This is a genomic window from Novosphingobium sp. PhB57 (assembly GCF_004342985.1).
GTDB lineage: Bacteria > Pseudomonadota > Alphaproteobacteria > Sphingomonadales > Sphingomonadaceae > Novosphingobium.
Window position 1 is genome coordinate 1 of the sequence record NZ_SMBO01000002.1, and the last position, 222,987, is coordinate 222,987.

213 protein-coding genes and 3 tRNA genes (1 of these 216 only partly in view) are annotated in these 222,987 nt (G+C 65.8%); 118 read left to right on the forward strand and 98 right to left on the reverse strand.

All coding sequences use genetic code 11. From position 1 onward, the window contains the following. The 3 genes from EDF58_RS25805 to EDF58_RS07625 all read left to right on the forward strand — a co-directional run. Positions 1 to 853 (forward strand): retron St85 family effector protein (locus EDF58_RS25805; protein ID WP_207912862.1); only part of this gene is annotated, 853 nt, incomplete at its 5' end. Then, a complete protein-coding gene (locus EDF58_RS07620; RefSeq protein ID WP_165921357.1) occupies positions 846 to 1,781 on the forward strand; it encodes a retron St85 family RNA-directed DNA polymerase in 936 nt (311 codons plus the stop codon). The genes EDF58_RS25805 and EDF58_RS07620, both read left to right, overlap by 8 nt. 57 nt (positions 1,782 to 1,838) lie before the next feature. Then, positions 1,839 to 2,537 (forward strand): DUF3800 domain-containing protein, encoded by a 699-nt coding sequence (locus tag EDF58_RS07625; RefSeq protein ID WP_132264230.1) that lies wholly within the window; start codon positions 1,839 to 1,841, stop codon positions 2,535 to 2,537. A gap of 253 nt (positions 2,538 to 2,790) precedes the next feature. On the opposite strand, the gene EDF58_RS07630 is transcribed toward EDF58_RS07625, so the two are convergent. Continuing rightward, a tRNA-Arg gene (locus tag EDF58_RS07630) sits at positions 2,791 to 2,867 on the reverse strand. Between the two features lie 159 nt (positions 2,868 to 3,026). Between EDF58_RS07630 and EDF58_RS07635 the strand changes: the two genes are divergently transcribed. Further along, positions 3,027 to 3,524 carry an MmcB family DNA repair protein gene (locus EDF58_RS07635; protein WP_132264232.1) on the forward strand — a complete coding sequence of 166 codons (498 nt, stop codon included), beginning with the start codon at positions 3,027 to 3,029 and terminating at the stop codon, positions 3,522 to 3,524. A gap of 48 nt (positions 3,525 to 3,572) precedes the next feature. Here the strand turns inward: EDF58_RS07635 and EDF58_RS07640 are convergent, their stop codons facing one another. The 4 genes from EDF58_RS07640 to EDF58_RS07650 all read right to left on the reverse strand — a co-directional run bounded on the left by EDF58_RS07640 (position 3,573) and on the right by EDF58_RS07650 (position 5,831). Then, positions 3,573 to 4,100, reverse strand: coding sequence for a hypothetical protein (locus EDF58_RS07640; protein ID WP_132264235.1), 528 nt, complete (start codon positions 4,098 to 4,100; stop codon positions 3,573 to 3,575). A gap of 243 nt (positions 4,101 to 4,343) precedes the next feature. Then, complete coding sequence (locus EDF58_RS07645) at positions 4,344 to 5,141, reverse strand: bifunctional sulfur carrier protein/thiazole synthase protein (protein ID WP_134094848.1); 798 nt, start codon at positions 5,139 to 5,141, stop codon at positions 4,344 to 4,346. A gap of 54 nt (positions 5,142 to 5,195) precedes the next feature. Then, positions 5,196 to 5,408, reverse strand: coding sequence for a sulfur carrier protein ThiS (gene thiS / locus EDF58_RS26690; RefSeq protein WP_134094847.1), 213 nt, complete (start codon positions 5,406 to 5,408; stop codon positions 5,196 to 5,198). A gap of 51 nt (positions 5,409 to 5,459) precedes the next feature. Continuing rightward, positions 5,460 to 5,831, reverse strand: a complete 372-nt coding sequence (locus EDF58_RS07650) for a MerC domain-containing protein (protein ID WP_132264237.1) — start codon at positions 5,829 to 5,831, stop codon at positions 5,460 to 5,462. A 112-nt stretch (positions 5,832 to 5,943) separates the two neighbouring features. Between EDF58_RS07650 and EDF58_RS07655 the strand changes: the two genes are divergently transcribed. From EDF58_RS07655 to bla, 5 genes are all read left to right on the forward strand, one after another. Then, positions 5,944 to 7,032: a COX15/CtaA family protein gene (locus EDF58_RS07655; RefSeq protein ID WP_132264239.1), complete on the forward strand. Its 1,089-nt coding sequence runs from the start codon at positions 5,944 to 5,946 to the stop codon at positions 7,030 to 7,032. After that, positions 7,029 to 7,391, forward strand: a complete 363-nt coding sequence (gene cutA, locus EDF58_RS07660; RefSeq protein ID WP_243654125.1) for a divalent-cation tolerance protein CutA — start codon at positions 7,029 to 7,031, stop codon at positions 7,389 to 7,391. Before EDF58_RS07655 ends, cutA begins: the two co-directional genes overlap by 4 nt. Before the next feature lie 146 nt (positions 7,392 to 7,537). Then, positions 7,538 to 8,017 (forward strand): 50S ribosomal protein L13, encoded by a 480-nt coding sequence (gene rplM, locus EDF58_RS07665; RefSeq protein WP_054442085.1) that lies wholly within the window; start codon positions 7,538 to 7,540, stop codon positions 8,015 to 8,017. Then, positions 8,017 to 8,541 carry a 30S ribosomal protein S9 gene (gene rpsI, locus EDF58_RS07670; RefSeq protein WP_132264241.1) on the forward strand — a complete coding sequence of 175 codons (525 nt, stop codon included), beginning with the start codon at positions 8,017 to 8,019 and terminating at the stop codon, positions 8,539 to 8,541. The genes rplM and rpsI overlap by 1 nt, the downstream gene beginning before the upstream one ends. Positions 8,542 to 8,681: 140 nt before the next feature. Beyond that, the gene (gene bla / locus EDF58_RS07675; RefSeq protein WP_165921358.1) at positions 8,682 to 9,548 is read left to right on the forward strand and encodes a class A beta-lactamase; all 867 of its coding nucleotides are present in this window, start codon (positions 8,682 to 8,684) and stop codon (positions 9,546 to 9,548) included. Positions 9,549 to 9,615: 67 nt separating this feature from the next. Here bla and EDF58_RS07680 read toward each other — a convergent pair whose 3' ends face one another. Next, a complete protein-coding gene (locus tag EDF58_RS07680; RefSeq protein ID WP_207912869.1) occupies positions 9,616 to 12,039 on the reverse strand; it encodes a membrane-bound PQQ-dependent dehydrogenase, glucose/quinate/shikimate family in 2,424 nt (807 codons plus the stop codon). 252 nt (positions 12,040 to 12,291) lie between these two features. Between EDF58_RS07680 and EDF58_RS07685 the strand changes: the two genes are divergently transcribed. The 3 genes from EDF58_RS07685 to EDF58_RS07695 are packed head-to-tail and all read left to right on the forward strand — an operon-like array spanning position 12,292 to position 13,968. Continuing rightward, complete coding sequence (locus EDF58_RS07685) at positions 12,292 to 12,675, forward strand: PadR family transcriptional regulator (protein ID WP_132264247.1); 384 nt, start codon at positions 12,292 to 12,294, stop codon at positions 12,673 to 12,675. Beyond that, positions 12,665 to 13,231, forward strand: a complete 567-nt coding sequence (locus EDF58_RS07690; protein ID WP_132264249.1) for a DUF1700 domain-containing protein — start codon at positions 12,665 to 12,667, stop codon at positions 13,229 to 13,231. Before EDF58_RS07685 ends, EDF58_RS07690 begins: the two co-directional genes overlap by 11 nt. A 26-nt stretch (positions 13,232 to 13,257) precedes the next feature. Then, the gene (locus EDF58_RS07695) at positions 13,258 to 13,968 is read left to right on the forward strand and encodes a DUF2807 domain-containing protein (RefSeq protein ID WP_132264251.1); all 711 of its coding nucleotides are present in this window, start codon (positions 13,258 to 13,260) and stop codon (positions 13,966 to 13,968) included. A gap of 114 nt (positions 13,969 to 14,082) precedes the next feature. On the opposite strand, the gene EDF58_RS07700 is transcribed toward EDF58_RS07695, so the two are convergent. The 3 genes from EDF58_RS07700 to EDF58_RS07710 are packed head-to-tail and all read right to left on the reverse strand — an operon-like array spanning position 14,083 to position 16,178. Continuing rightward, complete coding sequence (locus EDF58_RS07700) at positions 14,083 to 14,970, reverse strand: metallophosphoesterase (protein ID WP_132264253.1); 888 nt, start codon at positions 14,968 to 14,970, stop codon at positions 14,083 to 14,085. After that, positions 14,960 to 15,874 carry a diacylglycerol kinase family protein gene (locus EDF58_RS07705; RefSeq protein WP_132264255.1) on the reverse strand — a complete coding sequence of 305 codons (915 nt, stop codon included), beginning with the start codon at positions 15,872 to 15,874 and terminating at the stop codon, positions 14,960 to 14,962. The genes EDF58_RS07700 and EDF58_RS07705 overlap by 11 nt, the downstream gene beginning before the upstream one ends. Before the next feature lie 37 nt (positions 15,875 to 15,911). Continuing rightward, a complete protein-coding gene (locus tag EDF58_RS07710) occupies positions 15,912 to 16,178 on the reverse strand; it encodes a hypothetical protein (RefSeq protein ID WP_132264257.1) in 267 nt (88 codons plus the stop codon). A 285-nt stretch (positions 16,179 to 16,463) separates the two neighbouring features. Between EDF58_RS07710 and EDF58_RS07715 the strand changes: the two genes are divergently transcribed. Next, positions 16,464 to 16,796 carry a UrcA family protein gene (locus EDF58_RS07715; RefSeq protein ID WP_243654126.1) on the forward strand — a complete coding sequence of 111 codons (333 nt, stop codon included), beginning with the start codon at positions 16,464 to 16,466 and terminating at the stop codon, positions 16,794 to 16,796. A gap of 73 nt (positions 16,797 to 16,869) precedes the next feature. On the opposite strand, the gene EDF58_RS07720 is transcribed toward EDF58_RS07715, so the two are convergent. The 3 genes from EDF58_RS07720 to EDF58_RS07730 form a co-directional block, all read right to left on the reverse strand. Next, entirely contained in the window at positions 16,870 to 17,616 is a 747-nt protein-coding gene (locus EDF58_RS07720) for a LytTR family DNA-binding domain-containing protein (RefSeq protein ID WP_132265247.1), read from the reverse strand. A gap of 1 nt (position 17,617) precedes the next feature. Beyond that, the gene (locus tag EDF58_RS07725; RefSeq protein ID WP_132265249.1) at positions 17,618 to 18,904 is read right to left on the reverse strand and encodes a histidine kinase; all 1,287 of its coding nucleotides are present in this window, start codon (positions 18,902 to 18,904) and stop codon (positions 17,618 to 17,620) included. A gap of 136 nt (positions 18,905 to 19,040) precedes the next feature. Beyond that, entirely contained in the window at positions 19,041 to 20,564 is a 1,524-nt protein-coding gene (locus EDF58_RS07730) for a fumarate hydratase (RefSeq protein WP_132264259.1), read from the reverse strand. 288 nt (positions 20,565 to 20,852) lie between these two features. On the opposite strand from EDF58_RS07730, the gene EDF58_RS07735 reads away from it, so the two are divergent. From EDF58_RS07735 to EDF58_RS07755, 5 genes are all read left to right on the forward strand, one after another. Continuing rightward, complete coding sequence (locus EDF58_RS07735) at positions 20,853 to 21,446, forward strand: protein-L-isoaspartate O-methyltransferase (RefSeq protein WP_132264261.1); 594 nt, start codon at positions 20,853 to 20,855, stop codon at positions 21,444 to 21,446. A gap of 2 nt (positions 21,447 to 21,448) precedes the next feature. Beyond that, positions 21,449 to 22,906 carry a TolC family outer membrane protein gene (locus EDF58_RS07740; protein WP_132264263.1) on the forward strand — a complete coding sequence of 486 codons (1,458 nt, stop codon included), beginning with the start codon at positions 21,449 to 21,451 and terminating at the stop codon, positions 22,904 to 22,906. Positions 22,907 to 22,995: 89 nt separating this feature from the next. Continuing rightward, entirely contained in the window at positions 22,996 to 23,454 is a 459-nt protein-coding gene (locus EDF58_RS07745) for a DUF2497 domain-containing protein (protein WP_132264265.1), read from the forward strand. 87 nt (positions 23,455 to 23,541) lie between these two features. Then, positions 23,542 to 23,973 carry an acyl-CoA thioesterase gene (locus EDF58_RS07750; RefSeq protein ID WP_132264267.1) on the forward strand — a complete coding sequence of 144 codons (432 nt, stop codon included), beginning with the start codon at positions 23,542 to 23,544 and terminating at the stop codon, positions 23,971 to 23,973. Continuing rightward, entirely contained in the window at positions 23,970 to 24,359 is a 390-nt protein-coding gene (locus EDF58_RS07755) for a (2Fe-2S) ferredoxin domain-containing protein (RefSeq protein ID WP_132264269.1), read from the forward strand. The genes EDF58_RS07750 and EDF58_RS07755 overlap by 4 nt, the downstream gene beginning before the upstream one ends. Before the next feature lie 34 nt (positions 24,360 to 24,393). Here the strand turns inward: EDF58_RS07755 and EDF58_RS07760 are convergent, their stop codons facing one another. After that, on the reverse strand, positions 24,394 to 24,687 hold the full coding sequence (locus EDF58_RS07760; RefSeq protein ID WP_132265251.1) for a hypothetical protein: 294 nt from the start codon (positions 24,685 to 24,687) through the stop codon (positions 24,394 to 24,396). Between the two features lie 139 nt (positions 24,688 to 24,826). Between EDF58_RS07760 and EDF58_RS07765 the strand changes: the two genes are divergently transcribed. From EDF58_RS07765 to xth, 3 genes are all read left to right on the forward strand, one after another. Then, positions 24,827 to 25,252 carry a CBS domain-containing protein gene (locus EDF58_RS07765; protein WP_132264271.1) on the forward strand — a complete coding sequence of 142 codons (426 nt, stop codon included), beginning with the start codon at positions 24,827 to 24,829 and terminating at the stop codon, positions 25,250 to 25,252. A gap of 198 nt (positions 25,253 to 25,450) precedes the next feature. Then, positions 25,451 to 25,783 carry an iron-sulfur cluster insertion protein ErpA gene (gene erpA / locus EDF58_RS07770; RefSeq protein WP_132264273.1) on the forward strand — a complete coding sequence of 111 codons (333 nt, stop codon included), beginning with the start codon at positions 25,451 to 25,453 and terminating at the stop codon, positions 25,781 to 25,783. Further along, entirely contained in the window at positions 25,780 to 26,556 is a 777-nt protein-coding gene (gene xth, locus EDF58_RS07775; protein ID WP_207912871.1) for an exodeoxyribonuclease III, read from the forward strand. Before erpA ends, xth begins: the two co-directional genes overlap by 4 nt. A gap of 126 nt (positions 26,557 to 26,682) precedes the next feature. Here the strand turns inward: xth and EDF58_RS07780 are convergent, their stop codons facing one another. From EDF58_RS07780 to EDF58_RS07825, 10 genes are all read right to left on the reverse strand, one after another. Then, positions 26,683 to 27,351, reverse strand: a complete 669-nt coding sequence (locus tag EDF58_RS07780) for a cell wall hydrolase (protein ID WP_132264276.1) — start codon at positions 27,349 to 27,351, stop codon at positions 26,683 to 26,685. Positions 27,352 to 27,544: 193 nt separating this feature from the next. Then, positions 27,545 to 27,901 (reverse strand): DUF1491 family protein, encoded by a 357-nt coding sequence (locus EDF58_RS07785; RefSeq protein WP_132264278.1) that lies wholly within the window; start codon positions 27,899 to 27,901, stop codon positions 27,545 to 27,547. Position 27,902: 1 nt separating this feature from the next. Then, on the reverse strand, positions 27,903 to 28,391 hold the full coding sequence (locus tag EDF58_RS07790; RefSeq protein ID WP_243654127.1) for a PaaI family thioesterase: 489 nt from the start codon (positions 28,389 to 28,391) through the stop codon (positions 27,903 to 27,905). A 25-nt stretch (positions 28,392 to 28,416) separates the two neighbouring features. Continuing rightward, complete coding sequence (locus EDF58_RS07795; protein WP_132264281.1) at positions 28,417 to 28,878, reverse strand: PTS sugar transporter subunit IIA; 462 nt, start codon at positions 28,876 to 28,878, stop codon at positions 28,417 to 28,419. Between the two features lie 127 nt (positions 28,879 to 29,005). After that, the gene (gene raiA / locus EDF58_RS07800) at positions 29,006 to 29,575 is read right to left on the reverse strand and encodes a ribosome-associated translation inhibitor RaiA (protein WP_132264283.1); all 570 of its coding nucleotides are present in this window, start codon (positions 29,573 to 29,575) and stop codon (positions 29,006 to 29,008) included. 24 nt (positions 29,576 to 29,599) lie between these two features. Next, positions 29,600 to 30,283 (reverse strand): DNA polymerase III subunit epsilon, encoded by a 684-nt coding sequence (dnaQ, locus tag EDF58_RS07805; RefSeq protein WP_132264285.1) that lies wholly within the window; start codon positions 30,281 to 30,283, stop codon positions 29,600 to 29,602. 49 nt (positions 30,284 to 30,332) lie between these two features. Further along, positions 30,333 to 30,938, reverse strand: coding sequence for a dephospho-CoA kinase (coaE, locus tag EDF58_RS07810; RefSeq protein WP_132264286.1), 606 nt, complete (start codon positions 30,936 to 30,938; stop codon positions 30,333 to 30,335). Beyond that, positions 30,935 to 31,792: a shikimate dehydrogenase gene (locus EDF58_RS07815; RefSeq protein ID WP_132264288.1), complete on the reverse strand. Its 858-nt coding sequence runs from the start codon at positions 31,790 to 31,792 to the stop codon at positions 30,935 to 30,937. Before EDF58_RS07815 ends, coaE begins: the two co-directional genes overlap by 4 nt. After that, positions 31,789 to 32,373, reverse strand: a complete 585-nt coding sequence (locus EDF58_RS07820; RefSeq protein ID WP_132264290.1) for a Maf family protein — start codon at positions 32,371 to 32,373, stop codon at positions 31,789 to 31,791. Before EDF58_RS07820 ends, EDF58_RS07815 begins: the two co-directional genes overlap by 4 nt. 17 nt (positions 32,374 to 32,390) lie before the next feature. Then, positions 32,391 to 33,236 carry a pyruvate, water dikinase regulatory protein gene (locus EDF58_RS07825; protein ID WP_132264292.1) on the reverse strand — a complete coding sequence of 282 codons (846 nt, stop codon included), beginning with the start codon at positions 33,234 to 33,236 and terminating at the stop codon, positions 32,391 to 32,393. A 356-nt stretch (positions 33,237 to 33,592) separates the two neighbouring features. On the opposite strand from EDF58_RS07825, the gene hemE reads away from it, so the two are divergent. From hemE to EDF58_RS07845, 4 genes are all read left to right on the forward strand, one after another. Further along, a complete protein-coding gene (gene hemE, locus EDF58_RS07830) occupies positions 33,593 to 34,618 on the forward strand; it encodes a uroporphyrinogen decarboxylase (protein ID WP_132264294.1) in 1,026 nt (341 codons plus the stop codon). Positions 34,619 to 34,783: 165 nt separating this feature from the next. Next, positions 34,784 to 35,227, forward strand: coding sequence for a CopD family protein (locus tag EDF58_RS07835; RefSeq protein ID WP_132265252.1), 444 nt, complete (start codon positions 34,784 to 34,786; stop codon positions 35,225 to 35,227). A gap of 330 nt (positions 35,228 to 35,557) precedes the next feature. Continuing rightward, a complete protein-coding gene (gene rho, locus EDF58_RS07840) occupies positions 35,558 to 36,814 on the forward strand; it encodes a transcription termination factor Rho (RefSeq protein ID WP_132264295.1) in 1,257 nt (418 codons plus the stop codon). Positions 36,815 to 36,877: 63 nt separating this feature from the next. After that, complete coding sequence (locus tag EDF58_RS07845; protein WP_132265254.1) at positions 36,878 to 37,552, forward strand: TerC family protein; 675 nt, start codon at positions 36,878 to 36,880, stop codon at positions 37,550 to 37,552. A gap of 157 nt (positions 37,553 to 37,709) precedes the next feature. On the opposite strand, the gene EDF58_RS07850 is transcribed toward EDF58_RS07845, so the two are convergent. From EDF58_RS07850 to EDF58_RS07860, 3 genes are read right to left on the reverse strand one after another with little or no spacing between them, the layout of a single operon-like run. Further along, positions 37,710 to 38,678: a quinone oxidoreductase gene (locus EDF58_RS07850; RefSeq protein ID WP_207912872.1), complete on the reverse strand. Its 969-nt coding sequence runs from the start codon at positions 38,676 to 38,678 to the stop codon at positions 37,710 to 37,712. Between the two features lie 25 nt (positions 38,679 to 38,703). Continuing rightward, on the reverse strand, positions 38,704 to 40,290 hold the full coding sequence (locus tag EDF58_RS07855; RefSeq protein WP_132265258.1) for an FMN-binding glutamate synthase family protein: 1,587 nt from the start codon (positions 40,288 to 40,290) through the stop codon (positions 38,704 to 38,706). A gap of 4 nt (positions 40,291 to 40,294) precedes the next feature. Next, a complete protein-coding gene (locus tag EDF58_RS07860) occupies positions 40,295 to 40,990 on the reverse strand; it encodes a dienelactone hydrolase family protein (RefSeq protein WP_132264297.1) in 696 nt (231 codons plus the stop codon). A gap of 135 nt (positions 40,991 to 41,125) precedes the next feature. On the opposite strand from EDF58_RS07860, the gene EDF58_RS07865 reads away from it, so the two are divergent. The 6 genes from EDF58_RS07865 (at position 41,126) to EDF58_RS07890 (ending at position 47,112) form a co-directional block, all read left to right on the forward strand. Continuing rightward, a complete protein-coding gene (locus tag EDF58_RS07865) occupies positions 41,126 to 41,398 on the forward strand; it encodes a DUF6489 family protein (protein WP_132264299.1) in 273 nt (90 codons plus the stop codon). Positions 41,399 to 41,470: 72 nt separating this feature from the next. Beyond that, on the forward strand, positions 41,471 to 42,760 hold the full coding sequence (mnmE, locus tag EDF58_RS07870) for a tRNA uridine-5-carboxymethylaminomethyl(34) synthesis GTPase MnmE (RefSeq protein ID WP_243654128.1): 1,290 nt from the start codon (positions 41,471 to 41,473) through the stop codon (positions 42,758 to 42,760). 68 nt (positions 42,761 to 42,828) lie between these two features. Then, the gene (gene mnmG, locus EDF58_RS07875) at positions 42,829 to 44,694 is read left to right on the forward strand and encodes a tRNA uridine-5-carboxymethylaminomethyl(34) synthesis enzyme MnmG (RefSeq protein WP_132264301.1); all 1,866 of its coding nucleotides are present in this window, start codon (positions 42,829 to 42,831) and stop codon (positions 44,692 to 44,694) included. Beyond that, entirely contained in the window at positions 44,691 to 45,332 is a 642-nt protein-coding gene (rsmG, locus tag EDF58_RS07880) for a 16S rRNA (guanine(527)-N(7))-methyltransferase RsmG (RefSeq protein WP_132264302.1), read from the forward strand. The genes mnmG and rsmG overlap by 4 nt, the downstream gene beginning before the upstream one ends. Then, entirely contained in the window at positions 45,329 to 46,105 is a 777-nt protein-coding gene (locus EDF58_RS07885) for an AAA family ATPase (RefSeq protein WP_132264304.1), read from the forward strand. The genes rsmG and EDF58_RS07885 overlap by 4 nt, the downstream gene beginning before the upstream one ends. Continuing rightward, entirely contained in the window at positions 46,102 to 47,112 is a 1,011-nt protein-coding gene (locus EDF58_RS07890) for a ParB/RepB/Spo0J family partition protein (protein ID WP_132264306.1), read from the forward strand. The genes EDF58_RS07885 and EDF58_RS07890 overlap by 4 nt, the downstream gene beginning before the upstream one ends. Before the next feature lie 64 nt (positions 47,113 to 47,176). Here the strand turns inward: EDF58_RS07890 and EDF58_RS07895 are convergent, their stop codons facing one another. Then, a complete protein-coding gene (locus EDF58_RS07895; protein ID WP_132264308.1) occupies positions 47,177 to 47,707 on the reverse strand; it encodes a hypothetical protein in 531 nt (176 codons plus the stop codon). Positions 47,708 to 47,885: 178 nt separating this feature from the next. Then, the gene (locus tag EDF58_RS07900) at positions 47,886 to 48,368 is read right to left on the reverse strand and encodes a GAF domain-containing protein (protein WP_132264310.1); all 483 of its coding nucleotides are present in this window, start codon (positions 48,366 to 48,368) and stop codon (positions 47,886 to 47,888) included. Positions 48,369 to 48,429: 61 nt separating this feature from the next. Between EDF58_RS07900 and EDF58_RS07905 the strand changes: the two genes are divergently transcribed. After that, positions 48,430 to 49,926 (forward strand): PQQ-dependent sugar dehydrogenase, encoded by a 1,497-nt coding sequence (locus EDF58_RS07905; RefSeq protein WP_132264312.1) that lies wholly within the window; start codon positions 48,430 to 48,432, stop codon positions 49,924 to 49,926. A 125-nt stretch (positions 49,927 to 50,051) separates the two neighbouring features. Here EDF58_RS07905 and EDF58_RS07910 read toward each other — a convergent pair whose 3' ends face one another. Together EDF58_RS07910 and EDF58_RS07915 are read right to left on the reverse strand one after the other, a co-directional pair. Beyond that, a complete protein-coding gene (locus EDF58_RS07910) occupies positions 50,052 to 50,879 on the reverse strand; it encodes a DUF815 domain-containing protein (protein WP_132264314.1) in 828 nt (275 codons plus the stop codon). After that, entirely contained in the window at positions 50,876 to 52,651 is a 1,776-nt protein-coding gene (locus EDF58_RS07915) for an acyl-CoA dehydrogenase (RefSeq protein WP_132264316.1), read from the reverse strand. The genes EDF58_RS07910 and EDF58_RS07915 overlap by 4 nt, the downstream gene beginning before the upstream one ends. A 62-nt stretch (positions 52,652 to 52,713) precedes the next feature. On the opposite strand from EDF58_RS07915, the gene EDF58_RS07920 reads away from it, so the two are divergent. Continuing rightward, positions 52,714 to 53,661 carry an L-threonylcarbamoyladenylate synthase gene (locus tag EDF58_RS07920; RefSeq protein ID WP_132264317.1) on the forward strand — a complete coding sequence of 316 codons (948 nt, stop codon included), beginning with the start codon at positions 52,714 to 52,716 and terminating at the stop codon, positions 53,659 to 53,661. Positions 53,662 to 53,710: 49 nt separating this feature from the next. Here the strand turns inward: EDF58_RS07920 and EDF58_RS07925 are convergent, their stop codons facing one another. The 5 genes from EDF58_RS07925 to EDF58_RS07945 form a co-directional block, all read right to left on the reverse strand. Further along, positions 53,711 to 54,067 carry a DUF6726 family protein gene (locus tag EDF58_RS07925; RefSeq protein ID WP_132264319.1) on the reverse strand — a complete coding sequence of 119 codons (357 nt, stop codon included), beginning with the start codon at positions 54,065 to 54,067 and terminating at the stop codon, positions 53,711 to 53,713. A 183-nt stretch (positions 54,068 to 54,250) separates the two neighbouring features. Then, entirely contained in the window at positions 54,251 to 54,784 is a 534-nt protein-coding gene (locus EDF58_RS07930; protein ID WP_054442043.1) for a CarD family transcriptional regulator, read from the reverse strand. Positions 54,785 to 55,127: 343 nt separating this feature from the next. Further along, positions 55,128 to 55,466, reverse strand: a complete 339-nt coding sequence (gene fdxA / locus EDF58_RS07935) for a ferredoxin FdxA (RefSeq protein ID WP_021234860.1) — start codon at positions 55,464 to 55,466, stop codon at positions 55,128 to 55,130. Positions 55,467 to 55,481: 15 nt separating this feature from the next. Continuing rightward, complete coding sequence (locus EDF58_RS07940; protein ID WP_132264321.1) at positions 55,482 to 55,778, reverse strand: RNA-binding S4 domain-containing protein; 297 nt, start codon at positions 55,776 to 55,778, stop codon at positions 55,482 to 55,484. Positions 55,779 to 55,796: 18 nt separating this feature from the next. Continuing rightward, the gene (locus EDF58_RS07945) at positions 55,797 to 58,370 is read right to left on the reverse strand and encodes a helicase-related protein (RefSeq protein WP_132264322.1); all 2,574 of its coding nucleotides are present in this window, start codon (positions 58,368 to 58,370) and stop codon (positions 55,797 to 55,799) included. A gap of 212 nt (positions 58,371 to 58,582) precedes the next feature. Between EDF58_RS07945 and EDF58_RS07950 the strand changes: the two genes are divergently transcribed. From EDF58_RS07950 to EDF58_RS07970, 5 genes are all read left to right on the forward strand, one after another. Then, positions 58,583 to 60,169, forward strand: a complete 1,587-nt coding sequence (locus EDF58_RS07950; protein WP_243654129.1) for a M23 family metallopeptidase — start codon at positions 58,583 to 58,585, stop codon at positions 60,167 to 60,169. Positions 60,170 to 60,252: 83 nt separating this feature from the next. Beyond that, entirely contained in the window at positions 60,253 to 61,248 is a 996-nt protein-coding gene (gene hemB, locus EDF58_RS07955) for a porphobilinogen synthase (RefSeq protein WP_132264324.1), read from the forward strand. Positions 61,249 to 61,252: 4 nt separating this feature from the next. Continuing rightward, a complete protein-coding gene (locus EDF58_RS07960; protein ID WP_132264325.1) occupies positions 61,253 to 61,819 on the forward strand; it encodes a GNAT family N-acetyltransferase in 567 nt (188 codons plus the stop codon). 30 nt (positions 61,820 to 61,849) lie between these two features. Continuing rightward, the gene (locus EDF58_RS07965; RefSeq protein WP_132264327.1) at positions 61,850 to 62,413 is read left to right on the forward strand and encodes a gamma carbonic anhydrase family protein; all 564 of its coding nucleotides are present in this window, start codon (positions 61,850 to 61,852) and stop codon (positions 62,411 to 62,413) included. After that, positions 62,413 to 62,694: a DUF167 domain-containing protein gene (locus EDF58_RS07970; protein WP_132264329.1), complete on the forward strand. Its 282-nt coding sequence runs from the start codon at positions 62,413 to 62,415 to the stop codon at positions 62,692 to 62,694. The genes EDF58_RS07965 and EDF58_RS07970 overlap by 1 nt, the downstream gene beginning before the upstream one ends. 34 nt (positions 62,695 to 62,728) lie before the next feature. On the opposite strand, the gene EDF58_RS07975 is transcribed toward EDF58_RS07970, so the two are convergent. The 5 genes from EDF58_RS07975 to EDF58_RS07995 all read right to left on the reverse strand — a co-directional run bounded on the left by EDF58_RS07975 (position 62,729) and on the right by EDF58_RS07995 (position 68,840). Beyond that, on the reverse strand, positions 62,729 to 63,124 hold the full coding sequence (locus tag EDF58_RS07975; protein WP_132264331.1) for a group II truncated hemoglobin: 396 nt from the start codon (positions 63,122 to 63,124) through the stop codon (positions 62,729 to 62,731). A gap of 84 nt (positions 63,125 to 63,208) precedes the next feature. Then, a complete protein-coding gene (locus EDF58_RS07980; RefSeq protein WP_132264333.1) occupies positions 63,209 to 64,801 on the reverse strand; it encodes a cisplatin damage response ATP-dependent DNA ligase in 1,593 nt (530 codons plus the stop codon). 193 nt (positions 64,802 to 64,994) lie between these two features. Then, on the reverse strand, positions 64,995 to 65,999 hold the full coding sequence (locus EDF58_RS07985; protein ID WP_132264335.1) for a ligase-associated DNA damage response exonuclease: 1,005 nt from the start codon (positions 65,997 to 65,999) through the stop codon (positions 64,995 to 64,997). Positions 66,000 to 66,092: 93 nt separating this feature from the next. Further along, positions 66,093 to 68,462 (reverse strand): ATP-dependent Clp protease ATP-binding subunit ClpA, encoded by a 2,370-nt coding sequence (gene clpA / locus EDF58_RS07990; protein WP_132264336.1) that lies wholly within the window; start codon positions 68,460 to 68,462, stop codon positions 66,093 to 66,095. Between the two features lie 159 nt (positions 68,463 to 68,621). Further along, positions 68,622 to 68,840 (reverse strand): DUF1192 domain-containing protein, encoded by a 219-nt coding sequence (locus tag EDF58_RS07995; protein ID WP_132264338.1) that lies wholly within the window; start codon positions 68,838 to 68,840, stop codon positions 68,622 to 68,624. Positions 68,841 to 68,929: 89 nt separating this feature from the next. On the opposite strand from EDF58_RS07995, the gene EDF58_RS08000 reads away from it, so the two are divergent. Both EDF58_RS08000 and EDF58_RS08005 read left to right on the forward strand, forming a co-directional pair. Further along, the gene (locus EDF58_RS08000) at positions 68,930 to 69,931 is read left to right on the forward strand and encodes an NAD(P)H-quinone oxidoreductase (RefSeq protein WP_132264339.1); all 1,002 of its coding nucleotides are present in this window, start codon (positions 68,930 to 68,932) and stop codon (positions 69,929 to 69,931) included. Between the two features lie 189 nt (positions 69,932 to 70,120). Continuing rightward, positions 70,121 to 70,840 (forward strand): DUF1013 domain-containing protein, encoded by a 720-nt coding sequence (locus tag EDF58_RS08005; protein ID WP_132264341.1) that lies wholly within the window; start codon positions 70,121 to 70,123, stop codon positions 70,838 to 70,840. Positions 70,841 to 70,976: 136 nt separating this feature from the next. Here the strand turns inward: EDF58_RS08005 and EDF58_RS08010 are convergent, their stop codons facing one another. Beyond that, positions 70,977 to 71,399, reverse strand: coding sequence for a polymer-forming cytoskeletal protein (locus tag EDF58_RS08010; RefSeq protein ID WP_132265263.1), 423 nt, complete (start codon positions 71,397 to 71,399; stop codon positions 70,977 to 70,979). Between the two features lie 4 nt (positions 71,400 to 71,403). Further along, complete coding sequence (locus EDF58_RS08015; protein ID WP_132264343.1) at positions 71,404 to 72,561, reverse strand: M23 family metallopeptidase; 1,158 nt, start codon at positions 72,559 to 72,561, stop codon at positions 71,404 to 71,406. Positions 72,562 to 72,866: 305 nt separating this feature from the next. On the opposite strand from EDF58_RS08015, the gene EDF58_RS08020 reads away from it, so the two are divergent. From EDF58_RS08020 to EDF58_RS08060, 9 genes are all read left to right on the forward strand, one after another. Beyond that, entirely contained in the window at positions 72,867 to 74,165 is a 1,299-nt protein-coding gene (locus EDF58_RS08020; RefSeq protein WP_132265264.1) for a glutamate-5-semialdehyde dehydrogenase, read from the forward strand. Positions 74,166 to 74,192: 27 nt separating this feature from the next. After that, positions 74,193 to 74,903, forward strand: coding sequence for a nicotinate-nucleotide adenylyltransferase (locus tag EDF58_RS08025; protein ID WP_132264345.1), 711 nt, complete (start codon positions 74,193 to 74,195; stop codon positions 74,901 to 74,903). 164 nt (positions 74,904 to 75,067) lie between these two features. Then, positions 75,068 to 75,415 carry a ribosome silencing factor gene (gene rsfS, locus EDF58_RS08030; protein ID WP_132264347.1) on the forward strand — a complete coding sequence of 116 codons (348 nt, stop codon included), beginning with the start codon at positions 75,068 to 75,070 and terminating at the stop codon, positions 75,413 to 75,415. A 182-nt stretch (positions 75,416 to 75,597) separates the two neighbouring features. After that, entirely contained in the window at positions 75,598 to 76,023 is a 426-nt protein-coding gene (locus EDF58_RS08035; protein ID WP_132264349.1) for a 23S rRNA (pseudouridine(1915)-N(3))-methyltransferase RlmH, read from the forward strand. A gap of 112 nt (positions 76,024 to 76,135) precedes the next feature. Next, positions 76,136 to 77,383, forward strand: coding sequence for a peptidoglycan DD-metalloendopeptidase family protein (locus EDF58_RS08040; protein WP_132264351.1), 1,248 nt, complete (start codon positions 76,136 to 76,138; stop codon positions 77,381 to 77,383). A gap of 175 nt (positions 77,384 to 77,558) precedes the next feature. Continuing rightward, a complete protein-coding gene (locus EDF58_RS08045; RefSeq protein ID WP_132264353.1) occupies positions 77,559 to 78,953 on the forward strand; it encodes a S41 family peptidase in 1,395 nt (464 codons plus the stop codon). A gap of 10 nt (positions 78,954 to 78,963) precedes the next feature. Beyond that, positions 78,964 to 79,452: a disulfide bond formation protein B gene (locus EDF58_RS08050; RefSeq protein WP_132264355.1), complete on the forward strand. Its 489-nt coding sequence runs from the start codon at positions 78,964 to 78,966 to the stop codon at positions 79,450 to 79,452. Next, on the forward strand, positions 79,449 to 79,964 hold the full coding sequence (locus tag EDF58_RS08055) for a demethoxyubiquinone hydroxylase family protein (RefSeq protein WP_132264356.1): 516 nt from the start codon (positions 79,449 to 79,451) through the stop codon (positions 79,962 to 79,964). The genes EDF58_RS08050 and EDF58_RS08055 overlap by 4 nt, the downstream gene beginning before the upstream one ends. A 220-nt stretch (positions 79,965 to 80,184) precedes the next feature. Further along, positions 80,185 to 80,802, forward strand: coding sequence for a hypothetical protein (locus EDF58_RS08060; RefSeq protein WP_132264358.1), 618 nt, complete (start codon positions 80,185 to 80,187; stop codon positions 80,800 to 80,802). A gap of 85 nt (positions 80,803 to 80,887) precedes the next feature. Here the strand turns inward: EDF58_RS08060 and EDF58_RS08065 are convergent, their stop codons facing one another. Next, positions 80,888 to 81,718 carry an oxidoreductase gene (locus tag EDF58_RS08065; RefSeq protein WP_132264360.1) on the reverse strand — a complete coding sequence of 277 codons (831 nt, stop codon included), beginning with the start codon at positions 81,716 to 81,718 and terminating at the stop codon, positions 80,888 to 80,890. A gap of 238 nt (positions 81,719 to 81,956) precedes the next feature. Here EDF58_RS08065 and EDF58_RS08070 point away from each other — a divergent pair, with 238 nt between their 5' ends. From EDF58_RS08070 to EDF58_RS08100, 7 genes are all read left to right on the forward strand, one after another. Further along, a complete protein-coding gene (locus EDF58_RS08070) occupies positions 81,957 to 82,913 on the forward strand; it encodes a ribokinase (RefSeq protein ID WP_243654130.1) in 957 nt (318 codons plus the stop codon). 71 nt (positions 82,914 to 82,984) lie between these two features. Next, on the forward strand, positions 82,985 to 84,109 hold the full coding sequence (locus EDF58_RS08075; RefSeq protein ID WP_132264364.1) for an LLM class flavin-dependent oxidoreductase: 1,125 nt from the start codon (positions 82,985 to 82,987) through the stop codon (positions 84,107 to 84,109). 4 nt (positions 84,110 to 84,113) lie between these two features. After that, positions 84,114 to 84,794 (forward strand): isochorismatase family cysteine hydrolase, encoded by a 681-nt coding sequence (locus EDF58_RS08080; protein ID WP_243654131.1) that lies wholly within the window; start codon positions 84,114 to 84,116, stop codon positions 84,792 to 84,794. 50 nt (positions 84,795 to 84,844) lie between these two features. Beyond that, positions 84,845 to 86,095, forward strand: a complete 1,251-nt coding sequence (locus tag EDF58_RS08085) for an MFS transporter (RefSeq protein WP_132264366.1) — start codon at positions 84,845 to 84,847, stop codon at positions 86,093 to 86,095. Between the two features lie 29 nt (positions 86,096 to 86,124). Continuing rightward, positions 86,125 to 87,522: a peptidase M20 gene (locus tag EDF58_RS08090; protein WP_132265268.1), complete on the forward strand. Its 1,398-nt coding sequence runs from the start codon at positions 86,125 to 86,127 to the stop codon at positions 87,520 to 87,522. A gap of 124 nt (positions 87,523 to 87,646) precedes the next feature. Next, positions 87,647 to 89,992, forward strand: a complete 2,346-nt coding sequence (locus EDF58_RS08095) for an acetamidase/formamidase family protein (protein ID WP_243654132.1) — start codon at positions 87,647 to 87,649, stop codon at positions 89,990 to 89,992. A gap of 302 nt (positions 89,993 to 90,294) precedes the next feature. Continuing rightward, complete coding sequence (locus EDF58_RS08100; RefSeq protein ID WP_132264370.1) at positions 90,295 to 91,857, forward strand: DEAD/DEAH box helicase; 1,563 nt, start codon at positions 90,295 to 90,297, stop codon at positions 91,855 to 91,857. A 99-nt stretch (positions 91,858 to 91,956) separates the two neighbouring features. Here the strand turns inward: EDF58_RS08100 and EDF58_RS08105 are convergent, their stop codons facing one another. Next, positions 91,957 to 93,291, reverse strand: a complete 1,335-nt coding sequence (locus tag EDF58_RS08105; RefSeq protein ID WP_132264372.1) for a hemolysin family protein — start codon at positions 93,289 to 93,291, stop codon at positions 91,957 to 91,959. A 221-nt stretch (positions 93,292 to 93,512) separates the two neighbouring features. On the opposite strand from EDF58_RS08105, the gene EDF58_RS08110 reads away from it, so the two are divergent. Further along, entirely contained in the window at positions 93,513 to 94,187 is a 675-nt protein-coding gene (locus tag EDF58_RS08110) for an OmpA family protein (protein ID WP_132264374.1), read from the forward strand. A gap of 99 nt (positions 94,188 to 94,286) precedes the next feature. Here the strand turns inward: EDF58_RS08110 and EDF58_RS08115 are convergent, their stop codons facing one another. Beyond that, positions 94,287 to 95,081 (reverse strand): 3'(2'),5'-bisphosphate nucleotidase CysQ, encoded by a 795-nt coding sequence (locus tag EDF58_RS08115; protein WP_132264376.1) that lies wholly within the window; start codon positions 95,079 to 95,081, stop codon positions 94,287 to 94,289. A gap of 179 nt (positions 95,082 to 95,260) precedes the next feature. On the opposite strand from EDF58_RS08115, the gene sucC reads away from it, so the two are divergent. The 4 genes from sucC to EDF58_RS08135 all read left to right on the forward strand — a co-directional run bounded on the left by sucC (position 95,261) and on the right by EDF58_RS08135 (position 99,531). Further along, the gene (sucC, locus tag EDF58_RS08120; RefSeq protein ID WP_132264377.1) at positions 95,261 to 96,475 is read left to right on the forward strand and encodes an ADP-forming succinate--CoA ligase subunit beta; all 1,215 of its coding nucleotides are present in this window, start codon (positions 95,261 to 95,263) and stop codon (positions 96,473 to 96,475) included. 319 nt (positions 96,476 to 96,794) lie between these two features. Next, positions 96,795 to 97,541 carry an electron transfer flavoprotein subunit beta/FixA family protein gene (locus EDF58_RS08125; protein ID WP_132264379.1) on the forward strand — a complete coding sequence of 249 codons (747 nt, stop codon included), beginning with the start codon at positions 96,795 to 96,797 and terminating at the stop codon, positions 97,539 to 97,541. Position 97,542: 1 nt separating this feature from the next. Further along, positions 97,543 to 98,472: an electron transfer flavoprotein subunit alpha/FixB family protein gene (locus tag EDF58_RS08130; protein WP_132264381.1), complete on the forward strand. Its 930-nt coding sequence runs from the start codon at positions 97,543 to 97,545 to the stop codon at positions 98,470 to 98,472. A 150-nt stretch (positions 98,473 to 98,622) separates the two neighbouring features. After that, entirely contained in the window at positions 98,623 to 99,531 is a 909-nt protein-coding gene (locus tag EDF58_RS08135) for an energy transducer TonB (RefSeq protein ID WP_165921359.1), read from the forward strand. Between the two features lie 52 nt (positions 99,532 to 99,583). Here the strand turns inward: EDF58_RS08135 and EDF58_RS08140 are convergent, their stop codons facing one another. The 6 genes from EDF58_RS08140 to EDF58_RS08165 form a co-directional block, all read right to left on the reverse strand. Then, positions 99,584 to 100,132 carry a GNAT family N-acetyltransferase gene (locus EDF58_RS08140; protein ID WP_243654133.1) on the reverse strand — a complete coding sequence of 183 codons (549 nt, stop codon included), beginning with the start codon at positions 100,130 to 100,132 and terminating at the stop codon, positions 99,584 to 99,586. Further along, entirely contained in the window at positions 100,129 to 101,349 is a 1,221-nt protein-coding gene (locus EDF58_RS08145; protein WP_132264384.1) for a DUF445 domain-containing protein, read from the reverse strand. The genes EDF58_RS08140 and EDF58_RS08145 overlap by 4 nt, the downstream gene beginning before the upstream one ends. Positions 101,350 to 101,449: 100 nt before the next feature. After that, a complete protein-coding gene (locus EDF58_RS08150; protein ID WP_132264386.1) occupies positions 101,450 to 104,887 on the reverse strand; it encodes an efflux RND transporter permease subunit in 3,438 nt (1,145 codons plus the stop codon). A gap of 7 nt (positions 104,888 to 104,894) precedes the next feature. Then, positions 104,895 to 106,124, reverse strand: coding sequence for an efflux RND transporter periplasmic adaptor subunit (locus EDF58_RS08155; RefSeq protein ID WP_132265272.1), 1,230 nt, complete (start codon positions 106,122 to 106,124; stop codon positions 104,895 to 104,897). 363 nt (positions 106,125 to 106,487) lie between these two features. Further along, the gene (locus EDF58_RS08160; protein ID WP_031342751.1) at positions 106,488 to 106,787 is read right to left on the reverse strand and encodes a DUF1153 domain-containing protein; all 300 of its coding nucleotides are present in this window, start codon (positions 106,785 to 106,787) and stop codon (positions 106,488 to 106,490) included. Positions 106,788 to 106,789: 2 nt separating this feature from the next. Next, the gene (locus EDF58_RS08165; RefSeq protein WP_132264388.1) at positions 106,790 to 107,122 is read right to left on the reverse strand and encodes a hypothetical protein; all 333 of its coding nucleotides are present in this window, start codon (positions 107,120 to 107,122) and stop codon (positions 106,790 to 106,792) included. Positions 107,123 to 107,343: 221 nt separating this feature from the next. On the opposite strand from EDF58_RS08165, the gene mnmA reads away from it, so the two are divergent. Beyond that, entirely contained in the window at positions 107,344 to 108,516 is a 1,173-nt protein-coding gene (gene mnmA / locus EDF58_RS08170; protein ID WP_132264390.1) for a tRNA 2-thiouridine(34) synthase MnmA, read from the forward strand. Between the two features lie 48 nt (positions 108,517 to 108,564). On the opposite strand, the gene EDF58_RS08175 is transcribed toward mnmA, so the two are convergent. After that, positions 108,565 to 109,008, reverse strand: a complete 444-nt coding sequence (locus tag EDF58_RS08175; protein WP_243654134.1) for a hypothetical protein — start codon at positions 109,006 to 109,008, stop codon at positions 108,565 to 108,567. Positions 109,009 to 109,040: 32 nt separating this feature from the next. Here EDF58_RS08175 and EDF58_RS08180 point away from each other — a divergent pair, with 32 nt between their 5' ends. Beyond that, the gene (locus EDF58_RS08180; RefSeq protein WP_132264392.1) at positions 109,041 to 110,210 is read left to right on the forward strand and encodes a serine hydrolase; all 1,170 of its coding nucleotides are present in this window, start codon (positions 109,041 to 109,043) and stop codon (positions 110,208 to 110,210) included. A 143-nt stretch (positions 110,211 to 110,353) separates the two neighbouring features. Here EDF58_RS08180 and EDF58_RS08185 read toward each other — a convergent pair whose 3' ends face one another. The 9 genes from EDF58_RS08185 to EDF58_RS08225 form a co-directional block, all read right to left on the reverse strand. Beyond that, entirely contained in the window at positions 110,354 to 110,770 is a 417-nt protein-coding gene (locus tag EDF58_RS08185; protein ID WP_132264393.1) for a DUF3035 domain-containing protein, read from the reverse strand. 4 nt (positions 110,771 to 110,774) lie between these two features. Next, positions 110,775 to 111,320, reverse strand: coding sequence for a signal peptidase II (gene lspA / locus EDF58_RS08190; RefSeq protein WP_132264395.1), 546 nt, complete (start codon positions 111,318 to 111,320; stop codon positions 110,775 to 110,777). Then, positions 111,317 to 114,229 carry an isoleucine--tRNA ligase gene (gene ileS / locus EDF58_RS08195; protein WP_132264397.1) on the reverse strand — a complete coding sequence of 971 codons (2,913 nt, stop codon included), beginning with the start codon at positions 114,227 to 114,229 and terminating at the stop codon, positions 111,317 to 111,319. The genes lspA and ileS overlap by 4 nt, the downstream gene beginning before the upstream one ends. Positions 114,230 to 114,391: 162 nt before the next feature. Beyond that, positions 114,392 to 115,324 carry a bifunctional riboflavin kinase/FAD synthetase gene (locus EDF58_RS08200; RefSeq protein ID WP_207912873.1) on the reverse strand — a complete coding sequence of 311 codons (933 nt, stop codon included), beginning with the start codon at positions 115,322 to 115,324 and terminating at the stop codon, positions 114,392 to 114,394. Positions 115,325 to 115,336: 12 nt separating this feature from the next. Continuing rightward, positions 115,337 to 115,822: a dihydrofolate reductase gene (locus tag EDF58_RS08205; RefSeq protein ID WP_132264398.1), complete on the reverse strand. Its 486-nt coding sequence runs from the start codon at positions 115,820 to 115,822 to the stop codon at positions 115,337 to 115,339. Between the two features lie 9 nt (positions 115,823 to 115,831). After that, entirely contained in the window at positions 115,832 to 116,896 is a 1,065-nt protein-coding gene (locus EDF58_RS08210; RefSeq protein ID WP_132264400.1) for a 5-(carboxyamino)imidazole ribonucleotide synthase, read from the reverse strand. Positions 116,897 to 116,918: 22 nt separating this feature from the next. After that, on the reverse strand, positions 116,919 to 117,407 hold the full coding sequence (purE, locus tag EDF58_RS08215; RefSeq protein WP_132264402.1) for a 5-(carboxyamino)imidazole ribonucleotide mutase: 489 nt from the start codon (positions 117,405 to 117,407) through the stop codon (positions 116,919 to 116,921). Between the two features lies 1 nt (position 117,408). After that, complete coding sequence (gene gpmA, locus EDF58_RS08220; protein WP_132264404.1) at positions 117,409 to 118,095, reverse strand: 2,3-diphosphoglycerate-dependent phosphoglycerate mutase; 687 nt, start codon at positions 118,093 to 118,095, stop codon at positions 117,409 to 117,411. A gap of 78 nt (positions 118,096 to 118,173) precedes the next feature. Beyond that, positions 118,174 to 118,485 (reverse strand): hypothetical protein, encoded by a 312-nt coding sequence (locus EDF58_RS08225; protein WP_132264406.1) that lies wholly within the window; start codon positions 118,483 to 118,485, stop codon positions 118,174 to 118,176. A 57-nt stretch (positions 118,486 to 118,542) separates the two neighbouring features. Between EDF58_RS08225 and EDF58_RS08230 the strand changes: the two genes are divergently transcribed. The 4 genes from EDF58_RS08230 to EDF58_RS08245 all read left to right on the forward strand — a co-directional run bounded on the left by EDF58_RS08230 (position 118,543) and on the right by EDF58_RS08245 (position 123,430). After that, positions 118,543 to 118,617, forward strand: a tRNA-Thr gene (locus EDF58_RS08230). A 184-nt stretch (positions 118,618 to 118,801) separates the two neighbouring features. Next, on the forward strand, positions 118,802 to 121,597 hold the full coding sequence (locus tag EDF58_RS08235) for a TonB-dependent receptor (protein ID WP_132264408.1): 2,796 nt from the start codon (positions 118,802 to 118,804) through the stop codon (positions 121,595 to 121,597). Beyond that, a complete protein-coding gene (locus EDF58_RS08240) occupies positions 121,597 to 122,715 on the forward strand; it encodes a phytase (RefSeq protein ID WP_132264409.1) in 1,119 nt (372 codons plus the stop codon). Before EDF58_RS08235 ends, EDF58_RS08240 begins: the two co-directional genes overlap by 1 nt. Positions 122,716 to 122,782: 67 nt before the next feature. After that, positions 122,783 to 123,430, forward strand: coding sequence for a lytic transglycosylase domain-containing protein (locus EDF58_RS08245; RefSeq protein ID WP_132264411.1), 648 nt, complete (start codon positions 122,783 to 122,785; stop codon positions 123,428 to 123,430). A gap of 144 nt (positions 123,431 to 123,574) precedes the next feature. Here the strand turns inward: EDF58_RS08245 and EDF58_RS08250 are convergent, their stop codons facing one another. Further along, the gene (locus EDF58_RS08250; RefSeq protein WP_132264413.1) at positions 123,575 to 124,468 is read right to left on the reverse strand and encodes a UTP--glucose-1-phosphate uridylyltransferase; all 894 of its coding nucleotides are present in this window, start codon (positions 124,466 to 124,468) and stop codon (positions 123,575 to 123,577) included. Between the two features lie 127 nt (positions 124,469 to 124,595). Here EDF58_RS08250 and murA point away from each other — a divergent pair, with 127 nt between their 5' ends. Together murA and EDF58_RS08260 are read left to right on the forward strand one after the other, a co-directional pair. Beyond that, positions 124,596 to 125,879 (forward strand): UDP-N-acetylglucosamine 1-carboxyvinyltransferase, encoded by a 1,284-nt coding sequence (gene murA / locus EDF58_RS08255; RefSeq protein ID WP_132264415.1) that lies wholly within the window; start codon positions 124,596 to 124,598, stop codon positions 125,877 to 125,879. A gap of 78 nt (positions 125,880 to 125,957) precedes the next feature. Beyond that, entirely contained in the window at positions 125,958 to 126,179 is a 222-nt protein-coding gene (locus EDF58_RS08260) for a hypothetical protein (RefSeq protein WP_132264417.1), read from the forward strand. Between the two features lie 118 nt (positions 126,180 to 126,297). On the opposite strand, the gene EDF58_RS08265 is transcribed toward EDF58_RS08260, so the two are convergent. After that, the gene (locus EDF58_RS08265) at positions 126,298 to 126,531 is read right to left on the reverse strand and encodes a ribbon-helix-helix domain-containing protein (RefSeq protein WP_132264419.1); all 234 of its coding nucleotides are present in this window, start codon (positions 126,529 to 126,531) and stop codon (positions 126,298 to 126,300) included. Positions 126,532 to 126,702: 171 nt separating this feature from the next. On the opposite strand from EDF58_RS08265, the gene EDF58_RS08270 reads away from it, so the two are divergent. After that, positions 126,703 to 127,029, forward strand: a complete 327-nt coding sequence (locus EDF58_RS08270) for a YnfA family protein (RefSeq protein ID WP_132264420.1) — start codon at positions 126,703 to 126,705, stop codon at positions 127,027 to 127,029. 60 nt (positions 127,030 to 127,089) lie between these two features. Here EDF58_RS08270 and phbB read toward each other — a convergent pair whose 3' ends face one another. Beyond that, complete coding sequence (phbB, locus tag EDF58_RS08275) at positions 127,090 to 127,812, reverse strand: acetoacetyl-CoA reductase (RefSeq protein WP_132264422.1); 723 nt, start codon at positions 127,810 to 127,812, stop codon at positions 127,090 to 127,092. A gap of 140 nt (positions 127,813 to 127,952) precedes the next feature. Then, positions 127,953 to 128,675: a hypothetical protein gene (locus EDF58_RS08280; RefSeq protein ID WP_132264424.1), complete on the reverse strand. Its 723-nt coding sequence runs from the start codon at positions 128,673 to 128,675 to the stop codon at positions 127,953 to 127,955. A 385-nt stretch (positions 128,676 to 129,060) separates the two neighbouring features. Between EDF58_RS08280 and EDF58_RS08285 the strand changes: the two genes are divergently transcribed. The 5 genes from EDF58_RS08285 (at position 129,061) to EDF58_RS08305 (ending at position 135,324) form a co-directional block, all read left to right on the forward strand. Further along, on the forward strand, positions 129,061 to 129,528 hold the full coding sequence (locus EDF58_RS08285) for a DUF3576 domain-containing protein (RefSeq protein WP_132264426.1): 468 nt from the start codon (positions 129,061 to 129,063) through the stop codon (positions 129,526 to 129,528). Positions 129,529 to 129,599: 71 nt separating this feature from the next. Next, positions 129,600 to 132,131, forward strand: a complete 2,532-nt coding sequence (gene leuS / locus EDF58_RS08290; protein ID WP_132264428.1) for a leucine--tRNA ligase — start codon at positions 129,600 to 129,602, stop codon at positions 132,129 to 132,131. An 86-nt stretch (positions 132,132 to 132,217) separates the two neighbouring features. Next, positions 132,218 to 132,655, forward strand: a complete 438-nt coding sequence (gene lptE, locus EDF58_RS08295; protein ID WP_165921377.1) for an LPS assembly lipoprotein LptE — start codon at positions 132,218 to 132,220, stop codon at positions 132,653 to 132,655. Positions 132,656 to 132,716: 61 nt separating this feature from the next. Beyond that, complete coding sequence (holA, locus tag EDF58_RS08300) at positions 132,717 to 133,775, forward strand: DNA polymerase III subunit delta (protein WP_132264430.1); 1,059 nt, start codon at positions 132,717 to 132,719, stop codon at positions 133,773 to 133,775. Positions 133,776 to 133,923: 148 nt separating this feature from the next. Then, positions 133,924 to 135,324: a sugar transferase gene (locus tag EDF58_RS08305; RefSeq protein WP_132264432.1), complete on the forward strand. Its 1,401-nt coding sequence runs from the start codon at positions 133,924 to 133,926 to the stop codon at positions 135,322 to 135,324. Between the two features lie 168 nt (positions 135,325 to 135,492). Here EDF58_RS08305 and EDF58_RS08310 read toward each other — a convergent pair whose 3' ends face one another. The 3 genes from EDF58_RS08310 to EDF58_RS08320 are packed head-to-tail and all read right to left on the reverse strand — an operon-like array spanning position 135,493 to position 137,338. After that, positions 135,493 to 136,035 carry an LptA/OstA family protein gene (locus tag EDF58_RS08310; protein WP_132264434.1) on the reverse strand — a complete coding sequence of 181 codons (543 nt, stop codon included), beginning with the start codon at positions 136,033 to 136,035 and terminating at the stop codon, positions 135,493 to 135,495. A 14-nt stretch (positions 136,036 to 136,049) separates the two neighbouring features. Beyond that, positions 136,050 to 136,697, reverse strand: a complete 648-nt coding sequence (gene lptC, locus EDF58_RS08315) for an LPS export ABC transporter periplasmic protein LptC (protein ID WP_132264436.1) — start codon at positions 136,695 to 136,697, stop codon at positions 136,050 to 136,052. A gap of 17 nt (positions 136,698 to 136,714) precedes the next feature. Beyond that, the gene (locus EDF58_RS08320) at positions 136,715 to 137,338 is read right to left on the reverse strand and encodes a ribonuclease D (RefSeq protein WP_132264438.1); all 624 of its coding nucleotides are present in this window, start codon (positions 137,336 to 137,338) and stop codon (positions 136,715 to 136,717) included. A 138-nt stretch (positions 137,339 to 137,476) separates the two neighbouring features. Here EDF58_RS08320 and ung point away from each other — a divergent pair, with 138 nt between their 5' ends. Further along, positions 137,477 to 138,148 (forward strand): uracil-DNA glycosylase, encoded by a 672-nt coding sequence (ung, locus tag EDF58_RS08325; protein WP_132265279.1) that lies wholly within the window; start codon positions 137,477 to 137,479, stop codon positions 138,146 to 138,148. A gap of 16 nt (positions 138,149 to 138,164) precedes the next feature. Here the strand turns inward: ung and EDF58_RS08330 are convergent, their stop codons facing one another. The 5 genes from EDF58_RS08330 to EDF58_RS08350 all read right to left on the reverse strand — a co-directional run bounded on the left by EDF58_RS08330 (position 138,165) and on the right by EDF58_RS08350 (position 148,292). Continuing rightward, positions 138,165 to 138,473, reverse strand: a complete 309-nt coding sequence (locus EDF58_RS08330) for an antibiotic biosynthesis monooxygenase family protein (RefSeq protein ID WP_132264439.1) — start codon at positions 138,471 to 138,473, stop codon at positions 138,165 to 138,167. A 156-nt stretch (positions 138,474 to 138,629) separates the two neighbouring features. Then, positions 138,630 to 140,063, reverse strand: coding sequence for a glutamate synthase subunit beta (locus EDF58_RS08335; RefSeq protein WP_132264441.1), 1,434 nt, complete (start codon positions 140,061 to 140,063; stop codon positions 138,630 to 138,632). A 19-nt stretch (positions 140,064 to 140,082) separates the two neighbouring features. Beyond that, positions 140,083 to 144,720 carry a glutamate synthase large subunit gene (gene gltB / locus EDF58_RS08340; RefSeq protein WP_132264443.1) on the reverse strand — a complete coding sequence of 1,546 codons (4,638 nt, stop codon included), beginning with the start codon at positions 144,718 to 144,720 and terminating at the stop codon, positions 140,083 to 140,085. A 274-nt stretch (positions 144,721 to 144,994) separates the two neighbouring features. Further along, positions 144,995 to 146,992: a hypothetical protein gene (locus EDF58_RS08345; RefSeq protein WP_132264445.1), complete on the reverse strand. Its 1,998-nt coding sequence runs from the start codon at positions 146,990 to 146,992 to the stop codon at positions 144,995 to 144,997. Between the two features lie 46 nt (positions 146,993 to 147,038). Continuing rightward, positions 147,039 to 148,292 carry a TIGR04063 family PEP-CTERM/XrtA system glycosyltransferase gene (locus EDF58_RS08350; RefSeq protein WP_132264447.1) on the reverse strand — a complete coding sequence of 418 codons (1,254 nt, stop codon included), beginning with the start codon at positions 148,290 to 148,292 and terminating at the stop codon, positions 147,039 to 147,041. A gap of 65 nt (positions 148,293 to 148,357) precedes the next feature. Between EDF58_RS08350 and EDF58_RS08355 the strand changes: the two genes are divergently transcribed. From EDF58_RS08355 to EDF58_RS08375, 4 genes are all read left to right on the forward strand, one after another. Then, positions 148,358 to 148,594, forward strand: coding sequence for a hypothetical protein (locus EDF58_RS08355; protein ID WP_132264449.1), 237 nt, complete (start codon positions 148,358 to 148,360; stop codon positions 148,592 to 148,594). After that, on the forward strand, positions 148,587 to 149,945 hold the full coding sequence (locus EDF58_RS08360; protein ID WP_132264451.1) for a putative O-glycosylation ligase, exosortase A system-associated: 1,359 nt from the start codon (positions 148,587 to 148,589) through the stop codon (positions 149,943 to 149,945). Before EDF58_RS08355 ends, EDF58_RS08360 begins: the two co-directional genes overlap by 8 nt. 204 nt (positions 149,946 to 150,149) lie before the next feature. Beyond that, the gene (locus tag EDF58_RS08365) at positions 150,150 to 150,845 is read left to right on the forward strand and encodes a response regulator transcription factor CtrA (protein ID WP_021233000.1); all 696 of its coding nucleotides are present in this window, start codon (positions 150,150 to 150,152) and stop codon (positions 150,843 to 150,845) included. 546 nt (positions 150,846 to 151,391) lie between these two features. Then, positions 151,392 to 152,123 carry a tRNA (guanine(46)-N(7))-methyltransferase TrmB gene (locus EDF58_RS08375; protein ID WP_132264455.1) on the forward strand — a complete coding sequence of 244 codons (732 nt, stop codon included), beginning with the start codon at positions 151,392 to 151,394 and terminating at the stop codon, positions 152,121 to 152,123. Positions 152,124 to 152,270: 147 nt separating this feature from the next. Here EDF58_RS08375 and EDF58_RS08380 read toward each other — a convergent pair whose 3' ends face one another. After that, on the reverse strand, positions 152,271 to 154,532 hold the full coding sequence (locus EDF58_RS08380; RefSeq protein ID WP_132264456.1) for an NADP-dependent malic enzyme: 2,262 nt from the start codon (positions 154,530 to 154,532) through the stop codon (positions 152,271 to 152,273). A gap of 150 nt (positions 154,533 to 154,682) precedes the next feature. Between EDF58_RS08380 and mutS the strand changes: the two genes are divergently transcribed. Then, entirely contained in the window at positions 154,683 to 157,292 is a 2,610-nt protein-coding gene (mutS, locus tag EDF58_RS08385; RefSeq protein ID WP_132265281.1) for a DNA mismatch repair protein MutS, read from the forward strand. A 441-nt stretch (positions 157,293 to 157,733) separates the two neighbouring features. On the opposite strand, the gene EDF58_RS08395 is transcribed toward mutS, so the two are convergent. From EDF58_RS08395 to gluQRS, 5 genes are all read right to left on the reverse strand, one after another. Then, entirely contained in the window at positions 157,734 to 158,054 is a 321-nt protein-coding gene (locus EDF58_RS08395; RefSeq protein WP_132264459.1) for a hypothetical protein, read from the reverse strand. Positions 158,055 to 158,166: 112 nt separating this feature from the next. Continuing rightward, positions 158,167 to 159,036, reverse strand: a complete 870-nt coding sequence (locus EDF58_RS08400; protein ID WP_243654135.1) for a 3-hydroxyacyl-CoA dehydrogenase NAD-binding domain-containing protein — start codon at positions 159,034 to 159,036, stop codon at positions 158,167 to 158,169. Between the two features lie 64 nt (positions 159,037 to 159,100). Beyond that, positions 159,101 to 159,682: a cob(I)yrinic acid a,c-diamide adenosyltransferase gene (locus EDF58_RS08405; RefSeq protein WP_132264463.1), complete on the reverse strand. Its 582-nt coding sequence runs from the start codon at positions 159,680 to 159,682 to the stop codon at positions 159,101 to 159,103. Positions 159,683 to 159,732: 50 nt separating this feature from the next. Next, the gene (locus tag EDF58_RS08410; RefSeq protein ID WP_132264465.1) at positions 159,733 to 159,966 is read right to left on the reverse strand and encodes an HIG1 domain-containing protein; all 234 of its coding nucleotides are present in this window, start codon (positions 159,964 to 159,966) and stop codon (positions 159,733 to 159,735) included. Beyond that, positions 159,963 to 160,808, reverse strand: a complete 846-nt coding sequence (gene gluQRS, locus EDF58_RS08415; RefSeq protein ID WP_132264466.1) for a tRNA glutamyl-Q(34) synthetase GluQRS — start codon at positions 160,806 to 160,808, stop codon at positions 159,963 to 159,965. Before gluQRS ends, EDF58_RS08410 begins: the two co-directional genes overlap by 4 nt. Positions 160,809 to 161,285: 477 nt before the next feature. Between gluQRS and EDF58_RS08420 the strand changes: the two genes are divergently transcribed. After that, positions 161,286 to 161,894, forward strand: coding sequence for an HNH endonuclease (locus tag EDF58_RS08420; RefSeq protein WP_132264468.1), 609 nt, complete (start codon positions 161,286 to 161,288; stop codon positions 161,892 to 161,894). A 39-nt stretch (positions 161,895 to 161,933) separates the two neighbouring features. Here the strand turns inward: EDF58_RS08420 and EDF58_RS08425 are convergent, their stop codons facing one another. From EDF58_RS08425 to EDF58_RS08435, 3 genes are all read right to left on the reverse strand, one after another. Next, positions 161,934 to 162,266 (reverse strand): hypothetical protein, encoded by a 333-nt coding sequence (locus EDF58_RS08425; protein ID WP_132264469.1) that lies wholly within the window; start codon positions 162,264 to 162,266, stop codon positions 161,934 to 161,936. Continuing rightward, complete coding sequence (locus EDF58_RS08430; protein WP_132264471.1) at positions 162,266 to 162,829, reverse strand: flavin reductase family protein; 564 nt, start codon at positions 162,827 to 162,829, stop codon at positions 162,266 to 162,268. The genes EDF58_RS08425 and EDF58_RS08430 overlap by 1 nt, the downstream gene beginning before the upstream one ends. A 68-nt stretch (positions 162,830 to 162,897) precedes the next feature. Then, positions 162,898 to 164,187 carry a cation:dicarboxylase symporter family transporter gene (locus tag EDF58_RS08435; RefSeq protein WP_132264473.1) on the reverse strand — a complete coding sequence of 430 codons (1,290 nt, stop codon included), beginning with the start codon at positions 164,185 to 164,187 and terminating at the stop codon, positions 162,898 to 162,900. A gap of 175 nt (positions 164,188 to 164,362) precedes the next feature. Here EDF58_RS08435 and glmM point away from each other — a divergent pair, with 175 nt between their 5' ends. The 3 genes from glmM (at position 164,363) to thiD (ending at position 166,813) form a co-directional block, all read left to right on the forward strand. Continuing rightward, the gene (gene glmM, locus EDF58_RS08440; RefSeq protein ID WP_132264474.1) at positions 164,363 to 165,703 is read left to right on the forward strand and encodes a phosphoglucosamine mutase; all 1,341 of its coding nucleotides are present in this window, start codon (positions 164,363 to 164,365) and stop codon (positions 165,701 to 165,703) included. After that, the gene (locus EDF58_RS08445; protein WP_132264476.1) at positions 165,703 to 165,930 is read left to right on the forward strand and encodes a DUF1272 domain-containing protein; all 228 of its coding nucleotides are present in this window, start codon (positions 165,703 to 165,705) and stop codon (positions 165,928 to 165,930) included. Before glmM ends, EDF58_RS08445 begins: the two co-directional genes overlap by 1 nt. Before the next feature lie 133 nt (positions 165,931 to 166,063). Beyond that, positions 166,064 to 166,813 carry a bifunctional hydroxymethylpyrimidine kinase/phosphomethylpyrimidine kinase gene (thiD, locus tag EDF58_RS08450; RefSeq protein WP_132264478.1) on the forward strand — a complete coding sequence of 250 codons (750 nt, stop codon included), beginning with the start codon at positions 166,064 to 166,066 and terminating at the stop codon, positions 166,811 to 166,813. A gap of 114 nt (positions 166,814 to 166,927) precedes the next feature. Here thiD and EDF58_RS08455 read toward each other — a convergent pair whose 3' ends face one another. Then, positions 166,928 to 167,803: a TIGR00730 family Rossman fold protein gene (locus EDF58_RS08455; protein ID WP_132264479.1), complete on the reverse strand. Its 876-nt coding sequence runs from the start codon at positions 167,801 to 167,803 to the stop codon at positions 166,928 to 166,930. Positions 167,804 to 167,993: 190 nt separating this feature from the next. Here EDF58_RS08455 and EDF58_RS08460 point away from each other — a divergent pair, with 190 nt between their 5' ends. Then, positions 167,994 to 169,052, forward strand: a complete 1,059-nt coding sequence (locus EDF58_RS08460; protein ID WP_132264481.1) for an LD-carboxypeptidase — start codon at positions 167,994 to 167,996, stop codon at positions 169,050 to 169,052. Between the two features lie 62 nt (positions 169,053 to 169,114). Further along, positions 169,115 to 169,816 carry a Crp/Fnr family transcriptional regulator gene (locus tag EDF58_RS08465; RefSeq protein ID WP_132264483.1) on the forward strand — a complete coding sequence of 234 codons (702 nt, stop codon included), beginning with the start codon at positions 169,115 to 169,117 and terminating at the stop codon, positions 169,814 to 169,816. A gap of 136 nt (positions 169,817 to 169,952) precedes the next feature. On the opposite strand, the gene EDF58_RS08470 is transcribed toward EDF58_RS08465, so the two are convergent. After that, on the reverse strand, positions 169,953 to 170,663 hold the full coding sequence (locus tag EDF58_RS08470) for an OmpW family outer membrane protein (RefSeq protein ID WP_132264484.1): 711 nt from the start codon (positions 170,661 to 170,663) through the stop codon (positions 169,953 to 169,955). Positions 170,664 to 170,852: 189 nt separating this feature from the next. Here EDF58_RS08470 and hemN point away from each other — a divergent pair, with 189 nt between their 5' ends. Continuing rightward, on the forward strand, positions 170,853 to 172,166 hold the full coding sequence (hemN, locus tag EDF58_RS08475) for an oxygen-independent coproporphyrinogen III oxidase (RefSeq protein WP_132264486.1): 1,314 nt from the start codon (positions 170,853 to 170,855) through the stop codon (positions 172,164 to 172,166). A 15-nt stretch (positions 172,167 to 172,181) separates the two neighbouring features. Here the strand turns inward: hemN and EDF58_RS08480 are convergent, their stop codons facing one another. Both EDF58_RS08480 and EDF58_RS08485 read right to left on the reverse strand, forming a co-directional pair. Then, positions 172,182 to 172,454, reverse strand: a complete 273-nt coding sequence (locus EDF58_RS08480) for a histidine kinase (protein ID WP_132264488.1) — start codon at positions 172,452 to 172,454, stop codon at positions 172,182 to 172,184. Between the two features lie 348 nt (positions 172,455 to 172,802). Continuing rightward, positions 172,803 to 172,876: transfer RNA gene (locus EDF58_RS08485), tRNA-Gln, on the reverse strand. A gap of 148 nt (positions 172,877 to 173,024) precedes the next feature. On the opposite strand from EDF58_RS08485, the gene EDF58_RS08490 reads away from it, so the two are divergent. From EDF58_RS08490 to EDF58_RS08500, 3 genes are read left to right on the forward strand one after another with little or no spacing between them, the layout of a single operon-like run. Next, the gene (locus EDF58_RS08490; protein ID WP_132264490.1) at positions 173,025 to 174,467 is read left to right on the forward strand and encodes a Ppx/GppA phosphatase family protein; all 1,443 of its coding nucleotides are present in this window, start codon (positions 173,025 to 173,027) and stop codon (positions 174,465 to 174,467) included. Further along, positions 174,464 to 175,141: an RlmE family RNA methyltransferase gene (locus tag EDF58_RS08495; protein WP_132264492.1), complete on the forward strand. Its 678-nt coding sequence runs from the start codon at positions 174,464 to 174,466 to the stop codon at positions 175,139 to 175,141. The genes EDF58_RS08490 and EDF58_RS08495 overlap by 4 nt, the downstream gene beginning before the upstream one ends. Next, positions 175,138 to 175,689, forward strand: coding sequence for an alpha/beta hydrolase (locus EDF58_RS08500; RefSeq protein ID WP_132264494.1), 552 nt, complete (start codon positions 175,138 to 175,140; stop codon positions 175,687 to 175,689). Before EDF58_RS08495 ends, EDF58_RS08500 begins: the two co-directional genes overlap by 4 nt. Before the next feature lie 260 nt (positions 175,690 to 175,949). Here EDF58_RS08500 and EDF58_RS08505 read toward each other — a convergent pair whose 3' ends face one another. Next, entirely contained in the window at positions 175,950 to 176,573 is a 624-nt protein-coding gene (locus tag EDF58_RS08505) for a cytochrome c family protein (RefSeq protein WP_132264496.1), read from the reverse strand. A gap of 130 nt (positions 176,574 to 176,703) precedes the next feature. Here EDF58_RS08505 and EDF58_RS08510 point away from each other — a divergent pair, with 130 nt between their 5' ends. The 11 genes from EDF58_RS08510 to EDF58_RS25810 all read left to right on the forward strand — a co-directional run bounded on the left by EDF58_RS08510 (position 176,704) and on the right by EDF58_RS25810 (position 187,204). Next, complete coding sequence (locus tag EDF58_RS08510) at positions 176,704 to 177,612, forward strand: prephenate dehydratase (protein ID WP_132264498.1); 909 nt, start codon at positions 176,704 to 176,706, stop codon at positions 177,610 to 177,612. A 159-nt stretch (positions 177,613 to 177,771) separates the two neighbouring features. Beyond that, a complete protein-coding gene (locus EDF58_RS08515) occupies positions 177,772 to 178,431 on the forward strand; it encodes a hypothetical protein (protein WP_243654136.1) in 660 nt (219 codons plus the stop codon). Beyond that, positions 178,428 to 179,777 (forward strand): DUF4350 domain-containing protein, encoded by a 1,350-nt coding sequence (locus tag EDF58_RS08520; protein WP_243654137.1) that lies wholly within the window; start codon positions 178,428 to 178,430, stop codon positions 179,775 to 179,777. Before EDF58_RS08515 ends, EDF58_RS08520 begins: the two co-directional genes overlap by 4 nt. Then, entirely contained in the window at positions 179,774 to 180,787 is a 1,014-nt protein-coding gene (locus EDF58_RS08525; RefSeq protein ID WP_132264500.1) for a MoxR family ATPase, read from the forward strand. The genes EDF58_RS08520 and EDF58_RS08525 overlap by 4 nt, the downstream gene beginning before the upstream one ends. 18 nt (positions 180,788 to 180,805) lie before the next feature. Continuing rightward, entirely contained in the window at positions 180,806 to 182,137 is a 1,332-nt protein-coding gene (locus EDF58_RS08530; protein WP_132264501.1) for a DUF58 domain-containing protein, read from the forward strand. Continuing rightward, positions 182,134 to 183,210 carry a stage II sporulation protein M gene (locus EDF58_RS08535; RefSeq protein WP_132264503.1) on the forward strand — a complete coding sequence of 359 codons (1,077 nt, stop codon included), beginning with the start codon at positions 182,134 to 182,136 and terminating at the stop codon, positions 183,208 to 183,210. Before EDF58_RS08530 ends, EDF58_RS08535 begins: the two co-directional genes overlap by 4 nt. Then, entirely contained in the window at positions 183,207 to 184,163 is a 957-nt protein-coding gene (locus tag EDF58_RS08540; protein WP_132264505.1) for an RDD family protein, read from the forward strand. Before EDF58_RS08535 ends, EDF58_RS08540 begins: the two co-directional genes overlap by 4 nt. Continuing rightward, positions 184,160 to 184,630: a GNAT family N-acetyltransferase gene (locus EDF58_RS08545; RefSeq protein WP_132264507.1), complete on the forward strand. Its 471-nt coding sequence runs from the start codon at positions 184,160 to 184,162 to the stop codon at positions 184,628 to 184,630. Before EDF58_RS08540 ends, EDF58_RS08545 begins: the two co-directional genes overlap by 4 nt. Then, positions 184,627 to 185,139, forward strand: coding sequence for a GNAT family N-acetyltransferase (locus EDF58_RS08550; protein WP_132264509.1), 513 nt, complete (start codon positions 184,627 to 184,629; stop codon positions 185,137 to 185,139). Before EDF58_RS08545 ends, EDF58_RS08550 begins: the two co-directional genes overlap by 4 nt. A 128-nt stretch (positions 185,140 to 185,267) precedes the next feature. Continuing rightward, entirely contained in the window at positions 185,268 to 186,395 is a 1,128-nt protein-coding gene (ispG, locus tag EDF58_RS08555; RefSeq protein WP_132264510.1) for a flavodoxin-dependent (E)-4-hydroxy-3-methylbut-2-enyl-diphosphate synthase, read from the forward strand. Beyond that, on the forward strand, positions 186,392 to 187,204 hold the full coding sequence (locus EDF58_RS25810; protein ID WP_165921360.1) for a hypothetical protein: 813 nt from the start codon (positions 186,392 to 186,394) through the stop codon (positions 187,202 to 187,204). Before ispG ends, EDF58_RS25810 begins: the two co-directional genes overlap by 4 nt. A 287-nt stretch (positions 187,205 to 187,491) precedes the next feature. Here EDF58_RS25810 and EDF58_RS25815 read toward each other — a convergent pair whose 3' ends face one another. The 3 genes from EDF58_RS25815 to rpoB form a co-directional block, all read right to left on the reverse strand. Beyond that, positions 187,492 to 187,665 carry a hypothetical protein gene (locus EDF58_RS25815; RefSeq protein ID WP_165921361.1) on the reverse strand — a complete coding sequence of 58 codons (174 nt, stop codon included), beginning with the start codon at positions 187,663 to 187,665 and terminating at the stop codon, positions 187,492 to 187,494. Positions 187,666 to 187,812: 147 nt separating this feature from the next. Then, on the reverse strand, positions 187,813 to 192,132 hold the full coding sequence (gene rpoC, locus EDF58_RS08565; RefSeq protein ID WP_132264512.1) for a DNA-directed RNA polymerase subunit beta': 4,320 nt from the start codon (positions 192,130 to 192,132) through the stop codon (positions 187,813 to 187,815). A gap of 77 nt (positions 192,133 to 192,209) precedes the next feature. Continuing rightward, a complete protein-coding gene (gene rpoB / locus EDF58_RS08570; protein ID WP_132264514.1) occupies positions 192,210 to 196,364 on the reverse strand; it encodes a DNA-directed RNA polymerase subunit beta in 4,155 nt (1,384 codons plus the stop codon). A 542-nt stretch (positions 196,365 to 196,906) separates the two neighbouring features. On the opposite strand from rpoB, the gene EDF58_RS08575 reads away from it, so the two are divergent. The 8 genes from EDF58_RS08575 (at position 196,907) to EDF58_RS08610 (ending at position 202,552) form a co-directional block, all read left to right on the forward strand. Beyond that, positions 196,907 to 197,986 carry a hypothetical protein gene (locus tag EDF58_RS08575; protein ID WP_132264516.1) on the forward strand — a complete coding sequence of 360 codons (1,080 nt, stop codon included), beginning with the start codon at positions 196,907 to 196,909 and terminating at the stop codon, positions 197,984 to 197,986. 318 nt (positions 197,987 to 198,304) lie between these two features. Continuing rightward, positions 198,305 to 198,502 carry a hypothetical protein gene (locus tag EDF58_RS08580; protein WP_132264518.1) on the forward strand — a complete coding sequence of 66 codons (198 nt, stop codon included), beginning with the start codon at positions 198,305 to 198,307 and terminating at the stop codon, positions 198,500 to 198,502. 24 nt (positions 198,503 to 198,526) lie between these two features. After that, the gene (locus tag EDF58_RS08585; protein ID WP_243654138.1) at positions 198,527 to 199,075 is read left to right on the forward strand and encodes a DUF2975 domain-containing protein; all 549 of its coding nucleotides are present in this window, start codon (positions 198,527 to 198,529) and stop codon (positions 199,073 to 199,075) included. Beyond that, positions 199,075 to 199,317 carry a helix-turn-helix transcriptional regulator gene (locus tag EDF58_RS08590; RefSeq protein WP_132264519.1) on the forward strand — a complete coding sequence of 81 codons (243 nt, stop codon included), beginning with the start codon at positions 199,075 to 199,077 and terminating at the stop codon, positions 199,315 to 199,317. The genes EDF58_RS08585 and EDF58_RS08590 overlap by 1 nt, the downstream gene beginning before the upstream one ends. Positions 199,318 to 199,655: 338 nt before the next feature. Beyond that, positions 199,656 to 200,168: a 50S ribosomal protein L10 gene (gene rplJ, locus EDF58_RS08595; protein ID WP_132264521.1), complete on the forward strand. Its 513-nt coding sequence runs from the start codon at positions 199,656 to 199,658 to the stop codon at positions 200,166 to 200,168. Positions 200,169 to 200,291: 123 nt separating this feature from the next. Beyond that, positions 200,292 to 200,666 (forward strand): 50S ribosomal protein L7/L12, encoded by a 375-nt coding sequence (rplL, locus tag EDF58_RS08600; RefSeq protein WP_132264523.1) that lies wholly within the window; start codon positions 200,292 to 200,294, stop codon positions 200,664 to 200,666. A gap of 177 nt (positions 200,667 to 200,843) precedes the next feature. Beyond that, positions 200,844 to 201,812: a bifunctional helix-turn-helix transcriptional regulator/GNAT family N-acetyltransferase gene (locus tag EDF58_RS08605; protein WP_132264524.1), complete on the forward strand. Its 969-nt coding sequence runs from the start codon at positions 200,844 to 200,846 to the stop codon at positions 201,810 to 201,812. 98 nt (positions 201,813 to 201,910) lie between these two features. Continuing rightward, positions 201,911 to 202,552, forward strand: a complete 642-nt coding sequence (locus EDF58_RS08610) for a hypothetical protein (RefSeq protein WP_132264526.1) — start codon at positions 201,911 to 201,913, stop codon at positions 202,550 to 202,552. Between the two features lie 130 nt (positions 202,553 to 202,682). Here the strand turns inward: EDF58_RS08610 and EDF58_RS26305 are convergent, their stop codons facing one another. Together EDF58_RS26305 and EDF58_RS08620 are read right to left on the reverse strand one after the other, a co-directional pair. Continuing rightward, on the reverse strand, positions 202,683 to 203,651 hold the full coding sequence (locus EDF58_RS26305; protein ID WP_132264528.1) for an intradiol ring-cleavage dioxygenase: 969 nt from the start codon (positions 203,649 to 203,651) through the stop codon (positions 202,683 to 202,685). Positions 203,652 to 203,768: 117 nt separating this feature from the next. Further along, complete coding sequence (locus EDF58_RS08620) at positions 203,769 to 204,218, reverse strand: c-type cytochrome (protein ID WP_132264530.1); 450 nt, start codon at positions 204,216 to 204,218, stop codon at positions 203,769 to 203,771. Between the two features lie 198 nt (positions 204,219 to 204,416). Here EDF58_RS08620 and EDF58_RS08625 point away from each other — a divergent pair, with 198 nt between their 5' ends. From EDF58_RS08625 to EDF58_RS08640, 4 genes are all read left to right on the forward strand, one after another. Then, positions 204,417 to 205,745 carry an MATE family efflux transporter gene (locus EDF58_RS08625; protein ID WP_243654139.1) on the forward strand — a complete coding sequence of 443 codons (1,329 nt, stop codon included), beginning with the start codon at positions 204,417 to 204,419 and terminating at the stop codon, positions 205,743 to 205,745. Between the two features lie 164 nt (positions 205,746 to 205,909). Further along, positions 205,910 to 206,197, forward strand: a complete 288-nt coding sequence (gene groES / locus EDF58_RS08630) for a co-chaperone GroES (protein ID WP_086492655.1) — start codon at positions 205,910 to 205,912, stop codon at positions 206,195 to 206,197. A gap of 47 nt (positions 206,198 to 206,244) precedes the next feature. Beyond that, positions 206,245 to 207,888, forward strand: a complete 1,644-nt coding sequence (gene groL, locus EDF58_RS08635; protein WP_132264534.1) for a chaperonin GroEL — start codon at positions 206,245 to 206,247, stop codon at positions 207,886 to 207,888. 290 nt (positions 207,889 to 208,178) lie between these two features. After that, positions 208,179 to 209,285, forward strand: a complete 1,107-nt coding sequence (locus tag EDF58_RS08640; RefSeq protein ID WP_132264535.1) for a serine hydrolase — start codon at positions 208,179 to 208,181, stop codon at positions 209,283 to 209,285. A 112-nt stretch (positions 209,286 to 209,397) separates the two neighbouring features. On the opposite strand, the gene EDF58_RS08645 is transcribed toward EDF58_RS08640, so the two are convergent. After that, on the reverse strand, positions 209,398 to 209,733 hold the full coding sequence (locus EDF58_RS08645; RefSeq protein ID WP_132264537.1) for a hypothetical protein: 336 nt from the start codon (positions 209,731 to 209,733) through the stop codon (positions 209,398 to 209,400). A 247-nt stretch (positions 209,734 to 209,980) separates the two neighbouring features. On the opposite strand from EDF58_RS08645, the gene polA reads away from it, so the two are divergent. Beyond that, positions 209,981 to 212,821 carry a DNA polymerase I gene (gene polA, locus EDF58_RS08650; protein WP_132264539.1) on the forward strand — a complete coding sequence of 947 codons (2,841 nt, stop codon included), beginning with the start codon at positions 209,981 to 209,983 and terminating at the stop codon, positions 212,819 to 212,821. 326 nt (positions 212,822 to 213,147) lie between these two features. After that, a complete protein-coding gene (locus tag EDF58_RS08655) occupies positions 213,148 to 214,290 on the forward strand; it encodes a mechanosensitive ion channel domain-containing protein (RefSeq protein WP_132264541.1) in 1,143 nt (380 codons plus the stop codon). Positions 214,291 to 214,312: 22 nt separating this feature from the next. On the opposite strand, the gene EDF58_RS08660 is transcribed toward EDF58_RS08655, so the two are convergent. The 5 genes from EDF58_RS08660 to EDF58_RS08680 form a co-directional block, all read right to left on the reverse strand. Then, positions 214,313 to 215,905 carry an ABC-F family ATP-binding cassette domain-containing protein gene (locus tag EDF58_RS08660; RefSeq protein WP_132264542.1) on the reverse strand — a complete coding sequence of 531 codons (1,593 nt, stop codon included), beginning with the start codon at positions 215,903 to 215,905 and terminating at the stop codon, positions 214,313 to 214,315. 112 nt (positions 215,906 to 216,017) lie between these two features. Continuing rightward, positions 216,018 to 216,797 (reverse strand): glutaminyl-peptide cyclotransferase, encoded by a 780-nt coding sequence (locus EDF58_RS08665; protein WP_132264544.1) that lies wholly within the window; start codon positions 216,795 to 216,797, stop codon positions 216,018 to 216,020. 92 nt (positions 216,798 to 216,889) lie between these two features. After that, positions 216,890 to 219,205 carry a CDC48 family AAA ATPase gene (locus EDF58_RS08670; protein ID WP_132264546.1) on the reverse strand — a complete coding sequence of 772 codons (2,316 nt, stop codon included), beginning with the start codon at positions 219,203 to 219,205 and terminating at the stop codon, positions 216,890 to 216,892. A 583-nt stretch (positions 219,206 to 219,788) separates the two neighbouring features. Next, positions 219,789 to 220,571: a universal stress protein gene (locus tag EDF58_RS08675; protein ID WP_132264547.1), complete on the reverse strand. Its 783-nt coding sequence runs from the start codon at positions 220,569 to 220,571 to the stop codon at positions 219,789 to 219,791. 77 nt (positions 220,572 to 220,648) lie between these two features. Then, positions 220,649 to 221,560, reverse strand: a complete 912-nt coding sequence (locus EDF58_RS08680) for a LysR family transcriptional regulator (protein ID WP_132264549.1) — start codon at positions 221,558 to 221,560, stop codon at positions 220,649 to 220,651. A 191-nt stretch (positions 221,561 to 221,751) separates the two neighbouring features. Here EDF58_RS08680 and EDF58_RS08685 point away from each other — a divergent pair, with 191 nt between their 5' ends. Both EDF58_RS08685 and EDF58_RS08690 read left to right on the forward strand, forming a co-directional pair. Then, a complete protein-coding gene (locus tag EDF58_RS08685; protein WP_132264550.1) occupies positions 221,752 to 222,459 on the forward strand; it encodes a CoA transferase subunit A in 708 nt (235 codons plus the stop codon). Next, positions 222,459 to 222,987, forward strand: the 5' portion of a protein-coding gene (locus tag EDF58_RS08690; protein WP_132264552.1) for a 3-oxoacid CoA-transferase subunit B. Its footprint extends 107 nt past the window's final position; the window shows 529 of its 636 coding nt (coding positions 1–529); it begins with the start codon at positions 222,459 to 222,461; its stop codon lies off the right edge, out of view. The genes EDF58_RS08685 and EDF58_RS08690 overlap by 1 nt, the downstream gene beginning before the upstream one ends.

Sequence of the window (222,987 nt, forward strand, 5' to 3'; positions counted from 1 at the left end):
CGATCTCGATACCCGTTCGCATGCCGCATCGTCGCACGGCACCGAAAGAATGGGAATCCCTCAAGCGGACTCATTCGTTCCGATCAATCCACTAGTTTTAGCTGAGGATTTTACGAAATCCTCGGTGTTTTCGGCTCACTACGCCGATATACTCGAGTTTGAATCTGATTTGGCTCAAATCACAGAGTTGATTATCTTGTTCTGCGAGAGTGTAGGAAGTTTCACTGAGCTTGGATCATTTGCGACGGTTGATGAAATAGCAAAGCGCCTGCTTGTTGTTATTCGCGATTTCTATGTCGAAGCTAACTCTTTTATCACCCTTGGCCCAATTACAAGTCTCAGAAACAAGCACGATCATTCGGTTTATGTTATAGAAGACGAAGTCGTCGGCATTAAAGATAATTCGCATGAAGGTATGGATTTAAAAGCTTTCCGCGATACCTTGAATATTCCTCTAAAACTTCGTTTTGAAAAAGATAGAGAACCCACAACTTTCAATGCTGAACGGCCAGGCCACATAATCAAATTGGCTGTCGGCCTAATACAAGAATACGGCGCGTTGAAATTTGACGAAATATCCGAGACTTTAAAATTGTTCAGCGTCGATGTGACGGACGAACGGCTTCGCGCATTTCTTCTCTGTGCAAAGACTGTGGGGTGGATAACCTCGCGAGTGAAAGGCTTCGATGAATTTTACGTCGCTTTAGACGGCGACGATGCCGCAACTTTCACTCTCACGGAGAACGCTCCAAACAAGAATCGGCGGCGGCGGCGATCCATGATCCGAGAGCATTGGGAACGTAACGAACCTTCCCGCTTCCGTGCAATCACAGCGAGGCCCGACGGTGAGTAAGATTATCAGGCTTCTGACGGCTGAAACGGGCCTACCAACGCACGATGTCCGCGCCATCATCAATCGCGCGCCGATCAGCTACAAGCATTATACGATTAAAAAGCGCTCAGGCGCAGATCGCCCCATTGCCCAACCCGCGCGAGAAGTGAAGCGACTTCAAAAAATATTGATGGGCTTCCTGTCAGACTTGCCGGTACATTCGGCTGCTACCGCTTACGCTCCGGGTGCATCCATTAAAGATAACGCCGAACGTCATGCGAAAAACGGCCCTATTTTAAAATTTGATTTCACGAATTTCTTCACTAGCATTCGTGAACGCGACTGGAAAAATTATTGCGCAAAGTACAATTTGTTCGATGATCCCGATGACGTCACCTTAAGCACTAAGTTATTCTTTTGCAGAGTTCCTGGAAGCACTCTTCTTAGGTTGGCTATCGGTGCCCCATCATCTCCATGGCTATCGAACGTTTTAATGTATGAGTTTGATGATCTAATATCACGAAGGGTTAGGCAAGATCAGGTAACTTACACGCGATATGCTGATGATCTAACTTTCTCCGCCAGACGGACAGGGTATCTGACACGTGTGGAGAAAATTTTAAATCGTACGCTGTCAGAAATGGAAAATCCGCGCCTTACCTTAAACCAAGAGAAAACCGTACTTGCTACGATGAAGTACAGGCGTGTTGTAACTGGTTTGGTCCTGGCCAATGACGGGCGAGTGACACTCGGCCGTGAAAGGAAAAGGCGAATTCGTGCCGCGCTACACAGCGCCTTCGCTGGGAAGCTTGACGCGGAAGCTATGACTCGATTGGCCGGGATGCTGGCGTTCGTTAAAAGCGTTGAGCCTGAGTTCTTTGAGCAAATCGCGGCGCGTTATGGCGAGAATGTCATCTCAAAATTAGCTGGATCACAGTCCCAACTTTGAACGGCTTTGATCGAGCGTGACATTGACTCATCAGCACTCGTTTGATTTTTCTCATCAATGCACTTGGTTTACATAGATGATTCCAAAGATGAGAAGACGTGCTGTTTCTCAGCTATCATTCTTCCAGCGGCTCTGTGGGTAGATGCTCTAGATCACCTGCTCGCTTTCAGACGGGCGATCAAAGCATCTCACGGGGTTTATATGCAGTTGGAGATGCATGCCACTGACTGGCTGGGAGGCAGAGGCAATGTTGCTCCCCAAACCATCGTGAGATCAGAGCGTGCGATCATTTTTCGCAAAGCGCTTGAGCATATAGCCCTTCTGCCTGAATGTAGGATCATCAACGCCCATGGACGCCGCAGTCAGGAGCTAATGCTCTTTGAACGCATGTGTAATCGGATTCAGCGAAATATGCAGGTCCGCGACAGCCGAGCCATGCTCATTTCTGATGAGGGCAAAAACTTCGACAGCCTGGTTCGCCGTTTACGCCGATACAATCCTATTCCAGGGAGATTCGGCGGTACACTCGCGCGTCCGCTAGATCGCATCATAGAAGACGTAGTTTATCGCGATTCGAAAAAAAGTTTGTTCATTCAGGCAGCAGATTTCTGCGCATTTTCGCTTCTACGCTTTGAATCTCCAACTCCAAAAATCGAGAAGCTTGGGCTAGCTGACTCGTTTTTGGCGCTCGATCACGTTCTAGAGAAAAGGGCATTTGGCGGCGATCCAAGGAAGCTTGGCATAATACGCTGCTGACGAGCGGGGCGCACTCTGGCATTCACCAGCGCAACCCCGCTTGACAAATATAGCTACTTGAGTCCGCGACTCAAGCGTGAATCGTTTAAACTTCTAGCCCAGCATGATGGATCGAGTCGAAACGTGTTTGCGATTGCGCTGAAACTGACGCGACTACGATTCGAAAACACCCCGAACAAAGCAGGCGTGCTACCCCGGTGATGCCCGCAGACACCGGCTGTGAGAGGCCAAACGACTAAGCTATTGAGAGAAATGGTGCACCCGACAGGATTCGAACCTGTGGCCTCTGCCTTCGGAGGGCAGCGCTCTATCCAGCTGAGCTACGGGTGCAGTGCCCGCGGCGACTAGCAGAGCATGAGCGGTGTTGCCAGCGCCAAATCACTTCGATCCATCATGGACTTGGGAAAAACCTGTCGGCCGTTCTGGCTGGGCCAGCGCTCCAGATGCCTTGCGGCTTGAAAGTTCCCTCTATGTTCCTATTATGCCGCGATGGCCGAAGCTGATTCTCCGCTCGTTTCTCCCGCTCTTTCTCTCGTCGCCGCCGATGTGGCGCGCGGAATAGGGCGGCTTTTTGCTCGTAACGACATCTGGTGCCTGCCGGAAATGTCGCTGCGCTGCGGGCGCCGCGCCGATCTCATGGGCATCGACGCGAAGGGGCATGTCGTCATCGTCGAAATCAAGGTCTCGCGCGCGGACTTGCTGGGGGACGGCAAATGGCCCGACTATCTGGACTATTGCGACCGTTTCTACTGGGGGCTGCCCCCCTCGCTGGACCGGGCGCCGCTGGAAACCGAGCCGTTCCTGCCCGACCAGTGCGGCGTGATCGTTGCCGATGGCTACGATGCCGAGATTCTGCGCCCGGCGCCGCTGCGCCAGCTTGCCGCGGCACGGCGCAAGGTGGAAACCGAGCGTCTGGCCCGCGCTTCGCTCCGGCGTCTGGTTACCCTGGGCGATCCGCAGACCCTGCAATGGGGCAGCGAAAGCTGACGTGCGGGCGAGACGATCCGGCGCCGAAGCACCGGATCGGCCCGAAACTCAGGCGATCTCCTTCTCGATCCATTCCGGATAGAACGACGGTTCGCGCTCCGACCAGCCAGATGCCGTGGCCGCCGCTTCACTGATCGAGTGAAGCAACGTCTTGCGGCGATCGGGGCGGATCTGGGGAAGCGCGGCGGCTCCGCAGAAGGCGCCGGGCAGCCAGGGCCTTACCCAACCGCCAAGCAGGCGTTCGTAAAGGAACCGGAAGGCCGGGAACGATTCGATGCGTTCCTGGGCGAGATCGAAGGCGGCGACGTAAAGCAGCTTGCCCATGAACGCGGCAATGTCGTCGAAGCCGAATTCGTCAGGCCGCATCTCGCGCAGCGCAGCGAGATCCGCGTAGGCTTCGTATTGCTTGCGGATCGAGGTGGCTTCGACGCCGTCCCGCGCCCAGAGACCCAGAGCATCCTGCCGGCCCAGTCCCACGTCCAGGCTGCGCCGGATGTAGCGCTGCTCGCAGGGCGTGAAGCTGGCGAATTCCCGCAGCTCCCCGATGGTGATGGTGGCCTTTCCCGTGTGAGTCATGGTCCTGATCCTCGTGACACGGAAGGACAATCCTCCCTGTCACTAGAACCAATCTCCGCCTCTTCGGTTGCTACAGCCTTAACCGGATAATGGTTTCAACCCGATAATGGCCGCAAGATTCTTGCAGCATTTCATTTCGGGACGCTTTGAAAATGGCCGTCCGCGGCACTTTTCCGTCACAATCGGCCATGCTGCAGCAGAGCTATCGGCCATCGTGAAGAAAAATGCCCCGCGGCCGATTTCTCAGATCAGGCCGGCGAGCGGGCTGGAGGGATCGGCGTAGCGGCGCTGCGCCATGCGCCCTGCCAGATAGGCATCGCGGCCAGCCTCGACCGCCAGCTTCATGGCGCGAGCCATGCGGATCGGGTCGCGGGCTTCGGCGATCGCGGTATTCATCAGCACGCCGTCGCAGCCCAGCTCCATCGCCACGGCGGCTTCCGAGGCCGTACCCACGCCAGCATCGACGAGGACCGGCACTTTGGCCCCCTCAACGATCAGGCGGACGGTCACCTTGTTCTGGATGCCCAGGCCCGAGCCGATCGGCGCGCCCAGCGGCATGACCGCCACGGCGCCGGCATCCTCAAGCTGCTTGGCCGCGATCGGATCGTCCACGCAGTAGACCATCGGCAGGAAGCCTTCGTTCGCGAGGATTTCGGTGGCCTTCAGCGTCTCGCGCATGTCGGGATAAAGCGTCCGCGCCTCGCCCAGAACTTCCAGCTTCACCAGATCCCAGCCGCCCGCTTCGCGCGCCAGCCGCAAGGTGCGGATGGCGTCTTCGGCGGTGAAGCAGCCGGCGGTATTAGGCAGGTAGGTGATTTTCCGGGGATCGATGAAGTCGGTCAGCATCGGCGCCTTGGGGTCCGAAACATTGACCCGGCGCACCGCCACCGTGACGATCTCCGCGCCCGAAGCCTCCACCGCCGCCGCGTTCTGTTCGAAATCCTTGTACTTACCGGTGCCGACGATCAGGCGCGAACGGAAGGTCCGGCCAGCGACAGTCCAGGAATCGGTGGTCGAGGAATCGGAGACGGTATCGGTCAAGGTTCGCGTCCTTTCGGGGAACGGGTATGTCAGGGATCGGTCCGGCGAACAGGTTCAGCCACCGCCCACGAAGTGGACGATCTCCAGCACGTCGCCATCGGCCAGCAGCACATCGGCCAGGGTCGAGCGCGGGGCGATCTCGCCATTGCGCTCGACGGCGACCTTGCGGGGATCGAGGCCGATGCCCGACACGAGATCGGCAATCGAGGAACCGGGCGCCACGCGGCGCGGTTCGCCGTTCACGGTGAGGGAAAGTTCTTCAGCCATGGGCCGCAGATAGCGCGGAGAAACGATTTGGAAAGTGCCCAATCGGCACTTTCAATGCGCGCGGTGCAAGTTCCGGATGTGTGCGAAGGCGACAAGCGCGACGCCGAAAATGGTCAGCACCGATTCTGCCAGGCCATGACCGACGACGATGGCCGTGGCCATGAGCGCCAGGCCCAGGCCGCCGATCACCAGGGGTCCCACGCGGCCATGGCGCACGACGCCGAAGCCCAGGGAGATCACGCCGACCACCAGGGCCAGCCCCAGGCCGACGCGGTGAACCTCGGGCGAGAGCAGAACTTCGCCGCCAAGCCCCAGGAAACCCACGAAAAACACGCCGAGAATACAGTGAATCGCGCAAAGACCGCTGAGGACGATGCCTGCCCGGTCCAGCCGGTTTCGAATCGCGATGATGGCGGTGCGCATGACTGCCCATGTATGAGACGTTGTAACATTCATCAAGTCCTGACTGTGTCATGAAACATTCGGTCGACGTGCCCCTTGCGCATTTCGTCGCAAGATCGCAGGGATTTGCGTCATGAGAGTCCCTGACGGTCGCCCCCTCCTCGGTACAGCCGACGATATCGCCCCCATGGTTCGCTGGCTGCTGATCGTTGCCGCGCTGGTCATCCTTATCGTCGCGGTCGGCGGCATAACCCGGCTGACCGAATCCGGCCTGTCGATCACCCAGTGGAAGCCGCTCACCGGCGCCATTCCCCCGCTGACCGACGCGCAGTGGCAGGCCGAGTTCGCCCGCTACAAGCAGATCCCGCAATATATCGATGTCAACGGCCCGGCGGGCATGACCCTGTCCCAATACAAGTTCATCTACTTCTGGGAGTGGGTGCACCGCCTGCTGGCCCGCGTGATCGGTCTGGCCTTTGCGCTGCCGCTGGCGTGGTTCTGGTACAAGCGCACGATTCCCCTGGGCTACAAGCCGCGCCTGGTCGCGCTGTTGGCGCTGGGCGGGCTGCAAGGCGTGGTCGGCTGGTGGATGGTCTCTTCGGGCCTCTCCGCCGAGGCTGCGGACCGGGTGAGCCATTTCCGCCTTGCCGCGCACCTGCTGGTGGCGCTGACAACCCTGGGCGGTCTGGTCTGGACGGCGCTGGACCTTCGCGAACTGCGACGTGGCCAGGCCCCTGCCCGCCTCAACCGCTTCGGCGCCCTCGCCCTGGCCATGCTGTTCATCCAGCTCTTCATGGGCGCGATGGTGGCAGGCCTGCGCGCCGGCTATGTCGCGGGCATGGGCTGGTTCTCCATGGACGCCTGGCCGCTGATGCAGGGCAGCTTCTTCCCTGACGGCGTGGAATGGGCCGGCGGCGCGCTCCATGCGCTGGTCAACGACCCGTTCCTCACCCACTTCGTGCACCGCTGGTGGGCCTGGGCCGTGGTCGCCGTGCTGATCGTGATGGGCCGCAGGCTCAAGGCCCGCCATGCGCGTCTCGCTTCGATCGCCGTCCATTCCGCGTTCGGCACTCAAGTGCTGCTCGGCATCTTCACGGTGTGGTCTGGCGTGGCGCTCTGGCTTGCCGTGGCGCACCAGCTCTGCGGCGCGCTGCTCGTTGCGGCCACGGTCTGGGGCGCGCATTGCCTGGGCCGCCGCGACCAGGTCGGGCTTGGCATGTGACGGACCATGTGACCGGGCAGGCCAACGGCCCGGCGCTTACCCCCGCGCTCATCTGGTGCCCCTTCCCCGATGAGGAGAGCGCGCTGAAGGCTGCCAATGCCCTGCTCGACGAGGGCCTGGCCGCCTGCGCCAACCTGCTCCCGGCGATGACCTCGCTCTTCGTCTGGAACGGCGAGAAGGGCACGAGCCGCGAGCAAGGCCTGCTGGTGAAGACCAACGCCGCCCTGCTCGATGCCGCCACGGCGCGGCTGGCCGAAATTCATCCTTACGAGGAGCCCGCGGTGCTGGGCTGGCGGTGCGACACTGCCGCGCCGGCTACTACCGCCTGGCTGGCCGCGATCGGCAGCACGCAACCTTAGAGGTATTATTTTACCTCTCTGGAATGCCGCGCTCTGCTTGACTTGCCGGCCCTTTTCGACGATTTGGCCGCCTTCCCGCGGTGCCGGAGATTCGTGAAAGCGATCGATTCGGCCTCCGCGACATGAACATTAGGGATAGACCAGCCATGAAGGCGCTTACGAAGGTCACCCGGTCGATCAAGCCGGCCGAGGTGGAAAAGAAGTGGCATCTGATCGATGCCGAGGGTCTGGTGGTTGGCCGTCTCGCGGTCGTTATCGCCGACCTCCTGCGCGGCAAGCACAAGCCGAGCTTCACCCCGCACGTCGATTGCGGCGACCACGTCGTCGTGATCAACGCCGAGAAGGTGAAGTTCACCGGCAAGAAGCTGGGCGACAAGACCTACTACAAGCACACCGGTTATGCCGGCGGCATCAAGGAAGTGACCGCGGACAAGGTTCTCGCCGGTCGTTTCCCCGAGCGCGTGCTTGAAAAGGCTGTTGAGCGCATGATCCCCCGTGGTCCGCTCGGCCGTGACCAGATGCGCGCCCTGCACCTCTATGCAGGCACCGAGCACCCGCACGGTGGTACCCAGCCCGAAGCGCTCGACGTCGCTTCCATGAACCGCAAGAACAAGGTGGGCGCGTAATGTCCGATACCGAAACCGTCCAGAGCCTGTCCGACCTCAAGGACCTCGGCGAAGTCGCTACCGCCGTTGAAACGTCGGAAGAGACCTTCACGCCCGTCGTTTCGAACGCGCCCCTGCGCGAGCAGCAGCTCGACGCCTATGGCCGCGCTTACGCCACCGGCCGCCGCAAGGACGCCGTGGCCCGCGTGTGGGTGAAGCCCGGCACCGGCAAGGTCATCATCAACGGCCGCGACCAGGAAGTGTACTTTGCACGTCCGACACTGCGTCTCGTCATCAACCAGACCTTCCAGGTTGCTGGTCGTGACGGCCAGTACGACGTGATCGCCACCGTCAAGGGCGGCGGTCTCTCGGGCCAGGCAGGCGCCGTGAAGCACGGTATCGCCCAGGCACTCTCGAAGTACGAGCCCGCCCTGCGCGCCGCCGTCAAGGCTGCCGGCTTCCTTACCCGCGACCCGCGCGTCGTCGAGCGTAAGAAGTATGGCCGTGCGAAGGCACGTCGTAGCTTCCAGTTCTCGAAGCGTTAATTCGCTTACCGAGAGCTTCGGCTTTACGAAAAGGGGTCGCGGGCAACCGCGGCCCTTTTTTGTTGCTTTGTTGCACGGCCTGTTTTGTTTCTAAGCCGTGAGATAGCCGGATGCGCGTCCGGATTGCGCCGAGGGAAACGATGGACCATGCCCTTTCCCGCCGTCACCTGATCGCTGGCCTCGCCCTGGCTGCACTCGCCTGTCCCGCCCAGGCAGCGTCCGATCTGGAAGAAATCGAGCGACAGCACGGCATGCGCATCGGCGCGGTCATGCGCGGCAGCGATGGCAGGATCCATTTCGCCCACCGCGCGGACGAGCGGTTCCGGCTCTGCTCCACATTCAAGATCTTCCTGGCCGCCGAAGTGTACCGCCAAGCGGCCACTAATCCGCACCTGCTGCAACGCCCGGTCACGATCCGCGATACCGACCGGCTCGGCAATTCGCCGGTGACCGCCCGGCAGCGGGACGGCAGCACATTGTCTGCCGAGATGCTGTGCAAGGCCGCCGTCCAGTACAGCGACAATTCGGCAGCCAACTACCTGCTCGATCTCGTCGGCGGCCCACCGGCCGTGACCCGGCTGTTCCGCACCCTTGGCGACAACATTTCGCGGCTGGACCGCATGGAGCCCGCGCTGAACCTGGGCGCCCCCGAAGACTTCCGCGACACCACCACACCCGCCGCGATCGCCCGTTCGCTGGGAACCCTGCTGCTGACGTCGACCGTTCTGGGCGACCACCAGCGCGCGACGCTACTGGGCTGGATGCGGAACGAACAGAACGGCACTCGGCGCATTCGCGCGGGCGTGCCCAGGGGTTGGACCGTGGCGAACAAGCCGGGGACCAACGATGCGGGCGCGGTCAACGATATCGCCATCATACGGCCCCCGTCGGGCGGCTCCTTCGTCCTGACGGTCTACACCGCTTCGGCGGAGAATCGCGTTACCCAAAGCGAAAGCGTGATCGCCGCAATCGCCGGCATGGCCGCGCTGAAGATCCCCAGGCGCTGAATCGAAAAGGGGCGCCGCAGGAAAGCGGCGCCCCTTGTCTTGCAGGGCTGACGGATCGGCCCGAGACTCAGCTTTGGGGCAGGGCGTAAGCGACGAGGTAGTCGCCGGTCTTCGTGCCCAGGCCGCCATGGCCGCCTGCGGCGATCAGGACGTATTGCCTGCCGTCCACCGAATAGGTCATCGGCGTGGCATTGCCGCCGGCCGGGAGACCGGCCTCCCACAACGTCTTGCCGGTCCGCACGTCCACCGCGCGGAACATGTTGTCTGCCGTGGCGCCGATGAAATCGAGGCCGCCGGCGGTCATCATGTTGCCGCCGATATTGAAGATGCCGGTCGGCAGCGGCAGGTTGGTATGGGTTCCGCCCAGGCCCGTGGCGCGGGTGTCGCCGATGGGGCGCTGCCAGACGATCTTGTGAGTCACCAGATCGATGGCAGTCAGGGTGCCCCACGGCGGCGGGTTACAGGGCACGCCGATCGGGTTCAGCCAGGGGTGGACCATGCCGACGTAGGGCGTGCCGTACTGCGGCGCGATTCCGGGACCGATCCTGGGCTCGTTGCCCGAACCGTTCCAAGGCGGCACCGCGCCCGACTTCTCGAAGGGCTCACGCGGCTTCATGGTAATCATGAAGGGGATGTAGTTCGAGTTTGCGATCAGCAACTTGCGCTGCGGATCGATGGTGGCGCCGTGCCAGTCGATCACCCCGTCGAAGGCCGGGTAGACGATGGTCTGCTTGAGCTGGGGCGGCGTGAACTGCCCTTCGTAATGCGCCTTTCGGAACTGGATGCGGCACATCATCTGGTCGATCGGCGTCGCGCCCCAGAGGTGGTTCTCGACGAGGTCGGCGGGCGTCAGCGACGGCATGCCGACGGGGTAGGACTGGGTCTTTGCCAGGGTCTCGCCCGGAACGCCGTCCTGCGGGACCGGCTTTTCGATGGTTTCGACCACGGGCTTGCCGGTGCGGCGATCCAGCACCCAGAATTCACCGCGCTTCGACGATTGGACAAGGGCAGGGACCGTCTTCCCGCCGATGGGCAGGTCCACCAGCGAAGGACCGATCGGCAGGTCCATGTCCCACACGTCGTGGTGAGTGGTCTGGAAGTGCCACTTGGGCGTCCCGGTGGTGATGTCCAAGGCGACGATGGAGCTGGAATATGCCTCGTCGAAAGGACGGCGTCCGCCGCCGAAGTAGTCCGGCGTGGCGTTGCCCAGCGGCAGGTAGACCATGTTGAGGTCCGGATCGGCGGTATAGACGCCCCAGGCATTGGGCGTGCCGCGCGTCAGCACGGTATCGTCGCCGGGATGCACCACCTGATCGGGATGGCCGACGTCCCAGGCCCAGATGATCTTGCCGGAGACCGGATCGAAGGCCCGGATCGCGCCCGAAGGCTCGTTGCGGGACTGGTTGTCGTAGACCCAGCCGCCCAGGATCATGCGGTCGTGAACGACCAGCGGCGGCGAGGTGACGAAGTGGAAGCCCGCCGGAACGTGGCCGAGGTACTTGGCCAGGCTGATGAAGCCATGGTCGCCGAAGTCCTCGCAGGGCTTACCCGTCTCGGCATTGAGCGCCATGATCCGCGCGTCCAGCACGGGGGCCAGGATGCGCGTGGGGCAGACGCTGCTCTTGCCTTCCGGCGCACGGTAATAGGCGACGCCGCGGCAGGCCAAGTAGACGTCGGCGTCGGTATTGGCCTTGGGGTCGAACTTCCACTTCACTTTGCCGGTGCGCGCATCGAGCGCCTCGACCCAGGAGTGGCCGGTGCAGACATAGACCGTGTCGCCGACCTTGATCGGCGTCACTTCGAAGTTGAATTCGTGGCCGGCATCGGTGCCGCCGATATCCTCGCCCGGGCGCATCGTGTCGCCGGTCTGGGTGGTCCAGGCCACCTTGAGGTTCTTCACGTTGGCCGTGTTGATCTGGTCCAGCGGAGAAAAGCGGTCTCCCTTGGCGGTGCGGCCGTAATACCACCAGTCCTCGGCGGGTACCGAACCGTCCACCTGGCCGGCGAAGAGGCGGTTTCCGGCGTCTCCCGCCACGCCCACCGGCTGCGCGAAGCCGGCGATCAGCACCACGATCGCCAGGCCGCTGGCCAGGGCAGGGGCCAGGACGGCATGGCGGGCGAGGGGCCGCCGATCGGTTGCCGGCACGATCCCGCGCCGCACCCAGGGCAGCGACAGCCACAGGCCCAGCACGGTGGGCGCCACCAGCCTCGGCTCCAGCCCCCAACCGTTCAGTCCCACCTCGTGAAGCGCCCAGAGCACGGTGCCCACCAGCAGCGCGCCATAGAGCCACAGCGCCTCCGGTCTTCGTCGCAGCGCCAGGATCCCGGTGGCGATCAGGGCGAGCCCGGCGACGAGATAATAGAGGGAACCCGCCAGCGTCGCGAGATAGACGCCGCCGGCCGTGAACACGGCGCCGACCGCAAGGAGGACCAATGCGGTGAACCAGGGCTGGCGATGCGGGGAGGGGAATCGAGAGGGGGGCTGTGTCAAAGTGTTTCTCCTTGGCCACTCCCGACAATTCACGGCTCGGCGCGTGGTTGCAGCGAAACGGCGCAAAGGCGCGGAACAATTGGAATTTCCTGCCGCCAAGGCTCGGCAAGGCGGGGCCAAGGCGGGTTTACACGGTGCCAGATACCTGGTCATAGCAAGGTACCTTGCCACGCCCCGTACTAATCTTGGCAAGGTACCTTGCGTTACACGGTAGCTTGCAATATACACTCCTCATTCGCAGGAGATGATTCGATGTCCGAAATCGAAGTGCAGCTGAAAAAGGGAGTGCTCGGCCTGTGCGTGCTCGCCCTGCTGTCGCGGGGGGACAGCTACGCCTACGAGATCGCCAGCCGCATGGCCGCGGCGGTCGATATGGGTGAGGGCACGATCTATCCGCTCATGCGCCGCATGCAGTCGGATGGCCTCGTGGCGACCTATTTGGAGGAATCCCCCTCGGGTCCGCCGCGCAAGTACTACCGCATCACCGAAACCGGCCGCAGCCGCCTTGCCGAACAGGTAGAGGAATGGCGCGGCTTCACCGCCGCCGTCGACGGGCTGATCGAAGAGGCTGCCGCCCCTTCGCCCGATGCTCCGATGGAAGGCCCCATCGCAGAGGAGCCGAGCCATGACGCGTAACGAATTCATCCGGCGCCTGAAGGCCGGTCTCAAGGGCATGCCGCAAGGCGATGTCGCCGAGATCGCAGCCGACTACGAAGAGCACTTCGAAGCCGGCGCCGCCGAAGGCCGCAGCGAACAGGAAGTGGCCGCCGCCCTTGGCGATCCCGGCCGCCTTGCCCGCGAACTCCGCTTCGAGGCAGGCTTCCGCAACTGGGAAAGCGGACGCTCGCCGTCCTCCGCCTGGGGCGCGATCCTGGCCTTCATGGGGCTGGCGACCATCGACATCCTGATCCTGCTGCCCATCGTCTTGCCGGTGCTGGGCGTGATGTTCGGCCTCTACGTCGCGGCCATCGCCGTGTTCGTGGCAGGCGGCTTCATGCTGATCGCCGGGCCGTTCAGCGGCTTTCCGGGCGGCATCCTCGTCGCGATCCTGGGCGGCCTCGGCACGATGAGCGCCGCCGTGGCGATCGCCGCGCTGCTGACATTGGTCAGCATCTGGATCATCAATGCCCTCATGTGGTTCGGCCGCCTTCACTACCGCGTGATCGAACCCGCCATCCACCCCGAAAACTGAGAAAAACGAGAGAAAGGAACCAAGTGATGTTCAGGAAACTGCTCATCGTATTCGCCAGCGGCGTGATCCTGACGATCGTCGCTTTCAGCGCGGCCTGGTTGATCGGCGGGGACAAGTTCCGCCAGGACATCCACAGCGGAGACTTCAACTGGACCATGGACGGTGACGATACGGACAGCCCGCAGATCACCCGCAACTTCCAGATCCAGCCCGGCGCCCGCCTGGCCATGGACATCCCCGTCCAGCTCGTCTTCACCAAGGGCGACAAGGCCGAGATGGTCGTCACCGGCCCGCAAAAGCTGGTCGACCGCCTGACCTGGGAAAACGGCCGCCTGGACGTGAAGGGCAAGTGGCACGGCCGCAAGGGCCTGAAGGTCCGCATCTCCGCGCCCGAGATCGAAGGCCTCGATTTCGAAGCGCCGGGCGACGTGACCCTGACCGGGCTCGACCAGGACAGCCTGACCGTGAACGGCAACGGCGCTCTCAGCCTCGAAGCCTCGGGCAAGGTCCGCAAGCTGGCCGTGACCGCCGAAGGCGCGGGTAACCTGGACTTCGGCAAGGTCGAAGCCCGCGATGCCCTGATCCGCGTCAATGGCGCAGGCAATATCACCATCGGTGCCACCGGCACGGTCGACGTTGCCATCAACGGCATCGGCAATGTCAGCCTGGTGCGCAAGCCCGCCAACCTCAAGACCGAGATCAACGGCATCGGCAACGTCGATCACGACTACAAGTAAGCATTCCCAGAGCCGTCGCCGCGGCCCTTCCCGCAGCGACGGCAGAAATGAAAAGGGCCGCACCGTTTCGACGGTGCGGCCCTTTCTCTTTGTCGTTGGCCAGACCTCGGACGATCAGTGCACCGGCGGATCGACCGGCGGCACCGCGCCCACCGGCGCCACCGGCTCGCCCGGTTCGCGCGGGGGCAGGGCGTTCTCGGGCACCTGGTCGATCTGCATGGCCGATGTCGGCAAATGATCGAGATTGCGGGCGACCACGTTGATCCGGTCGCCCTCGATGGTGATTTCGTTGAAGCTGGGCGGGGTCGAGCGAATCCGCTTCGACAGCGTGCCCGCGCCGATCATCCGCAGCGGCCCGGCCGGAGTCTCGGCGGTGAGGTCGAAAGCATCGTGAATGTGGCCAGACAGCACGGCCATGACCTTGCGGCCTGCCAGCACTTCCATCGTCCGGGTGCCGTTGATCGTCAGCAGCTTGTTGTCCTTGGCGCGTCGCTCGGTCAGCGGGTGATGCGCGGCGATCAGCACGCGGGTTCCCGCGGGCAGGGCATCGATGGCGGCCAGAGTTTCGGCCAGCGCCTTTTCCGTCACCCATCCGTTCGACCAGGGGAAGCGCTGCCACTGGGCGCGCGTGGTGGTCTTGAGCGGAACGATGGCCAGGCCCGGCAGGTGAAGCTCTGCCTCCACCATGCTCTCGATGGCGTGGAACCGCTTGTAGGGCGCGAAAAACCGTTCGTAGAGGTTGAAATAGGGGATGTCGTGATTCCCCACTTCGACCGTCACTGGCACGTCCAGCCCCTTGATCCACGTCGTCGCCGCGTCGAATTCGGGATGACGTGCGCGCATGGTCAGATCGCCGGTGATGGCGACGGCATCGGGCTTTTCACGCGCGATGCAGGACTTCGCCCAATCGATGGCGCGTCTGTCCTCCAACCCGAAATGGATGTCGCTCAAGTGGAACAGGCGGATCGGATCGCCCGGCGAGAGAGAGTTTTCAGGAAGCATTGCGGGTCGTTACCAGATCGACTTCGCAAGTTGCGAGGTAAAACTCCTCCTCCGCGCCGCCATCGAAAGGTTCGCCGTCGATCAGCAGGCCCATCGGCTCGCCATCGGGGCAGACCAGCTTGAGCCGGCGATGGCTGCCGAGCGAATCGTGCGGTCCGTCGCGAAAGTCGCGGTTGAGCAGGGCGATGCCCTGGCCGGCATAGTCCGCCAGCGATTCGGCGTAATAGCCGTTCGCCTCCAGCCCGCTTTCGCCGGGCGTGACGGTGATGGCGGCATATCCGTCCTCGCGGCCGCAATCCGATTCGGCGCAGAATACCTTGGGGCCGTTCGCGGACCAGGAGATCGCCTGCCGCGCGGTGTTGACGAATTCGACGATGTTCACCGCGCGCATGGCCTCGCGCACCTCGTTCCAGACGGTGCCGGGTCCGGCGAGCACGCCGGTCAGGCCGATTCCGTGGCGACTGGCGATGACGGTCGGCCGCACCGTGTCGAGCGGGCCGCCGGCGAGGCGGGCGACGATCTCTTCCACGGGGACATCGCCGTGCAGGCGCTTGGGCAGCATGTTCATCGTGCCGCCGGGCAGCACCAGCACCGCGCCGCTCCAGCCGCTGGCCGCCGCAACTACCGAATGCGTGGTGCCGTCACCGCCGAAGGTGACCAGCAGATCCACTTGCGCGGCATCGAGCACGGCCGGTGTCGGCGCATCCTCTTCGGGAAAGCGCAAGGTGCGGACCACCGGAAAGCCGGCATCGGCCAGGTTTTCCTCGACCCGGGAAACGGAGGCATCGTCATTGCTGCCGCTGGCAGCGTTGCAGACCAGCCATACCCGGGGCAGCGGCGCGGCGGACTGCGGGATTCCGGCCTGCTGGCCAGGACGAGAGCGGGGATGTTCCGTTTGCGTCATGCCGCCAGAAACCTGCCTCGCCCCGCCGGGTTCCCGATCAAAGCCGTCCGCTGGAGATCAGCCAGGCGGAAAGGCCGTTGAGACCGGAGTAGAGGATGTAGACCCAGGCCCAGCCCGCCGACCCGCCGGCCACGGCGATCATCGCGCCCAGCAGCATCACGAATTCGACGACAAGGCTGAAGCGCCCGCCCAGGGGCTGGAAGAACCACGGGATCTGCGAAAGCATTCGATGGCCGCTTTCGAGCACCGCCTTGTGCGCGGCGAAGTTGAATATCCCAAGGAAGAAGACGAGGATCAGTCCCATAAGTACATACAAATGGTACCGTCAAACGGCGAGGAAAGCCAGCTTTCGAATAGACCGCGATTTTCGCAGTGCTGATTCGCCGTAGTTCTTTCGCGCAGCCCGGATCGCAAGACGTCGTTCGTCGACACCCAATGTCGTTCATCCCCACCACCCGGCCTTCGTCGACCTTGAACGGGTGACGGTCGAGCCTCGCGTGAAGCTGCGGCGATTCGGCTGCAAACAGGTTTCACCGAGCCGGTTGCGACGAAACTCTCTGCACACGGCTCCCCTGAGGAGGAAGAGACGATGTTCAAGACCAACATGATCGCCGCCGCTGCTGCCGGGCTTGTCCTTGGTGCCGTGGTTGCCGCAACCGCCCCGGCCCCCGCTTTCGCCAAGAATGTCGAAGTGCGCTATTCCGACCTGAATCTCTCGACGCCGGAAGGCCAGCAGAAGCTGGAACGCCGCATCGATACCGCCGCGCGTGAAGCCTGCGACTACAACCGCGTCACCACCGGGTCGCGCCTGCGCAGCTCCGATGCCACCGAATGCTACAGCAAGGCCCGTGCCGACGTCAGCGCGCAGGTTGCCGGCGCTGTCGACAAGGCCGGCGCCGAACGGCTCGCGGTCGGCCAGTAAGTCCGATCTTGGAGACGCCCCACACCCTATCCCGAAGTCCCTTAAAAAATAACCGGATATGACCTGGCGGGCCCTAGCGGCCCGCCATTTTTTTTACGGTCGGCAGATAAGTCCGGCCGATACGCAAGGCATCGCCGCTGGCGGTTTCCACCGACCACACCCCCAGCCCTTCGTGCCGAAGGCCGGTGACATGATCGCGGCGCAGGATGCAACTGCGGTGGATGCGGATGAAGCGTTCGGGATCGAGCCGCTCCTCCAGGCTGGTGATGGTCTGGAGCAGAAGGTAGCTCTGGCCCCGCACATGCAGCCGCACATAGTCGCGCTCGGCATCGATGCGCTCGACGTCGGCCGCCGGCACGCGCACCAGTTCGGAGCGATGCGGCACCCAGAATTCCTCCAGCCACTGGCTGGTCGGCGCCGTGCGCTGGTCTCCGCGCCGCGACATCACCCGGCCCACGGCCCGCTCCAGCCGGTCCGGCGCCACGGGCTTGAGCACATAGTCGATGGCATCGAGGTCGAAAGCCTCGACCGCGAACTCGTCATGCGCGGTGACGAAGATCACCGCTGGCGCATCGGGCTTGCCCGAGAGACGCCGGGCCACGGTGAGTCCGTCAGTTTCCGGCATGGTCAGGTCGAGCAGGACGAGATCCGGCGTCAGCGCGTCGATCAGGCGCAGCGCGGCCTGGCCGTCGCTGGCCGTGCCGATGACCGAGACGCCCTCGATCCGCGAGCAGATGACCTGCATGCGTTCCACCGCCAGCGGCTCGTCGTCGACGATCAGCGCACGAAGCGGCGCCGCCTCGGAAAGTTCAGGGGAAATGTCAGGCAAAACCAGCCTCCAGGGGCATTCTCAGGACCGTGGCAAAGCCGCCCTCGGGGCGTTTGCCGAACGCAATGGTGGCCGCAGCGCCGTAGCGGGCGCGCAGGCGGTCCCGCACATTGCCGAGGCCGATCCCGAAACCGCCGCTGTTTTCCGGGCATCCCGGCCCATCGTCCACCACGCTGATCTCCAGCATGTCGTCATCGCGGCGCGCGCGAACGGCGATCGTCACCGGCCGCTGGGTGGCGGCAACGGCATACTTCACCGAATTCTCTACGAGCGGCTGCAGGATCATGCCGGGCACCATTGCACCAAGAACGGAATCGTCAACATCAATCGTCGTTAACAATCGATTCGGAAACCGCACCGCTTCTATTGCGAAATAGAGCTTCTGCATCTCGATTTCGTCGACAAGTGCAAGATCGCTGGTGGGATCCCCGGAAAGTGTTCGCCGATAGAAGGTCGAAAGATTCTGGATCATCTTTTCGGCATCGTCCTGCTTGCCGATCATGACCAGTGCGGAAAGCGAATTGAGCGTGTTGAACAGGAAGTGCGGATTGACCTGATAGCGCAGCGATCGCAGCTCCGCCGCCGCCGCCGCCCGGCGATATTCGCCCTCGCGCCATTCCGCGGCGCGGGCTTCCTCCGCCTTGACCAGCGCGAAATAGAGAGCCGCCCAGGCCAGCACCAGGAAATAGCGGCCGAAGGCGGTGTCGGCCATGTTCGCCCAGCGATCGTAGGCCTGACCGAACATCTTCTCGGCATCGACGCTGATTTCCGAACGGGTTTCGGTCGTCGTCTCCGACTTGCGCTCACCATCGCCGGCCTCGGCAACGGGAGATTCGCTGGTCTCCGATTTCGGCGACATGCTCTTGGGAAGATCGACCAGGATATTGCCCGCATCGTCCCGGCTGATCCGCACATTGCTGGGGCCGTCGACGGAATCGTGCTGGTACTGCTCGTCCTTGTCCGAATTCATGTCGGCAAAGATCGCATCGTTGATGAGCGAGAGCGCGATCGCCAGCGGCAGCGCGCTGACCAGCACCACCACGAAGCGCGTACCGGCCGAGCGGCGATCCAGAAGTTGCAGCAGAGGCCAGACCGCCGCCATCAGCAGCATGGACAGGACACAGATCGTCAGCCGCCGCGACACCATCGGCCAGAACATGTCGTAGCCCATCGCGACGCCGCGCAGCGTGGCGACGACGAAGTAGCAGGCCCAGAGGGCGGCAAGGGAAAGCAGGACGAGCCGCGCAGGCACACGCGGCTGGGTGGAGACGGGAGTCATGGGGGTCGTCATCTGCAGGGGATAGCGCAAAAAATCCCCCGCGCGCCAGTTCCCTGATCGGGCCGCGACCGACATTCGTCGAAGCGGCGCCGAGGGAAGGTCCGGTCCGACGGAAAAGCCGCCGGACCGGGCTTCATCACGCCGGAAGCAGGTGTTCCTTGGCGATCTTTTCCTTCCACACCAGCGGCGCCAGCTGGTGGACGTTCTTGCCTTCGGAATCGACCGCCACAGTCACCGGCATGTCCCTGACGGTGAATTCGTAGATCGCCTCCATGCCCAGGTCCGCGAAGCCGACGACCTTGGCTTCCTTGATCGCGCGGGCGACGAGGTAGGCGGCGCCGCCGACGGCCATCAGGTAGGCCGACTTGTGCCTGGCGATGGATTCGGTGGCGGCGGGGCCGCGCTCCGACTTGCCGATGCTGGCGAGCAGGCCAAGATCGAGCATGGTGTCGGAGAACTTGTCCATGCGGGTCGCGGTGGTCGGGCCGGCGGGGCCGACAACTTCCTCACGCACCGGATCGACCGGGCCGACGTAGTAGATCACGCGGCCCTTGAAATCGACCGGCAGTTCCTCGCCCTTGGCCAGCATATCGGCGATGCGCTTGTGCGCGGCATCGCGGCCAGTGAGCATCTTGCCGTTCAGCAGCAGGCGATCGCCCTGCTTCCAGCTCTGGACGATCTCGGGGGTGAGGGTGTCGAGGTCGACGCGGATGGCGCCGGCGTCGGGCGCCCATTCCACTTGCGGCCACTCGTCCAGATTCGGGGTTTCGAGGTACTTCGGGCCGGAACCGTCCAGCGTGAAGTGCGCGTGGCGGGTGGCGGCGCAGTTGGGGATCATGGCGACGGGCTTGCCCGCAGCGTGGCACGGCCAGTCCATGATCTTGACGTCCAGGATGGTGGCCAGGCCGCCAAGGCCCTGCGCGCCGATGCCGAGCGCGTTCACCTTGTCGAAGATCTCGATGCGCAGCGCCTCGATATCATTCTGCGGGCCGCGTGCCTTAAGCTGTGCCATGTCGATCGGCTCCATCAGGCTCTGCTTGGCGAGCTTGACGCAGTGCTCCGCAGTGCCGCCGATGCCGATGCCCAGCATGCCCGGCGGGCACCAGCCGGCACCCATCTGGGGCAGCATCTCGATCACCCAGTCGACGATGGAATCGCTGGGATTCATCATCTTGAACTTCGACTTGTTCTCCGAACCGCCGCCCTTGGCCGCAACGTCCACCGAGACCTTGGAGCCGGGGACCATGCTGACCGAAAGCACCGAAGGGGTGTTGTCCTTGGTGTTGCGGCGAGTGAAGGCGGGGTCGGCCAGAACCGAAGCGCGCAGCTTGTTCTCGGCATTGTTGTAGGCGCGGCGCACGCCTTCATCGACCACTTCCTGCAGCGACTTCTCGGATTCGAGGCGGCAGTTCTGGCCCCATTCGATGAAGACGTTGACGATGCCGGTGTCCTGGCAGATCGGGCGATGCCCTTCCGCGCACATGCGGCTGTTGGTCAGGATCTGGGCGATGGCATCCTTGGCGGCGGGGCCTTGCTCCGCCTCATAGGCGTCGCCCAGCGCGCGGATGTAGTCCATCGGGTGGAAGTAGCTGATATACTGAAGTGCGTCGGCGACACTGTCGATCAGGTCGTCTTCGCGGATGGTCACCATTTCTGTCATGGATTAGGCGCTCCCGTTTTTTGCGGATCACGTGGTTTTGCGCGCTCCTTAGACCCGCTTTGACATTTGCGCAAAAGCGCATTTCGCGCGGCGATTCTTGTGTTCCACGCGCAGCGGGTTGCATGTTCGGGAACGGCATCGTCAAAGCGTCACGATTGATCGACCAAGGTATTTCAAACTGCTTGGCCTGCATCGCCGCTTCGCTTAGAAGGCCCGGCATAAAGTCCGTATTTGCGGGGTACAGGCGTCTGCCGTCCTTTCCCGCGCCAGCATGAGGAATAGGCCGCAATGACCCTGACCGAGGATCGGTCCGCCACCGAAGCACGCCACGCGATGATCGTCAGCCAGCTGCGCACTAGCGGGGTCAACGAACCCTGGGTGCTCACCGCAATGGCCCGCGTCGCCCGCGAGGACTTCGTTCCGGCCGCCATGCGCGACGCCGCCTATATCGACCGCGCGATCGCGCTGGAAAACGGCCGGTTCCTGGCCGCTCCGCTCGTTCACGGCAAGATTCTGGCCGAAGCGGCTCCCACTCAGGACGACAAGGTCCTGCTCGTGGGCGAAGCCAATGGCTATCTGGCTGCACTGCTGCGTCCGCTCGCCGGTTCGCTGACCGTGGTGGACCCTGCCGAAGCCGCCGCTCTGGCGGGTGAGGGCGGCTATTCGCTCGTCGTGATCGACGGCGCGATCGAGGAACTGCCCGCCGCTCTCGCCGCGCAAGTGGTCGACGGCGGCCGCGTGGTGACCGGTCTGGTCGTGCGCGGCGTCACCCGCCTCGCATCGGGCGTGAAGGCCGCCGGTGCGGTTTCGCTGCTGCCGCTGATCGAGATGGGGATTCCGGTTCTTCCCGAATTCGCTGCTCCCAAACACTGGAGCTTCTGAACGTGGCCCGGTTCGCAAAGCGTGCCGGGCTGCTCGCGGGGGGATGTCTGACACTGGCTCTGACCGGCGCTCCGGCGCTGGCAGATACCCTGCGCGATGCGCTTGTTGCCGCCTATCAAACCAATCCCACGCTCGAATCCGCGCGCGCGCAGCAGCGCGCCACGGACGAGGGCGTGCCGATCGCCAAGGCCCAGGGGCGGCCGAACGCCAGCGTCAGCGGCACCTACACGGAGTTCCTGAAGCAGAGCGAGAATTCGTTCAACGCGCCTGCGCGCACTTTCAATGCCGGGGCGGACCTGGGCGTGCCGATCTATTCGGGCGGTGCGGTGAAGAACCGCATCAAGGCCGCGAAGATCCGCGTCGACGCCGGACAGGCAGACTTGCGCGCCACGGAAGCCTCGATCTTCTCGCAAGTGGTCGCGGCCTACATGGACGTGATCCGCACCGAGGCGATCGTCGGGCTCAACCGCAAGAACGTCAGCGTTCTGCAGACCAACCTGCAGGCCACCAGCGACCGCTTCCAGATCGGCGACCTCACGCGCACCGACGTGGCGCAGTCGCAGTCGCGCCTGGCCGTCGCCCAGAGCGACTTGCGCACCGCCGAAGCCAATCTGGCCGGCGCGCGGGAGACTTACATCCGCCTCGTCGGCCATGCGCCCGAGGCTCTGGAGGCGCCGCCGCCCCTGCCGAACCTTCCGGGCAATGCGGATGAAGCCTCCGCCATCGCTCTCGATTCCAACCCCGATCTGATCGGCGCGCGAGAGCGTACCAAGGCTGCGGAAAAGGACATCGACGTCGCCGGCGCCAGCCGCCTGCCGACGCTGCGGCTGTTCGGCCAGGGCACCTACAACAACTACTTCAATACCCTGGCACGCGGCGTGCCCAGCTCCGGCGTGTCCCAGCACGATACCGCCGCGCAGGCCGGGGCGCAGTTGTCGATCCCGATCTTCCAGGGCGGATTGCCCGCCGCGCAGCGCCGCCAGGCCCAGGCCACGGCCTCCGCCACGCTGGAACAGGAAATCGCCGCCGAACGCGACGTGATCGCCCAGGTGCGGTCGTCCTTCACGTCGTGGAACGCCTCGAACGACCTGATCCGCTCCTCACAAGTGGCGGTGGACGCCGCCTCGCTCAGCCTGGAAGGCGTCCGCGCCGAGAATTCGGTAGGCAACCGCACCATTCTCGACATTCTCAATGCCGAGCAGGAACTGCTGAACGCCCAAGTCACCCTGGTGACGGCACGGCGCAACGCCTACGTCGCGGGCTTCACCCTGCTGGCTGCCATGGGCAAGGCCGAGGCCCGCGATCTCAACCTGGACGGCGGGATTCTCTACGATCCCGAGATCAATTACGACCGGGTGAAGGGCAAGATTCTCGACTGGGATAACGATCCGGCACCCGTGGCCAAGTCCACCCGGACCGTTGACACGCAAGTGCAGGACGGGAACATTCCGCAGCAGTAATTGGCTGCTCCGATTCGGAGCAGGATTTTCGTCGCGTCCGGTGGGCCTTTGAAGCAGGCAGCCGGACCAGCGAGCAGGGGCAAAGTGGCATGCGTCAAAGCGGTGAACCTTCGGTCGAGGAGATTCTCCAGTCGATCAAGCAGGTGATCGCCCGCGACATGCGTGTCGATTCGCGGTCCGATGCCCGGGCCGAGCGGCACCGCCGTTCGGTGGAGGATCTGCGCGCGGTCATGCTCGAAGACGAGGATGACGATGTGCTCGATCTGGCGGAAACCGCGCAGCTCGCGCCTGACGAACCTGCCGACGAGCCCGCTCTGGTTCATGACGAGAAGCGCAATTCGATGCGCGAATCGCTGGCGGCGCTGGCCATGATCTCGGAACCCGGCGTGCCGCCGCAGATCGTCCGCTCGGGAGAAACTTCGCTGGAAGCCCTGACTCGCGAATTGTTGCGCCCGGCGCTTGCCGAATGGCTCGACAAGAACCTGCCGCCGATGGTGGAGCGGCTCGTCGCTGCCGAGATCGCCCGGATCGTGGGCAAGAAGGGCTGACAGCGCCCCGCCGGTGAGACATCGGCCGGCGGCCTGCCGGCACGTTCGCACTGGACCATCCGGCCGCCGCTTCCTACTTCCCGGAACATGGCTAAACCCGATCCCGCGCTGCTAGACGCCGCGCGCTACCCGTTCTCCTGTCAGATCGAACCGCGGTTCGGCGATCTCGACGTGAACATGCACATCAACAACGTCGCCATGGCCGGCATTCTGGAGGACGCACGCGTGCGCTTCTTCCGCACGGCGGGCGGCCTTGAGCACCTCGCCGGGCTCTCGACGATGGTGGCCAGCATCGCCATCGATTACCTGGGCGAGACTCACTATCCGGAGGCGGTCACCGTGCACGGCGCGGTCGAACGCATGGGACGGACCAGCCAGACCGTGCTTCAGGTGGTGATGCAGGAGGGCAAGCCCGTGGTTTTCGCCCGCACCGTAATCGTCATGGTCGGTCCAAGCGGCCCTGCGCCGCTGACCGAAGCCTATCTGGAAAGCGCCCGGCAATGGATGTTCCGTGCATGAGCGCCACGGCCGAAGACATCGCGCGCGCCGCCGATGCACTGGCGAAAGCCGGAGGCGACGGAATCCAGCGGCACATCTTCATCTGCGCCGAACCCCAGAAGGGCGAGTGCTGCGCGCCGCAGCAGGGCGCGGCTTCATGGAAATACCTGAAGAAGCGGCTCAAGCAGCTCGGGCTCGACGGCCCCCTGCGTCAGGACGGGGGCGGCGTCGCCCGGACCAAGGCCGACTGCCTGCGCATCTGTTTCGCCGGTCCGGTCGCCGTCGTCTGGCCGGACGGCGTGTGGTACCACTCCTGCACCGAGGATGTGCTGGAGCGGATCATCCAGGAGCACCTGATCGGCGGCCACCCGGTCGAGGAATTCCGCCTGAGACCTGCGGCAACCTGATTCGTCCGGCGCCTGGCGTTCCGCAGCCGAAAATTCAGAACCGGTGATCGTCGTCCAGCGGATCGACGACCGCCTCGTCATGGCCGGTGCCGCTGGACAGGAACACCAGGCCCATCAGCGCGGACGCCAGCAGCATGGTGAAGCCGATGCCCAATGCCGCGGCGATGTAAAAGTGCACCGAGACCATCCCGTTGGAACGGTAGAGCAGAATCACCGAAGCGATCACCAGGGCCACCGTCACTGTCAGCATATAGCGCATGATGCGGCGATAGCGCGCCCAGGCGTGGGCGGCCTTTTCGGGGTCATCCAGGGGCGAGCGCGGTATCATCCGGCCCATGTGCGCCTTCGCGCGCCGGCTCGCAAGGGACTCGTGGCGGTGCCGGGCCTGTGTTACTCTCCCTGGAACAAGCCCCGACAGAGGGCGTGCGAGGAGCGGGTCGAGGACCCGATTACGGGAGATTGAAACGATGACGATCGAGCGGATCATCACCGGCCGGGAGGCCGTTATCACCTGCCAGGCCGATTGCACCGTCAGCGAGGCGGCGTCCCTTCTGGCCGATCGCCGCATCGGCGCACTGCCGATCTTCGAAGGCGACAGCCTCGTCGGGATCTTTTCCGAGCGCGACGTGATCTACCGCCTGCGCGAATTCGGGCCGAGCGTGCTGGGCATGCAGGTCAGCGAAGTCATGACCTCTCCGCCCGTCACGGTGGACCCGTCCGCCTCGGCCCTGGCGGCGCTGGCGTTGATGACGCGGCGGCGCATTCGCCACCTGCCGGTGACCGTCGGCGATCGCATGGTCGCTTTCGTATCGATCGGCGACATCGTGAAGTACCGACTGGAAAAGGTGGAATCCGAAGCCGCCGCCATGCGCGACTATATCCAGATGGCCTGAACCGGCTCCGGCCGCCGTTCGGGCACTCCCTTCCGGCCGCGCGAGGCCGTCCGAACGATCCGCCAGAGTGCGCGGGCGGCGCCGCATGGCGACGCGCCGCCGCACAGGCTTCCCGCCGCAATCGCCCTACCAAGCCGGACAGGATTCCTCTGCCCTCCGCGCCTTGCCGCGGGGGGCGGGGAAGCCTACATCGCGGACATGGACCAGCAAACCGTCACTCTCAGCCCCTCGGCGGCCTCGCGCGTTGCCGCGATTGCCGAAAAGCAGGGCAAGCCCGCGATTCTTCGTCTCTCGGTCGAAGGCGGCGGCTGCTCCGGCTTCCAATACAAGTTCGGCCTCGCCGAGGCGCCCGAGGCGGATGATACCGTCGCGGAAACGGACGGCGTGCGTCTGGTCGTGGACTCGATGAGCCTCGATCTCGTGAGCGGCTGCGTGGTGGACTACGTGGAATCTCTTGGCGGTGCGGCCTTCAAGGTGGAGAACCCCCAGGCTGCGGCCGGATGCGGATGCGGATCGAGCTTCTCGGTATGAGGAAGATCGCCACGTTCAACATCAACGGGGTCAAGGCGCGCCTGCCCCGCCTGCTCGAATGGCTGGAAGAGACGCGCCCGGCCGTCGCCTGCCTGCAGGAGATCAAGAGCCAGGACGAAGGCTTCCCAATCGCCGAGTTCGAGAAGATCGGCTACAAGGGCATCTGGCACGGCCAGAAGGGCTTCAATGGCGTGGCCATCCTTGCCGATGGCGAGATGCCGGTGGAAGTGCAGCGCGGCCTTGAAGGGGAGCCTGAGGACGAGCATTCGCGCTATCTGGAGGCGGACGTCTTCGGAATGCGCGTCGTTTGCATCTACCTGCCCAATGGCAATCCGGTGCCCGGCCCCAAGTTCGACTACAAGCTGCGCTGGATGGATCGCCTCCGCCGCCGCATGGACGCGATCAAGGCCGAGGAAGTTCCCGCCATCGTCACCGGCGATTTCAACGTCATCCCCACCGATTGCGATGTCTGGTCGCCGCCGGCCATGGCGGCCGATGCCCTGATGCAGCCGGAATCGCGCGATGCCTATTTCCGCCTGCTCGGAGACGGCTGGACCGACGCGATCGCCACTCACAACCCGCGCGGCGGCGTCTGGACCTTCTGGGACTATCAGGCCGGCGCCTGGCAACGCGACCATGGCTTCCGCATCGATCATGCACTGCTCTCGCCCGAGCTGGCGGACAGGCTCGTGGCCTGCGGCGTCGACAAGGCCTACCGCGGCCGCGAGAAGGCCAGCGACCATACCCCCGTCTGGGTCCATCTGAGAGACTGATTCCGGCGGGACCGATGACGGCACGAGAAAGGGGAGCGAAAGCGGTGCATGGCGCACCGATTTCGCTCCCCTTCTCATGTTCCGCTACAGGGGCTGCAGCGCGCCCCCATACCGATCACCGCCGGATCAACGGTAGAAGATGTGATTGTCCACGCGGGCCAGGCGCGTCAGGCGCCAGTTCGGTTCCACGCGCGTGGCGTGGAAGAACAGCGCACCCTTGACCGGGCTCTTCCAGCTCTTTTCCATGGCGATCTTGGCGACGGCCACGGCTTCGCGCCAGCCGCTCGACTGTTCGCGCACCTTGGGCATCTTCTTGCCCTGGATGAAGGAGAACTGCGCCGGCTGATAGACGACGCCGCAGTAGCTGGCCGGGAAGCGACCCGATTCCGCGCGGTTGATGATCACGCGGCCAACAGCCAGCTGGCCTTCCAGAGTTTCACCGCGCGATTCGAAGTAGATCGCGCTCGCCAGGCAGCGCATTTCGCTGCTCAGACGGCCAGGTACGGACTGCTGGGCAACAAGCTGCGCCAGCGTGTCTGCATCGACCGGGTTGTCCTGCGAAGCGTCCTGATCTTCTGCGCCTGCTGCACTGTCGTCATCCGTCGCGTCTACCCCGTCTTCCGAGGGGAGGGACTGGACGACCGGCTTCGAGACGAAGATCGGATCGAGGTTCGATTGGGCCTGGACCAGGACTGGTGCCAGAGCCGCGGCGCCCGAACCCTGTGCGCCGAATAGGGTGGTCAATATCGTAGCGGCCAGCGCCACTGCGCTTGCCCACTGAACTTTGCTTCGCATCAACTTTAGATCAAGGGCGGTGAACCAATCCGACGCAGGCGGGAACGGAATGCCTTTTAGAGGCGTTCACCTTCCAACGATCCTGCCGACGATTCCCCGTCTGCGTGCTAGCCGGGTTGGCCGAAATGCTACCCGAGCCGCTTCCGCGTCTGCGAAGAGGCCATTAACTTGCATGCCGTGCAAGTCAACCCGGTTATACACCAAGCCCGATGAAGCGTTCGGGCTTCGCGACATCCAGTTCCACGACCCAAAGGTCGGGGTCCTGCGTGCCGCGTCTCTCCACATAGTCCGAGAACGCGAGTCTCGCCGTTAGCGATTCGCCGAAATCTGCCGATTCTTCCTGGCGGCGAGTGCAATGCCAGGCGCGCGTGCCATCTAGGCCCGGCATGCGTTCATAGGCGCGCGCACTGCCTCCATTCTCGAGCAGGACGAGCATGATCGTCCCGGCGTCGCGCTCACCTTTGCTGAGAACCATGCCGAATCCGCCTTCCGCTTCCACTGCGCGTATGAGGCCGGAGACTTCCAGATGGGCGGGCAGGCGGTCGTCCATGTCAGGCCGTACCGGTCGGGCCGGGGCCAGTCGGGCCCGGGGCAGTCGGGACGACGTAACCGGGCAGGCCGGAAAGCGCGATGCGCGAGCGCATGAATGTGCCGGTGCCGCGGCCCACTTCGTCGCCCTCTTCATCCACCAGGCGCGATTCCGCCACCAGCACGCGGCGGCGGCCGCTGACCCAGCGACCTTCGGCCACGATGGTGCCGCCCTTGATCGGCTTGCTCAGCAGCAGGTTGAACGAGGTGGTGAGCAGGAAGCGATCGGTGACGAGCGTGTTGGCGGCATAGAACGCCGCATCGTCCAGCATTTTGAAATAGATCGTCCCATGCGCCGCGCCGGCGGCGTGGAAACTGTCCGGCTCCACATCGAAAGTGATGCGGGAATGCCCCTCGCCGACGATATCGAGGCGGGAGCGGAACATCTGGTTGATCGGCGCCGAAGCATAGAGGCCTTCCAGCGCACGCCAGTGCAGGCCGGCGCCGGACATGTCCGGAGCGCCGGAGTCCGAAGTCTCAGGCGGCATCGCGATCGATGACGTTGCTGAGCAGGCTGTAGAGCGCCTCGGGGCCGGGCGCATCGATCAGCGCGGAATGCATGCGTTCATCGCGCATCATGCGTGAGATCGCGGCCAGGGCGTGAAGGTGAGTGGCGCCGGCATTCTCGGGCGAGAGCAGGCCGAACACCAGATCGACCGGCACGCCATCCGCGGATTCGAATTCCACGGGAGCGTCGAGCCGCAGCACGACAGCCACGGGCCGCCCAAGACCGGACATGCGGGCATGCGGTATGGCGATGCGGCGGCCGAAGCCCGTGCTGCCCAGTTCCTCGCGCTCGATAATGCGCGCAAGCACGACTTCGCGATCGAGGTGGTAAACCTCGGCGAAAAGGTCGGCGAGTCGGCCGAGAATCACGGGCTTGCTGTCTGCGCTGGAAGTCACGACGGCATCTGGCAACAGGGTAAAAAGACTGCTCATCTGCGTTTCTGGTTCTGGCCCAAGATGGGTTACCTAGGACTAAACGTCCATAACCCCCGGAAAACCGGGGGTTATGCTTTGTCCTTCGAAAAGAAGTATAGACGCCTATTCGGCGCTACGGTCGGCGTCAGTGCGGCTCGACCCAGCCAATCGAACCGTCGCCGCGGCGGTAAACCATATTATGGCGCCCCGTGCCAGCGTTTTTGAACAGCAGCGCCGTGGTGTTGCGCAAGTCGAGCATCATGACCGCGTCCGAAACGGTGGCCTCAGGAACGTCCACACGGGTTTCCGCAATCACGACAGGTGCGTCGATTTCCTGCTCTTCTTCCTGCTCGTTCGCGCGTTCTTCGAAGATCGTGTAGGCGGCTTCTTCCACCGCGACGGCATGAGCCGACTGTTCGTGGCGATCCTTGATCCGGCGCTTGTAACGGCGCAGCTGCTTGTCGATCTTTTCGGCGGCCTGGTCGCAGGCGATATGGGCATCCTGTGCCATGCCGGTGCCCTTCAGCACCAGGTTCTGCATCACATGCATCACGATATCGCAGCGGAAAGCGCCGGCCGGGGCGCGTCCGAAGGTGACCTGGGACGACAGCGCTCGGCTGAAGTACTTGTCTATGATCGCCGTCAGTCGCTCGCTGGCGTGGTTCTGGAGGGCTTCACCGGTGTCGACCTGATGGCCGGAAACGCGGATGTCCATGGACGATTACTCCTCTGCTGTGAATCAGGCGCCCCAGAGCGGGGCATCGACCGACTTGAGAAACTCTGCGTGAACAAGAAGTTCCTCGTCGGTAGCCGCGTGGGGACGCGGCTGACGAAACGGGCGATCCTTTCGAATGAGAATGCGCGCCTCCGTCGTGATTTCGGCGGTTTCCGCGAGAAGCTCCAGGCCGATCTGGCGACCGCCCCTCAGCTCCACATAGACCTGCGCGAGCAGCTCGGCGTCTAGCAAGGCGCCGTGCTTGGTACGATGACTTCGATCAATTCCGTAGCGCGTGCAAAGCGCGTCCAGAGACAGCTTGGCGCCGGGATGCCGCACTTTGGCGAGCGCCACGGTATCGACCATCCGCGTCAGGCAGACTTCGGCAAAGCCGCACTTGGCGAGTTCGAAATTGATGAAGTTGAAGTCGAAGCCCGCATTGTGCGCGATCATCGGCGCGTCACCGATGAAGTCCACGAAGGCCTGGGCGCAGCTGCCGAACAGGGGCTTGTCGGCAAGGAAAGCATCGGACAGGCCGTGCACCGCTTCGGCTTCGGCGGGCATCGTGCGTTCGGGGTTGAAATAGGCGTGGTAGGTTTGGCCGGTGGGCACCCGGTTGACCATCTCGATGCAGCCGATCTCCACCATCCGGTCCCCGTTCCTGGGGTCGAAACCTGTAGTCTCGGTGTCGAAGATGATCTCTCTCATCCCTCTCCATATCTGCCTGCCCGGCCCACTTCGCAAGGCCCTGAGGCGATTATTCTGACCCGGCCAGCGCATCCACGATGCGGCTTACCTGCCAGCGGGTTTCCTCCAATGTGGTCCCGGTATCGATGACGAAATCGGCGCGCGCGCGCTTTTCAGCGTCCGGAACCTGAAGGGTCAGTATCTGCTGGAATTTCTCCGCCGTCATGCCCGGCCGCGCGAGCACGCGGGCACGCTGGGCCTCTGCCGGAGCGGAGACCACCACCACCCCGTCCAGGCCGCGATCGCCCGTTTTTTCGTAAAGCAGGGGTATGTCGAAAACGACCAGCGGCGCGCTGCCATGCGTCGCCATGAAGCGGCGCCGCGCCTCTGCGACGGCGGGGTGGACGATGCCCTCGAGTCGCGCCAGTTCCGCCTTGTCTCCGAACACGGCCGCGCCCAGCTTCTGGCGAATGACTCCCTCCGGACCGGTGGTGCCCGGAAAGGCCGCCTCGATCGCTGCGACCAGCAACCCGCCCGGGCCCTGCAATTCGTGAACGGTCGCATCCGCATCGAAGACCGGCACGCCGAGAGCGCGGAACATCCCGGCCACGGTGGACTTGCCCATGCCGATCGAGCCGGTGAGGCCCAGGATCTTCGGGGCCGCGGCGCGATTCATGCCAGAAGCCGCGCGCGCAGTTCCTCGTCATGCTCGCGGGGCGGCTTCACCCCGAAGAAACGCGTGAAGGCGACGTCGGCCTGGCCGATCAGCATCGCCAGGCCGTCGACCGTTTCCAGTCCCGCCTTGCGGGCATCCTGAAGGAACGGCGTCTCCAGCGGACTGGTGACGATGTCATAGGCCACGCTGCGCGGCGGCGCATGGCTGAAATCGAAGGCGAGGGGCGGCTGCCCGGCCATGCCCAGCGGACTCGCATTGACGATGATGTCGAGGCAGTGCTCGCGGTCGTCGAAAGCGAAGTCGGTGGGATCGGCGAAATGCGCCAGGTCGATGGCGTGATGGTCCTTCTGCACGGTCAACTCGTCCAGCATGGACCGCGCCTTGGCGGGATCGCGCCCGGCCAGCACGATCACGAAGCCGCGCTCCGCCAGGGCCGCGACGATCGCCCGCGCAGCGCCGCCGGTACCGAGAACGCGCGCCATACGGAACAAGTGAGTCTGGTCGAGCAGCGGCTGCAGCGGCTCCAGAAAGCCCGGAGCGTCGGTGTTGTAGCCTGTCAGCGAGCCATCCGCCTCGCGCACCACCGTGTTCACGGCGCCGATCCTGGCCGCCAGCGGATCCAGCCTGTCGAGCAGGGGCACGATCGCCAGCTTGTGCGGCATCGTGACGTTGCAACCCCGCCAGGCGGCATCGCCGCGGCGTTCGTCGAGATAGCCGGTCAGGCCTTCAACCGGAACGAGATGCCGGTCGTAGCGACCCTCAAGGCCGAGCTTCTCCAGCCAGAATCCGTGAATCACCGGGGACCTGGATTGTCCGATCGGATCGCCGATCACTTCGGCATAAGGCAGAGTCATTGCGCGATTTCTCCGAGACGACGCAGCGCCGCCTGCACTTTGAGCAGCGGCATGCCGAGAATGGTGAAATAGTCGCCGTCGATCTTCTCGAACAGCTGCACGCCCCGGGCTTCGATACGAAAAACGCCGACGCAGCCCGCCACTTCAGGCCATTCGGCATCGAGATAATCGGCAATGAATGCCTCGGAAAGCGTCGTGACCTGGAGCGAGGCCACGGCGTCTTCGGCCCACAATACCTCGCCGTCGCGCACGAGGGCGGCGGCGCTGTGGAGATTCATCACTTTGCCGGAGAAGAAGCGCAGATGTTCGGCGGCGGCCTCGCGATCGGCGGGCTTGTCGAAACGGCGGCCAGCGCATTCGACCAGCGAGTCACTGCCGAGCACCAGCTCTCCAGGCGCCTGATCGGATACCGCCAGCGCCTTGGCCCGCGCCAGTTGCAGGGCGATCTCGGCGGGCGGCCTGCCGGAAAGCCCAGCCTCGATGGCGCGCTCGTCGACGTGCGCGGGCTGCGCGCGAAACGGAATGGCTGCGGCTTCGAGCATGGCACGCCGCGACGCGCTTTGAGATGCCAGGACGATCATGTCGATTTCCCGTGAAGTCAGATCGGCTTGGGGCCGACCGGACCTTGCGTTCCTTCGGCCTTGCGCTCGTTATAGAGATTGATGATCGCCGCGGCCGTTTCCTCGATCGACCGACGCGTCACGTCGATCACCGGCCAGGAATTGTCCGCGAACATGCGGCGCGCGTATTTCAGCTCGTTCTCCACCCTATCGGACTTCACGTAATCGGTATCCGGCGACTGGCTGAGGGAGAGCAGACGGTTGCGGCGAATCTGAATCAGGCGCTCCGGCGCGGTGGTCAGGCCCACGACCAGCGGTCGCTTGAGGCCGAACAGCAGCGGCGGGGGCGGGCTCTCCACCACGATGGGGATGTTCGCCACTTTGTACCCGCGGTTAGCGAGGTAGATCGACGTCGGCGTCTTGCTGGTGCGCGAGACTCCCGCCAGGACGATATCGGACTCTTCCCAGTCCTCCCAGGCAATGCCGTCGTCATGAGCGATGGTGAACTGAATCGCATCGACGCGCGCGAAATAGGCGTCGTCCAGGCGGTGCTGCCGGCCCGGACGCCCCTTGGCCTCCTGGCCGAGCAAGGCTTCCAGGGCATCGGTGACACCGTCGAGCACGGCAATCGCCGGCAGCCCGAGCTGCTGGCAGCGTTCTTCCAGCCTGCCGCGCGTTTCCTCGTTCACGAGAGTGAAGAAGACGAGTCCGGGATTGGCGGCGATTTCGCCCATGATCCGGTCGAGGTGCTGCTGGGATCGCACCATCGGCCAGAAGTGCCGCAGGACGTCTGAATCGTCGAACTGGGCGAGGGCGGCCTTGGCTATCATTTCCAGCGTTTCGCCAGTGGAATCCGAGAGCAGGTGGAGATGAAATCGCGCCATTCGAGGCTTTTCCAGAGTCTTCGCGAGGGAGCCGCCAGACCTCCCGGCGGCTTGTGGATATGTCCCGGCATAAACCACGGGACTAGTCCGGTGACAACTCGGATCCCGGTTTTCCTCCCCGTTGAACCGATTCAATCTCTAGAGTCGTAAACATGATTCAATTCGCGCCCACACCCTGTGGGTAACCGGGATAAAGAGTCTTTGACTCAGACTCCTCGGAGAGTCGCCGCACAGATTTGAACCTGTTCACCGTGGAATAATTCGGGCAAGATTCAATCGTCCCCGATATCCACAGGACCAACAGACTCCATCATCCTTCTAAGAATCTTTATTTTTTTGATCGGACCTGAATCTCGATGCCTGGCCTCCTTCTCGAAAACCTGCGCGGAACGAACACGAGCAAGCGCCCGGTCTGGCTGATGCGCCAGGCCGGAAGATACCTTCCCGAATACCGTGCCCTGCGCGCCGAAAAGGGCGGATTCCTGGCCCTCGTCTACGATACCGACGCAGCCGCCGAGATCACCCTGCAACCGATCCGCCGCTTCGGATTCGACGGTGCGATCCTGTTCTCGGACATCCTGATCGTGCCTTACTCCATGGGGCAGGACCTCCAGTTCCTGGCCGGCGAAGGTCCGCGGCTGACTCCGCGCCTGGTCGACAGCGCGCTGGAGAGTCTCTCTGCCGTGCCCGATCGCCTCTCCCCGATCTACGAAACCGTGCGCAAGGTTCGCGCCGCACTCGATGCCGACAAGACGATGCTGGGCTTTGCAGGAAGCCCCTGGACGGTCGCCACGTACATGTGTGCAGGCGAGGGCAGCCGGGATCAGCATGAGACCCGCGCCATGGCCTATCGCGACCCTACGGCGTTCCAGGCGATCATCCAGGCTATCGTGGGGGTGACTGTCGACTACCTCAGCGGCCAGATCGAAGCCGGCGCGGAAGCCATCCAGCTTTTCGATTCATGGGCAGGGTCGCTCTCTCCCGCTCAGTTCGAGCGCTGGGTCATTGCTCCCAATGCGCAGATCGTCGCTGCGGTGAAAGCGCGCCATCCCGAGACTCCGATCATCGGATTCCCCAAGGGGGCCGGCGAAAAACTGGCATCCTATGCCCGGGAGACCGGTGTCGACGCGGTCGGAATCGACGAGACCATCGACCCGATCTGGGCGGCGCGGGAATTGCCGGCGGGCCTGCCGGTGCAGGGGAATCTCGATCCGCTGCTGCTGCTTTCGGGCGGTGAGGACCTCGAGAGTCAGGTCCACCGCGTGCTCGATGCCTTTGCCGACCGGCCGCACGTCTTCAATCTCGGCCACGGAATCGGCCAGTTCACGCCGATCGAGAACGTGGAGAAGCTGCTCGGCATCGTCCGGAACTGGTCGCGATAGGCCCATTCCGGCGGCGGCCCTCAACAGGCATCCCTCCCGCACCCTGCCCAGCGATCGACCGCCCGGAAGCGGATTAATCGGCTGATTCACGGACGGAATCGTCTTGCCCGAAGCAGGGCAAGAGTGCAGGAGGGCCGCCCCGGAACCATCAGACTCGTGGGACTCATGCAGGAAGTGCTTTCCATGCTCTATCTCTGGCTCAAGGCCGGACATGTCATCTTCGTGATCTTCTGGATGGCCGGGCTGTTCATGCTCCCGCGCTATTTCGTCTATCACCAGGAAGCGGAGCCAGGCTCGGCAGAGGAAGCACGCTGGATCGATCGCGAAGCCAAGCTGCGCAAGATCATCCTGACGCCTTCGCTGATCCTCGTCTGGGTGCTGGGCATCGCCACCGCCACTGCCATGGGCGCGTGGGACCAGGGCTGGCTTCACGCCAAGCTGCTCTTCGTCCTAGGTCTCTCGGGCTATCATGGCTGGCTGGTAGGCTACGGCAAGAAGCTGGCGCGCGGCGAGCGTCCGCTGACCGGCCGAAAGCTGCGCCTGCTGAACGAGATTCCGGGGTTGGCCGCTGCCGTGATCGTGATCCTGGTGGTCGTGAAGCCGTTCTGAATCGGTTTTAATCCGCACCACGGCTTTCGTTCGCACCCACGCCGTCGGCAGCGGCCGGTCCGCAGGAAAGCGACTCAAGAACTCTCTGCGCTCCCCCGTTACGACCCAGAGGACTCGAACGGCTTCATTCGCCGCCGCATCCAGGCCCGATCCATTCGGCCCGCCCACACGCCGCTTGGCGGATTGACTCGTTGACCGAGGCCCGGCGAACGCTTATCTGGGCCCTGTTCCGGCATAGGGCGGCGAGCCCATTCTCCTGCCCGGATCCGCTTTCCCCAAGCCCTTCGATCCCGCCGGCCGACACACCATTTCCATCCGGAATCCAGACAAATGCATCTTAAAGAACTCAAGAAGAAATCATCGGCCGAACTGGTCGAAATGGCTGAGGAACTGGGCGTTGAAGGCGCTTCGACGCTGCGCCGCCAGGACCTCATGTTCGCCATTCTCAAGGAAGTGGCCGAGGACGGCGAGGAAATCATCGGGCAGGGCACCATCGAAGTGCTCACTGACGGTTTCGGCTTCCTGCGCAGTCCAGAGGCGAACTACCTCGCCGGACCCGACGACATCTACGTTTCGCCGAACCAGGTCCGCAAATGGGGCCTGCGCACGGGCGATACCGTCGAAGGCGAAATCCGCGCCCCGAAGGACGGCGAGCGCTACTTCGCCATCACCAAGCTCATCAGCGTCAACTTCGATGATCCGGACGTGGTGCGCCACCGCGTCAACTTCGACAACCTGACGCCGCTCTATCCCGATCAGCGCCTGAAGCTCGATTGCCTGGACCCCACGGTCAAGGACAAGTCGGCCCGCGTGATCGATCTCATCTCGCCGCAGGGCAAGGGCCAGCGCGCGCTGATCGTGGCGCCGCCGCGCACGGGTAAGACCGTGCTGCTGCAGAACATGGCCAAGGCCATCACTGACAACCATCCGGAAGTCTTCCTGCTGGTCCTGCTCGTCGACGAGCGCCCCGAGGAAGTCACCGACATGCAGCGTTCGGTGAAGGGCGAGGTCATCTCCTCCACCTTCGACGAACCCGCCCAGCGCCACGTCCAGGTCGCCGAAATGGTGATCGAAAAAGCCAAGCGCCTGGTCGAGCACAAGCGTGACGTCGTGATCCTGCTGGACTCGATCACCCGTCTCGGCCGCGCCTACAACACCGTGGTGCCCAGCTCGGGCAAGGTGCTGACCGGCGGTGTGGACGCTAACGCCCTGCAGCGCCCCAAGCGCTTCTTCGGCGCCGCGCGCAACATCGAGGAGGGCGGTTCGCTCTCCATCATCGCCACCGCGCTGATCGATACCGGCAGCCGCATGGACGAAGTCATCTTCGAAGAGTTCAAGGGCACCGGTAACTCGGAAATCGTCCTGGACCGCAAGGTGGCCGACAAGCGCATCTTCCCGGCACTGGACGTCGGCAAGTCCGGCACCCGCAAGGAAGAGCTGCTGGTTCCCAAGGACCAGCTCACCAAGATGTGGGTCCTTCGCCGTATCCTCATGCAGATGGGCACCGTCGACGCGATGGAGTTCCTGCTCGACAAGATGAAGGACTCGAAGACCAACGAGGACTTCTTCTCGACGATGAATCAGTAAAGGGGAGCTTGGGAGACTTTGGGGGGCTTGAGCATCCTTCAGACACTGGTGGCGACGTCCTCCATGGGCGGTCCGGCAGAGATCTGGCAGCACATCGTCAACGACTTCTCGAACCTGGGGACGCCGGCCGCTTTTTCGGCGTTCCTCCAGGTCTTGATGATCGACGTGGTGCTGGCGGGCGACAACGCCATTGTCGTGGGTGCCCTGGCCGCCGGTCTCCCGGCCGACCAGCGCAAGAAGGTCATCGCCCTGGGCGTGATCGCTGCGCTGGTCATGCGCATTGGCTTCGCGCTGATCGTCACCTGGCTGCTCGGCATCGTCGGGCTGGTGTTCGCGGGTGGATTGCTGCTGCTGTGGGTGGCGTGGAAGATGTACCGCGAGATTCACGGCGGCAATCATCCCGGCTCGCCCGAGATCGAGGGTGACGAAAACTCCGGCGTGCGCCCTGCCAAGAGCTTTGCCGGAGCGGCCATCTCGGTCGCGGTGGCGGATATCTCGATGTCGATCGACAACGTGCTCGGCGTCGCCGGGGCGGCGCGCGATCATCCCGGCATCCTCATCGTGGGTCTCGTCTTCGCCGTGGCGCTCATGGGCGTGGCCGCGAACTTCATCGCCCGGTACATCGAGCGTTATCGCTGGATCGCCTGGGTGGGGCTGGCCGTCATCCTCTACGTGGCGGTGAAGATGATCTACGAGGGCTGGGTGGATCCGCAGCTCGGGATCGTGACCCTGATCTGATCTGATCGAGCGTGAAACGGAAAAGGACCCGGAGGCTTCTGCCTTCCGGGTCCTTTTCCGTTCTGGGGCATTGAGTGCGCTGTCCGGTTTCCTGCCGCCTTGGGGTGACCGTCGAGAGGTCGGGCCTTACGGACCCAGGATCGGCCGTGGAGCCTTGTCAGGGCACCAGGATGGTGGAACCGGTGGTTGCCCTCGATTCCAGCGCGCGATGCGCTTCTGCGGCCTCTTCCAGGCGGAACGTCTGCCCGATGTGCGGCTTCAGGATTCCTTTGCCGATGCGGTCGAACAGTTTCTTTGCGCTGATCGCCAGCTGTTCGGGCGTGGCGACGTAATCGGCCAGAGTCGGGCGCGTGAGATAGATCGATCCGGCCTTCATAAGCTCCAGCGGCGCGATCGGGGGTACCGGGCCCGAGGCATTGCCGTAAGTTACCATGAAGCCGCGCTTGCGCAGTGACGCGAGCGAGGCCGTCCACGATTCTGCGCCGACGCCGTCATAGACGACATGGCACATCTCGCCCCGGGTGATGTCCCGTACGGCTTCGGGCAGTTCCGCGAAGGGGCAGTGGAGCACATGATCGCCCGGCACTTGCGCCGCCTTCTCGGCGCTGCCGGTGTGGGCGATGACGGTCACGCCGCGGTCGAGCAGCCAAGGGACCAGCAGCGAACCGACTCCGCCCGCCGCGGAATGCACCAGGGCGACGTGGCCCTTGTCGGCCGGGAAAGTGTCCTCTGCCAGATAGCAGGCGGTCAGGCCCTTGAGCATGACGGCGGCCGCGATCTCGGGAGCGATCGCTTCGGGAATGCGCATCGCCTGCGCGGCCTTGATCAGGCGGTGGCTGGCATAAGCACCACCCGCATGAGTCGTGCCCACGCGTTCTCCGATGGAGAATTCCGAAACGCCGTCACCCAGCGCGACGATCCGGCCGACGCTTTCGGAGCCCAGCTTGATCGGCAGCGGATCGGCGTAAAGACCTTTGCGGTAGTACGTATCGATGAAGTTGAGCCCCACCGCCTCGGTTTCGATCAGCACTTCGCTGGGGCCGGGGGAGGGAACGTCGAAATCTTCCCGCTCGATCACTTCGGGACCGCCGTGCGTGCGGGCGATCATCCTGTATCCGGTGGTCATGTCGTCAGGTCCTTGAAGAGGGCGATCAGAAGATTCTTCTGAACGTGTCCGCGCGCGAGACGCGCCAGGCGCGGGCGTATGGGGTGGATTCGGGGTCGGCGAGCAGTTCGCCCGGCTTGAGGAAGCGGTAGACCTCATCGAGCGGCCCCGCCTTGGCGCTGTCTATGCGCTGGTACATGTCGTGCTGGCTGAGGCCCCAGGGGTCGTCGTAGCCCATGGCCACCACGATCTCGCGCAGGGACTTCAGGGTCTCGCTCTGGAAACGCATGACTCGCTCTGCCTTGTCCTCGACCACGAGGCCGCGCTGGCGCCAGGCAACCTGGGTGGCCACGCCGGTCGGGCATTCGCCGGTGTGGCACTTCATCGACTGGACGCAGCCCAGCGAGAACATGAATGCCCGCGCGGCATTGCACCAGTCCGCGCCGAGGGCAAAGGCGCGGGCCATGCCGGCGCCGGAGTGAATCTTCCCCGAGGCGCCGAGCCGCACCCGGTGCTTGAGGTTCGCGCCGACCAGGGCGTTGCGCATCAGGGTCAGGCCTTCGCGCATCGGCATGCCGACATTGTCGGTCAATTCCTGCGGGGCTGCACCCGTGCCGCCCTCGGCGCCGTCGACGACGATGAAATCCGGGGTGATACCGGTTTCCAGCATCGCCTTGATAAGCGCCATGACTTCATGGGGCTGCCCCACGCACAGCTTCATGCCCGCGGGCTTGCCGCCGGACAGTTCGCGCAGCTGCTCCAGCCACTGGAGCAATTCGATCGGGGTGGAGAAGGCCGAATGGGCGGCGGGGGAGAGGCAGTCCTCTCCGACTTCGACCTTGCGGGCCTCGGCAATTTCGGGCGTGACCTTGGGTCCGGGAAGTACACCGCCGTGGCCCGGCTTGGCGCCCTGACTCAGCTTGATCTCCACCATCTTGACCTGATCGTCCTGCGCCTGCCGCGCGAAGAGTTCGGGATCGAAGCTGCCGTCCTTGTGGCGACAGCCGAAATACCCGCTGCCGAGTTCCCAGATCAGGTCACCGCCATAAGTCCGATGGTAGCGGCTGATCGAACCTTCGCCGGTGTCATGTGCGAAACCGCCCATGGCCGCGCCCTTGTTCAGGGCTTCGATGGCATTGGCCGAAAGCGAGCCGAAGCTCATGGCGGAAATGTTGAGCAGGGCGCTTTCATAGGGCTTGGCGCATTGGTCTCCGCCGATCTTCACGCGCCAGGATTCAGGGGCTTTTTCGTTAGGGGCGATAGAGTGGCCGAGCCATTCGTATTCTTCCGAATAGACATCCAGTTCGGTGCCCATCGGGTGAGACGAGACATCGCCCTTGGCACGGGCATAGACCAGACCGCGCTCCTCGATGGTGAAGGGCCGGCCTTCGCGGTCGCCTTCCACCAGATAGGCCCGCAAGTAAGGGCGCAAGTCTTCGAAGAGCCATCGGACCCGCGCGATCAGCGGGTAGTTCCGCCGCAAGGCATGCCGGTTCTGCAGGAAGTCCCAGACGGTCAACAGCAGGACCGGCACCATCAGGATCAGCGCCCAGCGCCACGATGGAACCAGCCAGCAGGCAGCCGTGAGAATCACGACCGCAAGCGGCACGGCGTAGCGCGGGGCAACCGTCATCGGCTTAGCCGACATGCTCCGCGAAGAACGCCTCGGTTCGGCCGTCCGCCAGTTCCGCGCCGGCCTCGTCGCGGCGTGCACCGATCTCGGCGGCGAAGCCATGGTCGAGGCCCTCGTAGTCCCACAAGGTGACGCGGGGATGGTCGTCGAGACCGTCGTGGATGGCCTTCTGCGCGGCCGCGTCCACGAAATGGTCGGCCATCGGGATGTGCAGCATGAGCGGGCGGGCGATGGCGTGCTTTTCGCCCAGCATCTGGTCGATCATCACACCATAGTAGCCCACCGAAGCATCGATGTCGGTGCGCGCCGCCACCATGTAGGCGATACGGCCGCCCATGCAGAATCCGACGAGGCCGACTTTCGGCACGCCTTCCTCGCGGCGGATCCAGTGGATCACCGCTTCGATGTCGCGAATGCCAAGATCGAAATCGTGCGCAGACATGTGGCCGATGGCCTGCTTGAATTCTTCCTCGACATAGGGGCTGAGTTCGATGCCGGGCTTCTGGCGCCAGAAGCTGTCGGGCGCGACGGCGAGGTAGCCCTTGGCGGCCCAGCCATCGGCCTTGCGGCGAATACCGGCATCGACCCCGAAGATCTCCTGCTGGACGATGATGGCGCCGCGCGGGGTGCCTTCGGGACGGGCGACATAGGCCGGGATCATGCCGTCACCGTCGAGAGTCGGGATTTCGATATTGGTCATGGGTGTCTCCTGCGGAAGAGGGGCCTGGCAGCCTTTTGGCCCGGTCAGACGTTGCCGGGAGGTTAGGCACGAGCGATGGACTTTGCCAACGCCATGTGTCAGGCAGGATGCAGAAATTCCAGATGGGAGGCCGTGATGAAGGTCAATGTCGAGGTCGAATGCTCGCCTGAAGAGGCAAGGCGGTTCCTCGGTCTGCCTGACGTCACCAAGGCGAACGACGTCTATGTCGATGCGCTGGCCAAGGCGATGCAGGGCGTCGGCAATTTCGACCAGCTTCAGGAACTGACCAAGCAGGTTGCCCCCATGGGCCAATACGGGCTCAAGCTGTTCCAGCAGTTGATGGAAAGCGGCGCGGCCATGGCCATGAGCGGCGCCACCGGCGGCACCAAGCCCAAGAAGACCGACTGAGCGATCGCAGCCGAGGGCGCATGATGCCAGGCGGGGTTCACCTCTCGCCCGCGCTCCTGTAGCGCGTTGCTCATGGCTCAAGACATCCAAGACACGATCTTCGCGCTCTCCAGCGGCGCGCCACCGGCTGCCATCGGCGTCGTCCGCATCAGCGGGCCGCGCGCCGGAGCGGCACTGGAAGCCTTGAGCGGATCGCTGCCGCAGGCTCGCCATGCCAGCTACCGTCCCTTGCGCGACGGGACCGGAGCGGTTCTCGACCAGGCACTCGTTCTCTGGTTTCCGGGGCCTCGCACGGCAACGGGAGAGGATCTGGCCGAACTCCATCTGCATGGGGGAAGGGCCGTGGTTTCGGCCGTGGAGACGGCTCTTGCGGAGATTCCCGGCTTGCGCCGCGCCGTGCCAGGCGAATTCACGCGGCGTGCATTTGCCAATGGCCGGATCGATCTCGCCGAAGCGGAAGGGCTGGCCGATCTGCTTTCGGCAGAAAACGAACTGCAGCGCCGCTCGGCGCTCGCCATGGCTGGCGGCGCTTTCTCGCGGCAGGTGGAGCTATGGCGTGACCATGTGCTCAGGGCATCGGCTTCCGTAGAAGCCGTGCTCGACTTTGGCGACGAAGACGACGTGTCCGATCTGCCGGCCGACTTCATCCAGCGCCTCGAAGGTCTCCGCGGCGAACTTCTGGCATGGATGTCCCGGCCGCGCGCGGAAGCGCTGCGCGAAGGCTTTCGCGTCGTCCTGGCCGGACCGCCCAATGCGGGGAAGAGCACGCTCTTCAATGCATTGGTGGAAGACGAAGCCGCCATCACCTCGCCGCTGTCCGGAACGACGCGTGACGTCCTGACCCGCGCCGTGTCCCTCGGCGGCATACCTTTCCTGTTCGGCGACACCGCAGGTCTTCGCGACGAGACCGGCGATGAGATCGAGGCCATCGGCATTTCGCGCGCTCTGGCAGCGTTGGACAAAGCCGACCTCGTGCTCTGGCTGGGACCGGAAGGGGAGGCCCCTGAAGCGGCTTGGGAGATCGCGGCGCAAGAGGACTTGTTCCACGTGGAACAGAAGCAGGCACCGCGTCACCGGGTGTCCGCAGTGACAGGTGAGGGGCTGGAAGCGCTGCGGCACGACCTAGTGGCGACCGCTTCCGTTGCCATGCCGAAGCCGGGTGAGGCAGCGCTCAACCGGCGGCAGCATGCTCTGGTGGCCGAAGCGGAGCGGGCTTTGGCCATGGCGGTCCTTGAGCGCGATCCTTTGCTGGTTGCAGAGTCGCTGCGGCTGGCGCGCGTTGCCTTCGATACCCTGATCGGGCGCGCCACCACCGAAGACATGCTCGACGCGCTGTTCGGCCGTTTCTGCATCGGCAAATAGCGATGTTCCACGTGAAACACTTTTAACGACTTTGACGGGACTCGTCGCTTCGGCTAAGCGCATCGTCCATGCATTCCTTTGATGTGATCGTGATCGGCGGCGGCCATGCCGGCTGCGAGGCGGCGGCGGTTGCCGCGCGTATGGGCGCGCGTGTCGCTCTGGTGAGCTTCGATCTCGATGCGGTGGGGGCCATGAGCTGCAACCCTGCCATCGGCGGGTTGGGCAAGGGGCACCTCGTGCGCGAGGTCGATGCCTTCGATGGTCTCATCGCGCGCGCCGCCGATGCGGCTGCCATCCATTACCGCATGCTGAACCGCTCGAAAGGCAGCGCGGTTCAGGGCCCACGGGTCCAGGCCGATCGCAAGCTGTTTCGGGCGGCTATCCATGACCTGCTGCAGCAGCAGGGCGATCTCACCCTGATCGGCGGCGAGGCAGCGGCGCTCGTTATCGAACAGGGCAGGGTGGTCGGCATCGAGCTGGGTGACGGCACGAAGGTCGCCGCGCGTGCCGTGATTCTCTGCACGGGTACTTTCCTTGGCGGCACTTTGTTCCGGGGCGAAGAACGGCTCACCGGCGGTCGCATCGGCGAGTCTTCCGCGCAGCGTCTGGCAGCACAGATGCGCGACGCCGCCTTGCCGATGGCGCGACTCAAGACGGGAACACCGCCGCGTCTCGATGGCCGCACCATCGATTGGGGCCGGCTCGACGAGCAGCCTTCCGATGGCGAGGACTGGACGATGTCGGCCATGGTGCCCAAGGACGGCGCGGCGCGGCGACGCAAGGTTCCGCAAGTCTTCTGCGCCATCACGCGGACAAACCCGCGCACCCATGACGTGATCCGCGAGAACCTCCATCGCTCCCCGCTGTTCACCGGCGCGATCGGTGCTTCCGGTCCGCGCTACTGCCCCTCGATCGAGGACAAGATTCACCGCTTCGCCGATCGCGACGGGCATCAGATATTCCTGGAGCCGGAAGGTCTCGATAGCCCGCTGGTCTATCCGAACGGCGTGAGCACCTCGCTTCCGGCGGATGTGCAGCTTGCGATGCTGCGCACCATGGAAGGCCTGGAGCGGGTGGAGATGGTCGTTCCCGGCTACGCCGTTGAGTACGACCACATCGACCCCCGGGCGCTTCGCACGAGTCTGGAACTGCGTGACATGCCGGGGCTCTACTGCGCCGGCCAGATCAATGGCACGACCGGCTACGAAGAAGCCGCCGCGCAGGGCCTTGTCGCCGGGATGCATGCCGCTGCGGATGTGCTTGGACGCGAGGCCCCGGCGCTGGACCGGGCCAACAGCTACATGGCGGTGATGATCGACGATCTCACCCTTCACGGCGTGAGCGAGCCCTATCGCATGCTCACGGCGCGGGCCGAGTATCGCCTCCGTCTTCGCGCGAACAATGCCTTGACACGGCTGACTCCGCTGGCCATCCAGATCGGTGCAGCCGGCCCGGAGCGCAAGGCATGGTTCGAACGGCGGCTTGAGGATCGGGCCAAAGTGGACACGGCATTCGGCATCGAAGTGACCGGGCATGAACTGGCGCAGGCCGGTCTCCCGGTGCGCGCGGATGTCGGGCGACTTCCTATTCGCGAGTGGCTGCGGTTCGGCGGAGTCGATGTGGCTGGCCTTTCCCCCTGGCTTGATCCGGCCCTGCTGGAAGACGCGGACTTGATCGAGGAGATGGTGGAGGACGCGGCTTACGCGCCTTACCTCGAACGGCAGGAACGCGAACTACGCGACCTTCGGGCCAGCGAGGGCCTGACGTTGCCCGATGATTTTCCATATGCCGACATTCCCGGCCTCTCGCGAGAGATGGTCGAGAGGTTGAGCCAGGCCAGGCCAGCGAGTCTCGCAGCGGCCGGGCGGATCCCCGGAATCACTCCGGCAGCGCTGGCGGCGCTGCTGGTCCATGCCCGCAGGGAGGCGGCATGATCACGACGGAAGACGAAGCACGCGAATGGCTGCGGAAACTGCCCGAATGCGATGAGGACGCCTGGGTTCGCCTGGAGACCTTGATCGCCATGCTGATCGAGGAGAACCGCCAGCAGAACCTCGTTTCCGCTGCGAGCCTGGAGCAGGTCTGGCTGCGGCATATCGTCGATAGCGCGCAGCTTCTCCCTTATGTTTCACGTGAAACATCTTCCCCGTGGATCGACCTTGGTACCGGCGCCGGTTTCCCCGGCCTCGTCATCGCGGCGCTGAGACCCGAGTGCGAAGTGGTCATGGTCGAATCGCGCACGCGGCGAGTCGAGTGGCTCGATCGGGCGCGCGTGGCCATGGGACTGGATAATGCGCGTATCGCCGGGCAACGTCTCGAACTCGTCGAGAGCTTCCCCGCAAGCGTGATTTCCGCGCGCGCTTTTGCGCCCCTTGAAAAACTTCTGACAATTTCCGCACGTTTTTCCACAAGCGACACGGTTTGGCTGTTGCCCAAAGGGCGGTCGGCAAAGCAAGAACTGGAAGACCTTCGCAAGTGGCGGCACATGTTCCACGTGGAACAGTCCCTGACGGACCCGCATGCAGGCATCATTGTCGGTAAGCTGGCCGACAGGAAGGGTATGACCAAGTGATCCGTATCGCTATCGCCAACCAGAAGGGCGGGGTTGGAAAGACCACGACCGCGATCAACGTCGCGACCGCGCTTGCTGCGACTGGCTGGAATACCCTGCTGATCGACCTCGATCCGCAAGGCAATGCCTCGACGGGAATCGGCGTTTCGGCCTCCGATCGGGAACGCACTTCCTACGAAGTGCTGGTCGACCGCGCACGGGTAGCCGATTGCGTCATGCCCACCAGCATTCCCGGCCTCGATCTGCTGGCAGCCACTGTCGATCTCTCCGGTGCCGAAGTGGAACTGGTGAACGCGGACGACCGCGCCAACCGTCTCCGTTCGGCGCTGCGGGTCGACCTGGGTTACGACGTCTGCCTGATCGACTGCCCGCCTTCGCTGGGTTTGCTGACGCTCAATGCGCTCACGGCGGCCGATACCCTGCTGGTGCCGCTTCAGTGCGAGTTCTTTGCGCTGGAAGGACTTAGCCAGTTGCTCCAGACGGTGGAGCGGGTGCAGCAGCGGTTCAATCCGGACCTTGGCATCATCGGCATTGCGCTGACCATGTTCGATCGGCGCAACCGCCTGACCGATCAGGTCTCCGAAGACGTCCGCTCGTGCCTGGGCCAGCTCGTTTTCGAGACTACCATTCCGCGCAATGTGCGCCTTTCCGAAGCGCCTAGTCACGGCGTGCCCGCCTTGATCTACGATCATGCCTGCGCCGGTAGCCGCGCCTACATGGCCCTGGCGCGCGAACTTATCACCCGACTGCCCGAGAAGAGGAAAGCGGCATGAACGACAAATCGATCGTCCGCCTCAGCATACGCCACGTCAAGGATCCGACCGCTCAGGAATCGGCCGCGCCCGGACCCTCGGCCTCTGCCTCGAAGGCGAAACCGAAGGGCCTTGGACGAGGTCTGGGTGCCCTGCTGGGCGAGACCCGCCGCGAGGAACCTCTGGCCGCTTCCGGCCTGTCGGAAGGTCATAGCGGTTTACCGCGGGCAGGGGGGCTTGCCGTCCTGGCCATCGCCGACATCACCCCGCACCCGGATCAGCCCCGTCGGATTTTCGACGAGGAGGCGCTGGAAGAGCTGGCAGCCTCGATCGCCCATCGCGGTGTGATTCAGCCGATCATCGTGCGGCCGATGGACAACGGCCGGTACCAGCTGGTCGCAGGCGAGCGTCGCTGGCGCGCGGCGCAGAAGGCGCAGCTCCACGAGATTCCTGCGCTGGTGCGGGAGCTTACCGAGCGCGAGGTCATGGCACTGGCCCTGATCGAGAACCTGCAGCGCGAAGACCTCAACCCGATCGAGGAAGCGCGGGCCTATAACCGCCTGGCGGAATTCGAGGGCATGACTCAGGCCGAGATCGCCCGCATGGTCGACAAGAGCCGCAGCCATGTCGCCAACTTCCAGCGCCTGCTCGCGCTGCCGGACGGAGTGATCTCGATGGTCGAGAAGGGCAGCCTGTCCATGGGCCACGCCCGAGCGCTCATCGGTTGCGACGATGCCGAGGAGATCGCCGACGCCGCGATCACCAAGCAGATGTCAGTGCGCGAGATCGAGAAGCTGGTTCGCAAGAAGGCGCGCGGAGACGTTGCTCCGCGCCGGGCGCGCACTGCTCGCAATCCGCATGAGGATGCCGACATCGTCGCGGTGCAGAGCCACCTTGAGGAATTTCTGGGGTTGCCGGTGAAGATCAACGCCGATGCCGATCCCAAGTCCGGCACGGTAACGATCCGCTATGCCACGCTCGACCAGCTCGACCTGATCTGCCAGCGCCTCACCGGCGGATCTATCTGAGCGGCCGGTTTCGGAAAGATTGGGCGGCGCCTGAACCTCGGTTCGGGCGCCGCTTTTCTTTGGCTTATTGCGCTTCGTAAACCTCGCCGGAAGCCTCGGCCGCGGCGGGATTGCGGCGCGGGATCGTTCGGCGAGCGGGGCGAACGCCGGCTTCCTCGGCATAAGCGATAGGTTCGCCGCGTCCGTCGATGGCCTGGATTACGGGGATCGATACCATCCGCATCGACTGAGCTGGATAGACGTAAGCATAGCCGGGAGCCGCATAGCCATAGACCGGCACCGCGACCTGACCCTGCCGATAGCGGGCGAGATAGTCGTCGAGATACGCTTCGCACTCGCCGCTGGCGCCCTGGTTTTCACGGTAGGTTCCCGAGCGGGGCCGGCGGCTCTCTGCGACCTTGCCATGGCAATCGGCCAGCCAGGCATCGCGCTGGGCGGGGTCGAATTCGTAGCGAATCGCGTGGGTGCCGGCGGAAGAGCCCTGCGGCGTGCCCCGAAGATAATCCGCGCCGGCCTGGTCGTCGGCGGCAAAGGCAACCGAGGTGCTGGAAAGCAGGGCAAGGGCGAGACTCGCGGTGCTGAGGGTCTTACGCATTCGCTGGGCCTTTTCACGGGATCATGGGCATTAGCCGCGTCTGTTAACGGACTGTTTAGCACCATGAGCCGCGAAAGGCCAAGCTTCCCGCTCTGGCCGGCCAGTCCCGTCGAGAGACGGCAGGAAAAAGCCCCGGCGTGAGACGGCAAGAATCAATCCCGTCGAGAGACGGCAGGAATCAGATCGAAGATGCGATGATGGCCGCGAGCGCTTCGATGCCTTCGGCATCCTCGCGGTCGAAGCGATTGGCAATCGGGCTGTCGAGGTCGATCACCGCCACGACTTTGCCATCGCGAATGACTGGGACCACCAGCTCGGAGCGGCTGTCGGCATCGCAGGCGATATGGCCGGGGAAAGCATGGACATCGGGAACGACTTGAGTCTCGCCGCTGGCCGCCGCCGTACCGCAGACGCCTCGGCCCAAGGGGATGCGGATGCAGGCGGGCTTGCCCACGAAAGGACCGAGCACCAGCTCGTCCGCGATATTGCGATAGAATCCCGCCCAGTTCAGCTCGGGCAGGAACTGCCAAATCAGCGCCGCAACGTTGGCCATGTTGGCCACGCCGTCCGGTTCGCCTTCCACCAGGGCCTTCGCGGCCGAGGTGAGGTCTGCATAGAGTTCGGGCTTGGGCTGATCGCCCCGGGGAGCAAAGTCGTACATGACCCTTCCGTTACTCCAAGTCCCTGTTGCCGCATAGGCGGGACCGGCTTATTTCAGGGGCATGCGCTCCATTCTCACGAAAGTCGCCCTGGCCCTCGTCGTGGTCATTCTCGCCGTCGTCGGCGTGATCGCCTGGTCCCAGTACTCCAACACATCCGACCTCCCGTTCGACGACACGGTGGGCAAGGATCCCAAGCTGGTCGAGCCGGACCCGCAATGGATTCCCAGCGTCAAGCTGCTGGAGCCCGTGGGCTGGGCTGCCAACGAGGCGCCCAAGGCAGGGCAGGGGCTGGCCGTGGCCCGCTTCGCCGAAGGTCTCGACCATCCCCGCACCATGCTCACTCTGCCCAATGGCGACGTGCTGGTGGCGGAAACCAATGCGCCCGCCGGCAACAAGCCCAAGGGCGTGACCGGCATGGTGATGGGCTGGATGTTCAACAAGGTGGGCGCCGGTGAGGCCTCGCCCGACAAGATCGTTCTGCTGCGCGATGCGGACGGCGATGGCAAGGCGGAACAGCGTTTCGATTTCCGTGCCGCCGACATGCATTCGCCCTCGGGCATGGCCTACCAGAACGGCAAACTCTACATCGCCAATCACGACAAGGTTCTCGAATTCGCCTTCCAGCCCGGCGCCACCAAGCTGGACGGCAAGCCGCTGCGCACGATGATGGATCTGCCACCGGCCGGAAACCACTGGATGCGCAACCTGCTGCTCAGCCAGGATGGCAAGCATCTCTACGTCACGGTCGGTTCGGCCAGCAATATCGCCGATGATGGCATGGAAGCGGAAACGGGCCGCGCCGCGATCTGGGAGATCGACATCGACACCGCCCGCCGCCGCCAGTTCGCGGCCGGCATGCGCAATCCCAACGGCCTTGGCTGGAATCCATCTACCGGAGAGCTGTGGGCGACCGTGCAGGAGCGCGACATGCTCGGCCCGGACCTCGTGCCCGATTATCTGACCAACGTGCCGGTGGGTGCGCAGTATGGCTGGCCCTGGGTCTACTGGAAGACGACGTTCGACGAACGCGTGCAGTGGCCGATGCAGACTTACATGCTCGAATATACCCGCAAGCCGGAATACGCGATGGGCGCGCATGCCAGCGTGCTCGGTATGGTCTTCGCCGGCGGCGGAAACCGCATGGGCAGCAAGTTTGCCAATGGCGCCTTCGTCGCTCGCCACGGTTCCTGGAATCGCCGTCCGGCGGTGGGCTACGATGTGGTCTTCGTGCCCTTCGATGCCAATGGCAATCCGCAGGATGTGAAGCCCATCCCCGTGCTCTCGGGCTTCCTGAAAGACGCGTCGCATACGCGCGGCCGCCCCACCTGGCTGGCCTTTGACAAGACCGGCAGCCTGCTCGTCACGGACGATACCGCAGGCGTGGTCTGGCGGGTGCAGGCGCCCGGAGCGGCGCCTTCGGCAGCGATCAAGGCGGTGGAGACCGAACACATGAAGCCGCTGGAAGAGATCAAGGATCCCACGGTTCCCGGCGCTACCGGCAACCTCGAAGCCGGGTTCACCAAAGGACCGGACAAGATGCTGCCTGCGGGCCACTGACAAGGAAAAAGGGACCTTCGGGTCCCCTTTTTTGTAGATCGGTACGTGAGGCCGGAGCCAGGGCCTGAGAGCCGCTATTCAGGCATCCGGATGCTGTCCGCGCCGGGGCCGCCCGGACCCCTTGCTCAGACGATCTTGCCGGCCCGGCCGGCGACTTCGGTTACGTACTGCCAGGCCACGCGGCCCGAACGGGCGCCACGGCGGCGCGACCATTCCAGCGCGTCATGCTCGTCGAAGGCCAGCCCGAACTGATCGGTATAGCCGGCGATGATCGCGAGGTAGGAGGGCTGGTCGCAGTTATGGAAGCCGATCGAGAGTCCGAAGCGGTCGGCCAGAGCGAGCCGGTCGTCCACGACATCGCGCGGGTTGATCGGGTCATCCTGCTCCGACATCGAGCGCGAGACGATCGCGCGGCGGTTGGCGGTGACGGCAAGGCGGACATTGTTCGGCCGGGCTTCCACCCCGCCTTCCAGCCAGGAGCGCAGCAGGCGCGGGCCGGCGCCATCATGCTCCTCGAAGCCGAGATCGTCGATGAAGACGAGGAACTGGCGGTCCACTTTCCCCAGCAGGGCGAAGAGAGCGGACACCCCGTGCAGGGCTTCCTGGGCCACCTGCACCAGCGCGATGCGGCCGGGATGGGCAGCCTGGGCAGCGCGGATGGCGGCGCGCATCACCGCGGACTTGCCCATACCGCGCGACCCCCAGAGCAGCATGTCGTGCGCCGCGTAGCCGGCGGCGAGGCGCTCGACATTGCCGACCACGCGCTCCTTCTGGGAATCGATGCCTCGCAGAAGATCGAGCGGCGGCGCGAGCAGTTCGGGAACGCCGCGTGCTTCCGCCCCGGTCCAGACATAGGCGGGATGGGCCAGCCAGTCGACTTGCGCGGCGGCGGGCGGTGCCAGGCGTTCAAGGGCTTCGGCAATGCGGCTGAGGACTTCGATCTGGTCGGTCATGCTGTCAGTTCTTCGCTCGTCAGTTCGTAGAGAAGGCTCGCACCCTTCTGGGCCTGGGCGAGGTAGCCCATGGCTTCGGGCACCAGATGCTCGATAAAGTATCGCGCGACCACCTTTTTCCGCTTGGCAAAGGCATTGGACAGGCCTGCGGAGGGCAGGGCGTCAGCCTGCCGGTGAAGCTGCCAGGCGGCCACGGCGATGGCGCAGCCGGCCAGCAAGGGTACGCTGGCACCGAGTCGGTTATCGAGGGATCGGCTATCGGCGCGCTCGTCTCCTTGGGGTGCGCCGATGAGATGCTCTGCCGTCTGGCGGCAGCATTCGGCAAGTTCCTGTAGCGAGAGGCAGTCGCCTCCGGTGGCATAGGCCTGGATCTCCTCCATCAGCGAGAACAGGACCTGGCCGCCTTCGAGAGCGAGTTTGCGAGTCACGAGGTCTGCGGCCTGGATGCCGTTGGTGCCTTCGTAGATCGGGGAGATGCGGGCGTCCCGGTAGTGCTGGGCGGCGCCGGTCTCCTCGATGAAGCCCATGCCGCCGTGGACCTGCACGCCGATGCTGGCGACCTCGACGCCCATGTCGGTGCACCAGGCCTTGACCATCGGCACCAGCAGCTCCGCCCGCAACCGCGCGGCTTCGTCATCCAGGGACCCGCGATCGAGCTGGCCGGCCGCATAGTAGAGCAGGGCGCGGCCGCCTTCGGTAAGCGCCCGCATCCGCAGGAGCATGCGGCGGACGTCCGGGTGCTCGACGATGGCGACGGGCTGCTTGTCGGCCGATCCGGCGCGGGCGGATTGAATGCGATCCGTAGCGTAGGCCATCGCTTGCTGCATGGCGCGTTCCGCGATCTGGACGCCTTGAGCGCCGACGTTGACCCGGGCGTTGTTCATCATCGTGAACATGCAGCGAAGGCCCTCGTTCTCGCGCCCGATCAGTTCGCCGATGCACTCGCCGTTGTCGCCGTAACTCATCACGCATGTGGGGGAGGCATGGATGCCGAGCTTGTGCTCAATGCTGACGACCTTCAGGTCGTTTCGGGCACCGAGCGACCCGTCATGTTCCACGTGGAACTTCGGCACGATGAAGAGCGAGATACCACGCGACCCGGCCGGCGCGCCGGGCGTGCGGGCCAGAACGAGGTGGACGATGTTCTCGGCCAGATCGTGCTCGCCCCAGGTGATGAAGATCTTCTGTCCGGCGATGCGATACTTGCCCTTATGCGGGCCATCCGCAATGGGCGTGGCGGTGGTGCGCAGGGCGCCGACGTCGGATCCGGCCTGCGGTTCGGTGAGGTTCATCGTCGCCGACCATTTCCCGCTGACGACATTCGGCAGGTACATGGCCTGCTGCGCTTCGGTGCCGTGATGAATCACGGCTTCGATCGCGCCAAGGGTCAGCATCGGCAGAAGCGAGAAGCCCATGTTGGCACTGCCGAGGCACTCCATCGCGGCCATCGCCAAGGAGAGAGGCAGGCCCTGTCCGCCGAATTCTTCCGGTGCGGCGATGGCGTTCCATCCGGCATCCACGAAAGCGCGATAGGCCTGCGCAAAGCCATCGGGCAGCACGACCCTGCCATCGGAGAGGCGCGCGCCCTCGGTGTCGCCCTTGCGGTTGAGCGGGGCCCATTCGCCGGCGGCAAAGGCGCCCGCGCCCTCCACGATGGCTTCGACAAGGTCGGGACTGGCCGCGGAGAAGCGCTCATGCGCCGCGAGTTCGTCCAGGCCGGCATTGACCCGCAAGGCCAGGATCTGGTCGGTGCTGGGGGGCGTGTAGGTCATTCGGAAGCATCCTCTGCGCGGTTTTTCTTGGCTTTCGGGGGCGTGGGCTATAGCGGCGGAGTATGGAGCGCAACCTTCGACCCGAACTTCTGGCGGCCGGCGTGGCCGGTGTCGCGCGCGCCGCCGAGCTGCTGCGCGGTGGCGGACTGGTCGCCGTTCCCACCGAGACGGTCTATGGCCTCATGGCCCGTGCCGACCGGGATGCCTCGGTGGCGGCGATCTATCGCGCCAAGGGTCGCCCAAGCTTCAATCCGCTGATCGTCCATGTCGCGGATCTTGCTGCGGCGCACCGTCTTGCAGTTCTCGATGCGCGCGCGGAGAAGCTCGCCGCTGCCTTCTGGCCGGGTGCCCTCACTCTGGTGCTGCCCTTGCGCGAAGGTGCGGAGGTTGCCCCCGCCGTCACCGCAGGGCTGCCGACGGTGGCGCTGCGCTGCCCGGCGCATCCCCTGATGCGCGCCGTCCTTGCCGAATCCGGGCTGCCGCTCGCGGGTCCTTCCGCGAACCGAAGCGGCGGCGTGAGTCCGACGCGCGCGGAGCATGTGGTTGCCTCGCTGGGTGCCAATGTGGATGCGGTGCTGGATGGCGGGGCTTGCGAGGCCGGTGTGGAATCGACCATCATTGCGCTGCGCGATGACGGGCGTTGGCAGGTTCTGAGGCCGGGTCCGATTCCGCAGGAGGCCATACGCGCCATTCTCGGCGCCGACTGCGACGCCGTGACGTCACAGGAGATCGAGGCCCCGGGGCAGCTCGCCAGTCACTATGCGCCGGGCAAGCCGGTGCGGCTGAATGCCGAGACCGCGGCGGAGGACGAATTCCATATCGGCTTCGGCAATGTCGCCGGCGAGGCAAGCCTTTCGGCCTCGGGCGATGTGATCGAGGCGGCCTCGCGGCTCTATGCCTTGCTGCATGAGGGCGCGGCCGCGAGTCAAGCGCGCATAGCCGTCGCGCCGATTCCGCAGGACGGTGTTGGCGCGGCGATCAACGATCGATTGAGCCGGGCCGCGGCCTGAGACACGTCATCGCCGATCGGATCCGGTAAAACGTGTCGGCACTGGCGGTTCAGCGGCGCTGCGGTACGGCGCCGGGCATCAGATACTGCATGTCGGCATAGTCATCGCGGGCCTTGTTGCAGGCCTGGCGGTCGCCCTGGTCGCACTGGCGCAAGTGCTTCTGGTACTGGCGCTGCATCTTGCCCAGCTTCTCTTCCTGTTCGCGCATCTGGCGGCCGCGCTTTTCGTCGGCTTCGGACTGGCTGGTCGTGACCGCGTCCACGGCAGAGCCCGCGATGCGCACCGGTGCGGTCACGATCTTCCCGGCCGTGCTGAGACAGCCGGTAAGGAGCAGCGCGGCGGCGGGTGCCAGAAGCGAGGGGGCCGAAAGCGAAGGGGCGAGCTTGAGCAGGGTGCGTGGGTTCATCGTGCCGCGGAACCTGTCACGAAGCGGGTTTCCGGGCAATGAACATCTGGGCGAACACGAACATCCGGCCGGGCAGTCGACACCGACCCGTCAAGCGACGACTGCTCACAGGTGACCACAAGCGAAAGGGGCCGCTTCCGGTGTGGAAGCGGCCCCTTTGCGTGCGATCTGCGCTGCGTCTGATCAGACTGCTTCAGCGCTCTCGTAATACTTGGGAGCGTATTCGTTGAGGATCGCGAGGATCTTCTTCAGAGCCGCCGGCTCGTCGGTCTTTTCCATCGCCGCGAGTTCGCGGGCCAGGCGCGACGAAGCCGCTTCGAAGATCTGACGTTCCGAATAGCTCTGCTCCGGCTGATCGTCGGCGCGGAACAGGTCGCGAGTCACTTCGGCGATCGACACGAGGTCGCCCGAGTTGATCTTGGCTTCGTATTCCTGGGCGCGGCGCGACCACATGGTGCGCTTTACCTTGGGTTTGCCCTTGAGCGTATCGAGAGCTTCACGCAGGGTCTTGTCGGACGACAGCTTGCGCATGCCGATCGATTCGACCTTGTTGACGGGAACCCGAAGAGTCATGCGCTCTTTTTCGAAGCGCAGAACATAAAGATCGAGCTGCATCCCGGCAATTTCCTGCTTCTGGAGCTCGATGACACGACCTACGCCGTGCTTAGGGTAAACGACGTAATCTCCAACATCGAAGGCATCGGCCCTGGTTGCCATGTATCGTCCTTTCACCTGCAGTGGTCCGTTGCCATACTTACGGTGAGAGAAACCCGGGTGGATGCGACGTGGAAAGGACAATAGCCTCTCCGCCGCCCGGTCAGATAACTCTCCCAGCCGTTTGCTTTTCGAACCCTGCCTCGCAATGAAAATGCCTGCCGAACGGGCAGAGGGCCCGGGCAGTTGTCGGATTATATAGCACCGATGTGACAAAATTACCAGAGGCGAGCTAACGTTTAACCGTCGCTCGCCTCAGGATGTGCCGGTGCGGGTCATTTCGACCCGCCAAGTGCCTCTGCCTTGGGGGAAACCCGGCGGAAAGCCGGAGGTTTCCCAAGGCCGATCAGTCGCCCTCGCCGGGCTCCGGGGAGAAATATTTTTCCAGCTTGCCTTCCTCGCCGCGCATCGCGTCCGCGTCTTCCGGCGCGTCCTTCTTGGTGGTGAGGTTGGGCCATTCGGCCGAATACTTGGCGTTCAGCTCGAGCCATTGCTCAAGGCCGCTCTCGGTATCGGGCAGGATCGCTTCGGCGGGGCATTCCGGTTCACAGACGCCGCAGTCGATGCACTCGCTGGGGTTGATGACCAGCATGTTCTCGCCTTCGTAGAAGCAGTCCACCGGACAGACTTCGACGCAATCCATGTACTTGCACCGGATGCAATTGTCGGTGACGACATAGGTCATGGCTGCGTATTCCTCTTAGAAGGCCTCGTTTCGGTTGGCCGCTGCTATGGGAACATCTGCCCCCGCGTCAAGCACTCTGTAGCAGGCTTGCGCTTCTGGGGCAGGGCCTCGGCGCTCCGGAAGGCAAAGGATTTCTATCACCTGCACGCCCTGAGCTGTCGGCAGGGTGAGAACATCGCCGACCGCCACCTTCTGATGCGCCCGCTCGACCCGGCGGCTGTTGAGCCGGATATGGCCGTCTTCCGCCAGTGCCTGGGCCAGGGGACGCGTCCTGGTGAGGCGCAGGAACCAGAGAAGCTTGTCGATCCTCATCCGCGCTCTTCCTCCCCGCTATCTGCCCAGCAGTTCGCCCAGCGCCGCGAAGGCGCCGTCCGTGCGCTGGGGTACCTCGCGAACTTCCTCGGCCTGGCGCCGCGGCGGACGCCAGCGCCAGCGCACCGGCGCGAGCGGTCCGTGCGCGCCTTCCGCCAGGGGCCGGGGCATCATCGCCTGGAACCCGCCGAAGCGCAGCAGCCGTGCATAGCTGCCCGTGGTGAGTCCCATGGACACGGCCCTTGCGGGATCGATCGAGAACGAGCGCGACGGCCCGCGATTGCCGCTGCTGTCGCTGCCGACACGGGCCTCGTGCGCCTCGCGCAGAAGCTTTTCCACGATATCCAGTCGGACCAGCTGCTTGCCGAGGTTCCTGTAGCCGGGTGCCTTGTGGCGCTTGGTGGCATCCATCGTCGGCGGCATGGCAGCGTCCGGTTCGCCGCCGGGCACGGAATGGCCGGTGATCCGCGCCAGTTGCCGCCAGAGTGCGATGGGCGCGGGCCGCAGCATGGCCGGCACGAACAGATCCAGCGCGCCCACGCGAACCCCCAGCTTGGCCAGAAGAGTGCGGCGGCCCTTGTCGAGCCGGTCGACGCCCGAATCCTCGCGCGCGATCATGCCGCCGCGATCGACCAGGGTGATCAGCAGGGCGCGCAAGTCCGGTCCGGCATCCTCGGAACGGCTTGCCTCGTCCAGCTTGGCCAGCGGAGCCAGCGGTTCGAGCGCGCTTTCCACCCAGGTCTCGAGCGCTGCGACCAGCGCCTTGCGGGCAGGGGCGGGAACCGCGTCGAGCAACCGGTCCGGCACAAGCACCGGTGCAAGCAGCGAGCGGCCGGGGGTGAGGGCGGCGATGCGCGCGCCTTCCCAGTTCAGTGCGCCGTTCTCGAGCGCCAGCGGCGCCACGCCTTCGTGCACGGCGGCGGTCAGGGCATCGGCGCGAGACTGGAGAAGGCCCGGCAGGTGCCGTTCGGCCGCGGCCAGCAGGAGCTTGCGGTCGGACAGCCGGGCTGCAGGATCGACCTGGAAGGCGAAGCCGTGGAGGGAGCCGATATGCTCGCCTTCGACCAGCACTTCCTCGTCTTCGAGGCGGACCGAGAGCAGTCCGGCATCGGGGCCGAGTTTCTTCATGAGCACAGCCGTCCTGCGGTTGATGAATCGTTCGGTGAGTTTGCCATGGAGAGCATCGGAAAGGCGAGCCTCGACCGCGCGTGCGCGTGCAGCCATTTCGTCGCGGGCCAGCACCCAGTCCGGCCGCTGGGCGATATAGGCCCAGGAGCGAATGGCGGCGATGCGGCCCTGCAGGGTGTCGATATCGCCGCCGGTCAGGTCCAGCCTGGCGATCTGCTGGGCCATGTAGTCAGCGCCGAGTTCACCGCTGCGCAGATCCTGCCAGAGCCGCGCGACGAAGCGCGAATGCGTTTCCACGCCCTGCTGGCGGAAGTCCGGCAGGCGGCAGACTTCCCAGAAACGGCGGACCATGGCGTGTCCGTGCAGGCTGTCCATGACCGTGCCGTCATCGGCAAGGCGCTTGAGCACGGCCAGGTCGATGGCTTCGGGCGCCAGCACCAGGCCGTCCCGGTCGGGCGGAGTCTCCAGATCGGCGATCAGGGTGGCGACGCTGTCGAACCGGGGTTCGGGATCACGCCAGAACAGCTTGGTCAGCGGCGGGAAGCGATGTTCCTCGATCGCATAGACTTCGTCGGGCTCGAACTCGGAATCGTGTCCGCCGGACCCGGTGAGGGTGCCGAAAGTGCCGTCCGTCTGGTGGCGCCCGGCGCGCCCGGCGATCTGGGCCATTTCCGAGGTCGTGAGTCGCCGGTGCCGCTGGCCATCGAACTTGGAGAGACCGGCGAAGGCGACATGCTCCACGTCGAGGTTGAGGCCCATGCCGATGGCATCGGTGGCGACGAGATAGTCTACCTCCCCAGATTGATAGAGTGCGACCTGGGCATTGCGGGTCTGCGGGCTGAGCGCGCCCATGACCACGGCCGCGCCGCCCCGGAAACGGCGCAGCATTTCGGCAATGGCGTAAACCTGCTCCGCGGAAAAGGCGACGATCGCGCTGCGCGGCGGAATGCGCGAGAGCTTTCTGGCGCCGGCATGGGTGAGGGTGGAGAAGCGCGGCCGGGTGACCACTTCGACGCCGGGGACCAGCGCTTTCACCATGGGTTCGAGCGTGGAGGAGCCCAGGATCATCGTCTCCTCCCGGCCGCGGGCATGGAGCAGGCGGTCGGTGAAGACGTGGCCGCGTTCGCGGTCTGCGGAAAGCTGCGCTTCGTCTATGGCGATGAAGGCCAGGCTGCGCTCCGTCACCGGCATGGCTTCCACCGTGCAGAGCAAGTAGCGCGCGTCCTTGGGCTCGATCCGCTCTTCGCCGGTGATCAGGGCGACGCTCTTCTCACCCTTGATCTTGCAAACCCGGTCATAGACTTCGCGCGCAAGGAGGCGGAGCGGAAAGCCGATGGCACCGCTGGAATGGGCGCAGAGACGCTCTATCGCGAGGTGAGTCTTGCCGGTATTCGTGGGACCGAGCACCGCCTTCACCCCGCTGGGGGCGTCGTTTCGCGACGAGGCATGCCGGTCGTGAACCATTATGCGGAGGAATGTGGCACCCCCTCCAGCCCCCCGCAAGTCTCGGCTCATCGAAAACAGGGGTGAAAATCCACAGTGTTAGCTGCAGATTAACCTTGAAGGGGCAGAACGTCGCCACTTAGCCATGCCGCCTGCGGGATCGGGCCGGCGCACGCAGGCGATTTGCAGCACTTCCGAGGGTATGCCGGAAGTGGTCGCGGGGAAGACTCGATTTGTTCAAGGCACTCGATCAGGCCGGGGATCACGCTGGAGGAGCAACCGCGCGCGTCGCGGCCCTTTCGCACGACCAGATGATTGCCGAGGCACCGGCCAGGCCGCCCGTTCTCGCGCGGTGGAAGCGCGGGATTGAGCGTTGGTGCCATGAAGTGGAGATCGCTCCGGACCTCGCATCGGACATCGGCAGTCGCCGTTGGTATCGCGGTCTCGCCACGATGCTGGGGCTGAGCGCAGCCGCAATTGCGCTCTGGCCGGACTTCTCCGCAGTGGAAGCCGCCACTACGTCGCCGATCGCGGCGCGCAGCCGGGACGAATTTCGCAGCCAGACCATTTCTCCCTTGGCACTCGGTGCCGACAGCGGCCGCCACATGGGTGCCAGCCCGCTGGTGCGGCCGCTGGCGAATGTGCCGGAGCGGCCCTCGATCCAACTCGTCTCGACCCTGGGACAGGGCGACAGCTTCGCGCGCATGCTGGAACGTGTCGGCGTGGGCAGCGCGGACGTCTCGCAGATTTCCGGCCTGATCGGCCAGGCCGTTCCGGTCGGGGATCTCTCCTCGGGAACCCGATTCGACATCACCATGGGCCGCCGTCCGGCGCCGAACGCCCCGCGGGCGCTCGATTCGATGGATTTCCGCGCCCGCTTCGATCTCGACCTTTCCATCGAGCGCGGCCCGGCCGGGGCCTTGTCGCTCGTGCGCCATCCCATTCGCGTGGACGAAACGCCGCTGCGCATCCGCGGCACCGTGGGTTCCAGCCTCTACCGCTCGGCGCGCAATGCCGGGGCTCCGGTGGGCGCGATCCAGGATTACCTGCGGGCGATAGACAAGTATCTCAGCCTGGAACGCGACATTTCCGCGCAGGACCAGTTCGACATCGTCATCGGCTACAAGCGCTCTGCCAAAGGCGAGCGCGAAGTGGGCAACTTGCTCTATGCCGGGCTCGACCATGGCGGAAAGCCGCGCGTCCAGCTGCTGCGCTGGGGCAAGGACGGCGAGATGATCGCCTCGTCCGCGCTCACCCAGCCTCAAGGCGCGCCGGGGGGCATGCCGGTGGCCGGACACATGACGTCGCCTTACGGCAAGCGCCGCCATCCGATCCTCGGTTTCGTGCGCATGCATGCGGGCATCGACTATGGCGCGCGCTATGGCTCGCCGATCTATGCGGTGGCGGACGGTGTCGTGAACTTCGCCGGTCGGCACGGCGGCCACGGCAACTACGTTCGCCTGAGTCACAGTGGCGGGCTGGACACCGGCTATGGCCACATGAGCCGGATCGCGGTGAAACGCGGAGCCCGGATCAAGGCGGGGCAGGTGATCGGCTATGTCGGCTCGACCGGCCTTTCTACCGGACCGCATCTTCATTTCGAAGCCTATCGCGGCGGCCATACGATCAACCCCGCCGGCCTCCGCTTCGTCTCGCGTCCGCAGATCGACGGCAAGGAGAAGGACGCCTTCAGGGCCAGGCTGGCCGCGCTCATGGGTGTTCAGCCGGGCGAGGCGCTCGGCACGATCGAGGGGCCCGTCGAAGCGTCTCCGGATATGCAGCGCGAAATCGACCGGCTGGCGCCCAAGCCCGCCGAGTGAGCAGGCGGCCCATGACAGGTCGTCTCGCCTAGGACAGTCCGTCTCATTGAACCGGCTGGGCTTTTGCGGCAATCACTCCGGCCATGACCGGAGCATATCCCCACACCCGCCTGCGCCGCGCGCGCGCCACGGCCTGGAGCCGCGCCATGCACCGCGAGACGGTGTTGACCCCCGCCGACCTGATCTGGCCGGTTTTCGTGACCGAGGGCGAGGGCGTCGAACAGCCCATCGCTTCGCTGCCCGGCGTGTCGCGCTGGTCGGTGGACCTCCTGGTCGAGCGGGCGAAGGAAGCTGCGGACCTCGGCATTCCCTGCCTGGCGCTGTTCCCGGATACCCAGCCCGAGCGTCGCAGCGACGACGGCGCCGAGGCGCTCAATCCTGACAACCTGATGTGCCGCGCCTTGCGCGCCATCCGCGCGGAACTCGGCGATCGCATCGGCCTGCTGACCGACGTGGCCCTCGATCCCTATACCAACCACGGGCAGGACGGCCTGCTCGGCGATGACGGCTACGTGCTGAACGACGAGACGATCGAAGTGCTGGTCGGCCAGTCGCTGAATCAGGCGCGCGCCGGCGCGGACATCATTGCCCCCTCCGACATGATGGACGGCCGCATCGGCGCCATTCGCGACGCCCTTGAGGACGAGGGCTTCGTCAATGTCCAGATCATGAGCTACGCCGCGAAGTATGCCTCGGCCTTCTATGGCCCGTTCCGCGATGCCGTGAACACGCGCGGCTTGCTGAAGGGCGACAAGAAGACCTACCAGATGGACCCGGCCAACACCGAGGAAGCCCTGCGCGAGGTCGAGCTGGATCTGGGCGAGGGTGCGGACAGCGTCATGGTCAAGCCGGGCCTGCCCTATCTGGATATCGTGCGCCGGGTGAAGGACACCTTCGAGGTTCCCGTCTTCGCCTATCAGGTCTCGGGTGAGTACGCGATGATCGAGGCGGCGGTGGCGGCCGGCGCGGCGGACCGCGATGCCATGGTGCTGGAAACGCTGCTGGCCTTCAAACGGGCCGGCTGCTCGGGCGTGCTGACGTACCACGCGGTCCATGCCGCGCGCCTGCTGCGGAAATGACGTCATGACCGATTTCCGCCTGGAAACGGATCGCCTCGTGCTGCGCAACTGGCAGGCGGGCGATATGGCGCGCTTCGCCGAAGTGACCAATACGCCCGGCGTCATGCGCTGGCTGGGCGGCGTGATGGACGCGGAGCGGCTGGCTGCCTCGGAAGCCCGCATGCTGGGCTTCCACGAAGCATATGGCCACACCTTCTGGATCGTCGAGCGCTTGGCCGACGGCGGCGATCTCTCGGGCGAGATGCTGGGCTTCTGCGGGCTGAAGAAGATCGACGCCCCGGGCGCCTCGTTCCTCGGAGCCTTCGAGATCGGCTGGCGTCTGCGCAGCGACGCGCACGGAAAAGGCTATGCCAAGGAAGCCGCCCTGGCATCTCTCGATGCCGGGTTCGGCACTTTCGGGGCAGAGGAGATCTTCGCGATCACCGTGATCGGCAACGAAGCGAGTTGGGGCCTGATGCGCCGGCTGGGCATGCGCCGCCGCGAGGATCTCGATTACGACGATCTGCGTTTCGAGCCACCCTTGCGCCATACGATTGTTTATTCGATCACGCGCGAGGAATGGGCCGCATAGACGAGCCCTATCGAGCGCGGGGGAGAGAGCATGATCGACAGCCGAACCGATATCACCGTCGCCGCCATTCACGGCAAGGCGCCGCGCATTCATTCGAGCGCGTTCATTGCCCCCGGCTGCCGCATCATCGGCGATGTCGAGATCGGCCCGGACGTCAGCATCTGGTACAATTGCGTGATCCGCGCGGATGTGAACCGGGTGGTGATCGGTGCGCGGACGAACATCCAGGACGGTTCCGTCATTCACTGCGACAGCCCAAAGCCTGTCCGACCGGAAGGCTATCCCACCCTGATCGGCGAGGACGTGCTGATCGGGCACATGGCGATGGTCCACGGCTGCATCCTGGAGGATCGCGCATTCGTCGGTCTCGGGGCGATCGTCATGGACGGCAGCCACATCGAATCCGACGGCATGCTGGCGGCGGGCGCGCAGCTTACCGGCAAGCGCATCGGCGCGGGGCAACTCTGGATGGGACGACCGGCGAAGTATCTGCGGGACCTCGAACCAGAAGCTATCGCTGCGAACCAGGCCGGCGTGCAGGGCTACGTCGTGAACGGCCGCCTCCATGCCAAGGCGCTGGGTCTTACGCCCTGATGGCCAAGCCAAGGATCGCCTTGCCGCCGGCCGCGGCGCTCCGCGACCTGGTCGATTCCGAAAGCCGGCTTGCCGTGCGGGTCACGCCGGGCGCGAAGATGGAAGGACTGGAGATCGCGGAAGGCCGTCTGCTGGTAAAAGTCCGGGCCAAGCCGGAAGATGGCAAGGCGACCGAGGCGGTGCGGGTTCTGCTGGCGGCGGCCCTGGGCCTGGCGCCGTCCCGCCTGGCCTTGTTGCGCGGCGCAACTTCGCGCGAGAAGCAGTTCCACGTGGAACTTTGACGGCTTCCATCGCGAAAAAACCGCGGCAACACCGCTAGCGCGCCATGCTCCGGGCCATGCGGGTCAGCACGTCCGTCATGGCATTTGCGACATTCTCGGGCTGCGGCGAGACCTCGGCGATGGCGCGGGCCATGGCCTCTGCCCATTGATCGGCGGTGGTGCGGTCGATCGGGAAGTCCCGGTGCAGGCTCATCATGCATTTGCCGGGATTGGCTTCGAACCAGTCACGCGGGCCGCCGGCCCAGCCTGCCAGAAAACGTGGGAGAGACCGGCGCATCGGCGCGAGATCCTCGGCATGCATGGCGCGAAGCTGCGCATAGGCCGGGTCCTGCTCCATCAGGTCGTAAAAGCGATTGGCAATTGCCTCGAACGCCGGAGCGCCGCCGAGCAGATCGTGCGGTGTTGCAGGGGCCTCGGGTTGTTTCGTCATGATCGGCTCTTTCGGCGGCTTGTCCGGGGGCAGGGGAGAGCCGCAGGATATAGCCGATCTGTTCCACGTGGAACTTGATCGCGGTCAATCGCGGACCATTGCCTTCAGAGTCTCGATCCGGTCCGCCTCATGCGCGGGCTTGTCCATGCGAATCCGATGAATTCGCGGAAAACGCATGGCGAGCCCGGACTTGTGGCGCTTGCTGAGGTGGACCGAATCGAAGGCGACTTCCAGCACCAGCGACTTGTCCGTCTCCCGCACCGGGCCGAAGCGATTGACCGTATGGTTGCGCACATGCCGGTCCAGCCATTTCAGCTCCTCGTCAGTGAAGCCGAAATAGGCCTTGCCCACCGGGAGCAGTTCGGCGCCGGCATCCGGGTCGCCGTCCCAGCAGCCGAACGTGTAGTCGGAATAGAAAGAGGATCGCTTGCCGCTGCCGCGCTGGGCATACATCAGCACACAGTCGATCAGCAGCGGATCGCGCTTCCACTTGTACCAGAGCCCGGTCTTGCGCCCGGCGACGTAAGGGCTGTCGCGCCGCTTGAGCATGACGCCTTCGATGGCATCATCCCGCGCCCGCTCGCGGATCGCGGCGAGTTCCGCGAAGTCGGCAGCCGGGATGACCGTGCTCAGGTCGAAATGCTGCGGGTCAAGCCGGGCCGCCAGGGTTTCGAGTCTAGCCCGGCGATCGCGCCAGGGGAGGGTGCGCAAATCCTCGCCTTCGACGATGAGCGCATCGTAGAGACGCACGAACGCGGGAGATTCCGCCAGCATCTTCTTCGAAACGGTCTTGCGGCCCAACCTCTGCTGAAGCGCATTGAAGCTGGCCGCGCCGCCTTCCTCGCCGCCCTGGTGGATGCCGCGCACCAGCAACTCGCCGTCAAGCACGGCGTCGAGGTCGAGCGCAGAGGCAATTTCGGGAAAAGTGCCGGAAATATCGTCGCCGGAGCGGGAATAGACCCGGGTATCCCCTGCGACCCGCACCACCTGCACGCGAATGCCGTCCCATTTCCATTCGGCCGCATAGTCCGCAAGGTCGAGCTGGGCATCCTCCAGCGGATGGGCCAGCATGAACGGCCGGAACAGCGGTAGGTCTTCGGAGGAAGGCGCGGCGGCGCCATGGGCCGCCCAGTCGAACAGGGCGCTGTAAGGCGCCTGCTGACCATGCCAGTGCTCCTCGACATCCTCCACCGAGACGTCGAAAGCCTGCGCGAAGGCGGTCTTGGCCAGACGGGACGAAATCCCGATCCGCATGGCTCCCGTCGCCAGTTTGAGCAGGGCATAGCGCCCCTCGGCGTCGAGACGGTCGAGCAGGCGCGGCAGTTCGGCCATGACATTGGCGCGAGTCATGCGGGTGAGCGCGTCGACAGCTTCGCTTACGGTCGGCGGATCGGGCGGAGCATCCGGGGTGGGCCAGAGCAGGCTGGCGGTCTCCGCCGAATCGCCCACGTAGTCGCGGCTCAGCGTCCAGAGCACCGGATCGATCCGCTCGCTCATCAGGTTGCGGATGGTCGAGCTTTTCACGGCGGGGAAGTCGAGCCCGTCGGTGAGCGCCGCCAGGGCCCATCCGCGGTCCGGATCGGGAGTCTCGCGCAAGTAGTCCGCCAGCAGCTTGAGCTTGGCGTTGCGGCTGCGGGTGTAGACCAGCGAGTCGATAAGGGCGGCGAAGCGCTCCATTTATGAAGGCACGCGGAAGCGCGGTGGTGCAGCGAAGAGAGCGCCCCGTTCGCGCAAAGGCGCAAAGGCGCGAAGAGGCAACGTTCGCGGGGAATCCACTCTCGGAGCATGTGCCTGCGCGTGGCGCGATGCCAGAAAGCGGAAGCATGCCTGCGACGCGGGGCATCCTCCTGGCGCCTCTGCGGGAGTCCCGTCAATCATCTTCATCCTCGTATCCCACCAGCGCCAGTGCCCGCGCCCGCCGCTGGTTGAGCTGGCACCAGCGCAGCATCGCTTCCTCGCGGCCATGCGTTATCCAGGTCTCGGCCGGATTCACGTCGATCACCGTCTGAGTCAGTTCGTCCCAGTCCGCATGGTCGGAGATCACCAGCGGCAGCTCGACCATGCGCTGGCGGGCGCGCTGGCGTACCCGCATCCATCCCGAAGCCATGGCGGTGACGGGATCGGGCAGGCGGCGGCTCCAGCGGTCGTTGAGCGTGGAAGGCGGCGCGACCACCACTCGGCCGACGAGGTCTGCCTTCGTGACGTCACTGACGAGCCGCAAATCGCCGAGATCGACGCCCAGCTCTTCATAAAGGCGGCACATGCGCTCCATCGCGCCGTGGAGATAGATGACGTCATGATGTCCCGCGCGGCGCAGCTCGGCGATCAGGCGTTGGGCTTTGCCGAGAGCGTAGGCGCCCACCAGCACGCAGCGTTCGGGATTGGCGGCGAGGGCGGCCAGCAGCTTGGCGATCTCATGTTCTACGGGCGGGTGGCGGAACACGGGGAGGCCGAAAGTCGCCTCGGTGATGAGGACATCGCAAGCCGTCACTTCGAAAGGCGGGCAGGTGGGATCCGCCCGGCGCTTGAAGTCGCCGGTGACGATGATGCGCTCGCCCGCGTGCTCCAGCAGGATCTGCGCGGAGCCCAGCACATGTCCGGCCGGGATATAGGTTGCGGACACGCCGCCGCGCAGGCTCAGGGTCTCGTGATAGGCCACTGGAACGGCGCCTTCGGAAGTTGCGTAGCGCAACTTCATGATCGCGAGGGTCTCGGGGGTGGCGACGGTCTCGCCATGACCGCCGCGGGCGTGGTCGGAATGGCCGTGAGTCACCAGGGCGCGGTCGACGGGGCGGGATGGGTCGATCCAGCAATCGGCGGGGACGACGTGAATTCCCCAGGGTTCGGGTCTGATCCAGGAGAAATCGCGGGCCATGCATGAAAAATGGGGCGGGAACCGCGTGGTTCCCGCCCCCTCTATTTCGTCATCCCGAATCAGGTCCGGGATGATTGGCCGTAGCGACCCGGTTCAATCGTCGGCATTGGCTTCCGACGGCGGCCCGGGCTTCTTCGCCGACTTCTTGGCGGCGGGCGCCTTGCGTCCCTTCACCATCTTGGGCGCGGCGGGCGTCAGTTCGAAGTTCAGCCCGTCATCCTTGACGGAAACATGCACTTCGCCGCCGTGGTTCAGCTTGCCGAACAGCAGTTCCTCGGCCAGCGGCTGCTTGACCTTCTCCTGGATCACGCGGCCCATCGGACGCGCACCGTAGAGCTTGTCGTAGCCGCGATCGCCCAGCCAGGTGCGGGCGTCGGAGTCGAACTGGATATGGACGTTCTGGTCGGCCAGCTGAAGTTCCAGCTGGAGGATGAACTTGTCCACCACCCGGCTGATGGTGTCCTTGGCGAGATAGGCGAAGGGCACGATGGCATCGAGACGGTTGCGGAATTCCGGCGTGAACATCTGCTTCACTGCCTCGTCCCCGGCATCCGCCTTGGACGTGTCACCGAAGCCGATGCCCTGGCGCGCCATGTCGGATGCGCCCGCATTGGTGGTCATGATCAGGACCACGTTGCGGAAGTCGACGGTCTTGCCGTGGTGGTCCGTCAGTCGGCCGTTGTCCATCACCTGAAGCAGGATGTTGAACAGGTCCGGGTGGGCCTTCTCGATTTCGTCCAGCAGCAGCACGCAGTGCGGATTCTGGTCGATCGCATCCGTCAGCAGGCCGCCCTGGTCGAAGCCGACATAGCCCGGAGGCGCGCCGATCAGGCGGCTGACCGAGTGACGCTCCATATATTCCGACATGTCGAAACGCTTCAGCTCGATGCCCATGATCGAGGCGAGCTGGCGGGCGACTTCGGTCTTGCCGACGCCGGTTGGGCCGGAGAACAGGAACGAGCCGATCGGCTTGTCCGGATCGCGCAGCCCCGCGCGGCTGAGCTTCATGGCGGTGGCGAGCACGCCGATGGCCTTGTCCTGGCCGAACACGACGCGCTTCAGATCGCGTTCGAGATTCTCGAGCGCCTTCTTGTCGTCCGAGCTGACCGACTTGGGCGGGATGCGCGCCATCGTGGCGATCACCTGCTCGATTTCGCGGGCGGTGATCGTCTTCTTGCGGCGGCTGGGGGGCACCAGCATCTGCATCGCGCCCACTTCGTCGATCACGTCGATCGCCTTGTCCGGCAGCTTGCGGTCGTTGATGTAGCGCGCCGAAAGCTCGACGGCGGTCTTGATCGCGTCAGGCGTGTACTTGACCTTGTGGTGCTCCTCGAAGGCCGTGCGCAGGCCCTTGAGGATCTTGATGGTGTCTTCCACCGTGGGTTCGTTCACGTCGATCTTCTGGAACCGGCGCAGCAGGGCGCGGTCCTTCTCGAAGTGGTTGCGGAACTCCTTGTAGGTGGTGGAGCCGATGCAGCGGATCGTGCCGCCCGACAGCGCGGGCTTGAGCAGGTTCGAGGCATCCATCGCGCCGCCGCTGGTGGCGCCGGCGCCGATCACCGTGTGGATCTCGTCGATGAACAGGATCGCGTGCGGCATCTTCTCCAGTTCGGAGACGACCTGCTTCAGGCGTTCCTCGAAGTCGCCGCGATACCGCGTGCCTGCCAGCAGCGAGCCCATGTCGAGTGAGTAGATCACCGCTTCGGCCAGCACTTCCGGCACGTCGCCCTCGACGATCTTGCGGGCCAGACCTTCGGCGATGGCGGTCTTGCCGACGCCGGGGTCGCCCACGTAGAGCGGGTTGTTCTTGGAGCGGCGGCAGAGGATCTGGATCGTGCGGTCCACTTCGGGGCCGCGGCCGATCAGCGGGTCAACCTTGCCGTTCAGCGCCTTCTCGTTGAGATTGACGGTGAACTGGTCGAGCGCCGAATCCTTCTTGCTGGCGTTCTTGGCTTCGGCCTTTTCCTCGGGCGTGGGGGCGTGTTCCTCGGACCCCTTGGAATTGCGTTCTTCCACGCGCTTGCCGCCCTTGCCGATGCCGTGGCTGATGTAGCTGACGGCATCCAGGCGGCTCATGTCCTGCTGCTGCAGGAAATAGACGGCATAGGAATCACGCTCGGAGAACAGCGCGACCAGCACGTTCGCGCCGGTGACGGTGTCCTTGCCTGAGGACTGGACATGCAGGATGGCGCGCTGGATCACGCGCTGGAACCCGGCGGTCGGGGCGGGATCGCCCTTTTCCTCGGTCTTGAGCGACTGGTATTCCTGGTCGAGGTACTGACGGACCACGTCGCCGAGGTCGCCAAGTTCCACGCCGCATGCCTGCATGACCTGTGCCGCGTCCGGATCATCGATCAGGGCGAGCAGCAGGTGCTCCAGCGTGGCATACTCGTGGCTGCGCTCGGAAGCGTGCGACAGGGCCGAGTGCAGTGTCTTTTCCAGGCTTTGCGCGAAACTAGGCATCTAGAAGACTTTCATTTGGGAGGGGGACTCTCCTTGCGGCGGTTTCTGGCCTTGTAGGGGAGTTTGCTGGCCTTGCGAATTTGGCCGGGCTTCGTTTCAACTCATATATAGGGACGCTCCGGGTCCTTGCGAGGTTACCGTGAAGGAGAGTGACGCCGATCATGATTGCTTCGGCCTGAACAGCGCCTCTGCGGCCTGCATATGCGCGGAGGCCTGGTGGCGATGCGCCTTGATGCGGGCTATCTCTGATTCGAGCAGGGCAACGCGTGCGTCGAGTTCGTCCAGCGAAAAGCGATCCAGGCTTTCGCTGGCGAGAAGGCTGGCAGCTCCGAAGTCACCTTCGGGCGACCGCCGCCGCGGTCGATCGTCCTCGTCCATTGCACCGCAGCATCGGACTGTACTTTGGGACTGTCAATGGCCAGAAAATATGTTCCACTTCAAAGTGGGACTGTGGCAACAGGATATGTATGTTAGCTAACTCACCCACAATGATGACCGCGATCGGCTTCGAGGCGCCCGGCGGTCCCGAGGTTCTCCAGCCCGTAACCGTGCCCGTGCCGGTACCTGGAGCGGGCGAGGTTCTGGTCAAGGTCGCCTTTGCGGGCGTGAATCGGCCGGACGTCGTGCAGCGCCAGGGGAAGTACCCGCCGCCGCCCGGCGCATCGCCGCTGCCGGGGCTGGAGGTCTCGGGCCAGGTGGTGGCGCTGGGCGAAGGGGTGACCGAACTCGCGCCGGGGCAGAAGGTCTGCGCGCTGGTGGCTGGCGGTGGCTATGCCGAATACTGCATCGCCAAGGTCAGCACCTGCCTGCCGGTCCCCGATTCGCTCGCCCTGGATGAAGCAGCCGCCTTGCCGGAGACGCTGTTCACCGTCTGGCACAATGTCTTCGAACGCGGCTGGGCGCGGGAAGGGGAGACCATCCTGATTCACGGGGGCACCAGCGGCATCGGCACGATGGCGACGATGCTGTGCCGCCAGTTCGGCCTGACCGTGATCGTCACTTGCGGCTCTCCCGACAAATGCGCCCGCGCGCTGGAGATCGGCGCCGATCACGCCATCGACTACAAGGCCGCCGATTTCGTCGAGGAAGTCGCACGGATAACCGAGGGCCGGGGCGTCGACCTGGTGCTGGACATGATCGCGGGCGATTATGTCGCGCGAAACCTCAAGTGCCTGGCGCCGGACGGCCGCCACGTCACCATCGCCGTGCAGGGCGGCGCGAAGGCGGAGATCAATATGGCCGTCGTCATGGCGCGCCGCTACACCCTGACCGGATCGACCCTGCGGCCCCGCACGGATTCCTTCAAGGCGCTGCTCGCCCAGGAAATCCGCGCCAATGCCTGGCCGCTGGTGGAGGAGGGCGCGCTGCGTCCGGTGATGGATACCCGCTTCCCCTTGCGGGAGGCGGCTGCGGCCCACGCCCGGATGGAAGCGGGGGATCACGTCGGCAAGATCGTGCTGGAGGTCTGAGCGGCTCCGGCGCGCCTGCCTGGAGGCGTCCGGGCACGAATCGTGCTCGCGGTCAGTCGAGCCGCATGGATAATAGAGTTGCCGAAAGCTAGGCTTTTGCTTGCCGAATGCGCAAAGTTTCCCTAAATCGGCTCTGTACGGCCGCTCCGCGAAGGGGCGGCCCTTATTGTTTCCGCCGGAGATAGAGACATGAGCCAGCCCACTCCGCTGATGCCGCACGCGACCGCCTCCTGGCTGGTCGACACCACTGCGTTGACCTTCGAGCAGATCGCAGAGTTCTGCGGCCTGCACATGCTCGAAGTGCAGGCGATGGCCGACGATCTGGCATCCAGCAAGTACACCGGCCGCGACCCCGTTCGTTCGGGCGAGCTGACGATGGAAGAAATCGAAAAGGGGCAGGCCAACCCCGAATACAAGCTGCGCATGCACAAGGTGCCGGTCACTTCGAACCGCACCAAGGGCCCGCGCTACACCCCGGTGTCCAAGCGCCAGGACAAGCCGGACGGCATCGCCTGGATCCTGCGTAACCACCCCGAGGTGTCGGACGCGCAGATCGGCAAGCTGATCGGCACCACCCGCAACACGATCGCGGCCATCCGCGACCGGTCGCACTGGAACATCGCCAACATCACCCCGAAGGACCCGGTTACGCTGGGCCTCTGCTCGCAGCGCGAACTCGATGCCATCGTGTTCAAGGCCGCGAAGAAGGCAGGCATCCAGGATGACGGCCAGAACGACGAGCGTCTGACGGACGACCGCGAAGCCCTGATCGAGGAACTGCGCGCCGAGCGTGAGGCCGCATCGCGCGCCGCCAGCGAAGCCGCGCAGGAAGCCGAAGTCGCTGCCTGGCTCGAAGCCAAGCGTGCCGCCGAGGCGGCGGGCGAAACGGGCGGAGACCGGGGCGAGTAACCGATCCCGTCGACGCGGTGCGCCGGAGCGATCCGGCGCGCAGCGATCCTTCACCGGAACGAAAAAAGGCCCGCGACAGTCATCTGTCGCGGGCCTTTTTGCTGTCTGTCGTCCCCGCCTCGGGGATGCGGGCCGCTTACTCGGCGGCCAGCACTTCCACTTCGGCTTCCGCGGAAGCGTGCGGCAGGCGCGCGAGGGCCGGGGGCATCTGGCCGCCATTGGGGCTGAGCCGGCCTTCGAGGCGCGCGCCCTGCTCGATGGTGAGGGCATCGTAGGCGATGTCGCCGATGATCTGCGCGCTCTTGAGGATCACCACTTCGCGGGCGGCGATGGTGCCGCGCACGATTCCGGCGATGCGGACCGATTCGGCGGAGATTCCGCCGGAGATCTCGCTCTCCTCGCCCTGGACGAGCGCTTTGCAGGTGATGTCGCCGATCACCCGTCCGTCGATATGGAGATCGGCGGAGGCTTCGACATTGCCGGTGAGCGTGATGTCGTTGCCGAGCATCGAGAAGCCCGAGGTCGGGCCGGTGCGGTGGCTGGTGAAGTTCTTGACCATGGTGTTATCGGGCTTCTTGCTGAACATTGCGGGCGGCCTCCAGGAAGGGGCGCGGATTCATCGGGCGATTGTTAACGCGCACTTCGAAGTGGAGGTGCGAGCCGGTGGAGCGGCCAGTGCTGCCCATCGCGGCGATGCGGGTTCCGCCGTCCACTTCCTGCCCGACGCGAACGCCGAAAGCGGAAAGGTGGCCGTAGCGGGTCATCAGGCCATTGCCATGGCTGATCTCGATGCAGTTTCCGTAGCCCTGGCGCTGCCCGACGAAGGACACCTTGCCCTTGGCGGCGGCGTAGATCGGCGAACCCATCGGGCCCGGGAAATCGAGCCCGGCATGGAACGCGGCGCCGCCGGTGAAGGGGTCGGACCGGTAGCCGTAGCTGGAGGAGACGTAGGCGACATGGGCCGGCTGCACCTGCGGGATCGAGGCGAGGCCGTTCTCCAGCGCGTCCATGCGCGCAAGGCTGAGGCCCAGGCGCTGGAAGCGGGGGTCCAGAGATCCGTCGGCCGCGGTGGCGAGGCTTTCCAGCGGACCACCTTCCGCCACCTTGGAGCGGGCGCGGGCCATGATCGGGGCAGGGTTCAGGCCGAGCTTGCGGATCGTGTCGGAAGCAAGGGCGGCGCGGTGGTCGGCATAGCGGGTCAGCCGTTCCACGAGCGCGATCTGCCCGGCTTCGAGCTGGGCCAGCTTGCCGGCCTCGGGCAGGACGGCGCTGATCTTGCTGGCGGGCTCGCCGGCCTTTGCCGGGTCAGCCTGCGCCGGATCGGCCTTCGCTGCGTCCTCGGCGGGGGTTTCCTCGGGAAGCTCGCCGATGTGCGCGTCGATCATCTTCTCGATGAACTGCTGGCGGCGGGCGAGGTCGGCCACCGTGCCGTCCAGATTGTCGCGATACTTTTCGACGTTGCTGGCCGCGGCGGCGACACGCGCCTCACGCGTGGCCAGGGCGGCGGATTCGCTGGTTGCCGAAAACTGCGAGAAGGCCAGGGCGCCCATCGAGACGCACCAGGCGCCGAGCAGCGAGACGGCCACGCCGGCGGCGGCCTTCTGCATTCCCGACGAGATACGGATGAAGCGGACCTGCCCCTGCGATCGCACGATCAGTTCGCGATCCGGGAACGCCGCCTTGAGACGCCGCTTGAGCGTCCCGGCAGATGTTGATTTCAAAACGACCCCGCGTAGTTTCTCGGCGTGAATTTTTGGCTTGAACCCGGGCCGGCGAGCTAGCAGGGGGCGGGCGGCAAGGCGAATCGACTTGCCGTGAGTCCTTGCGGAATCCCGCTGAGTCGAACTGTGCTTGCGATAAACGGAGGAACCCGTTTCGATTGCGCGCTGGGCCGTTCATCTCCCGTTTCGGGTGATTCGTCGAAAAACTTCGGTTTTTCAATCTTATTGTCGGGATTGCGCTGGATCGGCGTTCGGACCATGTCCGGTCGGTGACAGCCCCTTCCAACGGTGCTAGGCCGCTGGCCATGAACCTGCAGACCACTCCCGTCGCCGAGAAACAGGCTCCTGTCGATGAGACGCCTGAGGCGCTTGTAGCCCGCCTGGCCACCGATGGCCGCGCCGCGCAGCGCCTGCTGGCCCGGCTCACCGATGCGCAGAAGGCCGATGCCCTGCGCGCCGCCGCCGATGCGCTGCGGGCCGCGGAGCCAGCCATCCTGGAGGCCAATGCGCGGGACGTGGCAGCGGGAGAGGCCAAGGGGCTGACGGGCGCCATGCTCGATCGCCTGCGCCTCGATGCCGGTCGCCTTGCCGCCATGGCTGATGCGGTCGAGCAAGTGGCCGGCCTGCCCGATCCGGTGGGCGAGATCATCTCCGAAAGCGCGCGCCCCAATGGCCTCAAGCTGTCGCGCGTGCGCATTCCGATCGGGCTGATCGGTATCATCTACGAAAGCCGCCCCAACGTCACCGCCGATGCGGCGGCGCTCTGCCTGCGCTCGGGCAATGCCGTGCTGCTGCGTGGCGGCAGCGAGGCCTTGCATTCCAACCGCGCGATTCTGGCAGCGATGGTCTCGGGCCTGGAACAGGCGGGCGTTCCCGCCGCGGCAGTCCAGCTCGTACCCACCCAGGACCGCGCCGTGGTGGGCGCCATGCTGACTGCGGCAGGCCTGATCGACATGATCGTGCCCCGCGGCGGCAAGAGCCTGGTGGCGCGGGTTCAGGCCGATGCCCGCGTGCCGGTGCTCGCCCACCTGGACGGTATCTGCCACACTTATGTCCACGCCTCCGCCGACCCGGAAATGGCGCGCGGCATTGCCGTCAACGCCAAGCTGCGCCGCACCGGCATCTGCGGTTCGATGGAGACGCTGCTGCTCGATACGCAGTTCCCCGGTTCTGCCGAAGTGGTGCGCGCGCTGGCGGATGCGGGCTGCGAACTGCGCGGCGATGCCCGCGCACAGGCGCTGGACCCGCGGGTTCTGCCTGTCGGTGACGAGGACTGGGACACCGAATATCTCGATGCCGTGCTCTCGGTGGCGGTGGTGGACGGGCTGGACCCGGCGATGGACCATATCGCCGCGCATTCCTCGCACCACACCGATGCCATCGTCGCTGCCGATCCGGCCGCGGCCGAGCGCTTCCTGGCCGAAGTGGACAGCGCCATCGTGATGGTCAACGCCTCCAGCCAGTTCGCCGACGGCGGCGAATTCGGCCTTGGCGCCGAGATCGGCATCGCCACCGGCCGGCTCCATGCGCGCGGCCCGGTCGCGCTGGAGGGACTCACGACGTACAAGTGGCTGGTCCGCGGCACCGGGCAGGAACGGCCCTGACCGTCCCGCGCACCGCGAATCCCTTGCATGGCTGACCGCAGGACCCGCCTCGGCCCGATCACCGGCCTGCTTGGCGGCAGTTTCAATCCGGCCCATGGCGGGCACCGGCGCATCAGCCTGTTCGCGGCAGAGGCACTGGGACTGGACGAGGTCTGGTGGCTGGTCTCGCCGGGAAATCCGCTGAAGCCCAGGGCCGGGATGGCGCCGCTGGCCGCGCGGGTGCTTTCGGCCCGCCGGCAGGCCCGCCGTGCGCCGATCCGGGTGACGGCGATCGAGCGTGAACTGGGTACGCGCTACACCGTCGATACGCTGAAAAAGCTGGTCCGGCGCTACCCGAAACGCCGCTTCGTCTGGCTCATGGGAGCGGACAATCTGGCCCAGTTCCATCAGTGGAAAGACTGGCGCGCCATCGCGAGACTCATGCCGATTGCGGTTATCGCGCGTCCGGGGTATGATGGGGATGCCTTCGCGAGCCCCGCGATGGTCTGGTTGGGGAGGTTCCGGAGGCCCCGTCCTAGTCTTCGTGGTCCGGAAAGGTGGAGCGCACCCGCGCTGGTGACATTGCGATTCGACCCCGATACGCGGTCGGCCACGGCTCTACGCCGGGCTGATCCGGAGTGGGCCCGGAAGCTGATGAACAGGCTTCCGCAGGCAGGCTCCGATACCGTGGAACATTGGGGCATCGATTCGCTCAGAGACGATGTCACCCACCGCCCGATACCCGGAGATGCAGCGTGAGCAGGCTTGATGCCTCTCGTTCGCATGCCGGAAATCCAATGATCAGATCGAGTGCGGCAGGGCATTTCATGCCCGGCCCGGTCGGTCGCTGAAAGGAGCAGACCCTACTTAAGATGCCACAGGCACAGATACAGCCGGCTTCAACCGGCGCAACGCCCCCGGCCATGGTCGAGTCAGACGACCCGCAATTGGCCCTCGTCCTGCAGTCCCTGGATGACGACCAGGCGCAGGACATCGTGACCATCGACCTCGCCGGCAAGTCGACGATCGCCGAATTCATGGTGATCGCTTCGGGCCGTTCGACCCGCCAGGTGGCGGCCATGGCCCAGAAACTCGGCGAACGCCTCAAGCAGGGTGGCTTCGGTCATTCCCGCATCGAGGGTCTGCCGGCAGCCGACTGGGTTCTGGTCGACGCAGGTGGCGTGATCGTTCACCTCTTCCGTCCGGAAGTACGCAGCTTCTACAACCTTGAACGGATGTGGGGCTTCGACGGACCGTCGGGCGCGGCCTGAGCCGAATGCGGCTTGAGCCTTCATGGGCTCAGGCGGTAACGGCCCCGGGTCCCGATCGGAACGGACTGGGATCACCCGGCCGCTGAGTGCGGCCGGGATCCGGCTGAACCTCGCGGCGCGCCGCCCAGGCTGCGCCGGTGGTTGCCGCATTTCGCGTTTTTTGCGCCTGAGATTGGGCACCCATGCTTCTGCATATCATCGCCCGCGGCAAGATCGCGCGTTCGCCGGAGGCGGAACTGCTCGATCGCTATGCCAAGCGGCTCACCTGGCCCTTCCGGCATAGCGAATTGCCGGACGTGGGCGGTAAAGTGCCGCCGCCGGTGCAGACCCCCTTCCGCGAAGTCCTGCTGGACGAGCGCGGCAAAGTCATGAGTTCGGAAGAATTCGCCGCGCTGCTCGGGCGCTGGCGGGATGAAGGCGTGCGCGAATGCCGCTTTCTGATCGGCGCGGCCGACGGTCACGGTGACGAGGCCCGCGCCCAGGCCGATCACCTGCTGTGCTTCGGCAAGATGACCTGGCCTCATCTGATGGCCCGCGCGATGCTGGCCGAACAGCTCTGGCGCGCGACCGCGATTCTGGCGGGGCATCCGTACCACCGTTCGGGCTGAGCGAGAGGCACGGCGGCGGCCATCGGTTTCGGTCGTCGCAGGCCGAATATCTCCCAGGAAAGCGCAAGGTTTCCTCTTTCCGCGGGACTCGCGCTGCCCTAATCATCCCCGCGTGAAGCCGGGACCGCGCACTTTCATCGTCACTGCCTCCGCTGCCCTGGCAGTCGGAACGGCCGTGCTTGCCGGACAGGGGCTGACCCAGTCCGGGGCGCTGGCCGTGCTCGACCCGGCGGTGGACGCGACCCAGGCACAGCGCGAGATGCTCGTCGCCCGAAAGGAGGGCGATGCGGCGCGCCGCCGCGCGGAAAAGCTGGAAGCCCGGGCCCGCGATGTCACTGAGCAGGCCGAACGGACCGCGCGGGAAACCGCCGCTGTCGCCGCGCGCATTCAGGAAACCGAAGCGGGAATCGCTGCGCAGCGCGCCCAGGTCCGGCTCATCGCCATCGAGCGCATCGACTTGCGCGAGCGTCTGGCGGAAAAGCAGGCCCCGCTGGCGCGGCTGACGGGTTCGCTCCAGCGCCTGTCGCGCCGTCCGCCGCTCCTGGCCGTGCTGCGGCCGGGTTCGGTGCGCGACGCGGTCTATCTGCGCGCCTTGCTCGATACCATGCTGCCGGAAGTCGAGCGTCGCACCCGCGGGCTGCGCAGCGAGATCGAACGGGGCCGTGCGCTGGAGCAGCAGGCGCGGGCGGCCGGACGGCAGCTTGCGGAAATGGAGGGCGAGATGCGCCAGCGGCGCAAGGCCCTGGCCATTCTGGAATCCCGCCAGCGCCTTGCCGGGCGCGAGGCCAGCGGCATTGCCGCGCGCGAGGGCGAACGGGCGCTCGCCCTGGCGGAGAAGGCCCGCGATCTCGGCGATCTGGTGGACCGGATGGGCGAGCAGGGCGCGCTGCGCGAACAGCTCGCGGCGCTGCCCGGCCCGACGATGCGCCCCTTGCGTCCGGAAGAAACGCGGGTGATCGAGGCTTCGCAATTCGTGCCCGTTCCCGAAGGCTTGGCCAGCTACATGCTGCCGGTGACGGGGCGGCTGGTGACAGGTTTCGGGGAAGTCCTGCCGGGACAGGCGCCTTCGCGCGGACTTTCGCTGGCGACACGGGGCAGCGCGCAAGTGGTGGCACCGGCCGCCGGGCGCATCGCATTTGCCGGTCCCTATCGCGGCTATGGGCAGATCGTCATCATCGAGCATCGCGGCGGATGGACCTCGCTGATCACGGGGCTGACGCGGCTCGACGCGGACGTGGGCCGCCAGGTGGTGGCCGGGGCGCCCATCGGCACGACGGGGCCGCGCGATCCGCGCGTCATGGTCGAACTGCGGCGGCAGGGCGAAGCGGTGAATCCTCTACAATATATCCGTTCGCTATGAACGTTCCTTCGCGGCGCGCGGCAGCCTCTCCATTCCTGCCGCGTTCATTCTCGATCCTCTAGCCTCGCGACAGGTTTGCGCGTTCTTGGCAATTGTGCGCGCGGTCCTGTAGGATTACAGTCAGGAATTCCCCGGCCCCCGGCCGGCGTGACCCACGAAAAGGCCCCTAAGCCCGATGAAATTCGCACCCCTGATGCGCGCTGCCCTGCTGGTGTCGGCCGTTGCCGTCCTTCCTGCGGCGACGTCCGGTCTTGCCGCGGTGGACAGCCGCGTGAATCCAGAATTCAGCAAGCTTTTCACGATCTACGAACTGGTCAAGGCGAACTACGTAGACCAGGTTGACGACGACAAGCTCATCAAGGGCGCGATCGACGGCATGCTGGCCAGTCTCGACCCGCACTCCAACTACCTCGACGGCCCCTCGCTGCAGCGGCTGGAGACGATGATCGACGGCAATTATACCGGACTCGGCCTTTCGGTGGTCGAGGACGACGGCGCCGTGAAGATCGTCTCGCCGTTCAAGGGCAGCCCCGCGGAAAAGGCCGGGCTCAAGGCGGGCGATTACATCACTCATCTCGACGGCGTGCTCTATTACGAGCGCGACCTGGACGAGGCAGTGTCGAAGATGCGCGGCCAGGCCGGCACCTCTATCCGCCTGACGATCTACCGTCCCGGCCGCGACAAGCCTTTCGACGTCACCGTGACGCGCGGCGTGATCGAACTGGAACCGGTGACCTGGGAACTGAAGGACGACGTGGGCGTGATCTCGGTGAACGAGTTCTCGCGCGATGTCGGCAACTTCGTGAACAAGGGCATTGCCGATCTCAAGAAGCAGGCCGCGACCAAGGGCACCAAGCTCGATGGCTTGGTGCTCGACTTGCGCTCCAACCCCGGCGGTTCGCTGGACGAGGCCGTGGCGCTGTCCGACCTGTTCCTCGACAAGGGCGTGATCGTGTCGCAGCGCGGCCGCATCGCCAGCGAGAATCAGTATTACCGCGCGGAAACGATGTTCAAGGGCGATGCCGTGAAGGGCATGCCGATCGTGGTGCTGGTCGACGCGGGTTCGGCTTCGGCTTCCGAGATCGTCGCCGGCGCGCTCCAGGACCAGCATCGTGCCGTCGTCATGGGCGAGCGTACGTTCGGCAAAGGCTCTGTCCAGTCGTTCATCCAGCTGGACAAGAACAGCGCCGTGAAGCTCACCACCGCGCGCTACTTCACCCCTTCGGGCCATTCGGTTCAGGAGGGCGGCATCCTGCCCGACATCAAGGTGCCGCAGCTGTCCGACCCGGATGCGCGTTTGCGGGCCGAACGGGCGGTGCGCGAATCCGACCTTCGCGGCCACCTCATCAACGAGGCCTCGCTGGACGACAAGGAACTGGAGACCGACAAGGCGGACGATCCGCGCTTCAAGGCCTCTGCCGAAGAGCTGAAGAAGCAGGGCATCGACGACTTCCAGCTGACTTACGCCATCGACACGCTGCGCCGCACCGCGGGCAAGCCGGCGCTCGCCCGCTATACCGCGCCGCCCGCCACGGTTCCGCCCGTGCCCAAGACCGCGCAGAAGGACTGAGGCCGTCGTCATGACCGTTGCCGTTGCCGCTCCCTTGCGCGCCGCCCGCGCGCTTGCGCTGGCCGTACCCGTGGTCCTGCTGGGCGGGGCCTATGTCAGCCAGTATGTCTTCGGACTTCATCCTTGCGAGATGTGCTGGTGGCAGCGCTATCCGCACATGTTCGCCATCGTCTTCGCGGCGCTGGCGTTCTTCTGGCGTCCGGTCCGTCCGCTGGTGGCGGTGGCCGCGGTGGGCATCCTGACTTCGGGCCTGATCGGCGGCTACCATGCCGGCGTGGAATATGGCTGGTGGCAGGGCATGACCGCCTGCACTTCCACGCCTTTCGCGGCCGGGGTGGACCCGATGGATGCGATCCTCAATGCGCCGGTGATCCGCTGCGACGTCGCGCCCTGGACCCTGGGCGGCATTTCGCTGGCGGGCTTCAACTTCCTCATTTCCACCCTGGGTGCGCTGGCCGTGTTCGGCCTCGTCGCCCGCAGCCGCAAGGTTCCGTCATGACGTCATCGAAGGCCGCGCGGATGATTCGGGTCGATCAGGCCGGTGAATTCGGCGCGACGCGCATTTACGCGGGCCAGTTGGCGGTGATGGGCGCGCGCGCGCCGCACTCCACCGAGATCGCCGGCATGGCCGAGCAGGAGGCGGAGCATCAGGCCCGGTTCGACGCGATGATCGCCGAGCGGGGCGTGCGGCCTACCTTGCTTCAGCCCGTCTGGTCGGCGGCCGGCTATGCGCTGGGCGCCGCGACGGCGCTGATCGGGCCGGAAGCGGCCATGGCCTGCACCGCCGCGATCGAAACCGAGATCGACCGCCACTACAGCGAGCAGATCGAAGACCTGGGCGACGAGGATCCCGAACTGGGCGACGTGATCCGCAAGTTCCGGGACGAGGAACGCGAACACCGCGATGCCGCGCTGGCGGCAGGCGCGGAAAAGGCACCGGCCTATCCCCTGCTGTTCAACGCGATCCGTCTTGGTTGCCGGGTGGCGATCAAGCTCTCGGAAAGAATCTGAAATCCGCACGTTATACTGTCGACCAAGAAGGGCGGCATGTTACCTTGGAGCGTTCTCCAATCAGGTGGAATCACCCGATGACTCGGAAAACGCGACAAACCAGGAGCCTGGTGCAGTGGATCCGATGCATTCGGATCGGAATTGCTCCAGGATACCGTTCAAGGCTGCCGCGGCCATCTTGTGGCACCGCGAAGCCATCGACCAAAGCTGGAGCAATTCCATGACGCGCCTCCTGACGACTGCCGCAGCCCTGGCCACTTTCGGCGCCGCCTGCGGGCTGACCATGGGCGCGATGCCCGCCTTGGCGCAGGCGCCCCAGGTTGCCACGGACGATCTGGGTTCGGGCGACGAGAAGGTGAACCAGCTCATCGTCTACGGCGAAGACCCTTGCCCTGCCTCTTCCGGCAACGAGATCACCGTCTGCGCGCGCAAGGCGGAGGCGGAGCGCTTCCGCATTCCCGAGCCGCTGCGCGGCATCGATCGGCCGCAGTCGGAAGCCTGGAGCAACAAAGTGCAGGCTTATGAGACGGTCGGCGCTTTCGGCAACATGAGCTGCTCGCCGGTCGGCGCGGGCGGCGCTTCGGGTTGCACCCAGAAGCTGATCAACCAGGCCTATTCCGAAAGGAAGAACGGCTCGGAAGTGCAGTTCAGCAAGCTGATCGAGGCCGAGCGCGAAAAGCGCCTTTCCACCATCGATGAAGATGCCGCCGCCCAGCAGAAGCGCGTCGAGGAAGCCGAGAAGGCCTATTTCGACCAGCAGCGCCGCCAGCAGGCCGACGCCGACGCCAAGGCAGATGCCACCGACGTAGCCCTGCCGCAGCCGAAATCCCGGAAGTGACGACGGCCCGGGGCGGGGCGCGGTAAGCTCCCCGGGCCCCGGATCTCTCATCCGGCATGAGCGGCTGACGATTGCCGCTCCTCCCTCAGGCCGGCTCGAACGCGGTGGAAAGCGAAAGCGTTTCCCAAGCGTCCATCTGCTGTCCCACGAATGCGATCTGGTCGCGGGCGTAGTGCAGCGCGTCTTCGCCCAGGAACAGGTGGAGCGGGGGCTCCTTTGCGTCGAGGGCGGCCAGGATAGCCTCGGCCCCGCGCGCGGGATCGCCCTTTTCGGCGCCAGCGCCCGCGGTGAGGCTGCGGCGCGCGAAGTGAGCGCCGTCCTCGTAATCGGCGATGTCCTTCGCCGCGACCTTGAGGCCCGAGGCCGCGAATCCGGTGCGGAACCCTCCGGGCGCGACATTGGTCACGCGGATGCCAAAGGGTGCCACTTCCTGCGCAAGGGTTTGGCCCACGCATTCCAGCGCATATTTGCTGGCCCCGTAGACGCCGGTACCCGCCCAGGGCGCATGGCCGGACACTGAAGTAGTGTTGACGACATGGCCCGCCCGCCGCGCCCGCATGGCGGGGAGCACTGCCTGGATCATGCGGATCGCGCCGAAGACATTGATTTCGAACAGATCGCGCGCCTCGTCGATGGAGACTTCCTCGATCGCCCCGACCAGGCCGTAGCCGGCGTTGTTGAGCAGGCGGTCGATACCGCCGGTCAGCGTCTCGGCCCGGGCGACGGCAGCGCGAACCGAAGCATCGTCGGTCAGGTCCACCGAGAGGACATGGGCGCGGCCCGGTGCCAGCGCCTCGAACGCCGCGTCTCCCACGCTGCGCGTGGTGCCGACCACCGAGTCTCCACGCGCCAGCGCCGCCTTCGCCACGGCCCGCCCGAGGCCGCCGCCGATGCCCGTGATGAGCCATTTCGTCATCTTCGATGTCCTTCAGGATTGCGCCGATCATGCTTTGCGGCGAGGATTGCTGCAGGCCGGTGCGGCCTCGATCAAGCGCATTGTAGGATCCGGGCCAATCCGCGCTCTTTGCGCTGGCAACCGCAATTGTTGCGGCAGCGCGCACGGCGGCGGGTGGCGCTTGACCTGTCCAAAGGCGCCATGCAGCCCATGAGGAAAGCAAGGGCGCGGAACGGCTTGGCGCCGTGAGCAAGTTGGGGTGGCAGCTTTGGCAGTTCACATCTTCGGTTCGATCAATCTCGATATCATCACGTCGCTGAACCATCTTCCACGGCCCGGCGAGACGGTCATGGCCACGGCAACGGCACGGTTGCCCGGCGGGAAGGGCGCGAACCAGGCGGTGGCGGCGGCGCGGATGGGCGCACAGACCCGCATGGTGGGCGCCGTGGGGGAGGGCGATTCGGGCAGCTGGATGCTCTCGCGCCTCAAGGCGGACGGCATCGATGTCAGCGGCGTCGCCACGCTGCCCGGCGTCGATACCGGCACGGCCTATATCGCCGTGGACTCGCTGGGAGAGAACCAGATCATCGTCGTGCCCGGCGCCAACGCCCGCCTGCGCGATGCCCTGCCCGTGGCCGAAGGCGTGCTGCTGGCCCAGCTGGAAGTGCCGGTTTCGGCGCTGCTTCCGGTCTTTGCCCGTTCAAAGGCGCTCCGCATCCTGAATGCCGCCCCGGCCGTGATCGAGGGCAGGGCGCTGTTCGAGCATGTCGACATCCTGATCGTCAACCAGCACGAGATGGCGGCATTCCTCGGCCTGGATGCGGCGCCGGTCAACGATGACATGGTCGCCGTGGCCGAGACCGCGCGCGGCCTGCTCTGCCGCGAGGGGCAGACCGTCATCGTCACGCTCGGCGCCGGGGGCGCGCTGGCCGTGCGCGCGGACGGGCAGCTCCACGTCCCCGCCCTACCGGTGATACCCGTAGACACCATCGGCGCGGGGGACTGCTTCTGCGGCGCGCTGGCGGCCTTGTTCGACGAGGGGCGCTGCCTGGAGGAAGCCCTGCCTTATGCCACCGTGGCCGCGGCGCTCTGCACCCTGGGCCAGGGCGCGGCACCGGCCATGCCGATGCGCGCGGCGGTGGAGGATCTGATCGGGCGGCCGGCAACAGAACATGCGCTGCCAATCAAGAAGCCTTCGGCGGCATCCCTAAGCTGACTTCGAGCGGTGCCGGACCAGATCCGGATCCGGGGGCCCGCCCCCAGACGACAGGCCAACAAGAGGACGCGATGAACCAGTTTCCCATGACGCCCTTCGGACTTCCTTCGGACAACGGCGGCAAGGACCTTGGCCTGTTCCTGCCGGTCGCCAACGGCGGCTGGATCCTGTCGAAGAACAAGCCCGAGCTTGACGGCTCCTATGCCTACAACCGCCAGTGCGCCGTGCTGGCCGAGGCGGCCGGCATGGACTTCATCATGTCGATGTCGAAGTTCCGCGGCTATGGCGGCGAGACGAAGCACTGGGATTCCTCGCTCGATCCGATCGTGCTCATGGCCGCGCTCAGCGAAGTGACGCGCAAGACCCGCATCGTCACCACGCTGCACACCCTGCTCCAGAATCCGGCCGTCGCCGCCAAGATGATGGCGACGCTCCAGCAGGTGAGCGGCGGCCGGGCGGGGCTGAATGTCGTGACCGGCTCCTACAAGGGTGAGTTCGCGCAGATGGGCGCCTGGCCTGAGGACGTGAATCACGACCAGCGCTACGATCTCGCCTATGAATGGGTCCGCGCGGTGAAGGCGCTGTGGAGCGAGGATTCTGTCACCATGAAGGGTGACTACTTCACTCTGGAAGATTGCGAATCCTGGCCCAAGCCGGAGCAGCGGCCATTCCTGGTCTGCGCCGGATCTTCCGAGATCGGCATGCGGCTCACCTCGGAAGAGATGGATGCGATCTTCCTGTCGGGCGGCACCGCGCCGGAACTGGCCAGGAACAGCGACCGCGCCAAGATCATCGCCGCCGAATATGGCCGCAACATCCGCACGTATTCGATGATGACCCTGGTGATCGACGACAGCGATGCGGCGGCCAAGGCCCGCGCCGAACACTATGCCGCCGGGCTCGACGAAGGCGCGCTGGCGGGCATGATGCGCGCTTACGGCTTCCTCGATGCCGAGATCGGCAAGGAGAACGACTTCACCCGCAAGGCGCGCAGCTCGTTCATGTCCGCCCAGATCGTCGGCAGTGCGAAAAGCGTGACCGAACAGCTCGGCGAACTGCTCGAAGCCTCGGGCACCGACGGCCTCATGCTGATTTTCGACGATTACCTGAAGGGGCTGCCGGTGTTCGGCGCCGAGATTCTGCCGGCCCTGCGCGAACGCTTCCCCGGCAAGGTCGCCGCGCCGGTGGCGGGCTGAGTCGATGGCCCAGATCCCGCCCCAGATGCCGCACTCGTGCACCGAAGACCTGCCGCATGTCGATCCGGCCGCACTGGCGGCGATGATCGATCCTGCGAAGACGGCCCTGGTCGTCATCGACATCCAGGTCGATTTCGCGGCGCCGCACGGCCTGCTCGGCGGCTACGGCGTCGACCTCTCATCCGCCGATGCGGCGATCGACAATTGCGAGAAGCTGGTGGCGGCGGCACGCGGCGCCGGGGCCACGGTTGCGCTGATGCGCGTCGTCACCAGCGCCGAAACGGATTCGCGGGCGCTCAAGACGCTGATGGTCCGGCGCGGCCAGCCGGGCGGAGAAGCGATCTGCCGCGCCGAGGACGGCGGCGCGGACTATTACCGCATCTTCCCCCAGCCCGGTGACATCGAGATCGCCAAGCTGCTCTACGACGGTTTCCACGGCACCGACTTCGATGCGCAGCTGCGCGCGCGGGGCATCGAGACGCTGGTGATCTGCGGCCTCTCCACGGATTGCTGCGTGGACCAGACCGCGCGCTCGGCATTCCACCACGACTACGACGTGTTCCTCGTTTCCGATGCCAGCGCCGCCTACGAGCCGGGCCTTCACGAGAGTTCGCTCTCGGCGATGGAGAAGAACTGCGTCCTGCTGACCACCACCGGCGCGGTCGAGAACGCCTGGCGGGTCTGAGTCGCTTCACCGAGCCCTGCCGCCCCCATCCCAATCAGGAGCCGCCGCCCATGACCGTGACCACTCCCCCCCGCGGATCGAAGGGCGGCGTGCTGTTCGCCTGCACGCTCGGCAATTCCGTGAGCGTGACTCCGGCCGTCCACGCGGTCTTCGGGCTGTTCCTGGTGCCCTTGTCGGAGACGTTCGGCTGGAGCCGGGCGAGTATCTCGGGCGTCCTCGGCATCCTCGCCCTGGTGGGCGCGGTGACGTATCCATTGATCGGCCGTCATATCGACCGGGCCGGCGCGCGCACGACGCTGCTCGTCGGCACCTTCGGGCTGGCGCTTTCCATCGCGGCGCTGGCCCTGACCAACGGCAGCCTCTTCCAGTTCTACGCCACGTTCACCGTGCTCGCGGCCTTCGGGGCGATGGCGGGGACGCCGATCTTCCAGAAAGTGATCGCTGACTGGTTCGACGAGAATCGCGGCACCGCGCTCGGCATCAGCGCGGGCGGCGGCTGCGGGATCGGCTCGGTGGTGCTGCCGGTCATGGCGGCGGTGCTGGTGCAGACCTGGGGATGGCGTGCCGGCTACCTTGGCATCAGCGCCTTCATGCTGGTGGTGGCCCTGCCGCTGTTGTTCGTGCTGCTGCGCGATCGGGCCGCTTCGGGCGCGGCCGATACCATGCGCCTTCGCGAGGGGATGACCCTTGGCGAAGCGGCGCAGACGCCGATGTTCTGGCTGATCCTGCTGGCACTGGCGGCCGGGGCGGGCGGCACCACGGCGGTGTTCAGCCATGTCGTGCCGATCCTCTCCGACCGCGGCTTCTCGGTGGCGGCGGGCACGGCGGTCGTCAGCGTCTTCGCGCTCGTCACATCCGGCTGGCAGATCGCCACGGGACGGATCATGGACAAGATCCAGACCCCGCGCGTGGCCGTGCCGATGTATCTCATGGCCGTTGTGGGCCTGGTCCTGCTGGAAACCGCGCAAGGCATGCCGCTCCTGATCGCGGGCGGGGCGCTGCTCGGTATCGGCCTCGGCGGCCAGTTCGGCGCGCTGCCTTACTTCATCGCCCGCTATTTCGGCACCAGGCACTTCGGTTCGGTGATCGGCGCGATGTATTCGGCGGTCATCGCCGCGCAGGGGACGACGCCGATCCTGCTCGACCTGGTTTTCGACGCGCGCCATTCCTACCGCCCCGCGCTTGTCGGTGTCGGTGCCGCGCTGCTGGCAGGGGCGCTGCTGCTCATGCTGCTCCCCCGTTACGGCCGGGAGGCGGAAGGCGCGGATGCGGATGGGCCGCTTTTCGCCGCCGCGCACTGATCATACACGGAGCCCCGACTTTGGCCGACATGCCCGATCCCGTCCCGACTTTCGCCGATCCCGCCAAGGCGCCTTACGCCGTGAGCGAGGCGGAACGCGCCGCCATCGCCGCCGCCATCGACAGCGACGAGCTGGTCGAACTGGCGCTCACCCTTGGCAACATCCCCAGCCGATCGCGGGAGGAACTGGCGGCGGCCGAATTCGTCCACGCCTGGATGGCGAAGGAGGGCTTCAACCCCCGCAAAGTCGGGGCCACGCCGGAACGTCCCAATGTGATCGGCGAGTACGGCGGCTCGGTAAGGGGAGGGGGACGCGGGGCGAACCTGCTGTTTACCGCTCACCTCGACACCGAATCGCCCAGCGGCCTGCCCGAGCACGACAAGTTCCGCTACCGCGATTCCACCCTGGCCGATCCCGAGTGGACGCAGTGCTGGCTGGACGAGGACGGCCGACTTCGCGGCTATCCGATCAGCAACGATCGCGGCCCGATGTCCTGCTTCCTGATCGCCGCCAAGGCGCTGAAGAAGGCGGGGATCGGCCTTTCCGGCAAGACCTGGCTCACCGCCTGCCCGGGAGAGATCGGCCCTGAGCCGATCGAGGAGTTTTCCGGCATCGGCTGGAACGGCAAGGACATCGGCGCGCATTACCTGTTCCACCACGGCGGCGTCGCGCCGGACTATGTCATTGCCGCGGAAGGCACGGACTTCGGACTGACCTGGCAGGGCTGCGGCTATGCGCTCTATCGCGTGCGGATCTTCGGGCAGGGCGTGTTCTCCCCGATCCTCGACGCTCCCGTCGATCCCCGCGCGCATCCCAACCCGATCTACCGCCTTGGCGCGGTGATCGAGGCGCTCCACGCCTGGGGCCTGAAGTTCGAGGCCGATTCCATCATGGAAACCGCCAGCGGCGCGATCCACCCCAAGGTCCAGATCGCCTCGGTTCGCGGCGGCATGCCGATAGACTTCGGCGCGGGCACGGAAGTCTGCGCGCTCTACATCGACGTCTCGCTCAACCCGCGCCAGAAGGCGGCCGATGCCTATCACGGCATCATGGAGGCCATGCGCGGCGTGGACGTGCAGGACTTCGACGTGGAGCCCATGGTCGTGCGCCACGGATTCGAGGCGCGGCCTTCCGAAGTGGCGCCGCTGGTCGGTGCCGTGGATGCCGCCACGCGGCTGGCGCGCGGCACCGCGCTGGAGCCGGCGCACCCGGTGTTCTCCAGCATGTGGCGCGACCACAACGTGTTCAACATGCACCGGGTACCCGCCGTAACCACCGGCATGCCGCGCTGGCGGCCGACGCCGGCGGACATGGCCTCCAGCGCGCTTGTCTATGCCCTCACCATGCTGGCCGTCTGCGGCCGCGGCGAGGCGCCCGCAGCGGCGGGAGGCACCAGCGTGTACGGGAATGAGACTCCCTTCGAATAGCTCTTTCGCGCACTCTTGCCGAGGGGGGCGGCGGCCGATAGACCTTTGTCATAAAGGTCGCCAAAGCCCCCGAAATTGGTCGCCCGACAGGGAAGGGTGCCACCCGCTTCTAGGTGGTTTCCGCTTGCGTATAACGACGAATGTCTATCCCAAGGAGCAAAGGCGCGACGCCTGGCGTTTTGCGCTCAAGCGGCTTTCGCTGACGCTGGACGAGGCGGACGACGCCACCCTCTACGGCGAACTGATCCAGTTTCGCGCCAGCACCGGCATCGACTTCATCCGCGTCACCGGCACGCCCCAATCCTGGACCATCGACTTTCGCGATCGCCCTGCCACTTATTGGCTGGCCCTGGTGCTGGACGGCACCGCCACCGTGCGCGATTCCGAGCAGGAACTGCGCCTTTCCGACGGCGAGATGATCTGCGGCCGGGGCGACAGCCCGGTACACCTGTCGTTCTCGGGCGACAATCGCAGCCTGATCGTGCAGGTGCCGCACAGCGAACTCAGCGCCCGGCTTAAGACCCCGATCAGCGGCCCGCCGCGCAAGATCGCAACGGAAAGCGGCACGGCGCGGGTGTTCTCGGGCATGTTGCGCTCGCTGGCGGACACGATCTCGGACATCACCACCGACCAGGCCCGACCGATCGAGCTGGCCTTTCCCGAATTCCTCGTCACCAGCCTGCTCGACAACGCCCCCGCCAAGGCCATGGGCGGCGCCGCGGGCATGCGCGCTGCGTTGCTGGAGCGGATCTTCCAGACCATCGAGATTCGCCTCTCCGACCCCGAGCTGAGCTATCAGCAGGTCGCCGCCGAGCACGGGATTTCGCCGCGCTATCTCCAGAAGCTGTTCGAATCGATCAACGACAGCTTCGGGCACTATGTGAAAGTGCGCAGGCTCGAACGCTGCCGGCTCGACTTGCGCAGCCCGCTGCACGTCCAGAAGTCGATTTCGGACATCCTGTTCGAATGGGGTTTCAACGACAGCGCCTCGTTCTCCCGCGCTTTCCGCGAGCAGTACGGCATTTCGCCCCGCGAATACCGCAAGGCGCCGCCGCAGGAGCAGGAGGCGGTCGAGCTGCTGCGCCGCGGTCGCCCCGGCCGCAAGGAGCGGGCCGCGCGGGTCGAGACCATGGAGAGCGAGCCGGAACTGACGGGTGAGGGCGAGGAGGCCGCCGGGCTGGCGGAAGCGCCGATGGGGCCGGCGCTGCTGGGCGATACCGGCATTTCGCGCCACCATCACTTGCCCGCCACGCCCGAGACCATTCACTGGGGCTATCTCAGCAAGGACCTGAAACCCGCCCTGCACATCCGCTCGGGCGATTTCGTGACGATCGAGGCCCTGACTCACCATGCCAACGACGATCATGAGCGCATGGTGGAGGGGGATCCGGGGGTAGAGAGCGTCTACCGCTGGGACGAGACCGGCAAGGCGGTGGACCGGCGCGGGGCAGGGCCGATGGATGCCAGCGCGGTCGGCCGCGGTCCGGGCGAGGGCTTCGGCGTGCACATCTGCACCGGGCCGATCCACATCGAGGAAGCCATGCCCGGCGATCTCGTCGAAGTGCGGATACTGGACCTCAAGCCCCGCCCCAGCGGCAATCCGCGCTTTGCCGGCAAATGCTTCGGCTCCAACGCGGCCACTTATTGGGGCTTCCACTATAACGACCTGCTGACCGAGCCGAAGATGCGCGAGGTCGTGACGATCTACGAAGTGGAAGCCGCAGGAGGCCGCCTGCCGACCGCGCACGCGGTCTACTCCTATCGCTGGACGCCGCAGGTGGACCCCTCGGGCGTGACTCATGCGCGCTATGACTATCCTGGAGTCCCGGTCGATCCCGCCTCCATCGAGCGCAATTACGACGTTCTGCGCAATGTCGAGATTCCGATCCGCCCGCATTTCGGCGTGATCGCGGTGGCGCCTGCTTATAACGGCCTCGTCGATTCGGTGCCTCCGGCCAGTTTCGGCGGCAATCTCGACAATTGGCGGACCGGGCCGGGCGCGCGGGTGTTCCTGCCCGTGCAGGTGCCCGGTGCGCTGCTGTCCCTGGGTGATCCCCATGCGTCGCAGGGGGACAGCGAGCTGTGCGGCACGGCCATCGAATGCTCGATGACCGGGCTTGTCCAGGTGATCCATCACAAGGCGGCGGGGCTGATGGAGCAGCTCAGGGATGTCGACTATCCGCTGATCGAGACAGAGACCGAGTGGGTGGTGATGGGCTTCAGCCACCCGAACTACCTGAAGGAACTGGGCGACGATGCGCAGAGCGAGGTCTACAAGCAATCCTCGATCGACGCCGCCATGCGCGATGCCTTCCGCAAGGCCCGCCGTTTCCTGATGACGGCCAAGCAGCTGACCGAGGACGAGGCGATCTCGCTGTTGTCGGTCGGCGTGGACTTCGGGGTGTCGCAGATCGTCAATGGCAACTACGGCGTTCACGCGGTGATCCGCAAGGCGCTGTTCACCAGCTAAGGCCCCTGTACCGCGCTATCGGCGCGGGGCCGGGGCCGCGGTCGGGACCGGGGAAGAGGCAGTAAAGCAATTATCTTGCGTTTTCCCGAAACATGCACTAAATGCACCCCGACAACCGGCGCGTAGGGTTCTTCCCTGCCGCAATCCGTGAGCAGCGTGAGGTCCCGATGCGGACCGGCCCGGACGAGCGGTTGTCCCTTTGAACCAGCTTCCTTCTTCACGCAGGGTCGCCCGTAACGACACCTTGCTGTGTGCGCGGGCCAAGTACCTTCCGCGTGCCCCGCACCTTGTGAAAGTGACACATGTCCTATTTTTCCGAACTTGGTCTGGCCGAGCCGATCCTCCGTGCGCTCGCGGCCAAGGGCTACACCGATCCTTCGCCGATTCAGCGCCAGGCCATTCCCGCGCTTCTCGAAGGTCGTGACATCCTCGGCATCGCGCAGACCGGCACCGGCAAGACCGCCGCGTTCTCGCTGCCTTCGCTGCACCGCCTGGCGAACGACCCCAAGCCGCGCACCAATGCCGGCTGCCGCATGCTCGTGCTCTCGCCGACCCGCGAACTCGCGGCCCAGATCGCCGAGAACATGCGCGGTTATGCCAAGTTCCTGAACCTCTCGGTCCAGTGCATCTTCGGCGGCGTGCCTGCCGGCAAGCAGGCACGTGCGCTCGAGCGCGGCACCGACATTCTCGTCGCCACCCCCGGCCGCCTGCTCGACCTGATCGACAGCCGCGCCCTGACGCTGCGCCATGTCGAGATCTTCGTGCTCGACGAAGCCGACCAGATGATGGACCTCGGCTTCATCGTTCCGCTGAAGCGGGTCGCGAACCTTCTGCCCAAGCAGCGCCAGAGCCTGTTCTTCTCGGCCACCATGCCGCAGGCGATCGCCGAACTGGGCAAGCAGTTCATCAACAACCCGGTGAAGGTCGAAGTCGCCCCGCAGTCGACCACGGCCGAGCGCGTCGAGCAGTATGCCACCTTCATCAACCAGGCCGAAAAGCAGGCGCTGCTGACCATCAGCCTGCGTGACGGCCTGGCCGAAGACGCTGCCGAGAAGGCCGAGCACGGCGCGATCGACCGCGCACTGGTCTTCACCCGCACCAAGCACGGCGCCGACCGCGTGGTCCGCCATCTCGTCGCGGCCGGCATTCCTGCCGCTGCGATCCATGGTAACAAGAGCCAGGCCCAGCGCACCGCCGCGCTCGGCGGCTTCCGCCAGGGCACCGTGCGCGTGCTCGTGGCCACTGACATCGCCGCCCGCGGCATCGACGTCAGCGGCGTGAGCCACGTCTACAACTTCGAAATCCCGAACGTTGCCGAACAGTACGTCCACCGCATCGGCCGCACCGCGCGCGCCGGCGCCGATGGCGTTGCGATCAGCTACGTCGCGCCGGACGAGAAGCCCTATATCCGCGACATCGAGAAGCTGACCCGCGTCAAGCTGGCCGCTCTCAGCCTGCCCGAGGACTTCCAGAAGCAGGCTGCGCGCCTTCCCGCGCCCTCGCGCCAGGCTCCGGCCGCGCCGCAGGGCAACGGTCGTGGTCGTCCGGGCGAAGGCCGCCGCGACGGTGGCCGTGGTGGCAACCGCAGCCAGCAGCCGCGCGGTGACCGCCGCGACCGTCCGCATGGTGATCGTCCGCATGGTGATCGTCCGCATGGTGACCGCCCCCAGGGCGACCGTCCCCAGGGCGAACGTACCGAGCGCCGCGGTGACGAGCGTCGCCGCGACGATCGTCCGCGCAGCGATGCACCGCGTGGCGATCGCCGCGAGCATGGTGGCGAGGAAGGCGAGCGCAAGCGCAGCTTCCGTCCGCGTGGCGGCAAAACCGTCGGCACGCACAAGGGTGCCGTCCGCCGCGCCAGCTGATCCGCGAATGAAAAAGGCCGGCCCCCATGCGATGACATGGGGGCCGGCCTTTCAATTCATCGAAAAGGGCCCCCTGCCTTTGGCACGGGGCCCTTTTCCTTATGCCTCTCCGGCAATTCCATCGGCGCCGCCATCTTCGTCGATGCGGGAGACGAGTATCTTGTCGATCTTCAGGCCGTCCATGTCGACGACCTCGAAGCGCCAGCCGCGGTCGGCGAAGAACTCGCCCTCGCGCGGGACTTTCTTGAGCGCGGCCAGGATGTAGCCGGCGGCGGTCGCATATTCGCGGTCGTCGGGCAGGGTCATGGCCAGGCGGTCGGCCAGGGCGTCGGCCGGCATCGCGCCGGAAACGAGCAACGAACCGTCCTCGCGCTCCACGACCATCGGCTCGTCGCCCTCGTCCTGGTGGCCCACGAATGTACCGGCGAGCGCGGCCAGCATGTCGGAGGTGGTGACCAGGCCTTCGAGATGGCCGTATTCGTCATGGACCACCGCCATCGTCACTTCCGCCAGCTGCAGCTTGCGCAGGGCGTCCATGGCGTCGAGCTGGTCCGGAATCACCTCGGCCTTTTTCATCATCGCGGCAATCGCGACCGGGCGCCCCTCGACGAGCGCGGCCAGGGCCTCGCGCACCTTGAGGATACCCACGATATTGTCGGGCGATCCTTCCTCGGCCACCGGCAGCATCGAATGCGGCGAGGATTCGATCTTGGCGCGCAGCGCTTCCTCGCTGGCGTTGACGTCGATCCAGTCGATCTGGTTGCGCGGCGTCATCAGTTCGCGAACCGGCCGTTCGGCCAGGCGCATGACGCCGGTCATCATCGCGCGCTCTTCCTCCTCGATCACGCCCGAACGGGTCGCTTCGGCGAAGATCATCTGGAGTTCCTCGGCGGTGAGCTGTTCCTGGCCGCCGCCGCGGATGGAGAAGAGGCGCAGGATCAGGCCCGAGGACTTGTCCAGCAGCCACACGAAGGGCGCCATGATCCGGGCCAGCCAGGCCATGGGCCGGGCCATGACGATGGCGACCGGCTCGGCCATGCGCAGCGCCAGCTGCTTGGGCACCAGTTCGCCCACGACGAGGCTGGCGAACGTGGTGGCGATGATGACCAGGGTGAAGCCGGCTTCGCCCGCGAAGCGCGCCGGAACGCCCATCGCGGCAAGCCGTTCGCCCACCGGACCGCCCAGGCTGGCACCCGAATAGGCGCCGGCGATGATGCCGATCAGGGTGATGCCGATCTGAACGGTGCTGAGGAACTTGCCGGGGTCCGCCGCCAGTTCGAGCGCGGTGCGCGCGGCGCCGCTGCCCTTGTCGGCGGAGACTTTCAGCCGCGCGGAGCGTGCGGACACGATGGCCAGCTCGGACATGGAAAACAGGCCGTTGAGCAGGATCAGGCCGGCGATGATGAGGAGGTCGGTCCAGGGAAATGGTGTCACAGTACCTCAGCGCTAGCAGAAATCGCCGCAAGTGCGAAGCGCGTGTTGCGCTTGGACATAATCGTCACGGGCGGGAAACACCGCTTGGACAGAAACGATGGAACCGACGCGGGCGGGAACCCAAGCGGACAGTGATCGTTTCGCCGGGATCAGCCATCTGTTATTCATGTGCACTATAACACAGACGTGCCTGGAAGTGTTTCTGAACAGGAGGGAAGACCATGAAGAAATCACGCCTGATGACCTCCGCCCTTGCCGCGCTTTCGCTTGTCGCGGTTTCGGCTTGCGTCACCGATCCGAACACGGGTGAGAAGAAGGTGTCGCGCACGGCCATCGGCGGCGCTGGCGGCGCCGGCCTCGGCTACCTCCTGGGCAGCGTGATCGGCGGCAAGACCGCCCGCATCGTCGGTGCCGGCATCGGCGGCGTGGCCGGCGGTGTCGTCGGCTACCAGATGGACAAGCAGATCAAGGAACTGAAGGAAGACACCGCCGGTTCGGGCATCGACGTCACCCAGGAGGGAGACGGCATCCTGGTGAACCTGCCGGACGTGACTTTCGCGGTCAATTCCACCGAGATCAGCCCCTCGTTCCAGGCCGCGCTCGACAACGTGGCGCAGAGCATGACGAAGTATCCGGACAGCCTGATCGACGTTTACGGCCACACCGATTCGACCGGGTCCGACACCTACAACCTCGATTTGTCCAAGCGCCGCGCCGATTCGGTGGCACGCTACCTGATCATGCGCCGCGTGGCCTCTTCGCGCATCCAGACCCAGGGCATGGGCAAGAACTACCCCGTGGCGGACAACACCACCCCGGAAGGACGCGCCAAGAATCGCCGCGTCGAAATCAAGATCACGCCGGTCACGCAGGACGAAGCTGCCGCCGCGCACTGATAAGGGATTTCCGCGAAAGCGGGATCGGGGAAGGGGTCGGCCGCAAGGTCCGGCCCCTTTTTACATGCGGGCGCCCGGCACCGGCTCCGGCCTGAAAGACTACGCCGAGTAGCGACGCGCGCGGTCGGCCAGCCGCTCCACCGCCGCCTCGTGAATCGCCGGAGAGCTTACCATCACCCCGAAAGCGCGAGGGTCGTGCTTGTTGTAGTTGAGCGGCTTGCCGAAAGCGTCAGTGACGGAGGCCCCCGCTTCGCGCGCGATCAGCCCGGCGGCGGCGATGTCCCATTCGTAGCCCCATCGCAGGGTCGTCAGGAGATCCGCCTCGTCGGCCGCGACCATGGCCATGCGCAGGGCGATGGAGTTCGGCTGGTCCACCAGGACGAGATCGGCATCCTCCGGTGCCAGCTTCTTTGCCGGAACCCGCGCACCGGCCAGGGCTGCGCGGTGGCTGGCCCGCAGGCGTTCGCCGTTTCGCCAGCTTCCCTTGCCGGCCTCGCCGTACCAGAACTCGCCCCCGGCCTCGCGCGCCCGGGCCGGTGCATGGAGCAAGCCGATCAGCGGGCGCCGCGTATTGACCAGCGCCACGGACACCGCCCAACCGGTGCGACCGGCGATGAAATCGCGGGTCCCGTCGATCGGGTCCACCAGCCAGACAAGCTCGTGCCCCTGTCGTGCCGGCGAATCCACCGTCTCTTCCGAGAGCCACCCGGCCGAGGGCAGCAGGCCGGACAATTCCCGCTTGAGGAAGGAATCCACCTCGATGTCGGCGACGCTCACCGGGCTGCCGGGGGTTTTTTCCCAATGTTCCAGGACGTGGCCGTCGCCGGGCCAGCCGGCCATGGCGATCCGGCCCGCTTCACGGACAATGGCTTCCAGTCTGTCGCGATCGATCATGCGCGAGTCGTTCTCGTTATTCGGGCGATCTGAGTGCTCGCGCGATCCCATTGCGCAGGGAACGGGACTTTTCAAGCGCGCAGGGATGTGCTTATGCGGCCGGGATCAAGTTCGGGGTCCCTCCCGCGCTTTTGGACAACTCCTTTCCTCGGACACTCCAGCAGAAAGCGATTTCAGCGATGAACATTCACGAATACCAGGCGAAGGAACTGCTCGCGAAGTACGGCGTCGGCATTCCGGCCGGCATTGCCGCCCTCACCGTCGAGGAAGCGGTTGCAGCTGCCAAGCAGCTCCCCGGACCGCTCTATGTCGTGAAAGCCCAGATTCATGCCGGCGGCCGCGGCAAGGGCAAGTTCAAGGAACTCGGCGCCGACGCCAAGGGCGGCGTGCGTCTTGCCAAGTCGGTCGAGGAAGTCGAAGCCTTCGCCCAGGAAATGCTCGGCAACACCCTCGTCACCGTGCAGACGGGTGATGCCGGCAAGCAGGTGAACCGCCTTTACGTCACCGACGGCGTCGACATCGCCAGCGAATACTACCTCTCGATGGTCGTCGACCGCGCTTCCAGCCGCGTCGCCATGATCGTCTCGACCGAAGGCGGCATGGATATCGAGGATGTTGCTCACAACACCCCCGAGAAGATCACCACCGTCACCATCGACACCGCCGCCGGCTTCCAGCCGCACCACGGCCGCGCCGTTGCCTTCGCTCTCAAGCTGACCGGCGACCTCAACAAGCAGGCGCAGAAGATCGCCAAGCAGCTTTACGAGGCCTTCGTCGCGCTTGACTGCGACATGCTCGAAATCAACCCGCTGGTGGAAACCAAGCCAGATTCTTCCGGGGCCGCCAACCTGCTCGTCCTCGACACCAAGATGAGCTTCGATTCGAACGCGCTCTACCGTCACCCCGACGTGCAGGCCCTGCGCGACGAGACCGAGGAAGATCCGGCGGAAGTCGAAGCCTCGAAGTACGACCTGGCCTACATCAAGCTCGATGGCGACATCGGCTGCATGGTCAACGGTGCCGGCCTCGCCATGGCGACGATGGACATCATCAAGCTCAATGGTTCGTTCCCGGCCAACTTCCTTGACGTTGGCGGCGGCGCCACCAAGGAAAAGGTGACCGCGGCGTTCAAGATCATTCTGCGCGATCCGAACGTGAAGGGCATCCTTGTCAACATCTTCGGCGGCATCATGAAGTGCGACGTCATCGCCGACGGCATCGTTGCCGCCGCGAAGGAAGTGAACCTCTCGGTTCCCCTCGTCGTTCGCCTCGAAGGCACCAACGTCCAGCAGGGCAAGGACATCCTGGCCAACTCGGGCCTGCCGATCGTCCCCGCCAACGATCTGGGCGATGCCGCCAAGAAGATCGTGGCAGAGGTCAAGAACGTCGCCTGACAGGGCCCCGTTTCTTGGATCTTGCACGATCCCGTGATGGATAATGCAGCGGCGGGGGTTTCCGGACCCCCGCCGTTTGCGTTTGAAGCGCGCAGGAAGCCGGCCTTTTCGGCTTCATAGTAATTCTGGGCCTCCGATTTCTGCCGGGGCGATGCGCAATCTCGCGGATTTGCGATATGGCGCGCTTTGTAGCCCACGCTGGGCTCATCTCGCTGCGGCAGGTCTTGACGCTTACGTCAATTGCCTATTAGGCGGGCCTTGAGTGGATTTAATCGAGCGGCTAAACACGCCGTGCCTGAAACTGAGAGGACCCGATCAGATGAAGATCCTCGTGCCCGTAAAGCGGGTGATCGACTATAACGTGAAGCCCCGCGTGAAGGCGGATGGCACGGGTGTTGACCTGGCCAACGTGAAGATGAGCATGAACCCGTTCGACGAGATCGCGGTGGAAGAAGCCATCCGCATCAAGGAAGCGGGCAAGGCGGAAGAGATCGTCGCCGTCTCGGTCGGCCCGGCCAAGGCGCAGGATACGCTGCGCACCGCGCTCGCGATGGGCGCCGACCGCGCGATCCTGATCGAGACCGATACGGAAGTGGAGCCGCTGGCCGTCGCCAAGATCCTCAAGGCGATCGTCGCCGAAGAGAATCCCGGCCTCGTGATCCTGGGCAAGCAGGCGATCGACGACGATTCGAACCAGACCGGCCAGATGATCGCCGCGCTGCTGGGCCGCCCGCAGGGCACTTTCGCCAGCAAGGTCGAGATTGAGGGCGATCACGTTGCCGTGACCCGCGAAGTCGATGGCGGTCTGGAGACCGTGAAGCTGTCGCTGCCCGCGATCGTCACCACCGACCTGCGTCTCAACGAGCCGCGCTACGCTTCGCTGCCCAACATCATGAAGGCGAAGAAGAAGCCGCTCGATGTGAAGACCGCCGCCGACTACGGCGTCGACATCGCCCCGCGCCTCAAGACCCTGAAGGTCTCGGAGCCGCCGGTGCGTGTCGCCGGCGTCAAGGTCGCCGATGTCGACGCGCTGGTCACGAAGCTCAAGGAACTGGGAGTCGCCTAAGATGAAGACGCTCGTTTGGGTCGAACACGACAACGCGTCGGTCAAGGACGCGACGCTCCACACCGTCACTGCCGCAGCCAAGCTGGGTGAAGTCCACCTGCTGGTTGCCGGTGCGAACTGCCGCGCCGCTGCGGAGGCCGCTGCCAAGATCGCCGGCGTCGCCAAGGTGCATCTCGCCGACAACGCCGCCTACGAACACGCGCTGGCCGAGAACGTCGCGCCGCTGATCGTGGACCTCATGGGCCACCACGACGCGTTCCTGGCGCCCGCCACCACCACCGGCAAGAACGTCGCCCCGCGCGTCGCCGCGCTGCTCGACGTGATGCAGCTGTCGGACATCCTCTCGGTCGAGGGCGAGAAGACCTTCACGCGCCCGATCTACGCCGGCAACGCCATCGCCACCGTGGAATCGAGCGATGCCAAGCTGGTCATCACCGTGCGCGGCACCGCCTTCGAGAAGGCCGCTGCCGAGGGTGGTTCGGCTGCGATTGAGGATGTCGCCGGTGCCGGTGACGCGGGGCTTTCGAGCTTCGTGGGTGCCGAACTCGCGAAGTCCGAGCGGCCGGAACTGACGAGCGCCAAGGTGATCGTCTCGGGCGGCCGCGCGCTGAAGGATTCGGAAACCTTCGAGCAGGTGATCATGCCGCTCGCCGACAAGCTCGGTGCTGCCGTCGGCGCCAGCCGCGCCGCGGTCGACGCGGGCTATGTGCCCAATGACTACCAGGTCGGCCAGACCGGCAAGATCGTGGCGCCCGAAGTCTACATCGCCGTCGGCATCTCGGGCGCGATCCAGCACCTTGCGGGCATGAAGGACTCCAAGACCATCATCGCCATCAACAAGGACGAAGACGCCCCGATCTTCCAGGTTGCTGACGTCGGCCTGGTGGCGGACCTGTTCACCGCCGTGCCGGAACTGACCGGCAAGCTCTGAGCGGTTAAATAATGGGAATACCGAAAACCCCGGTCGGAAACGGCCGGGGTTTTTTGTTCAGGTTGGAGATGACAACCGTCGATTCATCTTGCCATGTTCGGCCGGGCCCATAGTTTGCGCGAAGAATTCACGCACGTACAAGGACTTGGCATGAATAGGACACTATCCGTTTCCTTGGTTGCAATCGCCGCTGTCGCTGGAACGTCCACGCCTGCCAACGCCGAGACTGTCGTACTAAAGGCAAGTTCGCCTTGGCAGATGGACAACGGAACCGATTCCTGCAGTCTGAAGCGCGGTTTCGGGACGTCAGAGAATCCGGCATTGCTTGAGATCGAGCGCCTCGGTCCGGGCGACCGCTTCTATGCCACGATCACGGGCAAGGCTTTCAACGGTCTGGGCGAATCGACACATCTCACGCTCAGGACCGGCCCTGAAACAGTGGATCCTATCGCCGACCGTTTCACGGTTGCGGATGCGCCCATCGAAGGGGGCGGCAAGCTCACCGCCCTCATGTTCTCGGCCACCACCTGGAACGGTTTCGGGCACGATGGTCGACCGCCCGCTCCGGTGACCCCGGAACGTGAGACGGCCATTACTTCCCTTATCCTATCCTGGGGAGACAAGGCGGTTCAACTGGGGACGGGTTCGCTCGGCAAGGCGATGGCTGCAATGCGCGAATGCACGGATGGGTTGGTCCGATCTTGGGGGCTGGATCCTGTGCAGCAGGCTCGTCTTTCCGTCCGGCCGATGCCGAAGAGTTCGCCCGACACCTGGATCGCAGCCAACAGCTATCCCTTTGGCGCAGACAAGCGCTATCGTCCGGGACTGACGCGGGCGCGGTTGCTTGTCGACGCTTCTGGCGCGGTGAGTGGATGCAAGGTCGTGGACAATTACGGAGACTCGGCATTCGCGGCAGCAGCCTGCGAGCAGATGACGACGAAAGCGACCTTTTCTCCCGCGTTGGATCAAGCCGGAAAGCCCGTCGCATCTCATTATGAGGCCAGCATTCGTTGGAAGGTGCGGCGGCCGATGAAGCAGGTGGGGCAACGCCGCCGCTAAGTTCGACACTGTTGCGCAGGAGTGGGAAGAGTTTCCAGTCCTGCGTGGCTTTTCAGCCGCCACGCTCCAGCAGGTTCACGATGACTGACTTGTCGCTGTCGCCAAGGTCGTGGCTGCCATAGGCGACGAAGCCCAGGGCGGCGGCGACGCGCTCTGAGGCTTGGTTGCCCTCTTCGATCATGCAGGCGATGCGGCGCTGGCCGTGGGTCTTGTCGAACCATTCGAGGGCGGCGCGCATGACTTCCTTGGCGAGGCCCTGGCCCCAATGGTCGCGGCGCACGATCCAGCCTGCTTCGGGTACGTCGTCCATGCCCTTGCCGAAGCCGCGCCAGGAGTGGAAGACCCCGCAATTCGCGACGATCTCATCGCCGCCGCGCCGGCGCACCGGGAAAGTGCCGTAGCCGCGCAGCGACCAGGATCCGGCGTTGCGTTCCAGCCTTTCGAACACGCCTTTGGGCTCCGGCTGCGCCTGGCCCAGGAAAGTGCGGGTCTCCTCGTCGGCAATCAGGCGAATCATGTCGTCGAGATCGCTCGCCTGCGGTTTCCAGAGTTCGAAGCGCTCGGTCACGAGAGCCGGGCCATCCAGCGCTGCGACGGTCACAGGAACTGGTCTACAACGTGGATGCAGACGCCGAACAGTCCGCCGACCAGCGTGCCGTTGATCCGGATGAACTGCAGATCGCGGCCCACGGCGCCTTCGATCCGGTCCGTCACGGTGCGCGCATCCCAGCGCTTTACGGTTTCCGACACCAGCCTCACGATCTCTCCCCCATAACGCGATACGACGCCTACGAGCGTGCGGCGTGCGAAGCGATTGACCATGTACTGCAGTCGCGGGTCTTCGCCCAGAGCCTGGCCGAGTTGGGCAAGGCTTTCGCCGAGCGCACCGGCGAGCGCCTGATCGGGATTGCGCACGGCCTTGAGCAAGGCCCCGCGCGCGCGTTCCCACATGCCGTCGAGCCACGATGCCATGGCCGGGTTGTCCAGCAGTTCCCCTTTGATGCGCTCGACCTTGGCGCGGGTCTCGGGCCGATGCAGGAGGTCGTCGGCCAGCTTGGCGAGCGCCTCGTCGATGCGGGCGCGCAGGGGATGGTCGGGCTGGACAATCACTTCGGCGAGCAGGCGATAGGCCCCATCGAGCACGCCATTGGCCAGCCGCTCGTCGAGTCCGGTCCAGCGCATGACGGTATTAGCGCGCTGGTGGATCATCTCGCGGATCATCGGCTCGTTCGCCTCGATCGCTTCACCGATCTTGCGCAGCAGGCTTTCCAGGACCGGGAGGTGTCGCCTGTCGGCAATGGCGTTGGAGAGCATCTGGCCGAGCAGGGGGGCAGCGTCGATCTTCTCGATCTGCCGCCGCAGGCCGGCCTTGACCATGCCGCCCATCTGTTCGGGATCGAGCGATTCGAGCACGTCACCCAGCAGGTTGGCGGCGCCCGCGCGAATGCGGGACTGCTCATCGCGGGCCGGATCGGCCAGGAAGCCCCCGGCCGCGGCAGCTAGGTTGAAGCCGCGCAGACGGCGGGCCACGACTTGGGGCGTCAGGAAATTGTCGCGCAGGAAAGTCGCCATCGAATCGGCGATGCGATCCTTGTTGACCGGGATGATGGCGGTGTGGGGGATCGGCAGGCCGAGCGGATGGCGGAACAGGGCCGTGACCGCGAACCAGTCGGCCAGTCCGCCCACCATTGCCGCTTCGGTAAAGGAAATCGCGTAGCCGAGCGGCACGCTCCATTCCGGATGGAATACGGCCACGCGGCGGAGCACGACGAAAGCCGCCGCCATGAACAGCAGCAGGCCGCCCGCGAACATCCGCATGCGGCGGGCCCGATCGCCAGGGACCGGACCCGGCTGGAAAAAGTCTTGCCGTGCCACGGGGATGCTACGCTTGGGGGCCGGCAATGTTCCTCCCTATCCCTTATTCCGCCGCGATCGGCTGAGGCATGGGCACGGCACCATGGGCGGTTTCCTGTGCATGATGCGGCTCGTACGTGAGCAGCTTGCGGCGCAGCCAGGGGCCGAGGCGCTTTTCGAAACCGTCTGCCAGGCTGAAGGCGGCCGGAACGATCACCAGGGTGAGCATGGTCGAGAGCAGCAGGCCGCCGATCACGGTGATGCCCATCGGCGCGCGCCAGGCGGCGTCGCCCGAGAGCGAGATCGCGGTGGGCACCATGCCCGCCGTCATCGCGACGGTGGTCATGATGATCGGCTGGGCCCGCTTGTGCCCCGCGTCCATGATCGCCGTGAGCTTGTCTACGCCCTTTTCCATTTCCTCGATCGCGAAGTCGATCAGCAGGATGGAGTTCTTGGCGACGATGCCCAGCAGCATCAGGATGCCGATGTAGACCGGCATCGAGATCGGCTGGCCGACGATCACCAGCGCTAGCAGACCACCAAGCGGGGCCAGCAGCAGCGAGGCCATGTTCACCAGCGGCGAGACGAAGCGGCGATAGAGCAGCACCAACACCGCGAAGACCAGGAAGATGCCGCTGATGACGGCGATGACGAAGCTGTTCACCATCTCCGCCTGCCACTTGTCCTCGCCGACGGGGGCGTTGGAGACGCCGGTCGGCAAGTCCTTCATGATCGGCAGCTTCTGGATCTGCTCCATGATCGGGCCCTTGACCTGGCCCTCGCCGAGGTCGGCACCCACGAAGATGCGGCGCGACTGGTTGTAGCGCTGGATCTGGGTGGGCCCGGCCCCGAAGCGGATTTCCGCCACGCGCTTGAGCGGTACGGAACCGCCGCTGGCCGTGGTGACCGGAAGATTCTCGATCGTCGAGAAATCCCGGCGCGAGGCGCGGGCCAGGATCACGCGGATCGGCACCTGACGGTCGCTCAGCGAGAACTTGGCGGCGTTCTGGTCGATTTCGCCGAGGGTGGCGATGCGGATGGTCTGGCTGAGCGCGGCCGTGGTCACGCCGAGCTGTGCCGCAAGGTCGAGCCGGGGCACCACGACCAGTTCGGGGCGCTGAAGATCGGCGGCGATGCGCGGGGCGATGACGCCGGGGATGGTGCGCATCTGATCGGCCAGCTTCTGCGCCGTCTTGCGCAGCAGTTCCGAATCGCTTCCCGAAAGCATGACCGAAATGTCGCGGCCGCTGCCGAAGCCGCCCGACTGCGTGGCGAAAGTCACGCGGGCATCGGGAATGTCCTGAAGCTGCGGCGCCATGCGGCGTTCGAATTCGATGCTGGTCGCCTTGCGCTGGTCGGCAGGCTTGAGCGCGATGTAGAGCGATCCCTTGCCCTCGCGCGAGGCTTCCAGGATGTGCTGCACTTCGGGCTGGCTTTCCAGCAGGCGGGTGACCTTGTCGGCCACGGCGGCGGTCTGTTCGATGGTGGTGCCGGGCACCATCTCGAGATTGACCGTGCTGGTGTCGTTATTGGTGTTCGGCTGGAACTGCGAGGGCAGGCCGGCGAGCAGGGCGAACGTCAGCACCAGCGCGTAGATACCCGCGCAGAAGGCGTAGAACCGGTGGTCGCGCATGCGGGCCGCGAAACGGTCCGAGAAGTAGCGATACCACACGCCAAAGCGGCCGATCGCGCCCAGCAGGATCTTCATGCCCGCTCCGAGCAGGAAGATCACGACCGGGACCGCAAGCGGTGCGACGACCGCCGCCAGCACCAGGGCAGCCTTGTCGAGACCGGCCTTGGTCAGGACTGCCTTGACGCCCATGAAGAGCAGGGACGCGGCGAAGAGACCGCCCGCCAGGATGGCGATGACGGCCACGGCGGCGACCACATAGTACCACCAGCGCGCCGGGCTCTTGACGAGGCGTGCCTTCAGCCGGTGCGCTTCGCTGGAATCGAGCGTCCAGGCCAGGATCTTCAGATAGAAGTCCATCGCCCGCCCGCCGCCATGTTCGGCATGGCCGTGTGCCTTGAGGAAGTAGGCCGCGACCATCGGCGTGATAAGGCGCGCGACGGCAAGGCTCATCAGCACCGCGGCCACGACCGTCAGGCCGAAAGCCTTGAAGAACTGGCCGGGGATGCCGGGCATCAGGCCGACCGGCAGGAACACCGCGACGATCGAGAAGGTGGTGGCGACGACGGCCAGGCCGATCTCGTCCGCCGCGTCGATCGAGGCCTGGTAGGCGGATTTACCCATGCGCATGTGGCGCACGATGTTCTCGATCTCCACGATCGCATCGTCGACCAGCACACCTGCCACCAGGCTGAGCGCCAGCAGCGAGAGGAAGTTGAGCGTGAAGCCCAGCATGTCCATGAACCAGAAGGTCGGAATCGCGGAGAGCGGGATGGCGATGGCGGAAATCATCGTCGCCCGCCAGTCGCGCAGGAACAGATAGACGATGACGATGGCCAGGACGGCGCCTTCGACCAGCGCCTCCATCGAACTGGTGTACTGCCCCTTGGTGTAATCCACGTCGGAGAACAGCCGCGTGATGTGGATGTTCGGGTTTTCCTTGCGGATCTTGTCCAGCGCCTTCTCGGCCCCGTCGTAGACGGCGACGTCAGAGGCCCCGAGGGCGCGGGTGAAGCCGAAAGTCACCACTTCGCGGCCGCGCAGCTTGGCGATGCGGGTCTGCTCGGAATAGCCGTCGTAGACTTTGGCGATGTCGGACAGCTTGACCTGCCGGCCGCCGCCCACGTTGATGCGGGTCTGCGAGAGCTGGAAGGCGTCCTGGGCATTGCCGAGCACGCGGACCGACTGGCGCGAGCCGGCGATTTCCGCCTGGCCGCCCGCCGCGTCGGTATTGACCTGGCGCAGCACGCCGTTGATGTCGTTGGCGGTGAGGCCCAGCGCGATCAGGCGCTCGGGATCGACGACGACGCGGATCTCGCGATCGACGCCGCCGTTGCGCTCTACGGAGGCCAGGCCTTCGATCGAGAGCAGGGTCTTGGAGATCGTGTCGTCGACGAACCAGCTGAGCTGCTCCATCGTCATGTCGTCGGCGCTGACGGCATAATAGGCGAGATTGTCGCCATTGGCCTCGATCTTGGTGACCATCGGCTCGAGAATGCCGTCGGGCAACTGGCCGCGAACCTGATCGACCGCGTTCTTGACCTGGTTGGTCGCGACATCGGGATCGGTGCCGACCGTGAAGAAGACCAGCGTGGTCGAGGTGCCTTCGGAGGCGGTCGACTGGATTTCCTCGATTCCCGGCACGGAGCGCACGGCGCCCTCGATGATCTGGGTGATCTGCGTCTCGATCTCGGTCGGGGCGGCGCCCGGCTGCGAGATCATGACGTGGACGCCGGGGAATTCGACGTCCGGCATGTTGTTCACGTCCATGCGCATGAACGAGACCACGCCGGCGATCATCACGCCGATGAAGAAGACGATCGGAATGATCGGATTGCGGATCGACCAGGCCGAGATATTGCGAAGGCTCATCGCGTATTTACTCGCCCGCGTTCGGTTTGGCGGCGGCGGTCAGGCGCGGCTTGACCTTGTCGCCCTCGTTGAGGAAGCCGCCGGCGCGCAGCACGACCTTCTCGCTGCCGTCGAGGCCCTGCTTCACGGTGATTCCCCGTGCGGTGACGATGCCGGTCTGCACGGCGCGGCGGTGGACCACGTCCTTGGCATCGACGACATAGACGAAGGCGCCCTTGTCGTCGTTCTGGATTGCGGATTCGGGCAGCACCGGGGCCACCGTCTGGCCGCTGTTGATCACGGCGCTGGCGAAGCCGCCGGGGCGCAGGGCGGAATTGTAGGCGAGGGCGATGCGGGCGATGCCCTGGCGGTTGGTGGCGTCGATCACCGGGGCGATCTGCCATACCTGGCCGGTGAAGCTCTGGTTGCTGCCGGTAGGCGTCACCGTGGCTTCCACGCCCACTTTCATGCGCGCAAGGTCATCCTCGCTCATCTGGGCGAGCAGTTCCATTTCGCCGCCCTTGGCAAGGCGGAACAGCACCGAGCTGCCGCCGCCCACGACCTGGCCCAGTTCGACATTGCGTTCGAGCACGAGGCCGGAAGCCGGCGCGACGATGTTGAGGCGGGCGGTCTGCGCCTGGAGCTGGCCCAGCGTGGCGCGCGCGACCTTGACCTGGGCATTGGCCGAATCGCGCGTCGCAGTGAGACGGTCGACATCGGCGGCGGAGATGAAGCCGCGGTCGACAAGCTTGAGGGCGCGGTCGAGATTGGCCTGGGCCAGGCGGGCGTCGGCCTGGGCCACCGCGATCTGCGCGGACTGGCTGGCCTGCTGCTGCGACTGGACCGAGCGATCGATGACAGCGAGCACCTGACCCTGGGAAACCCAGTCACCCGGTTCGACCAGAACCGAACGGACCTGGCCGCCTTCGCCGACCGAACCGACCGGCATCGGGCGGCGTGCGGCCAGCGAGCCGGTGGCGGTGATCTCGCCTTCGACGGAGGCACGGCCCGGCACGACGACGGTGACCGCGGGCATCTGGATGTCCGCGGCGCCGGCCTTTTCGGTCTTTTCGCCGCCGCGCACGGCGAACCATATCCCGGTGGCCAGCACGATCGCGGCAACGATGGCGATCAGCCACCAGCGGCGCGATGCGCGGTCCTGCTCATTGTCGCTGTCGAGCGGATTGCCGCCCAGTCCGCTTCCGGTGGCCGCCAACCCCTCGTTCTCCGTCACGTCGATCCTGCTGTCGTAATTCATCGTGTCACCGCAAAAATTGCGATTGCCCCCAGTCCCGAATGCCTCGTCCGGATGCCCTTGCCCCGCGAAAGCGATGTCGCCCCTGGGGTGGCCGGAAGGCACGATCTGCCGCCGGAGCGCGGACACGTCGGTCCACGCCGCTGCGACGGCCAAATTTCCTGCGAAACGACATATACCTGCGGCGGACGGGTGGCAATCAGCAGTCGCCGTGTCGCCGACCCGGATCGACCAGCGTCGACGACAGTATCCGGCGGTCAGGCCCCTGCTATCTTTCGAGAATTGCCCGGAGATATACGAAAAACGGCGACGAACCGAGGTCCGCCGCCGCTTTCAGGTCCTTTGGGGACCAAATAGGTAGTGCGCTCAATACTTCTGCTGGCGCTCGTAGAGATCGCGGTAATGCTGAATACGCGTGACGCGCAGGCCCTGCATTCCCGAACGGTCCACGGCACGCTGCCAGGACGCGAATTCCTCGAGCGTGAGCTGGTAGCGATCGCAGACCTCGTCGATCGACAGCAGGCCGCCGTTCACGGCCGCCACGACTTCCGCCTTGCGACGCACGACCCAGCGGGTGGTGTTCGCCGGGGGCAGCGATTCCAGCGTCAACGGCTCGCCGAGCGGCCCGATTACCTGGGCAGGACGGATTTTCTGGTTTTCGATCATCATCACCCTCGTACGCCGGTGCTTGGATTGCCGGCGACGGAAAGGACCTTGGCCTGCGCTGGCTTGCGATTGCCTGAAGCATTTGGGTTAACAGTTCTTGAGACTGTCGCATATGTATGAATCACATAAGCGACCGACCCGGCGAAACTGCCGAAGCGGTGGAGGCGCGGCGAGGCGGACGTCTCGGCAAAAGCCGCACGCAGATCGTGCGCGGCGAAGAGCCGGGAACGCAAGGAAAACCAGTCGATTGGAAAACGGACCGGCATGAACTCCTCGCTGTCGCGACCCGACGCATGCCCCGCTTTGCAGGTTTCATGATCATGAGCGATGTTCATGTCGATCGCTTGTAACGGCGCTTGGTCAAGGGAGAGTAAAGGCCGGACTTACCTTTTGTTAAATATTCTTAACACCGGCTTCGCCATGACCTTTAACCGAGCGCCGTGATCCTTGGCCTGGCGAAGGCCCCGCCGTGGCCGACGGGATGAAAGCGGGTGTCTTGCCGGCCCTCCATCGTCAAAGGTAGGAATCCGGCGCGTTCGGCTGTATGGGGCGGCGCATGACCTCCCTTTCCGATCTTGAAGGACTGTTGGCCGGCCTCGACCCCGCCGCCCTGTTCCAGCTGCCTGCGCCGCTTTCGGCCCGCCGCATCGTCGTCGCCATGTCAGGCGGTGTCGACAGTTCCGTCGTGGCCGCGCTGGCCGCAGCCACCGGCGCCGAAACCATCGGCGTGACGCTCCAGCTCTACGACTACGGCGCCGCGACCGGCCGCAAGGGCGCCTGCTGCGCCGGCGACGACATCCGCGACGCCCGCGCCGTCGCCGACCGCCTGGGCATTGCCCACTATGTGTTCGATCATGAGAGCGCCTTCCGCGAGGAAGTGGTGGAGCGCTTCGCCGACGACTACATGGCCGGGCGCACGCCGATCCCCTGCATCCGCTGCAACATGGGGCCGAAGTTCACCGACCTGCTGACGATGGCCCGTGACCTCGGGGCCGACTGCCTTGCCACCGGCCACTATGTGCGCCGCGTCGAGGGACCGGCCGGCTCCGAGCTGCACCGCGCCTTCGATCCCGCGCGCGACCAGAGCTACTTCCTTTACGGAACCACCGAGGCGCAGCTGGACTTCTTGCGCTTCCCGCTGGGCGGGTTGCCGAAGAGCGAAACCCGCCGCCTGGCCGAAGCGGCAGGTCTGCGCGTTGCCGACAAGCCGGACAGCCAGGACATCTGCTTCGTGCCGGATGGCGACTATGCCAAGATCGTGCGCGCCGTCCGTCCGGAGGGCGAAGCGCCGGGCGAGATCGTTCATGCGCTCACCGGCGAAGTGCTGGGCACGCATCGCGGCATCATCCACTACACCGTCGGCCAGCGCCGGGGGCTGGAGATCGGCGGCCAGCCCGAACCGCTCTATGTCGTGCGCATCGATGCGCCGGGGCGCCGCGTCCTGGTCGGCCCGCGCGCGCTGCTGGGCGTTGCCGCCGCCCTCGTCACCGAGACCAACCGTATCGGCCCGCTTCCCGATGCGTCGCTGACGGCCAAGGTGCGCTCGCTGGCGAAGCCGGTGCCGATCACGCTCGAAGGCGACTTCGGCGGCGGCGCGGCCGTCACGATCCGTTTCGCGAACCCCGAATATGGCGTTGCGCCGGGGCAGGCGGCGGTGATCTATGCCGGCGACCGGGTGGTGGGCGGCGGCTGGATCGAGGGGACCGAGTCCGCCGTTCCGCTGGACTGAAGGTACGTAAGGGGGCCCGGCGCCCGATGTGAGAAGCGCCGTGGCCCGTCAGTTGGCCCAGGGTTCGAGCTGGCATCCGCGATCGGGTGCGAACGTGGCGGTCTGGCTGGCCAGCAACGGGACGCTGGCCTTGACCGAGCGATTCTCGGCATCTTCGGAAAGCATCATCAGCGACGCGGTGCGGCCCAGCCCGGCGATGGCGATCTGCCCCTTGCAGGTGCCCAGGTCCTGCTGCGAGACGAAGCGGCAGGCGCAGGCGACGCGGGCGCCGTAGGACGTGCCGACAAGCGCCTGTTCGCGCAGGCCGCGCCACGACATCGCCATGACCAGCACCAGCGCCAGCAGGGCCAGCAGCAGCGAATTGCGGATCCAGCGCGAGGGCTGGCGGCTGCGATGGGTGCTTCCGGAGGAGCCGTTATCGGCAGGCCCGTTTGCAGCAGGCCCATCTCCTGGGGGGCTTTCCCCGGTCGTGTACCTCGTGCCTGTTGCCATATTCCTGCGCCTCGCACATCACACCGCGCGTCATGCCGGTGCGCCGTCCCCCCCTTATCCTTGCCCTTTCCGTCCTGCCAGCCCTGGCGCTGAGCGCGCTTGCCGGCTGTGGACAGGATGCGCAGCAGGGGCCGCCGCCGCCGAGCGCGGAATCGCAGGCGGCGATCAAGGACGATGGCGGTGCGCCGCGCGCCGCCTTCGGCCGCGCCATCGACGGACTGTTCGACGAGGATCTCGGCCGGACCCAGGCACTGGTCGTGATGAAGCGCGGCTCCGTGATCGCAGAGCGCTATGGCGCCGGGGTCAAGCCGGACACCCGGCTGGACGGACTGGGCATGGGCCAATGCGTCACGGCGCTGATGGTCGGGCAGCTCGTCAGCGACGGACGGCTGCGCCTCGCCGAATCGGCCCCTATCCCTGCATGGCAGCGCCCGGGCGATCCGCGCGGCGAGATCACGCTCAAGCAGCTTTTGCAGATGCGCTCGGGCCTGCGCCATTCCGAAACGGCCACATCGGCCACCGGCGGTCCGGCCCGGCAGTCCGACCGGATGCGGATGCTCTATCTCGACGGGCGCGACGACATGGCGGCCTATGCCGAGGCCCAGCCCCTGGAAGCCCCGGCGGGCGCGCGGTTCGTGGACAGCGCGGCAACCTCGGTCATTCTCTCCGACCTGGCCGCGCGCGTGCTTTCGTCCGATCGCAACCCCGATCGGCGCCGCAAGGCCGTGAACGACTATCTGCGCAACCGCGTCTTCGCCCCGATCGGGATGGATTCGGCCACCGCGGGCTTCGACCGTGCGGGCACGATGGTCGGCTCGGCCATGGTCCATGCCTCGGCGCGCGACTGGGCGAAGCTGGGCGAATTCCTGCGCCATACCGGCTCGATCCAGGGCGCGCAGATCCTGCCGCGCCGCTGGGTGCAGTTCATGCTGGAATCCTCGCCGCGCAATCCCGGCTATGGCGCCGGGGTCTGGCTCAACAAGGCCAAGGCGAAAGCCGGGGCAGGGGGCGAGGAAGTGCTGTTCCCGGGCATGGCGCCCGGCAACGTTTTCGCGTGCGTGGGCGAATATGGCCAATACGTGATCGGCTCGCCCGATCAGCTGCTCACCATCGTGCGCCTTGGCGAAAGCGATCCGCAGCAGGAACGGCTGGTGCACGACCGGCTGGGCAAGCTGCTCGCGATGTTCCCGGGCGGGATCTGACGGCCTTTCGGGAAAATTCCCGAAAAGGATATTCTCGCGTGCCGCCGTCATCCGCCCGCGTCGGATTTTCAGACAGAGCGGGCATGAAAAAGGGCCGGAGCAGCCATGCCGCTCCGCCCTTTTTGCGTTCGTCGAAGAGGGGGTCAGCCCTCAATAGTCGTCTGCGCGTCGCGGCCGTCGCCTTCCGGGGCGGCGAGGATCGCGCGGGTCACCTGGCCCTTGGCGACGGTGTACGTGCCCGGATCGCCCACGGTGGAGCGGATCGAGGGCGCGGCCGGGCCGGCCATGCTCAGCGTCGACTTCTCGATTTCGCTGCGGGCCTGCGGGCCGCCGAACAGCGCGTCGAGGGTTTGCTGCTGCAGATTGTCGTCATTGGGGCGAGGCTGTCCCTGCTTCGGCGGGGCCAGCGAGAAATCGGGCGGCACCACCAGCGGCGACTGGCGCTGCACGGCGAATTCATCGGGGCGGTTGTGGTTCAGCAGGCCGCTGCTTCCGCAGCCGGACACGAGCACCGCACCGGCGGCGACGAGAATCAGGGCTCCGGTCTTCTTCATGGGCATCAACTCAAATCTCCGGGGCGGCGTCGGGCGCCGTGTCATGTCCGCCATTCGTTTCCGGCTTGTCGCGCGAAAGCAATGAGCGGGCAAGGATAATCAGGACGCCGACGGTTATGGCGACGTCTGCGATGTTGAAAATGAGGAACGGGCGCCATTCACCGAAGTGAAGGTCGGCATAGTCGATCACGTAGCCCATGGTGAAGCGGTCGCGGATGTTGCCCAGCGCACCGCCCAGCACCATGGCCAGCGCGGCGATTTCGCCCAGCTTGCGTTCGCGAAGCATCCAGATGAGGACGAACAGCGCGATTGCGCCGGTCATCGCCACCAGGGCCCAGCGGCCCTCCGGCGAATCCGCGGTGAACAGGCCGAGCGAGACGCCCAGGTTCTTGGTCCAGCGCAAGTTGAAGAACGGCGCCAGCTCGATCACGCCCACGTCGCGCAGCTTCAGTCCGGTGACGACCCAGGCCTTGAAGCCCTGGTCCACCATGAAGACCACGGCGGCGATCAGAAAGCCGATGAGGCGCTTGCGGCCAACGGTCATCTCGGCGCTCATGCCTCGGTCTCCAGCGCGCCGACCACGTCATCGCAGCGGTCGCACAGGGCGCCGTCTTCCGAAACTTCGGGAAGATGGCGCCAGCAGCGGCCGCACTTGTGGTTGGTGGAAGGCGTGACGGTCACGTCATCCCCCTGCCCACGCGCGACTTTCGCGGTGATGAACAGTTCGGCCAGATCTGCGTCGGAGGCACTGGCCGGCGCAGAGGCGGGAACCGTAACTTCGGCGGCCAGGCTGGAGCCGACGATCTTCTCGCGGCGGAGCGGTTCGATCGCCTCGGTCACCTTCACGCGCAGGGCGCGCAGTTCGGACCAGCGGGCAGCGTCCGCTTCCACGGCCGGGACTTCCGGCCATTCGAGCAAGTGCACGCTCTCGCTGCCGGGGAAGCGGCTCTGCCAGACTTCCTCGGCGGTGAAGACGGTGACCGGCGCGGCATAGCGCACCAGTGCGTGGAACAGCGTGTCCAGCACCGTGCGATAGGCGCGGCGCTTCGGATCGGCAGGGCTGTCGCAGTAGAGGCAGTCCTTGCGGATATCGAAGAAGAAGGCCGAAAGGTCTTCGTTGCAGAAGTCCAGCAGGGTGCGCACGTAGGTATTGAAGTCGAAGTCCGCGACGGCCTGGCGCAGCGCGGCGTCGACGCCGGCCAGCAGCGAGAGCACGTAGCGTTCCAGCTCGGGCATCTCGGCAACCGGCAGCTTCTCCTCGTCGGAGAAACCGTCCAGCGCGCCCAGCAGGTAGCGCAGGGTGTTGCGCAGCTTGCGATACTGGTCGGCCACGCCCTTCAGGATCTCGTCGCCGATGCGGTGGTCTTCGGTGAAGTCCACCGAGAGCGCCCAGAGACGGATGATGTCGGCGCCGTTGGTTTCCATGACCTTCAGCGGGCTGATCGTGTTGCCCAGCGACTTCGACATCTTGAAGCCCTTGGCATCCATCGTGAAGCCGTGAGTCAGCACTGCCTTGTAAGGCGCATGGCCGCGCGTGGCGCAGGATTCGAGCAGCGAGGACTGGAACCAGCCGCGATGCTGGTCGCTGCCTTCCAGATAGAGGTCCGCCTTGGGGCCCTGGTAGCCTTCGGGGCGCAAGAGGTCGGGCCAGCGCCCCGATTCGAGCACGAAGGCGTGAGTCGAGCCGGAATCGAACCAGACGTCGAGAATGTCGGCAACGCGCTCGTAGTCGTCGGCGCTGTAGTCCGGCCCGAGCAGGTCCTGCGCGGCTTCATCGGACCAGGCGTCCACGCCGCGGGCGAGGATGGCATTGACGATGCGGTCGTTGACGGCGGGGTCGACGAGGTATTCGCCGGTCTTGCGGTCGACGAACAGGGTGATCGGCACGCCCCAGGCGCGCTGGCGGCTGAGCACCCAGTCCGGGCGGCCTTCGACCATGGCGCCGATGCGGTTGCGGCCCTTTTCGGGAACGAAGCGGGTGTCGGCGATGGCCTGGAGCCCGGCTTCGCGCAGCGTGGGCGCGTCGTCCCGGTTTTCCTCGGCGGGATCGATGGCGCCGCCTTCGTTCTCCCAGCGGGTATCGGCGCGGCTCTTGGGCGAGATGTGAGTCATCGCCTTGTCCATCGGCACGAACCACTGCGGGGTGCAGCGGAAGATCACCTTGGCCTTGGAACGCCAGGAGTGCGGATAGGAGTGCTTGTAGTCGGCCGAAGCCGCCAGCAGCGCGCCAGCCTCGCGCAGGTCCGAGCAGATCGGGCCGTCGGGGGCATTGAACTTCGGGTTGATGACCGAACCCTGGCCGCCCAGCCAGCCCCAGTCCTCGCGGTACTTGCCGTCGGCTTCGACCACGAACTTGGGATTGATGCCATGCGCCTTGCACAGCAGGAAGTCGTCCTCGCCGTGGTCGGGTGCCATGTGGACGAGGCCGGTGCCGCTCTCGGTGGTGACGAAATCGCCTGCCAGCAGCGGACGCGGTTCGGCGAAGAAGCCGCCCAGCGCATGCATCGGGTGGCGGGCGAGAGTGCCGGCGAGGTCGGCGCCGCGATAAGTGCCGAGCGCGTATTCGGACAAGTCGGCATCGCCGATCATGTTCTCGGCCACGGGGCCCAGGCCGGTGCGCGCGAAGAAGGCTTCGAGCAAGGGCACGGCGATCAGGAACCGGCGGCCGTCATGCGCGCGGTAGTGGTGGTATTCCACCTCCGGCCCATAGGCGAGCGCCTGGTTGGTCGGGATCGTCCAGGGCGTGGTCGTCCAGATCACGGCATGGGCACCGACCAGTTCCGCGATGGGCGATTCGGTGATCTCGAAGGCCACGTCGATCTGGGTCGAGACGATGTCCTCGTACTCGACCTCAGCTTCTGCCAGCGCGGTCTTTTCCACCGGGCTCCACATCACCGGCTTGGCGCCGCGGTAGAGCATCTGGTTCTCGGCAAACTTAAGCAGTTCGCCGACGATGGTGGCTTCGGCCTGGAAGTCCATCGTCAGGTAGGGATTGTCCCAATCGCCATTGACGCCGAGGCGCTTGAGCTGCTCGCGCTGCACATTGACCCAGTTCTGGGCATAGGCGCGGCATTCGGCGCGGAATTCCTCTGCGGGAACCTCGTCCTTGTTCTTCTTCTTCTTGCGGTACTCTTCCTCGACCTTCCACTCGATGGGCAGGCCGTGGCAGTCCCAGCCGGGGACATACGGGGCATTCTTGCCCAGCAGGGTCTGGGTGCGGACGACCATGTCCTTGAGGATATGATTCAGCGCATGGCCGATGTGCATGTCGCCATTGGCGTAGGGCGGACCGTCGTGCAGCACGAACATGTCGCGGTCGGCCCGCGCTTCGCGCGTCTTGCGGTAAATGTCCTGTTCCTGCCAGCGCGCAAGAATACCCGGCTCCTTCTGGGGGAGCCCGGCTTTCATGGGGAAATCGGTCTTCGGAAGGAAGACGGTCGCTCTATAATCGCGCTGTTCGGTCATATGCGCTGCGCACTAGAGCAATTGCGCGCCTGTTGGAAGAGTTCGCAGGCATGGCGATACGCGGGTTTCGATCGCACCCGGCGGACAGGACGGTGCGGGCGGAGGAATGGATCCTGAGACGCGTTCAGGGCGATGTCGTTTTTTGAGGCGAGCGGGCTTTGCTCAGCCGATGTGCGACAGCAGCTCACGGGCCCGGTCGCAGTCGCGGCCCATCTGCGCCACCAGGGCGTCGAGCGAATCGAACTTGGCTTCGGGACGCAGGAAGTGGTGGAAGGCCACCTCGATCTCCTGTCCGTAGAGATCGCCCGAAAAGTCGAAGAAGTAAGGTTCGAGCAGTTCGATCGGCGGCTCGAATGTCGGGCGCACGCCCATGTTGGCGGCGCCGGGCAGCACGCGTCCGTCCGGCATGCGTCCGGTCACGGCGTAGATGCCGTAGCGCGGGCGCAAGTAGTTGTGCATGTCGATATTGGCGGTGGGGAAGCCGATGGTCCGGCCCAGCTTGCCCCCGTGCTGCACCACGCCGCGCGCTGCGAAAGGGCGGGTGAGCAGGCGGGTGGCGGTCTCGCACTCGCCCAGCTTCAGCGCGTCGCGGATGCGGCTGGAGGAGATGACGCCCCGCTCGTCGTGGACGGCGCCGACGGTGCGGCCGATCAGGCCGATGCGCGCGCCGACCTCGCGCAGGACCTGCGGATTGCCGCCACGGCCCTTGCCGAACGTGAAGTCCTCGCCGGTGACGACACCGACGCAGCCAAGCTGCCGGCCGAGCACCTGTTCGATCCAGTCTGCCGCTTCCATCGAGGCCATGGCGCGGTCGAAATGGAGCAGCAGCATGGCGTCGGCGCCGGCCGCCTCGAACAGGTCCTGCCGCTGGTCCAGCGTGGTCAGGCGGAAGGCGGGCGCGTCTGGCTGGAACAGGCGGACGGGATGGGGATCGAACGTCGCGACGATGGCGGGCCGGCCGAGTTCGCGGGCCCAGCGGATGGCCTCGCCCACCACGGCCTGGTGGCCCTGGTGGAACCCGTCGAAGTTGCCGAGCGCCAGAACGGCGCCGCGCATCGATTCGGGAACGGGTTCGCGGTTGTCGAGACGAATCATGTCAGATCAGGCCTATAAGTCCCGGACCAGCGTGACGAAAGCATGCGCGGGAAAATCACCCGCGGCGGGATGCTCCTCGCGCGCGGCTTCGCGCCATTGCGGGCCTGCCGCGGGCATTTCGGTATCGCCGGGATAGTCGGCGTGGATCTCGGTCAGTTCGATGCGGGGGGCCAGCGGCAGGAACAGGCGGTAGATTTCCGCGCCGCCGATCACCGCCACTTCGCCGTCACCCGCCAGGGCCAGCGCTTCGTCCACCGAATGGGCCACTTCCGCGCCCTCGGGCGTCCATGCCGCGTCGCGGGTAAGCACGATATGGCGGCGGCCGGGAAGCGGGGAAGGGAAGCTGTCGAACGTCTTGCGGCCCATGATCATCGGCTTGCCGAGGGTCATGGCCTTGAATCGCCGGAGATCGGCAGGCAGGCGCCAGGGCAGGGCGCCGTCGCGGCCGATCACGCCGTTGGCGGCGCGGGCGTAGATGAGGAAGAGGTCCTGCGCCAAGGCTCTGGGTCAGTCGCGCTGGAAGGAGAGGCGGGTGACATGGCCCATCTTGCGGCCGGGACGCGAAGCGCCCTTGCCGTAGAGATGCAGATGGTTGGCCGGATCGGCCAGGATCTTGGCCCAGTCGTCCGCCTCGTCACCGATCAGGTTGCGCATTTCCACGGCATCGGCGGCCAGGCCGGTTTCGCCCAGCGGAAGGCCGCAGATCGCGCGGACGTGGTTCTCGAACTGGCTGGTGACAGCGCCCTCGATGGTCCAGTGCCCGGAATTGTGCACGCGCGGCGCCATCTCGTTGAAGACGGGTCCGTTCTCGGTCGCGAAGAATTCCAGCGTGAGCACGCCGACATAGTCCAGCGCTTCGGCCACTTTGGCGGCCAGCGCGCGCGCGGCGGGAACCTGGTCGAGCAGGCGCTGCGGGGCAGGCACCGTGCTGACCGAGAGAATGCCGCCCTCATGCACGTTGTGGGCGGAATCGAAGTAGCGGATGTCGCCGTCCGCGCCGCGGCACAGGATCACCGAGAATTCGGCGAAGAACGTGACGAAGCCCTCGTAGATGAGCGCCTGGTCCGGAAGATCGAGCCCCTCGGCGTCTTCGGGCATCATGATGCGCCACTGGCCCTTGCCGTCATAGCCGTCGCGCCGGGTCTTGAGGATGCCCGGTGCGCCGATCGCGGCGACGGCCTTTGCAAGGTCCTGGGCCGAGTCCACCGGCGCGAAGGGGGCAGGGGTGCCGCCCAGTTCGGTGACGAAGCGCTTCTCGCTCAGGCGATCCTGTGCGGTTTCGAGCGCGCGGGCATGGGCCAGCAGCGGTACCTTGCCCAGCGCCGCGAGCGGCGCCACCGGCACGTTCTCGAACTCGTAAGTCACGACCGCGCAGCTCGCTGCGAAGCGGGCCATCGCTTCGGCATCGTCCCAGGCGGCACAAGTGAATTCCGCGCTCACTTCGGCGGCGATGGAATCGGCCTCCGGTGCGTAGATGTGGCAGCGATAGCCGAGCTGGGCGGCGGCCATCGCGATCATCCGGCCGAGCTGGCCGCCGCCGAGTATGCCGATGGTTTCGCCGGGAGGGATCATCTTCAGGTGCTTGCTCGATCGGTCAGGAGGGACGTTCGGCGACGCTCGCCGTCTGGTCTGCGCGGAACGTCTTGAGGCGTTCGGCCAGGGCCGGGTCGGACGTGGCGAGGATCGCGGCGGCGAGCAGACCGGCATTGGCCGCGCCTGCCTCGCCGATCGCCAGCGTGCCCACCGGAATGCCGGCGGGCATCTGCACGATCGAGAGCAGGCTGTCCTGTCCCGAAAGCGCCTTGGACTGTACCGGCACGCCCAGCACGGGAAGGTGGGTCATCGAGGCGATCATGCCGGGCAGGTGGGCGGCGCCCCCCGCACCGGCGATCACGACCTTGAAGCCTTCGCCGTCCGCACCCTTGGCGAAATCGACCAGCCGCTCCGGCGTGCGGTGCGCCGAGACGATCCGCGCGTCGTAAGCGACGCCCAGCTTGTCCAGCATCTCGGCAGCGCGCTGCATGGTCGGCCAGTCGGACTGGCTGCCCATGACGATGGCAACAGGAGCCCCCACCCCGCTCATGTCAACGCTCCGACAGGTAGTAGCGGTCGAGCACCGCGAGATCGTCTGCCAGTTCGTAGACGATCGGCTGGCCGGTGGGGATTTCCAGACCGGTGATCTCGTCGTCCGAGATGCCCGAGAGGTGCTTCACCAGCGCGCGCAGGCTGTTGCCGTGGGCGGAGACGAGCACATCGGCACCGGCCTTGAGGTGCGGGACGATCGAGCCTTCGTAATAAGGCAGGACGCGTGCGATGGTGTCCTTGAGGCTTTCGGTCATCGGCACGTCGATCCCGGCGTAACGCGGATCGGACGAGAGATCGAACGCGCTGCCGCGCTCCAGGACCGGCGGCGGCGTGTCGAAGCTGCGGCGCCAGATCTTGACCTGGTCGTCGCCGTGCTTGGCCGCGGTTTCCGCCTTGTTGAGGCCGGTGAGGCCGCCGTAGTGACGCTCGTTGAGGCGCCAGTCCTTGGTCTCCGGGATCCAGAGCAGGCCCGCGGCTTCGAGCGCGAAGTGCAGGGTGCGGATCGCGCGGGTCTGCAGCGAGGTGAAGGCGACGGTGGGCAGGATGCCCTTTTCCTTCAGAAGCGTTCCTGCGGCGCGGGCTTCTTCCTCACCCTTTTCGGTAAGGTCGACGTCCCACCATCCGGTGAAGCGGTTCTCGAGATTCCATTGGCTCTGGCCGTGGCGGACGAGGATCAGGCGAGGCAAGGCGTACTCCCAGGTCTCAGCGGCGATCCCCTCGGGAAACGCCCGTTGGCAGACTGACTCTATGTCTGGGCGCAGCCCCTAGCTTTCCGGGGCGGGTTTGGAAAGACCGGCTGATTCGTTTTCAGCGTTCGATTCGCCCGCAGCGGCGCTATCCGCGTCCCCTGCCGACGCTTCGCTGGCGGAGGCAGGGGCATCGGAAGCCAGTGCGCGTGCCTGGACCTTGCGGCGGCGAAGATTTTCCCGAAGCTTGGCGGCGAGCCTTTCGTCGCGGGTTTGCTGGGCTTGCGTCATGGTCAGGCGTCTTTCGGAACGGTCTTCGATGGGTCTGGAAATGGCTTTCTGAAAAAGAATGCGCAAGAGGCGCTTGACAATCAGGCCGGTCACGGACATTAGCCCGCCCCTGCCCCGGGTCGCCGGGACACAGCCTTTCCGGACACGGAAAAGAGCGCTGCTGTAGCTCAGTGGTAGAGCGCGTCATTGGTAATGACGAGGTCGGGAGTTCAATCCTCCCCAGCAGCACCATTCTCCCCTTATCGAGATTCGGTGAACCGCAAGCAAGTTGCGGATGTTCCACGTGAAAACGCGCGGACTGTGGCTTTTTTGCTGCACTGCAGCGATGTCACGAAAGTGCCATGACATTGGCACGTAACTGTCACGAACCCTGCCTAGACGCGCCGCAATTCGTCGCAAAACAGGGTTCCAGTACATGAAAACCTCCTTCCGGATCGCAGCCGGCCTGCTCGCCTCGGCATCGTTCGCCACGATCGCGCACGCCGGCGAAGTCGCCGGCAGCGTTCATGACGCGTCGGGCGTGCGTCCGTTGCAGTCGGCTTCGGTTCGCATCGTCGAACTGAACCGCTCGGCCGAGACCGACCGGGGAGGCAACTTCATCTTCGGTGACGTGCCCGCTGGTACCTACACCCTGGAAGCGCGCTATGTCGGCGCCGAAGTGACCACCCAGAGCGTCTCGGTGGCCGCCACCGGCCGCATCGCCAGCAACTTCGACCTGCCTGCGATCGGCGGCGGCGACATCCTCGTCACCGGCCAGACCGCGAACCTCACCAGCGCCCTGTCGCGCCAGAAGGCTGCCGACGGCGTGGTCTCGGTGCTGACGCGTGACGCCGTGGGCCAGTTCCCCGACCAGAACGTCGCCGAATCGCTGCGCCGCCTGCCGGGCGTGAACATCCTCAACGACCAGGGCGAAGGCCGCTACGTTTCGGTTCGCGGCCTCGATCCCGATCTCAACGGCACCTCGATCAACGGTGTTCGCATGCCGGCGCCGGAATCGGACGCCCGCTCGGTCGCGCTCGACGTGGTTTCGTCGGACACCATCGAATCGGTGGAAGTGAAGAAGTCCTTCACCCCCGATATGGACGGCGACTTCATCGGCGCCTCGGTCGAGATCAAGACCACCAGCGCCTTCGATTCCAAAAAGAACCGCTACTCGCTCAGCGCCGAGGGCAGCTGGAACGACTATTCGGGCAAGGTCACGCCGAAGGGTTCGTTCGACTTCACGCAGAAGCTGGGCGACGATTTCGGCATCGCCGGCTCGGTCAGCTACTACAAGCGCAAGTTCGAGACCGACAACGTCGAGACCGGCGGCTGGAACGTCGACGATAGCGGCAATGCCTGGGCCGAATCGGTTGAATACCGCGACTATGACGTGGAGCGCACCCGCATCAACGCCGCGCTCTCGGCCGACTGGCGCGTGTCGGACACGACCAAGGCCTACGTGCGCGGCAACTGGGCGCAGTTCGACGATCACGAATATCGCCGCCGCACCACGCTCGACTTCAGCGACTTCGACGGTCCGAGCAGCAGCACGGACTCCAGCGCCACCTTCGATTCGGATGACGAGCGCATCACCGTCGAGCGCGACCTCAAGGATCGCTTCGAACGCCAGCGCATCCGCAGCGTCGCCATCGGCAGCGACACCGACACCGGTACGTGGAAGTTCAACTGGCAGGCGAGCTATGCCAAGTCGAGCGAGAAGGAAACGTTCTCGATCGACCCGACCCGCTTCCGCGCCCGCTTCAACGAAGGCGTGGTGGTCGCCACCGACTACGCGAACAAGTACTATCCGACTTACGCGGTCACCGCCGACCCGGACAGCGAGTTCAACGACGCCTCGGCCTATGAATTCAACAAGACCGAGCTGACCACCCTGTCCGATAGCCAGGATGAGGAATGGGCCGTCAAGGCGGACCTCGCCCGCACCTTTGCCGGCGACAATGGCGACTTCACCGTTCAGGCCGGCGCCAAGGCGCGCTGGCGCAAGAAGTCCTACGACTTCAACATGAACTACTACGAACTGGCCGACGGCGCGCCGGACTACACGCTGGCCGACGTGCTGGGCAAGCAGACCTATCGCCTGGTCGACATGGGCCCGGTCGCCAGCAAGACCGGCCCGGCCGACTACCTGCTGTCGAACCCGGACTCGTTCGTCATCAACGACTACGAAAGTGCCCTGAACTCGGCCGTCAGCGATTATTCGGTGCGTGAGGACATCCTGGCCGGCTACGCGATGGCCCGCTGGGATAGCTCGACGCTCCGCGTGATCGGCGGCGTGCGTATGGAGCGCACGCACAACGAACTCAACGGCAGCCTCGTCACCGACAATGGCGACGACACGATCACCATCGATCCGCTGAACTACAAGCGCAACTACACCAACTGGCTGCCCAGCCTGACGCTGCGCTTCAGCCCGCAGCAGAACCTGGTCGCCCGCGCGGCCGGCTACAAGACGATCGTGCGCCCCAAGCTCTCGCAGCTGGCCCCGCGCAACACGATCAACGACGATCTTGAGCTGGAAGTCGGCAATCCGGAGCTGAAGCCCTACCAGGCCTGGAACTTCGACGCCGGGTTCGACTACTACTTCACGAACAACGGTGCCCTCTCGATCGGCGGCTTCTACAAGTCGGTCAAGGACTACACCTATAGCTACAACTCGAAGGAAAGCGGCGTCTACAACGGCATCGCCTATGACGAGCTGACCGTTCCGGTGAACGGCGACACCGCCACGATCGCCGGCCTGGAAGCTAGCTTCAGCCAGGTGTTCTCGATGCTGCCCTCGCCGTTCGACGGGCTGCTGACGCAGATCAACTACACGTACACCTATGCCCGCGGCACCGTGTTCTCCGACGATGACGGCACGCAGATCGCTCGCCGCATCGCCCTGCCGAACGCGTCGAAGAACACCTTCAACGTCGTGCTCGGCTACGAGAAGGGCCCGGTCAGCCTGCGCGCCGCCGGTACCTTCCGCGACAAGTACCTCGACGAAGTGGGCGACGACGCCGAGACCGACCGCACGGTCAACCAGCACTTCCAGCTGGACCTCTCGGCCAAGTACAAGGTCACCGAGAACATCCGCCTCTTCGCGGACTGGGTGAACGTCAACAATGCCAAGTACTTCGCCTATCAGAACCTCGGCGGCGCCAAGCGCGTCCTCCAGTACGAGGAATATGGCTCGACCGTGAAGTTCGGCGCGCGGGTGACCTTCTGATGAAGGCAGCCTTCACGAACCTTTCGGGAATCGTGAAGCAGGGGTCGGGAGCATTGCTCCCGGCCCTTCTGCTTGGCGCCCTTGGCGGATGCGCGACGACGGGCGGGGCGCCTGCCGCCGCCATGCTTCCAGCCACGGATGTTCCCGCGCAGGCCGAGACCGACCCGGTCGGCACGGCCAATGTCGATGCTGCCGACGATCCGGCGATCTGGCGCAATGCCGCCGATCCGGCCGCCAGCCTGGTGCTGGGCACCGACAAGAAGGCGGGGCTCTACGTCTACGGCCTCGACGGCAAAGTGCGGGATTTCGCCGCGGCAGGCGCGCTCAACAATGCCGACTTGCGCGAAGTGCGCTTCGCCGACGGTTCGCAGCGGATCCTCGTGGGCGCGAGCGACCGCACCGACCGCGCCGAGCCGCGCATCGCGCTTTTCGCGCTGGACGGTGCCACCGGCAAGCTGGCGGCGCTCGGGTCCGAGACGTTCCTGCCCGCCGGCCATGCCCCGGCCGAAGCTTACGGCTTCTGCATGGGCAGCCCCCTGGCGCGTGACGAACTGGCCCGCGCCTATGTCGTGCTCAAGGACGGCTCGGTGGCGGAGAGCCGCCTGGTCGAAAAGGACGGCCGGATTGCCGCGGACTACGTGCGGCTGGTGAAGTTCGCGACGCAGTCCGAAGGCTGCGTGGTGGACGATGCCGGCAAGGTGCTGTTCGTGGCCGAGGAAGACGTCGGCATCTGGAAGGTGCCGCTGGCCGGCGCCACCCTGGTGGCCGAGCCCTTCGCCCGTGTCGGGGCGCAGGATGGCCTCGTCGCCGATGTCGAGGGGCTGGCGATCGCGCGCGAGAGCGGGGGCCGGGCCTGGCTCGTGGCTTCCAGCCAGGGCGACAATGCCTATGCCCTGTTCGACTTGTCTTCGGGCACGCTCTCCGGCCGTTTCCGCATCAATGGCGGTCCGATCGGCGGAACCAGCGACACCGACGGCATCGAAGTCGCGCTCGGCGATTTCGGTCCGCAGTTCCCGGAGGGCCTGATGGTCGCGCAGGACGGGGACAATGCCCCGAAGGCGCAGAACTTCAAGATGCTGTCCTGGCGCGCGATTCGCACGGCTCTGGGCATTCAGTGATGCGTGCCGCCGCCCTGCGAATCTCCGGCCTTGAGGGGGTGTACCGGGCTGGAGTAACAGGGCGGCGATGACGCGGATCACGAATCGCATGATAGGGATCGCCGGCGCGGCCGTGATGGCTGTGTCCGGCTTCGCTTGTCCGCAGGCCGCCTTGGCCGATGTCCTCCAGGTTGGCACCGGCGGCTACCAGTGGGTGGCCGGCGGTCCGGCGGGGCAGGGCGGTGACACCGTGGGCGCGCAAGTGGCCGAAGTGGAGCCGGTTCCGGCCGGACTGGAAGCCTCGCAGCTCCATCCCCAGTCGATCACCCAGGCGCTCGATGCTGCGGGTCCCACCCGCTGGCGGGCGCGGGTGGCGGAACTCGCGGCCAAGTACGACATCAGCCCGACCCTGTTCGAAGCGGTGGTCTGGCAGGAAAGCCGCTGGAACGAGGCGGCGCTCTCACCCGTCGGCGCGCGCGGGCTGACTCAGCTCATGCCCGGCACGGCGGCGCAGATGGGGGTCAATGCGGGCGACCCGATGGCCAACCTCGAAGGCGGCGCGCGCTATCTGCGCATGCAGCTGGATGCTTTCGGCGGCGACATCGAAAAGGCGCTCGCGGCCTATAATGCCGGTCCCGGCCGCGTGCAGAAGGCGGGCGGAATCCCGCGCATCCGCGAGACCCAGGCCTATGTCGCCTCGATCATGGCGCGCCTGACGGACCCGGTTCGCCACTGACAACGCGCCGATCGGTGTGATCGCTCTCCGGCGGACAGAACGCCGGAGCCAGCGGTTCGACGGCGCTCTTCCGATCATTCCCGCCCAAGAAAAAAGCGCGCCTTGCGGGGCGCGCTTTTCGTCTGAATCACAGGGAAGAAAGGCTCAGCCCAGGAGCTTCTTCGCGATGGTCCGCACTTCCTCGCCGATATCCGAGCGATCGAGCGCGATGGCGAGCGTGGCTTCCACGAAGCCGACCTTCGAACCGCAGTCGAAACGCTGACCGGCGAAAGTCACCGCGTGGAACGGCTGCTGGCCGATCAGCTTGGCCATCGAATCGGTGAGCTGGATCTCGCCGCCGGCGCCCTTGCCCTGGTTCGCCAGGAGATCCATGATTTCCGGCTGGAGGATGTAGCGGCCCGAAACGATCTTGTTCGAGGGCGCTTCGGCCACCTTGGGCTTTTCGACCAGGCCCTTCACTTCGGTCAGCGCACCGCCCAGCACGTCGAGCGTGGCGCCCGGCGCGATCACGCCGTAGCTGGAGACTTCTTCCTGCGGCACTTCGAGCACCGAGACGAGGTTGCCGCCCACTTCGTTATAGGCTTCGACCATCTGCGCCATGCAGCCGGGCGAGCCGTACATCAGTTCGTCGGGAAGGAAGATCGCGAAAGGTTCGTCGCCGATCACGGCGCGGGCGCACCAGACCGCGTGGCCCAGGCCGAGTGGGACCTGCTGGCGCACGGTCACCAGGTTGCCGGGCTGGATGCGGGTCGGTTCGAGGGGGTCGAGCGACTTGCCCCGCGAGGACATGGTCGCTTCCAGTTCATAGGCCGTATCGAAATGTTCGACGATCGCGGTCTTGCCGCGGCCGGTGACGAAGACGAACTCCTCGATCCCGGCTTCGCGGGCTTCGTCGACCGCGTATTGGATCAGAGGCCGGTCGACGACCGGAAGAAGTTCCTTCGGAATCGCCTTTGTGGCGGGAAGAAAGCGGGTTCCAAGTCCTGCTACCGGAAATACGGCTTTTCGGACGGGCTTTTTGAACTGTGGTGCAGACATGGGTAAAGGTCTGACTCCGTTTGGTTACAATGCGATTAAAGCCGCTTCGCAGATGCAGCGCAACAGTCTATCCATCTTTCTCCGAGGTGTGCTTGCTGCACGGCCAAATCCCGTTAAAGAGCGGGCCATGGACAAGATCATCATCCAAGGCGGCAAGCGCCTCTCCGGCACCATCCCCGTTTCCGGCGCGAAGAACGCGGCGTTGACGCTCCTGCCCTGTGCCTTGCTGACCGAAGAGCCGCTGACCCTGCGCAATCTGCCGCGCCTGGCAGACATCGACGGGTTCCAGCACCTGATGAACCAGTTCGGCATCTCGACGATGATCGCCGGCAGCCGTCCCGAAGATTTCGGCCGGGTGATGACGCTCCAGGCCACCCGCATCACCAGTTCGGTGGCGCCTTACGATCTCGTGCGCAAGATGCGCGCCTCGATCCTGGTGCTCGGCCCGATGCTGGCCCGCATGGGCGAGGCGACCGTGTCGCTGCCCGGCGGCTGCGCGATCGGCAACCGCCCGATCGACCTGCACCTGAAGGCCCTGGAAGCGCTCGGCGCCCAGATCGAGATGGCGGCCGGCTACGTCCGCGCCATCGCGCCGGACGGCGGCCTTCCCGGTGGCCGCTATTCCTTCCCGGTGGTCTCGGTCGGGGCGACCGAGAACGCGTTGATGGCCGCCGTGCTCTGCACCGGCAAGTCCACGCTGCACAACGCCGCGCGCGAGCCCGAGATCGTCGACCTCTGCAACCTGCTGGTCGCCATGGGCGCGCAGATCGAAGGGATCGGTACTTCGGACCTCACCATCCACGGCGTGTCCCGTCTTCACGGCGCGACCTACATGGTCATGCCCGACCGTATCGAGGCCGGCTCCTATGCCTGCGCGGCGGCGATCACCGGCGGCGAAGTGACGCTGAAGGGCGCGAAGATCGAGGATATGGAAGCCACCGTGCAGGCCCTGCGCGATGCTGGCGTCCATGTCGAACCGACGGCTGACGGCCTCCATGTCGCGGCCGACGGTCCGCTGAAGCCCGTCACCCTTTCCACCGCGCCTTACCCCGGTTTCGCCACGGACATGCAGGCCCAGCTGATGGCCCTGCTGTGCCGTGCCGAAGGCTCCAGCGTGCTGACCGAGACGATCTTCGAGAACCGCTACATGCACGTTCCCGAACTCAACCGCATGGGCGCGCATATCGAGACCAAGGGCCGCACCGCCGTGGTCCACGGCGTGCAGAAGCTGACCGGCGCGGAAGTGATGGCAACGGACTTGCGCGCGTCGATGAGCCTGGTCATCGCCGGCCTGGCGGCCGAGGGCGAGACGCAGGTACACCGCCTCTACCACCTCGATCGCGGCTACGAGCGGCTGGAAGAAAAGCTCGCTCTGGTCGGCGCACAGATCGAACGGGTCGGCGGCGAGTAACGCAACCTATCGGCGCGATGGCGCGTTGCTCCCCCGAATACCCGAAAGGGTCCGGACACCCCAGGAGGAGCAACGACCATGGGCTTGATCAAATTGGCCGCAGCCGGAGCCATCGGCTACGCGCTTTACAAGTATGCCAATCGCGACGGCCAGCAGGCGGCAACCGCCGGCGGGTCCGAGAACTATAGCGTGCGCGATGCCGGGCCGGAGAACATGACTCACAAGCCGCCGCGCTGGTCCAAGACCGACGAGGCGATCGACGAGAGCTTCCCGGCCAGCGATCCGCCGTCCACCTACTGATTTCCTGCGGGAACACGATCTCCTGCGAGCCATCGCAGTGTACCCAAGGGGCGGGACCGCAAGGTTTCCGCCCCTTACCGTTTGGCGCCTCATCGCTTTGTATCGCAAGGCCGGGCGTTCAGGCCTGCAGGGCCGCGACCAGCCATACGCGAATGGCGCTTGCCAGACCGGGCGGGGTTTCCGCTTCCAGCCGCTCGGCATCGATCCGCGCCACGAGCGCGTTGATCGGAATCCCCCCTTCCGCGGCAACCTGGCGCAGCAGGTCCCAGAACACCGGTTCGAGGCTGATCGAGGTCTTGTGACCCGCGATCTCGATCGAGCGCTTGACCGGCGGGTGGTAGATCGACGTCATTGCCCTTGCCTAGCAGGCGGCGCGACCCGGGTGAATGGCCTGGACTCGCGTCAGGCTGACTTGCGCCGCTGTTTCCGGGACGCCGGCGCTTTCGTCGCCCGCTGCCTCGCCCTTGCGCCATGGCCCCAGAAGCCGGGAGACAGGCTGCCCGCCCCTCGCTATCGATCGGGAATGCAGAGCGTTATCATCTACATCGGCGCGGCGCTGGCCGAAATCGGGGGCTGTTTTGCGTTCTGGGCCTGGCTGCGGATGGGGAAGTCTCCCCTTTGGCTATTACCGGGCTGCGCTTCGCTCGTGCTTTTCGCCTGGCTGCTGACGCTGGTGGACAGCAGCAATGCCGGGCGGGCCTATGCCGCCTATGGCGGAATCTACATCTTTTCGGCCCTGTTGTGGCTCTGGATCGCCGAGGGCGTTCGCCCGGATCGCTGGGATCTCGGCGGAGTAGCCGTCTGTCTGGTGGGCGCGGCCATGATTCTCTTCGGGCCGCACAAGGTCTGAACCCAAAGGTCAGAAGAGCAGGGCGGACCGACCCGACGCGCGGGCCGGTCCGCCGATGGCTCAATACATGTGCTGGCCGCCGTTGATGCTCAGGGTAGAGCCGGTGACGAAGCCCGCATTGTCGGAGCAGAGGAAGGCACAGCCGCGCGCGATCTCGTAGGCGTTGCCGAGGCGGCCGACGGGGATCTTGGCGACGATCTTCTCAAGGACCGGCGCCGGGACGGCGGCGACCATGTCGGTATCGATGTAGCCGGGCGCGATGGCATTGACGGTGACGCCGTACTTGGCGCCTTCCTGGGCCAGCGCCTTGGTGAAGCCGTGGATGCCGGACTTGGCCGCGGCATAGTTCACCTGGCCGTACTGGCCGGCCTGGCCGTTGATCGAGCCGATGTTGACGATGCGGCCCCAGCCGCGCTCGCGCATGCCGGAGAACGTGGCCTTCGCCATGTTGAAGCACCCGCCGAGGTTGATGCGCATCACCTCGTTCCAGTCATCGAAGCTCATCTTGTGAAGCACGCCGTCGCGCGTGATGCCGGCGTTGTTGATGACGATATCGACGGGGCCGACTTCCTCGGTCACCCGCGCGACGCCGTCGAGCACGGCTTCATGGTCGCCTACGTCCCATTTGTAGGCGGCAATTCCGGTCTTGTCCGTGAAAGCCTTGGCCTTCTCGTCATTGCCTGCATAATTTGCAACTACGGTGTGGCCCCTCTCCTGGAGGGCCAGCGACACAGCCTCCCCGATACCCCTGGTTCCGCCGGTAACGATAGCAACGCGCGCCATTCAAATAGCCTTTCGCTTAGTGAGCATCCACCAAGCACAGGCTAGGAAATGCCGTGCGCAAGGGCAAGCGGAAGCCCTCCCGCAGCAAGCTTTAATTACGCCATGTCGGATTGAGAGAAATGCAGCCTGAGTTGCAAAAATCAGAACTTGAACTGCGTGCCCACATAGACTGCCTGGCTGTCCTGCCTGCCGTCGGTCAAGGGCACCAGACGTTCGCGATCCTGCGAGTAGCGAACGCCTGCCGTCAGATCGAGATTGTCGGTCACGCGGTAGGCTCCGGCTAGGTCGACCTCACCCGCTTCGCCCACGAAAGTGTGCGGTGCGCGGCCAGGCGCGCGCTTTTCGTCGATCGACAGGCGCGTGGTGAACCGCGGTTCCTTCTGCGAAGGCGTTCCGGCCTGAAGGCTGAACTTCTTCAGTTCCGGCGCATCGGCAAGGCCGCGGGCAGGGGGGGCGGCCGGGGTGATGTCGGCCGCGAAGTTCTGATAGCCGCGCGCCACGCCCAGGTTGAAGGCGGCGGGCGCGATCTTCAGGCCGCCGACGCTGGCCAGCTCGCTATGCGGTATCGGGTTGCGATTGCGCACGATGATCGCCTGCGCGGCTTGGGGATCGACGCGCACCGCCACCGTGACGGCGCGTTCGCGGCGGCCCGCGGCTCCGGCGGGGGTGAACGGGAAGGCATCGCCATTACCCAGCGAGCGCATGGCAATGGCGCGGGACAGGTTCTCGGGCGAAGTCTCGGCATCGAGCGCATCGAGGGCGCGATTCGAGGGATCGGCCTTGAACGTGGTGGTGAAGGCCAGGACGGCGCTGGGCAAGGCGAGCACGGTCACGCAGCAGGCCAGCATCATGCTGGTCCTCATGCCGCTTTTCGACGCGTGATTGCGCTCGCTTTCCGTCACTTCAAGTCCCAGTCGTCTTCCATGCCGGCCGGCCCCAATTCCGCCTTCCGGCGCCAAAACACCCTGTCCGGCCATGCCGGCCTGCAGGATGGCGCGGCGAAAGGCTATAGCCGGTAGCTCCATTCTGGCCGCGGCATCTTAACACAGGCTGATCCACGCGGGGAAGGGGCAGAAAGGCGCTTTCCCGCGCCGCGCCGCCGTTCAGCAAGCGTTTAGCCTTGCAGGGGTTATGGCCGCAAGCTGAAGAAGCCGCACTTGCCGCCGGGCAATGGCGGCTATAGAGGCGTTTCACGGCAGGCGCGCGGAAAGTCCGGCGCCTTCGCCAAGACAGGAACTGGGAATTACGATGACAGGCAGCACCCATACCGGCCTTCTCTCTGCTCGATCGCTGGCAACCGCGGGCTTCTGCGCCGTGGCCGCGCTTGCACTGGCCGGCTGTGGCGGTGGCCGCAAGCAGGTGAATTCCTCGATCGCGCCCTCGGCGGTGACTACGATCGGCGTGAACAGCTACCTGTGGCGCGCCAGCCTCGATTCGCTCTCGTTCATGCCGCTGCTCCAGTCGGACAGCGCCGGCGGCGTCATCGTCACCGACTGGTACGTGAATCCCAAGCAGCCGGGTGAGCGCGTCAAGGTCACCGTCATGATCCTCGACAAGGACCTGCGCGCCGACGCCCTGCGCGTAACCGCGCAGCGCGAAGTCTCCGCGAACGGCGGCTGGGCTGCGGCACCGGTGCAGGCTGCCACCGTGCAGAAGCTGGAGGACATCATCCTCACCCGCGCCCGCGACCTTCGCCGCGATTCGATCGGCGGCTGATTGTTTTTTGAACGCGGCACCGGCCGGTGCCGCGACTGTGCGGGGGCTTACCCGCAGGAGACTCGATTAAGATGACCGAGCGGTTCGATCCGGCTCAGGCGGACACGCGCTGGCAGGCTGCGTGGGACGACGCGCAGTGCTTCAAGGCGGACGACACTTCGTCCAAGCCGCGCAGCTTCGTGCTTGAGATGTTCCCCTATCCTTCGGGGCGCATCCATATCGGCCACGTCCGCAACTATACGATGGGCGACGTGCTGGCGCGCTATAAGCGCATGACCGGCCACGAAGTGCTCCATCCGATGGGCTGGGACGCGTTCGGCATGCCGGCCGAGAACGCGGCGATGGAAAAGGGCGTCCATCCCGGCGGTTGGACGCGCGAGAACATCGCCAACATGAAGGCGCAGCTGAAGCGCCTGGGCTTCGCGCTCGACTGGAGCCGCGAAATCGCCACCTGCGAGCCGGAATACTACGGCCACGAGCAGGCGCTGTTCATCGATCTCTACGAGAATGGCCTGGTCTACCGCAAGGAATCGGCGGTCAACTGGGATCCGGTCGACCAGACCGTGCTCGCCAACGAGCAGGTGATCGACGGGCGCGGCTGGCGCTCGGGCGCACTGGTGGAGAAGCGCAAGCTCTCCCAGTGGTTCCTCAAGATCACCGACTTCGCCGACGAACTGCTGGACGGTCTCTCCACGCTCGACAAGTGGCCCGAAAAGGTCCGCACGATGCAGGAGAACTGGATCGGCAAGTCGCAGGGCCTGCAGTTCAAGTTCGACCTCTCGGCTGAAATCGGCGGCATCGGCTCGGTCGAAGTCTACTCGACCCGTCCGGATACGATCTTCGGCGCCAGCTTCGTCGCCGTCGCCGCCGATCACCCGATCGCCCAGGCGGTTGCTGTCGGCCGTCCCGAGGTCGAAGACTTCATCGCGCTGTGCAAGCAGGGTGGGACGACCGCGGCCGAACTGGAAACCGCCGAGAAGCTGGGCTTCGATACCGGCGTCAAGGCCAAGCACCCGTTCACGGGCGCCGACCTGCCGGTGTTCATCGCCAACTTCGTGCTGATGGACTACGGCACCGGCGCGGTCATGGCCGTTCCCGGCCACGACCAGCGCGACTTTGAATTCGCCACCAAGTACGGCTTGCCGATCCTGCGCGTCGTCGCGGCGAGCGAAGCCGATGCCGACAAGTCGTTCGACGGCGAGTCCGAGGCCGGTGATGGCGTCTGCGTTCATTCCGACTTCCTCAACGGCATGGCCGTGAAGGAGGCCAAGGCTGCCGTCATTGCGCGCGCCGAGGCGGAAGGCTGGGGCGAGGGCAAGACCGTGTGGCGCCTGCGCGACTGGGGCGTCTCGCGCCAGCGTTACTGGGGCACGCCGATCCCGTTCATCCACTGCGAGGTTTGCGGCGTGGTGCCGGTGCCCAAGAAGCACCTGCCGGTCACGCTGCCTGAGGACGTCGATTTCACGACTCCCGGCAATCCGCTGGTGCGCCACCCGACCTGGAAGCATGTCGATTGCCCGCAGTGCGGCCATGCCGCGCGCCGCGAGACCGACACGCTCGACACGTTCGTCGACAGCTCGTGGTATTTCCTGCGCTTCGCCAGCCAGCCGGAAGACCGTCCGTTCGACCCGGCCAAGATCGCCGAATGGCTGCCGGTTGAGCAGTACATCGGCGGTATCGAGCATGCGATCCTGCACTTGCTCTACGCCCGCTTCTGGACGCGCGCGCTGGCCCGCATCGGCAAGATCGAGGTGAAGGAACCCTTCGCCAGCCTGTTCACGCAGGGCATGGTCACGCACGAAACCTATTTCCGCATCAACGATGCCAATGGCCAGCCGGTCTATTTCTCGCCCGGCGAGATCGAGCGCGGCGCCGAAACCGCCACGCTCAAGGCCGATGGCGCTCCGGTCGAGATCGGCCGCGTCATCAAGATGTCGAAGTCGAAGAAGAACGTCGTCGACCCCGACGAGATCGTGGCGACTTACGGTGCCGACGCGATCCGCTGGTTCATGCTGTCGGACAGCCCGCCGGAACGCGACCTGCCGTGGTCGGAAGCCGGCATCGAAGGCTGCGGCCGCTTCGTGCAGCGGTTGTGGCGCCTGTTCGCCCAGTACGATGCCTCGGCAACGGGGGACGACAAGGCGATAGACCGCAAGGCGCACCAGACGGTGGCCGCGGTCGCTTCGGATATCGAATCGCTGGGCTTCAACAAGGCCGTGGCGCGCATCTACGAACTGACCGGCGCGGTCGAGAAGGCGGCCCCTTCGGCCAGCCGCTCGAACGCGATCCGTACGCTTCTGCTGCTCGTCTCGCCGATGATGCCGCACTTGACCGAGGAAGCTTTCGCCCAGTTCGGCGAAGGTCTCGTCGCCCAGGCGGCCTGGCCTGCCGTCGATCCGGCGCTGCTGGTCGAGGACGAAGTGACCGTGGCCGTCCAGGTGAAGGGCAAGCTGCGCGACACCCTGACCGTGGCCAAGGGCACGTCCAAGGAAGAGCTTGAAGCGCTTGCCCTTGCCAGCGAGAAAGTGCAGCGTGCACTGGATGGAGCCGAGGTGAGGAAAGTGATCGTCGTTCCCGACCGACTGGTAAATCTCGTCGCGTGAAGGGTTTCCTGCGCCCTCGTTTCCTGCGTCTCGTCAGCCCGGCTCTTCTCGGGGCCGCTGTGCTGTCCGGATGCGGTCTCCAGCCGATGTATGCGGGGGGCGGCAGCGGTGCCGTCGCGCGCGGGCTTCAGGGCGTGCAGGTCGCGGCGATCGAAGGGCGTGCGGGCTGGCTGGTCCGCAATGCCGTGGTCGATCAGCTCGGCGCGGAAAAGAGCGGCGTAGCGCCGCGCTACCGCCTCGACATCCGCCTGGACGACAAGCTCGAAGGCTTCGCCCTGCTTTCGGACGATACCATCGGCCGTGAACGCCGCACGCTTCGCGCGCGGTATCAGCTGGTCGACATGTCCAGCAACGAGATCGTGCTCGACGCCACTGCCGGATCGGATGCGGGCATCGACGTCGTCTCCTCGGACTATGCGACGATCGCGGCGGAACAGACCGCGCTCGAAAACATGTCGAAGGACGTCGCCACCCGGATCGTCACCGCCGTCGCGCTGCGCCTGCGCGGCGACACCAAGCAGTAACCGGGCCGATGCGGCCCAGAGAAATGAGGCCAGCGCTCGTGCGTCCTTGCGGAGCGGGGGCGTGAAGGCCACCCAGAAGGACTTCGGCGGCCTTGCAGCCCGCGCCGCACAGCAGGCGCGGGTTTTCTTCTTCTGCGGCCCGGACGAGGCCGGCGCGAGCGACGCCGCGGCGAAGATCCTCTCTTTCCTGCCCGAACCGGGCGAGAGGGTGGAAATCGCCGGCTCCGAACTGCGCCGCGACCCGGTCAAGCTGGGTGACGAGGCGCGCTCCAATTCGCTGTTCGGCGGCACCTCGCGCCATATCTGGGTGCGCGCCCAGGGCGACGAGGCGCACGATGCCGTCCAGATCCTGCTCGAAAACGAAGTGGACGCCTGCCCGGTCCTGATCGTGGCGACTGGCGCCACCGACAAGTCGCGCACCGCCAAGCTTCTGGCGAATCGGCCCGACGGGCTGGTGGCGATGTTCTACCCGCCGGACCTGTCATCGGTGACCAGCGCAGTGCGCACGATGGCGAATGGCGCCGGCCTGAAGATGGGCAGCGACCTTGCCGAGCGAATCGCCCGGGCCTCTGGCCTGGATACCCGTCTGGCGCGCTCGGAAGTGACCAAGCTGGCGCTCTATCTCGATGCCAGCGCGGAGACGCCCCGCCCGGTATCCGCCGCGGATCTCGATGCCGTGGGCGCTGCGACCGAGGACGACGATTTCGGACCGCTGGTTGACGCGGTGCTGGGCGGCAAGCGGGATGCGATCGGCCCCGAACTCAAGCGCTTGCGCGACCAGGGCATCAATGCCGTTGGCCTGCTGCTCGCCTTCGAGCGGCGCACGGCGCAGCTCGCCGGGCTGAATTCGCGGCTTGGAAGAAGCGGCGACGTGGCCGCCCTGATCGATTCGGAAGCGGCTTCCCGCCGAATTTTCTGGAAAGACAAACCAGCACTTGGGGTGCAATTGCGGATCTGGCGTGGTAATCGTTTGGAACGGCTGGTTGCCCGTCTTATTGCAATGCACCAAACCCTTTTGGGTAATAGCCAGGATGCTGACCTTCTTCTCGCGGAAGGGTTAGTCGAAATAGCTAGAATTGCTACGCTTGATGGCAAACAACGGATAAAAAGAACAGCTTAACTGAATCGGCTTTCCCGCGCCGATGGAATGTTCATAAGGACATTCGCCTATTGCAGTGCAGCACGGACTTTCATTCGTGGCATTGGTGGTAGGACAGGACGAGGGGATCCGGGGGGCATGAGTTCGACAATTCGGGAGTGTTGAACGCATGAATGCGCCATTTGCAGTATCGACCCAAGCCGTTCAGCGCTCCGAAGCAGACGAACTTCTCGTCGCACCTTCGCTCGAACGTAGACGGCTTCAATGTTATCTTGCCTTGCTGGTTGGGGACCTTGTGGCCCTGCTAGCTGGCTTCGCACTGGCTGGCTGGCTTTATGATACCGGCCGGGGATTTCAGATGGCACTCGTCTACGGACAAGTGCTCTTGCCGATTTTCCTCACATTGGCCTTGTACAATGCCGCCTACTCCACCGACGCGCTTCGCGACGGCTGGCGAGGTATCTTTCGTGCGGAAGTGTCGATGGTGGTGGCGGTCGTCGTCGTCGTCTTCGTGCAGTTCCTCATGAAGTCCTCCGCCGAACTGTCCCGCGGGGCGTTCAGCGGCGGGGTGATCTGCGCCATGGGCTTTATCGCCTGGTCGCGGCTGCAGCTTCGCAGCTTCGTCCACTGGCGCTGCGGTGCCAATGTCATCAATGAGCTGATCATCGATGATGGCGGTCCGCAGCTGCGCATGCCGGGCGCGATCCGCGTCTCGGCGGCAGCCATGGGGCTGCGGCCCAACCTCAAGGACCCCGATTCGCTCGACCGCGTCGGCCTCGTGCTGCGCAACATCGACCGGGTCGTGGTGAGCTGCCCGGCCGACCGCCGCGCGGAATGGGCCATGGTGCTCAAGGGCGCCAATGTCGACGGTGAAGTGCTGGACGACGAAGTCGCCCGTCTGGGTGCCCAGGGCGCGCGCGTCACGGGTCAGCACGGCCTGCTGCTCGTTTCGGCAGGGCCGCTCGGAATACGCGAGCGCGCCATCAAGCGCATCTTCGACGTCGCCTTCTCCGGCGCGGCGATCCTGGCACTCTCGCCGCTGCTGCTGGTCGTGGCACTGGCCGTGAAGCTGCAGGACGGCGGACCGGTGTTCTTCGTCCAGCGCCGGATGGGCCGCGGCAACCGCTTCTTCAACATGTACAAGTTCCGCAGCATGACGCAGGCCTTGTGCGACACGAACGGCAACGTCTCGGCCTCCAAGGAGGACCAGCGCATCACCCGGGTCGGCCGCTTCATTCGCGGCACCAGCATCGACGAGCTGCCCCAGCTCTTCAACGTGCTGCTGGGCGACATGAGCCTGGTTGGGCCGCGTCCCCACGCCACGGGCTCGCTGGCGGGCGAGAAGCTGTTCTGGGAAGTGGATCGCCGCTACTGGCAGCGCCACTGCCTGAAGCCGGGCCTGAGCGGCCTGGCGCAGGTGCGCGGCTATCGCGGCGCCACGGACCAGGAATCGGACCTGATCAATCGCCTCCAGTCCGATCTCGAATATCTCGAAGGCTGGACCATCATGCGCGACCTGCACATCATGTTCCTCACCCTGCGGGTTCTCGTCCACGATCGCGCCTTCTGACCCGGCGGGAGCGCGGCCTTTCCCGAAGGCCGCCTCCGCCCGGAAGAAGGTCCAGGCACAGCAAAAAGGCCGGTCATGACCCCAGGGTCGTGACCGGCCTTTTTGCTGTGCCTGCTGAATGCGCTTTCGTCCTGGGGGGGTGCCCTGAGACGTATCGACCCTTCGGCGTCAGTTGGTCTTCTTGGGGACGTTGAAGGTGCCCTTGACGCGGCCGCCCGAGGCCGAGGAGACGCCGCTCTTGAGGTCCATCACGAAGCGGCCGCCGTGCAGGGTATCGCCGGTGCCGCGCTTGAGGCTGGCATTGCCGACCATCGTGATGATGCGCTGGTTGAAGTCGTAGATGGCGGTATCGCCGGTGGCCACCTGGTCCTGGCGGGTGACGACGACATTGCCGCTGGCGGTGATGCGCTGCACCTGGGTCTGGTCGCCCTTGGTGAAGTCGATCACCGTGCGCGCGCCGCGCAGGCGCAGGTCGGCCTGGGTAATGTCGACATTGCCGGTCAGCACGACCCGGTTCTGCTTGTCCTGCAGCTCGATGCGGTCTGCACCGAAATCGACGGGCGCATTCGAATTGTGGCCCGAGATCGCCTGCGCGCCCAGCTGCTGGCCGGCGGCGAACAGGGCCAGCCCGGCCACCGGGGCCGCGATGGCGGCGCGGAACAGGCGGGACTGGAGCAGGCCCGATTTGGGCAGGCTGGCTCGGAAGGTCATTTTGGCGCGGGGGGTCATTGCGGCATCCTCAGCTTGCCGGGCGTAATGCGCATCCGGGCATTGCCTTCGAGCGTAATATTGCGGGTGTCGAGATCGGCGTGCATCTTGTCGGCTTTGAAGGTGCCGGAGGGCACGGTGCCCTGGACACCGCCCGATGCGACCGCCGTCTTCTCCTTGATGTCGACGTCTACCTTGCTGGTGGTCATCGTATAGCCGTCGGACGACTTGAAGTTGACCGGGCCGTCCACCGCCATGGTGTCATTGTCGAAATTGTAGGCACCGCGCGGCGCGGCGATGTCGGCCGGGCCGTCGCGCAAGTTCATCCTGGCGATGAGCTTCTGCATCTCGACGATGGGGATTTCGGGCGAGCGCTGCACCGCGGTGCCGGCCGTGACCACGAAATCGCGGCCCTGATTGTCCTGGCCGCGATAGGCGGCGTTGTCGACGGCGATACGCTCGCCGGTGGTCGCCACCTTGTTACGGTCGAGCAGGAAGCTGATCTCGCCCCGCGGGGAGAGCGGCACCAGGATCATGACGGCCGCCACCAGCCCGATGCCCGCGGGCAGGGCCTTGGCAAGGAAGGCCACCATGCGATCGTGCGAGCCGCCGGGCGCGGCAAAGTGCCGGCGGCGGTTGCGGACCTGGTTGGCTTCGACCGACATGCCTGTTTACGCTCCGATCAGGCGGCTTCGTGGCTGAAGATATCGTGGTCCGGCCAGCCGGCCAGGTCGAGCCGGGCGCGGGCGGGCAGGAAGTCGAAACAGGCCTGGGCGATGTCGCTGCGATTCTCGCGGGCAAGGCGCATCACCAGGATCTGGTGCATCGCATGAAGGTATCGCACGTCCGAAGCGGCATAGTCCTTCTGCGCCTCGGTCAGTTCGGCGGCGCCCCAGTCGCTGGACTGCTGCTGCTTGGAGACTTCCTTGCCCAGCAGTTCGCGCACCAGGTCCTTCAGCCCGTGTCGATCGGTGTAGGTCCGCACGAGCTTGCTGGCGATCTTGGTGCAGAATACCGGTGCGGCGGTGACGCCCAGGTAGTGCTCGATCGCCGCGAGGTCGAACCGCGCGAAGTGATAGAGTTTCAGGCGCGCCGGATCGGCCAGCACCGCTTTCAGGTTCGGCGCGGCAAACTCGCTGCCGGGCGCAAAGCGGACGAGATGCTCGTCGCCCTGTCCGTCGGAAATCTGGACCACGCAAAGGCGGTCGCGCGGGGTGATCAAGCCCATCGTCTCGGTGTCGACGGCGACGGGTCCCGGCGCAAGTACGCCTTCGGGGAGATCTTCTTCGTGGAGATAGACAGCCATGGTCCGGAAATGCTTAGGGACTGGGCCTGAGTTAGGCAATGGCCAAGGCGGCCGGAGTTTGATCCGAACGCACAAGTCCGGGATGCCGATGGCCGCCGACAGATCGGGAGTAAGCCGCAAGTGGACGCTTCAGGAGCCATGCAGGGCGTGCCGCCATCCTGGCAGGCCGCGCTAGGTCCGGTGCTCGATTCCCCCGAATCGCGCCATCTCGGCGGCTGGCTTCAGGCCGAGGAAGACGCCGGAAAGCGGATATATCCGCCGCGCGGCAGCCGCCTCAGCGCCCTGGAACTGACGCCGCTGGACGAAGTGCGCGTGGTCATCCTGGGGCAGGATCCCTACCACGGCGCCGGACAGGCGCATGGCCTGGCCTTCTCGGTGGCGCATGGCGTGCGGGTGCCGCCTTCGCTGGCGAACATGTACAAGGAACTGGCGACCGATTGCGGCGTCACGGCGCCGGGACACGGCAACCTGGAGCACTGGGCGCGGCAGGGCGTCCTGCTGCTCAACAATGCGCTGACAGTAGAGGAGGGCCAGGCCGGGTCTCACCAGAAGAAGGGCTGGGAGGCGATCACCGATGCTGCCGTGGCCGCCGTCGCCGCGAAAGCGGAGCCCTGCGTGTTCCTGCTCTGGGGCAATCACGCGAAGAAGAAAGCCATGCGGGTGCCGGGTCTGGCCTCCAGCCATCACCTCGTGCTGACCGCGCCGCATCCCAGCCCGCTGTCTGCCCATGCCGGATTCTTCGGCAGCCGGCCCTTCAGCCAGGCCAATGCCTTTCTGGAGGCCAACGGTCGCGGCCGGATCGACTGGTAGGCTGCTGGCGGCGCGTTCAGGCGGAGACGCCGGATATGGCCTCGTCCATGACGTAATGGCTCATCGCCCCGCCCACGCCCATGTCGCCGAAGGCGGCGCGGAAGCGGGTAAAGCTGTCCAGCGCGCGGGCAGCCTCGTGGGCTTCCATCGATGTCCACACGACGTTGAAGGTGAATTTCGACGGATTCTCCACGCCCCGGCCGAATCGGACGGAGACGACGCCTTCGCAGGCGGCGAGCTGGGCCAGCCCGTCTTCGTTCATGGCCGCGGCGAAAGCGTCCTCGGCGCCCGGACGCACTTCGATCTCGGCGATTTCCAGCAGCATTCGGGCGTTCTCCGGGGGACAGGGACGAGCGAGCCTCGCCGCGTCCCGGCCTTGGGTCAATCGCCGGCCGGGAGTGATCGCCCGGACGGAATGCCGGCATGAAAAAGGGGCGCTCCTTGCGGAACGCCCCTTTTCAATTCAGCGGACCGGCCAGCGTCAGCGCGGCAGTTCGGAAGCGCCCATGAGTGCTTCGTCCACGGCGCGGGCGCACTGGCGGCCTTCGCGGATCGCCCAGACCACCAGCGACTGGCCGCGGCGCATGTCGCCGCAGGACCAGATGGCCGGGTCGCTGGTGCGGTAGTCGACCATGGTGGCCTTGACGTTGCCGCGTGCGTCCAGATCGACGCCCGACTGGTCGAGCATGCCGGCCTTGCGGGGGCCGACGAAGCCCATGGCGAGCAGGATGAGGTCGGCCTGGAGCGTGAACTCGCTGCCTTCCACTTCCTGCATCTTGCCGTCCTTCCACTCGACGCGGACGCATTCGAGGGCCCGGACGTCGTTGTCGCCGACGACGCGCTTGGTCAGCACCGCCCAGTCGCGATCGACGCCTTCCTCGTGGCTGGACGAGGTGCGCAGCTTGAGCGGCCAGTTCGGCCAGGACATCGCCTTGTTCTCGTGAAGCGGCGGCTTGGGCATGATTTCCAGCTGAGTCACCGAAGCGGCGCCCTGGCGGTTGGAAGTACCGACGCAGTCCGAACCGGTGTCGCCGCCGCCGATGACGATGACGTGCTTGCCGGTGGCCGAGAGCGTGCCGCGCGGAGCGGCGCGGAGTTCGTCATCGCCGGCATTGCGCTTGTTCTGCTGGGTCAGGAATTCCATCGCGAAGCGCACGCCCGGCAGTTCGAAGCCGGGGATGTTCAGCGGACGGGGATCTTCGGCACCGCCGGAGAACACGACAGCGTCGAAGTTTTCCTTGAGCGAGGCGACTGAGACCGTCACGCCCACTTCGGTGGAGGTGCGGAATTCCACGCCTTCAGCCATCATCTGCACCAGCCGGCGGTTGATGAGGTGCTTTTCCATCTTGAAGTCGGGAATGCCGTAGCGAAGCAGGCCGCCGACGCGGTCGTTCTTCTCGAACAGGGTCACCGAGTGGCCGGCGCGGGCCAGCTGCTGCGCGCAGGCCATGCCTGCCGGGCCGGAACCGACCACGGCCACCGACTTGCCGGTCTTCTTCTCGGCAGGCTTCGGCGTGATCCAGCCTTCCTGCCAGCCCTTGTCGACGATCGCGCATTCGATCGACTTGATGGTGACCGGCTGGTCGATGATATTCAGCGTGCACGCGGCCTCGCACGGGGCGGGGCAGATGCGGCCGGTGAACTCGGGGAAGTTGTTGGTCGAGTGGAGGACTTCCAGCGCGTTCTTGAAGTCGTCCTCGTAGACCAGGTGGTTCCAGTCGGGGATGATGTTGTTGACCGGACAGCCGGTATGGCAGTGCGGCACGCCGCAGTTCATGCAGCGCGATGCCTGGTCTTTCAGCGCTTCCGTCGACAGCGGGACGACGAATTCGTTGTAGTTCTTCAGGCGCTCGGTGGCGTCGCCGTAAGTGCGATCCTGGCGGTCCAGTTCGAGGAAGCCGGTTTCCTTGCCCATCTTGATACGTTCCTAGATCTTATTCTGCTGCGACCGAGGCGGCTTCGAGGCGTTCCGCCTCCTGCTGGCGCAGAGCCTTCGCATAGTCGCGCGGCATCACCTTGACGAACTTGCCCAGCGCGTTCGACCAGTCGTCGAGCAGCGCGCGGGCTCTTTTCGAGCCGGTGTGCAGGTGGTGGCGTTCGAGCAGGATGCGCAGGCGCTCCGCATCGTGGCGCAGCATGTCGCCCATGCCCAGGTCGCGGACCGAGACGGTGCGCTGCTGGGGACGGCCGGTTCCCTCTTCGTCTTCGTCTTCGGCCGAGATGCGGATGAGATCGACCATCGCCGGGTTCACCAGCTTCTCGAACTCGCCGTCCTCGTCGTAGACGTAGGCGATGCCGCCGGACATGCCTGCCGCGAAGTTGCGGCCGGTCTTGCCCAGCACCGTGACGACGCCGCCGGTCATGTATTCGCAGCCGTGGTCGCCGCAACCTTCGACGACCGCGATCGCGCCCGAGTTGCGGACTGCGAAGCGCTCGCCGCCGACGCCGTTGAAGAACGCCTCGCCGGAAATCGCGCCGTAGAGCACGGTGTTGCCGACGATGATGTTCTTGAGCGGATCGCGGTTCACATGGCCGGGCTGGCGCACGATCACGCGGCCGCCGGACAGGCCCTTGCCGACATAGTCGTTGGCATCGCCGGTCAGGTCGAGCGTGACGCCGTGGGCAAGCCAGGCGGCGAAGCTCTGGCCGGCGACGCCGGTGAGCTTCACGTTGATCGTGTTGTCGGGCAAGCCGTCATGGCCGTAGCGACGGGCCACTTCGCCCGAGAGCATCGCGCCGACCGTGCGGTTGACGTTGATGACGCTCTTTTCGATGCGAACGGCCTGGCGGTTGTCCAGAGCGTCGCCCGAAGCGGCAATCAGCTCGTTGTCGAGCGCGTTCTCAAGACCGTGGTCCTGCGCTTCGCTCCAGCCCAGCGAGGGGCTGTCGCCCAGCGGTGCCTGGTAGAGCACCTTGGACAGGTCGACACCCTTGGCCTTCCAGTGCTGGACGGCCTTCTTCATGTCGAGCTTGTCGACCCGGCCGACCATTTCCGCGATCGTGCGGAAGCCGAGTTCGGCCATGATCGCGCGCAGTTCCTCGGCGACGAAGAAGAAATAGTTGACCACATGCTCGGGCTGGCCGGTGAAGCGGGCGCGCAGGAGGGGGTCCTGGGTGGCGACGCCGACCGGGCAGGTGTTGAGGTGGCACTTGCGCATCATGATGCAGCCGGCCGCGATCAGCGGCGCGGTGGCGAAGCCGAACTCTTCCGCGCCGAGCAGCGCGGCCACGGCAACATCGCGCCCGGTACGCAGCCCGCCGTCGGCCTGGACCACCACGCGGCTGCGCAAGTTGTTGAGCAGCAGGGTCTGCTGGGTTTCGGCCAGGCCGATTTCCCAGGGCGAACCCGCGTGCGTCAGCGAGGTGAGCGGCGAAGCGCCGGTGCCGCCTTCGTAGCCCGAGATCGTGATGTGGTCCGCGCGCGCCTTGGAAACGCCCGCGGCAACCGTGCCCACGCCCACTTCGGACACCAGCTTGACCGAGACGCGGCTGGTCGGGTTCACGTTCTTGAGATCGTGAATGAGCTGCGCGATGTCTTCGATCGAGTAGATGTCGTGGTGCGGCGGCGGCGAGATCAGGCCGACGCCGGGCGTCGAGTGACGGGTGGCGCCGATGGTCTTGTCCACCTTGTCGCCCGGCAGCTGGCCGCCTTCGCCGGGCTTGGCGCCCTGGGCCATCTTGATCTGGATGTCGTCGGCGTTGACGAGGTACTCGGTGGTCACGCCGAAGCGGCCCGAGGCGACCTGCTTGATCGACGAACGCATGGAATCGCCGCCCGGCAGGGGCTTGAAGCGCGAGGGATCCTCGCCGCCTTCGCCGGTGTTCGACTTGCCGCCGATGCGGTTCATCGCCATCGCCAGCGTGGTATGCGCTTCCCACGAGATCGAGCCGTAGCTCATCGCGCCGGTGGCGAAGCGCTTCACGATCTCGCTGGCAGGTTCCACTTCGGAAATGTGGATCGCCTGGCCGGGAACGAACTCCATCAGCCCGCGGATGGTGAGCATCCGGGTCGACTGGTCGTTGATGGTGCGGGCGAATTCCTCGTACTTGGCGGGGATATTGCCGCGCACGGCGTGCTGGAGCGCGCCGATGTTCTCGGACGTCCAGGCGTGTTCCTCGCCGCGGACGCGCGAGCCGTAGATGCCGCCGACGTCGAGCATGCTGGCGTAGATCGGGTTGTCGCCATAGGCCGCATCGTGGCGGCGGACGGCTTCTTCCGCGATTTCGGCCAGGCCCGCACCCTCGATGGTGGTGGCGGTTCCGGTGAAGTACTTGTCCACGAAGGCGGTCGAGAGGCCGACCGCGTCGAAGATCTGCGCGCCGCAATAAGACTGATAGGTCGAGATGCCCATCTTGGACATGACCTTGCGGATGCCCTTGCCGACGGCATAGACGTAGTTCTTCGCCGCCTGCTCCGCCGAAACCGGCAGGTTCTTGCGAACGCGCACGGCCTCGATGGTCTCGAAGGCGAGATAGGGGTTGATCGCTTCGGCGCCGAAGCCCGCCAGCGCGCAGAAGTGGTGGACTTCACGCGCTTCGCCGGTCTCCACGACGAGGCCGGTCTGCATGCGCAGGCCCTGGCGGACGAGGTGGTGGTGGACGGCGGCCGTCGCCAGCAGGGCCGGCATCGGGATACGGTCGGGGCCCTGGGCACGGTCGGACAGGACGAGGATGTTCTTGTCCGCCAGCACCGCTTCGGTCGCGGCCCAGCACATTTCCTTGATCGCCATTTCGATGCCCGCGGCGCCGGTCTTGGCGTCCCAGGTCATGTCGATGGTGGCGGTACGGAAGGCGCCGTCAAGCGCGGCTTCCACCGAACGGATCTTGGCGAGGCCAAGGTCGGTCAGGATCGGCTGGCTGACTTCCAGGCGCTTGTGCGTGCCGGCATCGTGGCCGAGCAGGTTCGGGCGCGGGCCGATCATCGAGACGAGGCTCATGACCAGTTCCTCGCGGATCGGGTCGATCGGCGGGTTGGTGACCTGCGCGAAGTTCTGCTTGAAGTAGTCGTAAAGCAGGCGGGCCTTGTTCGACAGCACCGGGATCGGCGTATCGGTGCCCATCGAGCCGAGCGGATCGTCGGCGGCGACGGCCATCGGCTCCAGGAAGCGGCTGACGTCTTCCTGGGTATAGCCGAAGACCTGCTGGCGATCGAGCAGCGTGCCCGTGGGGGCGGGCAGCTCGGCCAGTTCGGGCTCGATCACGTCGAGATCGGCCAGCTTGTACTGCGCCTGGTCGAGCCACTTCTCGTAGGGCTCTTCATTGGCAAGCTGGGTCTTGATTTCCTCGTCCTCGATGATGCGGCCCTGATCGAAGTCGATCAGGAGCATCCTGCCGGGCTGGAGGCGCCACTTGCGGACGATATTGTCTTCCTTGATCGGAAGCACGCCGGATTCCGACGCCATGACGCAGATGTCGTCGTCAGTGACGAGGAAGCGCGCGGGGCGCAGCCCGTTACGGTCGAGCGTGGCGCCGATCTGGCGGCCGTCCGTGAAGGCCACGGCGGCCGGACCGTCCCAGGGTTCCATCAGGGCAGCGTGGTATTCGTAGAAGGCGCGGCGTTCCGGCGTCATCAGCGGGTTGCCCGCCCATGCTTCCGGAATCAGCATCATCATCGCGTGGCTGAGCGAATAGCCGCCCGCCAGCAGCAGCTCGAAAGCGTTGTCGAGGCAGGCGGTGTCCGACTGGCCATGCGGGATCAGCGGCCACATCTTGTCGAGATCGGCGCCGAGCAGCTCCGATTCCATGGTGCGGCGGCGCGCGTTCATCCAGTTCACGTTGCCGCGAACCGTGTTGATCTCGCCGTTATGGGCCATGAAGCGGAACGGATGCGCCAGCTTCCAGCTCGGGAAGGTGTTGGTCGAGAAACGCTGGTGCACGAGGCCGAGTGCCGAGACGAACTCGGGGTTGCGCAGATCGTCGTAGAACGAGCCGACCTGGGTCGCCAGCAGCAGGCCCTTGTAGACGATCGTGCGGCTGGAGAAGCTCGGCATGTAGAGCTCGGTCAGGCCGGGCAGCTTGTGCTTTTCGGCCATGGCCTTGAGCGGGTTCTGCGTCTGCTTGCGGATCGCCAGGATCTTGCGCTCGAAAGCGTCCTGGTCGGCGCAGTTGTCGCCGCGGCCGACGAAGCACTGGCGGATCACCGGCATCGAGTTGATGACGGTCTTGCCCAGGCCATCGAGCGTGACGGGCACGTCGCGCCAGCCGATCAGGTGCTGGCCTTCCTTGGCGATGAACTTTTCGAAGGTCTGCGTGATGAGGTCGCGGCTGGCCTCGTCCTGCGGCAGGAAGCACATGGCGACGGCATAGTCGCCCGGCTGCGGCAGTTCGACGCCGGTCGCGGCGGCCCAGCTGCGGAACAGGCCATCGGGAAGCTGAGTCAGGATTCCTGCGCCGTCACCCAGCAGCGGGTCGGCACCCACCGCACCGCGGTGGTCGATATTTTTCAGGATTTCCAGCGCCTGAGTAATGATAGCATGCGTTTTCTGGCCTTTGATATGGGCTACGAAGCCCACACCACAGGAGTCGTGTTCGTTACGCGCATCATAAAGGCCCTGGGGCTTAGGAAATCCCATCGATATAAACCCATCCTGTCATTTTTTGCCGGGGACCTGTCCACGCCCCGCCGCGCACGAATCGTGCGGCGCCGGTGCGCGTCATGGTGGTCCCTCGCGCCCCCATGACGATTGCGGGACGCTTTTGCAATGGTGAAGGCAGGGGTGCGCGCAAAATTTAGTGCGTGTGCGCGGGAAAAAAGGGAATTTTGTTATGCGAAAACGTGTTTCAGTTGCGTGGAACGCGTTTTGGCAGGGGCCGGCCTCTCAAAGCCCAGCTCCCGGGACCGACCGTTCAGGCGGCCCCGCTCATGCGCTGGAGCGTGGCAAGCGCGGCGCGCAGGGCCTTTTCTGTTTCGCTGGGATCGGGGCGCGCGGGCGGGTCGAACGGGCGGTGCCCACCGTCCTCGGCAAGGTGCGCCTCTTCCACCGGGCCTGAGTCCTCGCCGAAAGCCTCGGCGGGGGCGGCGTTCTCGTCGAAACGCACGAAGTTCTGGCGGGGCGCCTGGCGCGAGAGGTTGAGCAGCGAGGAGTAACCCTGCTCGAGCACGGCCTCCTGTTCGTCGTCCTCGGGAGCCTCGGCATAGTCGAAGTCCTGCGAGAGCGGGTCGAAGGCGGCATATTTGCCGAGATCTTCGGCCTCGGCCTCATCACCAAGGCGTTCCGCCTCTTCGGCATCCGCCAGGGTGCGGGCCAGGACCGAGATCGGGCGGGCCGGCGCCAGGCCGATGTGGCGGGGCGGGACGTAGCCGGGCAGTGCGTCCTCGGCTTCGTCATGGCCGAAGGCATCGAAGCCCACCGGACGCAGGGCCGCGGGGATGCGGGTGGTGGCGGAAGGGACGATGTCCTGCTCCGGCGATTCCCGATCCGGCGATGCTTCGTCCGGGACCGGGCGCAGGGGCGCCGTGAACGGCGCTACCGAGGCAAGGCGCGGGAGCGTGGAGAGGGAAGTGGCAGGCGCGGGGAAAGCGATGGTCTCGGTGCCCGGCGATGCGGGATCGAAAAGCGGCGCCGGCATTTCGGCGGTTGCGGTGCCTTTGGGCGCGGTGATTTCTGAAGCCGTGCCGTCGGACGGCGCGCTGTCAGGAGTGGCGGCCTGAAGACGGCGCCTGCGCTGCTGCTCCATGGCCAGCGCCAGGCGTTCGAGAAGCTCGACTTGCGAAAGGTCTTCAAGGTCGGCGCCGGCAATCCGCTCCGCGGCCTGCGGCAGCTCTTCTGCGGCCCGGAAGGACACGGCGATATCGGCCGTCTCCGCCGCTTCGGAGGAAAACAGCGGCCGGCCTTCGGAAGCCGGCGTTTCGGCCACTTCGGACAAGGAGCGCGAATAGGCTTCGAACAGGCGGTTGTTCAGGGTTTCGGGCGCCGGTGCGGATGCGGCAGGCTCGGGGACTTCGTCCTGCGAGACAGCCCAGGCGGCCGGCGAGAAGGTGTGGGTTTCCTGGCGCGGTTCGAGCCATTCCGGGATGCGGCCGAAGGGACCGTGATCGTCTTCGGCAAAACCGCCCTGGCCAGGAACGTCCGGGCCGATGGTTTCCGGCGCGACATCCTCAGCGCGGGCCTCGGAAGCGATTTCGGCTTCGTCCTCGTTCGCGACAGACCATTCGGCAGCCAGCGATTCGGGCATGTGCGATTCGGGCATCTCGGCGGTTTCGAGAGCGCCGGCCGTGTCCAGGTCGCTCTCGGCCAGGGTCGGTTGGCGATAGGCGTGCTGCTCAGGCGGGAGCGCCGGGTCGGTCAGGCCGGCGGCCTCGATGCCTTCCAGGTCGAGATCGGAGAGGTTGAGAATCGGCGGCTGGCCGTTCCCGGAAACTTCGGCGTCGGTTTCGGCTGCGGCATCGGCCTCTTCCAGCCGGGGGACTTCCTCGGCCACCAGCGCGAAAGCACGGCGGCGGCGCGGCATGGCGGCGGACTTGCGGTCCTGCGCCGGGTCGGCTTCGGGTTCGAGATCGGTTTCCGCAGGTTCCAGCCCGGCGAACGGCATGCGCGCCGTGCCGGTTTGCGAGGTCTGCGCTTCGGCGGTCTGGGCCACGCGGCGGGCGGCCACCAGGCCGATCAGTCCGCCCAGGCCGGTAAGCCCCAGGGCGAACAGGATGCGGGCGGTCGTCCCCAGCGGGGGCGCGGCCATGGGCACCAGCTTGGCAATGCCGGTCGACAGGACGATATGCTCGATCAGCGCCGGACTGACGATGATCGAACCCAGGCCGAACAGGGCCGCGAACCACAAGGCCACGATGGCGGGGAACAAGGGATGACGGCTGATCGGCTGGGGCTTCCTGTTCTCTGGTTTCGCCACGTTTCTAAACCCCGTTCTCAGATCTGTTTGAGCGGAAGCCGCCAGCTCAGGCAGCGGTTTCCAGCCTTTTTCGTGCATCGAGAGGTGCCACCATTTGGTAAACGTCTCGATAACGACCGGCATTGACGGCCCAATCGTGCCGTTCCCGGACATGTTGGAGCCCGGCCTGGCGGTAGGCATCCCACGATTCGCGCGCGTCCAGCAAGCCCGCAAGTGCGGCGGCGCAGGCGGCGGGATCGTCTGGTGCGAAGAGAGTGCCGGTCTTGCCGTGAGTGACCAGTTCGCGGTGTCCGCCCACGTCGCTGGCGGCCACGAGCTTGCCCTGCGCCATGGCCTCCAGCGGCTTGAGCGGCGTGACGAGGTCCGTCAGCCGGCTCTTCTTGCGCGGATAGGCCATCATGTCGGCCAGCGCGTAATAGCGCTCCACGTCCTGATGCGGCACGCGGCCGATGAAGCGGATCGCGCCGGCAGCGGGAGAAGCCAGCGCCTGCGCCCGCAGCGCCTCCTCGCGCGGGCCTCCGCCCACCAGCAGCAGCCGCGCCAGGGGCTGGCGTTCCAGCAGCAGCGGCATGGCGGCGATCAGGTCGTCCAGCCCTTCGTAGTCGTAGAAGCTCCCGATGAAGCCGATCACCGGGCAGGCCAGGGCGCCGGCGGGGCCATCCACCTCGAACCCGAGTTCGCGGGCGAGCGCGGGATCGCGCGGGGGCGGCGCGCCGAACAGGCTGAGGTCGACACCGTTGGGCATGAGCGTGATCTTCCCCGCCGGCACGCCGCGCGCGACGAGGTCTTGGCGCAGGCCGTCGCAGATCGTCACGACGGCATCGGCGCGCGACACCACGCGGTTCTCCAGCGCCCGGGTCAGGCGGTACTTCAGCGAGCCTTCGCGGCCCGTGCCGTTGCCGACCGCGGCATCTTCCCAGAAGGCGCGAATTTCATAGACGAGGGGAATGCCGTGGCGCCGGGCGACGCGCGCGGCGGCCGCGCCGCAGAGCGAGGGCGAGTGGGCATGGAGCACGTCCGGCCGCCATTCGTGCACCACCCGCTCGATGGATTCGGCGAAAAGCCCGATCTCGCGCCATTCGCGCAGGACTGGCGGGCCGTCGACCGATCCCGACGTGCGATGGAACACCAGGCCATCGGCTTCCTCCACCGCGGGGCCGGCCGCCTTGTGGCGTATGCCGGTGACGCCCCGGACTTCGAAGCCCATGGCCTCCTGCGCCTTCAGGATCGCGCGGGTGCGGAAGGTGTAGCCGCTCTGCATCGGCAGCGAATGGTCGAGGACGTGAAGGACGCGGGTCATGAGCCAGGTCGTAAGTCTGCAAGGCTTAACGCCGCGTCAACTCCGCACTGCTAGGCCCGGCGCCGATGGTCGACATCCTTGCCCTTGCCCTGAGTCACGGACTGCTGGCGCTGGCCGCCTGGCGGCTGCTGATGCGGCCGGATCTCGATGTCGAATCGGCGCGCGGGAACGCATCCTCTCCGCCCGACACGGCGCCGGCTGCAGGCGGAAAGGCCCCGGCCTCGCGGTCGAGAACCGCGCCCGTCCGCCGCGAGATGCGCTGGCCCGGCGGAGACGACCCGCGCGAGGACGGCGATGCTTGACCTTGCGCTGACGGGCTTCGTCGCCTGCTTCCTGCTGATCGGCTTCCGGCGCCCGTTCCTCTGGGTGCTATGCTATCTCTACGTGGACATTGTCTCCCCGCAGATCATCTCCTGGGGTATCCTGGCCCATCTGCCGATCTCGCTGATGGCTTTCGCGGCAGCGTTCCTGGGCTGGGTGGCCCTGGACGACAAGCGCGATTCGCGGTTCACCTGGCGGCAGGGCATCCTGGTGCTGCTGCTGCTCTATTGCGGCTTCACCACCTGGACCGCCGTATATCCGGCCGAAGCGGCGGAAAAGTGGGCCTGGGTGTGGAAGGCGCTGGTCTTCGCGATCTTCCTGCCGTTCACCCTGCGGACCCGCCTGCGGATCGAGGCGGTGGCGCTCGTGATGGTGCTGGCGGCGAGCGCGCTCATCATCGACGGCGGGCTCAAGACGGCGGGCGGCGGAGGCGGCTACGGCACGCTGCGCATCTTCGTGGAGAACAACACTGGCCTTTACGAAGGGTCGATCCTCTCGGCCGTGGCGATCTCCATCATTCCCATCATCCTCTGGCTGGTGAAGTACGGCACGGTCTTTCCGGCGGACTGGCGCGTCTATCTGTTTGCCGGAGCGCTGATCTTCGCCGCTTCGCTGATCCCGGTGGGCACGCAAGCCCGCACCGGGCTGGTGTGCCTGGGCGTGCTCTGCCTGTTCTACCTGAGGACCGCGAAGCACAAAGTGCTGATCGCCGGGGGCATGGCGCTGGCGGTGATGGTGGTGGTGCCGTTCCTGCCACCGGCCTTCCTGGCGCGCATGGGCACGATCGAGAATCACGAGGCCGACCAGTCCGCCAGCACGCGCCTGGGCGTGTGGAAATGGACCTGGGGCTATGTGAAGCAGCATCCCCTGGGCGGCGGCTTCGTGGTCAACCAGTCCAGCCGCGTCGAATACGATACCGTGGCCAAGACGACCGTGGACGGCAGCACCGAGATTCGGCGCACTCATGTGGTGGAGGAGGGCCGGGCCTTCCATTCGAGCTACTTCGAGATGTTGGGAGAGCAGGGCTTCCCCGGTTTCGGGCTATGGATCCTGCTCCAATTGACCGGCCTGCTGCAGATGGAGCAGATCCGCCGCCGCTGGCGCAAGCGCACCGGTCCGGACGAGGCCTGGGTGGCGCCGCTGGCGGTGTCGCTCCAGCTGGCCCAGGTGGTCTACCTGATCGGATCGCTGTTCGTGGGCATCGCCTTCCAGCCGTTCATCCTCATGCTGATCGGGCTGCAATGCGGGTTCTGGAGCTATCTGAAGCGCATCGACGTGCGGCTGCCGCAAGCCCCGATTCGCCCCGCCAAGACGGCCATGCGAACCGCCTGACCCGGCTTTCGGACATCGCGCACCGGTTTTCCGCGATGAAATATTCCTAACACCCGCGGATTCCCTATCGCCCTGAAAATGCCCGGGCATTCGCATTTACGGCAAATTAACCTTTAACCTTCATTGGTCCTATGGTTAATACATGGAAATATCCGTTCCGGCTGGGGATTTGGGCCGATGGACGGGGGGCGAAAGGGAATTCCGATGCGAGTGCTGCTGATCGAGGATGAACCGACTACTGCGCGGGCCATCGAACTCATGCTGACGGCCGAAGGTTTCAACGTCTACTCCACCGATCTCGGTGAAGAAGGCCTCGATCTCGGCAAGCTCTACGATTACGACATCATTCTGCTCGACCTCAACCTGCCGGACATGCATGGCTATGACGTGCTGAAGAAGCTGCGCGTGGCCAAAGTGCAGACGCCGGTTCTCATTCTTTCCGGCATCTCCGAAATGGATTCGAAGGTGCGCTCGTTCGGCTTCGGCGCCGACGATTACGTGACCAAGCCGTTCCACCGCGAAGAACTGATCGCGCGTATCCACGCCGTCGTTCGTCGTTCGAAGGGCCACTCGCAGTCGGTCATCCGCACCGGCAAGCTGGTGGTGAACCTCGACGCCAAGACCGTCGAAGTCGACAGCGCCCGCGTGCACCTGACCGGCAAGGAATATGCGATGCTGGAGCTGCTCTCGCTGCGCAAGGGCACCACGCTGACCAAGGAAATGTTCCTCAACCACCTCTACGGCGGCATGGACGAGCCGGAACTGAAGATCATCGACGTCTTCATCTGCAAGCTGCGCAAGAAGCTGGCCCACGCCTGTGGCGGCGCCAACTACATCGAGACGGTCTGGGGCCGCGGCTATGTGCTGCGCGATCCGGACGAGCTTCAGGAAGTCGCGTAAAACCTACCCCTTGCGCGCCCCTTGCGGGGACATGACGCGTGAACGGAACGGCCTGCCCCTTGGGGTGGGCCGTTTCGTTTTGCAGGCCATGTTTGTGGGGCTGGGCTGGGCACCGGCGCGTTCCGGGCGCATGCTTGGCACATGCCGATGTTTGTGCCCGCCCCGCTGGGCACCCCGACCCTGATCGATACTCGCTCTCACCACCTCCTTCGTCATTGCGAGGAGGCGAAGCCGACGTGGCAATCCAGGGCGGCGTGGAACTGCCCTGGATTGCTTCGCTACGCTCGCAATGACGAAGGTGGGGGTGGGTCGGGCATACGGTGTCAAGGTGCCAAGGTGCCAAGGTGCCAGGGTGCCAGAGTGCCAGAGTGCCAGAGTGCCAGAGTGCGAGGCACAGGGCGCGCAGGACCGGACCGAAACCTTACCCCCAATCACACACAAAAGGCCCACGAAACCCCACCCTCGGCCGGTAAATCGCCGCCTTCACGGCCCCGTCAGCGGCTGCCACGTTGACCTTGCCCCGCATCGGTGCCAGTGGCCCGCGCCATGACGGCTCACAAATCCGGCGATCCGACCACGCTCAACCGCCTTTACGGCCGCGCCAAGGGCAAGCCCCTCCGCGCGGGCCAGCAGGCGCTGGTCGACAACCTGCTGCCGCGAATCGCGGTTCCCCTCGAAGGTCCGGTGACGGCCGAGCTGCTGTTCGGCGAGAATTGCCCGCTCCATTTCGAGATCGGCTTCGGCGGCGGCGAGCACCTGGCTTTCCGTGCGGACCTGCTGCCGGGGCATGGCTTCATCGGTGCAGAGCCCTTCATCAATGGCGTGGCGCAGGCGCTCACCCATGTCTCGGGCGAGAATCCGGTAGGCGGCGGGCCGGCGCAGCCGCCGCTCGGCAACGTCCGCATCCATCACGGCGATGCCCTGGAAGTGCTCTCGCGCATTCCGGACGGCTCGCTCTCGTTCCTCTACCTGCTGCACCCGGACCCCTGGCCCAAGGCGCGCCACGCCAAGCGGCGCATGATGAACGACGGCCCGGTGAACATGTTCGCGGCCAAGCTCAAGCCCGGCGGCGAATTCCGCTTCGGCACCGACCATGCGGTCTACGTGCGCCATGCGCTGATGGTGATGCAGCGCCATACCGACCAGTTCGAGTGGCTTTGCAACAAGCCGCAGGACTTCCAGGTCCGTCCCGGCGGCTGGCCGGAAACGCGCTACGAAAACAAGGCGCGCACCGTCTATGGGCATGAGGTCTGGTATTTCCGCTATCGCCGGAAGTGAGCGGGAAGTGACGTCGTGGAGATGACGTCGTCCCGGACTTGATCCGGGACCGCGGGCCATGACCAGCCCAAATCGCGGGCAGGCGTTCTTCCGAACGGTATGTCTGAAAAAGCGGCGCCCGGCATGACCCGGGCGCCGCTTTTTTCGTTACCCGGCGATTCCGGCCGCAGCCAGTACCGCCAGCGTCAGCACGTCGGGTGCCAGTGCGGTCATCGGCACGATCTGCACCGGCTTTTCCGCGCCCAGCAGCATCGGCCCGATCGAGGTGGTGCCGCCGATCTCCTTGAGCAGCTTGGCCGAGATATTGGCCGACTGCAGGCCCGGCATGATCAGCACGTTGGCAGGCGCCGAAAGGCGGCTGAAGGGATAGAGCGCCATGATCTTCGGGTTCAGCGCCGCGTCGGGGGCCATTTCGCCTTCGTATTCGAAGTCGGGCTGTTCCTCGTCGAGGATGCGGATCGCCTCGCGGGTCTGTTCCAGCCACTTGCCCGACGGATTGCCGAACGTGGAGTAGCTGAGGAAGGCCACGCGCGGTTCATGGCCCAGGCGGCGGGCGACGGCCGCGGTTTCCTTGGCGATCACCGCGAGCTGCTCGGCGGTGGGGCGCTCGTTGATGGTGGTGTCGGCCATGAACACCGTGTGGTTCTTGCCCACCAGCATGTGGATGCCGAAGGCCAGCTTGCCCTCGGCCGGATCCAGCACGCGGCGCACTTCCTTGATCGACTGCGCGAAGGGGCGGGTCATGCCGGTGATAAGGCCGTCACCCACGCCCAGCTTGAGCAGGCCGGAAGCGAAGATGTTGCGATCGGTATTGACCATGCGCTGCACGTCGCGCTGCAGGAAGCCGCGACGTTTCAGGCGTTCGTAAAGCATCTCCACCATCGGGGCGACATGCTCGGAGACCATCGAATTCTCGATATGGAAGCTCTCCGGGTTGGGCACGCCCAGCTCGGCCATCTTGTCGAGGATGACCTGGGTGCGGCCGACCAGCACGGGTTCGCCATAGCCGAAGTCGCGGTACTGGATCGCCGCGCGCAGCACCACTTCGTTGTCCGCTTCGGCGAAGATCATGCGCTTGGGATTGGCGCGGACCTGTTCGTAGACGCGGGTGAGCACCGAAGTGGTGGGATTGAGGCGCGCCTTGAGCTGGTCGCGGTAGGCCTCGAAGTCCTCGATCGGGCGCTTGGCGACGCCCGAATCCATGGCTGCCTTGGCCACCGCCATGGGCACGACTTCCATCAGGCGCGGATCGAAGGGCGCGGGGATGATGTAGTCGCGGCCGAACTGCTGCGATTCGCCGTAAGCGACGGCCACGTCCTCGTGGACCTGCTCGCGCGCCAGTTCGGCGATGGCCGTGGCGGCCGCGATCTTCATCTCTTCATTGATGGCGGTGGCGCTGACATCCAGCGCGCCGCGGAAGATGAAGGGGAAGCCCAGCACGTTGTTGACCTGGTTCGGATAGTCCGAACGGCCGGTGGCGACGATGGCATCGGGGCGCACGGCCTTGGCTTCGGGCGGGGTGATTTCCGGGTCCGGGTTGGCCATGGCGAAGATGATCGGCTCGGGCGCCATGGTCTTGACCATCTCGGGCGTGATCGCGCCCTTGGCCGAGAGGCCGAGAACGACGTCCGCGCCTTCGAGCGCTTCGGCCAGCGTGCGCCGGTCGGTCTTCACTGCGTGGGCGGACTTGAACTGGTCCACGCGTTCGCGGCCCGGATAGATCACGCCGCGCGTATCGCAGACGAGCACGTTTTCGTGGCGCACGCCCATCGACTTGATCAGCGCGGTGCAGGCCAGCGCCGAAGCGCCTGCGCCGTTCACCACGACCTTGACGTCCTCCAGCTTGCGGCCGGTGATGAGGCAGGCGTTGATCAGGCCGGCGGCGGCGATGATCGCGGTGCCGTGCTGGTCGTCATGCATGACCGGGATGTTCATCCGTTCGCGCAGGGCCTGCTCGATGATGAAGCATTCGGGCGCCTTGATATCCTCAAGGTTGATGCCGCCGAAGCTGGGCTCCATCATGGCGATGGCCTCGATCAGCGCGTCGGTATCCTCGCTGGCGAGTTCGATATCGATGGAATCGACGTCGGCGAAGCGCTTGAACAGCACTGCCTTGCCTTCCATCACAGGCTTCGATGCCAGGGCGCCGAGGTTGCCCATGCCCAGGATCGCGGTGCCGTTCGAGATCACTGCAACGAGGTTGCCCTTCGCGGTGTAATCGTAGGCCGTGGCGGGATCGTCGGCGATGGCCTGGACCGGAACGGCGACGCCCGGCGAATAGGCAAGCGAGAGGTCGCGTTGCGTGGCCATGGGCTTTGACGCAATGATCTCGATCTTACCGGGGCGGATGGTGTTGTGATAGAACAGCGCTTCGCGCTCGGTGAACTGGATCTTCGACTTTTCGGACAAGCGATTTCTCCCGATTTGGGAGTGGCCCTAACGAATGTTCTCGCCACGCGATAGGGGAAAGGCGGCGCCCCGGCGCTTCACAAAAAGGGACGCGCGGGGCTAACGCTCACAGCCATGAGCACAGCGTCCGAGAAAGCGGGGGTGACCCCGATGATGGCCCAGTACCTTGCCTTGCGGGAGGTGGCGGGGGACTGCCTGCTGTTCTATCGCATGGGCGACTTCTTCGAGCTGTTCTTCGAGGATGCAAAAATCGCAAGCCAAGTGCTCGACATTGCACTTACCACTCGCGGCGAACACGGCGGTCAGCCGATCCCGATGTGCGGCGTGCCGGTCCATGCGGCAGAGGGTTATCTGGCCCGTCTGATCAAGGCGGGTTGCCGCGTGGCGATTGCCGAACAGACCGAAACGCCGGCCGAAGCCAAGGAGCGCGCCAGAAAGGAAGGCCGGGCTTCCAAGGCGCTGGTCGCGCGCGATATCGTGCGCTTCGTCACGGCCGGCACGCTCACCGAGGAATCGCTGCTGGAACCGCGCCGCGCCAATGTGCTGGCGGCGGCCTGCGATCTGCGGGGCACGGTGGGGATCGCGGCCTGCGACATCTCGACCGGGCGCATGGAGCTGGAAGAGTGCCCGCCCGAGCGGCTGGGCGCGGCGCTGGCGCGTCTCGGTGCGCGCGAACTGGTGGTGCCGGAGGGCTGGGAGCTGGCGCCGGACGGCGCGATCTCGCGTTCGGGGCACGAGTTTTCGTCCGACGGCGGTGACGAGCGGCTGAAGCTGGTTCACGGCGTCGCCACGCTCGACGGCTTTGGCACCTTCACGCGCGCCATGCTGGCGGCGGCGGGCGGCTTGATCGCCTATCTCGACCATGTCGGACGCGGCAAGCTGCCGCTGCTGCTGCCGCCGGAAGCGCGCGCGGGCGATGCGGCGCTGGCGATGGACGAGGCGACGCGCGCCAGCCTGGAGATTCTCGAATCGTCGCAGGGCGGCCGCAAGGGCAGTCTGGTCGAGGCGATCGACCGCTGCGTGACCGGCGCCGGTGCGCGGCAGCTGGCCGAAGACCTGTCCGCGCCGCTGACCGATCGCCACGCGATTGCCGAGCGGCTGGAACTCGTCGAATGGCTGCACGACGACCCCCTGCTGCGCGAGGACATGCGCGCCGCGCTGCGAGCGCAGCCGGATATCGGCCGGGCGCTGGGCCGCGTGGTGGCCGGGCGCGGCAGTCCGCGCGACCTGGGGCAGCTTCGCGACGGTCTGTCGGGCGCGCGCCGGATCGGGGAGCGACTGGCGCAGATGGATGGGTTGCCGGTGCTGCTCGACCGGCTGATGCCGGAGCTTGGCGGAAGCCAGGATCATTGGGCCGCCCTGGTCGATCACTTCGCGCAGGCGCTGGTGGAAACCCCGCCCACCGAGCGCGGGCAGGGCGGCTATATCGCCAGCGGCTACGATGCCGGGTTGGACGAACTGCGTGTCACCTCGGGCAATGCCCGCCGCGCCATCGCCGCGCTGGAAGCGAAATACCGCGAGGAAACCGGCGTCGCCGCGCTGAAGATCAAGCACAACAACGTGCTCGGCTACTTCATCGAAGTGCCGCAGCGCCATGCCGACAAGCTGCTGGAGCCGGACAGCGGATTTTCGCACCGCCAGACGATGGCCGGGGCCATGCGCTTCAACGCGCTCGCCCTGCATGAGGAAGCGAGCCGCATCACCGAGGCAGGTGCCCACGCGCTCGCCGCCGAGGAAGCGCATTTCGAGGGACTGGTGGCCGAAGCCGTCGCCGCCCGCCATGCGATAGCCCGCACCGCCGCGGCGCTCGCCCGGCTCGACGTCGCCGCCGGACAGGCCGAGCGCGCGGCCGAGGGCGGCTGGGCGCGGCCCGAAGTGGTGGACGGTCTCTCGCTGGATATCGAGGGCGGCCGTCATCCGGTGGTCGAGGCCGCACTGAAGGTTCAGGGCGAGCGCTTCGTCGCCAACGACTGCCGCCTTGCCAGCCATGACCGGCTCTGGCTGATCGGCGGCCCCAACATGGGCGGTAAGTCGACGTTCCTGCGCCAGAACGCGCTGATCGTGCTGCTGGCGCAGGCGGGCGGCTTCGTGCCGGCCAGGTCTGCCAAGATCGGCATGGTAGACCGCCTGTTCAGCCGCGTCGGCGCTTCGGACAACCTGGCGCGCGGCCGGTCGACGTTCATGGTCGAGATGGTGGAGACCGCCGCGATCCTGGCGCAGGCGACCGATCGCAGCTTCGTCATCCTCGACGAAGTGGGGCGCGGCACCTCGACCTATGACGGTCTGGCGCTGGCATGGGCCGTTGCCGAAGCGGTGCACGAAACCAACCGCTGCCGCTGCCTCTTCGCCACGCACTATCACGAGATGGCGCGGCTGGGAGAGACGTGCGAAGCGCTGTCGCTCCACCACGTCCGCGCGCGCGAGTGGAAGGGCGATCTGGTGCTGCTGCACGAACTGGCCGAAGGTCCGGCGGATCGCAGCTACGGCCTGGCCGTCGCACGCCTTGCCGGGGTGCCGCCCAAGGTGATCAGCCGCGCCAAGTCGGTGCTGGACAAGCTGGAGAAGGGCCGCGCCGAGACGGGCGGGCTGGCAGCGGGCCTCGGCGACCTGCCGCTGTTCGCGGCGGCGCACGATGCGCTTGAAGAACAGTGCGACGCCCTGCGCGACAAGCTGCGCGATATGGACATCGACGCGCTATCGCCGCGTGATGCGCTGGAAATCCTCTACGATCTGAAGCGCGAGGCGGGTACGGACTCTTAACCCTGCGCCGCTAGTCTGCGCGGATGTTCGGGCCCAAGATCAGGAATGTCTTCAAGAGCCGGTGGCATGCGCTGTTCTGGTCTGCCAGCATGTTGCTGACGGCCTATTGCTCCGTGCCCTCGCCGGACGAGGGCGGCGATGCGAATGACGCTGCCCAGTTGGCTGGCACCCTGGCGGCGCATGCCGATAAGCAGCCCCCGGCGCACCGGAATCCTTGGGCCTTGGACAAGCCGGCGAACTAGCGGGGCTGGAAGCCCGGCTTGCGCTCCTGGCGAAGGCCGATTCGCCGGCCCGACTCTGTCGAAATGCGCGGGTCCCATGGTTTCAGGCCGCGCGGCATCTGACGGCAAGGAGCCGCCCCCTGTGCAGGGAGCGGCCCGCGTCCGTTAAAAGCGCCCCGGAACCTGGCTTTCCGCTTCGGTCCCGGCCTTCAACGCCGCGTCAGCTGTCGTCGTCTTCGAAATCCTCGTCGGCGGCGTTCTGGGCGCCGTAACGGTTTTCGAGGTCGTCCATCGTCTCTTCGCCGCGATAGGCGGACATGTCGATGACGCCGCTGGTGTCCATCTGGTTCATGTGATCGACCAGATCCTCGACGTCATCCTCGTCGTCGATGCCGCCCTTCACCTTCTCGCTGTCTTCCAGGCCGAAAGGCGCGGTGGCGCGATCCTGTGCCTCTTCGGCGACGGACTGGGCCTGCGCTTCTTCGTCATCCTGTTCGGGGTTGAAGGTTTCGGGCGCGGAATCGTCGGGACGTTCGGTCATGGCGTGTCTCCTTTGCCGGGATAACGGCTAAGGGAACACGCGGGTTCCGGTATAGGACGAACGCGACGGGAAACAGCTTTCCGTCGCGTTTCCTGTCCGCGCGCCAGACCTGTCAGCGAGTAGGAACCGGCACTTCGCCCGAGTAATCGTAGAACCCCCGGCCGGACTTGCGGCCGTACCAGCCGGCCTCGACATATTTCTGGAGCAGCGGAGCCGGGCGGTACTTGGGATCGCCGGTGGTCGCCAGGAACACCTTCATGATCTCGTAGAGCGTATCGAGGCCGACGAAGTCGGCAAGCGTCAGCGGGCCCATCGGATGGTTCGCGCCCAGCCGCATGCCGGCGTCGATGTCCTCTACCGAGGCCAGCCCCTCGCCCAGCACGAAGATCGCTTCATTGAGCAGCGGGCAGAGGATGCGGTTGACCACGAAGCCGGGGGCATCGCCCGCCAGCACCACGGTCTTGCCCAGGGCCTCACCGAAGGCTTTCATCCGCGCGGTCGTTTCCTCGGAAGTGGCGAGGCCGGGGATCACTTCCACCAGGCCCATGACCGGCACGGGGTTGAAGAAATGCAGCCCGCAGAAGCGCGCCGGATCGGGCGAACTGACGGCCATGCGGGTGATCGGGATCGAACTGGTGTTGGAGGCCAGGATTGCGTTCGCGCCCAGCACTTCGCCCACGGCGGCAAAGATCTTCAGCTTGATATCCTCGCGCTCGGTCGCGGCCTCGATGATGAGGTCGCAGTCGCCCATTCCCGAGTAGTCTCCGTCCGTGGTGATGCGGGGCAGCAGCGCGTCCACGTCGGCCTGGGCGATCTTTTCCTTCGCCACCAGCCGGGCCAGGCCCTTGGCGATGCCGGCCTTGCCCTTCTCGGCGATGTCGATCGAGATGTCGGACAGGACGACGTCCATGCCCTTGCTCGCCACGGTCTGGGCGATGCCCGAGCCCATGATGCCCGCGCCGATGATTCCGACTTTCCGCACTGCCAAACTCCTCTGGTGATCCCTTTGCGCCGGAAGGATTATCATCGGCGCTCGGCGAGGGAACCTAGCGATTCTGGCCGGGTACCCAAAGCACGTCGTCGGCCCCATGGCCATTCACCGCCCGGGCGAGGACGAAGAGATAGTCGCTGAGCCGGTTGAGATAGCCGAGCGCCGCCGGATTGGTGGGCGTTTCGGCGGCCATGGCGACGGCCGCGCGCTCTGCCTTGCGGGCGGAGGCGCGGGCGATGTGGACACGCGCGGCGGCCTCGCTGCCGCCGGGCAGGATGAAGCTGCGCAGCGGCTGGAGATGGGCGTTGATCGCGTCGATCTCCGTTTCCAGCCACGTCACTTGCGAGGGGACCACGCGCAGGGTCATCTCGCCGGGCGTGAAATCCTCGTCACCAGGGGCCTTGGGCGTCGCGAGATCCGCGCCAAGGTCGAACAGGTCGTTCTGGATACGGGTGAGCACGGAACCGTGCGGAGTTTCCGTCAGCGCGCAGACGGCGAGGCCGATGGCGCAGTTCGCTTCGTCCACCGCGCCGATCGCTTCCATGCGTGCGGCATTCTTGGGCAGGCGGGAGCCGTCGACCAGGCCGGTCGTGCCGTCGTCACCGGTGCGGGTGTAGATCTTGTTGAGACGGACCAAGGTGGAATCCTTTGAAAATCCGCCCAAGGCGGATTTTGGCGGCGAAAGCCCTAGCGCGCCATGGCCAGCAGGATCGCGCAGACGATCACCGCCGCGGCCTGATACTTGATGCGGTTGAACATCATCTTGTTCTGGAGGAGCTGGTTCGCCGTGGGCTCCGTGGAGGCGGGATCCCGATTCAGATCTTCCTTCGCGCCCTGCATGAAGGCCACGATACCGCGCACGAGGCTGACGACGACCATGATCATCAGCAGGATGATGATGGGGATGAGAATGGTGCTCATGGGCTTTGGTGTAGGCCCGCCGAAAGCGAAATGCCAGCAGGGAAGCGGTGCTGCCGAAGCGCCTCGGCGATGGCCTTGCCGTCCTCTCCTGCGCGCCGCCGGTCACCCAGCGAGGGCGCGCCGCGACGCTTGGCGAGTTTGCGCCCGTCCGGCTCCACCAGCAGGGCATGATGATGCCACAACGGCACCGGCAGGCCGAGCAGCGCCTGCAGCAGCCGGTGGACATGGCTCGCCGGAAACAGGTCCATCCCGCGGGTGACGAGGGAAATGCCGTCGGCCGCGTCGTCCAGCGTGGCGGCCAGGTGATAGCTGGCTGGCAGCTCCTTGCGCAGCAGCACCACGTCACCGAAGATTTCGGGGGTGGCGGGCTGGAGCCCGGCCCGTTCGTCCGTCCATTCGAGCGGGCCGGTCAGGTCCAGCGCGCCTGCGACGTCGAGCCGCCAAGCCGCGCCTTCGGGGTCGATCTCCCGGTGGCGGCAGGTGCCTGGATAGACCGGGCCGTCCGGTCCCATTGCGGTGGCTGCGGCGGCGATCTCGGCGCGGGTGCAGCGGCAGGGATAGAGCAGGCCCAACGCCTTCAGGCGCTCTCCCGCCTCGGCATAACTGTCCAGGCGGCGGGACTGGAAGCGGACGTCTTCATCCCAGTCCAGGCCGAGCCATTCGAGGTCGCGGAAGAATTCCTCCACGAATTCCGGGCGGCTGCGCTCTCCGTCGATATCCTCGATCCGCAGCAGGAACGCGCCGCCCCGCGTGCGGGCAAGGTCATGCGCCATCATGGCCGCATAAGCATGGCCGAGGTGCAGCGGGCCGTTGGGGCTGGGGGCGAAGCGGGTGCGGATCATCGCTGCTGCTCCTAGCCGCGCTGCGGCGTGCCGCAAGGGCAAGTGGCGATAGGCGTTTCCGTTTCGCGCTTCCGGCGGGGTTCTGGCTGTGCCTTCGCCTCTGCCGGTGTCCCCTGGCCTTGCCCTGCCTTTGCCTCGACCGCCGCCCCCCCTTCGTCATTGCGAGCGCAGCGAAGCAATCCAGGGCGGTTCGGGGCGGTTCGGGGCGGCTCTGGATTGCTTCGCTGCGCTCGCAATGACGAAAAGTAGGGCCGAAAGCGGCAGGACTTCACGCACACCCAGGCGTGTGGATAAGCCTGGCATAACCTGTGCGCCGGGCGTTGGCAGCCTGAGGACATCCTGTGGAATGCTTGTGGCGAACCTGTGGATTGTTGTATGGCGCGAACCCGGTCCCGGCTTGACGGCGACTCGCGTAAATGCTGCAAAGAAACTCATGCGTTGCCATGAAACCGCAATCAGGGCCTGCGACAGGAGGCCATGCTCAAGTCGGAGCTGATCGAGCGCGCGGCCCGGTTCCGCAGCGCGGAGGATGACCCCTCCCGAAGTCTTTCCGACTGTCCTGCCTTAGTGCTCAATGCGGATTACACGCCGCTTTCTTACTACCCCTTGAGTCTCTGGCCCTGGCAGACCGCGATCAAGGCGATCGTCCTGGAAAGGGTGGACATCATTTCCAGCTACGACCGGGTGGTGCACAGTCCCAGCTGGTCGATGCAGATCCCCTCGGTGATCGCCCTGAGGCAATATGTCCGGCCTTCCGAATTCCCCGCCTTCACCCGCTTCAATCTTTTCCTTCGCGACCGCTTCAGCTGCCAATATTGCGGCTCTCCCCAGCAACTGACGTTCGATCACGTCGTCCCGCGCCGTCTGGGCGGAAGGACCAGCTGGGAAAACATCCTCACCGCCTGCGCGCCCTGCAACCTCAAGAAGGGCGGCCGTACCCCCAAACAGGCGAACATGCCGCCGCTGGTGGCCCCGATCCGGCCGACGAGCTGGCAGCTCCAGGAACGCGGCCGGGCCTTCCCGCCGAACTACCTCCACGAAACGTGGCGGGACTGGCTCTATTGGGACATCGAGCTGGAGGCCTGAGCCCCCCGATGCCGCCCCACGCGGGCGCGCCTCCCGAACTCAGCGCTTCCCCGTTCCGCGACGGCACCGGCTGGCCTCGGCGGCCTTCAGGTCGGGATCGACGCGCACGTCGGCGTAGGACCACGCTTTCATACCCGGCTTGAAGAAGGCAACTTTCCCGTCTTCGGTCTGGAAAAAGTAGGCGCCGGCCTGGGCGGCATAAGTCTTGCCCCCCACCGTGATGGCCGGACTCTCGAGCCGGGTGTCGATGACGACCTGGCCGTAGCGCGCGAAGTGGCAAGTGTAGACGGCGGCGCGCTGGTCCGCGAAAGCGGCGGTACCGCTCACGAAGACGAGCGCGGCGGCGAGTGCCAGGCACGGCCCTGTCCGCATCAGATGCCCAGCATTTCCGGCTTGAACAGCCTTTTTCGCGACACCCGCTTGCCGGACAGCATGAACTGCCCGTCACCCAGGTAGTGGACGAATTGCGGCGCCTTCGGGCTGGTTGCGGCGCGGATGCGCAGGACTTCGAGGATGAACAGGTCGTACTGGCCCACCATGGCGTCGTCATGGAGACGGCATTCGAGCTGGGCGTGGCATTGCGGAAGGAGGGGGGCGGCGACATGGGCGGCCGGTTCCCGCTCGATGCCGAGATCGGTGAACTTGTCGCAGTCCGCGCCGCTGCAATTGCCGATCCGCACGACCATGTCGAGCAAGTCGGCGGTGGGTACGTTGATGGTGCACTCGCCGCTCCGTCGCAGCAGCGCATGGCTGTGGTTTCCGCGCGAAACGAGGCAGGAAATCAGCGCAGGCGTGAATTCCAGCACCTGGTGCCAGCCCATGGCCATCACGTTGTCCGCAGACGCGCCGGCATCGTGCGTCGCCAGCAGGACGACCGGCCCGGGTTCGAGGAACTGCCGGGCGTGGGACGGCGGGACTTCGCGCCAGTGAGTCATGCAGGGCTCCTTTCCTTTCGGATCAGGAGCGCCTCAGGGCCGGCGCGGTTCCGCCGGCGCAGCTATGGTCAGTGCAGGGTCTCGACCGGGGTTTCGGCTTCCTCCCCCTCCACGCCGCGGCCGACGGCGGTGGTCAGGGCCACATCCATCGTCACGTTGCCCACGGTGCGCATGAGGTCCGGCAGCACTTCCACGGCCACCAGCACCCCGAGAGGCCAGAGCGGCGTGCCCATGGCCGCCGCGATCGGCCCGATAGAGGATACGAAGCTGATCGTGCCGGGCAGCGAGACGGCGCCGAACGTGGTGGCGAAGGCCACCAGGGCCCCCGCCACGAGCGCGCCGGTCGTCAGCTCCATGCCGGCGAGCCGTGCGGCGTAGACGGCCACGGCCATGTTCATCGCCGGACCCGTCGCGCGGAACAGCGTGACGGCCAGCGGCAGGACGAATTCCGCGGTCGTGCCCGAAACGCCGAGGCGGCGGCTGGAGGCGAGCATGGCGGGCAGTGTGGCGATGGAGGACTGGGTGGAAATGGCCACGACTTGCGCGGGCAGCACGGCCGCGGCGAAAGCGGAAAGACGGCGCCGCCCGGCGAAAGCGGCGATCAGGTATCCGGCCACCATGACGACGGTTCCGACCGCCGTGACCAGCACGATGTAATGGGCGAGCGCGCCCAGCGCGGCCCCGCCGCTGCGCACGCCCAGGCCGAAGCCGAGCGCGAAGACGCCGATCGGCGCGAGCGCCAGCACCCAGCCGATCACCACCATCATCGCGCCGGCAACCCCTTCGAACAGCACGGCGAGCGCGCGTCGCGGCTCGTCCGCAAGCCGGGTCGAGGCGACGGCGAACAGCGCGACGAACACGATCACCGGCAGCATCGCATTGGCGGCGGCGGCGGAGATGACGTTCTCGGGCATGAGCGAGGAGAGGAAGTCGGCGATGCCGGGCACTGCGGCAGGTTCCTCGCCGTGAGTGAAGCGCACGCCGGGAGGGACGGGGAACAGGTCCAGGAGCAGGGGCATGGCCACCGCGCCCAGCGCGGCGCTGAAGGCCAGGAAGCCGATGATGATCCCCAGCGTGCGCCGCGCCATGGCGCCGGCCTGGGCGACGGCGATGGTCTCGACGATGCCGCTGAACAGCAGGCCCGCGACCAGCGGCAGGATCGTCATCTGCAGCCCCTGCAGCCATAGTGAGCCGATCGGTCCGGCCACTTTCAGCACCGGAATGGCGCGCGGATCGCCCGCCAGCACGAGGCCCAGCACCAGCCCCGCGACGAGTCCGGCCAGGGTCAGCTTTCCAGGAACGCGAATATCCGGAATGCGCGAGGAATTTCCGGGCTTTGCGGGACTTGGGGTGCTCATCGGGCTCCTGGGAGATATGGCCGCGCGGGGGCCTGCGGGGTCGGCCTTGCTCATAAGCGGTGCCGCCGCTCTTGGCAATTTGGCGGCGCTGCGGCTAGAGGATGGGCGAGGGAGCCGCGCGAGCGGGCTGCGGACGTCATCCGGTATTCACGAGACAGTCTCCAAGGGGCAGGTCATGAGCAGACAATTCTTCGGCACCGACGGTATCCGCGGCCGCACCAACCAGGGCGCGATGACGGCGGCCATCGCCATGAAGGTCGGCCAGGCGGCCGGCACCCGCTTCCTGCGCGGCAAGCACCGGCACCGCGTGGTGATCGGCAAGGATACCCGCCTCTCGGGCTATATGCTGGAGAACGCGCTTGTCGCCGGCTTCACCAGCGTGGGCATGGACGTGGTGCTGCTGGGGCCGATGCCGACCCCGGCCGTCGCCCTGCTGACCCGCGAGCTGCGCGCCGACGTGGGCGTGATGATCTCGGCCAGCCACAACCCTTACGAGGACAACGGCATCAAGCTGTTCGGCCCCGACGGCTTCAAGCTCTCCGACGAGGACGAACTGGCGATCGAGGCCATGCTGGCCCAGGATCTGGCGCTCGCCCCGTCCGAGGACATCGGCCGCGCCCGCCGCATCGACGATGCCCGCGGGCGCTATATCCACGCCGTCAAGCGCTCGCTGCCCCATGACATTCGTCTGGACGGGCTCAAGATCGCGGTCGATTGCGCCAATGGCGCCGCCTACCAGGTCGCGCCCTCGGCCCTCTGGGAACTCGGTGCCGAAGTCGTGGCGGTGGGCGTCACGCCCAACGGCCGCAATATCAACGACAAGTGCGGCTCCACGCATGTCGACCTGCTTCAGGAAACCGTGGTCACGACCGGGGCGGATATCGGCATCGCGCTTGACGGCGATGCGGACCGGCTGCTGGTGGTGGACGAAAAGGGCAAGACCGTGGACGGCGACCAGATCATGGCGCTGATCGGCACCCAGCTGGCCGCGCGCGGCGCCCTGCGCGGCGGCGGCGTGGTGGCGACGGTCATGTCGAACCTGGGCCTCGAACGCTATCTGCAGGGGCAGGGTCTCACGCTCGAACGCACCAAGGTGGGTGACCGCCACGTCCTCGAACGCATGCGCGCGGGCGGGTTCAACGTGGGCGGCGAGCAATCGGGCCACATGATCCTGCTCGACCATGCGACCACCGGGGACGGCACCGTGGCGGCGCTGCAGGTGCTGGCGGCGCTGGTCCAGTCCGGCAAGCGGGCGAGCGAACTGCTCCACCTTTTTGACCCGGTCCCGCAGCTGCTGCGCAACGTCCGCTTCTCGGGCGGGCAGCCGCTGGAGGCGGCCAGCGTGAAGACTGCCATTGCCGAGGCGGAGGCTTCGCTCAACGGCAGCGGCCGCCTCGTCATCCGTGCCTCGGGCACCGAGCCCCTGATCCGCGTCATGGCGGAAGGCGACGATGCCGGGCAAGTGGAGGCCGCCGTGGCCTCGATCTGCGCGGCCGTGGAAGAGGCGGCAGCCTGATGGCCCTCGAAATGCGCCCCGACTGCGAACGCTGCGGTACCGACCTTCCGGCCGATGCCCCCGGCGCGTTCATCTGCAGCTTCGAATGCACCTACTGCGCCGAATGCGCGGACGACCTCGACGAGCTTTGCCCCAATTGCAGCGGCGAACTGCTCGACCGGCCGACGCGGGCCAAGCGGCATTTCGATTCCGCACCCCCGTCGAAGGAGCGCAGGTTCAAGGGCTGATCGGCTCCCGCAAGGGCGCGAAGCGGGCAGGGCGGCTTAGCCGGCTGCGCGACGTCTTCGCGCATCGGCGGCTTTGCGCGATCCCATCCGGCGCATGCTTGCCGAACGACACCCCGGGTGCCATCAGCCCGTCATGACCACACCGCCCCGCATCCTTTCCATCGCCGGCTCCGACAGTTCGGGCGGTGCCGGTATCCAGGCCGATATCAAGACCATCACGATGCTCGGCGGCTATGCCATGACCGCGATCACCGCGATCACTGCGCAGAACACGTGCGGCGTCACGCATGTGGTGGCGCTCTTGCCGGAAATGGTGGCGGCGCAGATCGACGCCTGCGTAAGCGACATCGGCGTGGACGCGGTGAAGATCGGCATGCTCGGCAGTCCCGAGATCGCCCATGTCGTGGCGGAACGGCTGGAGCGGCTGGGCGTGCCGGTGGTGTTCGATCCGGTGATGATCTCCACCAGCGGCTCGGTCCTGGCGGATGCGGCCACCATTGCCGCTTTCGAACGGCTGATGACCCTCGCCACGCTGACCACGCCGAACGTCCCCGAACTGGAGGCGCTGGGCGGGGACCGTGCCATGGCGGCGCGCGGAGTGGCCTATATCGCCAAGGGCGGCGATGCGGAGGGGCCGATCGTGGAAGACAGGCTGCTGAGGCCCGGCGAACCGCCGATGTCGTGGACCGCGCCGCGCATCGAGACGCGCCATACCCATGGCACCGGCTGCACGTTCTCCAGCGCCATCGCCACGTTCATGGGGCAGGGCGCCGGCCTGGAAGCGGCGATCGTCAGCGCGCGCGACTATGTGCGCGCGGCGCTGCTCAATGCGCCGGGCTTCGGCGCGGGACATGGCCCGCTGGGACACCACGTTCGCGGCTAGGCAGCGGACAGTCCGGGCAGGGCGTGCCTCAGAAACGCAAGAGAGCCGAAGAACTCGGCCGGCCGAAGCGTGTGCGTCCGGAAAAGGGGCGGCCCGGAGGCCGCCGCCCTGACCTCAGCAGCAGTCGAGATCGTAGAACTTCTGCACGACCTTCCAGCCTTCCTCGCCGGTTTCGCACCAGTGGAACAGCTTGAGGTCCTGCCGGTTGATGACGCCTTCGTCGGCCAGGGCCTCGAAATTGACGACGCGTTCCCAGAATTCCTTGCCGTAGAGCAGGATCGGGATCGGCTTCATCTTGCCGGTCTGGATCAGGGTAAGCAGCTCGAAGAATTCGTCGAACGTACCGAAACCGCCCGGGAACACGGCCACGGCGCGGGCGCGCAGCAGGAAGTGCATCTTGCGCAGCGCAAAGTAGTGGAACTGGAACGAGAGCCGCGGCGTCACGTAAGGGTTGGGCGCCTGCTCATGGGGCAGCACGATGTTGAGGCCCAGCGATTCCGCGCCGACTTCCGAAGCGCCGCGATTGGCGGCTTCCATGATCGACGGGCCGCCGCCCGAGCAGACGACGAACTGGCGCATGCCCTTTTCCACCACCGAGCACTGGCTGGCCAGCTTGGCGAGGGTCTTGGCTTCCTCGTAATACTTCGCCTTGGCGACGAGCCGCTCGGCGACTTTCTTCTCTTCGTCGGTCTTGGCCTGGGCTAGGACGCTTTCAGCATTCTCGGGCGCGGGGATGCGGGCGGAGCCGTACATCACCATGGTCGAGCCGATATTGGCTTCTTCCAGCAGCATCTCGGTCTTGAGAAGCTCAAGCTGGAAACGGACGGGGCGCAGTTCGTCGCGCAGCAGGAACTCGGTGTCCTGGAAGGCCAGGCGATAGGCCGGGTTCTGCGTCTGGATCGTGCCTTCCTGCGCGTCTGCGAAGTTGGCTTCCTGCTCGGCCTTGTAGAACCGGCGGTTGGTGACTTTCTTGTCTTCTTGTTCGGTCATCTGCATTCCATGGCCGCTGGGAGGCGCGGCGTCGAGGGATAAGGATTTAATTATGATATGCTTGCGCGCAAGCACGGCATGCGGTTGCGCGCAGCCCCGATGCACCAGTTTCACGGTTGGCCGCGTTTTCCGGGTCATCAGGTGATTCCCCCTGATGGGAAAACGCTCTAGGCTGCACGACATGTCGAACATGACCATGACACGCCGCGCCGCGATGGCCGGTTTCGGCGCCGTGGCCGCAGGCTCCGTGCTGCCGGTACTCCCCGCTCTTTCGGCCCAGGTCCGCAGCCCCGCGCGCAAGCTGGTGAAGCCCCCGCGCCTGAAGGAAGGCGACGTGCTGGGTCTGGTCGCGCCGGCGGGCTTCGTGGGGGATCGCTTCGGACTGGACCAGATCATGGCGACCGTGCGCGCCATGGGCCTGGAGCCGAGGCCGGCGCTGCACATGCTCCAGCGCGAAGGCTACCTGGCCGGCTCCGACCGGACGCGGGCAGACGATCTCATGGCCATGTTCGCCGACGACAAGGTCCGCGCCATCATGGCCGTGCGTGGCGGTTGGGGCTGCGCACGCATCCTGCCCTTGCTCGATTTCGACAGGATCGCGGCGAACCCGAAGCTCTTCGTGGGCTTCAGCGACAATACCGCGCTTCATCTGGCTTTCGCGGCGCGGACGGGCGTGGCCAGCATCCACGGGCCGAATGCTTCCGCCTCGTGGCCGCCGGCGGCCTGGGCCTCGTTCCATGCGCTGGCTTTCGAAGGCGCGACGCCGACCTGGCAAGTGCCCGAGGGGGCGGGCGTCAATCTTTCGGGCCGGGGCAAGGACTTGCGCACGTTCCGCGGCGGCAAGGCGCGCGGCCGGCTGCTCGGCGGCAATCTCAGCGTGCTTTCCGCCCTGGTGGGCACACCCTACCTGCCGGACTTCACGGGGGCCGTGCTGTTCATCGAGGACACCAACGAATCCGAATACCGCATCGACCGCATGCTCACCCAGCTTGCCCTGGCGGGGATCTTCGACCGGGTGGCCGGGGTCGTCTTCGGCCAATGCACCGGCTGCCAGAACCCCGACGGCGGCTATTCGAACTTCACGATCTACGAAGTGCTCGACCGGCAGTTTTCCGGCCTCAGGGTTCCCGCGTTCCAGGGGCTCCAGATCGGCCATATCGCCTCGCAGCTCAGCGTGCCGGTGGGCCTGCCGGTGGAGATCGACGCCGATGCCGGGACGATGCGCCTGCTGGAAGCGGCGGTTGCGTAAGCTGACGCAAGTCGGCCTGCCCTGCACTTGAGACATGGCGAAGCGACTGTTATCGCGGGCACATGTCCAACTGTGACCTGTGCGTCGTTCGGAACCGGGCGATCTGTTCATCCCTCGATGCGAAAGAGCTGGAAGCGCTCAACGCCATCGGGCGTACCCGCACGATCCAGCCCGGCGAATCGCTGATCTGGGAAGGCGAGGACTCGGTTCTCGTGGCCAACGTGATCGACGGCGTGCTGAAGCTTTCGACCAATACCGAGGACGGGCGCGAGCAGATCGTCGGCGTGGTCTATCCTTCGGACTTCATCGGGCGTCCCTTCGGCGGCACCACCGGCCACGGCGCCACGGCCCTGACGGAAGCGACCGTCTGCGTCTTCTCCCGCCGCGATTTCGACGCTTTCGCCCGCGAGCATCCGGCGCTGGAACACAAGCTGCTGGAGCGGACGCTGGGCGAACTGGACCGCACGCGCCGCTGGATGCTGCTGCTCGGCCGCAAGTCGGCCTCGGAAAAGCTGGCGAGCTTCCTGCTGGAAATGGCCGAGCGGTTGCAGCCCCCCGGCTGCGCCTGGAATTTCGAGGATGCCGGCCCGCGCCGCATCACCCTGCCGTTCTCCCGCCAGCAGATCGCCGACGTGCTGGGCCTCACCATCGAGACCGTGAGCCGCCAGTTCACCCGCTTCAAGAACGAGCGGCTGATCGACCTGCCTTCGCGCCGCGACGTGATACTTCTGGACCACGAGGCGCTGACCGCCGAGGCGGGCTAAGGGGGGCATCGATCCCCCGGATCAGCCTTGATCCCGATCTCCTGGCAGTAATGCAGGCGAGCCCGCCGTCCCCGCTTTCGCGGGGAGGGCGGGCATCCGGCTATGGCCGAAGTGCCTGCCGGAACCGGACCGTCTCTCAGAAGCGGTAGGACACACCTGCGCTCAGGACCCAGGGATCGAGATCGTGGCGCGTCTTCAGCGCCAGCACGCCATCCTCGTAGAACGAGGCGGTGGGCTTCACCCAGTACTTCTTGGCATCGAGCGAGAGGCCCAGCCCCTTGTCGTTGATGGCAATGTCCACGCCGCCCTGCAGCGCGAAGCCCACCTTGTTCGACATCTTCACTTTGTCCACGCCCAGCGCGCGCGCCGTATCGCCCGGCTTCTCGTCGAACACGAAGAACCAGGCCGGGCCGGCGCCCACATAGGGCTTGAAGGGCGTTCCGGTGTCGAGATGCGCCTTGGCGGTCACCGTGGCCGGCAGGATGAGAACGTGATCGACCAGGCTGGCGCCCGCCACGTCGCCGGTGCCGCTGACATGGTGCTGGGTGAAGCAGCAGATCGTCTCCACCGAGAAGGCGTTGCTGAAGAAATATTCCACCGCCAGCGTGGGCACCACGTTGTCGTTCGCCTTGGTGCCTACGGTTTCGAGCCCGGCGAGCGTGCCGCCCAGCGCGGTGTCGGTGTCGATCGACCTGATCTTGTCGATCTGGCCGTCGGGCAGCACGGCAGTGCCCAGAACCTTGACCTGCCACTTGCCGTCCGGGCTTCCGGCCTGGGCCGGGGTGACGATCGCGGTGGCGGCGGCGGCCGTCAGGACAGCGGCCGCGAGCATGGACATCTTGCGCATCTTGGGTCTTTCCTGCGCCGCCGGGGCCGCACCGTGCGGGTCCCCCCTCTTGAGCGGCAGCAGGGCCGCTTTGGTCCTCCCGCGCCGCGGGGGCATTGATCGCGCGCAAAAATCGGCAGATCGAGCCGGTTTCCGGCCCGTTGATCGAGCGCAATGACGCGGCCGCCTCCAGGCGCAATGGGTCTGCGCATGTGGACCTATCACCCCGAACTGCTTGCGGTGCCCGTGCCGCGCTACACCAGCTTCCCCACCGCCGCCGAATTCGACCAGACCGTCGGTGCCGAGGCTTTCGTGCAGGCGCTGGAGGCGGTGACCGGGGAGGTCTCGCTCTATGTCCATATCCCGTTCTGCGAGAAGATCTGCTGGTACTGCGGCTGCAACACCAGCGTCGCCAACCGCACCGACCGCGTTTCCGGCTATCTCGATGCCCTCCACCGCGAGATCGGCCTTGTCGCCGAACGCCTGCCCCAAGTCGCCCGGGTCACGCGCATCGCCTTTGGTGGCGGCAGTCCCAACGGCATTCCCCCGGTCGACTTCGTGCGGCTGGTGGACGCGCTGACGCTGCAGTTCCCCGCATCGCGCCCGGTCCTGTCGATCGAGCTGGACCCGCGCACGATGGGCCGCGAATGGGCGGCCGTGATCGGCGCGGTGGGGATCACGCGCGCCAGCCTGGGGGTGCAAACGTTCGCGCCGGGCCTTCAGCAGGCCATAGGACGGGTGCAGCCGGCGTGGATGATCGAGGAAACGACCGCGATGCTGCGCGTGGCAGGCATCGATTCGCTCAACTTCGACCTGATGTACGGGCTTCCCGGGCAGACCATGGCCGATCTGGAAGACTCGCTGGCGCGAACCGCCGCGCTGGGGGCCGACCGGATCGCGCTGTTCGGCTATGCCCATGTGCCGCACCTGATCGCGCGCCAGCGCAAGATCGATGCCCATGCCCTGCCCGATGCGGAACAGCGATTCGCCATGGCCGCGCGCGGCCATGCGCTTCTGGTCGAGGCCGGTTATGTGCCCATCGGTTTCGATCACTTCGCCCGGCCCGGAGACGCGCTGGCGCAGGCGGCGCTATCGGGAAACCTGCGCCGCAACTTCCAGGGCTTCACCGAGGACAAGGCGCCGGTGCTGCTGGGTCTGGGCGCTTCGTCGATCAGCGGCTTTCCCGAGCTGCTGGTCCAGAACGAGAAGAACACCGGGCGCTATCGCATGCTGCTCTCGCAGGACCGCATCGCCGCCAACCGCGGGATTCGCCGCAGCGGCGAAGACCGGCGGCGCGGCGCGGTGATCGAGGCGCTGCTGTGCCGGGGCAGGGCGCCGATCCCGCGCGACCTGCAATGCGAGGCCTGGCCGCTGCTGCTGCCCTATTTCGATGCCGCGCTTTGTGACAGCGACGGAGAGGATCTGGTGATCCTGCCCCAGGGCCTGCCCTATGCCCGCTCGATCGCAGCGCGCCTCGATCCCTATCGCAAGGATTCGCTGCGACGGTTCAGTTCGGCGGTCTGACGGCGACTTGCTCCCTCAGGGGCGAATGTCGAATTCCACGCCGAAGAGATTGCCGTCCACCCAGCGCACGAGGCCCCACAGTTCGCGGCCATCGTCCATCGCCGCGCGCACGACTTCGTTGCAGGCAGGCGGCTGGCCTGCCGCCGCCGCGCTCAACCCTCGTGACGAGACATTGCGCACGATCACGTCGATCGGCCGGCCGTGCGAATCCATCAGCGTGACATGGGCGCAGCGGCCACGGCGGCGTTCACGCAGGATCGGTGTGGGCCTGAAATGCGGATCGTCCATTTTCGGCAGGACGGCGAATCGGCGAAAAATTGAAGGCCGGGGCAGACGCGAATCGGTCGATTGACCACGATCAATGCAGTGCGGAGCGGGGGCTGGCAGATGAGCCGTACCGGTCGTGCACCGCCAAGTCGAACCTTGCCGGCGGTGGCAACCGCTTCTCCCCGACTTCGGGCGGCTCTTCCCCGCGAAGGGCCGCCCCTCTTTCCGGGCGGGCGCCAACTCCAGACATGAACCGGAAAACCGCCGGGATCCGGCACGATTCGCACGCCGCCAGGGCATGCGAAAGCGTCCGGCGATGCCAGACGCGCTTCCCGAAGAAGAAGCGGATTTCAGCGATTTAGGGAGAATTGGATGCCCCGCGAGGATTCGAACCTCGATAGACGGAATCAGAATCCGTAGTCTTACCATTAGACGACGGGGCATCGGGAGGCGCCCCTCTAGTAGGGCTTCTGATTCGCGTCAAGCACCCTTTTTGCAGTCAGGGTTGCCCCTTGGCCCGGGGGGCGTTAGCATCGCCCCAGGTATCCGCCGCGCACGGCGGTAAGATTTATTCGAACGAGATTACATATCATGGCGGAGCAAGATCCGCCGGCAGCAAGAGTCGATGTGTCGGGCCGCACTGGAAGGCGGCGCAAGGCGAGGAAGGGCAAGTCACGCTCGTCCGGACCCGACACGGCCAAGGCGAAGGCGCGCCCTCCGGGCGGCGCCGCCGAGGCAGGCGGAGCGCCGCGCGAAGAGAAGACATCCGGCTCGCAGGCGTCGCCCCGCCAGCCGGAATCGCGCCGGGCAGCTGCCCGGAAGCGCGGCTCCCGCAAGGGCGCAGCGCGTTCCTCCAAGAAACCGCGCGCCCAGGGCGAAGCCGTTGCCGCCAAGACGGTGCCGGCAGAAGCGAAGACCGTTGCACCCGGCTTCCCGGCCGCCAGCTTCGTGCCTGCCGGCTTCACGCCCGTCCTTCCGGGCGCGAACGGGCCGTCGTCGCGCCCGTCCTACCGGCAGTCCTACGCCGCCATCGACCTCGGCACGAACAATTGCCGTCTCCTGATCGCTCGGCCATCGGGCGAGAATTTCACGGTGATCGATGCGTTCAGCCGCGTCGTGCGGCTGGGAGAAGGCCTGGCGCAGTCCGGCCGTCTGTCCGAGGCGGCGATGGACCGGACGCTGGCCGCACTGCGGGTCTGCGCCGAAAAGCTGATGCGCCGCAATGTCTATCTCGCCCGCTCGGTGGCGACCGAGGCCTGCCGCCGCGCGGAGAACGGCCCGGAATTCATCGAGCGCGTGCGCGAGGAAACCGGCATCGCGCTCGACATCATCAGCGCGCGCGAGGAAGCGCGGCTGGCCGTGCTCGGCTGCCATGTGCTGCTGGAGGAAGGCTTCGGCCCGGCGATGATCTTCGACATCGGCGGCGGATCGACCGAACTCGTCCTGATCGAGAGCACCGGCACCGTGCCGCGTATCCTCGACTGGCAATCGGTGCCCTGGGGCGTCGTTTCGCTGACCGAGAGCTGCGGGCCGGAAGGCACGACGCTGGAGGAACGCCTCGCGCGTTATCGCCACATGCATGGCCTGGTCTCGGAAAGCTTTTCCGCTTTTGCCAAGCGCGTCGGCCCGGCGCGCGGCAGCGCGGCGGAAACGGGTCCGCTGCGCCTGCTGGGCACCAGCGGCACGGTGACGACGCTGGCCAGCCTCCACCTCGAACTGCCGCAATACGACCGCCGCATGGTGGACGGATTGATCGTTCCGGCCGAATCGATGCGCGACATCAGTTCCCGGCTCTCCTCGATGTCGATCGAGGAGCGGCGCGAGGTGAACTGCATCGGGCGGGAGCGTGCGGACCTGGTCGTGGCCGGCTGTGCGATCCTCGAATCGATCCTCGACCTCTGGCCCGCGGCGCGGCTGGGCGTGGCCGATCGCGGCATTCGCGAAGGCATCCTGCGCAGCCTCATCGCATCCCATTCCAGCGGCAGGCCCACGGTAGCCCCCGCGCCATCACACCTATTGGAGAACCGGCCATGAGCCGTTCCGGACGCGATCCCAACGAGCGGCTTCGCACTGGCAAGAAGCGCACGACCAGCTCGGCGCGCTGGCTGACCCGCCAGATCAACGATCCTTACGTGAAGCAGGCCAAGGCCGACGGCTACCGCAGCCGCGCCGCCTACAAGCTGCTGGAACTCGACGAGAAATTCGACCTGTTCAAGAACGTGACCCGCGCAGTCGACCTCGGCATCGCGCCGGGCGGCTGGAGCCAGGTGCTGCGTCTCAAGGCCCCCAAGGCCAAAGTCGTGGGCATCGACCTGCTGCCCACCGACCCGATCGAGGGCGTGACCATCTTCGAGATGGACTTCATGGCCGACGAGGCCCCCGCGGCGCTGGAACAGGCCCTGGAAGGCGCGCCGGACCTCGTCCTCTCGGACATGGCGGCCAATACCGTCGGCCACAAGCAGACCGACCACTTGCGCACCATGGGGCTGGTGGAAACGGCAGCCGATTTCGCGATCCAGTACCTGGCGCCCGGCGGTACTTTCGTTGCCAAGGTCTTCGCGGGCGGTACGGACACCGAGCTGCTCGGCATTCTCAAGCGGCGCTTCACCAGCGTGAAGCACGCCAAGCCGCCGGCCAGTCGCAAGGGTTCGTCCGAGTGGTACGTGATCGCCAAGGGGTTCAAGGGGCCGGCGGACAGCGGCGAATGAGCGCCTATCTGGTCCTGCCCGGCATTGGCGGTTCAGGGCCGGAGCACTGGCAAACGCGGTGGGAAGCCGCCGAGCCGGAGATGCGGCGGTTCGCGCCCGAAAGCTGGGAAGCGCCGCAGCTCGATCAGTGGATCGCCGCGCTGGACGCGGCCGTGGCCGCGTGCTCCGAGGCGCCGATCCTCGTCGCTCACAGCCTGTCCTGCCTGCTCGTCGCGCATTGGAGCGCGCGGTCCGACCGGGCGGTGCGAGGCGCGTTCCTGGTGGCGATGCCGGATCCGCAAGGCCCGGATTTTCCGCAAGAGGCGGCGAGCTTCGGCAATCCGCCCGAGCTTTTCCTGCGGTTTCCGGCGGTGGTCGTGGCGAGTTCGGACGATCCCTATGGTCCGCTCGCCCATTCCCGTGCGCGCGCCCGCCAATGGGGCGCGTCCTTCGTCGAGGCCGGGGCGCTGGGGCACATCAATGCCGCAAGTGGCCTGGGCGACTGGTCGTGGGGCCGCGAACAGCTCCGCCGCTTCGAAGATGGTTTGACGGGCAGGATCGAAGGCTAGAGCAGTTTCCGATCTGGATGCATCGGATCAACTGCTCCAGGCTTCTGGTTTGCCGCGTTTTTCCGGGTCATCAGGTGATTCCACCTGCTCGCGAAGTGGTTCGCGATCGGGGGCGAGGCCGCCTCTACGTCCTGACGAAAACGGCCCGCAAGGCGACTCGGTGGCGCCCGCGGGACCGTTTTCTGCCGGCCTGGCCGGATTCCTGGACCGGGCGGTCCGCCCCGACAGAGTCAGGCCGGACCGCTACCGGAAATGGGGTGTTACTCGGCAGCCGCGGCGGCTGCGGGCGCGGCTGCGGCTTCGCTGCTGGCGGCGGCGGGCGCATCGCCGGCTGCCGGTGCTGCTGCTGCCGCAGGTGCGGCGGGAAGCGGCAGGTTCGAACCCTGGGCGTTGAGATAGGCGATCACGTTGGCGCGATCCTCACCCTTGGGCAGGCCGGCGAACGTCATCTTGGTGCCGGGCGCGAAAGCCTTCGGGCTCTTCAGCCAGTCGTTCAGCTTGTCGAAGTCCCACTTGCCGCCAACGCCCTTGAGCGCGTCGGAGAAAGCGAAACCGCCGACGCCCTGGCCGATGCCTTCACCGACCACGCCGTAGAGATTGGGACCGATGCCGTTGGTGCCGCCCTGGTTGATCGTGTGGCAGGACTGGCACTTGGCGAAAGTGGCTTGTCCCTTGGCCGGGTCCGCGCTGGCAAGGAGAGTGGCGATCGGCGCTTCGGCGCCTGCTTCGCCTTCCTGTTCCACGCCTTCGATGGCGTAACCCATCGTCTCGGGACGATGCGGCTTGTCTGCACGGAAGTAATGAGAGCTGACGGTGGTCAGACCAAGACCGACGATACCGGCGAACAAAGCCCAGCCGGCAATGGTGTTGAAACGATCATCCATTTCTTGTTTGCCCTTGCCCCACGGGTGGAGTTTTTTCTCATCCTCTTTGGGTTGAGGCTCTAGAGTTGCCAGCAGGTTAGTGCAAGAGCCATTGCGGACATCGCCTTTGCGGCTTAATCGCGCGGACGCTATGCATTCCTATCCCGAACCCGCTCTCGACCTGGTCGCCCGCATGAACGAGGCCGCTGCGGCCGATCCCTCGCGCGCGGCGGCCTTCCAGGGCGCCCCCGGATGCAATTCGCACCGAGCGGCGTTGGAACACGATCCCGACTGTCTGCCGCTGCCGTGCTTTTCCTTCGAGGATGCGCTGGATGCGGTGAAGGACGGGCGGGCCGACCGGGCCATCATCCCGATCGAGAATTCGCAGCACGGCCGCGTGGCGGACATCCATTTCCTGCTGCCGGAAAGCGGGCTGTCGATCGTGGGCGAGCACTTCATGGGCATCGAGCATGCGCTGATGGCACTGCCCAATGCGGACGGCACCATGGGGCCGTTCTCGGGGGCCTACAGCCACCCGCAGGCGCTGGGCCAGTCGCGTCACTACTTGCGCGAGCGGGGCATCGTGCCGATGGCCTATGCCGATACCGCCGGCGCTGCCGCCTTCGTGCGCGAGCAGGGCGATACCGCGGCCTGCGCCATCGCCCCGAACCTGGCTGCGGAACTCTACGGCCTCAAGATCGTCGAGGAGAATGTCGAGGACGCGGCGGACAACACCACGCGCTTCGTCGTCCTCTCGCGTGAGCCGCTCGATCCCTTCGCGCTCAAGGGCGAGAAGGCGGTGACGACTTTCATCTTCGAGGTGAAGAACATCCCGGCCGCGCTCTACAAGGCGCTGGGCGGCTTTGCCACCAATGGCGTCAACATGACCAAGCTGGAGAGCTACCAGATCGGTGCCAGCTTCGCGGCCACCACTTTCTACGCCGACATCGAAGGCGCCCCCGGCGAGCCCCGCATCGACATGGCGCTTCAGGAACTTGCATTCCATTGCAAGTACGTGCGTCCGCTCGGCACCTACAAGCAGGCACGCTCGCGCGGATAGGCGATCCTGGTTCGGTCCGGCACTGCGCGCGTCCTGGCCGGGCGCGCGCCGTGCCGTCCATGATGGGCAGGCGGCCGCAACCCCTCCTCGATCGCTATCCAATCCTTTCATCGCAACGGCTTGCGCCTGCTCCCGGCCCATGCCAATCATCGGCGGGTAATGGCTGCTAGGGGTCAGATGGCGGGTGCGGCCCGGGACGCCGCGAGCGACTGGGAAGCCGTGCGTGGCGCGGCCGATATCCAGTACGCGCCGTTGCCGCCCTTCAAGCCCGATCCTCCGGGGCAGGTTCCGGAATGGCTCCAGGCGCTCGGCCGCATGCTGGAGGCGATCTTCGCGCCGCTTGGAAGGTTGCTGGGCATGTCCTGGCCGGTGTTCTCCAACATATTGATCGCGCTGGCGGTGCTTCTGGCGCTGTTCATCCTCTGGCGCCTGGTAGGCCCGGCCATCGAGGCCTGGCGCGGCCGCAGCCGCGAGGAGGCGCCCGAGGCCTGGGTGCCGGCCGAGGCCGAGGCGCTGGCCCTGCTGGAGGACGCGGACCGTCTTGCCGGGGAGGGCCGGTTCGACGAGGCCACTCACTTGCTCCTGCGCCGCAGCGTGGGGCAGATCCGGCAGGCGCGGCCGGACTGGCTGCACCCGGCCAGCACCGCGCGGGAAATTTCGGTATTGTCCTCGCTCCCGGACAGCGGCCGCGAGGCGTTCGCCACGATCGCTGCCCGCGTGGAGCGCAGCCGCTTCGCGCTGCGCGAACTGGGCGCCGACGACTGGGCCGCCGCGCGGGAGGCCTATGCCCGCTTCGCCCGGCTGGAACTGCGCGCATGAGCGAGATGGCAGCAACAGCGCCCGCCGATGCGATACCTGCTGCGGAAGCCGGTATTCCTGTCGGCGCCAATCCGTTCTCGCGCTGGGCGGTGCTGGCGCTGGTGCTGATCGGATCGGCGCTGTTCCTTTCGCTCTTGTGGATGATCGGGACCGGCACCGGCTTCGGCTCCACTAACGACGGCCAGTCCCACGCGGACGGGCGCGGCCTCAACGGCTATGCCGCCATGGCGCGCTATATCGAGAAGCGCGGGCACCCGGTGGTTCGCGCGCGCAACGTGGGCGCGCTCGACAAGCCGGGCCTGCTGGTGCTCACTCCGCCTGCCGGGGCCGATGGCGAGGATATCGAGAAGATCGTCTCGAAGCGGCGCTACATCGGGCCGACGCTGGTGATCCTGCCCAAGTGGATGGCCTTGCAGCCCGGGCGCGAGCAGGAAAAGGCCAAGACCGGCTGGGTCAATCTCCAGGGCATGCGGCCGCTCGAATGGCGCGGTTTCCTCGATGACGTGACGGTCGTGCAGGGCGAGGTCGACGCCAACGGCGCGAAGGCCCGCTGGCACGGCTTCGGCCTGGAGGGCGCGCTGCCCAGCCGCAAGGCGCTGCAATCGGGCAAGGGCGATACGCTGGTGCCGGTCGTGGAGGAGCAGGACGGGCGCGTTCTCGCCGCCTTCATCGACGACGGCGGCAGCTATCCCGCGCTCGAGGACGCGGCGCTGACAGGCATGAGCAGCGACCCGGAGGACGAGGACCTCTACCCCCTGGTCCTGGTGTTCGAACCCGACCTCGTCGACAATTGGGGCATGGCCGACCGCCGCGCCGCGCAGTTGGTGGACGCGCTGGTCGCGGCCAGCGAAGTCGAGCCTCGTGGCACGGTGACGTTCGACCTCACCATGAACGGTTTCGGGCGCGCGCAGAATCTGCTGACCCTGGCTTTCACCCCGCCATTCCTGGCCGCCACGCTCTGCCTGCTGCTGGCCGCCCTGGTGCTGGGATGGCGCGCTTTCCTGCGCTTCGGGCCGCCGCTGGCGGGTGAACGGGCCATCGCTTTCGGCAAGCGCGCGCTGGTGGCCAATTCTGCGGGACTGGTGCGCCGCTCGCATAGACTGCACCTGATCGGCGGGCCTTATGCCGACCATGCCCGCGACCGGTTGATCCGTGCTCTCGCCCTGCCGCGCACGCTCCCGCCGGAGCAGGCCGACGCCGCGATCGACCGCGCCCTTGCCTCGCGCAGGGCCGATGCCGAACCCTTTTCCGCGATTTCCGCGCGCCTTCGCCATGCGCGCAAATCGCACGATCTCGTCAAGGCTGCGCGCGATCTTCACGCGCTCGAAAGGATGCTGACTCGATGACCGATGCCCACTCCCCGAATGCCGAAGGCGATTTCGCTCGGGGCGATTTCGCGGTCGATCTCGCCGGGGTCGCCGCGCTTGCGGAAAGCATTCGCGAGCAGATCGGCAAGGCGGTGGTCGGCCAGAGCGCGACGGTGGAGCATCTGCTGATCGCCCTGCTGGCGCGCGGCCATGTCCTGCTGGAAGGGCCTCCCGGCACGGCCAAGACGTTCCTGGCGCAGTGCTTCGCCGCGACCCTGGGCCTGGATTTCGGCCGCATCCAGTTCACGCCGGACCTGATGCCGGGCGATATCCTGGGCTCGAACCTGTTCAACTTCCAGACCAGCCAGTTCACGCTGACTCATGGTCCGATCTTCTGCGACCTGCTGCTGGCGGACGAGATCAACCGCACGCCGCCCAAGACCCAGGCCGCGCTGCTGGAAGCCATGCAGGAGCGCCGCGTCACGCTGGATGGCACCGCTCATGCCCTGCCGGAGCAGTTCATGGTGGTGGCCACACAGAACCCGATCGAGAGCCAGGGCGTCTATCCGCTGCCCGAGGCGCAGCTCGACCGGTTCCTGTTCAAGGTGAGCGTCGATTACCCCAGCTTCGAGGAAGAACTGCGCATCGTCGCGCGCTTCGGCGAGAATCGCGGCGCGCCCAGCCCGGCCGCCTGCGGGGTGGAAGCCATTGCCAATCACGCGGTGATCGAGGCGGCGTCCCGCACGGTTTCGCAAGTGACCCTGGCCGAGAGCGTGACCGACTATATCGTCCGCCTCGTGCGCGCCACGCGGGAGAGCCCGGACCTTGCGAGCGGCGCCAGCCCGCGCGCGGCCGTATTGCTGGCCGGCGCCGCGCGCGCCCGCGCCGCGTTGGACGGGCGCGACTACGTGGTGCCCGACGATGTCAAGGCGCTTGCCGGGTCGGTCCTGCGTCACCGCCTGCTGCTGAGCCCCGCCGCCGAGATCGAGGGCAAGCAGGTGGAGGCGCTGGTCGCCCAGCTGGTCGAGCAGACCGAGGCGCCCCGGTGATCCTGCGGTCCTGATCCGATGAGCCTGCGCTCCGCTCCCATGGTGCCCACCGCGCGTGCGGCCGGGCTACTGGCGCTGGCCGCGCCGGTGGCGTTGGTGATCGGCGCGACGCGGCCCGAAGCCTGGGTCGTGGCGCCGGTGTTCGGGCTGGCGGTGCTGGCGTTGATCGCGATCGACGCGCTTCTGGCGGGGCGCCTGGGCGACTTGCGGATCGCGGTGCCGGCCGATGTCGAAGTGGGAGAGCCGGCCGAACTGACCGCCGCGCTGGATCTTTCCGCTGCGCGGGCCTCGCGGGTCGAACTCGCCCTGGAATGCGATCCGCGCCTCGTTCCCGGCGGACGGGCCAGCCTCACTCTGGCGAACCGGGGCGAGGAAGGCTGGCGCGGCACGCTCGCCTTCCGCCCCTCGCGCCGCGGTACCGGCCGGATCGCGCGGACCTGGCTGCGCTGGACCGGGCCTATGGGGCTGGGCGCACGGCAGTTCCGCGGTGAACTCGGCCGGGAAGTGCGCGTCTGGCCGAACATTGCCGCCGTGCGCTCCCCGGCGCTGCAGACCTTCCTCAAGGATGCGCAATATGGCCTGATCGCCCGCCGCATCCGGGGCGAGGGCACCCAGTTCGAATCGCTGGCCGAATACGAGCCTGGCATGGACCGCCGCCGGATCGACTGGAAAAGCTCGGCGCGGCATGTCCACCTCTACGCCAAGGAATACGAGACCGAGCGGAACAACCAGATCGTCTTCGCCTTCGATTGCGGACAGACGATGTGCGAGCCGATCCAGGGCATGCCCCGGCTCGACCGCGCGGTTTCCGCCGCGCTCGCCACCAGCTACGTGGCGCTCAAGGGCGGCGACCGCGTCTCGCTGTTCGGCTTCGCCGCGCGGCCCGAAGTGGCGACGCCTTTCGTCACCGCATCGCGCGACTTTCACCGGCTGCAACGCGCGGCGGCGGGGCTGGAATATCGCTCCGAAGAGCCGAATTTCACGCTGGCGCTGGCCACCCTGGCCGCGCGCCTGCAGCGCCGTTCGCTGATCGTGGTGTTCTCCGACTTCACCGACCCCACCAGCGCCCAGCTCATGATCGAATCGATCGGCCGGCTCGTCTCGCGCCATGTCGTGCTGTTCGTCACCATGGCCGACGACGAGCTGGAGGCGATCTCGGGCGCGGCGCCGGACGACCTCGAAACGCTGTCCATGGCGGTTTCCGCGGATACCCTGCTGCGCCAGCGCGCGCTGGTCACCCGGCGGCTGCAACAGCTGGGCGTGGACGTGGTGGAAGCGCCTTATCACACGATCGGCACCCGGCTGATCGATGCCTATCTCGAAATCAAGCGATCGGGAGCGATCGGATGAACGCCGCCACTCTGCCTTCAGGTACGGGGCGCTCCGATACCGGGCTTCCCGATTCCGTCTCCGCCATCGAGAGTGCGGCGCTGCGCTCCGACCGCTTCCGCCTCGAACGCGAGGCCGACTGGCAGCGGCTGGAAGCGATCGTCACCAGCATGGAGAAGGGCCGCCTCCGCCGCCTGTCGGATGAAGACCTGCTGGCCCTTCCGGGGCTGTACCGCACCGTGGCCTCCAGCTTGTCGATCGCGCGGGAAACCTCGCTCGATGCCGCGACGCTGGCTTATCTCGAAGCGCTGGTGCAGCGCGCCTGGTTCGTCGTCTACGGCCCGCGCAGTTCGCTGTGGGACTGGCTGCGCGGCTTCCTGGGCGGCGGTTGGAGCGCGGCGGTGCGGGCGATCTGGCTGGACATCCTGGTGGCGCTGGCGGTGATGGTGGCCGGAACCGCGGTGGGCTGGCTGCTCGTGGCGCACGACGTGGACTGGTACCATGCCCTTGTCGGCGGCGACATGGCGGGCGGCCGCGTACCCGGGGCGACGCGCGAAGCCCTGCGCCACACGCTGTTCGGCGATAGCGGCCGCAACGGCATGAGCCTGTTCGCCACCCAGCTGTTCAGCAACAATTCGCAGGTCTCGATCCTGGCCTTCGCGCTGGGTTTCGCTTTCGGCATCCCGTCGCTGCTGTTGCTGGTCCATAACATGGCCATGCTGGGGGCGATGCTCTGGCTCTACCATGGGGCCGGGCTGCTGACCGATTTCGCCGGATGGCTCGCCGTCCACGGTACGACGGAACTCTTCGCCATCATGCTGGCGGGGGCGGCAGGGCTGCACATCGGCCGCTCGCTCGCCTTTCCCGGCAACCGGCCGGTGCTTCAGGCGACGGCGGAAGCCGGGCGGCGCGCGGCGCTGGTCATGACCGGGGTGGTGCTCATGCTGATCGTCGCCGCGCTGCTCGAAGGCTTTGCGCGCCAGCTCGTCGACCAGACTTTCGGACGATTCGCTATCGGCGGCTTCATGCTGGCGGCCTGGTGCGCCTATTTCTTCGCCTTCCGGGGCAACCGCGGCAAAGTGCGCGCGGCATGAGCGTGGTGCCGACCCGCTACCGGCGGACCTCGCGCGACCGCGTGCTGGTGACGCCGGAAGGCATCTCGGTCCCGGTGACGGTGGCCAGCCGGGGATCGCGCGTGGGCGCGCTCATGCTCGATTTCCTGGTGATCCTGGTGCTCATGGGCCTCACGACCTGGGGGCTCATCGAAATCGCCGGCGGGTTGACCGGGATCGATCGCAATCTCGAACAGAAGAATGCGCTGGGCCATGCCCTGCAGTTCCTCGTCATCGTCTGGCTGGTGGCGATGTTCCTGTTCCGCAACGCCTATTTCCTGTTCTTCGAACTGGGACCGCGCGGCGCCACGCCGGGTAAGCGTATCGCCGGCATCCGCATCGCCGCCCGCGATGGCGGGCGGCTGACGGCGGACATGGTGATCGCCCGCAACCTCCTGCGCGACATCGAGCTGTTCCTGCCGATCGTCTTCATCCTGCAGGCGGGGGCGCAAAGCGGCATGGGCTGGCTGACGGCCACCGGCTGGCTGGCGATCTTCCTGCTCATGCCCTTGTTCAACCGCGACGCCCTGCGGGCCGGCGACATGATCGCGGGGACCTGGGTGCTGGAGCGTCCACGCCAGAAGCTGGAGGCGGCGATGTCCCTCGCGCGCGCGCCGGCGGCAAGGCATGAGGACGAGGTCGCGCTCGATGCCGGCGCAGCGCCGGCGCGGCGCACCTATCGCTTCGAGGAAGCCGAACTGGCGGTCTACGGCGAATACGAGCTGCAGGCGCTGGAACGCGTCCTGCGCGACGACCGGGCGCAATCGCTCGAAAGCGTCTACGAAACCATCGCCCGCAAGATCGACCGCAACGACGGCTGGAACGACGAGCGGGCCTTCCTGGAAGACTACTACACCGAGTTGCGTGCCCGCCTGGAAGCAGGCATGCGCATGGGCCGCCGCAAGGCAGACAAGTTTTCCGGGAGCCAGGAATGACGCTTCATCTGACGATCGTGGAAGATGACCTGACGGGCCGTGACGTACTCGATCTGCTGCAGTTCCATCTCGACGAAATGCACCAGTGGTCGCCGCCGGAGAGTGTCCACGCCATGCCGGCCGCCCGCCTGCGCCAGCCCGATGTCACGTTCTTCTCCGCCTGGGATGGCGAGCGCCTGGCCGGGTGCGGGGCGATCAAGCGTCTGGACGAGGGCCACGGCGAACTGAAATCGATGCGCGCGGCACCGGACTATCGGGGGCGGGGCGTGGGCAAGGCCATTCTCCTGCGCCTGATCGAGGAAGCCCGCACGCGGGGCTATCACCGCGTCAGCCTGGAAACCGGGCGGCCGGAGCCGTTCCACGCCGCCCATGCGCTCTATCGCGCGCACGGCTTCACGGAATGCCCGCCTTTCGGCAGCTATGAGCACGATCCCTTCTCCATGTGCATGACCCGGGAACTGACATGAATCTTCGCCCCGCCAACCCTGCCGATGCCGCGGCCCTGGCCGAACTCGGTGGCCGCAGTTTCGTCGCGAAGTTCGGCCATATGTACACGCCCCAGGATCTGGAGGATTTCCTGGCCGATTCGCACAGCGAGGCGAAAGTGGCCAAGGAGATCGCAGACCCGGCCATGCGCGTGCTGCTGGCCGAAGAGGACGGCGCGCTGCTGGGCTTTTGCAAGCTCGTCATGGCCTGCGGCTGGCCCGAACATGCGCGGCACGAGCGGGTGGTGGAACTCAAGCAGCTCTACACCGATCCGGAAACGACCGGGCGCGGCATCGGCGCTGCGCTGATGGACCGCGCGCTGGAGATCGGGCGCGAACATGGCGCCGGGGAAATGCAGCTTTCGGTATGGAGCGGCAATGAAGGCGCGCAGAAGTTCTACGCCCGCTACGGCTTCGGCAAAGTGGCCGACATCCATTTCATGGTCGGCGAACAGCGCGACGAGGAATTCCTCTACGCCCGGATGCTGTGACCGGCGGCGCCGGACGGGCGCCGTGAACGCGCCTCTCCGGTGCCGCTCTATCGGCCACCCGAAAGGGGATTGCGCACCCCTGCGCAATGGTGCTTCAAACCGTCACTGCAAAGGCCTATAGGGGGCGCATGTCTTCCGTACGTCCCTGGCGCGATATCGAGCGCCGCAAGAGCCGCCAGATCATGGTCGGTAATGTTCCCGTCGGCGGCGATGCCCCGATCACGGTGCAGACCATGACCAACACTCTGACTTCCGACGCCAAGGCGACGATCGACCAGATCCGTCGCTGCGAGGAAGCCGGGGCGGACCTCATCCGCGTTTCCTGTCCCGACGTGGAGAGCACGGCGGCAATGAAGGAAATCGTGCGCGCCGCGAACGTCCCGCTGATCGCGGACATCCATTTCCACTACAAGCGTGCGCTTGAGGCCGCCGACGCCGGCGCTGCCTGCCTGCGTATCAATCCCGGCAATATCGGCTCTGACGACCGCGTGGCCGAAGTCGTGCGCGCGGCAAAGGCCAACGGCTGCGCGATCCGCATCGGCGTGAACGCGGGCAGCCTCGAAAAGGACTTATTGGAAAAGTACGGGGAACCTTGCCCCGAAGCGCTCGTCGAATCCGCGCTCGACCATATCAAGCTGCTCCAGGACCACGATTTCCACGAATACAAGGTGGCGGTGAAGGCCAGCGACGTGTTCCTGGCCGTCGCCGCCTACCAGGGCCTTGCAGACGCGGTGGACTGCCCGCTGCACCTGGGCATCACCGAAGCGGGCGGCCTCATCGGCGGCACCGTGAAATCCTCGATCGGCATGGGCATGCTGCTCTGGTCAGGCATTGGCGACACCTTGCGCGTCTCGCTTTCGGCCGAGCCGGAAGAGGAAGTGCGCGTGGGCTTCGAGATGCTCAAGGCACTCGGCCTGCGCACGCGCGGCGTTCGCGTGGTGTCCTGCCCGTCCTGCGCCCGCCAGGGCTTCGACGTGATCCGCACGGTGGAAGCGCTGGAGGACCGGCTGCAGCACATCAAGACGCCGCTCTCGCTCTCGGTGCTCGGCTGCGTGGTCAATGGCCCCGGTGAAGCGCGCGAAACCGATATCGGCCTCACCGGCGGCGGCAATGGCAAGCACATGGTCTACTTGTCCGGCGTGACCGACCACGTCGTGCAGTCCGAAGACATGCTGGACCACATCGTCAAGCTGGTCGAAGCCAAGGCGGCCGAAATCGAAGCCGCGAACGAGGCGCAGGCGCAAGCCGCGGAATGAATCCGGGCAGAGCGCCGAAGGCGAAAGCCCTGCGCGCGTCCGCGCGGAGGGCGGCGCACGCGCCTGCGGCGATGGAAGCGGGGGTGGGGGCGCCGATGGAGCGGCTCCGCGCGGAGGCCCGCGGCTTCTTCGCCTCGCTGCGAGACAGCCTTGTCTTGTGGAAACTGGCGCCGGTAATCCCCGCGCTCGCCGCCATTCCGGAATTCGCCCAGCATGTCGTCGAGATCCGCCTCGGCATGTTCGCCAGCCGCGATGCCTTCGCCGCCCTGGGCTCGGACCCGGCGCGACTCTCGCTGGGTCCGGTCAAAGTCGCGGGACTGGTTTTCGCGATGCTGCTGGCGGCGCGCTTCTGGGCCAACCGAGAGGCGGGCCTGCGCAGCCTGAGCCTGGCGGGGATCGGCTGGAAGCAGGTCCTGACCGGATTTCTGGTCCAGGTTGTCTTCACGCTACCGGGCCTGATCGACTTCCGGATGCCTGCGGCGGCCTTCGCCATCTCGATCCTCGCGACGATCGCCAGCATGCCCGGCCTCGTCCTCATGGTCGGCGGATTGCTGGGCGACCGCGAGGCCGGGCTGGCCGATGCCTATCGGCGCGGCTGGGGCAAGGCGCTGCGGATGCTGATCTACATCGCCCCCGCGCTGGCCGTCCTGCAGCCGCTGCACCGCTGGGACCATATGGTTGTCCTGGGACAGCCCCAGGGGCTCGTCTGGGCGCTGATGGCCTGGGATGCCCTCGTCGTCGGAGTCATGGCGGCAGTGGCCGGTACGGGCCTGCACCGGGGCTATACCTTCTGGCAGAGAGCGGGCTGACAAGCCGAGTCCGGGCTTTGGCCAATCCAGCATGATTCGCGTGGCGGCTTCCGAATGAGGTCAGTCACGAGGCCATAGGGGCGCAGTTGAGAGCCCGCGGCTAAAGGCGGCCGTTGGCAGCGATCGTTGCTGTGCCCTGCGCACGGTGGCAACCCCTGACGATCCGGAAAACGGGATGGATCAGAAACGAGAGCCGTGGATCCGGCGTAATCGGATCGAGAGCGGCTCTACCTCTCCGCGATCGGACGTCGGCGTCCCCTGAAATGCCTATCCAGCAGGAATGGGCGTCAGGCGAAGGCGCTGAATCCCGCAAGGCTGGACCAGACTGCGAGCGCAGCCATGGCGATGACCGAAGCCATCGCGGCAGGTACGATCTTGGACTCAGGGTTGCCCATCCGGAACCAGCCTTGCGAGAGAGCGGGGGTGCGGTCGCTATGCCCGTAAAGGCGCCCGCGAGCCATGTCGCCCGTCGAGCGCGGTAAGCCGCCTATCGAAGTCGCCTCCTGGCCGCACCGTCCTGCGCAGACCCGTCACGCCCAAAGCAAAAGGCCCCGCCGGATCGCTCCGGCGGGGCCTTCATTCTGCCTGTCAGGCGGTAGCGGGGAGACTTACGCCTCGTCGCCACCTTCCGGCTGTTCGCCTTCCGACTGGTCGTCGCCCTTGATCAGGTAATCGCCGGCATCGGCGTCCAGACCATGGGTTTCACCCTCGACCGCGGCAAGCGGATCGTTGCCGATCGCGGCTTCCGGGCCCTGGGCCAGTTCGGCTGCATGCTCTTCTTCCGCCGTGTTGGCGGCGATCAGAGATTCCTGCAGGCGGCGGTAGGACGCGCGCAGGGCGGCATCGCGGCTGGTGGCCGCCACGCGGACGCGGTTCATGCCGGCACCGGTACCCGCCGGGATGAGGCGGCCGACGATGACGTTTTCCTTGAGGCCGATGAGCGAGTCCTTCTTGCCCTCGACAGCCGCCTGCGTGAGCACGCGGGTGGTCTCCTGGAACGACGCCGCCGAGATGAACGAGCGGGTCTGCAGCGAGGCCTTGGTGATGCCGAGCAGCACCGGCTTGCCTTCCGCGGGCATCTTGCCCTCGGGAAGCTTGCTGTTGATCTCGAACATTTCCTCGTAGTCGACCTGTTCGCCCGGCAGCAGGGTGGTATCGCCACCGGCCGTGATCTCAACCTTCTGCAGCATCTGACGAACGATCGTCTCGATGTGCTTGTCGTTGATCTTCACGCCCTGCAAGCGGTAGACTTCCTGGATTTCCGCCACGAGGTATTCCGCAAGTGCCTCGACGCCGAGAACTTCCAGAATGTCGTGCGGATCGGGCGAGCCCGAAATCAGGTTGTCGCCCTTCTTGACGAAGTCGCCTTCCTGCACGTCGATCACGCGGCTCTTCGGGATCAGGTACTCAACCGGATCACCCTCTTCCGGGATGATCGCGATCTTGCGCTTGGCCTTGTAGTCACGCACGAACTCGATGCGGCCGGAGACCTTGGCGATGATCGAGTTGTCCTTCGGCTTGCGGGCCTCGAACAGTTCGGCAACGCGCGGCAGACCGCCGGTGATGTCGCGGGTCTTGGCGGCTTCGCGCGAGGCACGGGCGATGATGTCGCCGGCCTCGACGGTCTGGCCGTCTTCCACCGAGAGGGTCGTGCCCGGCGCCATCATGTAGCGCGCGGATTCGCCGGACGCGTCGTCGAGAAGGGTGATGCGCGGACGCAGGTCCTCCTTCTTCTTCGCGGTGCGCGACGAACGGTCTTCCGTCACGACGCGGCTGGTCATGCCGGTCGCATCGTCGACATGCTCGGTCAGCGTGCGGGTGTCGATCAGGTCCTGATACTTCACCGTACCCGAGGTTTCGGTGATGATCGGGAGCGAGAACGGATCCCACTCGGCCAGGCGTTCGCCTTCCTTCACCTTCGCGCCATTGGTGTGGAGCAGCACGGTGCCGTAAGGCACGCGGTGCATGGCGCGCTCGCGGCCTTCGGTGTCCATCACGACGATTTCGCCGTTACGGGCCAGCGAGAGGCGACGGCCGCGCTTGTCCACGATCGTCGGGATGTCGCGATATTCGACCGAACCTTCGCAGATCGATTCCAGGTGGCTGGTTTCGTTCAGCTGGGCGGCGCCGCCGATGTGGAAGGTACGCATGGTGAGCTGCGTGCCCGGTTCACCGATCGACTGTGCGGCGATGACGCCGACAGCTTCACCGATGTTGACCGGCGTACCGCGTGCGAGGTCACGGCCGTAGCACTTGCCGCAAACGCCCTGCTGGGCTTCGCAGACCAGCGGTGAACGGATGCGGGCAGCCTGCAGGCCGGTCGCCTCGATCGCAGCCACGGCGGCTTCGTCCAGGAGCTGGCCCTTGGCGGCGATGACGTTGCCTTCCTTGTCGGCAATGTCCTCGGCCAGGGTACGACCCAGGATACGCTCGGCGAGCGAGGCGATGGTGGAACCGCCCTGCACGATCGAACGCATTTCCAGCGCGCGCTCGGTACCGCAATCCTCGATCACGACGACGCAGTCCTGCGACACGTCGACCAGACGGCGGGTCAGGTAACCCGAGTTCGCCGTCTTGAGCGCCGTATCCGCCAGGCCCTTACGAGCACCGTGGGTCGAGTTGAAGTATTCAAGAACGGTCAGACCTTCCTTGAAGTTCGAGATGATCGGCGTTTCGATGATCTCGCCCGACGGCTTGGCCATGAGGCCGCGCATACCGCCAAGCTGCTTCATCTGCGCCGGGCTACCACGCGCACCGGAGTGGCTCATCATGTAGATCGAGTTGATCTGGGCCATGCGGCCCGTCTCGGGATCGACCGGCTGAGCCTTCAGCTCTTCCATCATGGCGTTCGCCACCTGGTCGCCGCAACGGCTCCAGGCGTCGATCACCTTGTTGTACTTTTCCTGCTGGGTGATCAGGCCGTCCTGGTACTGCTGCTCGTAGTCGGCAACCAGTTCCTTGGTTTCGCCGACCAGGGCTTCCTTCGAGTCCGGGATGATCATGTCATCCTTGCCGAAGGAGATGCCCGCCTTGAACGCGTTGCGGAAGCCGAGCGACATGATCGCGTCGGCGAACAGCACCGTGTCCTTCTGGCCGGTGTGGCGGTAGACCTGGTCGATGACGTCGCCGATTTCCTTCTTGGTGAGAAGGCGGTTGACGACGTCGAAGGGCACGGTGTGCGACTTCGGCAGGCATTCACCCAGCAGCATGCGGCCCGGAGTGGTCTCGAAGCGCTTCATGTACTGCTCGCCGTTCTCGTCGGTCTGCGGCACGCGGGCCTCGATCTTCGAGTGCAGCGTCACGGCACCGACGTGAAGCGCCTGGTGCACTTCCGCCATGTCCGCGAACTTCATGCCTTCGCCCGGCTCGCCGATGCGGTCCATCGACAGGTAGTACAGGCCGAGAACCATGTCCTGCGAAGGCACGATGATCGGCTTGCCGTTTGCCGGCGAGAGGATGTTGTTGGTCGACATCATCAGCACGCGCGCTTCCAGCTGGGCTTCCAGCGAGAGCGGCACGTGGACGGCCATCTGGTCACCGTCGAAGTCGGCGTTGAACGCCGAGCAGACGAGCGGGTGCAGCTGGATCGCCTTGCCTTCGATCAGGACCGGCTCGAACGCCTGGATGCCCAGACGGTGAAGCGTCGGCGCGCGGTTCAGCATGACCGGGTGCTCGCGAATGACTTCGTCGAGGATGTCCCAGACTTCCTTGCGCTCCTTCTCGACCCACTTCTTGGCCTGCTTCAGGGTCATGGAAAGACCCTTGGCGTCCAGACGGGCGTAGATGAACGGCTTGAACAGCTCGAGCGCCATCTTCTTCGGCAGGCCGCACTGGTGCAGCTTGAGTTCCGGTCCGGTCACGATGACCGAACGGCCCGAATAGTCGACGCGCTTGCCGAGCAGGTTCTGACGGAAGCGGCCCTGCTTGCCCTTGAGCATGTCGGACAGCGACTTCAGCGGACGCTTGTTGGCGCCGGTGATGACGCGGCCGCGGCGGCCGTTGTCGAACAGGGCGTCGACCGCTTCCTGCAGCATGCGCTTTTCGTTGCGGACGATGATGTCCGGCGCACGCAGCTCGATCAGGCGCTTCAGGCGGTTGTTGCGGTTGATGACGCGGCGATAGAGGTCGTTGAGGTCCGAGGTCGCGAAGCGGCCACCGTCCAGCGGCACCAGCGGGCGCAGTTCGGGCGGAATGACCGGCACGACGTCGAGAATCATCCACTCGGGGCGGTTGCCCGAATCGATGAACGATTCCACGACCTTGAGGCGCTTGATGATCTTCTTGGGCTTGAGTTCCGACTTGGTCGTCTCAAGTTCCTGGAGAAGGTCCGCACGCTCCTGCTGGAGGTCGAGGTTGATGAGCATGTGCTTCACCGCCTCGGCACCGATGCCGGCGGAGAACGAATCCTCGCCGTACTCGTCCTGGGCGTCGAGCATCTCGTCTTCGGTGAGGAGCTGGTACTTCTCGAGCGGGGTCAGGCCCGGCTCGATCACGATGTAGCTTTCGAAGTAGAGAACGCGCTCAAGCTGCTTGAGCTGCATGTCGAGCAGCAGGCCGATGCGCGAAGGCAGCGACTTCAGGAACCAGATGTGCGCGACCGGTGCGGCCAGCTCGATGTGGCCCATGCGCTCGCGGCGCACCTTGGTGACGGTGACTTCGACGCCGCACTTTTCGCAGACGACGCCCTTGTACTTCATGCGCTTGTACTTGCCGCAAAGGCATTCGTAGTCCTTCACGGGACCGAAGATGCGGGCGCAGAAAAGGCCGTCACGCTCAGGCTTGAACGTACGGTAGTTGATGGTTTCCGGCTTCTTGATCTCGCCGAAGGACCAGGAGCGGATGCGCTCGGGCGAGGCCAGACCGATCTGGATCTGATCGAAGGTCTCGGGCTTCGCCATCTGGTTGGTGAACTTGGTCAGGTCGTTCATGTTTCAGTCCCTCTGGGGGTGAATTCTCGAGGCGGAAGGAAGGGAAGGCGGGGCCGTGCGGGCCCCGCCCGATCCCGTTATTCCGCCGCCAGGGCCACGCCGTCGTCGTCCTCGTTGTCGTCATGGCTGGTAAGCTCGACGTTGAGGCCCAGCGAGCGCATTTCCTTGACGAGCACGTTGAAGCTCTCGGGGATGCCGGCCTCGAAGGTATCGTCGCCCTTGACGATCGCTTCGTAGACCTTGGTGCGGCCGACCACGTCGTCCGATTTCACCGTCAGCATTTCCTGGAGCGTGTAAGCCGCGCCGTAGGCCTGGAGAGCCCAGACCTCCATTTCACCGAAGCGCTGGCCACCGAACTGCGCCTTACCGCCCAGCGGCTGCTGGGTGACGAGCGAGTAGGGGCCGATCGAACGCGCGTGGATCTTGTCGTCGACAAGGTGGTGCAGCTTGAGCACGTACTTGCAGCCGACGGTCACCTTGCGGTCGAAACGATCGCCGGTGCGGCCGTCGTAAAGGTCCACCTGGCCCGACTCGTCGAGACCGGCGAGGCGGAGCATGTCGGTGACGTCCTTCTCGACGGCGCCGTCGAACACCGGCGAACCCATCGGCACGCCCTTGCGGACGGACTGAGCGAATTCGACGATCTGCTCGTCACTGCGCGCCTCGATCTCGGCGGTGTAGTTGGAGCCGTAGACTTCCTTGAGCAGTTCGCGGACCGCTTCCGGCGGTTCGCCGGCCACGGGATCCGGGTTGGCTGCGCGCCAGTCGTCCAGAGCTGCGCCGATACGCGCGCCCAGGCCGCGAGCGGCCCAGCCGAGGTGCGTTTCGAAGATCTGACCGACGTTCATGCGCGAAGGCACGCCCAGCGGGTTCAGCACGAAGTCGACGGGGGTACCGTCCTCGAGGAAGGGCATGTCTTCCAGCGGCAGGATGCGGCTGATGATACCCTTGTTGCCGTGACGGCCGGCCATCTTGTCGCCCGGCTGAAGCTTGCGCTTCACGGCCACGAAGACCTTGACCATCTTGAGCACGCCGGGCGCGAGTTCGTCACCGCGTTCCAGCTTCTCCTTGCGGTCCTCGAACTTCTCCTGGATCGCCTTGACGGTGAGGTCGTACTGGGTCTTCACCGCTTCGAGCTGCGACTGCATGTGGTCGTCCGCAACGGCGAACTTCCACCACTCGTGACGCTCGACCTCGTCCAGCACCTCGTCGGTGATGTCCACGCCCTTCTTGATGCCCTTGGGCGCCGAAGCGGCGACCTGGCCGAGAAGCATGTCCTTCAGACGGTTGTAGGTGGCACGGTTGAGGATGGCGCGTTCGTCCTCGCGGTCCTTGGCGAGGCGTTCGATTTCCTCGTTCTGGATCGCGCGGGTACGGTCGTCGACCTCGATGCCGTGGCGGTTGAACACGCGCACGTCGACGATGGTGCCCGAAACGCCCGGCGGCAGACGCAGCGAGGTATCGCGGACGTCCGAAGCCTTTTCGCCGAAGATGGCGCGGAGGAGCTTTTCTTCCGGCGTCATCGGGCTTTCGCCCTTCGGCGTGATCTTGCCGACCAGGATGTCACCCGGGTGCACTTCGGCGCCGATGTAGACGATGCCCGCTTCGTCGAGGTTGCGCAGGGCTTCCTCGCCGACGTTCGGGATGTCGCGCGTGATGTCTTCAGGACCCAGCTTGGTGTCGCGGGCCATCACTTCGAACTCGTCGATGTGGATCGAGGTGAAGACGTCTTCCTTCACGATCCGCTCGGAGATCAGGATGGAGTCTTCGTAGTTGTAGCCGTTCCAGGGCATGAACGCGACGAGCACGTTGCGGCCCAGGGCCAGTTCGCCCAGCTCGGTCGAAGGACCGTCGGCGATGGTGTCGCCAGCCTGGATCACTTCGCCCACCTTCACCAGCGGACGCTGGTTGATGCAGGTCGACTGGTTCGAACGCTCGAACTTCTGCAGACGGTAGATGTCGACGCCGGACTTGCCGGGTTCGATATCGCCCGAGGCGCGGATGACGATACGCGTTGCGTCGACCTGGTCGACGATGCCGGCGCGCAGCGCCGAGATCGCGGCGCCGGAGTCACGCGCAACGGTTTCTTCCATGCCGGTGCCGACGAACGGAGCGTCCGCCTTCACGAGCGGCACGGCCTGACGCTGCATGTTCGAGCCCATGAGCGCGCGGTTGGCGTCGTCGTTTTCCAGGAACGGAATGAGCGAGGCGGCCACCGAGACGAGCTGCTTGGGCGAAACGTCCATCAGCGTGATCTGGTCGCGCGGGCTCATCACGAATTCGCCGTTCTGGCGAGCCGAGACGAGTTCCTCGACGAACGAACCGTCGGTGTTCAGCTCAGCCGACGCCTGCGCGACGGTGTGCTTCTGCTCTTCCATGGCGGAAAGATAGACGACGTCCTTCGAAACATGACCGTCGACGACGCGGCGGTAGGGGGTTTCGATGAAGCCGTACTTGTTGACGCGCGCGAAAGTCGACAGCGAGTTGATCAGACCGATGTTCGGGCCTTCCGGCGTTTCAATCGGGCAGATACGACCATAGTGCGTCGGGTGAACGTCGCGGACTTCGAAGCCGGCGCGCTCACGGGTGAGACCACCCGGGCCCAAGGCCGAAACGCGGCGCTTGTGAGTGACTTCCGACAGCGGGTTGGTCTGGTCCATGAACTGCGAGAGCTGCGAGGAACCGAAGAACTCGCGAACGGCGGCCACGGCAGGCTTGGCGTTGATGAGGTCGTTCGGCATGACCGTCGACACGTCCACCGACGACATGCGCTCCTTCACGGCGCGCTCCATGCGGAGCAGGCCGACGCGGTACTGGTTCTCGAGCAGCTCGCCCACCGAACGCACGCGGCGGTTGCCGAGGTTGTCGATGTCGTCGATCTCGCCCTTGCCGTCCTTCAGGCCGACCAGTTCCTTGACCACGGCAAGGATGTCCTCGACGCGCAGCGTGGTGACGGTGTCCTCGGCATCGAGGCCCAGGCGCATGTTCATCTTCACGCGGCCGACGGCCGAGAGGTCGTAGCGATCGGCGTCGAAGAACAGGCCGGCGAAGAGGGCTTCGGCGGTTTCCTTCGTCGGCGGTTCGCCCGGACGCATGACCTTGTAGATCGCTTCCAGACCCATGTCGCGGTTCTCGGCCTTGTCGGCCTTGAGCGTGTTGCGGATCCAGGGACCGGTGTTCACGTCGTCGATGTCGAGCAGGTCGATCTGGTCGATGCCGGCCTGGTCAAGCGCCTCGAGGTTCTCGGGCGAAACTTCGTCGCCGGCTTCGATGTAGATGCGGCCGGTCGACTCGTTGATGAGATCCTTGGCCGAATAGCGGCCGAAGATTTCCTCGGTCGGGATCAGCAGCTCTTCAAGACCGTCCTTCTGTGCCTTGTTGGCGGCACGGGGGCTGATCTTGGTGCCGGCCGGGAACACGACTTCGCCCGACTTGGCGTCGACGATGTCGAAGGCGGGCTTGGCGCCGCGCCAGGCTTCCGACTGATAGGGCAGCTGCCAGCCGCCCGAACCGCGCTTCCAGGTGACCGTCTCGTAGAAGTAGTCGAGGATCGCTTCGTTATCGAGGCCGAGGCCGAACAGCAGCGAGGTCACCGGCAGCTTGCGCTTGCGGTCGATACGGACGTTGACGATGTCCTTGGCGTCGAACTCGAAGTCCAGCCAGGAACCGCGGTAGGGGATCACGCGGGCCGCGAAGAGGAACTTGCCCGAGGAGTGGGTCTTGCCGCGGTCGTGGTCGAACAGGACGCCCGGCGAACGGTGCATCTGCGAGACGATCACGCGCTCGGTGCCGTTGATGAAGAAGGTGCCGTTCTCGGTCATGAGCGGCATGTCGCCCATGTAGACGTCCTGCTCCTTGATATCGAGGACCGAGCGGGTCTCGGTCTCGGCATCGACTTCGAACACGATGAGGCGCAGCGTGACCTTCATCGGGGCCGCATAAGTGATGCCGCGCTGGCGGCACTCGGTCACGTCGTACTTCGGCTCTTCCAGCTCGTAGTGCACGAAGTCGAGTTCGCTGGTGCCGGCGAAGTCGCGGATCGGGAAGACCGAACGCAGGGTCTTTTCCAGGCCCGAGACGTAGCCCGTCGCAGGGTTCGAGCGCAGGAACTGCTCGTAGCTCTCGCGCTGGACTTCGATCAGGTTGGGCATCTGGACGACTTCGTGGATGTCGCCGAAGATCTTGCGGATCCGCTTCTTTGCAGAGCGGACGCTTGCGGGCTTGGTGGCCATGAGCTGGTCTTTGCCTCTTCGCTTCAAAGGACCGATTCGCGTGAATCGGGCCGGAAAAATTCGTCGTCGCGAGTGACGTTATCCCTGCGTGGGCAGGGCATCCGAAACGCCAAAAGGCCGCCCGGCACGCGCGGAAAACCTGGAGTTTTACCGATGCGGCCAGCAGCCTTCTGCGTCAGATGAAACCCGTATCGCTTCCTTCCCGGGCCTGTCCCCGCGCATGGACAAGCCTTGCTCGAAGCGATCGAGCGAGGGCGTCATATAGAAGTGGAGGGGCCTGGTGTCAAACCGTCTGGCGATGGCGCGCAGAAAGATTCGCGAAAGCGGAGGGCGCGCGTCAATCCAGAAGCGATAGTATCGTCAATTTTCGCGTGAACGCCAAATTAACATCCGGCGGCGTCAATTTAATAGAGCGCGGCAGAGTCGAACGGATATGTGTATAAATGCGTAGATGTGTGCATTTCGTCCGGCTTTTCATTTCCTTTCGTCTCTTGGCAAGTCATTTCGGCGTAACTTCATCGTCTCCCATGCATTGAGCTTGCATGGAAAAAGATCCCGCCCCCCGCTCGTATGGCGCGGTAACGGCGATTGCCGCCGTTTTCGTGCTTTCTGCAACCTCGGCTCTGGCCCCCGCTCAGGCCCAGGACATGACGTCCGGTACCACCTTGCCGACCCAGCCGGGCTCGGCGCCGGTTCCAAGCACGGTCGTGGTGCCTGCTCTGCCCAGCGCGGTGCCGCCGGCGCCCGCTCCGGTGGCGCCCCAGGTCGTGCTGCCCGATTTCAGTCCAGCACCGGCCGTGGCTGCGCCGGAAGCGGCCACCCCTGGAGCGGCCTCGAGTGCAAGCAATGCGGCGCCGCTGCCCGCAGCGCCTGCCGAGGCGGCCAGCAGTACCGCTCCGTCGCGCGCTATCGCTCGCTCGGCTCCCGAACCGACCCGCGTGCCCACGGCGGCCGATGCCGGCGCCGCGCGTGACGGGGCGCTCGCCCGCGGCGATGCTCCGCCGCCCGTCGCTGCGACGCCGCGTGCTGCATCGTCTGCTAGCCCATCCGCAGCCGCGCTGGCTGCGCCCGCTGCCAGCGCGCCAGCCGGCAATGGACCGGCTCGGAACGAGGGTCTGCCGGTCGAGGGTGTCCTCGGCCTGCTGGCGGCCCTCGGTGTGGCCGGCGCGGGTATCGCGGCGATGATGATGCGCCGCCGCAAGCCCGAACCGGAGGCCGATTCCTATTCCGAGCCCTGGGCAGCGACCTCCGTCGACGACAGGGCCTATGTGCAGCCGCTGGAACCCGCCGCGGAGGCGCGCCCTGCCGAGGCCGCCGTGCCGATCGCGACCGCGGCCGTGATCCCGCCGCCAACAGGTCCTTCGGCCGATGCGATGGCGGAAGGTCCCGTGCCCTTGCAGCAGGATCGCCGGGCCTTGCTCGAAGCCATGGTCGATGCGCCGCCTGACGCCGCCAATCCCTTCACCTCGCGCAAGGCCCGCATGCGCCGCGCGCGCCTGATCCTGCAACGCCGCGAGCATGCGCAGACCGAGGGCAAGCCCTTCGACTGGCGCACTTACAAGCCAACGACCACGCCCGCCGCGCCGGCAATTGCCGGGCGCAAGGAGCCGGTCGAGGTCTGACGCCGCGCTGCCGTAACCCCTACGCGGCAAGCCGGCGTGTGCGGGGCGGTTCCTCAGGGAGCCGCCCCGCTTTTCGTTGTCTGCGCGATTCGCAGGTCCGGACCTGACAGACCTGGCACGGCCCTCGCTTCCCGCGCGGCCATGGAACCGGGTGTGGGGGCACTCGGGAACTGGATCCAGAGTGGCGGATTCTCGTGCATTTTCGACGGTGCTTCTCGAAAAGCAACGAGCCTCATATTGTTTTTCAATATTATTGTTTGACGATATGCCGAATTGAGTTTATTGAATTTCGATATCAGGCATATCGGAGAACGAACAATGATCTTCTCGACTACCCAGGTCGCCAGCCGACCTTTCGCCATTGTCCTTTCCCTGGCTTTCGTTGCCGGCTTCTGGCTGCCGACGATATCCGCGCCCGCGCTTGCGGCCGATACGGTGGTCCATGAAACGGCCGCCCGCGACGGCGCCGTCACGCGCATCGTCATCGCCGCGCCCGTCGCGCCGGCCTTGATGTAAGCCGAACAGAAAAGGGGCAGGACGATGACTTCCACCATGCACGCGCTCACCCGCGATCCGCTGCTCGCCATTGCCAAGGGCATGCTCTGGTTCCTGATGGGCGCGATGGCCCTCGCCATCGGCGCCTGCCTCGTTGCGATCCCGGCGATGCTGGCGTTCCAGAACGAGATCTCGGCGGAAATGGCCAAGGAAATGCCGCTGCTGCTGCCGCAGTTCTATTGGGTGGTCAGCGGGATCCTGGTCCTCGCGGCGGTCCTCTGCGGGGTGCTGTTCCGGATATTCCAGCTGCTGAAGCGCATCGTCGGCACCGTGGGCGACGGCGACCCCTTCGTCCCCGAGAACGCCCGGCGGCTGACGCAGATGGCGTGGCTCAGCCTTGTCGTGCAGCTTCTCGGCCTGCCGCTCTCGGCGCTGGGCGCGCTGATCAACAAGATCGGCAAGGGCGAGACTCATCTGGATTCGATCGGCGGCATCTCGGGCAATGGCCTGCTGCTCATGCTGATCCTGTTCATCCTGGCGCGGGTCTTCCGCAAGGGCGCCGAGATGCGCGCCGAACTGGAAGGGACCGTCTGATGGGCGAAGACAGCACAGAAGGAGGCAATATCGTGGTGAAGCTCGACGATCTGCTCCATGCCCGCCGCATGACGCTGACCGAACTGGCGGAGCGCATCGGCATCACCCTGGCCAATCTCTCGATCCTCAAGACCGGCAAGGCCAAGGCCATCCGCTTCTCCACGCTGGAAGCGATCTGCCGGGAACTGGATTGCCAGCCCGGAGACCTGCTGGGCTACGATGCCGCCGGCGAGACCATCTGAGATCGATTGACTCGCGAAACTTGACTCGGGCCGCGCTTTCAGCCAAAGGCGCGGCCGAACCACATGGGTCCCGGCCCATGGTTCATCCGTCCGAGACAGTTGGTGCCCTCGATTTGCGTTGATCGTGATGGGGGGCTTAATTTCCAGCCTAGACGGGGAACAGGAAAATTTCCGGCCCGGCATTCCTTCGCGGAATGTGGTGCCAGGTTCGTGTTTCGGCACGAAAAACTCCTTCCCCATCGCCAACGGACTCGCCCGAAGTGCATTTGCGCTTCGGACAAACGTAGCCGGCCGTGCGGGATGCAAGTCCCAAGCGGTCACATGTGAAGGAGTAAGGCATGGATCGTTTGCAGAAAGCCGATTCGGTCGCCCAGCTCAACGCAGTCTTCAACGAGGTCGGCGTGGTGGTCATCACCCGTAACCTCGGCATGTCGGTGGCCCAGTCCACCGCCCTGCGCGGCAAGATTCGTGATGCCGGTGCTACCTATAAGGTTGCAAAGAACAGTCTTGCCAAGCTTGCCATCGCAGACACCGACTATGTCGGTATCGGCGACTTCCTCAGCGGCCCGACGGCCATCGCCACCTCGGTGGACCCCGTCGCAGCAGCCAAGGCCGTCGTCGACTTCGCCAAGACGACCGACAAGATCGAGATCGTCGGCGGCGCGATGGGTTCGCAGGTTCTGAACGCCGATGGTGTCAAGGCTCTCGCCTCGATGCCCTCGCTCGACGAACTGCGCGCCAAGCTCATCGGCCTCGTTCAGGCTCCGGCGACCAAGATCGCACAGCTTCAGACCGCTCCGGCGGCCAAGCTGGCGCGCGTCTTCGCTGCCTACGCCGACAAGGCTGCTTGAGCTCAGGCCTGAGGCGGTCTCTCGCAGATCGCCAAAGGGCAAGCCTAAGCAATTCTATTCGTTTCGATTTATCCCGGTGGACCGCATCCAGCACCCCGGGACCACAGATCAGGAGTTATTATCATGGCCGATATCGCCAAGCTTGTTGAAGAACTGTCGCAGCTGACCGTCCTCGAGGCCGCTGACCTCGCCAAGGCCCTTGAAGAAGCATGGGGCGTTTCCGCCGCTGCCGCTGTTGCCGTGGCTGCTGCCCCGGCCGGCGACGCTGGCGCCGCTGTCGAAGAGAAGACCGAATTCGACGTCATCCTCACCGGCGACGGTGGCAAGAAGATCCAGGTCATCAAGGAAGTCCGCGCCATCACCGGTCTGGGCCTCGCTGAAGCCAAGGCTCTCGTCGAAGGCGCTCCCAAGGCTGTCAAGGAAGGCGTCAACAAGACCGAAGCCGAAGACATCAAGAAGAAGATCGAAGAAGCCGGCGGCACCGTCGAGCTCAAGTAATCCGCTGCGGGTTTCGGCCCGCAAGGATTCTCCCGGATTCGCTCCGGGATCGATCTCTCGGTTCTTCCGAGCAGACAGGGAAGGGCGGCTCTCCGGAGCCGCCCTTTCTTTTTGCCCGCTTGACGGTCCGGGCTTATCTCCATAACGCGATATATAACGTGATATGGAGTTGAATGCATGACCGATGTGATCGCCCGTCTCGGCGGTGTCTATCTCGGCAGCCGCCTCAAGCGCCTGGCCGAGCGGCTCCAGGGCGATGCCGCGCAGATCATCCAGGCGGCGGGGATTCCCGCGCAGCCGGGCCAGATGCCGCTGCTGACCGCGCTTGACGATGGCGCCAGGACGATCGGCCAGCTTGCCGAGGCCGTGGGCTCCAGCCAGCCCGGCGTCACGCGCGCGATCGGCCAGCTCGCCGCACAGGGACTGGTTCAGACAGCCCAGGGCAGCGACCTTCGCCAGCGGCACGTATCGCTCACCCCGGCCGGCGAAACGGCGATGGCGCGGACGCGCATGCATGTCTGGCCCGGCATCGGGCTGGCCGTGGACGAGATGTGCGGCGGCGACACCGCGGCCTTGCTGGCGCTTCTGGAGCGGGTCGAGAACGCGCTGGACGAATCCTCGATGGTGGCGCGCTACGATCGGCTGAAGCCGCCCGTCCTGCGCATTCGCGAATTCGAGGATGGCCTTGCCCAGGATTTCCACGACATCAATGCGGAGTGGATCGCGGCGATGTTCCGCCTCGAACCCACCGATCGCGAGGTTCTGGAAAACCCGCGCCAGCGGATCGTCGATCCGGGCGGGGCGATCCTGTTCGTGGAGGCGGAAGGGCTGGGGATCGTCGGCACTTGCGCGTTGCAGAAGACGGGCGAGCGGTCGTTCGAACTCACGAAAATGGGGGTGCGGGCTTCTGCACGCGGGTTGAAGGCCGGGGAATTCCTGCTCGATGCCATGATTGCGCGGGCAGGGGAGATGGGGGCCGATCCGCTCTATCTCCTGACCAACAGGCACTGCGAGGCGGCGATCCATCTCTACGAAAAGCTGGGTTTCCGCCACGATGCCGGGATCATGGCGCAGTACGGCGCGCGCTACGAGCGATGCGACGTAGCCATGCTCCACAGGCGACGAGCTGAGCCTGCGCGGGCCTGAAGCGAAGGGGCGCCGTCATCCGGCGTTCAGCTTGGCGAGCGCAGCTTTCGCCTCCGGAAGGGCTGCACCGACGGCTCGCTTTCAGGAGTTGTTTGCCCATGCGAATGCCTTCGAGGCCATATCTTTTCGGCGCTGCCGCGCTGGCCCTGCTGGGCGCGGGCGTGGCCGAAGCAGCCACGGCCAGGCTGCACACGATGAACGTCGCTGCGCCGGACGGTTCGCAGATTCAGGTTCGCTACTTCGGCGATACCGCGCCGCAAGTGGAAGTCGTGCCCGTGGAGGCCGCCGCCGAGGTCGGTGATGCCGGTGATGCCAGCGATGCCAGTGACGGTGGGGTCATGGCCGATCCCTTCATGGCAATGGCGCGGATCTCGGCAGCGATGGATGCGCGCATGGATGCGATGATGCAGCAGGCGGCGCTCGTCCAGCGGCATGCCGCGCAGATGCAGCAGCAGGCGGTGGCCGGCGGCCATGCGCAGGGTGCACCCGGCGTGATCCTGGCCGGAGACATGCCGGCCGGCTCGCATGTGACGTATTATTCCTCGTCCACCGACGCGCGAGGCTGCACACGCTCGGTCTCCTACAGCTCCGACGGCTCCGGCGCGGCGCCGAAGATGACGCAAGCCGCTTCGGACGGCTGCGATGCCGCCGGGGCCACGACCCGTGCCATCCCGGCCGCCCTCCCCGCCCGGATCGAGCCCACTGCCGAGCAGCAGGTCCCGCCCGGCCGCAAGGTCTGATTCCCTTTCCCGGTCCTGGCTCCGGCCGCACCTTCGGCCTCACCCCCCGCAAGGACCGGTGGAAAGAAGGGCGCCGCGCGTACCCGCGGCGCCCTTCATTTCGCAACCCAAGTCAGCCGGCCAGGCCAAGTCAGCCGGCCAGGCCGATGACGGCGCTCCCCTGGAAACCGCCCGCCGCAGAGCCGCCGACCTCCAGTGTCATCACCTTGATCCGCTCGGCGCCATTGTCGCCGAAAACCATGTCGCGCGCGATGTCGCGGGACTGCGCCCAGGTTCGCGCCGAGCGCGCGTAGACCGAGGACGTGTAGGCCGCGTCGCAGGTCTCGGCGGGGACGGCGAGCTGCGAGGTCAGGCGCGCGAATTTCCCCGCCGTCGCGATCGGCAGGCTGGTGAAGGCTTCGAAGTGGATATGGGGATAGCGCCCCATGTAGCACCCCGGCACGATCGTGCGGAACCGGACGAGGCCGTTGTCGTCAGTGACCTGCAATCCGCGCAGCCAGCTGCGATCCGGCTGATCGTAGAGCGAATACTGGCCGTTCGGATCGCAGTGCCAGAGATAGATGGCATGGCCCGGAAGTGGCATGCAGCCGGTGTTGACGTCGACGAGGCGCAGCGAGAGGTCCAGCGGGATGCCGGGCGCCGCGTTGCCGCCGCCGATGTCGCTGCGAATGTCCTGGCGTTGCAGGCCCGAGCGGCCGAGCACGTTGGCCACCTGTCCGCGCGCCGTGTTGGACCCATCCGCAGGATAGGGGCCCTCGGTCTCACGCGCGAAGGCCACGCAGCGCGTGCCGTTGGATGCGGTGCCGGTGACGACCGGGCCGTTGTCGATCTGCGGCGGCGGTCCTCCCGGGCCATGATCGCCGAAGCCGCCGGGCGGGGGACCGCGCCTGCCGCCGGGCGGTGGGCCGCGCATGCCGTCAGCTGGCGGGCCGGCCCAGCCGCCGGACGGCGGCCCGCTCCGGCCCGCAGGCGCAGCGCAGCCGGCTAGCGCGGCGAGTCCGCCGATCGCGCCCAGCGAAAGCATTCGCCGCCGGCCGAGATTCATCTGTTCGATCCGCGTCAGGTCCGCCGCGAGGCCTTCCCGTTCCTGTCTGTCCATCCGTTCTTCTTCTGCTGGAAGCCATGTCGCACCATGGCAGGCCCTAGCAGCGTGAAGCGGCGGATCGCGGTCGTAAATTGTCGCCGATGGTAACCCGGCCGGGGCCGGGCGACGGTCTCACTTCAGGGATTCGAGGTAGTCGATCACGTCCTGGCGCTTCTTCGGATCGGGCACGCCGATCACCATCTTCGTGCCGGGCACCATCTTCATCGGACCCTGGAGCCAGGTGTCGAGCGACTGCCGGTCCCAGGTCACGCCCGAACCCTTGAGCGCGGGGCTGAAGTTGTAGCCGGGTACATCGCCGGCCTTGGTACCGACAATCCCGAACAGCGAGGGGCCGACGCCGTTGCGGCCCGGTTCCACCGCGTGGCAAGAACGGCAGACGGCAAAGGCCGCCGGCGCATCGGCGGCAGCCTGGGCACTGCCGGGGGCGGGGCTGGCGGACGTTCCGGCATCCGCGGAAGTCTGCGCGGTTTCGGACTTATCCTGACCCGATCCGCCGCAAGCGGTGAGGACGAGCAGGGGGGCGATCAGGGAAGCAACAGTAGTAAGGCGTGCAGGCGTCATGGTTCCTCCGGCGCTGCGGTGGTGCCTATTCGACCGGGCGTGGGATGGAAAGCCATGATGCAGCGCAAATCGGCCTTTGAAGCCGCAGGAAATCGGCAGGAATTTCCTTTCGCTTGTCGGTCCGCTCCCGTATCGCCCTGACCGATAATGGCTTCGCACCTTCTACCTTCGACTTTTCGCGCCGAATTGGGCGCCACCATGCGTCTTGCCGGGCCGCTGGCGCTCGCCAACCTGCTGCAGATGGCGGTCTTCGCGACCGACGTGATTTTCGTGGCGCGCCTGGGGCAGCAGGCCCTGGCGGCCTCAAGCCTGGCGATCGCGATCGTCGCGCTGATGATGATGGGCATCAATGGCGTGACCGGCGCGGTTGCCCCGCTGATCGCTGCTGAAATCGGCCGCCGCCGCAATTCCGTGCGCGAAGTGCGCCGCTCGACGCGCATGGCGCTGTGGGTGGCGGTCCTGTTCAGCCTCGGCGCCATCGCGCTGTCGCAATTGGGCAACCTGCTGATGGAAGCCACCGGGCAGGATCCCGAGGTTTCCGTGACGGCGTCGGCCTTCCTCAGGCTGGTGAGCATCGCCGTGCTGCCGATGACCATCGCCAACGTGCTGCGCACCTTCGTTTCCGCGCTGGGCCGGCCGTTCTTCGCCACGGTGATCACGGCGCTGGCGATCGGCGTCAATGCCACCGGCAACTACGTGCTGGTCTTCGGACACTTCGGCTTTCCGGCGCTCGGCCTCATGGGTTCCGCGCTGGCCAGCATCACCACGGCCTGCGTGATGGTGCTGGCCTATATCGTGGCCATCCGCAGCGACCGCCGCCTGCGCCGCTATCATGTGCTTGGGCGCATCTGGCGGACCGAATGGCAGCGCCTGCGCCAGATCCTCTCGCTCGGCCTGCCGATCGCGGCGACGCTCATTGCGGAGGGCGGACTGTTCAGCGGCGCCGCGTTCCTGATGGGGCGCATCGGCGAAGCGCAGCTTGCCGCCCATACCGTCGCCCTCCAGATCGCGGCTTTCGCCTTCCAGGTGCCGTTCGGCGTGGGTCAGGCCGCGACGATCCGGGTCGGCTATCACTACGGCGCGGGCAACCGCATCGGCGTGGGCCTGGCAGGCTGGGCTGCGATCACCGTGGCGATGATCTTCATGGTCCTCTCGGCATCGACCATGCTGCTGGCGCCGCGGTTCATCCTTTCCGCCTATGTCGACGTGGAGGCGCCGCAGAACGCCGTGCTCGTGGGTTTTGCGCTGCATTTCCTGTTCGTGGCGGCGATATTCCAGCTGACCGACGGGCTCCAGGCGGTGGCGGCCGGCGCTCTGCGCGGCATCCAGGACACCCGCGTGCCGATGGCCATCGCGCTGTTCGGATACTGGGTCACGGGCTTCGCCACCTCGGCCCTGCTCGGCCTGTTCACCCCGCTGGAAGGCGTGGGCGTGTGGATCGGCCTGGCCGTTGGGCTGACCGTGGCGGCGGTGCTGCTGCTGGCGCGCTGGCACTGGCGCGAAGAGTTCCACCTCGACCGGGTGTAACCGTCTCGTCTCATCCCGCGCCCATACCGGGTGAGAAATTTTTGGAAGCGATGCGCTTGACGTCGCCTCGGGCCAGAACCATATCCACGGCCGTTGGCACTCTACAACCATGAGTGCCAATTCCAGTTTCTTGCCCTTTAGTTCGTAGGATTAGGGAGATCCCCATGACTTTCCGCCCGCTGCACGACCGTGTTCTCGTGCGCCGCGTCGAGGCCGAAGAAAAGACGGCCGGTGGCATCATCATCCCCGACAGCGCCAAGGAAAAGCCGGCTGAAGGCGAAATCGTCGCCGTCGGCACCGGCGCCCGCGCCGAAAACGGCACCATCACTCCGCTCGACGTCAAGGTCGGCGACCGCGTGCTGTTCGGCAAGTGGTCCGGCACCGAAGTCAAGGTTGGCGGCGAAGACCTGCTGATCATGAAGGAATCGGATATCCTCGGCGTTATCGGCTGAGAATCGACGATTTCCGCATTTTCCAGATTTTCTAAAAGGAATTCAAAATGGCAGCCAAGGACGTAAAGTTCGGCCGCGACGCGCGTGAACGCATTCTCGCCGGCGTCGACACCCTCGCCAACGCCGTCAAGGTGACCCTGGGCCCCAAGGGCCGCAACGTCGTGATCGAGAAGAGCTTCGGCGCTCCCCGCATCACCAAGGACGGTGTCTCGGTCGCCAAGGAAATCGAACTCAAGGACAAGTTCGAGAACATGGGCGCGCAGATGCTGCGCGAAGTGGCCTCGAAGGCCAACGACAAGGCCGGTGACGGCACCACCACCGCGACCGTCCTCGCCCAGGCGATCGTTCGCGAAGGCATGAAGTCGGTTGCCGCCGGCATCAACCCGATGGACCTCAAGCGCGGTATCGACCTCGCCGTCCACAAGGTCGTCGAAAACCTCAAGACCCGCTCGACCCCGGTCGCCGGTTCGGCCGAAATCGCCCAGGTCGGCATCATCTCCGCCAACGGCGACGTCGAAGTCGGCGAGAAGATCGCCGAAGCGATGGAGAAGGTCGGCAAGGAAGGCGTGATCACCGTTGAAGAGGCCAAGGGTCTCGAATTCGAACTCGATGTCGTCGAAGGCATGCAGTTCGACCGCGGCTACCTCTCGCCCTACTTCGTCACCAACCCCGACAAGATGACGGTCGAGCTCGAAAACCCCTACATCCTCATCCACGAAAAGAAGCTTTCGTCGCTCCAGGCGCTGCTTCCGATCCTGGAAGCCGTGGTGCAGTCGGGTCGTCCGCTCCTCATCATCGCCGAAGACATCGAGGGTGAGGCTCTTGCCACGCTCGTCGTCAACAAGCTGCGTGGCGGCCTGAAGATCGCGGCCGTCAAGGCTCCGGGCTTCGGCGATCGTCGCAAGGCCATGCTGGGCGACATCGCCACGCTGACCGCCGGCGAGATGATCTCGGAAGACCTCGGCATCAAGCTTGAGAGCGTCACGCTCGGCATGCTTGGCGAAGCCAAGAAGGTCACCATCGACAAGGACAACACCGTCATTGTCGACGGCGCCGGTTCGCATGACGAAATCAAGGGCCGCGTCGAGCAGATCCGTTCGCAGATCGAAGTCACGACTTCGGACTACGACCGTGAAAAGCTGCAGGAACGCCTGGCCAAGCTGGCCGGCGGCGTTGCCGTGATCAAGGTCGGCGGTGCCACCGAAGTCGAAGTGAAGGAACGCAAGGACCGCGTCGACGACGCTCTCCACGCGACCCGCGCTGCGGTTGAAGAAGGCATCGTCCCCGGCGGCGGTACCGCGCTGCTCTACGCGATCCGCGCTCTCGACGGCCTGGCCGGCGCGAACGAAGACCAGACCCGCGGCGTGGACATCGTCCGCAAGGCGATCTCGGCTCCGGTGAAGCAGATCGCCGAGAACGCCGGCAGCGACGGCGCCGTCGTTGCAGGCAAGCTGCTCGACCAGACCGACGAGAACATCGGCTTCAACGCCGCGACCGACGTCTACGAGAACCTCAAGGCTGCCGGCGTGATCGACCCGACCAAGGTCGTCCGCACCGCGCTGCAGGATGCGGCTTCGGTCGCCGGCCTGCTGATCACCACCGAAGCGGCGATCAGCGACAAGCCGGAAGACAAGGCCTCCATGCCGGCAATGCCCGACATGGGCGGCATGGGCGGCATGGGCGGCTTCTAAGCCACTCCCGTCACCGACGCGAATTGGGGCCGGAAGGAGCAATCCTTCCGGCCCTTTTTCTTGGCCGGGTAAACGGCAACGACATTCGCTTACTCCTCTCCAAAGGATGGGAGCGGTTTTCAGCCAGCCAGTGTTACTTTCGCTCAACGGATTCGTTCATCTGGGCGAAAGGATTGTACGATTCCGAGCAATTGCCCGCATGGAACATGCAGTTCGTCGCGCCGGGCTGGCGCTTTATCTCGTTACCGTTAACTCTGTAGGAACATGTACAAGTACAGGGTGGGATCTGCATGATCGGGGCAGAGAAACTCGTTGCGCAGTGCCGCAAGGGCACGGGGCGCTTCCTTCAGATTGCGGGCTTGGTCGCCGCGGGCCTTTCGCTGGGCAGCTTGTCGCTGGCACCGGCGCAGGCGCAAGTCCGGACGCAGTTCCGCGCCCATTCGGGTGCCGTCAATGCGTCGGGTTCCAGCTATCAGGCCGGGGCCATCGGCGATGTGCAGGATTCGTTCGATTCGGTGTTCGGCACCGAGGAACGGGCGCCGCGCACCTATTCCAGCGATTTCGGTAAGCAGCTCGCTTCGGTGGCGAACGCCTCGCAGGGCCGCATCGGCGTCGCGGCGGTGGACCTGTCCACCGGTCGCATGGTCGACGTGCTGGGCAACCAGCGCTTTCCCATGGCCAGCACCAGCAAGATCGCCATTGCCGCGACATTCCTGGAAGGCGTGGACAAGGGCAAATGGACGCTCTCCAGCGAGTTCCCGCTGATGGTTCCCGTGCCCTCCGCGCCGTTCTCCAGCGCCGTCGCGCCGGTGCGGGCCGGCACTTACATGAGCGCTCGCCAGCTGATCGAGCTGATGATCACCCGCTCGAACAACTACGCCACGGACGCCTTGCTCAAGGTGGTGGGCGGGCCATCGGCCGTGAACGCCTGGGTCCGCCGGACCGGCATCGATGAGTGGCATATCGACCGCGACATCGCCACCCTGGTCCGCGACGATGGCGCCATCGATCCCGCCAAGGTCGTCGACAAGCGCGACAGCGCGACGCCGATCGCGGTGGTCGAACTGCTCTCGGGCATCTACCAAGGCAAGTGGATGAGCAAGCAGGGCCGCGACGTCCTGCTCGGCGCCATGAGCCGCACCGTCACCGGCAAGCGGCGCATTCGCGCGGGGCTTCCCGCCGAAGTGTCGGTTTCGCACAAGACCGGATCGCTCAACAACACCTCCAGCGACATCGGCATCATCGAGACGCCGGATGGCCGGGCCTATGCCGTGGCGATATATGTCACCGGACAGGGCACGCGCCCGAACCGCGAGGCGCGTATCGCCAGCATCGCCCGCGCCATCTACGAGGGCTACCTGGCGGAAGGCTCTTCCTACCGCACCGCCGTGCGCTGAGCCTCCGCACGGCCCCGGCCGCGCAGAAGGCCACGAAAAAGGCGCTTCGGACCGGGTCCGAAGCGCCTTTTTCGTAATCGCAACCGGGCGGCGGGCGCCCGGTCCGCGAGGATCAGTGCTGATCGGCGGTGTCGTGCGGGGTGCTTTCCGCATCGGTGACGTCGGCGGCGGCCTTCTCGGCATCGGCGGCGATGTCGTCAGTGGTCTTTTCGGCCTTCTTGGCAGCGTCGGCAGCGGCATCCTTCACGCCGTCGGCAGCGTCGCCCGCAGCGTCCGAAGCCTTGGCGCCGAGATCGGTCATGGCATCGCCCACGTCATCGGCAGCGTCCGACACGTCGCTGGCAGCCGAAGTGGCGGTGTCCGATGCGGCGTCCTGCGTCTTCTCGGAGCAGGCGGCGAGCGACAGGGCCGCGACGGCGGCAGTGGCGGCGATAACGATCTTGCGCATGTTCTCGGTATTCCCTCGTTTGCTGAAAGCGTTTGCTGAAAAGACAAACCCAGTGAGCCCATCCGCGCGGATGCGGGCGGCTTCCCCCCGTGGAAGGAGAAACTAGGCCGCTCGGACGCGCGATTCAAGCAGTCGCGGGCAAACGACGGGGGAGCGAATTGGTTCCATCTATTCCGCCGGGTGATTTCACCCGCCTCTTTCCACTGCCCTGCTGACGGCCCGCGCCCGCGCTGCTAGTGGTCTTGCCATGGATTCCAAGCAGCATCTCTACCTCGTCGACGGCTCGGCCTACATCTTCCGCGCCTATCACCGTCTGCCGCCCCTGACGAACCCGGAAGGGACGCCGGTGGGCGCGGTCTACGGCTATACGACGATGCTGTGGAAGCTCGCGGACGACCTGAACAAGGCCGACGGGCCGACTCACCTGGCGGTGATCCTCGATGCCGGCAGCCATTCGTTCCGCAACGATATCTACGACGACTACAAGGCCAACCGTCCCCCGCCGCCCGAGGATCTGGTTCCCCAGTTCCCGCTGATCCGCGACGCCACCCGCGCCTTCTCGCTGCCCTGCATCGAGGAAGCGGGCTTCGAGGCGGACGACCTGATCGCTTCCTACGCCCGCGTCGCCACCGCGCAGGGCTGGGACGTGACCATCGTGTCCTCGGACAAGGACCTGATGCAGTTGGTCGGCAAATGCGGGATCGGTGGGGGCTGCGTCGACATGCTCGATACCATGAAGAACCAGCGCATCGACATTCCCGAAGTGGTCGAGAAGTTCGGCGTCCCGCCGGAGAAGGTGGGCGACGTGCTGGCGCTGATGGGCGATTCGGTGGACAACGTGCCCGGCGTCTACGGGGTCGGCCCCAAGACCGCCTCGAAGCTGATCCAGGACTATGGCGACCTCGAATCCGCGCTCGCCGCCGCGCCTGCGATGAAGAAGTCCAAGCTTCAGGAGCGCCTGATCGAACAGGCCGATCAGGCCCGCCTGTCCAAGGTGCTGGTCACTCTGAAGGAAGACTGCACGCTGCCGATGGCGCTGGAGGACTTCAAGCTGGACGCGATCCCGCCCGCGCCGCTTGCGGAATTCCTCGGCAGGCACGGCTTCACCAGCCTGCTCAAGCGCCTGGACGGCGGCACCGGCAGCCCGGACCGGCCGACCCAGCTTCACCCGGCCAAGCCCGTCACCGCCGCCAGCGGCCCCACCGAGGGCGCGGCGCGACAGTCGCTGCCGGAATGGCCGGCGGTGGATTATGCCGCCTACGAATGCGTGCAGACGGTTGAAGCGCTGGAGCGCTGGGTGGCGCGCGGGCTGGCCGCTCATGTCGTGGCCATCGACACCGAGACATCGATGCTCGATTCGATGAAAGCGGATCTGGCAGGCGTCAGCCTTGCGCTCGGCCCGAACGATGCGTGCTACATTCCGCTCGGCCATGGCGGCACCGACATGTTCGCCGAGAAGCCGCAGCAGGTGCCGCTGCAGACTGCGCTGGCGCTGCTCAAGCCGCTGCTGGAGAGCGATGCGGTGCTCAAGGTCGGGCAGAACATCAAGTACGATCTCAATGTGCTGGCCCGCCACGGCATAGACGTGGCGCCGGTGGACGATACGATGATCGTCAGCTTCTGCCTCGATGCCGGCCGCCAGATCGAAGGCATTGGCGGCGGGCACGGCATGGACGAACTGTCCGAACGCCATCTCTCGCACAAGACCATGGCCTTCAAGGACGTCTGCGGCACCGGCAAGAAGGCGATTCCCTTCGGCGAGGTGCCGCTGGACCGCGCCACGCCTTATGCCGCCGAAGATGCCGACGTGACCTGGCGCCTCCACGCCCTGCTCAAGCCGCGCCTTGCGGATGAAGGCGGCACGCGCATCTACGAGCGGGTCGACCGCCCGCTGATCCCGGTCGTGGCGCAGATGGAGCGCCACGGCATCAAGGTGGACCGCGAGAAGCTGGCCGGTCTCTCCAGCCAGTTCGCCGAGGCGATCGGCGCGCTGGAAGGCGAGATCTACGGCAAGGTTGGCCAGGAATTCACCATCGGCAGCCCCAAGCAGCTCGGCGATATCCTGTTCGAGAAGCTCGGCTACAAGGGCGGCAAGAAGGGCAAGAGCGGCCAGTATTCCACCGACCAGTCGGTTCTGGAGGGCTTGGCCACCCAGGGCGCGGAAGTTGCCACCAAGGTGCTGGAATGGCGCCAGCTTTCCAAGCTGCGCTCGACTTATACCGAGGCCCTGCAGGCGGCGATCAACCCGCGGACCGGGCGCGTCCACACCAGCTACAGCCTTGTCGGCGCCCAGACCGGGCGTTTGTCCTCCACCGATCCGAACCTCCAGAACATCCCGATCCGCACCGAAATCGGCCGCCAGATCCGCGACTGCTTCGTGGCCGAGCCGGGCCATGTCCTGCTGGCCGCCGACTATTCGCAGATCGAACTGCGCCTGGCCGCGCACATGGCCGACGTGCCAAGCCTCAAGGAAGCGTTTGCCGAGGGCGAGGACATTCACTCGCGCACGGCGATGGAGATGTTCGGCACCGTGGACCGCGACACGCGCGGGCGCGCCAAGACCATCAACTTCGCGATCCTCTACGGCATTTCCCGCTGGGGCCTCGCCGGCCGTCTCGGCACCGAGGCGGACGAGGCCCAGGCCATGATCGACCGCTACTTCGAGCGGTTCCCGGGCATCCAGCGCTACATCGTCCACACCCTCGAACAAGTGCGCGAGCGCGGCTATTCGGAGACCCTGTTCGGCCGCAAGACCTGGTTCCCGCGCATCACCTCGAAGAACGGCGCCGAGCGCCAGGGCAGCGAACGCGCGGCCATCAACGCGCCGATCCAGGGCACCAGCGCCGATATCATCAAGCGCGCCATGGTCCGCATGAACCCGGCGCTCGCGGCAGCGGGGCTCGGCCATGTCCGCATGTTGCTTCAGGTGCACGACGAACTGGTGTTCGAACTGCCGGAAGCCGATGTCGCGGCCGCGTCCGACGTGATCCGCAGCGTGATGGCCGGCGCGGCGGCGCCTTCCGTCAGCCTCGATGTGCCGCTGGGCGTGGAGATCGGCTCGGGCCTGAGCTGGGGCGCGGCGCACTGACGGCTGGCGTTGGGGTAGGCGCCGGCGGCAAGTGAGCCGCGGCGCCGATCCTCGGGCAGCGCCTAGGTTCCGCTTTGGCCCTGTCGGGGAGCTTCCGCCGCCCCAGGCCATTCCCGTCAGGCGACGGGAGAAAGGTATCCGCTATCCGGGACATCGGTTCCTCACCGGCCGGGCATGAGGCGGTATGCCGCCATCTCGCGCCATATGCCCTCGAAATGGCCTGCGGAATGACGGGCGATGGCCTCCGCTTCGCGCGAAACGCCCTGCAACACCGATGAATCGAAGCCCGGGATGAAACTGCTGCGATGCAGCATTGTTTCAGCACCATGATCCAGTTCATCGATCGCATCCTCGACGGGTTGCCCGATTGGGCGGAGCGGCCGCTCATGGCGGTGCTGGCCGCGCTGATCGGGCTGGTGCTGGCACTCGCTGTGCACACTTTGCTGTTCCGCATCCTCAACCGCATTGCCCATCGCAGCGCGAGCGAGGCGGACGACCTGGTGGTGAACCGGCTCAACCGGCCGACGCGCTGGGCTTTCCTGGCGATGGGCGTGGTGCTGGCCGCGCGCGAGACCCCGGCGCTGGAATCGGTATGGGAGCGGTTCGCGCCTTTCGTCATGCCGCTCCTCACCGGCTGGGTCGCCGTGGCCGTGCTGCGCGCCTTCGTCGAAGCGATGATCGTGCGCGCCGACATCTCGGTGGAGAACAACCGCAATGCCCGTCGCCGCCGGACCCGGCTGGCGATCTTCAGCCGTATCGGCACGTTCCTCATCGTGTTCCTCACCGTATCCGGCATGCTGGCCTCGGTGCCCGGCGTGCGGGAGATCGGCGTGACGCTGATGGCTTCGGCGGGACTGGCGGCCCTGGCGGTCGGCGCGGCGGCGCAGCCCGCGCTCAAGGCGCTGATCGCCGGCTTCCAGATGGCGATGACAGAGCCCATCTCCATCGACGACGTCATCATCCTCGACGGCGAATGGGGCCGCATCGAGGATATCCGCACGACATACGTGGTCGTGCGGCTGTGGGACGACCGGCGCCTGGTGGTACCGTCCAACCGCTTCCTGGAGGACACCTTCCAGAACTGGACCAAGACGACCTCGCAGCTCTTGGGCACGGTGTTCCTCTATCTCGACCAGGGCACCGAAATCGGCCCGATCCGCGAGGAATACAGCCGCCAGATCACGGCGCACCGCCTCTGGGACAAGCGCGCCCAGGTGCTGCAAGTGACGGATTGCAAGGACGAGGCCATCGAAGTGCGCCTGCTCATGAGCGCCAAGGACGGCCCGACCCTGTTCGACCTGCGCTGCGAGATCCGCGAAAGCATGATGGACTGGATCCGCCGGAACCAGCCCGAGGCGCTCGTGCGGCGGCGGACCCTGCCGGTCGGGCCGGTGGAAATGGGTGCCACCGCGGGTTTGGCCGAACTTGTCGCCGCCTCAGCGAATGGCGAGGCCAGGAAGGCGAACTGACCGGGCGGCCGGGACGTGGCCACTAGCCCAGCGCGATCTCTTCACCCAATTCCAGCGCCGCGCGAAAATCCGCGTCGTGGCTGACGCAGAGGATGGCGCCGTCATAGCCGCGCAGGGCCTCCTCCAGCATTTCCACGGAGGCGAGATCCAGGTGATTGGTGGGCTCGTCCAGGATCAGCAGCCAGGGGACGTCCCGGCGCGTGAAGAGGCAGGCCAAAGCCAGCCGCATCCGCTCGCCGCCGGAGAGGGTGGCGACGTCCCGCTCGGCCCAGGCGCTGCGGAAGCCGAAGCGGGCAAGGGCGGCGTGGGCGGCGTGGCGGTCGGCATCGGGGTTGAGCCGCAAGTAGGCGTCCAGCACGCTTCCGCGCTCGCCCAGCAGGGAGACGTGCTGGTCCAGGAGGGCGATGCGCGCATTCCCGGAGTGAAGATCGCCGGTTTGGATATAGCCAGCGTCGGGCCGGTCGAGCCCGGCGAGGATGCGGATCAGGCTGGTCTTGCCCGAGCCATTCGGCCCGGTCACGGCGATCCGGCGCGGGCCGCGCAGAATGAGGTCGAGCGGACCGAACAACCGCCGCCCGCCGCGCTCGCAGCATAGGCCCCGCGCCTCGATCAGGGTATGGCCGGCAGGCAGTCCGCTCGGCGGCAGGTCGATATGGATCGGCGCCAGCACTTCGACTTCGCGGCGGGCCACGTCGAACTGCTCTTGGACGCGGCCGACCAGTTCGTCGCCCAGCTTGCGCTGTCGCCCGCCCGTTTCCTCGGCCCGCTGCTTGCGCGCGCCGAGCAGGATCTTCGGATCGCCGCCCTTCGCAGCGTCCTTGCGGCCCTTGCTGTCGCGGCGCGCCTGCTTCTCGGCTTCCTGCTGCTTCTCGCGCCGGGCCTGCCGCAGGGCGTCCTCGCTGCGTTCGAGCGCCGAGGCCGCGCGGGCGCGTTCGGCGCTGCGCTGTTCGTCGAATGCGTCCCAGCCGCCGCCGACCATATGGATGCCCACGCTCGTCAGTTCGACGATGCGGTCGGCGCGGCGAAGCAGGTCGCGGTCATGGCTGGCGACGAGGGCGCCGCCGCTCCAGGCACCCAGCAAGTCGGCCACGGCCTGGCGTCCGGCATCGTCGAGATTGTTGGTCGGCTCGTCGAGCAGGAGCACGTCGGGTTCGCCCAGCAGCAGCCCCGTCAGCATGAGCCGGGTACGCTGCCCGCCGCTGAAGCTGGCGAGCCGGCGCGCGGGGTCAAGCTCCGCGAAGCCCGCCAGGGCGGCGGCTTTCTCGAAACGTTCGGCAAGGGTCCAGTCGGCGAGGTCGAAATCGTCGTCCTCGAACCGGCCTTGCGTGATGCGGTCGAGCCGGTCGAAGTGCGCGGCAAGGCCCAGCGCCTCGGCGACGCTGGCGTTCTCATCGGGGGGAAGTTGGCGCAGCAGCCCGATCCGGCCCTGGCGCGTGATCGTGCCTTCGGAAATTGGAACTTCGCCGGCAATCGCGCGCAGGAGCGTGCTCTTGCCCGCGCCGTTGCGGCCGACCAGCCCCAGGGTTTCGCGGCCGAGCGCGAAAGTGAGATCGCGGAAGAGGGGAGAACCGTCGGGCGCCGAGCAGGCAACGCGGTCGAGAGTCAGAAATGTCATGGTAACACCGGCAGATAGCGTTTGGGAAAAACGGGCTATGTGCTCAGATGTCCATCGATCCATTCCTTCGGTTGCGACGGGTTCCTTACCTCAACGCGCTTCCATGGGCAAGTCAGGCGCCTTTGGTGCAGGCCGGGGTGATCTGGAATATCTGGTTCCAGTTCTTGCCGGTCACGAAAATGCGGCGGCCTGGCGCGTCCCAGGCGATACCGTTGAGCACGGCATCGACACCGGCGCCGCCCGCCTGCTCGCGCAGCCCGGCAAGGTCGAGCCAGGACTTCACTTTGCCTGTCTTCGGGTCGATGCGGGCGATGCGGTCCGTCATCCAGACATTGGCCCAGATCTCGCCGTCGATCCATTCCAGCTCGTTGAGATTCTCGACGGGCTTGCCCTCGGCCGTGACGGCGAGGCTGCCGGTCTGGCGCATGGTCGCCGGATCGCGGAGGCGCAGGGCGGCGGACCCGTCGCTCTGGTAGATCGTGTTGCCGCTGCGGGTCATGCCCCAGCCTTCGCCTTCGTAATGGAAGGTTCCCAGCGGCTTCAGCGTGGTGCGATCCCAGCGATAGCCGATCCCGTCGCGCCAGGTCAGGCTGATGAGCTGGCCGTTCCAGTCGATCAGCCCTTCGCCGAAGACCGCAGGATCGATCTCGATCTGCCCCACCGGCTCCAGCGTTTCCAGCTTGCGCACGACGATGCGGGAATCGCCCTTCTGGCCGGTGCTTTCGTAGAGCAGGCCCCGGTCGAAGAAGAGGCCTTCGGTGAAGGCGGCGGTGTCATGCGGGAAGGCGTTGTCGATGCGGTATCCGCAGACCGGCACGTCCTTCGCCTGCGCGGCAGGGGCAGCGGTGAGGGCGAGTGCGGCGGCGAGCAAGGCGCGGACGGGAGAATTCATGCGATGCAGGTGCCGCAAGGGCGCGGCCTCCGCAAGAGGCGATGGGATGGGGAGGGGCCGTCGTCCGGACCGGGTCCGGGACGACGTACCGCTCAATCGCCGTGCTTCTTTTCGCGGCGGGATTCGACCATGCCGGGGGCGATGAAACCGATCGGGATCACTTCCATGGCCCGCTTTTTCAGTTCGCCCTTCATGCGCTCGTACTCGGCTTCCATTTCCTCGGTCACCGTGGCGCGGCTGTCCTCGAGTGCATCGTCGAAGTCCTCGCGGCGAACCTGTTCCACTTCGGCACCGCGCTTGCGGATGGCGATCAGACCGGCGCGGCGCACCACGTCCTCCAGGTCCGCGCCGGTGAACCGCTCGGTCCGCGCGGCGACATCGCGCAGCGAGACATCGTCGGCCAGCGGCATGCGGGCGGTGTGGATGCCCAGGATGTGCTCGCGCCCGGCCTCGTCAGGCGTGCCGACATAGACCAGCTCGTCGAAGCGGCCGGGGCGCAGCAGGGCGGGATCGACCAGCGCCGGGCGGTTGGTCGCGCCGATCAGCACGACCGACTGCAGTTCCTCCATGCCGTCCATCTCGGCAAGGATGGTGTTGACCACGCGGGAGGTCACTTGCGGTTCGCCGCCACCGCCGCCCATGCCGCGGGCGGGCACGAGGCTGTCGATCTCGTCGATGAAGATCACGCAAGGCGCGACCTGGCGGGCGCGGGCGAAGAGGCGGGCGATCTGCTGCTCGCTCTCGCCGTACCACTTGGACAGCAGGTCGGACGACTTGATCGAGATGAAGTTCGCCTCCGCCTCCTTGGCGACGGCCTTGGCGAGCAGGGTCTTGCCGGTGCCCGGCGGGCCATAGAGCAGGAAGCCCTTGGCGGGACGGATACCCAGCTTGTGGAAGGCTTCCGGGTTCTTCAGCGGCAGTTCCACGCCTTCCTTCAGCTTGAGCTGCGCATTGTCGAGGCCGCCGATGTCGGCCCAGCCGATGTTGGGCACTTGCACCATGACTTCGCGCATGGCTGAAGGCTGGACGCGCTTGAGCGCGGCCACGAAATCCTCGCGAAGGACCTGGAGTTCTTCCAGCACTTCGGGAGGGATGGTGCGGGCTTCGAGGTCCAGCCGGGGCATGATCCGGCGCACGGCCTCGATCGCGGCCTCGCGGGCGAGGGCGGCCAGGTCGGCGCCGACGAAGCCGTGGGTGGTGCGCGCGAGTTCGTTCAGATCGACCTTGCTGCCCAGCGGCATGCCGCGGGTGTGGATGCCGATGATCTCACGGCGGCCGGCTTCGTCGGGCACACCGATCACGATCTCGCGGTCGAACCGGCCGGGACGGCGCAGGGCCTCATCAATGGCGTCGGGCCGGTTGGTGGCGGCGATCACCACGACATGAGCGCGGCTGTCGATGCCATCCATCAGGGTGAGCAGCTGGGCAACGAGGCGCTTTTCCGCCTCGCCATGAACCTGGCTGCGCTTGGGCGCGATCGAATCGATCTCGTCGATGAAGATGATCGCCGGCGCGGCCTTGGTGGCCTGTTCGAACACCTCGCGCAGGGCCTTCTCGCTTTCGCCATAGCCCGATCCCATGATCTCGGGACCGTTGATGGTGAAGAAGTTGGCCTCGCTCTCGTTGGCAACTGCCTGGGCGAGGCGCGTCTTGCCGGTGCCCGGCGGGCCATGCAGCAGCACGCCCTTCGGCGGGGCGACGCCGAGGCGGGTGAACAGTTCGGGATAGCGCAGCGGCAGTTCCACCATTTCGCGCAGCTGGCGGATGGTATCGCTCATGCCGCCGACATCGTCGTAGTTGACGTCGCCGCGCGCGTCGTGGGCTTCCTCGAAGACCTCGCGCAGTTCCACTTCCGTGTTCTCGTCGATGTGCACGATGCCGCGCGGCGTGGTGGAAACGACGTTGAGGCGGATCTGGGTCAGCGCATAGGCCGGTGCATCGAACATGCGGCGAAGCTGCGGGGGAATATCCGCGACCTGCTGCTGGCCGGTGGTGGCGACAAGGTCGCCCTGCACCATCGGGCGGCCGAAGAAGTTGCGCTTCAGCGCCGCCGAGGGCCCCTGGAGGCGCATATCCTTCTGCGCGGGCGCGAAGACCACGCGCTGCGCGGGGCGCGATTCCGCCTTGCGCACGATGACGTGATCGCCGGATCCGACTTCGGCATTGCCGCGCTGGAGACCGTCCAGGCGAATGACCTGAAGGCCTTCGTCTTCGTCATAGGCGAGCACGGCGCGTGCGACGGTGGCGGCCTTGCCGGTGATTTCCAGCACGTCGCCTTCCATCGCGCCGATCTCGGAAAGCGCCGCGCGCGAGAGGCGGGCGATTCCCTGGCCGCTTTCTTCCTGTCGGGCAGCCGCGACTTGCAGCTTCACGGTCCGATCGTCGACGTTGGTCTGGGCGTCCGCCATGAGTGTCCTTTCATCCTCCCGATGCCGGCACGCACCGCTTCGTGCGTGCCGTCCGGGGTGTGGATCAGGAACTAGGTATCGGCTTCCCGGATTTCAAACCAACCAACGGTCACTGCGGATGTTTCCGATGGAACTCTTTGAGAACGTCGTTCTCACATAAGCAAAAAGAAGGCCCGGACGTTGCCGGCCGGGCCATGAAAGTTTTGGGAGAGGATGCCTGAAAGGCAGCTTCTATATGCTCCGAATCGGGTTTTTGTGCAAGTGCGAAAACACCGATTTGAGATTGCGAAACGCGCAAGCAACGTTGCGCGACTGGTAACTACCCCGGGTATACGACCTGCATTTTAAATAAAACAATGACTTATGAAATGAATCACCTTTCATGTCGGTCTTGACGCAATCGTCAAGGCGATGCGCCTGTCCGCCAGAATGCAAACGTTGACTGTTGCGTCGCGCCATTTGCTCGCCGTGCTGAGTATCTAGCGGAAAAGGCGCCCGATCATGCGAAAGGGCGCCGGTGCACGGCCTGAAGCCGGCACCGACGCCCTCGATACGATTTACCTGCGCGCCTTGCGGGAACTCGTCAGTGCGAGAACAGGACCGCGGGGGCGCTCGCTTCGGACAGGAAGTGGGCGGTGACGCCGCCGAAGAGGAATTCGCGCAGGCGGCTCTTGCCGTAGGCGCCCATGACCAGGAGGTCCGCGTGGTTCTGGTTCACGGCCAGCGCCAAGGTTTCCTCGGTGGAACCGCGCCTTTCGTATTCCTCGTACTCCGCGTGAAGCCCGTTGCGCGACAGATAGCGCAAGGCATCGGTTACCGGAAAGCCGCCGGACTTCTCGATCACGGTCACCAGCTTGACCGTCTGCGCGCTCTGCAACAGCGGCACGGCAGCCTTGAGGGCACTGGCGGCTTGCTCGCCGCCGTCCCAGGCGATGACGGCGCGGCGGATCGGCAGGGCCAGCGTGCGGCCCTCGGGCAGGGCCAGGACCGGCGCGCGGGCCACCATGGCCAATTGCCCGGCAATGCCGCTGGACCGCGAGACGACCACCAGGTCGGACAGGCGCGCGGCGCCGGCAAGGGCGGGAACCGGGTCTTCCTCGCTGCGGATCACTTCGAAGGGAATGTCGCCGCGCGTCAGGCGTGCCTCGATGGCCTCGGCGGCGCTGTCGTCCTCGCCGCGCGCCTTGTCGAGCGCTTCGGAGATGACATAGCTGCCGCCCATCGGGTCCATGGCGATGTAGCGCGAGACCGGGGTATCGACGAGCACGGTTACGTGGCCGTCCATGTGGCGGGCGAGTTCGAGCGCGGTGGCGACGCGGCTGTCGCTATCGGGCTTGCGGTCGGCGTTCACGAGTATCGAGCGCATGGTATTTCTCCCGTTGATGGCAGCTAACCTATGGCCCGGTAACCTATCGTAAGGTCATGGAATTGCCATGACGAAGATCAAACTTCCGCTTCTCCGGCCGTTTCTATGGAGAGGCGGGTGGCGCGCTCGAACAGGTCCATGATCATGGGATCGCGCTCTCGCGTGCGGATCGCGGCTTCGAAATGGACCCTGTGCTGCGGGCGGGGGAGCACTTCCACCAGGATGCCGCGTTCCAGCTCGCGGCGGACCATGGTTTCGGGCAGCACTGCCGCGCCCTGGCCGCGCGAGACGATCTCGATCAGCATGCGCACGTTGTTGCAGGTGTTGAGCGTGCGGGGCGCGATCCGGTGCTGCTCCAGGGTCTCCAGCGTAACTCCGTGGAGCGGGGAGTGGTCGGGCAGGGACCAGACGGGAAAGGAATGAGCGCCCGGCGTCCCGTTGCGGCGCAAATCTGCGGATTCGGCCAAGGCGGGGCTGGAGGCCCAGACCAGGTCGACGGCGCCGATCGGCGTGGTCCGCAGGCCGGGGCTGGCGACGGGGCCGGCCAGGAACACGATGTCGCGGGTGCCCGAGAGAAGCTGCTGGAGCAGCCGGGCCGTCAGGTCGAGTTCGATTTCCAGTGTCACGCCGGGGCGTTCGCGCGCAATCGCGCCGATGAAGCCGGGCAGGCAGGTGGCGGCCGCGATCTCGCCCGAGCCGATCCGCACGGTGCCGCTGGCCCCGGCGAAGTCGCTGGCATCGAGCAGCACGCGCTCCAGACCCTGCCGCAGCGGCTCGCAATCCTGCACCAGGCGGCGGCCGCGTGCCGTCAGCACCATGCGCCGTCCGTCGCGCTGGAACAGCGATACGCCGAGTTGCTCCTCGATCTCGCGAACCCGCGCGGAGATGGCGGGTTGGGTGGTATTGAGTCTTTGCGCCGCGCCTGCGAACGTCCCTAGCCGGTCAATCCACATCAGCGTTTCGAGATGGAAAAGGGCGATACGTTTCATAACCGTGTCTTATCCATTCCGATAAATAACAATCGCTATTCGTAATGGAATTGCCTGTCTAGGCTCGCTTGCCGGAGCGATTTTCCGAGCCGACCAGAACGGCCCGGATGCTCCAAGATTTTGGTTTGCCGCGTTTTCCGGGCCAGAGGGTGATGCCACCCGATCGGAAGACGCTCTAACGGGAGAATGGCATGAACAAGGTCTATCCCAGCGCCGATGCCGCGCTGGACGGATTGCTGAAGGATGGCCTGCTGATCGCCGCCGGTGGTTTCGGCCTTTGCGGCATCCCCGAGCGCCTGCTCGATGCGGTGCGCGATTCGGGCGTGAAGAACCTGACGTTCGCCTCCAACAATGCCGGTATCGACAATGAAGGCATCGGCAAGCTGCTGCGCACCAAGCAGGTGAGCAAGATGATCTCTTCCTACGTCGGCGAGAACAAGGAGTTCGAACGCCAGTTCCTCTCGGGCGAACTCGAAGTCGAATTCTGCCCGCAAGGCACTCTGGCGGAGCGCATGCGCGCCGGCGGCGCCGGGATTCCGGGCTTCTACACCAAGACCGGCGTCGGCACCCAGATCGCCGAGGGCAAGGAAGTGAAAGTCTTCCGCGGCGAGGAATTCATCCTGGAGGAAGGCATCTTCGCCGACCTCAGCCTGGTGAAGGCGTGGAAGGCGGACGAGACCGGCAACGTCGTGTTCCGCAAGACCGCCCGCAACTTCAACGTGCCGGCCGCCACTTGCGGCAAGGTCTGCGTGGTCGAAGTGGAGGAGATCGTCCCCACCGGCTCGCTCGATCCGGACGGCATCCACCTGCCGGGCGTGTTCGTCCAGCGCCTGGTCCTCGGCGCGCCCTACGACAAGAAGATCGAATTCACGACCACGCGCGAGAGGGAGACCGCCTGATGTCCTGGGACCGCAACGAGATGGCCGCGCGCGCGGCAAAGGAACTCCAGGACGGGTTCTACGTGAACCTCGGTATCGGCATACCGACCCTGGTGGCGAACCATGTGCCCGGCGGCATGACGGTGACGCTCCAGTCGGAAAACGGGATGCTCGGCATCGGGCCGTTTCCTTACGCCGACGAAGTCGACGCCGACCTCATCAACGCGGGCAAGCAGACCGTCAGCGAACTGCCGCAGTCGGCCTATTTCGACAGCGCCACCAGCTTCGGCATGATCCGCGGCGGACACATCGACCTGGCCGTGCTGGGCGCGATGGAGATTGCCGAGAACGGCGACATCGCCAACTGGATGATCCCCGGCAAGATGATCAAGGGCATGGGCGGCGCGATGGACCTCGTGGCCGGCGTGAAGAAGATCATCGTCGTGATGGAACACAACGCCAAGAACGGCGATCCCAAGTTCATCCCGGCGTGCACTCTGCCGCTCACCGGCAAGAACGTGGTCGACATGATCGTCACCGATCTGGCCG

Coding starts and splice junctions, on each gene's coding strand:
- EDF58_RS07625 (WP_132264230.1), top strand. CDS start 1,839: ATGCACTTGGTTTACATAGATGATTCCAAAGATGAGAAGACGTGCTGT.
- EDF58_RS07635 (WP_132264232.1), top strand. CDS start 3,027: ATGGCCGAAGCTGATTCTCCGCTCGTTTCTCCCGCTCTTTCTCTCGTC.
- EDF58_RS07640 (WP_132264235.1), bottom strand. CDS start 4,100: ATGACTCACACGGGAAAGGCCACCATCACCATCGGGGAGCTGCGGGAA.
- thiS (WP_134094847.1), bottom strand. CDS start 5,408: ATGGCTGAAGAACTTTCCCTCACCGTGAACGGCGAACCGCGCCGCGTG.
- EDF58_RS07650 (WP_132264237.1), bottom strand. CDS start 5,831: ATGCGCACCGCCATCATCGCGATTCGAAACCGGCTGGACCGGGCAGGC.
- EDF58_RS07655 (WP_132264239.1), top strand. CDS start 5,944: ATGAGAGTCCCTGACGGTCGCCCCCTCCTCGGTACAGCCGACGATATC.
- rplM (WP_054442085.1), top strand. CDS start 7,538: ATGAAGGCGCTTACGAAGGTCACCCGGTCGATCAAGCCGGCCGAGGTG.
- rpsI (WP_132264241.1), top strand. CDS start 8,017: ATGTCCGATACCGAAACCGTCCAGAGCCTGTCCGACCTCAAGGACCTC.
- bla (WP_165921358.1), top strand. CDS start 8,682: ATGGACCATGCCCTTTCCCGCCGTCACCTGATCGCTGGCCTCGCCCTG.
- EDF58_RS07685 (WP_132264247.1), top strand. CDS start 12,292: ATGTCCGAAATCGAAGTGCAGCTGAAAAAGGGAGTGCTCGGCCTGTGC.
- EDF58_RS07690 (WP_132264249.1), top strand. CDS start 12,665: ATGACGCGTAACGAATTCATCCGGCGCCTGAAGGCCGGTCTCAAGGGC.
- EDF58_RS07695 (WP_132264251.1), top strand. CDS start 13,258: ATGTTCAGGAAACTGCTCATCGTATTCGCCAGCGGCGTGATCCTGACG.
- EDF58_RS07700 (WP_132264253.1), bottom strand. CDS start 14,970: ATGCTTCCTGAAAACTCTCTCTCGCCGGGCGATCCGATCCGCCTGTTC.
- EDF58_RS07705 (WP_132264255.1), bottom strand. CDS start 15,874: ATGACGCAAACGGAACATCCCCGCTCTCGTCCTGGCCAGCAGGCCGGA.
- EDF58_RS07710 (WP_132264257.1), bottom strand. CDS start 16,178: ATGGGACTGATCCTCGTCTTCTTCCTTGGGATATTCAACTTCGCCGCG.
- EDF58_RS07715 (WP_243654126.1), top strand. CDS start 16,464: ATGTTCAAGACCAACATGATCGCCGCCGCTGCTGCCGGGCTTGTCCTT.
- EDF58_RS07725 (WP_132265249.1), bottom strand. CDS start 18,904: ATGACTCCCGTCTCCACCCAGCCGCGTGTGCCTGCGCGGCTCGTCCTG.
- EDF58_RS07730 (WP_132264259.1), bottom strand. CDS start 20,564: ATGACAGAAATGGTGACCATCCGCGAAGACGACCTGATCGACAGTGTC.
- EDF58_RS07735 (WP_132264261.1), top strand. CDS start 20,853: ATGACCCTGACCGAGGATCGGTCCGCCACCGAAGCACGCCACGCGATG.
- EDF58_RS07745 (WP_132264265.1), top strand. CDS start 22,996: ATGCGTCAAAGCGGTGAACCTTCGGTCGAGGAGATTCTCCAGTCGATC.
- EDF58_RS07750 (WP_132264267.1), top strand. CDS start 23,542: ATGGCTAAACCCGATCCCGCGCTGCTAGACGCCGCGCGCTACCCGTTC.
- EDF58_RS07755 (WP_132264269.1), top strand. CDS start 23,970: ATGAGCGCCACGGCCGAAGACATCGCGCGCGCCGCCGATGCACTGGCG.
- EDF58_RS07760 (WP_132265251.1), bottom strand. CDS start 24,687: ATGATACCGCGCTCGCCCCTGGATGACCCCGAAAAGGCCGCCCACGCC.
- EDF58_RS07765 (WP_132264271.1), top strand. CDS start 24,827: ATGACGATCGAGCGGATCATCACCGGCCGGGAGGCCGTTATCACCTGC.
- erpA (WP_132264273.1), top strand. CDS start 25,451: ATGGACCAGCAAACCGTCACTCTCAGCCCCTCGGCGGCCTCGCGCGTT.
- xth (WP_207912871.1), top strand. CDS start 25,780: ATGAGGAAGATCGCCACGTTCAACATCAACGGGGTCAAGGCGCGCCTG.
- EDF58_RS07780 (WP_132264276.1), bottom strand. CDS start 27,351: ATGCGAAGCAAAGTTCAGTGGGCAAGCGCAGTGGCGCTGGCCGCTACG.
- EDF58_RS07785 (WP_132264278.1), bottom strand. CDS start 27,901: ATGGACGACCGCCTGCCCGCCCATCTGGAAGTCTCCGGCCTCATACGC.
- EDF58_RS07790 (WP_243654127.1), bottom strand. CDS start 28,391: ATGTCCGGCGCCGGCCTGCACTGGCGTGCGCTGGAAGGCCTCTATGCT.
- EDF58_RS07795 (WP_132264281.1), bottom strand. CDS start 28,878: ATGAGCAGTCTTTTTACCCTGTTGCCAGATGCCGTCGTGACTTCCAGC.
- raiA (WP_132264283.1), bottom strand. CDS start 29,575: ATGGACATCCGCGTTTCCGGCCATCAGGTCGACACCGGTGAAGCCCTC.
- dnaQ (WP_132264285.1), bottom strand. CDS start 30,283: ATGAGAGAGATCATCTTCGACACCGAGACTACAGGTTTCGACCCCAGG.
- coaE (WP_132264286.1), bottom strand. CDS start 30,938: ATGAATCGCGCCGCGGCCCCGAAGATCCTGGGCCTCACCGGCTCGATC.
- EDF58_RS07815 (WP_132264288.1), bottom strand. CDS start 31,792: ATGACTCTGCCTTATGCCGAAGTGATCGGCGATCCGATCGGACAATCC.
- EDF58_RS07820 (WP_132264290.1), bottom strand. CDS start 32,373: ATGATCGTCCTGGCATCTCAAAGCGCGTCGCGGCGTGCCATGCTCGAA.
- EDF58_RS07825 (WP_132264292.1), bottom strand. CDS start 33,236: ATGGCGCGATTTCATCTCCACCTGCTCTCGGATTCCACTGGCGAAACG.
- hemE (WP_132264294.1), top strand. CDS start 33,593: ATGCCTGGCCTCCTTCTCGAAAACCTGCGCGGAACGAACACGAGCAAG.
- EDF58_RS07835 (WP_132265252.1), top strand. CDS start 34,784: ATGCAGGAAGTGCTTTCCATGCTCTATCTCTGGCTCAAGGCCGGACAT.
- rho (WP_132264295.1), top strand. CDS start 35,558: ATGCATCTTAAAGAACTCAAGAAGAAATCATCGGCCGAACTGGTCGAA.
- EDF58_RS07845 (WP_132265254.1), top strand. CDS start 36,878: ATGGGCGGTCCGGCAGAGATCTGGCAGCACATCGTCAACGACTTCTCG.
- EDF58_RS07850 (WP_207912872.1), bottom strand. CDS start 38,678: ATGACCACCGGATACAGGATGATCGCCCGCACGCACGGCGGTCCCGAA.
- EDF58_RS07855 (WP_132265258.1), bottom strand. CDS start 40,290: ATGACGGTTGCCCCGCGCTACGCCGTGCCGCTTGCGGTCGTGATTCTC.
- EDF58_RS07860 (WP_132264297.1), bottom strand. CDS start 40,990: ATGACCAATATCGAAATCCCGACTCTCGACGGTGACGGCATGATCCCG.
- EDF58_RS07865 (WP_132264299.1), top strand. CDS start 41,126: ATGAAGGTCAATGTCGAGGTCGAATGCTCGCCTGAAGAGGCAAGGCGG.
- mnmE (WP_243654128.1), top strand. CDS start 41,471: ATGGCTCAAGACATCCAAGACACGATCTTCGCGCTCTCCAGCGGCGCG.
- mnmG (WP_132264301.1), top strand. CDS start 42,829: ATGCATTCCTTTGATGTGATCGTGATCGGCGGCGGCCATGCCGGCTGC.
- rsmG (WP_132264302.1), top strand. CDS start 44,691: ATGATCACGACGGAAGACGAAGCACGCGAATGGCTGCGGAAACTGCCC.
- EDF58_RS07890 (WP_132264306.1), top strand. CDS start 46,102: ATGAACGACAAATCGATCGTCCGCCTCAGCATACGCCACGTCAAGGAT.
- EDF58_RS07895 (WP_132264308.1), bottom strand. CDS start 47,707: ATGCGTAAGACCCTCAGCACCGCGAGTCTCGCCCTTGCCCTGCTTTCC.
- EDF58_RS07900 (WP_132264310.1), bottom strand. CDS start 48,368: ATGTACGACTTTGCTCCCCGGGGCGATCAGCCCAAGCCCGAACTCTAT.
- EDF58_RS07905 (WP_132264312.1), top strand. CDS start 48,430: ATGCGCTCCATTCTCACGAAAGTCGCCCTGGCCCTCGTCGTGGTCATT.
- EDF58_RS07910 (WP_132264314.1), bottom strand. CDS start 50,879: ATGACCGACCAGATCGAAGTCCTCAGCCGCATTGCCGAAGCCCTTGAA.
- EDF58_RS07915 (WP_132264316.1), bottom strand. CDS start 52,651: ATGACCTACACGCCCCCCAGCACCGACCAGATCCTGGCCTTGCGGGTC.
- EDF58_RS07920 (WP_132264317.1), top strand. CDS start 52,714: ATGGAGCGCAACCTTCGACCCGAACTTCTGGCGGCCGGCGTGGCCGGT.
- EDF58_RS07925 (WP_132264319.1), bottom strand. CDS start 54,067: ATGAACCCACGCACCCTGCTCAAGCTCGCCCCTTCGCTTTCGGCCCCC.
- EDF58_RS07930 (WP_054442043.1), bottom strand. CDS start 54,784: ATGGCAACCAGGGCCGATGCCTTCGATGTTGGAGATTACGTCGTTTAC.
- fdxA (WP_021234860.1), bottom strand. CDS start 55,466: ATGACCTATGTCGTCACCGACAATTGCATCCGGTGCAAGTACATGGAT.
- EDF58_RS07940 (WP_132264321.1), bottom strand. CDS start 55,778: ATGAGGATCGACAAGCTTCTCTGGTTCCTGCGCCTCACCAGGACGCGT.
- EDF58_RS07945 (WP_132264322.1), bottom strand. CDS start 58,370: ATGGTTCACGACCGGCATGCCTCGTCGCGAAACGACGCCCCCAGCGGG.
- hemB (WP_132264324.1), top strand. CDS start 60,253: ATGACCGGAGCATATCCCCACACCCGCCTGCGCCGCGCGCGCGCCACG.
- EDF58_RS07960 (WP_132264325.1), top strand. CDS start 61,253: ATGACCGATTTCCGCCTGGAAACGGATCGCCTCGTGCTGCGCAACTGG.
- EDF58_RS07965 (WP_132264327.1), top strand. CDS start 61,850: ATGATCGACAGCCGAACCGATATCACCGTCGCCGCCATTCACGGCAAG.
- EDF58_RS07970 (WP_132264329.1), top strand. CDS start 62,413: ATGGCCAAGCCAAGGATCGCCTTGCCGCCGGCCGCGGCGCTCCGCGAC.
- EDF58_RS07975 (WP_132264331.1), bottom strand. CDS start 63,124: ATGACGAAACAACCCGAGGCCCCTGCAACACCGCACGATCTGCTCGGC.
- EDF58_RS07980 (WP_132264333.1), bottom strand. CDS start 64,801: ATGGAGCGCTTCGCCGCCCTTATCGACTCGCTGGTCTACACCCGCAGC.
- EDF58_RS07985 (WP_132264335.1), bottom strand. CDS start 65,999: ATGGCCCGCGATTTCTCCTGGATCAGACCCGAACCCTGGGGAATTCAC.
- clpA (WP_132264336.1), bottom strand. CDS start 68,462: ATGCCTAGTTTCGCGCAAAGCCTGGAAAAGACACTGCACTCGGCCCTG.
- EDF58_RS07995 (WP_132264338.1), bottom strand. CDS start 68,840: ATGGACGAGGACGATCGACCGCGGCGGCGGTCGCCCGAAGGTGACTTC.
- EDF58_RS08000 (WP_132264339.1), top strand. CDS start 68,930: ATGTTAGCTAACTCACCCACAATGATGACCGCGATCGGCTTCGAGGCG.
- EDF58_RS08005 (WP_132264341.1), top strand. CDS start 70,121: ATGAGCCAGCCCACTCCGCTGATGCCGCACGCGACCGCCTCCTGGCTG.
- EDF58_RS08010 (WP_132265263.1), bottom strand. CDS start 71,399: ATGGTCAAGAACTTCACCAGCCACCGCACCGGCCCGACCTCGGGCTTC.
- EDF58_RS08020 (WP_132265264.1), top strand. CDS start 72,867: ATGAACCTGCAGACCACTCCCGTCGCCGAGAAACAGGCTCCTGTCGAT.
- EDF58_RS08025 (WP_132264345.1), top strand. CDS start 74,193: ATGGCTGACCGCAGGACCCGCCTCGGCCCGATCACCGGCCTGCTTGGC.
- rsfS (WP_132264347.1), top strand. CDS start 75,068: ATGGTCGAGTCAGACGACCCGCAATTGGCCCTCGTCCTGCAGTCCCTG.
- EDF58_RS08035 (WP_132264349.1), top strand. CDS start 75,598: ATGCTTCTGCATATCATCGCCCGCGGCAAGATCGCGCGTTCGCCGGAG.
- EDF58_RS08045 (WP_132264353.1), top strand. CDS start 77,559: ATGAAATTCGCACCCCTGATGCGCGCTGCCCTGCTGGTGTCGGCCGTT.
- EDF58_RS08050 (WP_132264355.1), top strand. CDS start 78,964: ATGACCGTTGCCGTTGCCGCTCCCTTGCGCGCCGCCCGCGCGCTTGCG.
- EDF58_RS08055 (WP_132264356.1), top strand. CDS start 79,449: ATGACGTCATCGAAGGCCGCGCGGATGATTCGGGTCGATCAGGCCGGT.
- EDF58_RS08060 (WP_132264358.1), top strand. CDS start 80,185: ATGACGCGCCTCCTGACGACTGCCGCAGCCCTGGCCACTTTCGGCGCC.
- EDF58_RS08065 (WP_132264360.1), bottom strand. CDS start 81,718: ATGACGAAATGGCTCATCACGGGCATCGGCGGCGGCCTCGGGCGGGCC.
- EDF58_RS08075 (WP_132264364.1), top strand. CDS start 82,985: ATGAACCAGTTTCCCATGACGCCCTTCGGACTTCCTTCGGACAACGGC.
- EDF58_RS08080 (WP_243654131.1), top strand. CDS start 84,114: ATGGCCCAGATCCCGCCCCAGATGCCGCACTCGTGCACCGAAGACCTG.
- EDF58_RS08085 (WP_132264366.1), top strand. CDS start 84,845: ATGACCGTGACCACTCCCCCCCGCGGATCGAAGGGCGGCGTGCTGTTC.
- EDF58_RS08090 (WP_132265268.1), top strand. CDS start 86,125: ATGCCCGATCCCGTCCCGACTTTCGCCGATCCCGCCAAGGCGCCTTAC.
- EDF58_RS08100 (WP_132264370.1), top strand. CDS start 90,295: ATGTCCTATTTTTCCGAACTTGGTCTGGCCGAGCCGATCCTCCGTGCG.
- EDF58_RS08110 (WP_132264374.1), top strand. CDS start 93,513: ATGAAGAAATCACGCCTGATGACCTCCGCCCTTGCCGCGCTTTCGCTT.
- EDF58_RS08115 (WP_132264376.1), bottom strand. CDS start 95,081: ATGATCGATCGCGACAGACTGGAAGCCATTGTCCGTGAAGCGGGCCGG.
- sucC (WP_132264377.1), top strand. CDS start 95,261: ATGAACATTCACGAATACCAGGCGAAGGAACTGCTCGCGAAGTACGGC.
- EDF58_RS08125 (WP_132264379.1), top strand. CDS start 96,795: ATGAAGATCCTCGTGCCCGTAAAGCGGGTGATCGACTATAACGTGAAG.
- EDF58_RS08130 (WP_132264381.1), top strand. CDS start 97,543: ATGAAGACGCTCGTTTGGGTCGAACACGACAACGCGTCGGTCAAGGAC.
- EDF58_RS08135 (WP_165921359.1), top strand. CDS start 98,623: ATGAATAGGACACTATCCGTTTCCTTGGTTGCAATCGCCGCTGTCGCT.
- EDF58_RS08145 (WP_132264384.1), bottom strand. CDS start 101,349: ATGCGGATGTTCGCGGGCGGCCTGCTGCTGTTCATGGCGGCGGCTTTC.
- EDF58_RS08150 (WP_132264386.1), bottom strand. CDS start 104,887: ATGAGCCTTCGCAATATCTCGGCCTGGTCGATCCGCAATCCGATCATT.
- EDF58_RS08155 (WP_132265272.1), bottom strand. CDS start 106,124: ATGAATTACGACAGCAGGATCGACGTGACGGAGAACGAGGGGTTGGCG.
- EDF58_RS08160 (WP_031342751.1), bottom strand. CDS start 106,787: ATGATCGAAAACCAGAAAATCCGTCCTGCCCAGGTAATCGGGCCGCTC.
- EDF58_RS08165 (WP_132264388.1), bottom strand. CDS start 107,122: ATGAACATCGCTCATGATCATGAAACCTGCAAAGCGGGGCATGCGTCG.
- mnmA (WP_132264390.1), top strand. CDS start 107,344: ATGACCTCCCTTTCCGATCTTGAAGGACTGTTGGCCGGCCTCGACCCC.
- EDF58_RS08175 (WP_243654134.1), bottom strand. CDS start 109,008: ATGGCAACAGGCACGAGGTACACGACCGGGGAAAGCCCCCCAGGAGAT.
- EDF58_RS08180 (WP_132264392.1), top strand. CDS start 109,041: ATGCCGGTGCGCCGTCCCCCCCTTATCCTTGCCCTTTCCGTCCTGCCA.
- EDF58_RS08185 (WP_132264393.1), bottom strand. CDS start 110,770: ATGCCCATGAAGAAGACCGGAGCCCTGATTCTCGTCGCCGCCGGTGCG.
- lspA (WP_132264395.1), bottom strand. CDS start 111,320: ATGAGCGCCGAGATGACCGTTGGCCGCAAGCGCCTCATCGGCTTTCTG.
- ileS (WP_132264397.1), bottom strand. CDS start 114,229: ATGACCGAACAGCGCGATTATAGAGCGACCGTCTTCCTTCCGAAGACC.
- EDF58_RS08200 (WP_207912873.1), bottom strand. CDS start 115,324: ATGATTCGTCTCGACAACCGCGAACCCGTTCCCGAATCGATGCGCGGC.
- EDF58_RS08210 (WP_132264400.1), bottom strand. CDS start 116,896: ATGATCCCTCCCGGCGAAACCATCGGCATACTCGGCGGCGGCCAGCTC.
- purE (WP_132264402.1), bottom strand. CDS start 117,407: ATGAGCGGGGTGGGGGCTCCTGTTGCCATCGTCATGGGCAGCCAGTCC.
- EDF58_RS08225 (WP_132264406.1), bottom strand. CDS start 118,485: ATGTCCGTGACCGGCCTGATTGTCAAGCGCCTCTTGCGCATTCTTTTT.
- EDF58_RS08235 (WP_132264408.1), top strand. CDS start 118,802: ATGAAAACCTCCTTCCGGATCGCAGCCGGCCTGCTCGCCTCGGCATCG.
- EDF58_RS08240 (WP_132264409.1), top strand. CDS start 121,597: ATGAAGGCAGCCTTCACGAACCTTTCGGGAATCGTGAAGCAGGGGTCG.
- EDF58_RS08245 (WP_132264411.1), top strand. CDS start 122,783: ATGACGCGGATCACGAATCGCATGATAGGGATCGCCGGCGCGGCCGTG.
- EDF58_RS08250 (WP_132264413.1), bottom strand. CDS start 124,468: ATGTCTGCACCACAGTTCAAAAAGCCCGTCCGAAAAGCCGTATTTCCG.
- murA (WP_132264415.1), top strand. CDS start 124,596: ATGGACAAGATCATCATCCAAGGCGGCAAGCGCCTCTCCGGCACCATC.
- EDF58_RS08260 (WP_132264417.1), top strand. CDS start 125,958: ATGGGCTTGATCAAATTGGCCGCAGCCGGAGCCATCGGCTACGCGCTT.
- EDF58_RS08265 (WP_132264419.1), bottom strand. CDS start 126,531: ATGACGTCGATCTACCACCCGCCGGTCAAGCGCTCGATCGAGATCGCG.
- EDF58_RS08270 (WP_132264420.1), top strand. CDS start 126,703: ATGCAGAGCGTTATCATCTACATCGGCGCGGCGCTGGCCGAAATCGGG.
- phbB (WP_132264422.1), bottom strand. CDS start 127,812: ATGGCGCGCGTTGCTATCGTTACCGGCGGAACCAGGGGTATCGGGGAG.
- EDF58_RS08280 (WP_132264424.1), bottom strand. CDS start 128,675: ATGAGGACCAGCATGATGCTGGCCTGCTGCGTGACCGTGCTCGCCTTG.
- EDF58_RS08285 (WP_132264426.1), top strand. CDS start 129,061: ATGACAGGCAGCACCCATACCGGCCTTCTCTCTGCTCGATCGCTGGCA.
- leuS (WP_132264428.1), top strand. CDS start 129,600: ATGACCGAGCGGTTCGATCCGGCTCAGGCGGACACGCGCTGGCAGGCT.
- lptE (WP_165921377.1), top strand. CDS start 132,218: ATGTATGCGGGGGGCGGCAGCGGTGCCGTCGCGCGCGGGCTTCAGGGC.
- EDF58_RS08305 (WP_132264432.1), top strand. CDS start 133,924: ATGAATGCGCCATTTGCAGTATCGACCCAAGCCGTTCAGCGCTCCGAA.
- EDF58_RS08310 (WP_132264434.1), bottom strand. CDS start 136,035: ATGACCTTCCGAGCCAGCCTGCCCAAATCGGGCCTGCTCCAGTCCCGC.
- lptC (WP_132264436.1), bottom strand. CDS start 136,697: ATGTCGGTCGAAGCCAACCAGGTCCGCAACCGCCGCCGGCACTTTGCC.
- EDF58_RS08320 (WP_132264438.1), bottom strand. CDS start 137,338: ATGGCTGTCTATCTCCACGAAGAAGATCTCCCCGAAGGCGTACTTGCG.
- ung (WP_132265279.1), top strand. CDS start 137,477: ATGCAGGGCGTGCCGCCATCCTGGCAGGCCGCGCTAGGTCCGGTGCTC.
- EDF58_RS08330 (WP_132264439.1), bottom strand. CDS start 138,473: ATGCTGCTGGAAATCGCCGAGATCGAAGTGCGTCCGGGCGCCGAGGAC.
- EDF58_RS08335 (WP_132264441.1), bottom strand. CDS start 140,063: ATGGGCAAGGAAACCGGCTTCCTCGAACTGGACCGCCAGGATCGCACT.
- gltB (WP_132264443.1), bottom strand. CDS start 144,720: ATGGGATTTCCTAAGCCCCAGGGCCTTTATGATGCGCGTAACGAACAC.
- EDF58_RS08350 (WP_132264447.1), bottom strand. CDS start 148,292: ATGACCCGCGTCCTTCACGTCCTCGACCATTCGCTGCCGATGCAGAGC.
- EDF58_RS08355 (WP_132264449.1), top strand. CDS start 148,358: ATGGTCGACATCCTTGCCCTTGCCCTGAGTCACGGACTGCTGGCGCTG.
- EDF58_RS08360 (WP_132264451.1), top strand. CDS start 148,587: ATGCTTGACCTTGCGCTGACGGGCTTCGTCGCCTGCTTCCTGCTGATC.
- EDF58_RS08365 (WP_021233000.1), top strand. CDS start 150,150: ATGCGAGTGCTGCTGATCGAGGATGAACCGACTACTGCGCGGGCCATC.
- EDF58_RS08375 (WP_132264455.1), top strand. CDS start 151,392: ATGACGGCTCACAAATCCGGCGATCCGACCACGCTCAACCGCCTTTAC.
- mutS (WP_132265281.1), top strand. CDS start 154,683: ATGATGGCCCAGTACCTTGCCTTGCGGGAGGTGGCGGGGGACTGCCTG.
- EDF58_RS08395 (WP_132264459.1), bottom strand. CDS start 158,054: ATGACCGAACGTCCCGACGATTCCGCGCCCGAAACCTTCAACCCCGAA.
- EDF58_RS08410 (WP_132264465.1), bottom strand. CDS start 159,966: ATGAGCACCATTCTCATCCCCATCATCATCCTGCTGATGATCATGGTC.
- gluQRS (WP_132264466.1), bottom strand. CDS start 160,808: ATGATCCGCACCCGCTTCGCCCCCAGCCCCAACGGCCCGCTGCACCTC.
- EDF58_RS08420 (WP_132264468.1), top strand. CDS start 161,286: ATGCTCAAGTCGGAGCTGATCGAGCGCGCGGCCCGGTTCCGCAGCGCG.
- EDF58_RS08425 (WP_132264469.1), bottom strand. CDS start 162,266: ATGCGGACAGGGCCGTGCCTGGCACTCGCCGCCGCGCTCGTCTTCGTG.
- EDF58_RS08430 (WP_132264471.1), bottom strand. CDS start 162,829: ATGACTCACTGGCGCGAAGTCCCGCCGTCCCACGCCCGGCAGTTCCTC.
- EDF58_RS08435 (WP_132264473.1), bottom strand. CDS start 164,187: ATGAGCACCCCAAGTCCCGCAAAGCCCGGAAATTCCTCGCGCATTCCG.
- glmM (WP_132264474.1), top strand. CDS start 164,363: ATGAGCAGACAATTCTTCGGCACCGACGGTATCCGCGGCCGCACCAAC.
- EDF58_RS08445 (WP_132264476.1), top strand. CDS start 165,703: ATGGCCCTCGAAATGCGCCCCGACTGCGAACGCTGCGGTACCGACCTT.
- thiD (WP_132264478.1), top strand. CDS start 166,064: ATGACCACACCGCCCCGCATCCTTTCCATCGCCGGCTCCGACAGTTCG.
- EDF58_RS08455 (WP_132264479.1), bottom strand. CDS start 167,803: ATGACCGAACAAGAAGACAAGAAAGTCACCAACCGCCGGTTCTACAAG.
- EDF58_RS08460 (WP_132264481.1), top strand. CDS start 167,994: ATGACCATGACACGCCGCGCCGCGATGGCCGGTTTCGGCGCCGTGGCC.
- EDF58_RS08465 (WP_132264483.1), top strand. CDS start 169,115: ATGTCCAACTGTGACCTGTGCGTCGTTCGGAACCGGGCGATCTGTTCA.
- EDF58_RS08470 (WP_132264484.1), bottom strand. CDS start 170,663: ATGCGCAAGATGTCCATGCTCGCGGCCGCTGTCCTGACGGCCGCCGCC.
- hemN (WP_132264486.1), top strand. CDS start 170,853: ATGTGGACCTATCACCCCGAACTGCTTGCGGTGCCCGTGCCGCGCTAC.
- EDF58_RS08480 (WP_132264488.1), bottom strand. CDS start 172,454: ATGGACGATCCGCATTTCAGGCCCACACCGATCCTGCGTGAACGCCGC.
- EDF58_RS08490 (WP_132264490.1), top strand. CDS start 173,025: ATGGCGGAGCAAGATCCGCCGGCAGCAAGAGTCGATGTGTCGGGCCGC.
- EDF58_RS08495 (WP_132264492.1), top strand. CDS start 174,464: ATGAGCCGTTCCGGACGCGATCCCAACGAGCGGCTTCGCACTGGCAAG.
- EDF58_RS08500 (WP_132264494.1), top strand. CDS start 175,138: ATGAGCGCCTATCTGGTCCTGCCCGGCATTGGCGGTTCAGGGCCGGAG.
- EDF58_RS08505 (WP_132264496.1), bottom strand. CDS start 176,573: ATGGATGATCGTTTCAACACCATTGCCGGCTGGGCTTTGTTCGCCGGT.
- EDF58_RS08510 (WP_132264498.1), top strand. CDS start 176,704: ATGCATTCCTATCCCGAACCCGCTCTCGACCTGGTCGCCCGCATGAAC.
- EDF58_RS08515 (WP_243654136.1), top strand. CDS start 177,772: ATGGCTGCTAGGGGTCAGATGGCGGGTGCGGCCCGGGACGCCGCGAGC.
- EDF58_RS08520 (WP_243654137.1), top strand. CDS start 178,428: ATGAGCGAGATGGCAGCAACAGCGCCCGCCGATGCGATACCTGCTGCG.
- EDF58_RS08525 (WP_132264500.1), top strand. CDS start 179,774: ATGACCGATGCCCACTCCCCGAATGCCGAAGGCGATTTCGCTCGGGGC.
- EDF58_RS08530 (WP_132264501.1), top strand. CDS start 180,806: ATGAGCCTGCGCTCCGCTCCCATGGTGCCCACCGCGCGTGCGGCCGGG.
- EDF58_RS08535 (WP_132264503.1), top strand. CDS start 182,134: ATGAACGCCGCCACTCTGCCTTCAGGTACGGGGCGCTCCGATACCGGG.
- EDF58_RS08540 (WP_132264505.1), top strand. CDS start 183,207: ATGAGCGTGGTGCCGACCCGCTACCGGCGGACCTCGCGCGACCGCGTG.
- EDF58_RS08545 (WP_132264507.1), top strand. CDS start 184,160: ATGACGCTTCATCTGACGATCGTGGAAGATGACCTGACGGGCCGTGAC.
- EDF58_RS08550 (WP_132264509.1), top strand. CDS start 184,627: ATGAATCTTCGCCCCGCCAACCCTGCCGATGCCGCGGCCCTGGCCGAA.
- ispG (WP_132264510.1), top strand. CDS start 185,268: ATGTCTTCCGTACGTCCCTGGCGCGATATCGAGCGCCGCAAGAGCCGC.
- EDF58_RS25810 (WP_165921360.1), top strand. CDS start 186,392: ATGAATCCGGGCAGAGCGCCGAAGGCGAAAGCCCTGCGCGCGTCCGCG.
- EDF58_RS25815 (WP_165921361.1), bottom strand. CDS start 187,665: ATGGCTCGCGGGCGCCTTTACGGGCATAGCGACCGCACCCCCGCTCTC.
- rpoC (WP_132264512.1), bottom strand. CDS start 192,132: ATGAACGACCTGACCAAGTTCACCAACCAGATGGCGAAGCCCGAGACC.
- rpoB (WP_132264514.1), bottom strand. CDS start 196,364: ATGGCCACCAAGCCCGCAAGCGTCCGCTCTGCAAAGAAGCGGATCCGC.
- EDF58_RS08575 (WP_132264516.1), top strand. CDS start 196,907: ATGGAAAAAGATCCCGCCCCCCGCTCGTATGGCGCGGTAACGGCGATT.
- EDF58_RS08580 (WP_132264518.1), top strand. CDS start 198,305: ATGATCTTCTCGACTACCCAGGTCGCCAGCCGACCTTTCGCCATTGTC.
- EDF58_RS08585 (WP_243654138.1), top strand. CDS start 198,527: ATGACTTCCACCATGCACGCGCTCACCCGCGATCCGCTGCTCGCCATT.
- EDF58_RS08590 (WP_132264519.1), top strand. CDS start 199,075: ATGGGCGAAGACAGCACAGAAGGAGGCAATATCGTGGTGAAGCTCGAC.
- rplJ (WP_132264521.1), top strand. CDS start 199,656: ATGGATCGTTTGCAGAAAGCCGATTCGGTCGCCCAGCTCAACGCAGTC.
- rplL (WP_132264523.1), top strand. CDS start 200,292: ATGGCCGATATCGCCAAGCTTGTTGAAGAACTGTCGCAGCTGACCGTC.
- EDF58_RS08605 (WP_132264524.1), top strand. CDS start 200,844: ATGACCGATGTGATCGCCCGTCTCGGCGGTGTCTATCTCGGCAGCCGC.
- EDF58_RS08610 (WP_132264526.1), top strand. CDS start 201,911: ATGCGAATGCCTTCGAGGCCATATCTTTTCGGCGCTGCCGCGCTGGCC.
- EDF58_RS26305 (WP_132264528.1), bottom strand. CDS start 203,651: ATGGACAGACAGGAACGGGAAGGCCTCGCGGCGGACCTGACGCGGATC.
- EDF58_RS08620 (WP_132264530.1), bottom strand. CDS start 204,218: ATGACGCCTGCACGCCTTACTACTGTTGCTTCCCTGATCGCCCCCCTG.
- EDF58_RS08625 (WP_243654139.1), top strand. CDS start 204,417: ATGCGTCTTGCCGGGCCGCTGGCGCTCGCCAACCTGCTGCAGATGGCG.
- groES (WP_086492655.1), top strand. CDS start 205,910: ATGACTTTCCGCCCGCTGCACGACCGTGTTCTCGTGCGCCGCGTCGAG.
- groL (WP_132264534.1), top strand. CDS start 206,245: ATGGCAGCCAAGGACGTAAAGTTCGGCCGCGACGCGCGTGAACGCATT.
- EDF58_RS08640 (WP_132264535.1), top strand. CDS start 208,179: ATGATCGGGGCAGAGAAACTCGTTGCGCAGTGCCGCAAGGGCACGGGG.
- EDF58_RS08645 (WP_132264537.1), bottom strand. CDS start 209,733: ATGCGCAAGATCGTTATCGCCGCCACTGCCGCCGTCGCGGCCCTGTCG.
- polA (WP_132264539.1), top strand. CDS start 209,981: ATGGATTCCAAGCAGCATCTCTACCTCGTCGACGGCTCGGCCTACATC.
- EDF58_RS08655 (WP_132264541.1), top strand. CDS start 213,148: ATGATCCAGTTCATCGATCGCATCCTCGACGGGTTGCCCGATTGGGCG.
- EDF58_RS08660 (WP_132264542.1), bottom strand. CDS start 215,905: ATGACATTTCTGACTCTCGACCGCGTTGCCTGCTCGGCGCCCGACGGT.
- EDF58_RS08665 (WP_132264544.1), bottom strand. CDS start 216,797: ATGAATTCTCCCGTCCGCGCCTTGCTCGCCGCCGCACTCGCCCTCACC.
- EDF58_RS08670 (WP_132264546.1), bottom strand. CDS start 219,205: ATGGCGGACGCCCAGACCAACGTCGACGATCGGACCGTGAAGCTGCAA.
- EDF58_RS08675 (WP_132264547.1), bottom strand. CDS start 220,571: ATGCGCTCGATACTCGTGAACGCCGACCGCAAGCCCGATAGCGACAGC.
- EDF58_RS08680 (WP_132264549.1), bottom strand. CDS start 221,560: ATGAAACGTATCGCCCTTTTCCATCTCGAAACGCTGATGTGGATTGAC.
- EDF58_RS08685 (WP_132264550.1), top strand. CDS start 221,752: ATGAACAAGGTCTATCCCAGCGCCGATGCCGCGCTGGACGGATTGCTG.